The 229064-nt window shown below is 70.6% G+C and carries 195 protein-coding genes, 11 pseudogenes and 1 riboswitch (2 of these 207 only partly in view); of the genes and pseudogenes, 100 read left to right on the top strand and 106 right to left on the bottom strand.

All coding sequences use genetic code 11. The features are described 5' to 3' along the window. Nucleotides 1–818: the start of an FUSC family protein gene (locus OG199_RS01875; RefSeq protein ID WP_405827501.1), read on the bottom strand. Its footprint begins 1477 nt before the window's first position; the window shows 818 of its 2295 coding nt (coding positions 1–818); it begins with the start codon at nucleotides 816–818; the stop codon falls past the left edge of the window. A 211-nt stretch (nucleotides 819–1029) separates the two neighbouring features. Further along, nucleotides 1030–1962 (bottom strand): Ppx/GppA phosphatase family protein, encoded by a 933-nt coding sequence (locus tag OG199_RS01870; RefSeq protein ID WP_405827500.1) that lies wholly within the window; start codon nucleotides 1960–1962, stop codon nucleotides 1030–1032. A 587-nt stretch (nucleotides 1963–2549) separates the two neighbouring features. On the opposite strand from OG199_RS01870, the gene OG199_RS01865 reads away from it, so the two are divergent. After that, nucleotides 2550–3293, top strand: a complete 744-nt coding sequence (locus OG199_RS01865; protein ID WP_405827498.1) for an SDR family NAD(P)-dependent oxidoreductase — start codon at nucleotides 2550–2552, stop codon at nucleotides 3291–3293. A gap of 85 nt (nucleotides 3294–3378) precedes the next feature. Here OG199_RS01865 and OG199_RS01860 read toward each other — a convergent pair whose 3' ends face one another. The 12 genes from OG199_RS01860 to OG199_RS01805 form a co-directional block, all read right to left on the bottom strand. Beyond that, entirely contained in the window at nucleotides 3379–3894 is a 516-nt protein-coding gene (locus OG199_RS01860; protein WP_401804789.1) for a flavin reductase family protein, read from the bottom strand. Between the two features lie 124 nt (nucleotides 3895–4018). Then, nucleotides 4019–4831: an alpha/beta hydrolase gene (locus tag OG199_RS01855; RefSeq protein WP_405827496.1), complete on the bottom strand. Its 813-nt coding sequence runs from the start codon at nucleotides 4829–4831 to the stop codon at nucleotides 4019–4021. A 1-nt stretch (nucleotide 4832) separates the two neighbouring features. After that, nucleotides 4833–5861: an LLM class flavin-dependent oxidoreductase gene (locus OG199_RS01850; protein ID WP_405827494.1), complete on the bottom strand. Its 1029-nt coding sequence runs from the start codon at nucleotides 5859–5861 to the stop codon at nucleotides 4833–4835. Nucleotides 5862–5943: 82 nt separating this feature from the next. Continuing rightward, on the bottom strand, nucleotides 5944–7683 hold the full coding sequence (locus OG199_RS01845) for an FAD-dependent oxidoreductase (RefSeq protein ID WP_405827492.1): 1740 nt from the start codon (nucleotides 7681–7683) through the stop codon (nucleotides 5944–5946). Between the two features lie 10 nt (nucleotides 7684–7693). Continuing rightward, nucleotides 7694–9034: an LLM class flavin-dependent oxidoreductase gene (locus OG199_RS01840; RefSeq protein ID WP_405827490.1), complete on the bottom strand. Its 1341-nt coding sequence runs from the start codon at nucleotides 9032–9034 to the stop codon at nucleotides 7694–7696. Nucleotides 9035–9154: 120 nt separating this feature from the next. Beyond that, nucleotides 9155–10018 carry an ABC transporter ATP-binding protein gene (locus tag OG199_RS01835; RefSeq protein WP_405827488.1) on the bottom strand — a complete coding sequence of 288 codons (864 nt, stop codon included), beginning with the start codon at nucleotides 10016–10018 and terminating at the stop codon, nucleotides 9155–9157. Next, the gene (locus tag OG199_RS01830) at nucleotides 10015–10995 is read right to left on the bottom strand and encodes an ABC transporter ATP-binding protein (protein WP_405827486.1); all 981 of its coding nucleotides are present in this window, start codon (nucleotides 10993–10995) and stop codon (nucleotides 10015–10017) included. The genes OG199_RS01835 and OG199_RS01830 overlap by 4 nt, the downstream gene beginning before the upstream one ends. Further along, a complete protein-coding gene (locus OG199_RS01825) occupies nucleotides 10995–11882 on the bottom strand; it encodes an ABC transporter permease (RefSeq protein ID WP_405827484.1) in 888 nt (295 codons plus the stop codon). Before OG199_RS01825 ends, OG199_RS01830 begins: the two co-directional genes overlap by 1 nt. A gap of 2 nt (nucleotides 11883–11884) precedes the next feature. Then, nucleotides 11885–12913 (bottom strand): ABC transporter permease, encoded by a 1029-nt coding sequence (locus OG199_RS01820; protein WP_405827482.1) that lies wholly within the window; start codon nucleotides 12911–12913, stop codon nucleotides 11885–11887. A 31-nt stretch (nucleotides 12914–12944) separates the two neighbouring features. Next, a complete protein-coding gene (locus tag OG199_RS01815; protein WP_405827480.1) occupies nucleotides 12945–14519 on the bottom strand; it encodes an ABC transporter substrate-binding protein in 1575 nt (524 codons plus the stop codon). Nucleotides 14520–15133: 614 nt separating this feature from the next. Then, a complete protein-coding gene (locus OG199_RS01810) occupies nucleotides 15134–16033 on the bottom strand; it encodes a DsbA family protein (protein ID WP_405827478.1) in 900 nt (299 codons plus the stop codon). Beyond that, nucleotides 16030–16464, bottom strand: coding sequence for an Rrf2 family transcriptional regulator (locus OG199_RS01805; RefSeq protein WP_356801239.1), 435 nt, complete (start codon nucleotides 16462–16464; stop codon nucleotides 16030–16032). Before OG199_RS01805 ends, OG199_RS01810 begins: the two co-directional genes overlap by 4 nt. 138 nt (nucleotides 16465–16602) lie before the next feature. On the opposite strand from OG199_RS01805, the gene OG199_RS01800 reads away from it, so the two are divergent. Beyond that, the gene (locus OG199_RS01800) at nucleotides 16603–17109 is read left to right on the top strand and encodes a cupin domain-containing protein (protein ID WP_356801238.1); all 507 of its coding nucleotides are present in this window, start codon (nucleotides 16603–16605) and stop codon (nucleotides 17107–17109) included. Nucleotides 17110–17145: 36 nt separating this feature from the next. On the opposite strand, the gene OG199_RS01795 is transcribed toward OG199_RS01800, so the two are convergent. Next, nucleotides 17146–17868 carry an FAD binding domain-containing protein gene (locus tag OG199_RS01795; RefSeq protein WP_401804817.1) on the bottom strand — a complete coding sequence of 241 codons (723 nt, stop codon included), beginning with the start codon at nucleotides 17866–17868 and terminating at the stop codon, nucleotides 17146–17148. A gap of 291 nt (nucleotides 17869–18159) precedes the next feature. Next, complete coding sequence (locus tag OG199_RS01790) at nucleotides 18160–19293, bottom strand: glutathione-independent formaldehyde dehydrogenase (RefSeq protein WP_356801236.1); 1134 nt, start codon at nucleotides 19291–19293, stop codon at nucleotides 18160–18162. A gap of 174 nt (nucleotides 19294–19467) precedes the next feature. Between OG199_RS01790 and OG199_RS01785 the strand changes: the two genes are divergently transcribed. Continuing rightward, nucleotides 19468–19659 carry a hypothetical protein gene (locus tag OG199_RS01785; protein ID WP_030190387.1) on the top strand — a complete coding sequence of 64 codons (192 nt, stop codon included), beginning with the start codon at nucleotides 19468–19470 and terminating at the stop codon, nucleotides 19657–19659. A gap of 610 nt (nucleotides 19660–20269) precedes the next feature. Here the strand turns inward: OG199_RS01785 and OG199_RS01780 are convergent. The 3 genes from OG199_RS01780 to OG199_RS01770 form a co-directional block, all read right to left on the bottom strand. Beyond that, nucleotides 20270–22819, bottom strand: coding sequence for a discoidin domain-containing protein (locus tag OG199_RS01780; protein WP_401804820.1), 2550 nt, complete (start codon nucleotides 22817–22819; stop codon nucleotides 20270–20272). Nucleotides 22820–23288: 469 nt separating this feature from the next. After that, nucleotides 23289–26039: a molybdopterin-dependent oxidoreductase gene (locus OG199_RS01775; protein WP_405827473.1), complete on the bottom strand. Its 2751-nt coding sequence runs from the start codon at nucleotides 26037–26039 to the stop codon at nucleotides 23289–23291. Continuing rightward, nucleotides 26036–26857, bottom strand: coding sequence for an FAD binding domain-containing protein (locus OG199_RS01770; protein WP_405827471.1), 822 nt, complete (start codon nucleotides 26855–26857; stop codon nucleotides 26036–26038). Before OG199_RS01770 ends, OG199_RS01775 begins: the two co-directional genes overlap by 4 nt. Nucleotides 26858–27071: 214 nt before the next feature. Between OG199_RS01770 and OG199_RS01765 the strand changes: the two genes are divergently transcribed. Next, nucleotides 27072–28640, top strand: a complete 1569-nt coding sequence (locus OG199_RS01765) for a helix-turn-helix domain-containing protein (RefSeq protein WP_405827469.1) — start codon at nucleotides 27072–27074, stop codon at nucleotides 28638–28640. Here OG199_RS01765 and OG199_RS01760 read toward each other — a convergent pair. The 3 genes from OG199_RS01760 to mdlC all read right to left on the bottom strand — a co-directional run bounded on the left by OG199_RS01760 (nucleotide 28594) and on the right by mdlC (nucleotide 32032). After that, nucleotides 28594–28992, bottom strand: a complete 399-nt coding sequence (locus OG199_RS01760) for a molybdopterin-binding protein (protein WP_168532912.1) — start codon at nucleotides 28990–28992, stop codon at nucleotides 28594–28596. The two genes, OG199_RS01765 and OG199_RS01760, sit on opposite strands and share 47 nt — an antisense overlap. A 110-nt stretch (nucleotides 28993–29102) precedes the next feature. After that, a complete protein-coding gene (locus OG199_RS01755) occupies nucleotides 29103–30227 on the bottom strand; it encodes a hypothetical protein (RefSeq protein WP_405827466.1) in 1125 nt (374 codons plus the stop codon). 233 nt (nucleotides 30228–30460) lie between these two features. Then, nucleotides 30461–32032: a benzoylformate decarboxylase gene (mdlC, locus tag OG199_RS01750; RefSeq protein WP_405827464.1), complete on the bottom strand. Its 1572-nt coding sequence runs from the start codon at nucleotides 32030–32032 to the stop codon at nucleotides 30461–30463. Nucleotides 32033–32253: 221 nt separating this feature from the next. Between mdlC and OG199_RS01745 the strand changes: the two genes are divergently transcribed. Next, complete coding sequence (locus OG199_RS01745; RefSeq protein WP_356802743.1) at nucleotides 32254–32745, top strand: hypothetical protein; 492 nt, start codon at nucleotides 32254–32256, stop codon at nucleotides 32743–32745. Between the two features lie 161 nt (nucleotides 32746–32906). Here OG199_RS01745 and OG199_RS01740 read toward each other — a convergent pair whose 3' ends face one another. Together OG199_RS01740 and OG199_RS01735 are read right to left on the bottom strand one after the other, a co-directional pair. After that, nucleotides 32907–35255, bottom strand: coding sequence for an FdhF/YdeP family oxidoreductase (locus OG199_RS01740; protein WP_405827462.1), 2349 nt, complete (start codon nucleotides 35253–35255; stop codon nucleotides 32907–32909). A gap of 138 nt (nucleotides 35256–35393) precedes the next feature. After that, a complete protein-coding gene (locus OG199_RS01735; RefSeq protein ID WP_401804838.1) occupies nucleotides 35394–36125 on the bottom strand; it encodes a DUF1275 family protein in 732 nt (243 codons plus the stop codon). 392 nt (nucleotides 36126–36517) lie between these two features. Here OG199_RS01735 and OG199_RS01730 point away from each other — a divergent pair, with 392 nt between their 5' ends. The 3 genes from OG199_RS01730 to OG199_RS01720 all read left to right on the top strand — a co-directional run bounded on the left by OG199_RS01730 (nucleotide 36518) and on the right by OG199_RS01720 (nucleotide 41290). Then, on the top strand, nucleotides 36518–38752 hold the full coding sequence (locus tag OG199_RS01730; RefSeq protein WP_356802749.1) for a SpoIIE family protein phosphatase: 2235 nt from the start codon (nucleotides 36518–36520) through the stop codon (nucleotides 38750–38752). A gap of 190 nt (nucleotides 38753–38942) precedes the next feature. Then, entirely contained in the window at nucleotides 38943–40289 is a 1347-nt protein-coding gene (locus OG199_RS01725) for a cytochrome ubiquinol oxidase subunit I (protein ID WP_405834393.1), read from the top strand. Next, a complete protein-coding gene (locus OG199_RS01720) occupies nucleotides 40286–41290 on the top strand; it encodes a cytochrome d ubiquinol oxidase subunit II (RefSeq protein ID WP_405827459.1) in 1005 nt (334 codons plus the stop codon). Before OG199_RS01725 ends, OG199_RS01720 begins: the two co-directional genes overlap by 4 nt. Before the next feature lie 83 nt (nucleotides 41291–41373). On the opposite strand, the gene OG199_RS01715 is transcribed toward OG199_RS01720, so the two are convergent. After that, on the bottom strand, nucleotides 41374–41844 hold the full coding sequence (locus OG199_RS01715) for a nuclear transport factor 2 family protein (protein WP_356802755.1): 471 nt from the start codon (nucleotides 41842–41844) through the stop codon (nucleotides 41374–41376). 202 nt (nucleotides 41845–42046) lie between these two features. Here OG199_RS01715 and OG199_RS01710 point away from each other — a divergent pair, with 202 nt between their 5' ends. Both OG199_RS01710 and OG199_RS01705 read left to right on the top strand, forming a co-directional pair. After that, a complete protein-coding gene (locus OG199_RS01710) occupies nucleotides 42047–42487 on the top strand; it encodes a MerR family transcriptional regulator (RefSeq protein ID WP_356802757.1) in 441 nt (146 codons plus the stop codon). Between the two features lie 2 nt (nucleotides 42488–42489). After that, a complete protein-coding gene (locus OG199_RS01705) occupies nucleotides 42490–43560 on the top strand; it encodes an NAD-dependent epimerase/dehydratase family protein (RefSeq protein ID WP_356802759.1) in 1071 nt (356 codons plus the stop codon). A gap of 23 nt (nucleotides 43561–43583) precedes the next feature. Here OG199_RS01705 and OG199_RS01700 read toward each other — a convergent pair whose 3' ends face one another. The 6 genes from OG199_RS01700 to OG199_RS01675 form a co-directional block, all read right to left on the bottom strand. Then, the gene (locus OG199_RS01700; protein WP_405827456.1) at nucleotides 43584–44504 is read right to left on the bottom strand and encodes an AraC family transcriptional regulator; all 921 of its coding nucleotides are present in this window, start codon (nucleotides 44502–44504) and stop codon (nucleotides 43584–43586) included. A 102-nt stretch (nucleotides 44505–44606) separates the two neighbouring features. Continuing rightward, complete coding sequence (locus tag OG199_RS01695; RefSeq protein WP_405827454.1) at nucleotides 44607–45518, bottom strand: STM4011 family radical SAM protein; 912 nt, start codon at nucleotides 45516–45518, stop codon at nucleotides 44607–44609. A gap of 8 nt (nucleotides 45519–45526) precedes the next feature. Next, nucleotides 45527–46882, bottom strand: coding sequence for an STM4012 family radical SAM protein (locus OG199_RS01690; protein ID WP_405827452.1), 1356 nt, complete (start codon nucleotides 46880–46882; stop codon nucleotides 45527–45529). Continuing rightward, a complete protein-coding gene (locus tag OG199_RS01685; protein WP_401805055.1) occupies nucleotides 46879–47685 on the bottom strand; it encodes an STM4013/SEN3800 family hydrolase in 807 nt (268 codons plus the stop codon). The genes OG199_RS01690 and OG199_RS01685 overlap by 4 nt, the downstream gene beginning before the upstream one ends. 55 nt (nucleotides 47686–47740) lie before the next feature. Further along, the gene (locus OG199_RS01680) at nucleotides 47741–48910 is read right to left on the bottom strand and encodes an STM4014 family protein (protein ID WP_405827450.1); all 1170 of its coding nucleotides are present in this window, start codon (nucleotides 48908–48910) and stop codon (nucleotides 47741–47743) included. Between the two features lie 33 nt (nucleotides 48911–48943). After that, a complete protein-coding gene (locus OG199_RS01675; protein WP_401804861.1) occupies nucleotides 48944–49912 on the bottom strand; it encodes an STM4015 family protein in 969 nt (322 codons plus the stop codon). Nucleotides 49913–50102: 190 nt separating this feature from the next. On the opposite strand from OG199_RS01675, the gene OG199_RS01670 reads away from it, so the two are divergent. Next, nucleotides 50103–50429 carry a hypothetical protein gene (locus OG199_RS01670; protein WP_405827448.1) on the top strand — a complete coding sequence of 109 codons (327 nt, stop codon included), beginning with the start codon at nucleotides 50103–50105 and terminating at the stop codon, nucleotides 50427–50429. Between the two features lie 173 nt (nucleotides 50430–50602). Then, on the top strand, nucleotides 50603–51637 hold the full coding sequence (locus tag OG199_RS01665; RefSeq protein ID WP_405827446.1) for a DUF6745 domain-containing protein: 1035 nt from the start codon (nucleotides 50603–50605) through the stop codon (nucleotides 51635–51637). Between the two features lie 66 nt (nucleotides 51638–51703). On the opposite strand, the gene OG199_RS01660 is transcribed toward OG199_RS01665, so the two are convergent. The 4 genes from OG199_RS01660 to OG199_RS01645 all read right to left on the bottom strand — a co-directional run bounded on the left by OG199_RS01660 (nucleotide 51704) and on the right by OG199_RS01645 (nucleotide 54238). Further along, nucleotides 51704–52663, bottom strand: a complete 960-nt coding sequence (locus OG199_RS01660) for a GlxA family transcriptional regulator (protein WP_405827444.1) — start codon at nucleotides 52661–52663, stop codon at nucleotides 51704–51706. Beyond that, nucleotides 52660–53211 carry a cysteine hydrolase family protein gene (locus OG199_RS01655; RefSeq protein WP_405827442.1) on the bottom strand — a complete coding sequence of 184 codons (552 nt, stop codon included), beginning with the start codon at nucleotides 53209–53211 and terminating at the stop codon, nucleotides 52660–52662. Before OG199_RS01655 ends, OG199_RS01660 begins: the two co-directional genes overlap by 4 nt. Before the next feature lie 170 nt (nucleotides 53212–53381). Continuing rightward, nucleotides 53382–53606 (bottom strand): hypothetical protein, encoded by a 225-nt coding sequence (locus tag OG199_RS01650; protein ID WP_356802781.1) that lies wholly within the window; start codon nucleotides 53604–53606, stop codon nucleotides 53382–53384. Then, nucleotides 53603–54238: a ParA family protein gene (locus OG199_RS01645; RefSeq protein ID WP_356802783.1), complete on the bottom strand. Its 636-nt coding sequence runs from the start codon at nucleotides 54236–54238 to the stop codon at nucleotides 53603–53605. Before OG199_RS01645 ends, OG199_RS01650 begins: the two co-directional genes overlap by 4 nt. Nucleotides 54239–54511: 273 nt before the next feature. Between OG199_RS01645 and OG199_RS01640 the strand changes: the two genes are divergently transcribed. After that, on the top strand, nucleotides 54512–55693 hold the full coding sequence (locus tag OG199_RS01640) for an amidase domain-containing protein (RefSeq protein WP_401804873.1): 1182 nt from the start codon (nucleotides 54512–54514) through the stop codon (nucleotides 55691–55693). Nucleotides 55694–55798: 105 nt separating this feature from the next. Next, nucleotides 55799–56319, top strand: a pseudogene (locus OG199_RS01635) (transposase); the annotation flags it as partial. Between the two features lie 85 nt (nucleotides 56320–56404). Here OG199_RS01635 and OG199_RS01630 read toward each other — a convergent pair. The 7 genes and pseudogenes from OG199_RS01630 to OG199_RS01600 all read right to left on the bottom strand — a co-directional run bounded on the left by OG199_RS01630 (nucleotide 56405) and on the right by OG199_RS01600 (nucleotide 65422). Then, nucleotides 56405–56752, bottom strand: coding sequence for a VOC family protein (locus OG199_RS01630; protein WP_266708641.1), 348 nt, complete (start codon nucleotides 56750–56752; stop codon nucleotides 56405–56407). A gap of 350 nt (nucleotides 56753–57102) precedes the next feature. After that, complete coding sequence (locus tag OG199_RS01625; RefSeq protein ID WP_405827439.1) at nucleotides 57103–57864, bottom strand: pirin family protein; 762 nt, start codon at nucleotides 57862–57864, stop codon at nucleotides 57103–57105. Nucleotides 57865–58593: 729 nt separating this feature from the next. Further along, nucleotides 58594–59564, bottom strand: a pseudogene (locus OG199_RS01620) (TDT family transporter). 475 nt (nucleotides 59565–60039) lie between these two features. After that, nucleotides 60040–61480 (bottom strand): annotated as a pseudogene (locus tag OG199_RS01615) (aldehyde dehydrogenase family protein). A 473-nt stretch (nucleotides 61481–61953) separates the two neighbouring features. Beyond that, a complete protein-coding gene (locus OG199_RS01610; protein WP_405827437.1) occupies nucleotides 61954–63444 on the bottom strand; it encodes an FAD-dependent monooxygenase in 1491 nt (496 codons plus the stop codon). 130 nt (nucleotides 63445–63574) lie between these two features. Next, nucleotides 63575–63856, bottom strand: a complete 282-nt coding sequence (locus OG199_RS01605; protein WP_405827435.1) for an isochorismatase family protein — start codon at nucleotides 63854–63856, stop codon at nucleotides 63575–63577. A 969-nt stretch (nucleotides 63857–64825) separates the two neighbouring features. Beyond that, complete coding sequence (locus OG199_RS01600; RefSeq protein ID WP_405827433.1) at nucleotides 64826–65422, bottom strand: TetR/AcrR family transcriptional regulator; 597 nt, start codon at nucleotides 65420–65422, stop codon at nucleotides 64826–64828. A gap of 89 nt (nucleotides 65423–65511) precedes the next feature. On the opposite strand from OG199_RS01600, the gene OG199_RS01595 reads away from it, so the two are divergent. Next, nucleotides 65512–66264 (top strand): SDR family oxidoreductase, encoded by a 753-nt coding sequence (locus tag OG199_RS01595; protein ID WP_356017448.1) that lies wholly within the window; start codon nucleotides 65512–65514, stop codon nucleotides 66262–66264. A 126-nt stretch (nucleotides 66265–66390) separates the two neighbouring features. Here the strand turns inward: OG199_RS01595 and OG199_RS01590 are convergent, their stop codons facing one another. Then, nucleotides 66391–66834: a hypothetical protein gene (locus tag OG199_RS01590; RefSeq protein ID WP_405827430.1), complete on the bottom strand. Its 444-nt coding sequence runs from the start codon at nucleotides 66832–66834 to the stop codon at nucleotides 66391–66393. Nucleotides 66835–67629: 795 nt separating this feature from the next. Here OG199_RS01590 and OG199_RS01585 point away from each other — a divergent pair. After that, nucleotides 67630–68294, top strand: a pseudogene (locus OG199_RS01585) (IS5 family transposase); the annotation flags it as partial. A gap of 201 nt (nucleotides 68295–68495) precedes the next feature. On the opposite strand, the gene OG199_RS01580 reads toward OG199_RS01585, so the two are convergent. Then, nucleotides 68496–69356: an SMP-30/gluconolactonase/LRE family protein gene (locus OG199_RS01580; RefSeq protein WP_405827429.1), complete on the bottom strand. Its 861-nt coding sequence runs from the start codon at nucleotides 69354–69356 to the stop codon at nucleotides 68496–68498. Nucleotides 69357–69782: 426 nt separating this feature from the next. Between OG199_RS01580 and OG199_RS01575 the strand changes: the two genes are divergently transcribed. Continuing rightward, nucleotides 69783–70241, top strand: a complete 459-nt coding sequence (locus OG199_RS01575) for a MarR family winged helix-turn-helix transcriptional regulator (protein ID WP_266706981.1) — start codon at nucleotides 69783–69785, stop codon at nucleotides 70239–70241. A gap of 69 nt (nucleotides 70242–70310) precedes the next feature. Here the strand turns inward: OG199_RS01575 and OG199_RS01570 are convergent, their stop codons facing one another. The 4 genes from OG199_RS01570 to OG199_RS01555 form a co-directional block, all read right to left on the bottom strand. Then, the gene (locus OG199_RS01570; RefSeq protein WP_356801810.1) at nucleotides 70311–70928 is read right to left on the bottom strand and encodes an FMN reductase; all 618 of its coding nucleotides are present in this window, start codon (nucleotides 70926–70928) and stop codon (nucleotides 70311–70313) included. Beyond that, a complete protein-coding gene (locus OG199_RS01565) occupies nucleotides 70925–72007 on the bottom strand; it encodes a CE1758 family FMN-dependent luciferase-like monooxygenase (protein WP_356801808.1) in 1083 nt (360 codons plus the stop codon). The genes OG199_RS01570 and OG199_RS01565 overlap by 4 nt, the downstream gene beginning before the upstream one ends. 205 nt (nucleotides 72008–72212) lie before the next feature. Beyond that, entirely contained in the window at nucleotides 72213–72767 is a 555-nt protein-coding gene (locus OG199_RS01560; protein WP_356801806.1) for an NAD(P)H-dependent oxidoreductase, read from the bottom strand. A 183-nt stretch (nucleotides 72768–72950) separates the two neighbouring features. Further along, entirely contained in the window at nucleotides 72951–74747 is a 1797-nt protein-coding gene (locus OG199_RS01555) for an FUSC family protein (RefSeq protein ID WP_405827426.1), read from the bottom strand. A 170-nt stretch (nucleotides 74748–74917) separates the two neighbouring features. On the opposite strand from OG199_RS01555, the gene OG199_RS01550 reads away from it, so the two are divergent. Together OG199_RS01550 and OG199_RS01545 are read left to right on the top strand one after the other, a co-directional pair. After that, nucleotides 74918–75907: a Dyp-type peroxidase gene (locus OG199_RS01550; protein WP_356801803.1), complete on the top strand. Its 990-nt coding sequence runs from the start codon at nucleotides 74918–74920 to the stop codon at nucleotides 75905–75907. Further along, nucleotides 75904–76746, top strand: a complete 843-nt coding sequence (locus OG199_RS01545; RefSeq protein ID WP_356801801.1) for a family 1 encapsulin nanocompartment shell protein — start codon at nucleotides 75904–75906, stop codon at nucleotides 76744–76746. The genes OG199_RS01550 and OG199_RS01545 overlap by 4 nt, the downstream gene beginning before the upstream one ends. A gap of 159 nt (nucleotides 76747–76905) precedes the next feature. Here OG199_RS01545 and OG199_RS01540 read toward each other — a convergent pair whose 3' ends face one another. Then, on the bottom strand, nucleotides 76906–77367 hold the full coding sequence (locus tag OG199_RS01540) for an Hsp20/alpha crystallin family protein (protein WP_405827424.1): 462 nt from the start codon (nucleotides 77365–77367) through the stop codon (nucleotides 76906–76908). A gap of 531 nt (nucleotides 77368–77898) precedes the next feature. Here OG199_RS01540 and OG199_RS01535 point away from each other — a divergent pair. Beyond that, nucleotides 77899–78180 (top strand): hypothetical protein, encoded by a 282-nt coding sequence (locus OG199_RS01535; protein ID WP_356801798.1) that lies wholly within the window; start codon nucleotides 77899–77901, stop codon nucleotides 78178–78180. 23 nt (nucleotides 78181–78203) lie between these two features. On the opposite strand, the gene OG199_RS01530 is transcribed toward OG199_RS01535, so the two are convergent. Next, nucleotides 78204–78683, bottom strand: coding sequence for a GreA/GreB family elongation factor (locus OG199_RS01530; protein WP_405827422.1), 480 nt, complete (start codon nucleotides 78681–78683; stop codon nucleotides 78204–78206). A 176-nt stretch (nucleotides 78684–78859) separates the two neighbouring features. Next, nucleotides 78860–79525, bottom strand: a complete 666-nt coding sequence (locus OG199_RS01525) for a hypothetical protein (protein ID WP_405827420.1) — start codon at nucleotides 79523–79525, stop codon at nucleotides 78860–78862. 231 nt (nucleotides 79526–79756) lie between these two features. On the opposite strand from OG199_RS01525, the gene OG199_RS01520 reads away from it, so the two are divergent. Continuing rightward, the gene (locus OG199_RS01520; RefSeq protein ID WP_405827418.1) at nucleotides 79757–80383 is read left to right on the top strand and encodes a DUF1345 domain-containing protein; all 627 of its coding nucleotides are present in this window, start codon (nucleotides 79757–79759) and stop codon (nucleotides 80381–80383) included. A gap of 252 nt (nucleotides 80384–80635) precedes the next feature. Here the strand turns inward: OG199_RS01520 and OG199_RS01515 are convergent, their stop codons facing one another. Then, a complete protein-coding gene (locus OG199_RS01515; RefSeq protein ID WP_356801791.1) occupies nucleotides 80636–81871 on the bottom strand; it encodes a SpoIIE family protein phosphatase in 1236 nt (411 codons plus the stop codon). 258 nt (nucleotides 81872–82129) lie between these two features. Between OG199_RS01515 and OG199_RS01510 the strand changes: the two genes are divergently transcribed. Next, on the top strand, nucleotides 82130–84490 hold the full coding sequence (locus OG199_RS01510) for a discoidin domain-containing protein (protein WP_405827416.1): 2361 nt from the start codon (nucleotides 82130–82132) through the stop codon (nucleotides 84488–84490). 116 nt (nucleotides 84491–84606) lie between these two features. Here the strand turns inward: OG199_RS01510 and OG199_RS01505 are convergent, their stop codons facing one another. Continuing rightward, complete coding sequence (locus OG199_RS01505) at nucleotides 84607–85404, bottom strand: spermidine synthase (protein ID WP_401804894.1); 798 nt, start codon at nucleotides 85402–85404, stop codon at nucleotides 84607–84609. A 325-nt stretch (nucleotides 85405–85729) separates the two neighbouring features. Between OG199_RS01505 and OG199_RS01500 the strand changes: the two genes are divergently transcribed. The 8 genes and pseudogenes from OG199_RS01500 to OG199_RS01465 all read left to right on the top strand — a co-directional run. Then, entirely contained in the window at nucleotides 85730–86197 is a 468-nt protein-coding gene (locus tag OG199_RS01500) for a MarR family transcriptional regulator (protein WP_356801787.1), read from the top strand. Continuing rightward, nucleotides 86146–86733, top strand: a complete 588-nt coding sequence (locus OG199_RS01495; RefSeq protein ID WP_405827414.1) for an acyl-CoA dehydrogenase family protein — start codon at nucleotides 86146–86148, stop codon at nucleotides 86731–86733. Before OG199_RS01500 ends, OG199_RS01495 begins: the two co-directional genes overlap by 52 nt. Beyond that, a complete protein-coding gene (locus tag OG199_RS01490) occupies nucleotides 86730–87833 on the top strand; it encodes an enoyl-CoA hydratase/isomerase family protein (protein WP_405827413.1) in 1104 nt (367 codons plus the stop codon). The genes OG199_RS01495 and OG199_RS01490 overlap by 4 nt, the downstream gene beginning before the upstream one ends. A 149-nt stretch (nucleotides 87834–87982) precedes the next feature. Continuing rightward, nucleotides 87983–88192: pseudogene (locus OG199_RS01485) on the top strand (enoyl-CoA hydratase); the annotation flags it as partial. A gap of 73 nt (nucleotides 88193–88265) precedes the next feature. Beyond that, a riboswitch (cobalamin riboswitch) is annotated at nucleotides 88266–88406 on the top strand. 37 nt (nucleotides 88407–88443) lie between these two features. After that, on the top strand, nucleotides 88444–88659 hold the full coding sequence (locus OG199_RS01480) for a CbtB-domain containing protein (RefSeq protein WP_266706947.1): 216 nt from the start codon (nucleotides 88444–88446) through the stop codon (nucleotides 88657–88659). Nucleotides 88660–88678: 19 nt separating this feature from the next. Beyond that, nucleotides 88679–89437 carry a CbtA family protein gene (locus OG199_RS01475; protein WP_356801781.1) on the top strand — a complete coding sequence of 253 codons (759 nt, stop codon included), beginning with the start codon at nucleotides 88679–88681 and terminating at the stop codon, nucleotides 89435–89437. Nucleotides 89438–89908: 471 nt separating this feature from the next. Next, entirely contained in the window at nucleotides 89909–90370 is a 462-nt protein-coding gene (locus OG199_RS01470; RefSeq protein WP_405834391.1) for a MarR family winged helix-turn-helix transcriptional regulator, read from the top strand. Between the two features lie 211 nt (nucleotides 90371–90581). Next, a pseudogene (locus OG199_RS01465) lies at nucleotides 90582–90734 on the top strand (transposase); the annotation flags it as partial. A gap of 806 nt (nucleotides 90735–91540) precedes the next feature. On the opposite strand, the gene OG199_RS01460 reads toward OG199_RS01465, so the two are convergent. Both OG199_RS01460 and OG199_RS01455 read right to left on the bottom strand, forming a co-directional pair. Then, nucleotides 91541–94834, bottom strand: coding sequence for a caspase domain-containing protein (locus OG199_RS01460; RefSeq protein ID WP_405827410.1), 3294 nt, complete (start codon nucleotides 94832–94834; stop codon nucleotides 91541–91543). Then, nucleotides 94821–95267 carry a hypothetical protein gene (locus tag OG199_RS01455; RefSeq protein WP_405827409.1) on the bottom strand — a complete coding sequence of 149 codons (447 nt, stop codon included), beginning with the start codon at nucleotides 95265–95267 and terminating at the stop codon, nucleotides 94821–94823. Before OG199_RS01455 ends, OG199_RS01460 begins: the two co-directional genes overlap by 14 nt. 196 nt (nucleotides 95268–95463) lie before the next feature. Here OG199_RS01455 and OG199_RS01450 point away from each other — a divergent pair, with 196 nt between their 5' ends. Together OG199_RS01450 and OG199_RS01445 are read left to right on the top strand one after the other, a co-directional pair. Then, on the top strand, nucleotides 95464–95787 hold the full coding sequence (locus OG199_RS01450) for a hypothetical protein (protein ID WP_405827407.1): 324 nt from the start codon (nucleotides 95464–95466) through the stop codon (nucleotides 95785–95787). A 155-nt stretch (nucleotides 95788–95942) separates the two neighbouring features. Then, nucleotides 95943–96759, top strand: a pseudogene (locus tag OG199_RS01445) (IS5 family transposase). A 109-nt stretch (nucleotides 96760–96868) separates the two neighbouring features. Here OG199_RS01445 and OG199_RS01440 read toward each other — a convergent pair. Beyond that, nucleotides 96869–98452, bottom strand: coding sequence for a hypothetical protein (locus OG199_RS01440; protein WP_405827405.1), 1584 nt, complete (start codon nucleotides 98450–98452; stop codon nucleotides 96869–96871). Nucleotides 98453–98657: 205 nt separating this feature from the next. Here OG199_RS01440 and OG199_RS01435 point away from each other — a divergent pair, with 205 nt between their 5' ends. The 4 genes from OG199_RS01435 (at nucleotide 98658) to chvE (ending at nucleotide 102398) form a co-directional block, all read left to right on the top strand. Next, complete coding sequence (locus OG199_RS01435) at nucleotides 98658–99023, top strand: DUF1330 domain-containing protein (protein WP_356801816.1); 366 nt, start codon at nucleotides 98658–98660, stop codon at nucleotides 99021–99023. Nucleotides 99024–99485: 462 nt separating this feature from the next. Further along, nucleotides 99486–100616 (top strand): hypothetical protein, encoded by a 1131-nt coding sequence (locus tag OG199_RS01430; RefSeq protein WP_405827403.1) that lies wholly within the window; start codon nucleotides 99486–99488, stop codon nucleotides 100614–100616. A 392-nt stretch (nucleotides 100617–101008) separates the two neighbouring features. Next, nucleotides 101009–101200 carry a hypothetical protein gene (locus tag OG199_RS01425; RefSeq protein ID WP_356801776.1) on the top strand — a complete coding sequence of 64 codons (192 nt, stop codon included), beginning with the start codon at nucleotides 101009–101011 and terminating at the stop codon, nucleotides 101198–101200. A gap of 112 nt (nucleotides 101201–101312) precedes the next feature. Next, entirely contained in the window at nucleotides 101313–102398 is a 1086-nt protein-coding gene (chvE, locus tag OG199_RS01420; protein WP_356801774.1) for a multiple monosaccharide ABC transporter substrate-binding protein, read from the top strand. Nucleotides 102399–102631: 233 nt separating this feature from the next. Here chvE and OG199_RS01415 read toward each other — a convergent pair whose 3' ends face one another. The 7 genes from OG199_RS01415 to OG199_RS01385 form a co-directional block, all read right to left on the bottom strand. Beyond that, nucleotides 102632–103063, bottom strand: coding sequence for a calmodulin-binding protein (locus tag OG199_RS01415; protein WP_356801772.1), 432 nt, complete (start codon nucleotides 103061–103063; stop codon nucleotides 102632–102634). 234 nt (nucleotides 103064–103297) lie between these two features. Further along, nucleotides 103298–104362: an LLM class flavin-dependent oxidoreductase gene (locus OG199_RS01410; RefSeq protein WP_356801814.1), complete on the bottom strand. Its 1065-nt coding sequence runs from the start codon at nucleotides 104360–104362 to the stop codon at nucleotides 103298–103300. Further along, complete coding sequence (locus tag OG199_RS01405) at nucleotides 104362–104886, bottom strand: SRPBCC family protein (RefSeq protein WP_405827400.1); 525 nt, start codon at nucleotides 104884–104886, stop codon at nucleotides 104362–104364. The genes OG199_RS01410 and OG199_RS01405 overlap by 1 nt, the downstream gene beginning before the upstream one ends. A 166-nt stretch (nucleotides 104887–105052) precedes the next feature. Continuing rightward, on the bottom strand, nucleotides 105053–105550 hold the full coding sequence (locus OG199_RS01400) for a winged helix-turn-helix transcriptional regulator (RefSeq protein ID WP_405827398.1): 498 nt from the start codon (nucleotides 105548–105550) through the stop codon (nucleotides 105053–105055). 221 nt (nucleotides 105551–105771) lie between these two features. Continuing rightward, nucleotides 105772–106113: a zf-HC2 domain-containing protein gene (locus OG199_RS01395; RefSeq protein ID WP_401804920.1), complete on the bottom strand. Its 342-nt coding sequence runs from the start codon at nucleotides 106111–106113 to the stop codon at nucleotides 105772–105774. 426 nt (nucleotides 106114–106539) lie between these two features. Continuing rightward, on the bottom strand, nucleotides 106540–107220 hold the full coding sequence (locus OG199_RS01390) for a response regulator transcription factor (protein WP_356801765.1): 681 nt from the start codon (nucleotides 107218–107220) through the stop codon (nucleotides 106540–106542). Further along, complete coding sequence (locus tag OG199_RS01385) at nucleotides 107217–108368, bottom strand: sensor histidine kinase (RefSeq protein WP_401804923.1); 1152 nt, start codon at nucleotides 108366–108368, stop codon at nucleotides 107217–107219. Before OG199_RS01385 ends, OG199_RS01390 begins: the two co-directional genes overlap by 4 nt. Before the next feature lie 329 nt (nucleotides 108369–108697). Here OG199_RS01385 and OG199_RS01380 point away from each other — a divergent pair, with 329 nt between their 5' ends. Continuing rightward, on the top strand, nucleotides 108698–109069 hold the full coding sequence (locus OG199_RS01380; protein ID WP_405827395.1) for a BlaI/MecI/CopY family transcriptional regulator: 372 nt from the start codon (nucleotides 108698–108700) through the stop codon (nucleotides 109067–109069). Between the two features lie 75 nt (nucleotides 109070–109144). On the opposite strand, the gene OG199_RS01375 is transcribed toward OG199_RS01380, so the two are convergent. The 5 genes from OG199_RS01375 to OG199_RS01355 all read right to left on the bottom strand — a co-directional run bounded on the left by OG199_RS01375 (nucleotide 109145) and on the right by OG199_RS01355 (nucleotide 112762). Further along, the gene (locus OG199_RS01375) at nucleotides 109145–109654 is read right to left on the bottom strand and encodes a DUF302 domain-containing protein (RefSeq protein ID WP_405827393.1); all 510 of its coding nucleotides are present in this window, start codon (nucleotides 109652–109654) and stop codon (nucleotides 109145–109147) included. A 260-nt stretch (nucleotides 109655–109914) separates the two neighbouring features. Further along, entirely contained in the window at nucleotides 109915–111006 is a 1092-nt protein-coding gene (locus OG199_RS01370) for an ABC transporter permease (RefSeq protein WP_405827391.1), read from the bottom strand. A 74-nt stretch (nucleotides 111007–111080) separates the two neighbouring features. Further along, nucleotides 111081–111224 (bottom strand): alpha/beta fold hydrolase, encoded by a 144-nt coding sequence (locus tag OG199_RS01365; RefSeq protein WP_405827389.1) that lies wholly within the window; start codon nucleotides 111222–111224, stop codon nucleotides 111081–111083. Next, entirely contained in the window at nucleotides 111221–111844 is a 624-nt protein-coding gene (locus OG199_RS01360) for an alpha/beta fold hydrolase (protein ID WP_405827387.1), read from the bottom strand. The genes OG199_RS01365 and OG199_RS01360 overlap by 4 nt, the downstream gene beginning before the upstream one ends. Before the next feature lie 393 nt (nucleotides 111845–112237). Beyond that, nucleotides 112238–112762, bottom strand: coding sequence for a helix-turn-helix domain-containing protein (locus OG199_RS01355; RefSeq protein ID WP_356804573.1), 525 nt, complete (start codon nucleotides 112760–112762; stop codon nucleotides 112238–112240). 56 nt (nucleotides 112763–112818) lie between these two features. Here OG199_RS01355 and OG199_RS01350 point away from each other — a divergent pair, with 56 nt between their 5' ends. Then, nucleotides 112819–114369: an MFS transporter gene (locus OG199_RS01350; RefSeq protein ID WP_405827385.1), complete on the top strand. Its 1551-nt coding sequence runs from the start codon at nucleotides 112819–112821 to the stop codon at nucleotides 114367–114369. Nucleotides 114370–114444: 75 nt separating this feature from the next. Here OG199_RS01350 and OG199_RS01345 read toward each other — a convergent pair whose 3' ends face one another. Further along, nucleotides 114445–115281 (bottom strand): S1 family peptidase, encoded by an 837-nt coding sequence (locus tag OG199_RS01345; RefSeq protein WP_405827384.1) that lies wholly within the window; start codon nucleotides 115279–115281, stop codon nucleotides 114445–114447. A 182-nt stretch (nucleotides 115282–115463) separates the two neighbouring features. Continuing rightward, the gene (locus OG199_RS01340) at nucleotides 115464–116270 is read right to left on the bottom strand and encodes an IclR family transcriptional regulator C-terminal domain-containing protein (protein WP_405827383.1); all 807 of its coding nucleotides are present in this window, start codon (nucleotides 116268–116270) and stop codon (nucleotides 115464–115466) included. A gap of 165 nt (nucleotides 116271–116435) precedes the next feature. Here OG199_RS01340 and OG199_RS01335 point away from each other — a divergent pair, with 165 nt between their 5' ends. From OG199_RS01335 to OG199_RS01300, 8 genes are all read left to right on the top strand, one after another. Continuing rightward, the gene (locus tag OG199_RS01335) at nucleotides 116436–117317 is read left to right on the top strand and encodes a dioxygenase (RefSeq protein ID WP_356804578.1); all 882 of its coding nucleotides are present in this window, start codon (nucleotides 116436–116438) and stop codon (nucleotides 117315–117317) included. Next, complete coding sequence (locus OG199_RS01330; protein WP_401804945.1) at nucleotides 117314–117838, top strand: DoxX family protein; 525 nt, start codon at nucleotides 117314–117316, stop codon at nucleotides 117836–117838. Before OG199_RS01335 ends, OG199_RS01330 begins: the two co-directional genes overlap by 4 nt. Continuing rightward, nucleotides 117835–119310: an amidohydrolase family protein gene (locus OG199_RS01325; protein WP_405827380.1), complete on the top strand. Its 1476-nt coding sequence runs from the start codon at nucleotides 117835–117837 to the stop codon at nucleotides 119308–119310. The genes OG199_RS01330 and OG199_RS01325 overlap by 4 nt, the downstream gene beginning before the upstream one ends. A 3-nt stretch (nucleotides 119311–119313) precedes the next feature. Beyond that, the gene (locus OG199_RS01320; protein WP_405827378.1) at nucleotides 119314–120471 is read left to right on the top strand and encodes a CaiB/BaiF CoA transferase family protein; all 1158 of its coding nucleotides are present in this window, start codon (nucleotides 119314–119316) and stop codon (nucleotides 120469–120471) included. Continuing rightward, nucleotides 120464–121258 (top strand): citryl-CoA lyase, encoded by a 795-nt coding sequence (locus tag OG199_RS01315; RefSeq protein ID WP_405827376.1) that lies wholly within the window; start codon nucleotides 120464–120466, stop codon nucleotides 121256–121258. Before OG199_RS01320 ends, OG199_RS01315 begins: the two co-directional genes overlap by 8 nt. A 252-nt stretch (nucleotides 121259–121510) precedes the next feature. After that, a complete protein-coding gene (locus OG199_RS01310) occupies nucleotides 121511–124057 on the top strand; it encodes a SpoIIE family protein phosphatase (protein WP_401804953.1) in 2547 nt (848 codons plus the stop codon). 166 nt (nucleotides 124058–124223) lie between these two features. Next, on the top strand, nucleotides 124224–125423 hold the full coding sequence (locus OG199_RS01305; RefSeq protein WP_401804955.1) for a PP2C family protein-serine/threonine phosphatase: 1200 nt from the start codon (nucleotides 124224–124226) through the stop codon (nucleotides 125421–125423). A 150-nt stretch (nucleotides 125424–125573) separates the two neighbouring features. Further along, nucleotides 125574–126290: a tetratricopeptide repeat protein gene (locus tag OG199_RS01300; RefSeq protein WP_401804958.1), complete on the top strand. Its 717-nt coding sequence runs from the start codon at nucleotides 125574–125576 to the stop codon at nucleotides 126288–126290. Between the two features lie 21 nt (nucleotides 126291–126311). Here OG199_RS01300 and OG199_RS01295 read toward each other — a convergent pair whose 3' ends face one another. Together OG199_RS01295 and OG199_RS01290 are read right to left on the bottom strand one after the other, a co-directional pair. Then, nucleotides 126312–126695, bottom strand: a complete 384-nt coding sequence (locus OG199_RS01295) for a toxin Doc (protein WP_153286752.1) — start codon at nucleotides 126693–126695, stop codon at nucleotides 126312–126314. Then, entirely contained in the window at nucleotides 126695–126934 is a 240-nt protein-coding gene (locus tag OG199_RS01290; RefSeq protein WP_168533035.1) for a hypothetical protein, read from the bottom strand. The genes OG199_RS01295 and OG199_RS01290 overlap by 1 nt, the downstream gene beginning before the upstream one ends. A gap of 184 nt (nucleotides 126935–127118) precedes the next feature. Between OG199_RS01290 and OG199_RS01285 the strand changes: the two genes are divergently transcribed. The 4 genes from OG199_RS01285 to OG199_RS01270 all read left to right on the top strand — a co-directional run bounded on the left by OG199_RS01285 (nucleotide 127119) and on the right by OG199_RS01270 (nucleotide 129448). Next, the gene (locus OG199_RS01285; RefSeq protein ID WP_356804593.1) at nucleotides 127119–127568 is read left to right on the top strand and encodes an SRPBCC domain-containing protein; all 450 of its coding nucleotides are present in this window, start codon (nucleotides 127119–127121) and stop codon (nucleotides 127566–127568) included. Beyond that, nucleotides 127565–127960, top strand: coding sequence for an ArsR/SmtB family transcription factor (locus OG199_RS01280; protein WP_401804962.1), 396 nt, complete (start codon nucleotides 127565–127567; stop codon nucleotides 127958–127960). The genes OG199_RS01285 and OG199_RS01280 overlap by 4 nt, the downstream gene beginning before the upstream one ends. A gap of 182 nt (nucleotides 127961–128142) precedes the next feature. Next, on the top strand, nucleotides 128143–128682 hold the full coding sequence (locus OG199_RS01275; protein ID WP_401804965.1) for an EF-hand domain-containing protein: 540 nt from the start codon (nucleotides 128143–128145) through the stop codon (nucleotides 128680–128682). A gap of 112 nt (nucleotides 128683–128794) precedes the next feature. After that, a complete protein-coding gene (locus tag OG199_RS01270; RefSeq protein WP_405827371.1) occupies nucleotides 128795–129448 on the top strand; it encodes a class I SAM-dependent methyltransferase in 654 nt (217 codons plus the stop codon). 82 nt (nucleotides 129449–129530) lie between these two features. Here OG199_RS01270 and OG199_RS01265 read toward each other — a convergent pair. Next, nucleotides 129531–129611, bottom strand: a pseudogene (locus OG199_RS01265) (IS630 family transposase); the annotation flags it as partial. Between the two features lie 393 nt (nucleotides 129612–130004). On the opposite strand from OG199_RS01265, the gene OG199_RS01260 reads away from it, so the two are divergent. Next, nucleotides 130005–131432, top strand: a complete 1428-nt coding sequence (locus tag OG199_RS01260) for an RICIN domain-containing protein (protein WP_401804971.1) — start codon at nucleotides 130005–130007, stop codon at nucleotides 131430–131432. Nucleotides 131433–131570: 138 nt separating this feature from the next. On the opposite strand, the gene OG199_RS01255 is transcribed toward OG199_RS01260, so the two are convergent. Beyond that, on the bottom strand, nucleotides 131571–132404 hold the full coding sequence (locus OG199_RS01255; RefSeq protein ID WP_401804974.1) for an enoyl-CoA hydratase/isomerase family protein: 834 nt from the start codon (nucleotides 132402–132404) through the stop codon (nucleotides 131571–131573). Between the two features lie 268 nt (nucleotides 132405–132672). Between OG199_RS01255 and OG199_RS01250 the strand changes: the two genes are divergently transcribed. Together OG199_RS01250 and OG199_RS01245 are read left to right on the top strand one after the other, a co-directional pair. Beyond that, nucleotides 132673–133578: an alpha/beta hydrolase gene (locus tag OG199_RS01250; protein WP_401804977.1), complete on the top strand. Its 906-nt coding sequence runs from the start codon at nucleotides 132673–132675 to the stop codon at nucleotides 133576–133578. 133 nt (nucleotides 133579–133711) lie between these two features. Continuing rightward, on the top strand, nucleotides 133712–134215 hold the full coding sequence (locus tag OG199_RS01245; protein WP_405827368.1) for a winged helix-turn-helix transcriptional regulator: 504 nt from the start codon (nucleotides 133712–133714) through the stop codon (nucleotides 134213–134215). 327 nt (nucleotides 134216–134542) lie between these two features. Here OG199_RS01245 and OG199_RS01240 read toward each other — a convergent pair whose 3' ends face one another. Beyond that, entirely contained in the window at nucleotides 134543–135202 is a 660-nt protein-coding gene (locus OG199_RS01240) for a TetR family transcriptional regulator (RefSeq protein WP_356801001.1), read from the bottom strand. 128 nt (nucleotides 135203–135330) lie between these two features. Here OG199_RS01240 and OG199_RS01235 point away from each other — a divergent pair, with 128 nt between their 5' ends. From OG199_RS01235 to OG199_RS01205, 7 genes are all read left to right on the top strand, one after another. Further along, a complete protein-coding gene (locus OG199_RS01235; protein WP_405827366.1) occupies nucleotides 135331–136845 on the top strand; it encodes an FAD-dependent monooxygenase in 1515 nt (504 codons plus the stop codon). Nucleotides 136846–137347: 502 nt separating this feature from the next. Beyond that, nucleotides 137348–138577 carry an MFS transporter gene (locus OG199_RS01230; protein ID WP_405834389.1) on the top strand — a complete coding sequence of 410 codons (1230 nt, stop codon included), beginning with the start codon at nucleotides 137348–137350 and terminating at the stop codon, nucleotides 138575–138577. A 416-nt stretch (nucleotides 138578–138993) separates the two neighbouring features. Next, complete coding sequence (locus OG199_RS01225; protein ID WP_356801004.1) at nucleotides 138994–141012, top strand: NB-ARC domain-containing protein; 2019 nt, start codon at nucleotides 138994–138996, stop codon at nucleotides 141010–141012. 264 nt (nucleotides 141013–141276) lie between these two features. After that, nucleotides 141277–144411, top strand: a complete 3135-nt coding sequence (locus OG199_RS01220; RefSeq protein WP_405827364.1) for a GH92 family glycosyl hydrolase — start codon at nucleotides 141277–141279, stop codon at nucleotides 144409–144411. Nucleotides 144412–145063: 652 nt separating this feature from the next. Continuing rightward, on the top strand, nucleotides 145064–145261 hold the full coding sequence (locus tag OG199_RS01215) for a hypothetical protein (protein ID WP_356801006.1): 198 nt from the start codon (nucleotides 145064–145066) through the stop codon (nucleotides 145259–145261). A 152-nt stretch (nucleotides 145262–145413) separates the two neighbouring features. Then, a complete protein-coding gene (locus tag OG199_RS01210) occupies nucleotides 145414–146685 on the top strand; it encodes an FAD-dependent monooxygenase (protein WP_405834387.1) in 1272 nt (423 codons plus the stop codon). Between the two features lie 211 nt (nucleotides 146686–146896). Continuing rightward, nucleotides 146897–147109, top strand: a complete 213-nt coding sequence (locus OG199_RS01205; protein ID WP_356801007.1) for a hypothetical protein — start codon at nucleotides 146897–146899, stop codon at nucleotides 147107–147109. A gap of 192 nt (nucleotides 147110–147301) precedes the next feature. On the opposite strand, the gene OG199_RS01200 is transcribed toward OG199_RS01205, so the two are convergent. The 4 genes from OG199_RS01200 to OG199_RS01185 form a co-directional block, all read right to left on the bottom strand. Then, on the bottom strand, nucleotides 147302–148894 hold the full coding sequence (locus tag OG199_RS01200) for a phytoene desaturase family protein (protein WP_405827361.1): 1593 nt from the start codon (nucleotides 148892–148894) through the stop codon (nucleotides 147302–147304). Further along, on the bottom strand, nucleotides 148887–149339 hold the full coding sequence (locus OG199_RS01195; RefSeq protein ID WP_356801008.1) for an SRPBCC family protein: 453 nt from the start codon (nucleotides 149337–149339) through the stop codon (nucleotides 148887–148889). Before OG199_RS01195 ends, OG199_RS01200 begins: the two co-directional genes overlap by 8 nt. Before the next feature lie 257 nt (nucleotides 149340–149596). Next, nucleotides 149597–149989 carry a hypothetical protein gene (locus OG199_RS01190; RefSeq protein WP_405827359.1) on the bottom strand — a complete coding sequence of 131 codons (393 nt, stop codon included), beginning with the start codon at nucleotides 149987–149989 and terminating at the stop codon, nucleotides 149597–149599. A 98-nt stretch (nucleotides 149990–150087) separates the two neighbouring features. Then, a complete protein-coding gene (locus tag OG199_RS01185; RefSeq protein WP_266708321.1) occupies nucleotides 150088–150243 on the bottom strand; it encodes a DUF6131 family protein in 156 nt (51 codons plus the stop codon). A gap of 1029 nt (nucleotides 150244–151272) precedes the next feature. Between OG199_RS01185 and OG199_RS01180 the strand changes: the two genes are divergently transcribed. Genes OG199_RS01180 through OG199_RS01160 form a run of 5 tightly spaced genes read left to right on the top strand, consistent with a single transcriptional unit; the run spans nucleotide 151273 to nucleotide 155546 of the window. Next, a complete protein-coding gene (locus OG199_RS01180) occupies nucleotides 151273–152127 on the top strand; it encodes an STAS domain-containing protein (RefSeq protein ID WP_405827356.1) in 855 nt (284 codons plus the stop codon). After that, nucleotides 152124–152564 carry an STAS domain-containing protein gene (locus tag OG199_RS01175; protein WP_405827354.1) on the top strand — a complete coding sequence of 147 codons (441 nt, stop codon included), beginning with the start codon at nucleotides 152124–152126 and terminating at the stop codon, nucleotides 152562–152564. The genes OG199_RS01180 and OG199_RS01175 overlap by 4 nt, the downstream gene beginning before the upstream one ends. Next, nucleotides 152561–152974 (top strand): anti-sigma regulatory factor, encoded by a 414-nt coding sequence (locus OG199_RS01170; RefSeq protein WP_356801011.1) that lies wholly within the window; start codon nucleotides 152561–152563, stop codon nucleotides 152972–152974. The genes OG199_RS01175 and OG199_RS01170 overlap by 4 nt, the downstream gene beginning before the upstream one ends. Continuing rightward, nucleotides 152971–154194 carry an ATP-binding SpoIIE family protein phosphatase gene (locus tag OG199_RS01165; protein WP_405834386.1) on the top strand — a complete coding sequence of 408 codons (1224 nt, stop codon included), beginning with the start codon at nucleotides 152971–152973 and terminating at the stop codon, nucleotides 154192–154194. Before OG199_RS01170 ends, OG199_RS01165 begins: the two co-directional genes overlap by 4 nt. Further along, nucleotides 154191–155546 carry a PP2C family protein-serine/threonine phosphatase gene (locus OG199_RS01160; protein ID WP_405827352.1) on the top strand — a complete coding sequence of 452 codons (1356 nt, stop codon included), beginning with the start codon at nucleotides 154191–154193 and terminating at the stop codon, nucleotides 155544–155546. Before OG199_RS01165 ends, OG199_RS01160 begins: the two co-directional genes overlap by 4 nt. Nucleotides 155547–155580: 34 nt before the next feature. Here OG199_RS01160 and OG199_RS01155 read toward each other — a convergent pair whose 3' ends face one another. The 6 genes from OG199_RS01155 to OG199_RS01130 all read right to left on the bottom strand — a co-directional run bounded on the left by OG199_RS01155 (nucleotide 155581) and on the right by OG199_RS01130 (nucleotide 162688). Next, on the bottom strand, nucleotides 155581–156882 hold the full coding sequence (locus tag OG199_RS01155) for an AI-2E family transporter (RefSeq protein WP_405827350.1): 1302 nt from the start codon (nucleotides 156880–156882) through the stop codon (nucleotides 155581–155583). A gap of 402 nt (nucleotides 156883–157284) precedes the next feature. After that, on the bottom strand, nucleotides 157285–158313 hold the full coding sequence (locus OG199_RS01150) for an iron-containing redox enzyme family protein (protein WP_405827348.1): 1029 nt from the start codon (nucleotides 158311–158313) through the stop codon (nucleotides 157285–157287). Continuing rightward, complete coding sequence (locus OG199_RS01145; RefSeq protein ID WP_356801015.1) at nucleotides 158310–158633, bottom strand: CDGSH iron-sulfur domain-containing protein; 324 nt, start codon at nucleotides 158631–158633, stop codon at nucleotides 158310–158312. The genes OG199_RS01150 and OG199_RS01145 overlap by 4 nt, the downstream gene beginning before the upstream one ends. Then, nucleotides 158617–159306 (bottom strand): HemK2/MTQ2 family protein methyltransferase, encoded by a 690-nt coding sequence (locus OG199_RS01140; RefSeq protein ID WP_401805013.1) that lies wholly within the window; start codon nucleotides 159304–159306, stop codon nucleotides 158617–158619. Before OG199_RS01140 ends, OG199_RS01145 begins: the two co-directional genes overlap by 17 nt. Before the next feature lie 140 nt (nucleotides 159307–159446). Further along, nucleotides 159447–159677, bottom strand: coding sequence for a DUF6479 family protein (locus tag OG199_RS01135; protein WP_405827345.1), 231 nt, complete (start codon nucleotides 159675–159677; stop codon nucleotides 159447–159449). A gap of 407 nt (nucleotides 159678–160084) precedes the next feature. Then, nucleotides 160085–162688 (bottom strand): PA14 domain-containing protein, encoded by a 2604-nt coding sequence (locus OG199_RS01130; RefSeq protein ID WP_405827343.1) that lies wholly within the window; start codon nucleotides 162686–162688, stop codon nucleotides 160085–160087. Between the two features lie 159 nt (nucleotides 162689–162847). Between OG199_RS01130 and OG199_RS01125 the strand changes: the two genes are divergently transcribed. From OG199_RS01125 to OG199_RS01105, 5 genes are all read left to right on the top strand, one after another. Next, the gene (locus tag OG199_RS01125; RefSeq protein WP_356801019.1) at nucleotides 162848–163861 is read left to right on the top strand and encodes a LacI family DNA-binding transcriptional regulator; all 1014 of its coding nucleotides are present in this window, start codon (nucleotides 162848–162850) and stop codon (nucleotides 163859–163861) included. 143 nt (nucleotides 163862–164004) lie between these two features. After that, nucleotides 164005–165105 (top strand): ABC transporter substrate-binding protein, encoded by a 1101-nt coding sequence (locus tag OG199_RS01120; RefSeq protein WP_356801020.1) that lies wholly within the window; start codon nucleotides 164005–164007, stop codon nucleotides 165103–165105. Between the two features lies 1 nt (nucleotide 165106). Next, nucleotides 165107–166648 (top strand): sugar ABC transporter ATP-binding protein, encoded by a 1542-nt coding sequence (locus OG199_RS01115; RefSeq protein ID WP_405827340.1) that lies wholly within the window; start codon nucleotides 165107–165109, stop codon nucleotides 166646–166648. Then, entirely contained in the window at nucleotides 166641–167603 is a 963-nt protein-coding gene (locus OG199_RS01110) for an ABC transporter permease (protein WP_356801022.1), read from the top strand. Before OG199_RS01115 ends, OG199_RS01110 begins: the two co-directional genes overlap by 8 nt. Next, a complete protein-coding gene (locus OG199_RS01105; RefSeq protein WP_405827338.1) occupies nucleotides 167600–168622 on the top strand; it encodes an ABC transporter permease in 1023 nt (340 codons plus the stop codon). The genes OG199_RS01110 and OG199_RS01105 overlap by 4 nt, the downstream gene beginning before the upstream one ends. Here the strand turns inward: OG199_RS01105 and OG199_RS01100 are convergent. Both OG199_RS01100 and OG199_RS01095 read right to left on the bottom strand, forming a co-directional pair. Further along, nucleotides 168538–169353 carry an MFS transporter gene (locus OG199_RS01100; protein ID WP_405827335.1) on the bottom strand — a complete coding sequence of 272 codons (816 nt, stop codon included), beginning with the start codon at nucleotides 169351–169353 and terminating at the stop codon, nucleotides 168538–168540. The two genes, OG199_RS01105 and OG199_RS01100, sit on opposite strands and share 85 nt — an antisense overlap. 153 nt (nucleotides 169354–169506) lie before the next feature. Then, nucleotides 169507–170265, bottom strand: coding sequence for a DeoR/GlpR family DNA-binding transcription regulator (locus OG199_RS01095; protein ID WP_356801025.1), 759 nt, complete (start codon nucleotides 170263–170265; stop codon nucleotides 169507–169509). Between the two features lie 74 nt (nucleotides 170266–170339). On the opposite strand from OG199_RS01095, the gene OG199_RS01090 reads away from it, so the two are divergent. From OG199_RS01090 to OG199_RS01080, 3 genes are all read left to right on the top strand, one after another. Then, entirely contained in the window at nucleotides 170340–171554 is a 1215-nt protein-coding gene (locus tag OG199_RS01090) for an MFS transporter (RefSeq protein WP_356801026.1), read from the top strand. A 214-nt stretch (nucleotides 171555–171768) separates the two neighbouring features. After that, nucleotides 171769–173001: an IS701 family transposase gene (locus OG199_RS01085; RefSeq protein WP_405827332.1), complete on the top strand. Its 1233-nt coding sequence runs from the start codon at nucleotides 171769–171771 to the stop codon at nucleotides 172999–173001. Between the two features lie 95 nt (nucleotides 173002–173096). After that, a protein-coding gene (locus OG199_RS01080; protein ID WP_405827330.1) for an IS5 family transposase occupies nucleotides 173097–173970 on the top strand; the annotation gives its coding sequence in 2 pieces (ribosomal slippage) (nucleotides 173097–173201 and nucleotides 173203–173970; 873 coding nt in all). Nucleotides 173971–174000: 30 nt separating this feature from the next. On the opposite strand, the gene OG199_RS01075 is transcribed toward OG199_RS01080, so the two are convergent. After that, nucleotides 174001–174873 carry an aldo/keto reductase family oxidoreductase gene (locus OG199_RS01075; RefSeq protein WP_356806256.1) on the bottom strand — a complete coding sequence of 291 codons (873 nt, stop codon included), beginning with the start codon at nucleotides 174871–174873 and terminating at the stop codon, nucleotides 174001–174003. A 130-nt stretch (nucleotides 174874–175003) separates the two neighbouring features. Here OG199_RS01075 and OG199_RS01070 point away from each other — a divergent pair, with 130 nt between their 5' ends. Further along, nucleotides 175004–175435, top strand: a complete 432-nt coding sequence (locus OG199_RS01070) for a helix-turn-helix domain-containing protein (RefSeq protein ID WP_356806254.1) — start codon at nucleotides 175004–175006, stop codon at nucleotides 175433–175435. Between the two features lie 154 nt (nucleotides 175436–175589). Here OG199_RS01070 and OG199_RS01065 read toward each other — a convergent pair whose 3' ends face one another. Continuing rightward, the gene (locus OG199_RS01065; RefSeq protein ID WP_405834384.1) at nucleotides 175590–176741 is read right to left on the bottom strand and encodes a homoserine O-acetyltransferase; all 1152 of its coding nucleotides are present in this window, start codon (nucleotides 176739–176741) and stop codon (nucleotides 175590–175592) included. After that, nucleotides 176738–178099, bottom strand: coding sequence for a bifunctional o-acetylhomoserine/o-acetylserine sulfhydrylase (locus tag OG199_RS01060; protein ID WP_405827327.1), 1362 nt, complete (start codon nucleotides 178097–178099; stop codon nucleotides 176738–176740). The genes OG199_RS01065 and OG199_RS01060 overlap by 4 nt, the downstream gene beginning before the upstream one ends. Before the next feature lie 535 nt (nucleotides 178100–178634). Here OG199_RS01060 and OG199_RS01055 point away from each other — a divergent pair. Beyond that, nucleotides 178635–179408, top strand: coding sequence for a DUF3626 domain-containing protein (locus OG199_RS01055; RefSeq protein ID WP_405834382.1), 774 nt, complete (start codon nucleotides 178635–178637; stop codon nucleotides 179406–179408). Nucleotides 179409–179557: 149 nt separating this feature from the next. On the opposite strand, the gene OG199_RS01050 is transcribed toward OG199_RS01055, so the two are convergent. From OG199_RS01050 to OG199_RS01040, 3 genes and pseudogenes are all read right to left on the bottom strand, one after another. Then, nucleotides 179558–180382: a DUF1684 domain-containing protein gene (locus OG199_RS01050; RefSeq protein ID WP_405827325.1), complete on the bottom strand. Its 825-nt coding sequence runs from the start codon at nucleotides 180380–180382 to the stop codon at nucleotides 179558–179560. A 26-nt stretch (nucleotides 180383–180408) separates the two neighbouring features. Next, a pseudogene (locus OG199_RS01045) lies at nucleotides 180409–180555 on the bottom strand (LLM class F420-dependent oxidoreductase); the annotation flags it as partial. A gap of 169 nt (nucleotides 180556–180724) precedes the next feature. Further along, a complete protein-coding gene (locus OG199_RS01040) occupies nucleotides 180725–181213 on the bottom strand; it encodes a carbonic anhydrase (RefSeq protein WP_356806247.1) in 489 nt (162 codons plus the stop codon). A 592-nt stretch (nucleotides 181214–181805) separates the two neighbouring features. On the opposite strand from OG199_RS01040, the gene OG199_RS01035 reads away from it, so the two are divergent. Next, nucleotides 181806–182522 carry a hypothetical protein gene (locus tag OG199_RS01035; RefSeq protein ID WP_401810641.1) on the top strand — a complete coding sequence of 239 codons (717 nt, stop codon included), beginning with the start codon at nucleotides 181806–181808 and terminating at the stop codon, nucleotides 182520–182522. Between the two features lie 74 nt (nucleotides 182523–182596). On the opposite strand, the pseudogene OG199_RS01030 reads toward OG199_RS01035, so the two are convergent. The 6 genes and pseudogenes from OG199_RS01030 to OG199_RS01005 form a co-directional block, all read right to left on the bottom strand. Then, nucleotides 182597–182755, bottom strand: a pseudogene (locus OG199_RS01030) (CocE/NonD family hydrolase); the annotation flags it as partial. A gap of 27 nt (nucleotides 182756–182782) precedes the next feature. Then, nucleotides 182783–183133: pseudogene (locus tag OG199_RS01025) on the bottom strand (biotin carboxylase); the annotation flags it as partial. Nucleotides 183134–183403: 270 nt separating this feature from the next. Continuing rightward, nucleotides 183404–183670 carry a DUF4235 domain-containing protein gene (locus tag OG199_RS01020; protein WP_266706814.1) on the bottom strand — a complete coding sequence of 89 codons (267 nt, stop codon included), beginning with the start codon at nucleotides 183668–183670 and terminating at the stop codon, nucleotides 183404–183406. 5 nt (nucleotides 183671–183675) lie between these two features. Continuing rightward, on the bottom strand, nucleotides 183676–184125 hold the full coding sequence (locus tag OG199_RS01015) for a DUF3618 domain-containing protein (protein ID WP_356806244.1): 450 nt from the start codon (nucleotides 184123–184125) through the stop codon (nucleotides 183676–183678). Continuing rightward, nucleotides 184122–184550, bottom strand: coding sequence for a phage holin family protein (locus OG199_RS01010; protein WP_401810648.1), 429 nt, complete (start codon nucleotides 184548–184550; stop codon nucleotides 184122–184124). The genes OG199_RS01015 and OG199_RS01010 overlap by 4 nt, the downstream gene beginning before the upstream one ends. 264 nt (nucleotides 184551–184814) lie before the next feature. Continuing rightward, the gene (locus OG199_RS01005) at nucleotides 184815–185864 is read right to left on the bottom strand and encodes a YihY/virulence factor BrkB family protein (protein WP_401810638.1); all 1050 of its coding nucleotides are present in this window, start codon (nucleotides 185862–185864) and stop codon (nucleotides 184815–184817) included. A 160-nt stretch (nucleotides 185865–186024) separates the two neighbouring features. Between OG199_RS01005 and OG199_RS01000 the strand changes: the two genes are divergently transcribed. Next, complete coding sequence (locus tag OG199_RS01000; protein ID WP_405827321.1) at nucleotides 186025–186849, top strand: DUF427 domain-containing protein; 825 nt, start codon at nucleotides 186025–186027, stop codon at nucleotides 186847–186849. A 48-nt stretch (nucleotides 186850–186897) separates the two neighbouring features. Here the strand turns inward: OG199_RS01000 and OG199_RS00995 are convergent, their stop codons facing one another. Further along, entirely contained in the window at nucleotides 186898–188505 is a 1608-nt protein-coding gene (locus OG199_RS00995; RefSeq protein WP_405827319.1) for an ATP-binding protein, read from the bottom strand. A gap of 115 nt (nucleotides 188506–188620) precedes the next feature. On the opposite strand from OG199_RS00995, the gene OG199_RS00990 reads away from it, so the two are divergent. Further along, nucleotides 188621–189397, top strand: a complete 777-nt coding sequence (locus tag OG199_RS00990) for a response regulator (protein WP_405827317.1) — start codon at nucleotides 188621–188623, stop codon at nucleotides 189395–189397. 86 nt (nucleotides 189398–189483) lie between these two features. On the opposite strand, the gene OG199_RS00985 is transcribed toward OG199_RS00990, so the two are convergent. Then, nucleotides 189484–190707 carry a phospholipase D-like domain-containing protein gene (locus OG199_RS00985; protein WP_405827315.1) on the bottom strand — a complete coding sequence of 408 codons (1224 nt, stop codon included), beginning with the start codon at nucleotides 190705–190707 and terminating at the stop codon, nucleotides 189484–189486. 652 nt (nucleotides 190708–191359) lie between these two features. Between OG199_RS00985 and OG199_RS00980 the strand changes: the two genes are divergently transcribed. The 3 genes from OG199_RS00980 (at nucleotide 191360) to OG199_RS00970 (ending at nucleotide 194761) form a co-directional block, all read left to right on the top strand. Beyond that, entirely contained in the window at nucleotides 191360–192652 is a 1293-nt protein-coding gene (locus OG199_RS00980; RefSeq protein ID WP_405827313.1) for an epoxide hydrolase family protein, read from the top strand. Between the two features lie 253 nt (nucleotides 192653–192905). After that, complete coding sequence (locus OG199_RS00975) at nucleotides 192906–193652, top strand: class I SAM-dependent methyltransferase (RefSeq protein ID WP_405827311.1); 747 nt, start codon at nucleotides 192906–192908, stop codon at nucleotides 193650–193652. A gap of 470 nt (nucleotides 193653–194122) precedes the next feature. Then, the gene (locus tag OG199_RS00970) at nucleotides 194123–194761 is read left to right on the top strand and encodes a hypothetical protein (protein WP_405834379.1); all 639 of its coding nucleotides are present in this window, start codon (nucleotides 194123–194125) and stop codon (nucleotides 194759–194761) included. Between the two features lie 108 nt (nucleotides 194762–194869). Here OG199_RS00970 and OG199_RS00965 read toward each other — a convergent pair whose 3' ends face one another. Both OG199_RS00965 and OG199_RS00960 read right to left on the bottom strand, forming a co-directional pair. Continuing rightward, nucleotides 194870–195352: a hypothetical protein gene (locus OG199_RS00965; RefSeq protein ID WP_405827309.1), complete on the bottom strand. Its 483-nt coding sequence runs from the start codon at nucleotides 195350–195352 to the stop codon at nucleotides 194870–194872. A 251-nt stretch (nucleotides 195353–195603) separates the two neighbouring features. Then, the gene (locus OG199_RS00960; protein WP_405827307.1) at nucleotides 195604–196695 is read right to left on the bottom strand and encodes a ScbA/BarX family gamma-butyrolactone biosynthesis protein; all 1092 of its coding nucleotides are present in this window, start codon (nucleotides 196693–196695) and stop codon (nucleotides 195604–195606) included. Nucleotides 196696–198163: 1468 nt separating this feature from the next. Between OG199_RS00960 and OG199_RS00955 the strand changes: the two genes are divergently transcribed. The 8 genes from OG199_RS00955 (at nucleotide 198164) to OG199_RS00920 (ending at nucleotide 211674) form a co-directional block, all read left to right on the top strand. Continuing rightward, nucleotides 198164–199405, top strand: a complete 1242-nt coding sequence (locus OG199_RS00955; protein WP_405827303.1) for a cytochrome P450 — start codon at nucleotides 198164–198166, stop codon at nucleotides 199403–199405. 1729 nt (nucleotides 199406–201134) lie between these two features. Continuing rightward, the gene (locus OG199_RS00950; RefSeq protein ID WP_381240001.1) at nucleotides 201135–201821 is read left to right on the top strand and encodes a ScbR family autoregulator-binding transcription factor; all 687 of its coding nucleotides are present in this window, start codon (nucleotides 201135–201137) and stop codon (nucleotides 201819–201821) included. A gap of 609 nt (nucleotides 201822–202430) precedes the next feature. After that, the gene (locus OG199_RS00945; RefSeq protein WP_405827300.1) at nucleotides 202431–203108 is read left to right on the top strand and encodes a ScbR family autoregulator-binding transcription factor; all 678 of its coding nucleotides are present in this window, start codon (nucleotides 202431–202433) and stop codon (nucleotides 203106–203108) included. A 731-nt stretch (nucleotides 203109–203839) separates the two neighbouring features. After that, nucleotides 203840–204718: a BTAD domain-containing putative transcriptional regulator gene (locus tag OG199_RS00940; RefSeq protein WP_405827298.1), complete on the top strand. Its 879-nt coding sequence runs from the start codon at nucleotides 203840–203842 to the stop codon at nucleotides 204716–204718. A 674-nt stretch (nucleotides 204719–205392) separates the two neighbouring features. After that, entirely contained in the window at nucleotides 205393–206370 is a 978-nt protein-coding gene (locus OG199_RS00935; RefSeq protein ID WP_405827296.1) for an SRPBCC family protein, read from the top strand. A 22-nt stretch (nucleotides 206371–206392) separates the two neighbouring features. Next, nucleotides 206393–207955, top strand: a complete 1563-nt coding sequence (locus OG199_RS00930) for a hypothetical protein (protein ID WP_405827294.1) — start codon at nucleotides 206393–206395, stop codon at nucleotides 207953–207955. Then, a complete protein-coding gene (locus OG199_RS00925; protein WP_405827292.1) occupies nucleotides 207949–209106 on the top strand; it encodes a 4'-phosphopantetheinyl transferase superfamily protein in 1158 nt (385 codons plus the stop codon). The genes OG199_RS00930 and OG199_RS00925 overlap by 7 nt, the downstream gene beginning before the upstream one ends. Before the next feature lie 357 nt (nucleotides 209107–209463). Continuing rightward, nucleotides 209464–211674 carry a condensation domain-containing protein gene (locus OG199_RS00920; protein ID WP_405827290.1) on the top strand — a complete coding sequence of 737 codons (2211 nt, stop codon included), beginning with the start codon at nucleotides 209464–209466 and terminating at the stop codon, nucleotides 211672–211674. Between the two features lie 805 nt (nucleotides 211675–212479). Here OG199_RS00920 and OG199_RS00915 read toward each other — a convergent pair. Beyond that, a complete protein-coding gene (locus tag OG199_RS00915) occupies nucleotides 212480–213301 on the bottom strand; it encodes an AfsR/SARP family transcriptional regulator (RefSeq protein ID WP_168525349.1) in 822 nt (273 codons plus the stop codon). Between the two features lie 689 nt (nucleotides 213302–213990). Here OG199_RS00915 and OG199_RS00910 point away from each other — a divergent pair. The 8 genes from OG199_RS00910 to OG199_RS00875 all read left to right on the top strand — a co-directional run bounded on the left by OG199_RS00910 (nucleotide 213991) and on the right by OG199_RS00875 (nucleotide 224975). Continuing rightward, nucleotides 213991–214188 carry an acyl-CoA carboxylase subunit epsilon gene (locus tag OG199_RS00910; RefSeq protein WP_356365402.1) on the top strand — a complete coding sequence of 66 codons (198 nt, stop codon included), beginning with the start codon at nucleotides 213991–213993 and terminating at the stop codon, nucleotides 214186–214188. Between the two features lie 35 nt (nucleotides 214189–214223). Next, the gene (locus OG199_RS00905) at nucleotides 214224–215810 is read left to right on the top strand and encodes an acyl-CoA carboxylase subunit beta (protein WP_405834378.1); all 1587 of its coding nucleotides are present in this window, start codon (nucleotides 214224–214226) and stop codon (nucleotides 215808–215810) included. A 396-nt stretch (nucleotides 215811–216206) separates the two neighbouring features. Further along, the gene (locus OG199_RS00900; RefSeq protein WP_356807323.1) at nucleotides 216207–217031 is read left to right on the top strand and encodes an AfsR/SARP family transcriptional regulator; all 825 of its coding nucleotides are present in this window, start codon (nucleotides 216207–216209) and stop codon (nucleotides 217029–217031) included. Between the two features lie 706 nt (nucleotides 217032–217737). Continuing rightward, entirely contained in the window at nucleotides 217738–218592 is an 855-nt protein-coding gene (locus tag OG199_RS00895; RefSeq protein ID WP_405827287.1) for a phosphopantetheine-binding protein, read from the top strand. An 18-nt stretch (nucleotides 218593–218610) separates the two neighbouring features. Beyond that, entirely contained in the window at nucleotides 218611–220839 is a 2229-nt protein-coding gene (locus OG199_RS00890; protein ID WP_405827285.1) for a beta-ketoacyl synthase N-terminal-like domain-containing protein, read from the top strand. Next, a complete protein-coding gene (locus tag OG199_RS00885; RefSeq protein WP_405827283.1) occupies nucleotides 220836–221780 on the top strand; it encodes a 4'-phosphopantetheinyl transferase family protein in 945 nt (314 codons plus the stop codon). The genes OG199_RS00890 and OG199_RS00885 overlap by 4 nt, the downstream gene beginning before the upstream one ends. Before the next feature lie 120 nt (nucleotides 221781–221900). Continuing rightward, the gene (locus tag OG199_RS00880) at nucleotides 221901–223685 is read left to right on the top strand and encodes a class I adenylate-forming enzyme family protein (RefSeq protein ID WP_405827281.1); all 1785 of its coding nucleotides are present in this window, start codon (nucleotides 221901–221903) and stop codon (nucleotides 223683–223685) included. Between the two features lie 546 nt (nucleotides 223686–224231). Then, on the top strand, nucleotides 224232–224975 hold the full coding sequence (locus tag OG199_RS00875) for a response regulator transcription factor (RefSeq protein ID WP_356807332.1): 744 nt from the start codon (nucleotides 224232–224234) through the stop codon (nucleotides 224973–224975). Nucleotides 224976–225320: 345 nt separating this feature from the next. Here the strand turns inward: OG199_RS00875 and OG199_RS00870 are convergent, their stop codons facing one another. Continuing rightward, the gene (locus OG199_RS00870; protein ID WP_405827279.1) at nucleotides 225321–225524 is read right to left on the bottom strand and encodes a DUF817 family protein; all 204 of its coding nucleotides are present in this window, start codon (nucleotides 225522–225524) and stop codon (nucleotides 225321–225323) included. A gap of 626 nt (nucleotides 225525–226150) precedes the next feature. On the opposite strand from OG199_RS00870, the gene OG199_RS00865 reads away from it, so the two are divergent. Both OG199_RS00865 and OG199_RS00860 read left to right on the top strand, forming a co-directional pair. After that, nucleotides 226151–227362 (top strand): helix-turn-helix domain-containing protein, encoded by a 1212-nt coding sequence (locus OG199_RS00865; protein WP_401808781.1) that lies wholly within the window; start codon nucleotides 226151–226153, stop codon nucleotides 227360–227362. Between the two features lie 347 nt (nucleotides 227363–227709). Continuing rightward, entirely contained in the window at nucleotides 227710–227886 is a 177-nt protein-coding gene (locus OG199_RS00860; RefSeq protein WP_356807828.1) for a hypothetical protein, read from the top strand. Nucleotides 227887–228009: 123 nt separating this feature from the next. Here OG199_RS00860 and OG199_RS00855 read toward each other — a convergent pair whose 3' ends face one another. Next, the gene (locus OG199_RS00855) at nucleotides 228010–228483 is read right to left on the bottom strand and encodes a DUF1772 domain-containing protein (RefSeq protein WP_356807827.1); all 474 of its coding nucleotides are present in this window, start codon (nucleotides 228481–228483) and stop codon (nucleotides 228010–228012) included. A gap of 233 nt (nucleotides 228484–228716) precedes the next feature. Between OG199_RS00855 and OG199_RS00850 the strand changes: the two genes are divergently transcribed. Next, nucleotides 228717–229064, top strand: the beginning of a protein-coding gene (locus OG199_RS00850) for an FAD-dependent monooxygenase (RefSeq protein WP_405827276.1). 876 nt of this gene lie beyond the right edge of the window; the window shows 348 of its 1224 coding nt (coding positions 1–348); the start codon lies at nucleotides 228717–228719; its stop codon lies off the right edge, out of view.

The raw sequence follows: 229064 nt of genomic DNA, 5'->3' as shown, positions 1-229064 counted from the left end.
GGGCGGCCGTCGAGAGGGGGCGCGCTGTCGGCGAGGACGTCGCTGAGCCAGGTCAGTTCGTCGACCAGACGGACGATGGCGCGCGAGCTGGTCGACAGACCGGTGGGCCGATAGGGCGTGGTGTCGAAGACGCCGCGCAGGTCGGCGGCGGCGTCGGCGGCCCGGTGGGCGGTGATGCGGCACTGGCCGACGCTCGCCGTACCGGGGCCGCCGGCCAGCCAGGACGCGTCGGCTCGCAACTGCTCCGCGGCGGCGCGGCACACCCGTGCCGCGGGTGCGCTGAGCGGGTCCGCGGCAGGCCGGGGCCACAGCAGGGAGACGGCGAGCATGGCCGCGGCCGCCGCCAGTCCCGCACCGGCGAGCCGGTCGGGGAGCTGGGACAGCGGAGCGGGTGAGGTCACCGGGAGGATGAAGGCCAGCAGCAGCGCGGTGGACGCACCCGCGAGGACGGAACTGATGGCGCCCGCGAAGAGCACCAGGAAGCCGACGACGACCATGACGGCGACCGCGAGCCAGATCCGGTGGGCGACGAGCGTGCCCAGACTGATGAGGACCGCCCACGCCACCGCGAGCCCCGCGTGCGCCTGAAGCCGCTGCACCATGGGCCCGGTGAAGTCCACGAGCAGGAGCATCGAGAACGAACCGAACGCCGCGAAGGTCGCCATCGCGGGCGAGCCGATCACCTGACCGCACAGGGCGAAGAGGGCGGGCATCACGAGCGCGGTCCGTACGGCGCGGCGGGTCGCCGCCAGCTCGGGATCGTGGGCCCGCAGCCAGGACATGGCGCGCCCGAGAGTGACACGGCCCGGTCTTCGCACGCGCCGCACCTCCCGTCGCCGAGCAGTTCGCCTCAGCAAGTCTGACGGCTGCCCCGGGCAGAACGCCATGCGAACGCGAAGGCGAACGCGCCCCTGGGCGTGGGCGCGAACTCGGCCCGGTCCGAGCGGCACGTGCGTGAGCACCACCGGCCGCGGGCGGGTGCCCCGTGCCGCTCGGCTCCTCGCCGACCGGCGTACCCGAGGAGCCGCGTCAGTCGGTGCGGGCGCCGCCGAGGCGTTCCAGGAGCAGCCCTTCGCGGGTGGACCAGGGGCAGATGGTGACGCTGTCGACCCCACAGGTTTCCATGAGGGCCTCGGCTATCAGGGCTCCGGCCAGCGACTGCTCGGCCCGGTGCGGGGAGATGCCGGGCAGTCTGCCGCGCCGCTTCGGCGACGAGGCGGCCAGGAGCGGAACCGTCGTCCGCAGCGCGGGCAGCGTCAGGCGCTGCGGCGTGCGGGGCGGCCGGTTCTTCCCCGCGGCGGCGAGCCGGGACAGCTGGGTGAAGGTCTTGGAACACGCCAGGACCTGCCCGCCCGGCTCCGCCTGGGGCAGATCGGGGAGCGAGCTCAGGGAACGCCGCAGATGCCGTCGCAGCTCGGCCAGCCGGCGCTTGGAAGGGGCGGTGCCGCCCGGAAGCCACTCGCGGGTGACCGTACGGGCTCCCAACGGCAGCGACAGCACGGTGCGGGGCTGGTCCGCGGTACCGGAGGCGATCTCCAGGGTGCCGCCACCGATGTCCAGGACGAGCAGGGGGCCGCCGGTGGGCGCCGCCCATCTTCGGGCGGCCGCGTACGCCAGCCGCGCTTCCTCCTCACCGGGCAGCACTCGCAGACGGATGCCGGTGGCGTGTGCCACCCGGTCGATGACCTCGTCGCGGTTGGGCGCGTCCCGGATGACGGACGTGGCGAACGCGAACACCTCGGGCAGTCGCAGCTGTGGGTCCGCCGAGGCGGCCTCCGTCACCGCCCGCTGCACGCTCCTGACCCCCGACTCGCGCAGCCGCCCGTCCGGTCCCAGGCTCTGGTGCAGTCGCAGCCGGACCTTCCGGGAGAGGACGGGTTCCAGCGTCCCGCCCTTCGGCCGCCGCGCCACCGTCAGCAGCGCGCTGTGGCACCCCACGTCGAGTACCCCTGCCTGCCGCATACGCTTGCCTTCCCGCATCATGAGCTCCCCCCCCCAGCGCCGGACCGCTTCCCGGCGGCCGTGACCGGCCGGAACAGCGGTGGGCGGCACCACGCGGATGCGGGTGCCACCAGGCCATCTTGTCACTGCCGGTGTTCTCCATGATCCGGCAGACCCCTTCAGGCCCTCGTTCGTAGCCCGCCGACCCGGCGCGGGCGGAGGGGGCGTGCGGCCCGGTGAGGACCTTGTGCCGTGCCGACCGTGGACCGCGGAGGGCCTTTGGGTGTGCGTCCTCGGACATGGATCCGGTGCCGGACGCACACGCGACGGCCCCCGGTTCACCGACATGACGACCATCGCCGGGACGACCGCCGACATGACGACCATCGCCGAGACGACCGCCGCCGTGATGACCATCGCCGTGACGACCGCCGACGAGGAGCCCATTCGCGCAGGCGCGTCACCCCGGCGGGGACCTGAACCCCACCTGGCCGTGCCGTACCCCTTCGTGATGCCCCCAGCACGACGTCGGAATGCCGCCGGACACCTCGTGGTCCGCCGGAGAGCATCGACAAGTCGGCCAAAGAGAAAGAGAGTTGAGCGAAGACATGACTGCGATGCTTGACGGCAAGGTGGCCATCGTGACGGGCGGAAGCCGGGGGATCGGTGAGGCTGTGGCGCTCCGGCTGGCCGAGGACGGGGCCGACGTCGCACTGACCTACCGGGACAGCGGCGACCGCGCGGCGGAGGTGGCCGGCCGGATCAGGGCCATGGGCCGCAGGGCCGAGGCCGTACGGGCCGACGGCGCGGACCCGACGGCGGTGCGCGAGGCGGTGGACCGGGTCGCCGCCGAGTTCGGACGGCTCGACATCGTCATCAACAACGCGGGGATCGGAGTGCTGGGACCGGTCGAGGACCTGTCGCTGGACGACATCGACCGGGTCCTGCACATCAACGTACGGGCGCCGATCGTCGCGTGCCAGGCGGCGGTCCGGCACATGGCCGGAGGCGGCCGGATCATCAACATCGGCAGTTGCATGGCCGAGCGGGTCGCCTTCCCCGGCGGATCCCTGTACGCGACCAGCAAGACCGCGTTGATCGGTCTCACCAGATCACTGGCGCGCGAGCTGGGTCCACGGGGTATCACCGCCAACCTGGTCCACCCCGGCCCGACGGAGACGGACATGAACCCCTCCGACGGTCCGGGCGCCGACATCCAGCGGGGTCTCACCGCGCTCGGCCGCTACGGGCAGCCGTCGGACGTCGCCGCGACGGTGGCCCACCTCGCGGGCGACGCGGGCCGGTACGTCACCGGGGCCACGATCGCCGTGGACGGTGGATTCGCGGCCTGAGTCCCTCCGGGCGGCCCTAGTCCCTCCGGGTGGCCGGCGGCACGGGTGCCGCCGGCCACCAGCGGGGAAGCCGCCGGGGCCAAGGTCACGCCAGGGGGTGCGCCGAGGCGAACGATCCATTGTGGTGCACGAGTGCCGTGGCCTCCGCGGCGGTCGCGCCCGAGTCGACCTCGCCGACCACCAGCAGGTGGTCGCCGACGGTCTGACGGAGTGTGATCCGCGCGGAGAGCCAGGCGGTGACCCCGTCGAGCACGGGCAGACCGTCCGCCTGGGCCCACCAGGGGACGCCGGCGAAACGGTCCACGCCACTGCGGGCGAACCGGCTCGCCAGACCGGCGTTGGCCGTGCCGAGCACATGGACGGCGAACCGGTCCGCGCGGCGGGCGGCGGGGGCGCTGGAGGCTTCGACGCCGACGCAGAACGACACCAGGGCCGGGCGCAGCGAGACTGAGGTGAACGATGTGGCGGTGAAGCCGACGGGGCCGGGGAAGGTGATCACCGTGACCCCGGCCGCGTGCCGGCGCAGGGTGTCGCGGAGAAGGTCCGCGCCGTCGGGAGCCACCGGCGGCGGTGGCGCGTCGCGGTGCAGAGGGGCGGTCATACCGTTTCCTTTCGGCGGGTCGGGGTGACGGATCCGCTCCGCCCGGCGGACCGGCCGACCCGCGCCGCACGGCGCGGGGTCGCGGTACCGGGCCGCCGGGGGCGGTCACTGAAGGAGCCGGCCGTCACCACGCGCTCGACTCCACCGCGACGACGGGCACCAGCGTGTTGCGGACCGTTTCCAGGAACGTGACGACCTCGGCGGCCACCGAGCGATGCTGAAGGTCGTTGAGGACGTCGTGGTGGGCGTCCCGGACCACCGCCAGGCGGCCGCGAGACAGGGACTTCGCGGTGCGGGTGAGAGCGTCGCGGTCCGCGAGCGGATCGGCGTCGCCGACGAGGATCAGGATGGGGACGGCCGTGTCGACCTGGTGGGCCGCGTCGAGCAGCTCACCCGGCACCGCGGTGCCGAGCGAGCCCCGCTGTGTCCCGGAGTCGTCGGTGAGGACTGCTCGGTGGGCCGGGCAGAAGGTACGGACATCGAGTTCGTCTTCCCACGATCCCCCTGCTCCCACCGCACCCCCTGCAGCGCCGGTGTCCCCGGAGCCGTCGGTGTCGGCGCCGCGTCCCGGCAGTCCCGCGAGAACGACGGCCTCCGGCAGCCGGGCGACAGGTGACTCCTCCTGGCCGAGGAGCGCGGCGACGGCGGCGGCGCCGGTGTCGGCCCCGACGAGGACGACGGGACGCACCACCCCGTCCTCGGCCGCGGCACCCTCGACGGCCGCGGCGAGCCCGGCGCCGAACCGCGCCAGCGAGCCGGTCGGATCGTCGGCGTCGATGCGCGGGGCGTCGACGACGCGGACGCGGTAGGCGTCGGCCGCGAGCCGCCTGCCGAACCGGGCGTAGGCGGCCCGGCCCTCGCCCCGGCCGGGCACCACGATGATCGTGCCGCGGGTCCGGAGGCCTTCGGGGCCGTGGTAGTCGGTGTACTGGGTCATCTCACGCTCCTGCGAGGTCGGGCACGGTCGCGGGCTTCCAGCCCAGGGCGGGCGCCACTTCGGTCGCGATGAGCTCAAGGGCACGGATCGCGGCGTCGTGGTCGGGGACGGCGGGGTTGAACTGGGTGATCAGGTCGGTCGCGACCGGCAGCACCCTCTCCTCGCGGAGCGCGGCGGTGATCTCGTCGGGATGGCCGTAGAAGGAATGGAAGCGACGCAGCGCCTCGTCCACGCTGAGGTCCTTCGGGAAGGCACCGCTCTCCCCGTGGCGAAGAGCCGCCCGGTGGACGTCGTCGCCGATCTGCTGAAGGGCCGTGCGTCTGTCCTTCGCCGGGAACACGAACCGGGACAGCCCGATCCGTGGACGGCGCGGCCTCTCCCAGGCGTCGAGGAACGCGTCCGCCCAGGGGCGCTGCACCTCGTCGGTGGGGGCGTCGAAGCCGTACGCCGCGCGATTGAGCAGGAGGTTCGAGCCGCCGCCGGCGGCGTGCCGTGCGCCGGGGTCGCTGAAGACCCCCTGCCAGATCCGGTCCGTGAAGTCGCCGGGCGTCGGCTGGATGCGGAAACCGGGTGTACGCACCTCCTCGTCGGCCAGCGCCCGACGCAGCGCGCTCAGCTTCTCGCTGGTCAACTCGCGCTTGCGGGCGACGTCCTGGCCGAACGCGGCGTACTCCGTGTCGCTGTATCCACTGCCCACACCGATCTCGACGCGCCCGCCGCTGAGCGTGTCGACGACGGCGATGTCCTCGGCGAGCCGGACCGGGTCCTCCAGCGGGAGGACGGTGATGGCGGTGCCGAGCCGGATCCGCTTGGTCCGCGCGGCGGCGTGCGCGAGGAACGTCCACGGCGAGGAGAGGCCGCCACCACCGGCCGGCACATGGTGCTGGGCCACCCAGCCGGTGTCGAAGCCGAGTTCGTCGGCGACGACGAAGAGCTCCTGCGCGTTCCGGTACGTCCGGGCCTGGTCGTCGCCGCGGCCCTGGACGTGGGTGAGGAAGCCGAGTCTGAACCGCGGTGTCAGGGGGGTCATGAGTGCTCGCCTTTCAGGGATCGGACCGTGTCGTTCCCCGGTCGCGGGGGGAGGGGGGTCGATGCCGAGGTGACCGGGCCGCTCATCGGCCGGCCGCGCCCGCCGCGACGAGACCGGGCGTCGCGGACCCGTCGCGGGCGCCGCCCAGTACCCGGTCGAGGACCGCGGCCGCACCCGCGTCGGGAAGCTCCGTGCCGCGCCAGGCGACGTGCTGGTCGGGGCGTACGAGCACATGGCCGGCGCCGTAGACCGCACGGGCCTCCGGATCGGTCAGGTGGATCACCGTGAACGGCAACGAGCGCGCCGTGGCCTCCGAGACGAAGGCCCGCTCGACACGGCGGTCCTCGGTCAGGACGAGCAGGGCGAACGAGTTGCCGATGCGATCGTGGAGCGTGCCACCGTACGGATCGATGAGTCCGTCGGGTGCCCGGTGCCCCGGCCGCGGGTCGTCCTCGTAGACGTCCGCGCGCCAGCGGGGCTCGGAGTCGACCTGGCCGGGTTCGTACCAGATGGCGGTCGACGCGTCGTAGCGCTCGTCATAGGCGACGCCCGCCGCGTCGGAGCGGTCCCGGCCCAGTCGCTCCCCGATCTCGCGCCGGCGCCGGAAGGCCTCGGGGCTCAGATCCGCGTCGTCGGGAATGCCTCCCTCACGGAGTTCCGCGAGGGTCCGCTGCGCGCGCCGCGAGCGTTCGAGGGCGTGGTCGGCGACCCTCCAGTTGTGCCTGCGGCGCTCCTGGTCATAGGAGTCGAGCAGTGTCGTGGGCGCGTGGCCCTTGAGCACCGCGGCCAGTTTCCAGCCGAGGTTGACCACATCGCCGAAGCCCTCACCGAGGTTGCCGCCGGGCGTCCGCACATGGGCGGCGTCGCCCGCCAGCAGCACGCGGCCGAGGCGGAACGTCTCGGCGATCCGGGTCGCGTGGTAGAAGGTCGTCGCGGAGACCAGCTCGAGGTCCAGGTCGAACCCGAACGCGGCACGGCCGATCTCCAGCAGTTCGTTCTCGGTGGGCTCGTGGTCGACCGGGTACGGGCCCGCGTACACCCGCCACTCGCGGGTGCTCACGGCGGCGAGGAATCCGGCCGCCTTGTGATTGAGGACGATGTTGCTTCCGCTCGGGGCCGCTCCGACCCGGCCGGAGATGTCACCGGTGCGGACGATGAGACGCAGCCGCTTCTCGGTCGCGTGCTCACCCTCGCGCTCGATGCCGGCCAGACGGCGGGTGGTGCTGCTGCCCCCGTCGGTGCCGAGGACGTACGCGGCGCGCACGGTGCGCCGCTCGCCGGAGCCGACACCGACCACCTCGGCGTCGACGCCGTCGGCGTGGTCGCCGAGCGCCGTCAGCTCCCAGCCGCCGGTGACGCTCACGCCCCGCTCCCGGAGGTGGTCGAGGAAGACCTGCTGGAGCACGGTCTGCGGCCGGCGCAGGGCCTCTTGCGAGGTGGACCCGCGGCCGCCCCGGCCGCCGAACGACGGGCGCGGTACGGGTACCAGTTCGTGCCCGGCGAGAGAGGTGACCAGCCGGGTGCCCTGGTTCCACTCCGGTGGATAGGTCCACGCGTCACGGATCCGCTGGAGCAGTCCCCAGCGGCGGAAGTGCTCCACCACCCGGGGGGTGTGACCCATCGCGCCGGCCCGCACCAGTGTCGCGGTGCGGGCGCGGTCGACGACGGCGACCCGGACGCCCCGGGCGGTCAACTCGACCGCCGCGGACAGGCCGACGGGGCCCGCGCCGACGATCAGCACGTCCACCGTCGCCGGTGGCGTTTCGAGCGGGAACCGGACGGTGTGCACGTCGCGCCCACCGGTCACCGACAGTTCGGTCATGATCCTGCCCTCAGCCGTTCACGAGCTGGGGCTCACGGGTGTGACGGTTGGCCGGGACCGGCAGGCCGAGGTTGCCGCGCAGGGTGTCGGCCTCGTACGCGGTGCGGAACAGGCCCCGCTTCTGCAGGATCGGCACGACACCGTCGACGAAGAGTTCCAGGTCGTCGTTGTTGCGGAAGGCGAGGTTGATGCCGTCGAAGGTACCCGCGGCGAACCACTGCTCGATGGTGTCGGCCACCGTCGTCGGCGCCCCGACGAACGGCGAGCGGCGGAACTCGCTGACCGACTCCGCCACCTGACGTAGCGTCAGGTTCTCTGCCCTGGCGCGCTCGATGAGCTTGGCGGCGCCGGTACGGCCGCCCTTCTCGGCGAGGTGCGCGACGTCCGGGAACGGCGCGTCCAGGTCGTGCCCGCTGAAGTCGTAGGCGCCGAAGGAACGGCCGAGGAGCGCGAGGTTGCGGTCGAAGTCGTTGTCCTCCTCGAAGATCTCCTGCTCGCGCCGCCTGGCCGCCTCGTCGGTGGAGGCGACGACCGGGCCGCCGTGGATGAATATCTTGATGTGCTCGGGGTCGCGGCCGTACGACGCGGTGCGGGACTTGATGTCCGCGTAGTACTCCTGCGCCTGCCGCAGACTGCCGCCCGGCGCGTAGATGCCCTCGGCGACCCGCGCCGCGAGGTCGCGCCCCTCCTCGGAGACACCCGCCTGGAAGATCACCGGCTGGCCCTGCGGAGAGCGGGAGAGGTTGAGCGGCCCGGCGATCTTGAAGTGCTCGCCCTCGTGGTCGAGCGCGTGCAGCTTGGCCGGGTCGAGGAAGACGTTGCGCTCCACGTCGGCCGGGAACGCGTCGTCCTCGTAGGAGTCCCACAGACCCCTGGCGACCTGGACGAACTCCAGCGCGCGGCCGTAGCGCGTGGTGTAGTCGAGGTGCTCGTCGAGCCCGAAGTTCCTGGACGTTCCGGTGTCGAAACTGGTGACGACGTTCCAGCCCGCGCGGCCGCCGCTGATGTGGTCGAGGGAGGCGAACCGACGGGCGAGATTGAAGGGCGAGTTGTACGTCGAGCTGGCCGTGCCCACCAGGCCGATGTGCCGGGTGTGGGTGGCGACCGCCGACAGCAGTGTGAGCGGCTCCAGCCGGTTCAGGTAGTGCGCCGGGTAGGTGGAGTTGATGAACTGGCTGTCGACGATGAACAGGGCGTCGAAGAGCGCGTGTTCGGCCGCCTTGGCCTGCGCGATGTAGTAGTTGATGTCGATGCTCGCGTTCTTCGCGACGCGCGGGTCCTTCCACAGACCGTGCTGGCCGGGGCCGCCGACACCGTAGGGGTGCAGCGCGAGGTGAAGGGTGCGGGACATGGGTGTTCCTCTCCATGCTTCTGAGGTTCTGAGGTTCTGAGTTCTGTGGATCGCTGGTTCCGGAATCCGGTGGGTTGGGGGAGATCCGCAGTGGTGTGGTTCCCGGGGTCCGTGCCGTGCTCAGGCGTACAGCAGGGCGCGCAGCGCGTCGCGCTCCGCCCGGTCGGCCGAGGCCGTCCGCAGGGTGGGCGCGGAGCTGACGAGCAGACGGGTGTAGTCGTGCCGCGGGTGGGTGATGACGTCCCGGGCGGCACCGACCTCGACGAGTTCGCCCTGGTAGAGCACCGCGATGCGGTCGGCGATCCCGGCGACGGACCCGAGATCGTGGGAGATGAAGACGAGAGCCACGCCGGCGGCGCGGAGTTCCTTGAGGATCTGCAGGACCTGGACGCGGTTCGCGGAGTCCAGAGCGCTGACAGGCTCGTCGAGAATGACCAGCCGCGGCTCGGTGACGAGCGCCCGGGCCACCGCGACCCGCTGCCGCTGGCCCCCGGAGAGCTCCCCGGGCAGCCGGTCGAGCAGCTCCTCCGAGAGGCGCACGCGGGCGAGGAAGGTACGGGCCCTGTCGCCCGCCTCCGTCCGCGCGACGCCCTGCACGAGCAGCGGCTCGACCAGGGACTCCTCGACGGTGAGGTCGGGGTCGAGGCTGCGCAGCGGGTCCTGGAAGACGTACTGGACCACACCGCGCCGGCGCAGACCGCGCCACTGGCGTGGGCCGTACGCGCTGACGTCCTCGCCGCCGATGACGATCCGGCCCGCCGAAGCGCGGACCAGGCCGAGCACGGTACGGGCGAAGGTGGACTTGCCCGAGCCCGTCTCGCCGATGATCCCGACGGTCTCGCCCGGCGCGACGCTCAGCGAGAGTCCGTGCAGGGCGCGACGGCGCCGGCGGCGCAGGCCGTAGTGCACGTCCAGGCCGGTGACCTCGAGGACGGCGTCCTGGCGTGTACCGGCGGACCCGTCCGGAGTGAGTGCGGCGGTCATGAGTCCTCCGTCGGCGTGAGGAACTTCTCCAGGCCGTACTGCTCGTGTTCGGCGATGAGCAACTGGGTGTATTCGTGCCGTGGACGGTGAAGCACCGCCTCGGTGGGACCGTGCTCCACCACCTCGCCCCGACGCATCACGAGGACCTCGTCGCAGAGTTGGGCGACGACGGCCAGGTCGTGGGAGACGACCACCAGGGCGAGGCCGGCGCGCTGACGCAACTCGGCCAGCAGATCGAGGATTTCGGCCTGGACCGTGACGTCGAGTGCCGTCGTGGCCTCGTCGGCGATGAGGATCCGTGGATCGGCGGCGATCGCCGCCGCGATCAGGACACGCTGGAGCATGCCTCCCGAGAGCTCGTGGGTGTACTGGCCGTAGACCAGTTCCGGGTCGCGCAACTGCACCGCCCGCAGCAGCTCGACGGCGCGATGGCGCGCTTCCCGCCGCTTCAGCCTCTTCTTGACCCGGACCACCTCGGCGATCTGCGGGCCCACCCGGATCGAGGGGTTGAGGTAGGACGCGGGGTCCTGGAAGACCGCGCTGATCGTGGCACCACGCAGGGCCGTCCACTGCTGCGGCGTCAGGGTCGCGATGTCGGTGCCGGTGATCTCGATCGAGCCGCTGGTGACCTCGAAGTGCGGGGGCAGGATGCCGAGCGCGGCACGGCAGGTCAGGGTCTTTCCGCTGCCGGACTCACCGACGATGCCGACGGCCTTGCCGGGGGTGAGCTCGAAACTCACCCCGTGGACGATCTCGCGGTCACCGGCCAGGTCACTGATGTGTATCCCGCGGACGGCGAGCACGGGCGCGGCTGTGGCACCGGTCGCGCCGGTCGTACCCGGTATCGCGATCGCACCCGTCGCACCCGTCGCACCCGTCGCACCCGTCGCACCCGTCGCACCAGGCGCACCGGTAGCGTCGGCGGCCGTGGCACCGTGGGTCCTTTCGCGGGCGGCGTTCTGGGACAGCGTCGTCATCACGCACCTCCGGTGGGAACGGGCTCAGACTTGTCGAGGCGGTTGGCGCGAGCCCTGCGGTTGTTGACGAAGGCCCGGCCCGCCTCGCCGGAGACGTCGCGGATCGCGTCGGCGAGCAGGTTGCTGGCCCAGACCGTCACCATGATGAGCACCGCGGGAGCGAGGGGCGCCCACGGCTGGTAGCTGAGGTAGCCGAGGTCCGAGGCGAGCAGGCCGCCCCAGGTGGGCGCGGGGGGCTGGACCCCGATGCCGAGGAACGTCAGGCTCGACACGATGATGAAGCCGACGCCGATGGTCTGGGCGAGTGCGACGGCGATCGGCGGGAGCACCTTGACCCAGACATGGCGCCGTACGATCCAGCCGATCGAGGCACCGGAGATCAGCGCGGCCTCCACGTACTGCGAGCGGGCGACGGCCAGTGTGGCGGCGCGGGCCACCCGGTAGAAGAGCGGGGAGACCAACGCGCCCGTGACGAACATGGCTTGGGTGATGCCGTTGCCGAGCAGCGCGATCACCGCGACCGCGAACAGCAGGAACGGCAGTGCGACCAGGGTGTCGGCCAGCCGGAGGGTGACCCACTCGAAGACCCGGCCGAGGTAGACCGACAGCATGCCGGGGATCGCGCCGACCACCAGTGCCATCAGGGCGACTTCGAGCGAGCCGAACACACTGACACGGGAGCCGTCGAGCAGCCGGCTCAGTACGTCACGGCCGAGGTAGTCCGTCCCGAGCCAGTGGGAGCCCGACGCGGCCGCGAGTGTGTGGTCGCTGGTGGCGAGGGGGTTCTGCGGGGCGAGCAACGGTCCGAGGACCGCGAGCAGGGCGATCACGGTCAGGATGGCGACGGCGATCCGGCCGGACGCGAGTGAGAGGACGTGGCGCACCATGGTCATACCCCTCGCTGGGAGGCCGGCGTCACGCGCGCCAGCACCAGGTTGACGATCAGGTTGAACAGGACGACGAGGACGATCGACACCACGAGGACGCCCTGCACGGCCGGTACGTCGCCGGCCTGGGCCGAGTCGTTGGCGAACCTGCCGAAGCCCTGCAGGCCGAAGATCCACTCGGTGACGACCGAGGCACCGACGAGCGCGGGGAACTTCAGGCCGAGGGTGGCGAGCGCCGGCCCGATGCCGTTGCGCAGCACATGCACGAGGAAGATCCGGCGTGCGCCCAGTCCGCGTACCAGCGCGCCCGTCACGTAGTTCTCCCGGTAGGCCGCGACGAGACTGCCGCGGAGCTGGCGGGCGACGTCCGCGACGACGTCGAAGCTCAGCGCGATCGCCGGGAGGGTGATGTGCGCGAGCCACGGGCCGATTCCCTGTCGTGCCGGGATGTAGCCGGCGGAGGGGAACACATGGAGCCCGACCGCGAAGACCGCGACCAGCACGATGCCGACGACGAAGGCCGGCATCACCGAGATGAGGGTGACGAAGCCCGTGATCGCGCGGTCGACCCAGGTGGTCCGCCGCAGCGCCGCCACGGTACCCAGGACGAAACCGACGAGTACGCCGATGACGAGCGCGAACGTCGCGACGGAGAGGCTCACTTCCAGGCCCAGGCCGATGAGCGTGGAGATGTCGGCGCCGTTGGTCCAGCTGGCGCCGAGCTGTCCGTGCAGGACACCGCTGAACCAGTCCCAGTACTGGACCAGGAAGGGCCGGTCGAGTCCCCACTGGGACTCGACCCGGTGGATCGCCTCGGGAGTCGCCTCTTCGCCCAGCTGGATCCGCGCCGGGCTGAGTCCGCTCAGCGACCGTAGCGCGAACGTCACGAACGTCGCGACCAGGAAGACGGGCACGAAGATCGCGATCGACCGGGCGAGGGCGATCAGGACACGGCCCAGCGTGTGCCGCACCCTGGTCACGGCGACCCCGCGACGCCGGGCAGGCGCGGCCTGTACCGCTGTCGTCGTCATGGAGTTGCCCCCTCTCTGTAGTGGACGGATGTCAGTTACCGCTGGAGATGGTCACGCCGGTCCAGTCGATGTGAGCCGGGTTCTTCGGCAGGTCCGAGATCGACTTGCTCTTGGCGATGAGATTCGGCTGCGAGTACGTGAAGACGAGGGCCTTGCTCTTCAAGCCCGCCCGGGTCGCCGCCTGCAGCACCTTGGCGTAGTCCGGCGAGTCCAGCGGGGTCTGGCGGACCTTGGCGATGGCGGCCTCGAAACCGGCGGGCTCGTAGGGCGAACTGAGGTTCAGCGGGCCGTTGGGACCGAAGTGGGCGGTCAGGGTCTGCGCCGCGGAGTCACGGCCGGTGGTCCCGTACAGCGAGAACTTCAGGTTCTTCGCGAAGAACGGGGTGGCCCAGTTCTTGTCGACCTTGATGGTGACGGTGATGCCGACCTTGGCCAACTGCGACTGGACGATCTCGGCCTGCGGGTCGTCCGCGGGGATCACCAGGTCGAGCTTGATGTCACCCGCCTTGTAGCCCGCCTCGGAGAGCAGCTTCTTCGACTTCGCCGGATCGTAGGGGTAGTCGGCCTCGGACTTCGGGTCGTAGGCCACGTACCCCTTGGGGAACGGCTGGTCCGTGACCTCGCCGTAGCCGAACGTCAGCTTGTCCACGAACTCCTGACGGTTGATCGCGTGACGGACGGCGTCGACGACCTTGTCGTTGTCGAACGGCGCCTTGTTGATGTTCAGGCTGAGGTTCGAGGCGTTGAAGCCCGGCTGTACGAAGACGTCCAGGCCGGCCTTCTTGGCGGCAGACGCCTGACTCGGGTCCAGGTCCGCGAAGTTGTAGACGCCGGTCTGCAGACCGGAGACGACGGTGGAGGCGTCCGGAGCGGAGGTCAGCTCGACGTTGTCGATGTGGATGTTCTTCGCGTCCCAGTAGTCCGGGTTCTTCTTGAGGACCGCCTTGGTCCCCGGGATCAGCTGCGTGACGGTGAACGGACCGGCGCCGACCGGGTTCTGGTCCAGCTTCGCGGGGTTCTTCGCCGCCTGTGGACTGGCGATCTGCAGCACGCGCTCACCGAGCAACTGAGGGATCTGGTAGTCGACCTGGGTCAGGTGAAGGACGGCGTCCAGTCCTTCGGCGTCCACCGACCTGATGGAGGTCAGGTCGCCGAAGAGCGCCGAGTTCTTCTGCTTCTGGGCCCGTTCGATGGCCGCCTTGACGGCGGCGGCGTCGACCGGCTGACCGTCACTGAACTTCAGGCCGGGGCGCAGATGGAAGGTGATCTCGTCACCCTTCGCGTTGTACTCCCAGCTCCTGGCGAGGTCGGGAACGGCCTTGCCCGTCTCGTCCGTTCGCGTCAACGAGGCGTAGGTCAGGGCGAGTTCACGGAACTGAGCGCCGCTGCCCCCGACCACCGGGTCCCAGTGGGTCGGGAAGTAGGAGGACGTCCATTTCAAGGTGGCACCGCCACCCGCGGCCGCGGTGTCACCACCGCACGCGCTGAGGGCGGGTGCGAGCAGTGCGACGAAGGCGGTGGCGAGGGCGGCGGCCCGCGGGCCTCGGGTCCGTGGGGACGAAGGGGGGGCCAGTCTGCGGCGCTGGGTGGTGAGTTGAGCGGGCATCGTTTTCTTCCTGTGGTGGGCCCCGGCCTGGGTCGCGGCGGAAGAAGCGGCGCGCGACGGGCGGAGCGGAGGCAGCGAGAGGGAGAAGGAGAGCGAGAGCGAGAGGGCGCGGGCGCGGGGAGCAGGAGTGCGGGCGAAGGAGCAGGGCGCGGGGCCCGGCTCGACGCCCGTACGCACCGTCGACCGAGACCCGGACGGGCATACCGGGAGAGGCGACCGCGCGCAGTCGGGGTGCGTGGCGCCCAGGGCAGGGAAGGTCGGGGGCCCATGGAGGCGGGCCCGGAGAGGGAGAAGGCGTGCGACGGTGCACGGAGGCGCTGAGGCAAAGGCGCGGACGCAGGGGGACGGGCGCGGCTCGGGCGAGTGGCGGGCGGCCGGTGCCGAGAGCGGCGGTCAGGCGCCTGCGGGCCGGGGACGGCGGAAGGTCAGCGACAGAGTGCGCTGCTGGTGCGCCGCAGGTCCACGTAGCGGCACACCACACCGGGGTGCGTCGTGAGCATGCTGCACATCCTGGGGGCAGCCTCGACCGGCTGTCAATGGACACCAATTGGTGTCTCATTCGGCGGGACGGTCACTGATCGCAGATCAGAGACCCGCGGGCCAGGGGGGAGTACTCAGTGGTCGGCGGCGGGATGCGCCGCGGCCTCATCGGGGTGCAGCCACAAGGGACCGTTGCCGGTGTCCACCCGCACGGCGTGCGCCGGCGGCCACGCACCGTCCGTGAGCAGCCGCCGCTCGGGATCCGTCAGGCTCCGGTAGCGCTCCAGCGCGTCCACCGGGGAGAGCCGTGCGGGGACCCTCAGCAGCCCGGGACGGAGCGCGTCCACGGCGGCGGCGTACTCCTCGAAGGACCGCCAGCCGGGCACCGCGCGACACCCGGCGGGGGACCGGACCAGCAGGGTCGGCAGCGCGTACCGGCGCCCACCGTCGCCGGTCTCCTTGGCCGCGCCGGGATGCGGTGACCCGCCCCCCGGCGCCAGCACCTCGGCGACGGGCCGACGGGCCTCGGCCCGGTCGGCGCGCACCTGCTCGAGCACCGTCCCGGACGCGGCCTCGGCGGTCAGCCGCCGCAGGTCGAGCCCCGGCGTGCCGCGTACCGCGGACAGCGCCAGCGCGGCGGTGTCCGCCGGTTCCCCGAGGACGAAGACGGTCTCCCGCAGCCGTCGCAGCACCCGCTCGGCCACGTCACCGCCCTGGAGTTCGGCGGCCTTGGCGACCAGGGAGGAGGGCCAGGAGCTGGCCGCCACACGGCTGAGCCGCAGGGCGCGCGGGGCGTGGCTGTGCGCGCTGATCTCCTCGACGTAGCGCGCGTACCAGGCGGTCTCCGCCACCGGGTCGGGCGGCGGGTCGTCGTCGTGGTCGAAGAGGATCGCGTACGCCCGCCGCCAGCGCACCCGGCCGCCCAGCGCCGCCCGCAACTTGCGGAAGACGGGCTCCGATCCCCAGGCCCAGGGGCACAACGGGTCGGTGTACTCCACCACTTCGACCGACGGCGGCAGCGGCGAGCCGGTCACGCGGCGCCCGTCCGGGCCAGCCCGCCGGCCGCTGCCCCGGGCAGCAACGACCTCAGGGTCACCCCGCCCAGGACCGCGGCCGCGCCCGCTTCGACCTCGCGCCACACACCCGGCAGCCCCGCCGCCGGACCGGGATAGTCGAGGCCCTCCAGTGGCGCGCCGCGCAGGGTGATCAACTCGCCGTCGACGGCGCGCGCGACGTCCAGCAGGGTGATCTCCTCCGCGGGCCTGCCAAGCCAGTAGCCGCCTTCGCAGCCCCGCTGACTGCGCACCAGGCCCGCTCTGCGCAGCTCGCCCACCACGGACTTCAGGAACCGGAACGGGATCTCCTGCGAAGAGGCGATGGCCTCGCAGGTGAGCGGACGGGCGGGTTCACGGGCGAGCTCCAGGAGCGCCCGCATGGCGTAGTCCGCCTTCGCGGAAATATGCATGCGCACATCATGCCCGAGGAGCCTGCGGCGCGAAGGGCGTCGAACGGCTCGGGCCTCACATTGCGGGAACATTGCCGCAGGTGAACGGCAATGGACACCACTTGACATCCTTTTCCGGCCCGCTCTAGCGTCCCCGCCATGAGCGAGCCGTCGACGACCCCTGGTGAAGGCTTTCACCCTCATCTCCACGACACCGCGGGCCGCCCGGCGGCACCGCTGCGCACCCGCCTGCACCACATCCGGTCCGACTCCCTGGACGGCGACACCGCCCAGAGCGGCGGCATGCGCAGGTTCGCGGCCGTCAGCGGGAAGAACGTGGGTTCCGAGAAGCTGTGGATGGGCCAGACGCACGTGGCGCCCGCCACGTCCTCCTCCGACCACCATCACGGAGAGTCCGAGACCGCCATCTACGTGGTGAGCGGACATCCCGAGTTCGTCTTCCTCGACGACTCGGGCAGCGAGCCGGAGGAGGTACGGCTGCGCACCTCCCCGGGCGACTACATCTTCGTCCCGCCGTTCGTACCGCACCGGGAGGAGAACCCGGACCCCGACGACGAAGCGGTGGTCGTCATCGCCCGCAGTACTCAGGAGGCGATCGTGGTCAACCTTCCGCACCTGTACGCGCTTCCGGCCGACGAGACGTGAACTGCGGCCGGTCCGTGGACAGTCGGGAGCTCCGGATCACCGGTCGGAGGCGCGGGCCAGGACGGCCGTGACCTGTTCGCGGACCGACTCCGAAGCGGTGGAGTGGAGTGCGCCGATGTCCGTACGGTCCAGGGTGTGGAGCACCTGAGCGGAGTCCGTGTCGCACTCGACGCTCTCGCAGAGGACGTCGTAGCCGTCCCGGACCGCTACCCGCAGGCGGTGGCGTCCGTCGGCCTCGGCGTGCACGGCGGTGGCGACGACGAGGGGCGGCGGACCGCCCGCATCGCCGGACGCCTTGTGGTAGCCGCTGACCACGGGTTCACGCCAGTGGAGGCTGAGCAGGAGATGGTGCTTGGCGATCACCTCGGCCAGGTCGGTCTCGTAGACCCTGTCCGGTTCCAGCACCGTGGCACCGGCGTCCAGGACGAGTGCCGCGGGCAGCAGACAGCGCAGCGTGCTGCCGACGAGGTTGCCCCCCACGGTGGCCGTCCGGCGGACGGCTCCGGTCCCCACCGAGCCCGCCGCCCGCCGCAACACCTCCGGCACACGGTCGTCGATCCGGTTCAGCACCACGGCGGAGCCGAGCGACCGGGGCCCGATCGCGTTGGCCTCCGGCAGGTTGCGCAGCGACATGGCCCGCTCCGGGAAACCGTCCCGCTGCCAGGTGGCCCAGACCAGTGTCGCGCCGCCTATCGGCTCCGCCCCCTCGGCCATGCACTCCTGTGCTTCGGACACGGACGTGGGCAGACGCAGCAGCATGGCAGCCGACCCTGCTTTCCTGGGGAGTTGGCGATGGTGGAACGCGGCAGCTCAACCGTACGAGCGCTGGTATTCGCGCATTCTCCCCAGGGACACGGGGGCGCATGCAGGGCTCATCGTTTCATCTGCCGCGCTCCTCGCATGCGGGCACACGACGGATCCGGCCACCGCGGTCGGGCGGCCGGTGCGGCACGTGCGCGGGCAGCACGCCGAGAGGCTGGAGCCGCATGACCCACTGCGACTCCAGCCTCTCGTCCATCCTTGCGGACGGGTCCTGTCGGTTTGCCGGGACTACGGGTGCAGCACGACCTTCGTGTAGCCCTCGATCCGCTTGTCGAACTTGTCGTACGCCGACGGCGCCTGGTCCAGGGGCAATTCATGCGAGACGACGAAGCTGGGCTTCGCCCGGCCCTCGATGATCATGTCGCGCAGGAAGCGGTTGTAGCGCTTCACGTTGCACTGGCCCGTCCCGATCCTCAGGCCCTTCTCGAAGAGCTTGCCGATCGCCACGAGGAGCATGCCGTGTTTGGCCTGCTCGTCCGGGCCGCCGGGGTCGGACGGGACATAGAGCCCGGGTACGCCGACCGCTCCGGTCGCCCGGACCGTCCCCACGAGCGAGTTGAGGACGGTCGCCGGCTCCTCGTGATCCGTGCCGTGCGCCGTGGCCTGGTAGCCGACGGCGTCCACGCCCTTGTCGGTTCCGACGCCCTCGGTCAGGTCCTTGATCTGCTCGACCGGGTCGCCCTCGGCGAAGTTGATCGGAACCGCGCCGATCTCCTCGGCCTTCTGCAGCCGTTCGGGGATGCGGTCCACGACGAACACCTTCTTCGCACCGCGTATCAGTGCCGAGTACGCGGCCATGAGCCCAACCGGTCCTCCGCCGTAGACCGCGACGCTCTCGCCAGGTCGGACCTGCGCGAGTTCACAGCCGTGGTAGCCGGTGGGGAAGATGTCGGCGAGCAGGATGAAGTCGCTCTCGTGTTCCTCTCCCGGCGGGAGCTTCAGGCAGTTGAAGTCGGCGTAGGGGACGCGGAGATAATCGGCCTGACCGCCCTTGTACGGTCCCATGGCGACATAGCCGTAAGCGCCGCCCGCGAAACCGGGATTGACGGTGAGACAGTAACCCGTGAATCCCTCCACGCAGTTGGTGCAGAAACCACAGGCGACGTTGAAGGGCATGACCACCCGGTCGCCCTTCTTGAGCGCGGTGACGCCCTGGCCGATCTCCTCGATGATTCCCATGTTCTCGTGGCCGAAGACGATGCCGGGCTCGGCAGCGGTGCGACCCTCGTACATGTGCAGGTCCGACCCGCATATCGCGGTGGAGGTGATGCGCACGATCGCATCGTTCGGGTGCTGGATGCCGGGCTTTTCGACCTCTTCGACCGCCACGGTGAACGGCTCCTTGTACACAACGGCCTTCACTGCTGTCACCTCCGTCGGGAAATGCGCGTCCGGTTGTCACCCCCGCCGCCCCGCCGCTCTGTCGCGTGACCCATCTCTCATGATTGTCCGGTCTGCCCGATCGGACAAGCCGGTAATGTCGCGATGAATGGCATTCCCCTGCCGTAGCGAGAGAATGGAAAGGGAGAGCGAAAGGTGTCAGCACAGAGACTCGGAACCCTGCTTGTCCCCGTACCCGGCCTGTCCGGCACCACGTACCCTCCCGGGACGACCGTGACTGTCCGCGGTCGGGGCGCCACGGTGGACGCCTTCGTCAACGGCGACTGGCTTCCCCTGTCGTGGTGGGAGTTCTCCGACGGCCTGCGCGAGGACATCGCCGACCGCTGATCCCCGCTCGTCTCACCGCACCGGCGTGGTCCCGTGGTGGATGCCGCCCCGCTTGTCGCCGCCCGGACCGTGCGGTCCACAGCCCCCGAGAGTGGGTCACCGAAGCCGCTGACTGCGGTCCGTAGTGGAGCGGGGACGTACGGTGCGCGCCCTCGGCCAGGAAGCCCGGATGGCTGGTGCTGCCGCGGTCGAGCACCTGGACGCCACCCCTCGCACGGATCCGCTCCGGACGGCGGTGACGTCCGCGCGAGCGATCGTGCGGCGGCCGGTGCGGTGAGCACCGGCAGGTACCCCAGGCCGGCCGGGACGCCGTAGGCGCGGGCCGGCGCGGCCCGGGGCCTGGAACCCTCCTGGCCGGGCAGCGGGAGGTCCGACGACAGGAGGTGGCCGTCGTCGCCATGTCCTCGTGTGCGAGGCGGTGGCAGTGCGGGCCGACCCCCGCACCACTGCCCAGTCCGGTGTGACTCGACGGCGTCACCGCGCGTGAGCGCCAGACCATGGCCCTGGCCGGTGCCGGCGGTCCGGCCCCCGTGAACACCACGAGCCCGTGGCCCGCCACCAGGGCGGACCACGGGCCTGCGGTCAGGTGTTCAGCGGCCCCGACGGTTCGTCAGGGGAACAGAGTGATCTTGGACGGGACGGTGTCCGTCCCCGAGGTGGGTGCGCCCGTGTTGTTGATGACGTGGGCGTACTGACCCTTGCCGCCGAGCGAGATCACCAGGATGTCGTGCATCTTGATGCCTGTCTTGACGGGGACCTGGAAGCCGTGTTGCTGGACGATCGTCGGATCGGAGGTGAAGTTGCAGTAGCTGCCCAGACCCCAGGCCTCGTGGACGTTGACCGTGTCCGCGACCTTGTAGGCGGCGTAGCCGACGATGCCGTCATGGGTGACGGCCGCGGCGTTCGGCACGTCGTAGGCCTTCTCGTTCTGGAAGAAGATCGTCCGGCCGCGTTCGCCGTTCCAGAGCACGTCGTACTTGTTGAAGTGCTCGACGAACAGACCGGTGGTGAGGACGTCGTCGCCGTTCACCACCAGACCGTAGTCGGCCCGGTTCGTCTCCCAGCCGACCCCGGTGCCGTGGTCGGCACGCCAGAGCCAGGTGTGGTCGATGATGGCGTCGTCACTGTTGACCACCACGGAGTTGGTGGCCAGACCGGGTCCGGCGCCGCCGATGCGGACGAACACGTCCTGCATGGTGGTCGGGTTGGCGGCGTGGTCGGCCGAGCTGCCCGCCGGACCGATCTGCAGCAGCGTGTCGGACCTGGTGGAGCCCGCGTCGATGAGGAACCCGGCCAGCCGGACGCCGTCGACGTCGGCGACGTGCATGGCGTCGACCCCGTTGTCGGGAACGATGGTGGCAAGTCCCAGCCCGAGCACGACGGTGTTGGCGCGGGTCACGTTGATGGTCTGGTCGAGGTGGTACACGCCGGGCGTGAAGAGGAGGTTGAGGCCCTGGGCGAGCGCCGTGTTGATGGTCGCGGCGGTCGCGCCGGGCTTGACGACGTAGAACTGGTCCAGGGGCAGCGAGGTGCCGCCGGCGTTGGCGGGCCAGGACACACCGCGGGCGTTGGTCCGCTTGCCGGGCACGAACACCTTGTAGGTGCTGCCGTCCAGGTAGAGGAACGGCTTCTCGCGGGAGACCGGCGTGTTGTCCAGAGTGGTGTACGGGCCACTGTCGAAGTTGGTCGCCGGCGCGCCCTGGACACCGGAGAAGGTCATGTTCCAGACGCCGTTCGTCCAGCCGCCGACCGAGCTGTCACGGGTGTACCACTGCTGCTGCGAGTAGGGGCCGACCGTGCCGTCGATCTTCGAGTCCGCGATGTAGCCGCCGGACGCCCAGCCGTAGCCGTTCGGGGCGAGGTTGAGCCCGCCCTGGACGTGGATCCGGCGGAACGGCGCCGCCTGTGCGACGGCCCAGCGGTCGGTGCCGTTGACCGGCTTGATCGCCAGGTTCTCCGCGGAGCGCCAGAAATTCTGCGTGGCGTTTCCGTTGAACCAGCCGGCGTCCACGGTGATGTCACCGTTGATCTGCGTGTCGTCGGGGTTGAGCCCGAGCCCGGAGATCGAGGTGTAGAAGCCGAGTTGCGCGTTGATGCCGTTGTACGTGCCCGGCTTCAGCAGGAACTGGTAGCGGCCGGAGCCGAACTGGCTGGACTCCTGCTGGGCGAAGACCTGGTCGAACTTGGCCTGCAGATTGGGGGTGCTGGGATCCACGACGATGACGTTGGGACCGAGGTCCCCGCCGCCCTCGACCGGCGGAGTGCCGGTGGAGCCCGTGTGGACGGCGACCTCCCAGAGCGAGTAGCCGTAGGCGGTGCCGCGGACCGTTCCGTTGATGCGGACGTAGCGGCCCGAGCCGGTGACGTCGTAGGAGGCCGTGCCGCCGGTCCCGTTGGTGACGGACTTCAGAGTCGTCCAGTCCTGGCCGTTGACCGAGGACTGGATAGTGAACTCCTTGCCGTAGGCGGCCTCCCAGTTGAGGTCGACCTTGCAGATGTCCTGGACCGAGCCCAGGTCCACCTGGACCCACTGCGGGTCGGACGCCTGGCTCGACCACCGGGTTCCGGTGTTGTCGTCGAAGGCGCTCGAGGCCGGGGTGCCCGCGTTCTCGGTGGACGACGCGGTGGCGGGCTTGCCCTTGGCGGCGTTGGCGGTGCTGCAGTTCCCCGACGGGGGAGTGCCGGTGTCGCTGGTGCCGAAGACCTGGAACTCCCAGAGCGAGTAGCCGTACTGAGTGGCCCGGGTGACGCCGCTCATCCGGACGTAGCGGCCGTGGCCGGCCACGTCGAGGGTGTCGGTGCCGCCGTCGCCGCCGGTGACGGACTTGATGTCGGTCCAGGAACTCCCGTTGTCGGAGACCTGGATCTTGTAGTCCTTGCCGTAGGCCGTCTCCCAGTTGAGGACGACCTTGCTGAGGTTGGCGGCTGTTCCGAGGTCGACCTGCAGCCACTGCGTGTCGGAGGCGGCCGAGGACCAGCGGGTCCCGGTGTTGCCGTCGACGGCGTTCGCGGCGGGCGTCCCGGCGTTCTCGTCGGACGAGGAGGTGGCGGTCCTGCCTTGGGAGAGGGGCGTCTCTGCCGCGGCAGCGGGCGAATGGGCGGGGAGGGTGATGAGCGCCGCCGCTGCGGCGAGCGCGATCCCCAAGGATCTGAGTCTCATGCGTTCACTCCGTTCGAAGGAGGGGACGGGTCGTGCGGTCCTCCCGAGGCCGTGCACGACCAGTGACGGGGCACGCCAGGGTGACCTCCGTGCCGAGATCCGTGCTGCGGCCGAGGGGACCCGGAGGAGACGAAATGGCTTACTGGGCTGCTTAGTTCAGGCTTTGATTTAAGTCATGAGGCAATGCGCGGGCAACCCCTTGGACGCGTCTTCTTCACAGACTCCGACGACGCGCGGGACGCCGGCGGCCCGGCCCGTACGGGATGAGCTGCCCGGACGTGCCCGGCGCGGCCGGGCGACCGGGAGGGCCGCGATCAGAGGTTGAAGGCGATGACGACGCCCCCGAAGCCGCCCGCTCGGCCGCTCGCGGGTCCTGTCGTGACAGAGAGTGCGAGAAGGCGTCCTTCGGCACCCTCCCCTGGGTGCAGAAGATGAACACAAGCGGGAGAGGTGGCAACCCCCCGTTCCTTTAGGCGTCTTGACGATCCGTCAATCCCGCGTCACGGAGGGCCAGCCAGACCCGGTCGCGGGTGAGCGGAAGGTCCGTGAAACGGAGGCCGGTCGCGTCCCGCAGGGCGTTGGCGAAGGCCGGGGCGACCGGGTTGAAGGGGCTCTCGCTCATCGACTTGGCGCCCAGCGGGCCGATGGCGTCCGAGGTCTCCATGAAGTGCACCTCGGTGCGCGGGATGTCGGCGTACTGGGGGAGGCGGTAGCGGCGGAACGCGGCCGTCTCGACCTCTCCGCGCGCGTCGACACGCACGTTCTCGAAGAGTGTCGCACCCAGTGCCTGCGCCACCCCGCCCTCCACCTGACCGCGGCACTGCATCGGGTTCATGACCTTGCCCGCGTCGGCCGCGTGCACACTGCGCAGGATGCGGATCTCACCGGTGCCCGGGTCGACGGCGAGCCGGAACCACTGCGCGTTGAAGGCGACCGAGCGCGGGGTGCCGCCGAAATGGCCGTCCGCGGTGAGAGCGACACCGACCGCCCGGGCGGCCGCGTACAGCTCCTTGAGCGACAGCAGCCCGCCGGGGTGCGCGACCGCCTCCTCCGCGAGCGCGCACTCGGCGCGCGGTACGCGCAGGTGCGCGGCGGTGAAGTCCAGCAGCTGGTCGGCGAGGGCGCGGGAGGCGCGCAGGGTGGCCTTGCCCGCGACCACGGTGCCGGTGGAGGCGAAGGCGCCCGTGTCATGACGCACGACGTCCGTGTCGGACTGGCGGACGGTGATCCGGTCGACGGTGGTGACGAGTTCGCCCGCCGCGATCTGCCGGTGCACGGTCGTCGTCCCGTTGCCGAACTCCGCGGTACCCACCGCCAGATCGAAGGTCCCGTCGGGCAGCAGCGAGGCCCGCGCGTCGGCGAGGTGTCCGCCGGGCGGCCCCGTGGCGATCATCGCGAGCGCCGCGCCCTCACCGACCAGCCAGCCGTCCGGAACAGCCTGCGTGACGGGTTCGGCCTGGGCCCGACGGACGATGTCGACGCAACGGTCGAGGCCGTAGCTGGCGATGTGCAGGTCCTCCTCCTCGCCGCCGGGGGAGAGCATCGACTCCCCGGGGCCGATGACGTTCTGTGCCCTGAACTCCAGTGGATCCAGGCCGAGTCGGCGTGCCAGCTCGTCGAGTGCGGATTCCATCGCGAACATCACCTGTCCGAGCCCGTAGCCACGGAAGGCGCCCGCCGGGACGGTGTGCGTGTAGACGGAGAAGGCGTCCACCTTCTTGTGCGGGGCGCGGTAGACGGCCAGCGACTCGCCGACGCTGTGGAACATCACCGCCGGCCCGTGGTTTCCGTACGCACCCGTGTTGGAGACCACGCGCAACTGGAGTGCGGTCAGCGTCCCGTCGCGGCGGGCGCCCGCCTTGACGTGGATCGTGAAGGGGTGCCGGGTGGTGGCGCCGTAGAACTGCTCGGCACGCGTGTACTCCAGCTTCACCGGGCGCCGCAGCCGCAGTACGGCCAGCGCCACGATGTCCTCGACCAGCATCTCCTGCTTGCCGCCGAAGCCGCCGCCGACCCGGCCCGCGACGACCCGCACCCGCTCCGGGGGAAGGTCGTAGAGGGCGCACAGCGCCCGCCGGGTCAGGAACGGGGTCTGTGAACTGGTGCGTACGGTCAGCCGGTCGTCCTCGTCGAACCAGGCGACCGCACCGTGCGTCTCCAGGCTGGCGTGCTGCACGCGCTGGGTGCGGTAGGTGTCCTCGTACACGGCGTCGGCCGCCGCGAACCCCGCCTCGACGTCGCCGATCTCACCGTGCGCCTCGCCGACGACGTTGTCGCGCGGGCGGGAGATGCGGGCCGTGACCGCGTCCTTGTCGTGCACGACCGGAGCTCCCGGCCGCATCGCCTCCTCCGGGTCGAGAACGGCGGGCAGCACCTCGTACGTCACCTCGATCCGGCGGCAGCCCTCTTCCGCGGCGGCCTCGCTGTCCGCGACCACGGCCGCGACGCGCTGGCCGACGTACCGGACGGTGTCGTCCAGGACGCGGGTGTCGTCCGGGTCCTCCTCGGGATGTTCGTGACGCGCGGTGGAGAAGTGCCGTTCCGGCGCGTCGTGATGGGTGAGGACGACGTGCACGCCCGGCACCCGCAGGGCGGCGGCCGTGTCGACGGCGACGATGCGGGCGTGGGCGTGCGGAGAGCGCAGCAGCTTCATGTGGAGCAGACCGGGCACGTCGATGTCGAAGGTGTAGCGGGCGGTGCCCGTGACGACCTGGGGACCGGCCGGCGCGGGCAGGTTGCGGCCCACCGACTCACCGGCGGACGGCGCTTCGGTGTGACACACGCCCCGCACCGCGTCCTCAATGGCCCGGTAGCCGGTACAGCGGCACAGGTTTCCCTTGAACGCCCTTGGCAGGTCGCCGAGTTGCTCGTCGTCGAGGGCCGCCGTCGTCATCAGGAAACCGGCCGTGCAGAAACCGCACTGGAAGCCCTGCGCGTCCAGGAACCTTTGCTGCACGGGATGGAGTTCGCCGTCCTCCGAGGCCAGGCCCTCCACGGTGGTGACCGCACGGCCCTCGGCCCGGAAGGCGGGGTAGAGGCAACTGTGCACCGGCTCGCCGTCCACGTGCACCGTGCACGCTCCGCAGTCGCCCGCGTCGCAGCCCTTCTTCACGCCGAACCAGCCGCGTTCACGCAGATACGTGCGCAGACACTGCCCCGGGCGGGGGCGGTCCGAGAACGACCGGCCGTTCACCTCGACCCCGAAGGTTCCCTCACTCATCGTGCCTCCAGCCCCAGCTCGCGGCGGATCTCCTCGGCAAGCCGGAACGTCATGTGCCGCCGCCACGCGGGCAGTCCGTGGATGTCGTCGAACCACTCGCCGTCGGCGACGGCGGAGCCGATGGCCGCCCGCAGGTCCGCCGCGCCCGGTGGCAGCGGGAACCACAGGCGGACCGGTCGTACGGTCGACGCGGTGACGGTCAGCGTCATCGAGTGGTCGACGGGATCGAGGGTGCCGATGACGAGCACACCCGAGCGGCCGAGCCCGTACAGCGACGCCTGACGGAACGCCGTACGACAGCCCAGCGCTCTGGCGGGCAGGGTGACGGAGCGCAACAGCTCGCCCTCGCCGAGGTCCTTGCGCCCGGCGCCCGTCACGAAGTCGGCGACGCGCACCCGGCGGCGTACGCCGTCCTGGGCGAGCAGCAGACACTCCCCGTCGAGCGCCGCCGTGAGCGAGATCATCGGGCCCGCGGGGAGGGCGTTGCAGAGATTGCCGCCGACAGTGGCCATGTTCCAGACCTTGAACGAGGCGAGGAACGCCCGGCAGCACTGCTCGAACAGCGGCGCCGCCCCCGCCGTCAGGCCCTTCCCGAACCGGGAGAGCCGGGCGATGGTGCAGGTGGCGGCGATCTCCAGCGAGCCGTCCGGGTGCGCTCGCACCGGCGTCCAACCGGTCCGGCTCAGGTCCACCAGCCGCCGCAGGTGCGGCTGCGGCTCGGAGAACAGGTACGTCCCACCGCCGAGCCAGGCGTCACCCGGCCGCCAGGGCGCGGGAAGCCGTGCGTCCCTGATCTCCACCACCGTGTTCAGGTCCATACCCGCAGTGAAGCAACGCGCGGGTGTCCTGGACGACTGGTTCACCACACGGAAACACCGACTTTTCCGGCGCGTTCCATGGAGGATCAACCAAGAGGCGTATCCCTCGTATCATCTGGCATTTACGATGCGATCACTCACAACCACCTGGTGAATGTGAGATGCCAGACGGCAGTCCCGTGTCGCCCGGTGGCCGTACGAGGAGCCAGAGCGCATGCACGTCGAACACCTCCTGCAGGACGAGTCCCTCGGCCTGCGCCTGTTGTGGGCCGATGACCCGCTGCTGAGGCAGGAGATCAGCGGAGTGACCGCGACCGACCTCGAGGATCCCGCCCGTTTCGTGCGGCGGGGCGAGGCCGTGCTCAGCGGGCTGGTCTGGTGGTCACCGGAAGACGGACAGGGCCGGGCCGAGCGTTTCGTCGCCGCGCTGAAGACCGCGGGCGCCGCCGTGCTCCTGGCCGGCGAGGAGACACACGGCTCCGTCCCCGACGACCTCGTGGAGGCCTGCGCCCGACACGGGGTGCCGGTGGCCGCGGTCCCGGTCCACATCATGTTCCGTGCCATCACCGACACGGTGTACCTGCGGCAGTGGGGCGAGCTGAGCCGCCACCACGCGCTGCCCGAGACCGTACGGGTCCGGCTGAGCCGCCTGGTCGCCCAGGACGCCGGTCCGGACCTGATCCTCGCGACCGCCCTGGCGCATCTCGGCCGGAGCACCGCGTACGTCTTCACCCCCGCCGGACGCACCGTCGCGGCGACCGAGGGAGCCGTGCCGGTCCCGGCGCACGAAGCCGTCGCGCTGATGTCGGAGGGGCCCGGCGTCACGGTGCCGGTCGAGGCCGACGCCGTCTCCCCGTACGGGCGTTGGCACCTCCACCTGCCCGGCCCCGACGACGCGCCGCCCCGGATGCTGCACGAGATCGCCGCGATCCTGGGCCGCTGTCAGGAGTCGCGGGCGCGGCGCCGGGCCGCCGAGCACCAGGTCGCGGACGAACTCGGCGCGCTGCTCGCTGGGGCCGATGCCGGAGCCGGGACTGCGGCGGTGGAAGGCGCGCTGCGCACGTGCGGCCTGTCGGCCGAGGGCCCGTACGGCGTCGTCGTCGCGGGCACGGGTGCGGGGCGGGAAGGACTCGCGGAGGGGGCGTTGGCGGAGGCAGTCGCCCACGCGACGACGGGCCCCGTCGCCGTCGGGCGGCTGCCCGACGGCACGGCCTTCGCGGTCGTCCCCGCGGCCGCGACCGCCCCCCTCAAGGAGAGCTGGCCGCTCGTCGCAGCCTGCGAACCGTCCACGCCGGTGCATGGCGGGATCGGATCACCCGCCGTCGGGCCGCGGGACCTGACCGGGGCTCTGGCCGAGGCGCGCTACGCGCTGGGCTCCGCCCGCACCACGAAGCCGGACACCTCGGCCCTGACCGACATCGCGAGCCTCACCGGGCTCGACACGCTGCTGACCGGCATACCCGCGGATGTCCGCACCGCCTACAGCCGCACCGTCCTGGGGCCACTCCTCGACACCCGGAACGCCTCCTTCGCCGCCCTCCTGCAGACCCTGGAGACCTTCCTCGCCTGCGACGGCTCCTGGGCGCGTACGGCCGAGGCCATGCACCTGCACGTCAACAGCGTCCACTACCGCATCGGGCGCATCGAGCACTTCACCGGCCGAGACCTGTCCCGCCTCTACGACCGGCTCGACCTGCGGGCCGCCCTGCTCTGCCGTACGGATCTCCCGGATCCCGCTACGCGCGATCGACCTGCACGCTCGTCGAAGGCACGCGCGCGGTGACCGTCACGCCGACCGCGAGATCGAGTTCCTCGACCGCCTCCCGGGTCACGAGCGACACCACGCGGTGCGGGCCTGCCTGGATCTCGACCTGTGCCACGACGTCGTCGACCGTGAGTCCGGTGACGATGCCCGTCAAGGCGTTGCGCACGGATGTGGGCGGCCCGACGACCTCCGCGCGTTCGTCCTCCGCAGCACGCCGCTGGGCGAACCGCGCGAGCCCCACACCGTCGATCACCCGGTTCCCCGACCCGTCCCTGCCCATGGGCAGCCGGCCCCCGTCCGCCCAGCGGCGCACGGTCTCCGGACTCACCCTCAGCAGGCGCGCGGCCTGGCCAATGCTGTACGTCGGCACACAGGAACCCTAACGGGCGCCCGCGGGATGGTGGCGCGTCCCCCGGTCGGTCGCGGGCGGGGCGGATCGCGGGGCGGACGGCGCGGTGGGTGCGCGCCGGGCAGGCTGCGTCAGGCCGGTTCCGCGTAGCGCGAGCCCGCGAAACAGCGTGCCGTCCGCTCCACCTCGTCGCTGTCGCGCAGCCGGCGCAACTCGACCAGGGGGTAGGTCCGGTGGCCGTCGGCGATGTCGTGGGGCAGGTCGATGCTGTGGCCGGGGACCGGCCACAGCAACAGCCACAGATGTTTCTCGGTCACGCCCGGTCTGCGGGCCACGGTGACAGCCACCACCTGGTCCCAGCCGATCGCCACCTCGAGGGCGGCGAAGTTCTGTACGGCCAGGCCGTCCGGTCCGATCCGCAGCCGCAGGGGCCGCGCCCACCTGCGGAAGGACAGCACGCTCAGACACCATCCCAGCGTCGCTCCCAACGGCGCGAGCGCGGCGGCCGGTTCGGGTCCCCAGGGGAGATGGCCGGTGAACAGCGGGATCGTCGCGGCCGTCCCGGCGACCGCGAGGGCGAGCGCCAGCAGCAGCCGCGCGCCGGAGTTGTGACGTGCGGTGAACGTACGAGCCGCCACGGCGGGGACCTCCGCGGCCCGCGGGAACCCGGCCGCGTCGGTCAGCGGCCCGAAGCCGGCGGTCTGCAACGTCACGGGCCCGGGTGCCACCGCCCGGCGCAGCCCGTGCGGGGCTCCTTCGAAGCGCGGGCCCGCGTACCGGGTCAAGGCCTCGATCAACTCGCCCAGGTCCTGGTCGAGTTCGGCGGCGTCGGCCACGTCGTAGACGCGCCGGCCGCCGGTGAAGGATGCCCGCAGGCCCGGCAGTTCCGCGCCGTCAGTGGGAAAGACGTGGAGGTGCGGCGGCGGCGGAGCGGTGGTGCCATCGTCACCGTCCACGTGGTCAGCCGCCCTGTAGTGCAGGGCCACGCCCTCGATCTGTCCCCAGCCGAGGCCTCCGTCGACCAGCGTGATGCCCCGTTCGTCGACGCGCAGGCTGAACGGGTGTGCCGCGCGGCGCAGTTCCCGGATCCCGGTGAGGACGCCCAGGGCGGCCAAGGCCATGAGGAGGTAGGCCGAGTCACGGCCCTGGCCGTTCGCCAGGACCGCCCACACGATCGCCCCGGCCCCGACGGCGAGCCCCCATCCGGTCCGGCGTCTTCCGTTCGCGCGCAGCCGTCCGCTTCTCGTGAACTCCATCTGTCCGCCCCCCTGCCGCTGTCACGGCTCCTCGGTGTGCCCCGGCGCGCGGAGTCACGGAACGCCGTCCGGCTTCGCGCGGTTGCGCCTGCTCTGCCCTTCAGGACGCCGCCGCACGCCCCGCAGGGGGGAACGCGGGATGAACAGACGGCAACCGTCCACCAGTGAGGTCTGCCGCCGCACCGGCGTGCCGCGCACGGGTGCCGTCCGGTCGGGAACCTGCGGCCGCCGGGCTATTTCTGCGGAACCTCGATCAGCCGGGGCATCTGCTCGTGCCGGCCCGTCTCCACGAACTCCGTCACGTCGTCGAGGCTTTCGGCACGGTGGGCCGCGACGCCGTAGCCCTGCGCGATCCGGACCACGTCGATGCCGTCGATGTCCAGATAGGGGCCCTCGGGCACATGCAGCAGATGCGAGAACTCCTGCAGAGCGCGGTACTTGGTGTTGTTGCAGACGACGAAGGTCACCGGCACGCGGTAGCGCACCGCGCTCCACAGCGCGGACGTCGTGTACTCCATCGCGCCGTCTCCGATGAGCGCGAGGACCGGACGGTCGGGGCAGCCGAGCCCCAGTCCCACCGCCGCCGGAAGCCCCCAGCCGAGACCTCCGGAAGCGGGGTAGAAGACCGAACGGGAGCGGGCGATGGTCAGCCGGTCGCGGATCATGTCGGCGGAGGTCCACTCCAGCGCGATCATGGTGTCGTCGCTCTTGCCGCGGTCCACCGCGTCGAGGATCGCCCCGGCCTCGAACCTCGGTCCCGACGTGCTCACTTCGGCCGGCCGGCGGGCGGCGGGCCGAGGCCGGTCCGTCTCACCGACGGCGGCGGCCAGCCGTGCGAGCGCCTCCGCCGGGTCACCCACGACGAGATCTCCGAAGGGGGCCCGCGCGGCTTCGTCCGGATCGTCCGTGACGCCGTACAGACGACCTCCGGGTTTCAGGAAGTCGGCACTGCTCGGGGCGTGGTAGCGGAAGATCGGCGCTCCGAACGAGACGATCACGTCGTGCCCTGCCAGCACCTCGGCGAGATCTCCGACCGCCGAAGGGAGCTGTCCCTGGTAGCACGGGTGCCGTGTCGGGAAGGGCGACCTGGGCGGGCTCGGAGCGATGTACACCGGGAGACGGGCCCGTTCGGCGAGGGTCACCGCGGCGGCGAAACCCTCCTCGGTGTCGGCGCCGGGGCCGAGCACCATGGCCGGATTCCCGGCCCCACGCAGCGCGTCGACCCACTCGTCGAGGGCGGCCTGCCGCACCACCGGGGGCAAGGAGACCTTCCGCCGCAGAAGGTGCCGGACGGCGGCCTCGTCGGCATCCTTGTCCCAGTCGTCCAGCGGCACCGAGAGATAGACGGGGCCGCGCGGGGCGCTGTTCGCGATCATCAGGGCGCGCGACAACAGGACCGGCCCGTCCTCCGGCCGCAGAGGCTCTCCCGACCACTTCACCAGCGGGTCGCACAGCTTGGTCGCGTCCGTGTTGGTCAGCATGGCGTCCAACGGCACGTATCTGCGCGCCTGCTGACCCGCCATCACGACGACAGGCGTGTGACAGGCGGCGGTGTTCGTCAGTCCGCCCATGGCGTTGCCCGTACCCGACGCCGCGTGCAGATTCACGAAGCCCGTCGTGCCCGAGGCCTGGGCATAGGCGTCGGCCATGCCGATGGCGGCGCCCTCCTGCAGAGCGAGGTAATAGGGAATGTCGTCCGGCAGGCCCGTCAGGAAGGACAGTTCGTTGGAGCCGGGGTTGCCGAAGACCGCGCTCACCCCGTGCTGCCGGAGAATGCCGTAGAAGGCATCACTTACGGTCACCATCGAAGGACGCCCCTCTCGCCCGATTTCACGGGTAAACGTTAGTCCGGCGACCGGCGGTGGGCGACTCGGGCCACCTGTCCCGCGTCGACGGCCGAGCCCCTGTCGCCCGTGAGCGACGCTCTTCGTCGCCACGGGTGGTGAACGGGGTATGGGTGTTGAATGGGATACCGGGGGGTCGGAAGAGTGTCCTCTCCCTCATCGGGCCCGGCGAAAGGTCCACCATGACGAGCCTGACACGCGGACTGATGTACGGCGCCGCGGCCGGCGCCGCGGGCACCACGGTGCTCGACACCGTGAGTTACTGCGACATGGCGCTGCGCGGGCGACCCGCCAGTTCCACGCCGGAGGTGACCGTGCGCAGGCTCTCGCAGAGGCTGCACGTCCCGATCCCGGGTGAGGGCGAGAAGCAGGACAACCGGGTGGCCGGTCTCGGCCCGCTGACCGGCTACGCCGCGGGACTCGGCATGGGGGCGCTCCTCGGCGTCGCCCGTGCCGCCGGATGGCGCCCGGCCCTTGCGACCCACTATGCGGTGGCCGCCGCCGGAGCCCTCGTCGGTACCAACGGCCCCATGACGGTTCTGCGGGTCACCGACCCCCGTACCTGGTCACTCGTCGACTGGGTCTCCGACATCGTCCCGCACCTCGCCTACGCCGTGGTGACGGTGGCGGTCGTCGAGCGGATGATGCCCACCACCGGCCGCAAGGGCGGATGACGGGCGACGGCGCCGCACCAGGGTCACCACCTCCCTGGGGCGGCGCCACCGCCCAAGCCACCGCACAGGCCGCCGTGCGAACCATCGCTAGGTGGCCTTCACGTCACCGGGGTGTGCCGGCGTGCCGACTCATGGTCGGCACGGCGGGCCTCAGGTCGGCCTCAGGTCGTCCGGCTCGGCGAGATCGTCACCTTGAGGCTCTTCATCAACGGCTGGTCGCTCTGGATGCTGTAGTCGCTCGCCCCGATGAGCGCGTTCATCTCCGGCATGTACCCGGCCGCGCAACTCCGGGGCACGTCGTAGGGAAGGGCGTGGTACTGGCGGAGCGTGCGACGGGATCCGTCCTTGGCCGTCGCGGTGATGTCGACGAGGCTTCCGTCCTTGATGTGCCGGGCGCGCATGTCGGCCCGGTTCATGAAGACCAGCGTGCGCAGGTTCTTGATGCCCCGGTAGCGGTCGTCGTCGGAGTAGATCGTGGTGTTCCACTGGTCGTGGGAGCGCATGGTCTGCAGGATCAGGGTGCCGTCCTGGGGGACGACGTCGGTCAGCGGGGCCGCCGAGAACTCGGCGCGTCCGGTGGGGGTCAGGAAGACGAGTTCGCGGGCGGGCTGGCGGATGCGGAAGCCCAGGGGAAGCCGCACTCGGCGGTTGAAGTCCTCGAAGCCGTCCAGCACCTTGGCCATGGTGTCGCGGATGCGGTCGTAGTCCTCGATGTAGTGCTCCCACGGTGTGCTGCTGTCCGGGAGGGTGGCGCGGGCCATGCCGGCGATGATCGCCGGTTCGGACAACAGGTCGGGTGAGGCGGGCCGCTTCATGCCCAGCGAAAGGTGCACCATGCTCATCGAGTCCTCGACCGAGGTGGCCTGCACGCCGTGGCGCTGGTGGTCCTTCTCGGTGCGGCCCAGGCACGGCAGGATGAGGGCCTTCTTGCCGTGGACGAGGTGGCTGCGGTTGAGTTTGGTGCTGACGTGCACGGTGAGGGCGCAGCGAGCGAGGCCTTCGGCGGTGTAGGCGGTGTCCGGGGCGGCCAGGGCGAAGTTGCCTCCCATGCCGACGAGCACCTTCACCTTCCCCGCGTGCATGCCCGCCACCGTGGCGACCGTGTCCATGCCGTGCGGACGCGGCGCGTCGATCCCGCAGACGTCGTCGAGGCGCCGGAGGAACGCCTCGGTGGGCCGGTGGTCGATCCCGCATGTCCGGTTGCCCTGGACGTTGCTGTGGCCGCGCACGGGGGAGGGGCCGGCACCTTCACGACCCAGATTGCCCCTCAACAGCAGCACGTTGACGATCTCGCGGATGGTGTCGACGCCGTGTTCGTGCTGGGAGACGCCCAGGCACCAGCTGATCAGGGTGCGGTCGGCGCGGGAGTAGACGTCCGCCGCCTTGAGGATCTCGGCGCGGGTCAGCCCGGACTGGAGCTCCAGTTCCTCCCACGGCGTGGCCTCGCACACGGCCCGGTACGCGTCGAAGCCATGGGTGTGACGGTCGATGAACTCGCGGTCCAGGGCCTTGGGATCGTGCTCGGACTCCTCCAGCACGGCCTTGGCGATGCCTCGCATCAGAGCCATGTCGCCGCCCGCGCGGACCTGAAGGTTGAGCGTGCTCGTCCGCGTCGACTTGAACAGGGCCATGTCCGTGATGTCGTGCGGCACGATGGTGCGCGTGGCGGCCGCTTCCACCAGCGGATTGATGTGAACGATCTGCGCACCGCGGCGGTAGGCCTCGGCCAGCGCGGTCAGCATGCGAGGGGCGTTGGAGGCGGCGTTGACGCCCATGATGAACAAGGCGTCCGCGGCCTCCCAGTCCTTGAGGTCGGCGGTTCCCTTGCCGGTGCCGAGGGCGGCCTGCAGAGCGCGGCCGGAGGCTTCGTGGCACATGTTCGAGCAGTCGGGCAGGTTGTTGGTGCCGAATTCGCGGGCCATGAGCTGGTACAGGAAGGTGGCCTCGTTGCCCAGCCGGCCGGAGGTGTAGAAGGCTGCCTGGTTCGGACTGTCCAGGGCGCGCAGTTCGCCGCCGACCAGGTCGAAGGCCTCCTGCCAGTCGATGGGGACGTAGCGGTCGACGGCGGCGTCGTAGACGAGGGGCTCGGTGAGGCGCCCCTGGTCCTCCAGCGCGAAGTCCGTCCAGGTGGAAAGCTCCGAGACCGTGTGGGCCGCGAAGAAGTCCGCGCCGACCCGCTTCGGGGTCATCTCCCAGGTGACGTGCTTGATGCCGTTCTCGCAGATGTCGAGCCTGAGCCCCTTGGTGTCGTCGGGCCAGGCACACCCCGGACAATCGAAACCGGTGTTCTCGTGGTTCATCCTGAAGATCGCGCGTGGCCCGTCGACCAGGGCTCTTTCCTTCACGAGGACGTGGGTGACGCTCTTGGCGGCGCCCCATCCGGCCGCGGGGTGGTGGTAGTGCACCTGCGACGGCTTCTTGTCCGTGCTCGGGCCCATGCCGCCGTCGGGCGTCCGGGGTGGTTCCTCGTGTTCGGCAGGCGCCGACTCGTTCACATCCGAGGCAGTCATATCCATCACCCTGCAATAGGTGGAAAGGGCGGACTCCGCAGGCTCCGATATTTCATGCTATGGGTGCGTGTCCTGATTGTCCTTGCGTGACCGGACGGGCCGGTCCTCCGTGACCGTCGCGCGTCGGAAGCCACGGAATCACGCGTCGGGGAGCGGTCCGTCGTCGGGCGCCGACCGCCGCCGCACCACGGTCGCCAACAGGGCGGCCGTCACCAGAACGGCAGGAACCGCCGGCGCGAGGAGAGGGGCCCAGCGCACCGCCGCACCACCCACCGCGGCACCGACCGGCAGCAGCAGGATGACCAGCGCGTTGTGCCGCTGCAGCTTCCTTTCGACCGTTGCCTGAGCCACGAGCCCCGTCAGGGCGCCGGTGATGTAGGCCGTCGTCACACTGCTGCCGGCCACCACTCGGACGCTGCCGCTCTGGCAGCCCATCGACACGGCGCCCACGGCGAGCAGCACCCCACGGGCCGTCGTCCCCGGCGCACCGTCCAGGAACAGCCAGGAGGCGAAAACCGCCCACAGCAGCAGACTCTCCGCCAGCAGGGCGCCGGTCACCCCGGCGAGCGGTACGCGGCCCGTCGCGGCCGTGATCCAGCTCCCCGCGGCAGCACCCACCAGATACGCCGCGATGGCGAGAGCCGCGAGGTTGGCCAGCGAGAGGTGCCCATTGCCGAGGGCCAGCCCCAGCAGCGCGGAATTGGCCGTCATGACGCTCGTGAACACCCCGCCCAGCGCGAGGAAACTGACGGCGTTGACGGCGCCGCTCGCCAGCGTCAGCAGAAACTGAGCCGCCCGCGCGTGTCCCGGCCACCCCTGCTCGCCGGGCGCGCTCGGTCTCAACGCCATGACGGCGAGGGGTGCAGCCATGACAGAGGCGCACGGAGCCAGGACAGTGACGGAGGGAGCCATGGCGGAGACAGGCGCAGCCCTGCACAGTCCACGTCCACGCTCCTCACACGGCCTCGTCGGAATTTGCTCCGCCACAGCCTCGATGCGCTCAATCTAAGGGCAGTCCCGTGATCCCCGGTGCATCAGCGCGCGGCGTCGGAAGCGGTGCGTCGCGGGGCGGAGGCCTGTCGCCGGGGCGGACGGCGGGTGACTGAGTTGCCGGTGTCGTCCCCCGGCGGCATTCTGGAAGGTAATCGTCCTGCGGCCCTCAAGGAGTCGTGTCGCCAGGGGAAGAGGGCCGGCCCTCTTCCCGGCCACGCGGAAGCCGTTCACAACGGACTGTCTGCCCTGGGGAGCTGGAGGAGGCGGGCATGCAGGCGCACGAGACGTGGTTCACGCTCACCGAGGAAGGCGGCGTCACCGACTGGACGCGGGCGGCCGCCGAGGCGACGGGAATCGCGGCCTCCGACGCCGAAGGCAGCTCCGCGGGACAACTCCTCGGCCGGCTGCTCGGACCCGACTCGGACTTGCCCTTCAACCTCGAGGTGGGACGCGACACGGACGACGGCGACATCCACGTGTGGCTCGTCCGGCACAGGCCCGAGGACACGATCGGTTCCGTCTTCGACGAGTCCGTCGCGGGTCTCGAGATATACGACCTGGGCCTCACCGTGCTGAGATCCAACCCCGCCGCCCTGGCGCTGCGTGGTCTGCCCGCCGATCAGGTCGTCGACCGACCGGTGGCGGACCTCGGCCCCGGTCTTCCCCTCACCCCGCTCCTCGACCAGGTCCTCACCGGCTGTCTGCCGGCGCTCAGTCGAGAGATCCGGGGACACGACCGCAAGGGCGGCGCGCACACGTACCACGTGACCGCGTACCTTCTCCACGGGGTCTGCCACGACCCCGTCGGCATCGCCACCGTCATCCACGACGTCACCGAGCGGGCCCGGACGCAGGCGGCAGCGGACCTTCTCGCCCTGGCTCGCGGGAGGATCGGGACCACTCTCGACGCCACCCGCACCGCCCAGGAACTCGCCGAGGTCGCCGTCAGGGACTTCGCGGACGTCGCCTCCGTCGACCTGCTCGACTCCGTGTTGCGGGGGGACGAACCTCCCGAGCCACCCGTCGACGCCGATGTACCCCTGCGCCGGGCGGCGTTCGAGGGAGTCGCCCAGATGAGGGGCGTGTACGCGGTCGGCGAACCCAGCCGATTCGTGTACCCCACCCCCTACACGCAGGTGCTCGCCGACCTCGCGCCGCGCCTGGTCGACCCGCACTCCACACCGTCCGACTGGCTGATGCACGACGGCGCGCGAGCCGGCGCGCTGCTACGCGCCGGCATCCACTCGATGATCATCGCGCCGCTGGCCGTCCATGGCCGGGTCCTGGGACTCGCCTGTTTCTACCGCGGCCCCCGGCACCCGGAACCCTTCACGACCGACGATGTCCCGCTGGCAGCCGAGTTGGCCAACAACGCGGCCATCCACATCGAGAACGCCCGCCGCTACGTCCGTGAGCACACCCTCGCCATCACGCTTCAGCGCAGCCTGCTGCCCAGGGTGCTGCCGACGGTCTCCGCGGTCAGCACGTGCCACTTCCACCTCCCGGGAACCGGTCAGGCCCTCTGGTTCGACGTCATCGAACTGTCCAGTGCCCGTATCGGTCTCGCCATCGGCCAGATCCCCGATCAGGGGCTGGCCGCGGCGGCCACCGTGGGGAGACTGCGTACGGCCGTGTCGACGCTCGCCGTGCTGGACCTGCCTCCCGACGAGCTGCTGGCCCACCTGGACGACGCCGCCCAGCGCATCGCCCGCGAGGGGTCCTCACCCCAGTCCTGCGGGGCGGCTCACGCGAGCTGCCAGTACGCCGTCTACGACCCCGTGGACGGACACCTCACCATGGCCAGCGCCGGCTGGCCCCCGCCGCTGATCACCCCGACGGCGGGCGCGACCCCGGAGACCCTCGAGCAGATCGTCGGACCGCCCCTGGGAAACCACGCCAGCTACGAAAGCGTCGACATCCCTCTCGCGCCGGAGAGCCTGCTCACGCTCTATTCCCCCTCGCTGCTGGGCACCGGCCCGCAGGCCGACGAACGGCTCTCCCGGCTGCGGGAGATCAGTGCCCGTCCGACCGCCGACCCCAAGGCCACCTGCGACGCCATCGTGTACAGCCTGCTGCGCGAACCGCCGCCGGACGGAGTCGCCCTGCTCGCGATTCGCACCCACCGCCTCGCCCGCGACCAGGTCGCCTCGTGGCGGTTTCCCCCGGAGGCCTCGTCCGTCGCCGACTGCCGGCACCGGGTCCGCGGACAACTGGAGCGCTGGGGACTGGACTCGCACGCGTTCACGGCGGAGATGGTCGTCAGCGAACTCGTCACCAATGTCATCCGCCACGCCACCGGCACGGCCACGGTGCGGCTGATCCGGGACCAGTCGCTGACGCTCGAAGTCTCCGACGGGGCCACGACCGCCCCCCATCTCCGACACGCCCGCATCCAGGACGAGGACGGCCGAGGTCTGCTCATCGTCGCCGCCCTCACCGACCGCTGGGGCACCCGCTACACAGAGGACGGCAAGACGGTGTGGACCGAAGAGCCACTGCCCTGACGGCCGCACCCGGTGCGGCCACGCGGCGGGCCACCCCCTAGCCCGTCCGGGTGGCGCGCCGCGCCGCGCCGCACTCCGGGCATCCCGGATGTGCCGTCACGGCACAAGGATGGACCGGGTGTTGCATCCAGTGAGCAAGGCCCTGGCGGCCGTCGGAGACCCCTCGCAGCTGCTCCCCGCCCGGGAGCAGATGGCGTTCACTCTGGGCTTCCACATCATCCTGGTCCCTTTCGGCGTCGCCCTGACCGCGCTCATGCTCATCGCCCACTACCGGGGCCTGCGCCACGGCGACAGCGACGCCCTGCGGCTGGCCAGACGATGGTCGAAGGTGGCCGCCGTGCTCTTCGCGGTGGGGGCGATCACCGGCACGGTCCTGTCGTTCGAACTCGGCATCCTGTGGCCCGGTCTGATGGGTGACTACGGAGCCGCCTTCGGGATGCCGTTCGCGGTGGAGGGACTCTTCTTCTTCCTCGAAGCGATCTTCGTCTCGATCTATCTCTACGGCTGGAACCGGCTTCCGCCCTGGGCCCACTTCTGGACGGGAGTTCCGGTCGTGCTGGCCAGCCTCGGGGGTGCGGCGGCCGTCATCGCGGCCAACAGCTGGATGAACCAACCCGGCGGGATCACCCTGCGCGACGGACATGTCGTCGCCGTACGGCCGTTGCGGGTCTTCTTCAACGGAGCGTTCTGGTACGAGACCGTGCACATGCTCCTCGCCGCCTATATCGTCGCCGGCTTCACGGTCGCCGGCGTGTACGCCGCCGGCATGCTCAAAGGACGCCGGGACCGCCACCACCGGCTGGGATTCCTCATCGGTTTCCTCGTCGCGGCGGCGGCCATCCCGGTGCAGATCGTCGTCGGTGACACGGTGGCACGCGAGGTGTTCAAGGAGGAGCCCGCCAAATTCGCCGCGATCGAACTCCTGCCCGCGACCGATGACCATGTGGCGGAGAACCTCGGCGGGTTCCTGGTCGACGGCAAGGTCAGGTACGGCCTTCCCATCCCGGACATGGCGTCGATCCTCGCCGGCTTCACCCCCTCGACCGAGATCAAGGGCCTGGAGGCCATCCCGGCCGGGGTGCGGCCCACCGACCGCACCGTCACCATCGTGCATCTGGCCTTCGACGTGATGGTCGGCACCACCTTCCTCATGCTCGGCCTGGTCCTGTGGTTCGCCTGGCTGTGGTGGCGAGGACGGACGATGCCCACCAACCGCTGGTTCCTGCGGGGCGCCGCTGTCAGCGGCCTCGTCGCTGTCGTCTGCCTGGAGAGCGGCTGGGTCGTCACCGAGGTCGGTCGTCAGCCCTGGACCGTGGTCGGACTGTTGCTGACGAGGCAGGCCGTGACGACGCAGGGCAACCTGTGGCCGCTGTTCGGGGCGACCGTCGTCCTGTACGCGGCGGTCGGCGTCGGTGCCGTCCTGGTCCTGCGCGCCATGGCCCGCCGCTGGCGGACCGAGGGCGACGAGACCGTCTACGTTCCCTACGGACCCGAGCAGCCCTACGTCACGTCCGGCGCGGCAGGAGAAGACCGATGAACCTCAGTGACGTGGTCGCCCTGGTCATGTTCGTAGGTGTCGTCGCCTACGCGCTGTTCGGCGGGGCGGACTTCGGCGCCGGCTTCTGGGACCTGACGGCCGGGGGAGCCGAACGCGGCAGGAACCCCCGCCATCTGGTCGACCTCTCGATCGGCCCGGTCTGGGAGGCCAACCACACCTGGCTCATCTACTGCCTGGTCATGCTCTGGAGCGGCTTCCCCGCCGCCTTCGCCGCGATCACCACGACCCTCTATCTGCCACTCATCTTCGCCGCCCTCGGAATCGTCCTGCGCGGCGCGGGCTTCGCCTTCCGCAAGGTCTCCGTGCGGACGCCCCAACAGCGCCTCAACGGAACCCTGTTCGCGGCCTCCTCCGTACTGACCCCATACTGCTTCGGCAGCATCGCCGGCGGCATCGCCTCGGGCCGAGTGCCCTCCGGCGGCAACGGTGACGCCGTCACCAGCTGGCTCAACCCCACCTCCGTCCTCGGCGGCATCCTGGCCGTCGTCAGCTGTGCCTACCTCGCTGCCTTCTACCTGGCCACGGCGGCCCACCAGCTCCAGGACGACGACCTCGAGCGGTACTTCCGCGGCCGCGCACTGCTGGCCGGAGCCGTGGCAGGGGTGGTCAGCATCGCCGGGATCTTCGTGCTCAGAACCGACGCGCCCCGGCTGTTCCATCAGCTCAGTCACCGAGGACTGCCGCTCATGGTGCTCGCGGCGCTCTGCGGCATCGTGGGCATGGCGGAGGCGCGCCTGGGCCGACGTACCGGCCGGCGGGAGATCGCGGCACTGGCCATCGCCGCCGTGGTCGTCGGCTGGGGAGTGGCGCAGTACCCCTTCCTGCTCGGCACGCATCTGCGCATCCACCAGGCCGCGGCTCCGGACACCACACTGGCCGTTCTGCTCGGCGTCGCCTGCGTCGCCGCACTGATCATCCTGCCGTCCCTGATCCTGCTCTTCCGCCTCTCCGGCCAAGGCAGACTCCGCGCCCACACCTGACCGTTCCCGCGGCGCCACGGAACCCGATCCCGGGAGGTTGGCCCACCCAGGCCGCGGTCCGCCCGGGGCGCGTCGTCCCAGGATCAGAAGCCGAAGTCGCTGAGGCTCGGGTAGTCGGGCGGGCGCGGCCCCGAACGGTCCCAGTCGAAGGCGCGTTCCGAGGCCGTGATCGGCACGTCGTTGATGCTCGCGTGGCGCACGCTCATGAGTCCGTCGTCGCTGAACTCCCAGTTCTCGTTGCCGTAGGCGCGGAACCAGTCCCCGGTGACCGTGTGGTACTCGTAGGCGAAACGGACGGCGATCCGGTTCCCGCCGAACGCCCACAGCTCCTTGATCAGCCGGTATTCGAGTTCGTTCTCCCACTTCCGCGTGAGGAAGTCGACGATCTCCTTGCGGCCGTTGATGAAGAGCGAACGATTACGCCAACGGCTGTCCTCGGTGTAGGCGAGCGACACCTTCTCGGGATCGCGGGTGTTCCAGCCGTCCTCGCCGGCCCTGACCTTCTGCACGGCACTCTCGGCATCGAACGGCGGATAGGGCGGCTTCCCGGCCATCGTCAGCTCCTCCGACTCGCACTCGGCTCGGTATGGGTTGGGGGTGGGGATGCGGTAGGCCCAGTGTCTCCACGCGCGACGTCCCGCGCATCCGCGCATCCGCGCGTCCTGTGGTTGCCGGAAGTCGAGGTCCAGGACATTTGACTTGAAGCGCTTGAAGTGTCGGAGGCTTCTTCATGACGGACGCGACGGAGGACGAACGGTGAGTCTGACCATTCAGGAGATGGCGCGGCGCTCGGGCTTCAGCGAGCCCACGCTCCGCTACTACGAGAAGGTCGGCCTGCTGGGAGTGGTGGGCCGCGACGAGTCCAGTGGGCATCGCCGTTACGAAGCGGCGACAGCCGACCGGGTCGTGGCCCTGGCCTGTCTGCGCTCGGCGGGCATGACGGTCGCCGGTATGCGTCGCTACGTGGACCTGCTGCCCCTGGGCAACGCCGCGGCGGCGGAGCAGCGAGACCTGTTCGCCGACCAGGCGGAGAGGCTGGCCGACGACATCGAACGGCTGAAGGCACGCCTGGACTACCTCCGGGGGAAGACCCGGATGTGGGATGCCCGCGTGCGCGGCGACGCCGTCGCCGAACGTCGGGCGATCGAGGCGGTCACCCTGATCCTCGAACAATTCGAACAGCAAAGGACTGAGTGAAAATGACCGCGGAAATCCTTGCTTCCGGCGCTTCCGAGGCGGGAACGGTGCTGGTGACCGGCGCGACCGGATACGTCGGCGGGCACATGGTCGCCCGCCTGCTGAGGGAGGGGTACCGGACCCGGGTGACCGTCCGCGAGCCCGGCCGTGAGGCCGAGGTCCTGGCCCTCGTGCGGCAGGCCGGGGTGGATCGGGAGGACCTTCTGGAATGCGCCGTGGCGGACCTGTCCGCCGACGCGGGCTGGGCGGCCGCGGCCGACGGCGTGAGCCATGTGCTGCACGTGGCGTCCCCCTTTCCCGTCACGCCGCCGGAGAACGAGGACGAACTCATCCTCCCGGCACGTGACGGCGCGCTGCGGGTCATCGCCGCGGCCCGGACCGCCGGCGTACGACGTGTGGTGATGACGTCGTCCTTCGCGGCGGTCGGCTACACCGTCAAGCCCGACGCCCGGTACTCGGAGGAGGACTGGACCGACCCTGACACCGAAGGCCTCCCCGCCTACCCCCGGTCCAAGGTCCTCGCGGAGCGCGCGGCGTGGGACTTCGTGGCGACCAACGGCGGGATCGAGCTGGCGGTCGTCAACCCCGTGGGCATCTTCGGCCCCGTGCTGGGACCACGCCTGGCCGCGTCGGCCAACATCGTCAGGGCCATGCTGACCGGCCGGATGCCGGTGGTACCGCTCATGTACTTCGGCGTCGTCGACGTCCGCGACGTCGTGGACCTGCACCTGCGCGCCATGCTCCATCCCAAGGCTGCGGGAGAACGCTTCCTCGCGGTGGGCGGACCGTCGATCAGCTTCCTCGGCATGGCCCGGGCCCTGCGAGCGCACCTGCCCGCAGCGGCCGACGCGCTGCCGTCCTCGGAGCTCACCCTCGAACAGATGCGTGAAGCGGCGAAGACGAATCCGGCGCTCCGGGACGCGGTGGGACTCGGCGGCCGCATTCCCGTCATCAGCGATGCCAAGGCGCGCTCGGTGCTCGACTGGGAACCCCGCGACGTCACCCGGACGATCCGTGACACCGCCGACAGCCTCCTCGCACTGGGACTGGTGCCCCCGATCGGCAGGTCCTAGGTCCGAGCGCGTGTTTCCGCGCTTCAAGATGCCTGCGTCGTCCTGCGGTAGTCCCGGGGCGAGATGCCGTTGACCCGCTTGAAGGCTGTGCTCAGCGCGCTCTCCGAGCCGTAGCCGACCGTACGGGCGATGGCGGACACGGTGTCGGTTCCCCGCCGCAGGTGGCGGGAGGCGAGTTCCACCCGCCACCGGGTGAGGTATTCGAGCGGCCCACGGCCGACGGTGCTCTTGAAGCGTGCGGCGAGCGTCGACCGCGACACGGCACAGGCCCGCGCGAGCTCGGCGACCGTCCACGGGTGCTCCGGCCGGCTGTGCAAGGAGGTCAGCGCCGCTGCCACCACCGGATCTCCGAGGCCCGCGAGCCAGCCCGAAGCGGCCCCGGGCTCACGCGTGAGGTGCAGACGCAGGACGTGGACGAGCATGACGACCGCCAGGTGCTCGGCAACCAGTGTCGAGGCCATGGGACCGTCCCGCAGTTCACGGTCGATCTCGGCGAGCGCCCATTGCAGGGTCTCGGCCTGAGGTGTGCGCGCGGGTACGTGGATCACGGGAGGCAGGTCTTCGAGCAGCAGCGTGCGCGCCCGGTCGCCGAACGAGAATCGGCCGCCGATGAGGAGAACCTCCTCGTCCGTCCCGTCGCCCGCTCGCGCGACCCCGCCCTCGGACGACGCGAAGACGCGGCCGGCGTCGACGGCCACCGCTTCCGGGTCACTGCGGAGGGTGAAGCGCCGCGGCTGGGTCAGCAGGTAGCAGTCCCCCTCCTCCAAAGCGAGCGGGTCGGCCGTGCCCTCCAGTTCGAGGAGACAGCGACCGCGCCGGACGGCGTTGAACTTCACGCCGGACGGCGCGTCGAACCGGACGGCCCACCGGCCTCCCGCGACCAGGCTCGAGGAGAGGTGACCTCGTGTGTCGAGCAGGGTCAGCACATCCTCCAGGGGATCCATCACGGACTCCTTCTGGACGGTCGAGCAAGTTTATCGGACCACCTAGTATAGATCGTCCATATCTACGCGTTCGCCTTCAGGGCCGCGACCCGGCGGGCGGACTCACCCCGTGGCCAGCGGGAGGAGCGGGCGGGGTGGGAGCGACTCCGGGTGCGGGACGCGTTCGAGGACTCCGCCCGCGAACACGTCGTACAACGGCAGGGTCTCCAGATGTACGTACCCGATGTGGCAGTCGCACACGGTGAGTGGGCACGGCCGCGGAGCGAGCGCGGAGCGGTAGGAACCGTCGTAGAGGTTGCCGAGTTCCGTCCGCACGAAGTGGCAGCGCCGGACGGTGCCCTCTCCGTCGACCGAGACGACGCTCCGGCCGGTCCGGCAGGGCAACCCCGCCGAGCGGTGGGGACGGCGGCTGTAGGGGAAGAGCGGGTCCAGCGTGGTCCACTCGTCGGCCTGCTCGTCGGTGTACGTGTGCCCTTCGGCGGCGTTGATCCACAGGTAGACGTGCGACGGCAGGTCCGCGCGGAGTCGTCGTGCGTGGTCCAGGTGCTCGGGCAGGCCGACCGCGCCGACGCTGAACCGGATCCCCAGGTCGGAAAGGCGGTGCGTCCTGTCGAGGAACCGCTCGTAGGGCGTCTGCCCCGGATGGTAGGTGCACCAGAGGGCGACCGTGTCCGCAGCCGCGTCCGCGAGCCAGTCGGTCCGGCAGCTGAGGTTGGTCTGGATGGCGACGCGCTCGATGCGCGGCTCATGGGACAGATCCACCATGGCCCGGCGGTACCACGAGCGGGTCAGTCCCTCGCCCCACGGCGTGAACAGCACGGACAGGCGGTGATCGTGCGGGCCGCGCGCCCAGGCCACGAACCGTTCGAGCGCGGCCCGGTCGGCGCGCAGTTGCGCGCTGCTGTCGCGGCGCTTGGCGAACGGGCAGTACGGGCAGTCGTAGTCGCAGGAGGCGAGCGGCCCTCGGTACAGGATCGTGAGGTCCGTCGGGTCGGTCGGGTTGGTGGGGTCCACTCGGCCCGTCACCTCAACTCGTAGGCGGTCATGGCGTCCTTGACGGCGGGGGAGAAGAACTCGGGCCCGATGGCGTCCGAGTGGGCGAGTCCCTCGGGAGAGAGCCTGAGCCGTTCCGTCCCCGCGTCCTGGAGCCAGCCGCGCCGGGCGAGGACGTCCAGCTCGTCGGCGAAGTCGTCGGCGGGCGCGCAGCCGAAGCGCTGCCGGTAGTCAGCTGCGGCGAGGCCCTCGGCCTGCAACAGCGACTGCAACAGGTGCCGGCGTCGCGCTTCGTCCTCGTCCACCCAACGGCCGTGCAGGGCCCGCGAGAAGTCCTCGGTGGCGCTGTAGTCGTCGATGATGGCACGCACCTCGCGCATCGACACGGCGTAGTCGAAGGAGTAGTGCAGAGCGGAGGTGTACGACCGTGCCCCGCAGCCCAGTCCGATCATGCCGTCGGTCTGGCACGCGTAGTCGTCCGGTCCCTGCGCGGGGGCGTCGGCGCGGCGGAACATGCGCATCGACACCTGCTCGTACCCCTCGGACAGCAGATGGTCGCGGCCCTCGCGGTAGAGGCGCAGCCGCTGCTCGTCCCAGCCACGGTCGGCGGTCCGCGCGTCCGCGTGGCGGCCCAGGCCGGTGAGCGGACGGATGTAGAGCGGGTAGAGGTAGATCTCCTCGGGCCGCCAGGCGAGGGCCGCGTCGAGTGAGTAACGCCAACTGGGCGTCGTCTGACCGTCGATGCCGTAGATCAGGTCGATGTTGAGGACCGGGACGGCCGACTCCCGTATCCGGGTGAGGGCGGCCTCGACGTCGGCACGCCGCTGCGGGCGTACGGCGGCACGGGCCTCCTCCTCGACGAAGCTCTGCACCCCGAGACTGAGGCGCGTGGCGCCGCGCCGGACCAGGACGGCGAGCCGGTCGGCGCTCGCCGTCGCGGGCGACGCCTCCACGGACAGAGGGATGGACCGCAGGTCCGCGCCCATGTCCCGCTCCGCGATGTCGCAGAGCCGCTCCAGCTCCGCGGCCTCCAGGAAGGTGGGCGTGCCGCCGCCGAAGGCCGCGTTGGCGAACCGCGGTGACGGCTCGTCACCGAGCGCCTCGCGTACGGCGACGGCCTGCCGGCTCAGGGCGTCGAGGTAGCGGCCGGTCAGCCCGTCCGGGGCACCGACGCGCGTGAACAGGTTGCAGAAGCCGCAGCGCACCTCGCAGAACGGTATGTGCAGGTACAACGAGAGCGCCTGTCGTGACTCGCCCGCCCACAACTGCTCGAGCGCGGGCCGCGGGTGGAGCGGCCGGTAGGCGGTCTTGTGCGGATAGGCGTACAGATAGCTCTGGTACGGGCGGGGCACGGTGTGCGCCGCGGCCACGGGGGCGACGGTCATGCGGAGGGCTCCAGGAAGAAGTGACTGTAGGGGACGGTCCACACGGACTCGTGGCCCAGCCGGTGGCCGGTGTAGCCGTCGTCCCCGTACGCCGTGCCGTGGTCGGAGCAGACGATGGCGAAGCAGCGACGACGAGCGGACATCGCGGCGAACAGCCGCCCGACATGGCGGTCGATGTACTCCAGCGCCGCGGCGTGGGTGAGGCGGCTGTCACCGGCCTCCCGGGTGGCACCCTCCAGGTGGAACCAGTTCGGCTGGTGCAGCGCGGAGGCGTTCAGGAAGAGGAACAGTCGCTGTCGCGCTGGCAGTTCGGCCACGACCTTCTCGGCCCGGGCGACCTGCGCCTCGAAGGACGTCGGCGAGGCCACCGAGAACTCCGGTTCCCAGTGGCTCTCCTGGAACAGACCGGGCAGGACGTCACCCAGGGCGCCCTGCTTGTTGAAGAAGCCGACACCACCGATGCACACGGTGCGGTAATCACGGGCGGCCAACGCCGACACGATGTCCGGGGTGTCGAAGACGAACGTACGGTCCTCGGTCGTCTCGCTGCCCGCGAACCGGGCCGCGAACAGCCGCGGATGAGGCCCCTGGGAGGCCGGGGTCGGCAGGAACCCCGCGAACATGGCCTGATGGGAGGCGTAGGTGAAGCTGCCCGGAGCATGCCGTTTCTCCCAGACGCCGCCCGGCAGACGCGCCGCCAGGTTCGGCAGGCGGCCCGCCGCCGCGAGTTCGACGGCGACGTCGTGGCGCAGGGTGTCGAGGGTGAGCAGCAACAGGTCGTCCCGGCCCACCACCTCGTTCATGTCGGGCGTCGGGAACGTGTCGGCCGGCGCTGCCGGGCGCGTACCGGTGGGCGTGTCAGAGTGAGGCATGGAGTGTCCTTGAACGGTGGTGCGGTGAGGACGCGGGATGCGGGACGAACGGCGCGGGCCACCGCGGACCGAGGGCCGCGATCTGGGCGGCGTAGGTGTCCAGCCCCTCCGCGGGGCCGCCCGGCAGACCGGTGAGCCGGGGCAGCAGGTCACCGAACGCGTTGACCTCCCCGACGGCGAACCGGCGCCAGCCGACGGCGGGCAGGAGGTCGACGCCCACGCACAGGGTCGCCGGGAAACAGGCCGCGGCCTGTTCGCAGATGGCGAGTGCCTGGCCCCACCGGTCGCCGGCCAGGGCCCGGACGGCGGTCAGATCGCCGCGGGTGCCGCCGAGATGGAGATTGGTGAGGGGGAAGCGGCTGGTACGGACGACGGCGTGGGTGGCCCGGCCCGCCACGACGAGGACGCGCAGATCCGCCGACCGGTTGCCCAGCGACGCCTTCGGCAGCCAGCGTTCGATGTGCAGTCCGTCCGGCGCGAGCCTGTCCACGATCGCGGCGATCTCGGACTCGTCGGTGTAGTGGCGCACGCGGAGCGAGTTGTGCAGCCGGCCGTCCGCGACCTCCACGGAGGTCGTCGCCCGGACGCGTCCCGCCGTCGTCGTCTCGACCGCCAGCACACCGGACGCGGACGAGCCGTGAGCGAGCTTCACGAACGCCCGCCGCAGGCCCGCCTCCGCCATCCGGGCCCGTACCGCCGACCAGTCCCCGGCCGCGGCGGTGTCGCCCGAGGTCGGGGAGACCGGCACCGGTACGTCGGCACGCCGCAGGTGGGCGTGGCAGAGCCGCTTGTCGAACAGGACGGCCAGGTCCTCCGGGGCGTCGAGCCGGCGTCCGCCGCGCAGGGAGGCCACGCCCTCGAGGAAGCGTGCGTACCAGCGCGCGGAACCCTCCACCCGGGTCGGGTCGTCGACGCCGCGCAACAGCCGGTCCACCTCCGCGTTCTCCCCCGGGGAGTCCAAGCGGACGATCTCGTCATCGGCGAACGCGTGCCCGCCCTCGCGCAGCACGTCACGCCACTCGACCACACGGGGCGTGGCGTGGCCGGCGCCCTCGGCCGCCGCGGTGAACAGGGCGACCCTCCGGTTCTCCCCGTTGGCGACGACCGCCCACCGAGGCGGGTCGCTGCGCGCGCCTTCGCCGTCCACTCGTGACACCCTTCCGTCCGCCGTCCGTCCGTTACCGCCGCGCTACTCGCCCACCGCCACGAAGCGCCATACGGTTCCGTCCTCCTCCTCGTCGGAATCCGCGTCGTCCTGATCGGCGCGGACCTCCACGCCGTGCGGCTCCAGCGTCTCCAGCAGTCGCGAACGGACCGCCGCGCTCAGGTAGTTGTGGTGGAGGTCGAGTGACTTCAGATGGGTCAGCGGCTGGCCCGAGAGCAGCGCCGTCGCGCCATCGTCCGTGAGGACCCCCATGGAGACGTCGAGGGCCTCGAGACGCGCCACCACGGGCGCCGAGGCCAGCGAGGAACAGATGACGTCCTGGATCTCGCTGTTGCGCAGGGCCAGGTGCTTGAGGGCGGGCAGGCGGCTCCCGGCGAAGAACGGCTCCAAGTCGCCCACCTCGCTGTCGCCGCCGTACTCGGATGTGCCCAGCCACAGGTCGAGATGGACCAACGCCGGCAGATCGCTGCCGGCGACTCCCCTTACGACCTCGGCGGGCATACCGCCGGTCTCCACCGTCAGCCTGCGCAGCCGCTCGTGGCGGACGGCGGGGAAGACCAGTTGGTTGCCGCCGCGGACGCCGAACTCCTCCAGCCGGGGAAAGGCCTCCAGCACGGGAGAGACGTCGCCCTGCACGATCCAGGAGATCTCGCACTCCTCCATCACGATGTCCGCGAGGAATATCGCGCGCAGCTCGGGCAGCCGGTCGCGGGCCGCCACGAGAGCCTCGATCACCTCCGTCGGAGCGCTGTCGTAGACGTCGCTCCAGGCGCCCACGACCAGGGCCCGCACACGCGTGGTGTCCACGGCTTCGAGGAACCGGGCGAAGGCCTCCGGCCACGACTCCTGGCTGTCGTAGGAGTCCACGGCCACCCGCCAGGCGACGGTTTCCGGGGACGGGAGGGCGGAGGCCCGAAGGGGTTGGTCCGCCGCGTCCGGGAAAGTGAACGCGAGCAGTCCGTGAAACTCCTGCAGGTGGCTTCCGATGGTCATGCGCGCCCGCTCCTTCGTGCATCTGGTCGGTGGTACGACGGTCGTGATGGTGCCTGGTGCGCGCAGACCGCATTCCCAGGTACCGGAGTTCTACCAAGCCCCACCGACAACCCCGCGCGGCGGGGGAGTGTCAGTGCCCGCCTCTACGGTTCTCGCATGGCACAGGTGGTGCCTCGACGGACGGAGACGCATGTACCGCCAAGGAGATGTCCTCATGGTGTCGTTGGCACCGGACGCGGTGCCCGCCGGAGTGGTCGACGCGCCGTCCGAGCCGCGTGACGGCCGGGGCCGGCTCGTCCTCGCGCTGGGTGAGGTCACCGGCCACGCACATGCGGTGGTGGGCCCCGGGCGGCTGATCAGGGAGGCCGGTGTGTTCGGGCCCATGCTGCTGCACGTCCCGGACGGAGCGCGTGTCGTCCACGAGGAACATGCGGCGATATCCCTCCCGAAGGGTTGGTACCGGGTCGTTCGCCAGCGGGAGTACGTGCCGGGTTCGGTGCGGGTCGTCGCCGACTGAATTCAAGGGGGCGCGCGAGCACCCTCGCAGGGCAGTGACGTACATCCGCGGGTGCCCTTCGCGGTGCCACCTCTCGGTGGTGCGACGCGACGAGCGCGGAGACAAGGACGGGCCGGGCGGGCGGAGCGTGATGCTTCCAGACCGGTACCGACGCACGTGGGGAGAGAACGAACATGACGGACATGGGTAGTTGGCGTGCGGTGGCGGCGGCCACGGGGGCCGCGGATCGAGCCGCGGCCGAGGAGGGGGTCCGGCTCGCCTACCGGAGCGCGGGTCTGACGGAACCCGGACGCGTGGTGTGGGTGAGCTCTCCCCGCGAGGCGGTTCGGGTGCTCATGGGGGCGCCGGGTCCGGCCGGGGTGACGCTGACGAGGGACGAGACCGGCGCGAGCGTGCGCCACGCCGTACTGAGCGGGCCGTGGGCAGCCGAACGGGAGCGACTCCACCGGCGGTTGGGGCCGCAGGGATGGAGTGGCCACTGGCATGCGACGGGGGCCGGTCTGTGGGAGTCGACCCGCATCCTGGTCGACCGGATCCGTGCGGGAGTCGTCGAGCAGTCGGCCACCGGCCGGGAGGAGGAGACCCGGGTCCGGCTGCTGCTGCTCGACGCCGCTCTCGGGCAGCACGACGCGGCCTGGCTGTCCGCGTTCGACACGGATCGATCGGGCCCGCTGGGCGGCCCGGCGACGGTGGCCCGCGCGGCCGGCTGGTGGTGGCCCTACGAGCGGGTGGCGGTCATCTGCGAGCGGCCCACGGAGCTCCACCGCGACGAGGCGGGCCGTCTGGACCGGGGTGACGGACCAGCGCTCGGATACGAGGACGGCTTCGAGCTGTACGCCTGGCGTGGCATGCCTGTTCCGGGGGACTTCCTCGACGAGCTGGCTTCGCTCGACCCGAAGCGCATCCGTGACGAGGAGAACGCCGAACTCCGCCGTGTGATGCTGGAGTTCTACGGCTACGACCGGTATCTCGCCGAGTCGGGCGCGGTTCCCGTGCACCGGGACGAGACCGGGATCCTGTGGCGGCTCGAACTTCTCGGGGACGAGGACGTGGTGATGGTGGAGGTCGTCAACTCCACTCCCGAGCCGGACGGCACGAGCCGCACGTACTGGCTGCGCGTCCCACCGGCGACGCGCACGGCCCGTGAGGGAGTGGCCTGGACGTTCGGCATCGCGGCCGAGGCCTACCAGCCGCTCCGGCAGACGTGAGCGAACTCGCCGGTCTTCTGAAGCATGTCGCCGGTCGCCCGAGACCGGTGGGCCGGCCCTCGCTCGTCAGTCTTCGGGGCGCACGCGACGCCGGGACGGCTCACCGACGGTCGCTTGCGGTGTCCGGGTGCGGAGGCGGCGCAGCATCCGGGCGTCCTCGAAGCCCACCTGCCGGGCCGCCGACTCCACCGTGGCGCCATGGTCGATCAGGTGCTCGGCGCGTTCGACCCGCAGTGTCTGCTGGTAGCGCAGTGGAGTCAGACCGCCGGTGGCACGGTGGAAGAGCCGGGTCAGGGTGCGCTCGCTGACACCCGCGCCCGCTGCCAGGTGCGCGAGCGGGAGCGGTTCCCTGAATCGCGCGTCGATGAGGTCCTGGACGCGGTGGACGGCGTCGTCCAGGTGGGAGCGGTGCCGCAGCATGGCACTGGCCTGGGGCTCGTGGCCGTTGCGGCGGGCGTACACGACCATGTCCCTGGCCACCTGGGCGGCGAGTGCCGGGCCGTGGCGGACGGCCAGCAGGTGCAGCGCGAGGTCGATGCCGCTGGCGATGCCCGCCGAGGTCACCACCCGGTCGTCGGTCGTGAACAGCACGTCCCGTACCACGAGGGCGCGGGGATGACGGGCGGCAAGTTCGTCCTGGTGGTCGTGGTGCGTGGTGCACCTGCGCCCGTCCAGCAGTCCGGCCCTGCCCAGCGCCTCCGCCCCGGCGCACACGCTGGCGACGGTGCCCCCGGCGGCATGATGGCCGCGCAGCCGTTCCGATCCCGCGTGGCTCAGAGTCGGCCCGCCGCTCAAGGTCCGCGTCCGCCAGCCCGGCACCACGATCAGGTCGTCGTCGCTCAGCTCCGGCCACCGGGTCCGCGCGATCAGGGGCAGACCCTGGGCGCTGAGCACCTGCTCACGCTCGGCGACGTACTCGATGCGGTAGGGCTGCCCGAAGTCCGCCGCGGTGCTGAAGGCCTGCGCCGGTCCGGCCAGGTCGAGGAGGTGGACTCCGGGCAGCAGGACGAAGACGACGAGGCTCACGTCTTCGAGGGTGCCAGCTCCGACTCCAGTTCGGCCACCGTCGCGATCCGGGCGAACCGGTCGCGCAGGACCGCCTCGGTGCGTTCGATGATCGCTTCGGCGCTGAGATCGCCGATGGGGTTGGTGGTGGTGGCGTCGGTGACGAAGACCATGCGGTAGCCGAGGTCGCTGCCGACCCGGGTCGTGGTCTCCACGCACTGCTCGGTGCGGATTCCGCAGACCACCAGTTCGCGCACCCCCGCCTCGGTGAGCAGTTGCTGCAGGTTGGTGGTGGTGAAGGCGTTGTGGGAGGTCTTGTACAGGACCGGCTCGCCCGGCTTCGGACGGTCCAGTTCCTCCAACAGACGGACATGTCCCCGGGCGGGGTCGAACACGTCGCCGCTGCCCGGCTCGGAGTGCAGGACCCAGACGACGAGGTCTCCGCTGGCGCGGGCGAGGGTGACCAGCCGGTTGACCGGTTCGGCGATCCCCGGATGGGCGATCTGCTTCCACAGCGGGCGAGCCCGGAAGGACTCCTGGACATCGACGACGATCAGCGCTCTGTTCATGCCACTGATAGTGACCTGGAACGACGCGCGAACCGTAGACCCGATCCGGGCCGGTACCGGAACGATCCGGTCAGCCATGCCGGACCGCACGCCGCGTGCTCCGACTGCTTCGACAGGCGACAGGCGACAGGCGACAGGCGGCGGGCGGTACTCGGCAGGCAGTACGCGCCTTACGGGTTGTTTCTCAGGGGGCGCAGCACGGCGGCGCCGACGCGCATCAGCGCGGACACGGGCGGGCCCACCCACCGGTTCAGCTCGCGCGGCACGGCGGGGTCGACCTCGATCGTCAACCGGATGTAACGGGCGTCCAGTTGAGTGACCTTGAGTGGACGGGGGGAGGAAGCGCCGGGTTCGCGCTGAAGCGCCGCCCGGTAGGTGTCTTTGCGCTGGTTCACGCCTTGTCCTGACGTTTGATGAGTTCGTCTGCGAGGTCCATGTAGGCCGAGCCCTTGACGTCGACCGCGCTGCCGAAGGACTGGGAGTACAGGTCGAGCCGTGGAATATGAGTGGCCAGTACGTCGAAGCCGCGCTCGGTGAGAGCTTCGCGGGCGTCGGCGTCCGGACCGGTGCGCGTGGCGTCGGGGCGGTTGGTGCGGTTCAGCAGGACGGCGGCGCGAGCCGGCTCGGCGCGCAGGGACTGCACGTCCCGCATCTCGCCGCCGATGGGCGCCATACGGTCCAGTTCGATGGGCGCCGGGGTCAGCGGCACGATCCAGTCGCTCGCGTACTTCATGATGCTGCGGGCGATGTGGGCGTGGTCCTCGAGTTGGGGGGCGTCGAACACCACGGCCTGCCGGTTGCCGAGGAAGTCGTTCACGCGCCGGTGGACGTCACCGACCGGAAAGGCGATCACGGGGAACGGGAAGCCTCCCGCCAGTTCGCTCCAGCGCAGCGCGGAGGAGGCGGGGTCACTGTCCACCAGCAGCGGGGAGACGCCCAGCTCGTGCAGTGCGTGGGCCAACCAGACCGCGCTGGTCGTCTTTCCCACTCCGGGCTTGAGATTCACGAAGGCATAGCTCAGCGTCACAGAACGCAACGCTAGTGGTCGCGAACGGCAGGCTGCCGTCGGCGCGGCAGATATCGGCTTCTTTCACCCTGTGGTGGCACGAATCATTCGTAGGGCCTAACGCGGACCGGGGTCGGCGAAGGACCCTTTGCCCGGTCTCCGTGGGGGCGCCGGGTTCGCCGTGGGTGACCGTCACGGCCCGGTGTCCCTTCGGTAACCCCCCTCACAGGAGGCACATATGGCGTGCGAGGATGCGGATCCCGGTAGAGAGTACCGGCGTAGAGGGGAACATCATTGAAAACAAGGAAACTGAGCCGTAAGCGCAGACGGGCGACCATAGTCACGGCGGCGGCCGCCTCGGTCGTCGCCGGCGCGGCTCTGCTGCCCAACTGGAGTGCGGGCGCGGCGAGTGTCGCCGACGACCCCACGGTCGACGCGTCGACCAAGGCGACCTTCCAGCGGCTGGCGGACGCGGTCTTCACCGACCGTACGGACGCCCTGGTCGACAACGGGAAGAGCAAGCAGGGCAAGTCGAAGGCGTCCCGGTTCTCCGGCGACGTGCGGCTGTCCTCCACGCAGTCGCGTGACGAGAACGCCGCGCTGTCGCAGCTGCGGGGCCGCAAGTCCCGTCTGGCGTCGCTCGGCGAGAAGTACAGCTCGGCCGACACGACCGTCTCGCTGGACCGTACGCGGGTGAAGGGCCGCCACGCCACGGTCGCCGTCACCGAGACCACGACCCTGACGTACAAGAAGGTCAAGGGCGGCGAGCCGAAGACCACCGGCTTCCAGGCCCACCACGAGCTGACGTTCAAGGCGGACCACAAGGGCGACTGGCAGCTGACCAAGGTCCGTGACACCGATGACGGTGTCGCGGTCAACCAGGTCGCCAGCCCGCAGGTCGCCAAGCCGGCCACCGCCGCCGACGACTCTCCGCCGGAGGCGACCCGCTCGGCCATCACGTTGCCGGCACCGGCCAAGGCGAAGAACTTCTCCGCCACCGGTTACGACTACAAGGCCATGGCGGCGTACGCGGCGAAGTACTGGAACAAGTACAACCCGGACTACCCGGACTTCAACGGTCAGGGTGCCGGTGGCGACTGCACCAACTTCGTCAGCCAGTCCCTGAAGGCCGGCGGCTGGAAGCACGTTCCCGGCTACACGAACGACTTCCACAAGTGGTTCGGGAACGCCGACATCCAGTCGGACTCGTTCGTCGGGGTCAACGAGTTCTCGTGGTTCGCCCTGTCGTCCAAGCGGGTCACCAGCCTTGCCAACGTCTATCAGTTGGACGTGGGTGACGTGCTGCAGATGGACTTCAACAAGGATGGCGAGAAGGACCACAGCATGATCGTCACCTCGCGCAGCGCGCAGGGTGTGCCGTACGTGTCGTACCACTCCACCAACACCTACAACAGGTCGGTGGCGAGCATCATCGCGTCGTACCCGAACGCGGCGTACTACGCGTACCGCACCTGAGCGGTGTGATTTCGGAGCGGGAGCCGGCCCTCAGGGTCCGGCTCCTTGCTCTTTCGCAACACGCTTTGGACACCGTTTCTTTTGGCCTGGGGCGGTCGTCGGTCAGTGCATGGCAGACCTGTCCAGCGGCTGGTGCCGGACGAGTTGGGGGAGCTGTTTCGCCGGGTTGTACCCCCTACGGAGGTCACACGTCCCCAGGGTGGGGGCCGACGACGGGCGGGCGATCGCGAGACGTTGGCGGCGATCATCTTCGTGGCCACATCAGGCTGTACCTGGAGACAACTCCCGCCGGTCTTCGGCCCGGCGTGGCCCACGGTCTACCGGCGCTTCGCACAGTGGAGCCGTGCCCGCCTCTGGGCCAGGCTGCACCGCGTATTCCTCGACGAACTCGGCGCGCTCGGTGAGCTGGACTGGTCCAGATGCGCAATCGACTCAGTAAGCGTCAGGGCCGCAAAGGGGGCTACTGACGGGACCGAATCCGACCGATCGCGGCAAGCCGGGGTCGAAAATCCACCTGAGGCATACCGCCGATCCAGTCCCGCCGGGGGCCGCGTCGCAGGCGACCTGGGAAACTCCATGGCGACACGGGCTACGACTACGACCATCTGCGCCGATGGCTTCGCAGCCTCTCAGAACGCGGGTGGTGGCAGTGTTCTGAGGCTGGCCCGATGCCAGCCCCAGAGCACCGCCGTGGTGCTGGGCGCGAAGGGCTCAGGCGCGAAGCTGCATGTACTCGAAGACGGAGCCGTCCGGGTGGCGGGCGACGATCCTGGTGCCGTTGGGAACCTCGTTGGGCGCTTCGAGGATCTCAGCGCCCGCCTTGCCGAGGGCTTCGAGAACGGGGGCCAGGGATCCGACGATGACGGTCCCGTTCTGCGAGACGTAGTTCTCGAGCGGCCCGGAGTAGAGCAGGAAAGGCCCTACGAGCGCCAACTCAAGTTCACGGTACGGGAAACGGCGGACTTCCGTTTCTCCGGTCAGTTCCTGGTAGAGGGGGATCGCGTCCTCAAGGTTTTCTACCTCAACGTTCGCGACCATTGCGTGGATGTTGCTGCTCATGGTGGTACTCCCTTTTCTGGTTACGGTTCTGGCTGGCGGTACCGCCGGTGCGCTTCTGGCGTGCAGCGGCATATCTGATCACCTGGCGGTGAAACCTTGGTTCCCTGAACGACGCTCACGTGGTCGTTGCCGGGGTCTGGGCGACGCCCGCCTCGCGGGCGTCGTGGGCGCGGCAGGGGAGCTAGGCGGGGATGTCCGACACCCCGTTCGGCAGCGTGGCGCGCGCAGTCCGGACGAGGTCCAACGACTCGCGAAGGAGCTTGATCTTCGCGTTCTCGGCCTCGGGCGCCGGGAAAGCGGGTCTTTCGTCTCCGGGCCGGCTACGCGTAACCGGCGTCATGGAGCTGAGGTCACCGGAAACTGAGGGTGGTGTCCATTTCCCACATCAGTACCTCCGCGCCGTCAGGGCCTGCACAGATCCGCTGGCCTTCGGAGCCTGTGATGCGTGCCGCGTCCCCTTGGGTGAGGGCGCCGGAGCCCTCCAGCGAGACGCTGCCGTGAGCCACGAAGAGGTGTACGAACGGTGCTGTTGCTGCCTGCACCGTCTCGGCCGGTCGGAGCCGGGCGACATGCAGAGCCGCGTGCTTCTGCCGGATGGAGATGGCGCGGGCGCTGGAGTGCTTGGGCATCCCCGAGGCCACGGTCACCCATCCGCCCTGATCGAGCGGCGCGTTGATGTCCAGTTGCTCGTACCCCGGAGTCACATTGGCCGTGTCGGGAAGTACCCACATCTGGATGAAGTGCACTGGATTCGCATGCTCCTGGTCACCAGTCAGTGTCCACGAGTCATTCTTCTCGCTGTGCAGAATGCCGGAGCCGGCCGTCATGCGCTGGGCCAGCCCGGGATAGATGATCCCGTTGTGGCCGGTCGAGTCCTTGTGGACGAGGGCTCCCTCCAGGACCCAGGTCACGATCTCCATGTCCCGGTGGGGATGGGTGTCGAAACCGGTGCCCGGTTTGACGGTGTCCTCGTTGGACACCAGCAGCAGCCCGAAGTGGGTGTTGTCGCTGTCGGAGTGAGCGCCGAAGGAGAAGGAGTTGTGCGACCGCAGCCACTTGGTGCGCGCGAGATGGCGGGAGCGGGAGCGGCGTATGTCGATGGAGGCGCGCAAGGTGGCTTCCTTGGAGAGTGAAAACAGGGACTGCTCGTGGGTGTAAGGCCGAGCGGAGGCGCCAGGCGGCCACTGCTCGACATCTGTGGGGCTCTGAATCGGTCCTGGCAGGGGCTCTGCGTCCGCGACGACCGTAGGTGTGTCGTGAACATGAGGCCATTCGGGTGGGGCTACCTACAGCCCAGCCGGCGCTTGCCGGATCCAGGGGTACAGGGACCGCATACCGGGGCATAAGCGCCTCGGTCTCACGATCAGCAAAACACATATGGACGATCGGGTCAAGAATGGGGTGGCGCTGTCGCACAGGTCACCTTCAGGGCCATCCTTGGCATCGCCCGCGCGATGGTGCCCGGTGCAGAGCGAGCGAGAGCTCGCCTGACTCGGCTCCTTTATGAGCCGCGCACTGGGACGGCCTCGGCTCACGCTCCTGGACGACCGCGGATGCTCCGACCGGGAGCGACCAGGCCACCTGGATCACTCACGGGGGGCGCGGAGTGGCAGGGCGCTGTCCGACCGCTCCCGCCACTGCCATGGACTGTGCGCCGCGGGAAAAGCCGCGCTCACGGCGGCGGGCCACGATGGCAGAGGGGCGTTGCGCAGCCGTCTCGGAGCCAGGAGGACTGGACAGCTACAAGGAGCGCCGTCGACCTGCGAGGCGCGGGCCTGTCTTCTATCGGTCAGCAAGAATCGGCGGCCCCGGGCCCTCCCTGCTGATCCGGCACGGCGCAGCTACGGAGAGTGAGGCGGTGGCGCCGCCGGGGGAAGGAATTGATGTCGCGCTATGGCCACCAGCGTTCGTACCGCGATAGCCCCCACGAGTGCGGTCGCGGCGGCCAGGAGGAGGTAAGAGAGAACAAGTTCACCGGGAGGGCGGCCGGTGCTGGTCCAGTGCAGTCCGGTGGTTGCCACCGTCGTCCAGGAGAAGGTGAAAGCCCAGAAGCCAGGTGTGAACTTCAGGCGGAGGAACAAGGGGAGTAGACGTGCCTGGGTGAGGATCATCAACAGGCAGTAGCCGGCGAGCACAGCCGAGAGCCGGTCGATACGGTCGTGGTTGAGAGCGAAGCAGGCGACGCTTGCCATGGAGGCGGGTACAACCTCGATGGCGAGCGTCGGCGTGAGGCCCAGCGGCATCGGAGGCCGGAAGAAGAGCCGGGCCAAGATCATGGAGCCTAGGACGACCCACGAGATGATGCCCAGACCGAACGTGACCTCAGCCACGCGCTCTTGCCCGACCTGCACGGCACTGAAAGCGGCAACGAGACCACCGCCAGTAGCGGGCAGAAAGTAGCCCGGGTGAAGTGGTCCAGCTCGAGCGGCCCGTAAATCCACTGCCCGGTATACCACCCGCCCACGAGCAGCGTCAGGACGATGAAGACGTCCACCACTATGCGGCCGGCGCCAGGAGCGTAGGGGGCTATGCCCTGCGCCGCGAGGAGCATCGGCGTGATTACCGTCAGTGAGCCGAACGGGCTCCCGGCGCTGTCCAGCATGTCGGCCGCGAAGGCTCCTCGGACGGACGCTGCGTATCGCAGATACAGCACAAGCGTCACGCACCAGACGGCCGCAGCGAGCGCGACCAGGGCACGGCCCGCGTCAATGGGCACGTGGCCTTCATGGGCTGCCGTGAGCCAGGTGCCGGCCAGGCCCGCGAGGCCCAGAGATATTCCGAAGAAGGCGAGAGGTATGCGCGGCACGGCCATATCCAAAACCCCTGGTTCCAAGGATCATGACGGACTTCGCTGGCGTCCCGTCGTGCGGGATCCAGCCAAGCGAGGACGCCCCCCGACGCGTTCGCCGCCGCAGAATCTCGTCCCCGAATCCGTTGGTTCTATCGAGTCTGCATCGATACGAGCTGCACCGCCCGCGCAGTGCGGTGCAGCTCGCGTCATTCGCCAAAGGCAGAGACCAACGCTCTGCGGGATGCCGGTTTGAGGCTGGTCCTACACAATTGGTTCTGGTAGGCGTTCAGCCCAGGTCGTGAGGCCCTCCGACTTCTGGGACGGCGCTGGTTGATGGTGGAGCGGGCGGCGACGAACGGCGCAGCGAGGACCCGCTGCGGCGTGCGGGAGGCCGTGCCACCGGTGAACGAGCGTGGCCGCAAAGGCAGCCGACGAAGACGAGTCGGTGGCCTTTCGGCCTCCGCGGCCCGCTTCCCTGCTGTCACGCACCAACTCGTCAGAGTTCGAGGTCGGTGAGAACCAGGACGGGCTCGTAGGTGTAGTCCTCCATCGCGAACTTCACGCCTTCGCGGCCTACGCCTGACTGCTTGGCGCCGCCGTACGGCATCTGGTCGGCGCGGTAGGACGGAACGTCACCGATGATCACGCCGCCGACCTCGAGCGCGCGGTGCGCACGGAAAGCGGCCTGCACGCTGCGGGTGAACACGCCCGCGTGGAGGCCGTATTTGGAATCGTTGACAGCGGCGAACGCTTCGGCCTCGCCGTCCACCTTTGTCACGGTCAGGACCGGGCCGAACACTTCCTCGCAGGCGATGGTGGTGCCCATCGGGACGCTGGTCAGCACGGTGGGCGCGTACGATGCGCCGTCGCGTGTGCCGCCGGTGAGCAGCGAGGCGCCGGCCCCGACCGCCTCGTCGACCCACGACTCGACACGCTTGGCCGCGTCCTCACTGACCAGCGGGCCGACGTCGGACTTGTCGTCCGACGGGTCACCGGTCACCTAGGCCTCGACGGCGGCGACGATGCGCGGCAGCAGCCGGTCGTACACGGACGCGTCCGCGATCACCCGCTGCACGGAGATGCAGGACTGGCCGCCCTGGTAGTTCGAGAAGGTGGCGATCCGCGTCGCGGTCCAGTCGAGGTCCGCGTCGCTCGCCCAGTCGGCGAGCACGACCGCGGCGCCGTTGCCGCCCAGTTCCAGGGTGCAGTGCTTGCGGGGCACCGAGTCCATGATGGCGTAACCGACCTTCTCCGAGCCGGTGAAGGAGATCACGGGCAGGTGCTCGTCCTGGACCAGTGCGGGCATACGGTCGTTGTCGACCGGCAGGATCGACCATGAGCCGGCCGGCAGGTCGCTCTCGGCCAGGACTTCGCCGAGGAGCAGCCCGGAAAGAGGAGTGTTCGGAGCGGGCTTGAGGATGATCGGCACACCTGCGGCGATGGCAGGCGCTATCTTGTGCGCGCCCTGGTTCAGCGGGAAGTTGAACGGGGTGATGCCGAGGACCACGCCCTTGGGAAAGCGGCGGGTCAGGGCGAGACGCCCCCGGCCGCCTGCGTCAGTGTCCAGGCGCTGGGCATCGCCGCTGTTGAAGCGGCGGGCCTCCTCCGCGGCGAAGCGGAAGACGGAGACGGCCCGGCCGACCTCGCCGCGGGCCCACTTGATCGGCTTGCCGTTCTCGGCAGAGATCAGCTGCGCTATGTCCTCGGTCCGCTCGGCCAGGCGCTTGGCTGCATGGTCCAGGGCGGCGGCCCGCAGGTGCGCCGGCGTGGCGGCAAACTCCTCCCGCACCGCACAGGCGGCGACGGCCTCTTCAACCTGTGCGTCGGTCGGCACAGAAACCGTTCCGATAGCGGCTGTCCCACGGCGAAGTCACTTCGAGGGTGCTGTCGCCTTCGGCCGGGCGTCCTGCGAGCCAGAAGGAATGGACAGAAGTCATAAGTGGGCTCCGGCTCTATCGCGATACGGGATTTCGAACAGCGTGTCATTCACCGTAGAGGCCTGCCCAGCGGCAATGGCTTGTTCGACTTGTCAGAGCGGGCGGATGACACACCCCTGATTGGCATGAAGAGGTTTCAGGTTGCGTCTGCTTGCCGACCTGTTGACCGGCCACTCAGGACGTGACATCTATAACTGCCGCCGTTGGACACTGGTGCTGCCGTCGTCGGAGCGCGCGAGTACATCTTCAGAGACGGCCCCTCCGGGGGCTCGCACCAGATGCCTCAGCCTGAGCCGGGCACGAGCGATCGTCCAGGCGGTGGCGTGGTGTCCAGACCAGCGCACATCTGTGACCACGACCGGGCCGGGTGGGGCGTGGCGTGGTCTGGCGGCGAGAGAGTGTTCCGTCGCAGCCGTGAGCACGGGACTGTTGGTCCGGGGGCTGGCGGCCGCGTCGCGCCGTGTCAGGGGCGCCTATCTGAAGGTAGGGGTGCCCTCATGAACCGGAGAGCCTGCACCACACCAGTCCGTCAGGGCCCGTCGGACGTCCTCGGCCCGGCGTTCCGGGTGCTCCTCGGAGGTGGTCCATGCGATGTACGCGTCCGGCCTGACCAGTACGGCCTTTCTTGTCAGGCCTGGTGCGGACACGAACTCGACCTCGTCGGCCCAGCTTTCAGCCACCGCGACGGGGAGCGGCGCATCCGCGGCGGTGACGAGGACGAAGCGCCGGGTGCGCAGAGCCTCATACAGCCGCTTTCCGTCGGTCAGCGGCAGGTCGGGAACGCGCTTGCCGACAAGCCGGGGCGCGCCATTGGGAGCGGCGTAGGCGATGTCGAGTCCGGAAATCGCCCGGGCGGCCCGCTGAGCCATGGGCGGGATGCGCAGCACCGTGCGGGCGAAGAGGTCGCGGAATCCGCACATCGCCTTTGGCGTCGTCAGTACCCCACGCAGAAGTGCGCCGCTCATCCGAAGTACCCGACGGCCCACCGGATGCCGCTCGGCCTCGTACGTGTCGAGCAGAGCGTCCGGAGCCCGGCCGCTCAGGACAGCCGCCAGTTTCCAGCCGAGGTTGACCGAATCCTGGATGCTGGTGTTGAGGCCCATCCCACCGGCAGGGGAGTGCACGTGCGCGGCGTCACCGACGAGAAGCACCCGGCCGATGCGGTAACGGGGACACTGGCGTTCATCGCTGTGGAACCGGGAGAGCCAGCGTGCGTCCCGCATGCCGAAGTCGTTCCCGAGTGCCCGCTGGGCGACTGCGCGGATCTCGTCGAGATCGACGGCCGTGGTGTCAGGCATGTCGTGGCGACGGTTCCAGGCCATGACACGGAACCAGCCGTCGCCGAAGGGCACCACGATGGCGAAGGCGTCCCCCACCGCCCCGACGGTGGGAGGTTTGCTCGGCGGCTCGGCCAGGCGTACGTCGGCAAGCATCATCGAACGAACCGCGGACCGGCCGGGAAAGGGCAGCCCGAGGGACTCACGCACCTTGCTGTTGCGGCCGTCAGCGCCCACCACGTAAGCGGCGCGCAGGGTTTCCACCGTGCCGTCCGCGGCGCGTACCTCGACGTCGACGCCTGTGGAGTCCTGCCGGACGCCGGTCGCCTCGCAGCCGCTCTTGATGTCCACTCCGTGGGTGAGGGCGCGGGAGCGGAGCAGCCTCTCGGTGTTGTACTGCGGTGTCACCAGGACGTGCGGGTAGCGGGTCGGCAGATGCGACAGGTCGATCTGCAGAAACTGCAAAACCGGATTGCGCAGCCCGGTCTTGAGCAGGTCGTCGGCGAGCCCGCGGGCGTCAAGTTGCTCCAACGTCCGGGCGTGCACGGCGAAGGCCCGCGTGAGCTTCGACTCCCCTTCGCGTCGCTCCACCACGGTGCAGGCGATCCCTGCCTCGGCCAGATCGCCCGCGAGCATCAGTCCCGCGGGGCCTGCCCCCACGATCAGCACGCCTTTGTCGGAGCCCATGTGCGTCCTCCGCATCGATCGACAGGAAATTCAGGTGCAGGGCCGCCTCTGCGGTCTTGGCGGACGAGCGAGGTCCGCCGGTCAAGCGCGCGATTCGATCGTCCTCATTTCGTGCTCCAGGTATGGAACCTCAGGGCGCCGGTGCGCGCGTGGCGGTGAGGAACTCGTCGACCTCGAGCGTCGCATGTGAGATGAACGGATACCGCAAAATCATCGCGTCGTAGGCGTCCCGGCCGCCGACGGCCGCGGTCTCATCGGTGAACGTGGTCACGTGGAAGCCGTGTTCCATGCAGCTGAGAGCGGTCGACCCCACATACATCGTCCCCATCATGCCGGCGATGGCGATGTACTCCGTGTTGTGTTGGCGGAGCTGGACCTCTAGGTCAGTGTTGGCCAGGACGTCAATGTTCATTGTGCGGGGTGATCACAATTTCGCCGTCTTGGGGCGACAGTCCGGGGTGGAATTCGGCGCCTCAACTCCCCTCTGCAAAGAGGCGGTTGTCAAACATCTCGTGGTGGACACCGGAGATGTGCTTCCACGAGGTGTAGTCCGCTTCGGTGTAAGACATGGGTGCGAAGACGACGGGAAAGCCTTGAAGTTCTCGCACGTTCCGATCCGCTCGAACTCGTCGTTGAGGTGGGGCAGCCTTTCCCGCCCTCAGAGAAGACATCGTTCACGGTGTCGATGAGGAGCAGGCCGACCCGCCCCGGCTCGTAGCCATGAGCAGACATTCACCCTCCTCGGGATCTTCGAGTCCTACTCTCGTCCGCCGGCTGATGAGAACCTCAGCGATATGGAGGGGCGCAGAATCCCGCTGGGGTCTTCGCGCGTGTCTTCACCCGGGCCGGACGACACGGCTGAACGGCACACCGTCGCGCCGTTCAGCCGCGGGCGAACTCCAACAGGTCGGCGTTGAAACGGTCGGCGGTTCGTCTGCGGTCGTGATGAAAGGCACGGCGGTTACCTCCCTCGGTCACCGGGACATCCGCTCGAACTCGCGCAACGTGGTCTCACTTCGTACGGCCGAGTCTCTTGGCAACTACGACCGGACGACGCGCGTCGACCCACTCAATTTACCTGAGAAACACTGCGTCGGCGCGACGCTCAATTGCCGCCGTCGATCCCTGTTGTCACGGCATCCGGGCTGCTTCGCCGTGCCTGGGCCCCGTTGGCCGTGGCGACCACGTGGAGGCCGCCGCACCACCTGCTTGGCGGAAGAGGTCCGCAGGTCGCTTCCCGACACGACACGCCGCGATGCTGCGGTGCAGGCGAGACGCCGACGCCATAGGCCCGATCGGCATCGGCCACGCCAGCCTGTACCGCCGGTGAACTGTCGCGACCGCTTCCTACGGCCATGGACGCAGTGGTCCGGCGGGGCCGTCAGTTCGCGGCGCGGGGCAGTACGGCGATGGCGGTGTGGGCGATGTCCGTCAGCGTCTCCTCGTTGGCTCCGGCCTTGCCCAGTGCTTCGATGCCGCGCAGTACGGCGAGTACCAGTGCGGCCAGCTTTCCGGGGTCCGCGTTCGCGTCGAGGTCGCCGTTGCGCTGGCAGGCGGCGATGTCGTCCTCCAACAGCGTGCTCAGTGCCTCGATAGCCGTGTGTGCGCGCTGGGCCACGGTCTTGTCGTGTTCGGCCAGTTCGGCGGTGCCCTTGGCCAACAGGCATCCGCGCTGGGCGGTATCTGCGGCCGTGGCCGCGGCCACGGCGTGGATGTGGGCGGACAGTCGCGTGTACGCGTTCTGGTCGTCGCCGCGCAGCTGCTGGGCTGTGGCGTCGACGACTGAGCTGCAGTAGTCGTCGAATACGCGGTGGAAGAGGTCCTGCTTGCCGCCGAACGCGCCGTACAGGCTGCCTTTGCCGAGGCCCGTCGCCGCGGCGATGTCGTCCATGCGCGTGGCCGCGTATCCACCCGCCCAGAACTGCTCCCGGGCGGTGTCCAGTACCTGCTGCTCGTCGAACTTCCGAGGTCGTGCCATGGGGGTGAGCCTACGCTTATTTGACTCGTTCGTCCACAACGTTTAACTTTATGGACGAACGAGTCAAAAACATCGAGGAGTGGCACGCCATGACAGAGGTACTCGCAGGCAAAGTGGCCGTGGTCACCGGGGCGAACAGCGGCATCGGACTGGCCACCGCGCAGCGGTTCGCTGCTGAGGGCGCCCACGTGATCATCACCGGGCGGCGTCAGGATGCGCTGGACGCGGCCGCGGCCGAGATCGGCCACAACGTCACTGCCGTCCGCGGAGACATAGCGAATCCGGCCGACCTCGACCGGCTCTTCGCGATCGTCGCCGAGCAGGGCCGCCGCATCGATGTGCTTTTCGCGAACGCGGGGGGCGGGGAGTTCGCAACCCTGGAGGACGTGACCGAGCAGCACTTCGACGACACGTTCAACACCAACGTCCGGGGGACGCTCTTCACCGTGCAGAAGGCACTACCGCTCCTCAACGACGGCGCGTCGGTAATCCTGACCGGTTCCACCGCCGCCACCACCGGTGGAGAGGCGTTCGGCGTCTACGCCGCCTCGAAGGCCGCCGTCCGCTCCTTCTCCCGCACCTGGGCCAACGAGCTGCGCGGCCGTGGCATCCGCGTCAACACTCTCGTGCCCGGACCGATCAAGACCCCGGGAATCACCGGCCTGGCGCCCAGCGAGGAAGAGGCCAAGTCGCTGCGTGCCCACTTCGCACGGCAGGTGCCCCTCGGCCGGATGGGCGAGCCCGCCGAGGCGGCTGCGGCAGCCCTCTTCCTCGCGTCCGACCAGAGCAGCTTCGTCACCGGGACCGAGCTCTACGCCGACGGTGGCCTGAACCAAATCTGAGTGGTCCTCCGTCACGCATGAGGTGGCGCGGTGAACTGCTTCGGCGGGCACCAGCCGGGCGGCGACGCCGGAACCCAGCCCAGAATCTGCCGACGCCGATGCCGAGCAAGGTTCTGGCCGCTGCCATCACCGGCATGCTGGGGCCAGTGCTGCCAGGTTGTTCAAGACGGTGATGGACGCCGCGAGCGCGATCAGAACCTTGCGCCGGTCGAGCTTTCCTGAGGCGATGGTGAGCACAGGCGCGGTGACGGCCGCCGTCAGGCCGGGTACTACCACGACCAGGCCCACGGAGCCGACGGAGATGTGGAGGCTGGATCCGATGACCGGCAGGAACCCGATCGGCAGGGACTCCGAGAGCACCAGGACGAAGGACCTCAAGGCGACCGAGGCGACGGCTGGCCAGTTGCTCTGCGGAGAGGGTGTGGCGTGAGCTGCTGCTCGTAGCGGTTCCGGCCGACCGACGACCGTTGCCGTGCTGGAGTAGTCGCTCATGCTTTTGCTCTCCTGGAAGGATCGGGGGCCGTAGGTGGCCCGTACCGCGTTGCTGCGCTGCGGCTGTGCCGCAGCCATGGATGGGAACGGCAGGGGTTACCGCGGCGTGACCTGAGAACGGGGCGAGAGCTGGGGCCGGGGGATCCCGGGTCGGCGCCACTGTTCGATGCGACATTTTTGGGTACATTGAGAATTCGAGTGGACACCTGGGTAGGAGTCGGGATGCGCGTGGCCGGTGGGCCGCTCCCAGCCCTGTAGGAGCAAGGGCCACGGTTTCGGGCGGCTCTCCTGTTAGGCCAGGAGGTTGGGTCGAGCTGCTTCCCTAGATGGCGGTGAGGCACGGCGCTTGCGCCTCCCGCCAGGGGCACCATCCACCCGGCGTCCGCCCGAGCGGCGAACCAGAGCGAACGTGACCGACATCGCCGACCGAGTGACGCGTATCGCGACCGCGATGGTGACTTTCTGCGCCGTTCGGGCAGCATCTGCCCAGGCCGACGAGGTCACGCGGCAGGCGAGTCCTGGGACCTGCAGGCGGGTACCCTTTCTGGCCACCGCTCATTACTGCCGGCATCTCCGCCGGCACCGTGGTCAGCCTGCCGCTCGACGCACTGGTCGGACACCTCGCCGGATAGCGAACCGCGTTCATTGTTGGCGCAGGCGCTGCCTTGCTCGCGCTAGCGGATCTGGCACCGCGGCTCCCCTCGCTGCCGCACACCGGAGCCATACGCATTTGTGGGTATCCCTGACCAGCTACATCGATTTCGACCGTGACCTGTCGCTGAAGATCGTCCCGGACGCCCTGAAGTGCCTCAGCGTCGACGAACAGGGCGGATAAGACAATGTCTTGATTGGCTGTCGCTCGTTGCTTTGGGCATGGACATGGTTGAGCGGCTGGTGCCGGACGGGCTGTGGGAGATCTTCCAGGACGGGGCACCGGAGCCGCCGATCCGTGCCCAGGGCGGAGGCCGGCGGCGGTGCGATGACCGCGCGGTACTTGCCGCGATCATCTTCGTCGCCACCTCGGGCTGCACCTGGCGGCAGCTACCGCCGGCCCTTCGACGCGTCCTGGCCACGGATCATCGACGTTTCACCGACTGGTCCACGGCTCGGGTGTGGGCCAAGCTGCATCGAGTGGTCCTCGACCGGCTCGGCGCGAACGGCGAACTGGACTGGTCGCGTTGCGCGATCGATTCGGTCAGCGTCCGCGCGGTCAAAGGGGGTCCCTGACCGGACCGAATCCGACTGATCGCGGCAAGCTCGGGTCGAAGATCCACGTTATCTGTGACCGCAACGGGCTGCCGATCTCGGTGGGCATTTCCGGCGCCAACCTTCACGACAGCCAGGCGCTGATCCCGCTGATGCGCGGTATCCGGCCGATCTGCTCCCGCTATGGACCCCGGCGCCATCGCCCGGCCAAGCTGCACGCGGACAAGGGCTACGACTTCGACCACCGGCTCAGATGGCTGCGCCGCCGGCAGATCGTGCCGCGCATCGCCCGCCGCGGCATCGAGTCTTCCGGCGGCCCAGGCCCCCACCGATGAGTTCGTGGCGGCCGTGGGCCTGGAGTACCACCCCGACTTCATGTCCCCCGAAGAGGTTCGGGCCTGGGAGGTCGCGGTACGCCTCTCCGCAAAGACTCTGGCTGGAACAGCCTTCTCATACCCCCAGTGACCCCAGCCAAGGCCACGCCCACCCCTCATCGACAGTCAGCCCTCACTCGCACCAAAAGAAACGACGTCTCAGTACCGGCCGGGCCGCTGGTTCGGCGGGAACGCGAGGCCGGTCGGTGTGTTGAGGCCCGTGGACGGCAGTGTGACCTGTCCGCCGCCCGTCTCCCGGACCCGGACCACCCGGTTGTTGAAACCGTCCGCCACATAGAGACCACCGTGGCAGTCGAGCGCGAGCCCCAGCGGATCGCTCAGACCGGTGACGGGAACCGTGCTCTGCCTGCCACTGGCCGCGGACACCCTCACCACGCGGTTGTTGCCGCTGTCGGAGATGTAGAGGTCCCCCGCGGCGTTCAGCGCCAGCCCGGTCGGTTGGGACAGGCCGACGGTGGGGACGGTCGACTGACCGCTGCCGTCAGCGGGTACCTTCACCACCCGGTCGTTGACGAAGTCGGAGATGTACAGGTCTCCGCCGGGGGCCAGCGCCAGTCCCCAGGGGTGCAGCAGTCCCGTGGTGGGGACGGTCGTCTGGCCGCTGCCGTCAGCGGGTACCTTCACCACCCGGTCGTTGAAGCTGTCCGCGATGTAGAGGTCGCCGACCGCGTCGGCGGCGAGTCCCAGCGGGCGCGACAGGCCGGTGGTGGGCACGGTGGACTGTTCACCGCCCTTCGCAGGCAGCTTCACCACTCGGTTGTTTCCCGTGTCGGAGACATAGAGGTTGCCGGTGCCGTCCCAGGTCAGCCCGGTCGGACGCACCAGGCCGTCGAGCGGGACGGTCGTCTGGCCGCTCCCGCCCGAGGGCAGTCTCACCACCCGGTTGTTGCCGTAGTCGGACACGTACAGCGGCGGACGGGCCTGCGAGCGCACGTCACCGGCCGACGCGGCGTCCGCCGGTCCGGTCGGCAGCGTACAGAGCATCAGAAGGCCCGTCACGGCGACCAGTTGCCGCGTCCACCTCCGTTTCGCGCGGTCGGTGGAGGCCGAGGGCTCGCGCGTTCGTGATCCTGCCGTGGTGCGTTCCACGACTCACCCACCTGTTCTGGACGGTCGGCCCGTTGCCGTACCGGCCTGCGGAGACGGTCGGTGCCGAGCCAGGTCGTGGACCGGCGCCGCTGGTACGACGGCCGGACCCGCACGGGGGTACAGCCGTCCGCCGCCGCTCCGTCCGTCAACCGCCGAGCCTAGGAAGAGCGGTGCCGGGGCAGCCGGAAGCCACGCCACCGGCTCGCGCGGCGGCCACTCCAATGCCCGTGAACCCGGACGCCGCAATGCCCCGGCGCGTGACTGCCGCGGGCCGGTGGCCGGGGCTTCATGATGCGCTCCTGCGTACGTCCGATTCAGGGCAATTACACTGTGTCCATGACTGACGCGACGACGCCCGAGCCCCTCAACCCCGATGAAGAGGCCTTCATCCGGGCGCTGGGGCGGGTGATGGCCTTCCTGCCGCGAGTCGTCGACGCGGACATGCTCTCGGAACAGCAGATCACCACGTCCGAGTACATGGTGATGGTGCACCTCTCCGAAGCACCGAACAGTCAGTTGCGGATGAGTGAGCTGGCCAACGAGTGCGGACTCTCCCTGAGCGGCATGACCAGAATCGTGAACCGCCTGGAAGCCCAGTCGCTCGTCCTTCGGGTGAAGTCCCCCGAGGACGGCCGGGCATGGCTCGCCGTCCTCACCAGTTCCGGATGGACGCGGTTGAAGCAGACGTGGCCCACGAACCTCGCCAGTGTGCGGCGGCACGTCTTCTCCCGGCTGGAGGGGTGCGACGTGGTCGCGGCCACTCGGGTGCTCGACCGCATCACGTCGGATCTCTGAGGATCCGCCGCCCGACCCGGTGTGCCGCGCGCGGGCCCGTATCCGTCGGGGCCGCCCGTCCGCGCGCGGTCAGCCGTCGGCCAGCAGGTCCTCGAACGGGGTCGGCGACAGGTAGGGATCCTCGATGACGGGGGTGTCCCGGCGGTTCACCTCACGGGCCAGCTCACCGGCGGCCCGTTCCGTCCGGTCCGCGAGCGACACCGCCGATGCGTGGCCGCTGCTCCAGTCCTCCGGCGCGGCGAAGACTCCGGTGGTCACCACCGCCGCGCGCAGATAGGAGAAGAGCGGCCTCATCTCGTGGTCGAGCACCAGCGAATGCCGTGCCGTGCCGCCGGTGGCCGCCATCAGGACGGGCTTGTCCTCCAGCACACCCTCGTCCAGGACATCGACGAACATCTTGAACAGGCCGCTGTACGAGGCGCTGAAGGTCGGGGTCACGGCGATCAGCCCGTCCGCCCGTGCCACGGTGTCCAGCACCGGACGCAGTTCCTCGGAGGGGTATCCGGTGATCATGTTGTTCAGCAGGTGGTGCCCGTAGCCGCGTAGTTCGATGCTCTCCACATCCACCTCGGCACCGAGGTCCTCGAGCGCACGACGGGTCGCGGCGGCCAGGCGTTCGGCCAGCAGGAGGGTGGAGGACGGCTGTCTCATTCCCGCCGAGACGACGGCGATGAGACGCCGCTTCACGGCCGGGCCTCGCGGGCCGCCTTCAGCGAGGCGTGAGTCGGGGCCTTCGGTACCCGCGCGGGACGCCCCACCTCGAACTCCTTCCGCAGGACCTGTACGACCTCGCCCAGCATCTCGATCTGCTGGAGCACGGTTTCGCGGGGGAGCCCCAGGGCGTCGACGGCGAACAACTGACGTTGGTAGTCGCCGTCGGCGTGCTCACGGAACTCCAGGGTGCGCTCGATGATCTGCTGCGGACTGCCCACCAACAGGGCGGTCCTGGCCGCGGTCTCCTCCAGCGAGGGTCCGTTTCCCCATGCGGGCGAGTTGTCGAAGTACGGCCGGAACTCGCGGATCGCGTCCTGTGAGTTCGTCCGCATGAACAGTTGCGCGCCCAGCCCGACGATCGCCTGGTCCGCCGGCCCGTGTCCGTGGTGCTCGTACCGTCTGCGGTAGAGCCCGACCATCCGCTGTACGTGCTCCTTCGGCCACAGCACGTTGTTCTGGAAGAAGCCGTCACCGTAGTACGCGGCCTGCTCGGCGATCTCCGGGCTGCGGATGGAGCCGTGCCACACGAAGGGCGGTATGCCGTCCAGCGGCCGCGGAGTGGAGGTGAAGGACTGCAGCGGCGTACGGAACCGGCCCTCCCAGTCGACGGTGTCCTCGCGCCACAACCTGCGCAGCAGCGCGTAGTTCTCGACGGCCAGGGCGATTCCGTCGCGGATGTCCTTGCCGAACCAGGGGTAGACCGGTCCGGTGTTCCCGCGGCCCATCATCAGGTCGACCCGGCCGTCCGCGACGTGCTGGAGCATCGCGTAGTCCTCGGCGATCTTCACCGGGTCGTTGGTGGTGATGAGGGTCGTCGAGGTGGACAGCACGATTCTGTTCGTCCGGGCGGCGACGTGTCCGAGCAGAGTCGTCGGAGACGACGGCATGAAGGGCGGGTTGTGGTGCTCGCCTATCGCGAAGACGTCCAGTCCCACCTGCTCGGCCAATTCGGCGTACTCAAGGACCGCCTTGATCCGCTCGTACTCGGTGTCCTGTCTGCCGGTCGTGGGGTCGACGGTGACGTCCCCCACTCCGAAGATCCCGAACTGCATTTCGGTCCCGCTTCCGCCTTGAAAATACTTACGTGCATCACGAAATTGGTCAGAGGCAATGGTTGGCGCCGAGCACGGACCTGCCTGTTGATGCCGCACCGCTCGCCGCACCGCTGTGCCGTCGCTGCCTCTGATGTCTCTGTCGAAACGGTGGACGGCCACCGTCGCGGCCGTCCACCGTGCGTATCCGCCGCTCGCCGAGTGGTTAGCGCAGGGACGCGAGAGCGTTCGACCAGCTCACGACCTGGTCCAGCATCGTGTTGAGCCCGTCGAGGTGAATGTCGCTGGGCCGGAAGACGCTGAAGTTCTCGAAGTCCGTGAACAGGGACAGCGCCACCTGCGAGCGGACGTCGGCCATCTGCAGTTCACCGGCCACGAGGCGCAGGTGCTCGACCGCGCGGGTGCCGCCCACGGAGCCGTAGCTGACGAAGCCGATCGCCTTGTTGTTCCACTCGGCGTACAGGTAGTCGATGGCGTTCTTGAGCACACCGGACGTGGAGTGGTTGTACTCCGGCGTCACCATGACGAATCCGTCGAACGAGGCGATCTTGGCGGCCCACTCACGGGTGTGCGGCTGGCTGTACTGGCCGAGCGACGGCGGCATCGCCTCGTCCAGGTGCGGCAGCTTGTAGTCGAGCAGATCGACCAGTTCGAATTCGACGTCGGTGCGCTGCGACGCGATCTCGTGAACCCACTTCGCCACGGCCTCACCGTTGCGGCCGGGGCGGGTACTGCCGATGATGATCCCGATTTTCGTCATGACGTCGATTCCTCATCGTGAACGCGCGATTGCGCCGGATTTGTTTGACGAGTCAAGCATAAGATGATTGACGCAACAAGTAAATTCCGGCCCGTCCATACGTGGGGCGGTGTGAGCCGCGGCACCCTCCGGTCCAGAAGGCGACGGGCGGCAAGTCCCTCGGCGTGACCGCTCCGGCGCCCTTCAGGAGTGGAGGCCGTGCAGCCGGTGGAGCAGGAGATAGGCCCGCTGTTCGGCGGCGGCGAGTTCGGTGGGGTCGACCTCGGCGGGCCACAGTTCGCCGGCCGCGGTGTTGTCGGCTTCGTGAAGTTCCACGACGGACAGGGCCAGACTCACCTGGACGACGGAGAGCGCCGGCCCGGAGGGGTTGCTCAGCGCCCGCTCGGCCTGCTCGGCGGCCTTCCTGCACGCGGCCAGCGCGCGTTCCACGCGTACCGCGGCCCGGTCGTGGACGATCAGCAGCGCGCAGCCCAGCCCCACGGCGATGCCCACGGCGCTGCCCAGTACCCGGTCGAGGACCAGCTCGCCGGACGGGGAGGGGGCGGCCAGATCGCTCAGCAGCAGCGCGATCGGGGTGAGGAAGACGACGGCCAGGCCGTAGTTGCGTGCCGCGACGTACTCCAGCAGGAACTCCAGGAGCACGATCACCATCGCGAGCTCCACCGGCGCCGGGTGGGCGGCCAGCACTCCCAGGGCGAGGAGCAGTCCCAAGGCCGTGCCCACGGTCCGCTGGACGGCGCGCTGGGCCGTGGTGCGCAGGTTGACCGAGTGCAGGACGGCGGCCGCGGAGATCGCCGCCCAGTAGCCGTGCTCCAGGTTCAGGACGGCGGCGACCCCGCCCGCCACACCGGTTCCCAGCGCCATGCGCAGGGCGGGCACGGCCAGTGCGGTCAGGCGGTCGGGGCCGCCGGGGCGCCCGATCAGCAGTTCCGTCGCGCGCAGGACGGCGGGATCGCCCGGCGACGCGGACGTTCCCTTCGAACAGGGAGCGACGTCGTTCCGCACATCCGCGGACCGGGTCGGTGACTCGTCCTCGTGGAGCAGTTCACGAAGCGCCGGGGGGACGCGGCGGCGCCGGTCGGTGAGCAGGCGAGCCTGCAGGCGCAGATACCGAGCCGTGGCGGCCGGGTCCGCGGGTGGACGTGGCGCCGAGCCGATCAGCAGGGTCCAGGAGAGGTCGGCGAGCCGTACGAAGACCGCGTCCCGGCCGGCCGGAATTCGTCGCGCGGGCGTCGGGGGCGGCAGCCCGAGGCAGTGGTACGCGTGGAGGACGGCCACCGTCGCCGCGTGCCGGGTCTGACCCGGCACGTCTCCGGCAGCGGAGGCCTCCATGAGTTCGGCGAGTTTGCGCAGGGCCGTGGCCACCGCCAGGCGCTGCGGCCGGTCCGGATGCACGAGTCGGCCGGATACGGCCAGCAGCCAGGCGAACGCCGCCCCCGCCGCCGCGAGAGCGGTGCGCGGGAGTACCTCGGCGCCCGTGGGGGCGCCGTTGGCCGCCACCGCGAACGCGAACAGCAACAGCACCGCACCCAGACCACCCAGCCGCGTGGCGTCGCAGCCGAACTTCGCCAGTCCCGCGACGACCGCCGTCGCCGCGACGACCACCGCGGCGCCGGCTCCTCCCGTCCCGCCCGGACCCGCCCACGCCGCGAGGGCCGAACCGCAGCCCACGCAGGCCGTCATGGCCACGGCGACCAGGGCGAGTACGGGGGCACGGCGGTCGTAGGGCAGATTGCGGCCGAACGTGGTGGTGAAGGAGCCCAGCATGGCGTAGACCGCGAGGTCGGGCCGCCCCGCCCGCACGATCGGCACGCCGACCAGGCCCATGGCCAAGGCGGCCCGCACGGCGAAGAGGAGTGCCCCGTCCACGTCGTGCAGGGTCAGCGCACCGCGCGGGGAGAGCGCGCGCCGGGCGCCCACGGCCGCATGCCGCCAGCCGCGCCAGGGTACGCGAGGGGCGAATCGGCGCGAAAGCGGCATGTGGCGTGTATACCCGCTCGGGCATCCTGGCGCCGGCATCCCCGGGCGAACGGGGATGCCGGCACGGAGACGGTCCTCGCGCTCTTTCGACCCGGACGCAGCAGGATGGGAAGAGGGGTCGATCGTTCCGCACGTGACAGACCTTTCCGCATCGCTCGAGGAGGCCGCTCGTGGTCGAGTCCCAAGCCGTGATCGTCCCGCCGGCCAGATCCGCGGTGTTCCTTGTGGTCATGATCGCGCCGGGTCACGAGGACACCGTCCGGGACCTGCTGGAGGACATCTCGGGGCTGCGCCGCTCGGTCGCCTTCCGCGCACCCCACGACGAGCTCAGCTGCGTCGTCGGTATCGGATCGGCGGCCTGGGACCGGCTCTTCAGCGGCCCGCGTCCGCAGGGACTCCACCCGTTCGTGGAGCTGGTGGGTAAGCGCCATCGAGCCCCGTCCACCGCGGGAGACCTGCTCTTCCATCTGCGAGCCCGACGTATGGACCTGTGCTTCGAACTGGCCCGCCTGATCACCGAACGACTGCGCGGAGCGGTCATGGTGGTCGACGAGGTCCACGCCTTCAAGTACTTCGACGAGCGGGACCTGCTCGGTTTCGTCGACGGCAGTGAGAACCCCGAAGGGCAGCTCGCGGTCGACGCGGTGTTCGTCGGCGACGAGGACCCCGACTTCACAGGGGGCAGCTACGTGATCGTGCAGAAGTACCTGCACGACCTCACGGCGTGGAACGCCCTGCCGTCGCAGGAACAGGAGCTGGTCATCGGGCGGACGAAGCTGGCCAACGTGGAACTCTCCGACGACGCCAAGCCCGCCGACTCCCACGTGGCACTCAACACCATCACCGACGAGGACGGCAACGAGCTCAAGATCGTGCGGGAGAACATGCCGTTCGGCACCTTCGGAGAGGCCGAGTTCGGCACGTACTTCATCGGCTACGCACGTACACCTGACGTGACCGAACAGATGCTGAGGAACATGTTCCTCGGAGACGGCCCGGACATTCACGACCGCATCCTCGACTTCTCGACCGCGATCACCGGGTGCCTGTTCCACGTGCCGACCGCCACGTTTCTCGACGACCTTCCCGACGCTCCCGGCGGCACGGCGCCGTCGGACGGGTCGCTGGGGATCGGCAGCCTCAAAGGAGTCCGAACATGACCACGCCCGACAACGTCACCAATCTGCACCGCGAGCTCGCCCCCATCACCCCCGGCGCATGGGCCGAGATCGAGGACGAGGCACGCCGTACGTTCCGCCGCAACCTCGCCGGCCGGCGGGTCGTGGACGTCTCCGGCCCCGAAGGCGCCGAGCTCGCGGCGGTGGGCACGGGTCATCTGTCCGGCATCGAGGCACCGGCGGCTGGTGTCAACGCACGGTTGCGTGAGGCGCAGCCCCTGGTCGAACTGCGTGTGCCGTTCACGGTGAGCCGCGCGGCCGTCGACGACATCGACCGCGGGTCCAAGGACTCCGACTGGCAGCCGGTCAAGGACGGCGCGCGCACCATGGCGTTCGCCGAGGACGCGGCCGTCTTCAACGGTTACGGGGCCGCTCGCATCGACGGGCTGCGCGGGCGCACCTCCAACCCCGTACTGCGGCTCCCCGCGGAGCCACGCGACTTCCCGGACGCGGTCAGCAGCGCCCTCACGGCACTGCGCCTGGCCGGTGTACAGGGCCCGTACTCCCTGCTCCTGGGCGCCGAGGCGTACACGGCGGTCAGCGAGACCTCCGACCACGGCTATCCCGTCGCCAGCCATCTCGGGCGCATGCTCGACGGTGAGCTGATCTGGGCGCCCGCCATCGAAGGGGGCTTCCTGCTGACCACCCGCGGCGGGGACTACGAACTGCGGCTCGGTGAGGATCTCGCCGTCGGTTACACGACGCACGACGCCACCGACATCGAGCTGTACTTCCGTCAGACCCTGACCTTCCTGGTCTACACGGACGAAGCCGTGGTCGTGCTCGACCCGGCCTCGGTCGCGGGCAGCGCCGCCGCCTGACCCACGGCCGGGACGGGCATCACCGGGGCCCGGCTTTCATCAGGTCCCGTCGGGGGCCGGGGGCCCGGCCCCGTCGGTGCGATCCGGGTTCGCGGGGGTCGAGGCCCGTTCGGTCGCCCGAGTGCCGGAGCCGCAGGGGCCGTGACCCGTCCGTCGGACTCAGTCCGAGCCGAGGGCGATCGTCCGCCGCGTGGACACCCCCGTCTTCGGCAGCCGTACGGTCAGGACTCCGTCACACAGGTCGGCCCGGACCCCTTCGACGTCGACGTCACCCGGAATCCGGATCCCGTACGAAAACGAACCCGACCGGCGACGCAGCGCGTGGCCGCGCGTCGTGTCGTCGAGCGTTCCCTGAATGTGCAGTTCCCGCCCGTCGATCTCCACGCTCACGCACGCTCGGGGGACGCCGGGAAGTTCCGCGCGGACCTGGTAGGCGTCGCCCGAGTCCTCTTCCTCGGTCAGTGGCATCCAGTGCCGCGAGGATCCGGTCGAGGGCGACGAACGTTCGAGGAGCCGGCTGACCTCGCCCCACAGCTGCTCCAGTTCGGCCACCGGGTCGTGGCCGGCCGCCCAGGCCGCCCGTGCCGGACTCGATCGGGTGGTGTCCGTTCGTTCACTCATCGCCATGTCTCCGGTCTTCGAGGGGCCCGGACCCCGGATTCGCCGCTGGCCTCGAGCGCGCACGGCTTCCGGTCCGCGGATCGATCCTCTCCGGGGTGCCGGTAGCGGGCAACTCGTCGCAGTCACCCGTATCGCCGCCCCCTGCCCGCCCCGTCCCCGCTCTCCGCGCTCCCGCCCTCGGAGTTTCGCGCCCGCTCTCCGGTTGCGGTGCGGTGGGCATCGCGCTTGGGTGAGAAGGACCTGTCGCAGCACCAGGACCTGCCATGCCGATGTCGTCGACCGCTCCCGACTCGTCCGATCCATTCAGCGGATCCCTGGACCGGCCCCTCGGCATGCCGTCCGCGTCATCGTCACCGGCGGTACGGAGAGTCCTGATCGCACGTGCACCGAGGGCCCCGCACCGGCACTCCTGGACCTCGGACAGTCGGGCGGGCGCCCGGAGGACAGCGGCGACGCCGAATCCCGGCACCCTGACACACACGGCGCATACGGGCGCACGGACTCGGGTGCGCACTGGAGGAGGACCGACGCATGGCACACCACCACAAGTCCAACCGAGCGGTCGAGGGCAACCCGGAGGACGGCCACAGCAGGGGGCTGCCCCGGCGCCCCGATCAGGAAGACCTCGCCCAGCGGACGCAACGCGACCGCAGGGACGTGGATCTGCGTACCGGTAAGTCACCGAGTCCGGAGGCCGACTACCAGGCCGAGCGGGACGAGATCGACCGTGAGGTGGACGCGGGTGAGATCCCGACGGGCACGGGCACCCGGAAGACACGTGCCCCCTTCCCGCCGACCCGCTACCGGGGCTGAACCCGAGCCCGGCCACGGATCACTCACCCCTGTCCCTCGGGAGCCTTCCCGAGGGACACCACCACCGCCGTGACCTTCCTCTCGGGCGTGTTGTAGTGCACCGGGTCTCCCGCACGGCGGCCGAGGAGCGCGCGCCCGAGCGGACTGTCGGCCGTGACCAGCGTCTGGTCCAACTCCTCGGCCACATCGCCGATCTGGAACGTCTCCACCGTGCCGTCCGCGAACCGCACCGTGACCGTACTGCCCACACCGACCACATCGGTGGAGGGGCTGCCCGCGTCTGCCGCCTGACCGAGTCGTGTGGTGATCTCCGAGATGCGGGCGTCGAGGTGTTCGAGGTCATTGGCGCGCTGCAACTCGTCCGCCTGGTCGGCGTGGTCACCGACCGTGTCGGTGTTCCGCAGGGTCGCCGCGACCGTCCGGCGTTCCGCGCGGATGTCGGCAAGCTCTTGTTCGAGGGCGTGACGGGCGGCTTCGCTGATCGGCGCGGGTTCGCTGGTCATTCCTGCTCCTGAGGGGTGGGGCACACGGTGGAAAAGGGAACTGTCCGAATGTCAAAGTCGCCATGGCGCACGCCACTTGGCCCGCGACGACCAGGGCCGGGACCACCGCTCCGGTCGCCGGCCGGGCGGGCGACGAGCTCGGCTCGGCAGGGGTGAGCACGGAATGACGCGGTGTCTCAGGCCCGGACCTCGGCGACCGCGTCCTGGATGTCCTGCCGACTGTGGGCCATCACCTCGCCCAGGTCACCGACTTCGGGGTCCATCTCTTCGGCGCGCGGCGCGATCTGCCGTAGGCAGGCCGTCGTGGCCAGCGCGAGGTCGACGGCCCTGTCCTTTTCCCCGTCACCGAGAAGTTCCTCGATCCTGAAGGCGATGCCGGCGAGTGTCTCGTCATCGGTTTCCGGTACGAGGTAGCCCTCGAGTCCCGCCGGATAGGGCGTCCGCTCGCGGAGTTCGCGCAATGCGGTGACCACGGCGGCGTTCTCGCTGTACTGGTCGAGGATCCCCATGAGGACGTAGAGACGAGCGACCAGCCGCGGCAGACCGGGAAAGCGGTCCAGCCAGTTCACCAGCCCCCGCTGACCACCTAGGTGATCCGTGATCTGGGACATGATCGAGGCGTAGCTGTTGGGCTGCGACCAGTGGAAGGGCAGCAGCATCGCCGTCTGCCGAGCGAGTTCCGCCTCGTCCTGCTGGGAGAGCTCACCGGCCACGAAGCCGCTGACGAGCGATCGGTCGACGCCGAAGCCGGCGGGTGGCGACCGGTGCTCCGAGGTGTGTGACAAGCCGTGGCGCAGACGCAACAGTTCGTCGCCGAGCTTGCTCAGCGGCTTCTCCCGCATGGAACCTCCCGCCGTTGGCGCTCGTCATCCCGCGTAGGCACTCCGGACCCCGCACAAACACCCTGCCGCCCGGGGCGGTGACACGCGCGTCCGTTGGCCCATGCGGGTGAGGACCTGTCGTTCGGACCGTGCGGCGGGACGCGGTGCGGGGCACCGGGCCCCGGCGCAACCTGATCCAAACGCAGGCCGCCGGGGCGCTGACCAGGTACGAAGCCGTTAGGGTGCTGACGTATGAGCAGCTGGTTGCCGATCTCCGCCATTCCAAGGCTCGCTTGCGCGGTGGTCGTCGGGGTGGTGACGGGCGTCGCCGTCGGCGTCACCGTCGACACGACACTGGGCATTCTGGCCGGCATCGCGGCCACCGAAGCCTTCTTCGTCGTGGCGGGCTGGATCGTTCTGTGGCCGATGAACGCGACGGCGACTCGGCGCCATGCGCGACGGGAGGACCTGCGGCCCCTCGCCGAGGAACTGGTGGTGATCGCGGCCGCCGTGTGCGGCCTGGTCGGCATTGTCGTGCTTCTGGTCGGCAACTCCGACCCCACGCATGCCGCGACGGCCCTTGCCGGTGTGTTCACGGCCTGGGCGGCACTCCACCTGATGTACGCCACCCGCTACGCCTACCTCTACTACCCGGAGTCCGCGGGCGGGATCGACTTCAACTCCGAGCAGCCACCGGCGTACAGGGACTTCCTCTACTTCAGTTACAACCTGGGAATGACCTACCAGGTCTCCGACACCAGCGTCTCGAGTCCGACGATCCGCGCCCTGGTGCTGCGGCACTGTCTCCTGTCGTACGTCTTCGGCACCAGCATTCTCGCCACCGCCATCAACCTCGTCGTGGGAATCGTCAGCCACTGATCCGGAGGGGCGCCAAGACGGGTGACGGCGGCGCGAATCGCCCGGTCGGGCCCCCTGTGAAATGATGGTTGGCCGAAATGCCCCGAGTGTCATCAGGAGGCTTTCCATGTCCTCGAAGCGACGCCGGAAGAAGAAGGCCCGCCGTAAGCACGCCGCCAACCACAGGCGACGGCCTCAGTCCTGAATCCCGAGGAGCCTGGACCGACGCGTGCCGGTTCGATTCCCGGGTCTGTCGTCGACAGACCCGGGGCCTCACAGCCGGACGACGACAAGAGCGATGTCGTCATGGGCGCCGCGGACCATACCGAGGTCGGCCAACAGGGCGTCCGCCAGACGCTCCGGGCTCAGGAACCTGTGGCGCCCGAGGGCCTCGGTCAGCCTGGCCAGCCCCGCGTCGATGTCCTCGTCGCGGCGCTCGATGAGTCCGTCGGTGTACAGAACGAGGGTGTCCCCGGGATGGTAGGGCTGACCCGCCTGAGGGCGAGGAACGTGCTGGGGCCGGGCTCCCAGCGGCGGGTCGACCGCGTCGTCCAGCAGCATGAACGTTCCGTCCGGATGCACCAGGACAGGGGGTGGGTGCCCCGCGTTGCTGTAGATGATCAAGTGGCTGCGAGGGTCCACCATCGCCTTGACGACGGTGGTGTTCAGAGCGCCCTCCAGCGAACGCGCGTACAGGCCCAGCACCTCGAGCGCCTGGGCGGGCCGCTCCAGCGCCCGGATCGCGGCGCTCAGGGCACTTCGCAGCATCCCCATGACGGCGGCCGCCTCCAGCCCGTGGCCGACGACATCTCCGACGGCCACCGCGAAACGGCCGTCCGCCAGGTCGACCACGTCGTACCAGTCACCGCACACGTTGAGCGAGCCGGCGGCAGGCAGATAGCGCACCGCGACGTCCTGATGCCGGGCGAGGTCCGGTGACTGGAGCATGGCCTCCTGAAGCGTGACAGCGACCTGACGCTCGCGGGTGTGGGCGTTGCGCAGTTCCTCGTTCAGCCGTTGGAGTTCCCGCGCCCGGCCGTACAGTTCGGCCTCCAGGGCGTCACGCTCCGTCAAGTGCTTCCCAGGCGCATTCCATGTCGCGTGCGCCTGGACGAACGCCGTCACGTCCTCCACCCGGTGGATGATCCAGATCACCCGGCCGTCCTGCCCGATGATCGGTGTGTTGATCGGGGACCACCACCGCTCCTCGAAGCGTCCGGGGTGACCCGTGACCGGGATGTCGTACCGCTGGAGCGCCATCGTGTCCGGCTCGTGCGAGGCCAGCACCCGGCCCAGCGAGGCGCTCAGGTTCTCCACGCCGTCGGCCTCGGAGTTGTCCGGGTTGTTCGGGAAGGCGTCGAAGATGTGCTGCCCGAGCAGGTCCTGTCTGCTTCGGCCCGTCGCTTCCAGATAGGCCTGGTTGACCTCCACGATCACCAGGTCCCGGCCCAGCACCAGATACGGGCTCGGTGTGGCGGCGAACAGGGCCTCGTAATCCATCCCCTGCATGTTCACCGTCTCCCTGTCCGTGGCCCCTGCCGTTCGACCTGCTTTATCACGCTACGGTCCGCTCGGCCGGGGCGCCCCTCAGCTCCGGACGAGTCGTGGCCCCGTGCCCGTACGGGCGGTGCTCCGGGCGCGATCGGCCCTCAGATACGTCCATTATTTGCGACGATCCATTCGAATTTTGCGCATACTCATGGACTTCCTGCACCCGCGCTTCTAGCCTTCTCGCGTCCGCGCACCCCCACGAAGCCCGAAGGACGCATGACTGTGACTCCTTCCTCCAGACGCAGAACGCTGCAACGCGGCATATCCGCCTCGGTGTCGCTCGCCCTGGCCGCGGCCGGCGCGATCGCCGCCGTGGCACTCTCCGCTCCCACCGCCTCCGCGGCCGGGGTCCCCGCCCCCTCACCCGTCGGCATCTCCGGCCGCGGTGCCACCGTGCCGTTCAAGGAACAGGAGGCCGAGTACGCGGCGACGAACGGCACACTGATCGGCCCGGACCGTCTGTACGGCCGACTGCCCTCCGAAGCGTCCGGCCGCCAGGCGGTGACACTCGACGCGACCGGCGAGTACGTCGAGTTCACGCTGACGTCTCCGGCGAACGCCATGTCCTTCCGCTACTCGCTGCCGGACAACGCCGCCGGCACCGGCCGCAGCGCCACGATGGACCTCAAGGTCAACGGCACTCAGCTCAAGACCGTCCCGGTGACGTCCAAGTACGGTTGGTACTACGGCGGTTACCCCTTCAACAACAATCCCGGCGACACCAACCCGCACCACTTCTACGACGAGACCAGGACCATGTTCGGCTCCACGCTGCCGGCGGGCAGCAGGGTGCGTCTGCAGGTGTCGTCCACGAGCGACTCACCGACGTTCACCATCGACCTCGCCGACTTCGAGCAGGTGGGTGCGCCGATCGGCAAGCCGACCGGGGCTCTGGACGTCGTCGGTGACTTCGGCGCCGACCCCACCGGCGCGTCTGATTCGACCGCCAAGATCCAGGCCGCGGTCGACGCGGGCAAGGCACAGGGCAGGACGGTCTACATCCCGCAGGGCACGTACGACGTGCGCGACCACATCGTCGTGGACCAGGTGACCCTGGCGGGCGCGGGCCCCTGGTACAGCGTTCTGACCGGTCGCGACCCGTCGAACCGGGCGAAGGCTGTCGGCGTCTACGGCAAGTACGCCAACCAGGGCGGCAGCAAGAACGTCACCCTCAAGGACTTCGCCATCATCGGCGACATCCGTGAGCGGGTGGACGAGGACCAGGTCAACGCCATCGGCGGCGCGTTGTCGAACTCGACGGTCGACAACGTGTGGATGCAGCACACGAAATGCGGGGCCTGGATGGACGGGCCGATGGACAACCTCACCATCAAGAACAGCCGCATCCTCGATCAGACCGCCGACGGCGTCAATTTCCACATGGGTGTCACCAACTCCACGGTCACCAACACCTTTGTGCGCAACTCGGGTGACGACGGACTGGCGATGTGGGCGGAGAGCGTGCCCAACGTCAAGAACAAGTTCACCTACAACACGGTGGTCCTGCCGATCCTCGCCAACAACGTCGTGACGTACGGCGGCAAGGACATCACGATCTCCGACAACGTCATGGCGGACACCCTCACCAACGGTGGCGGCCTGCACATCGCCAACCGCTATCCCGGCGTCAACTCCGGCCAGGGCACCGCGGTGTCCGGAACCATCACGGCGGCCCGCAACACCCTGATCCGGACCGGGAACAACGACTACAACTGGCAGTTCGGCGTCGGTGCGGTCTGGTTCAGCGGGCTCAACGAACCGGTCGACGCGACCATCAACATCACCGACAGCGAGATCCTGGACAGTTCGTACGCCGCGATCATGCTGATCGAGGGGGCGACACGTGGCCTCCACTTCGACCACGTACGCATCGACGGTGCCGGTACCTACGCCCTCCAGATCCAGGCTCCCGGCACGGCGTCCTTCAGCAACGTCACGGCCACCAACATCGGCCAGTCCAACCCGATTCACAACTGCATCGGATCCGGGTTCGAGATCACCCGCGGGGCCGGCAACAGCGGCTGGTACGCGGACCCTCCCGTCTGCACCGGCACCTGGCCCGATCCGAAGTGGACCAACGGGGGAGTACCGGGCGGAGGTACACCGCCGCCGACGGACCCGCCCACCGACCCACCGACCGAGCCCCCGACGGACCCCACCGTCAACCTCGCCAAGAACCGGCCTGTCACCGAGACCAGCCACACCGACGTCTACCGTGCCGCCAACGCCGTGGACGGCAACGCCGACACCTACTGGGAGAGCGCGAACAACTCCTTCCCGCAGTCGGTCACGGTCGACCTCGGTGCCTCGAAGGCGGTGAAGCGCGTCGTCCTCAAACTGCCCCCGGCGTCCGCCTGGGGCACCCGCACCCAGACCCTGAGCATCCTGGGCAGCACCGACAACAACACCTACACCACGCTCAAGTCCTCGGCGGGCTACGCCTTCGATCCGGCGAGCGGGAACACCGCGACCGTCACCCTGCCCGGCTCCTCCACCCGCTATCTGAGGGTCACCATCACGGGTAACACCGGATGGCCCGCCGCGCAGTTGTCGGAACTGGAGGCCTACACCGGCTAGGAACCGTCCCCGGACCCCAGGTCCGCCGGAGCGACCCGATGGCCTCCCAGCGGAGACCGCCGCTTCTCGACCGGAAGCGGCGGTCTCGTCCCCGGGGCGGGCTGGAACGGGTCACCTCACCCGGCACGCCTGCGGGCCACGTAGACGGTGTTGGCGGCGGTCCCGCCTTGCAGCGGATTGTCGAAATCAACCACGTGTGCGGCGGTCTCCACAAAAACCTCCGCGAGCACCGAGCCGAACTCGCTGTCCGGCGGGTCGTTCGACCACAGCGCGAACACGCCTCCGGGGTACAGGAGTTCCGCGAGGGCGGTCAGCCCCTCCCGGCGGTAGAGCGCGGCGTGGCCGGGGTGCAGCACATGACGCGGTGAGTGGTCGACGTCCAGCAGGATCGCGTGGAATCGGCGCCCGGGAGTCTCCGGGTCCAGCCCGCGCGCGGCCTCGACGGCCGCGGCCTGCGCACCCTCGACCGGCGGACCGTCCGCGGGTACCGGGCCACCCGCCGCCGCGCTCCCGGCGGCCATCGCGAAGAAGTCGCCGCGCACCAGCCTGCACCGGGGGTCCGACACCAGGCCGGTGCCGAGCGGTACGAGGCCGCGCCGGTGCCAGTCGATGACCTCGGCCAGAGCGTCGACCACGATCAGCGAAGCCACCCGCGGATCGTCCAGCGCCGCCCTGGCCGTGTACCCGAGACCGAGCCCTCCCACGGCGACGTCGAGCGGGCCCTCGGGCAGCGCCGCCAGCCCGAGCCGGGCCAGCTCGACCTCCCCCTCGGTGAAGAGGCTGGACATCAGGTACTCGTCGCCGAGCTTGACCTCGTACACGTCCTCTCCCGACACCGGGTGCCGGCGACGACGCAGACTGATCTCGCCCATGGGCGTCGACCGCCAGTCGATCTCCTCGAAACGTACGCTCATCCGGTGTTCTTCTCCGCTTCCTGGTCCGCTGGCCGCGGGCGGTCCGGCCGCGCCGCAGGTAGGTACCGTACTGGCCGGAACCGGATGATCGCGTACGGCGAGCACCGGCCCGGAGCAGAGCCCCGGAGCGTTCGGCTCACGTCGTCGGCGGGACGCCGGCGTGAGCGGCGACGGCGAATCCCGACGAGGCGTCGGGTCGTCGAAGCCGTCGAGTCGCCGCCCGTCCGACAGGCTGGTTCCGTGCCGTGCTTCCGCATCCGCACGGCTCGTCGGGGCTCGGGACGCACACCGGATGGGGCCGATACCAGGCACCTACACTGTGTTCATGGCGGACGCGATCAAGCCTGAGCAGACGGTCAAGCCCCTCACCGTTGACGAGGAGGCGTTTCTGCGGGCCCTCGGCAGAGTGACGGCGACCCTGTCCCGCGCCGTCGACGCCGACATGCTCATGGAGCAACCGATCAGCGGCACGGAGTACACGGTACTGGTGCACCTCTCCGAGGCCCCCGACCACCAACTGCGCATGAGTGACCTGGCGAACACGTGCGGAATGTCGGTGAGCGGCATGACCAGAGTGGTGAACCGCCTGGAGTCGCAGTCGCTCGTGCTGCGCAAGAGGTGCCCGGACGACGGACGAGGGTGGCTCGCTTCCCTGACGGCTTCAGGACGGACCCACCTTGAGCAGGCCTGGCCCACGAATCTCGCGAGTGTGCGGCGGCACATCTTCTCCCGCTTGGAGGGATGCGACATCGCCGCGGCCGCCCGGGTGCTGGAGCGCATAGCTCCCCGATGACGACGCGCTCCGCCCGGGCCGGCCGGGAGTCTCCGCTCCGTCCGAGGAGTGAGTACGGCGACGCCCCACCTCGTTCCGGACCGCGGACACGGGTGTCGGTGTCGAAACGGTGTCGGTGTCGGTGTCGAGATGCTGTGCGCGGCGGGACCGAGGCGTCGCATGTGCGGTGTCAGGTTGCCCGCGACCGACTGCTCGGCCGCGAGGACGAGGGTGTCCGCAACGGCTGCGGCCGCCCAGGCCGACGGGCAGGGCCGCCGAACCGCCCGTCACCCGCGCGCTGGTCCGCCGGCGGCCGGGGCTCCGGACCGCGGCGATGTGCGAGCACCCCGCCTTCGCGTCAGGGCCAAGCGATTGCCATCGACGCCGGGTACTCCGCGGTCGACCGCGCACGGCAACCGCACGGCGGGTACGGCCGCCTGAGCGACCATGGCACCGAGAAGATCGTCCGAGACCCCCGTGTCCACCAAAGTCCGGAAGGAACCAACGAGATCATGCGCGTTATCGTGACCCGCGGCCTGACGGAGGCGTTCGGATGACCGGCGCCCACGACTCCCGGGCGGTCACCGGCGCCGACGACCCCGTGCTCCTGCGCACCGAGGGGCACGCCGCGTACCTCACCCTCAACCGGCCCCGGGCGCTCAACGCCCTCACCCACACCATGGTCCGCCGCATCGACTCCGCGCTCACGGACTGGGAACACGACCCGGCCGTGAAGACCGTCGTCGTGACCGGCGCGGGGGAGCGGGGCCTGTGCGCGGGCGGCGACATCCGCGCCATCCACGACGACGCCCGGAACGGGGACGGCACGGCGTCGAAGGCCTTCTGGCGCGACGAGTACCGGCTCAACGCCCGTATCGCGCGCTACCCGAAACCGTATGTCGCCGTGATGGACGGCATCGTGATGGGCGGCGGCGTCGGTGTCTCCGCACACGGCAGCGTACGGATCGCCACCGAGCGCTCCCGGATCGCGATGCCCGAGACCGGTATCGGCTTCGTCCCGGATGTGGGCGGCACCTATCTCCTCGCCCTCGCGCCCGGCGAACTCGGCACACACCTGGCGCTGACCGGAGTGCCGGTCGGCGCGGGCGACGCCCTGCTGTGCGGGCTGTCCGACCATTACGTGCCGTCCGAGTCCCTGCCACGACTCGTCCAGGACCTCGCCCACGCGCCGGTAGGGGAGGTCCTGGGCCGCCACGTCATGCCCGCGCCGCCCGGGAGCCTCGCGGAAGCACGGCGCTGGATCGACGCCTGCTACTCCGCCGACACCGTCGAGGAGATCGTCGGCCGCCTGCTGGATCACGGTGACAGCGCGGCCAAGGAGGCCGCCGAGGCGCTGCTCAGCAAGTCACCCACCGCCCTCAAGGTCACCCTCGCCGCCATGCGCGGAGCCCGCCGGCCCGGCTCACTGGAGAAGGTGCTCGACGAGGAGTACCGCGTCTCCTGCGCGGCGCTCACCCAACCCGACCTGGTGGAGGGCATCCGGGCCCAGGTCATCGACAAGGACCGCGACCCGCGTTGGTCGCCGTCGACGCTCGCCGAGGTCACCGACGCGGACGTCGCACGCTTCTTCGCCCCGCTCGGCGAGCGTGAACTCGGCCTCGCCGCACCCGACACCACGCAGGAGGCGCCCTGGTGAGCAGGGCCGTCGCGTTCACCGGGCTGGGGCAGACGGGCGGCTCCACGGCCGCCGACGTGGCCAAGGCGGGCCACCGTGAACGCGGCCAGGGCCTGGTCGGCGGCTCCCTCAGGACGGCGGCCGGCTCGGGTGTCGGACGCGCCGCGTCGGCGGACGCCGTCACCGGGACCGTGGCGGGCATGTCGCCGCCGGTCGCCGAGAGGGCGAAGGAAGCGGTCGCCCGCGCTTTCGAGACGACGCTCACCGAGGGCGTCCGCTCCGAACGGCCCCCGGTCCACGCGGTGTTCGCGACCACCGACCGGAAGGAGGGCAGGAGCGCCTTCGCCGAGGAGCGACCGGCACCCCGCACCCACCACTGACCCACAGGTCACACCGGCCGTGTGACCCGGCGAGACGAAGATCACGGCAGCCGGGACGGTCTTGGCCATGAACCCGACACGCGGTACGGTCAGTGCGATATCGACGACGGCATGGCGGAAGCCGGTGGAAATCCGGCACGGTCGCGCCACTGTGAACGAGGCCTCTCCTCAGGGGGTTTCGCAAGTCAGACCCGCAGCCGTCGTCCTGTGCACCACCGAGATGGGACGCGAACTCCCGAGGAGGTCCTGCCATGGCGCAGACCGTCGCTCCGCCGACAGCCACCCCGATCCCCGCCAAGCTGCCGATCGGCACGATCGTCCCCTGGGCGGTCTTCTTCGGCATCCTGATGCTGGTCCTGCTCTATTTCGTCGGCGCCGAGCAGGGCGCCACCTCCGTCGTCTCCGGCGAGGACGTCCACGAGTGGGTGCACGACGCCCGCCACCTCCTCGGCTTCCCCTGCCACTGACGAGGGACACCGCGCACCCATGAACTCCGCAACCGTCAGAAACCTTCTCGTGCGGGGCATGCTCGCCGGCCTCGCCGCCGGTGTGCTGGCCCTCGTCGTCGCCTACTTCCTGGGCGAGCCCAGCGTCGACGACGCCATCGGATTCGAAGAGGCCCACGCCCCGGCACACGGGCACGAGGTGGAGATCGTCAGCCGTAGCCTTCAGTCCACCGGCGGCCTCGCCACCGGCGTACTGATCTACGGCGTCGCCTTCGGCGGCATCGCCGCCCTCGCGTACTGCTTCGCACTCGGCCGCGTCGGCCGCTTCAGCCCGCGCGCGACCGCGCTGCTGCTGTCCGGCTGCGCGCTGCTCGCGGTGTACGTCGTGCCGTTCCTGAAGTACCCGGCCAACCCGCCGTCCGTCGGCGACCCCGACACCATCGGCAAGCGCACGACGCTGTACTTCCTGATGATGGTGCTCAGTGTGCTGCTCGCGATCGCCGCCGTGATCCTGGGCAAGTGGCTCGCACCCCGTTGGGGCACCTGGTACGCGACCGTCGCCGCGATCGTCTTCTTCGCTCTCGTGATCGGCATCGCGTACGAGTTCCTTCCGGTCATCAACGAGGTCCCGAAGGACTTCCCGGCCACCTTGCTGTGGCGGTTCCGTACCTCGGCCCTCGCCATCCAGCTCACCCTGTGGACCGGGTTCGGTCTGGTCTTCGGGGAGTTGGCACAGCGTCTGCTGGCCCCGCGGCCGGCGGCGGCCGTGTCCGCGGGAGCAACTCCCGTACCGAACTGACGCATTCACGCAGTGCTGACGTACCGAGAAGCCCGCTGAGACATCAGCGGGCTGTCACGTGCAGAGGGCCCACCGGAACCGTCCGGGGGCCCTCTGCGCGTTCTCCCGAAATCCACGACCTGCCAACAGGTGAACGACTCCTATGACTCCCCGATTACACAGGAGCGACGAGGGCGACAGCGAGGGACAGGGGGCGGAGGGCCCGGGCGAACGCAACCGCGGCACGTCAGACTCGGTGGCCGCGAGGCGGTGGCGCTGACTCCCGAGGAGTAGGAGCGGCTGATCGGACTCGGCGTGCCTGCACGGCGCACTCGCGCTCCTGGTCCAAAGCCACCGGGGCCAGTCGGCCGCGGCGCGGACCCGGCCGATCCGCGCGCGACCGTTCCACCGAAGACTGCCGGGGAAACTGGTGCCTGGACACTCTTTGAGCTTGCTTGCGGAAGCACGTAAAGTCTACGCGCGTTGAGAGACGTGATCCCGCTGACCGCCGACGAAGAACGCTTCTGGCGCGCCCTGACGTGTCTCGTCGTCGCTCTGCCGCGCTCCATGGATAACGACCTGCTGCGGTCCACGGGGCTGACACTCACCGAGTACGTCGTCCTGATGAACCTCTCCGAAGCCGACAACCAGAAACTACGGATGGCCGACCTCGCCGCGGCCAGCGCGCTGTCGCCCAGCCGTATCACCCGCATCGTGGAGATGCTCCAGGCGCGGGGACAGGTGGTCAAGCGACGCTGCCAGGGCGACGGCCGCGGCAATGTGGCCTCCCTGACCCCGGAAGGACAAGAGCGCCTCCAGGCCGCCTATCCCGGCCAGGGGCACCTGGCGAGTGCCCCTGACCGCGTCATCGACCAACTCGACTACCAGTCCCTGCCCGCGTTGGTGCGGCAGAACGAAGCCATGGTGAAAAGACTCGACCAGCGTGAGTTCTGATCTCCTTCACGGCGTTGCCTGCCACGAAACGATCGGCGCTCCCACGTGGGCAGCGCCTGCGATTTCCCCGCTCCGTTACTGGCTCTAACAAAAGCTGCTGATCGCGTGACTGTGGGCTTGTCTGCTCGTCGGTCTGGTCGTGGGGAAACGTCAGTCGCGGCCGTGGATCGTGTCGGATGAACTGTGGTCGCTCATCGAACCGTTGGTGCCCATGCCGGCACCGAAGCTGGTCGAGGGCAGACCTCGAGTGCCGAACGGGCAAGCACTGTGCGGGATTCTCTTCGTCCTGCACACCGGCATCCAGTGGGAGTACTTGCCTCAGGAGCTGGGCTTCGGGTCGGGGCTGACGTGCTGGCGGCGCCTGGCTTCACGGCTTTCGCCGCTTGCGCATCCGCTGGGAACGCCGCGACGACATCCACGAAGCGTTCCTCGGACTCGCCGTCTGCCTGATCACCCATCGCCACGTCCAACGGCTTTGTGAGGAACAGTAAGGCTCCTACGTCGGGCGGTACGGATGCGCGCGGGGTGATTCGAGCCGATCCGTAGGGCGACGGCTGTGGGGTGTGGTCCCCGCGCCGGAGGCAATCGATGCTGTTTCCCGTTTCCTTCTCCCACCGCGAACCCCCGCACCATCCGTACTGAAATTCGCGTCGAAACAGATGAGCGTCAGCAAAGGTTGGCGCGATCACCCAACACACCCAAAAGCCGCAGCGACTTGCTCCAGGCACCGGGCCGGTACTGACCTTGGCAGCCGATTTGGCTGCGGATGGCTCCGTCTGCCGGCGCCAACCTGCGATGAGACCGCCGCTTGGCTCCAGTCCGCAGGATTCCAGACAACGACATCTCCCTGATCGACGAGGCAGCCAGCCACTGTTGCCAGATCGCTGCCACTATGGATCGCGTGCCAGCCCCGGTCAGCCAAAATCTGAACGGCCAGACGGCGACCGTGCGTCTGCCCGCAGCGGTGAATCCGTCCTGATCCGACTCCGAGTAGGTGGAGATCGGCAAACCACGGCAAGCCCGAACAGTGGATTCCGCACCGCGGGCTAGCCCGGATGCTGACTATGTGCCGTGCCGTCGTCCACCGGCAACCGCGTCCTGCAGGGCCTGCACACGTCAACCCAGCACGGGCTCGAGGTCTCACTGCCTACCGTGCGCGCACTCGTTGGTTCAGCGGTTGAGCCAACGGGTCAGCCTGCCGGAGCGATTGGCCTTCTCCAACATGAGTGCGTGCTCATCCATGCCGTCCTCGCGCAGGATCTCCGCCGTGGCTGCTACCTCCCAGGCTCGGGAGCGACGGACTGCCGCGCGCACCAGTTGAAGGGCGAGATCATCGAGCTGGTATCCGCCCAGCACTGCCAGCGCGGCGGGCAGCCAGTCCTCCAAGGGCTCGCGTTCGACCGCAGCCGTGATGACCCAGGTCAGGGCCGCTTCATTGCCCTTGTCCGACAACTCAGCCAGTAGATCGGCCAGTTCCCGGGGCGTCAGCGTTTTGGCTGCATGGTGCAACGCAGCCCTGCCTTTATTGACCGTGCCGGTGTAGGTGTACTCGAACTCACTGGCAAGGCCGTCCGCCAGGGCTCCTTGGACCGCCTGGCTCAGCGAACGTCTTCGGGGGTTCCTGGCCGCCCTCTGCATCCGCATCGCGTCCCCCGCCCGGAGACCCGCGCTACGGAGCGACGGGAGCATGGAGGACAGGTCCTTGCGTTCGCTAAGGCCGGCCAGGACGAGCGACTGGGAGTGATGACCTTCTTCTGACAGAAGTCGGTAGACAGCCAACGCCTGCTCATGCGGGGCCGATTCCATAAGGGTTCGCAGTTCCGCCCAGAGGGGTTTGCCGCTCATTCCAGATTCCAGCAGAGCCGCAAGCAGCGACGATGCGTCTTCGCGTCTGCTCAGCGTTACCCCCAGCATCCAGACCACTTGGCGATGTGACGACGGCCGATCCCATGGAGCGAGCCCTGGCCTAGCAGTTGAGCAGTCGCGCTCGTCCGGCTGTCGCAGGCTTTCTCTAGGTGTCCAGGCGGGATGCCTCACTACTTCCAGCCATGTGAGCAGCTCAGGCAGGGAAATACTCATCAGGCTCTCGGAGACGACGGTGCCTAGATTCGTCGGCGCCGGCTCGGAGGCGGCATGGGCGACCGCCCTTCTCCGGACCAAGTCGCTCGTATACGGGAGCGCCTTGGCGAGGGGGTCGGGGAACTCCAAGTTGTGAAAGCTGAGCGCCCAGCTTCGGGAGAAGCCATCTGTATACGGAGGTGCTTTGGCGGGGGAATCGCTCCACTCCACCGTGTCAGGGTTGAGGGCTGTCAGGGTCTCTTCCAGAAGAGGGGACTCGCGTTCCGCGATCAGATCCAGCAGTCGGATCACATCAACCTCACGTCCGTGGGACCAGTAGGCGCGAACTACTGCTGCCGTATGGTCACCTCGGGCTTCTGGTGCGAGGTGGGCGTGCAGCGTTTCGACGTCGACTTCGCCGGCCAACACGGCCAGCCCGGGGAGTAGTTCTCCCAGGGGGCTTTCCAGGACCCTGGCGAGCACTTGAGCAGCATCTTGCTCGGCGCCGTGTGCGCGCAGAGCGGCGGCCAGCATCGTCCGGTCCGGCACCGTACTGGCGTCGGCTCGAGCCAGAAGCTTGGTGGCTTCTTCCCGTCCTTCTGCGCGCAACGAAGCGACAAGGGCGGCCGCACGTTCGGGTCCTGTGTCTACGTTTTCGGTGAGGAGCCGTATGGCGTCCAACGGAAGGCCGAATTGACGCAGCGCGGCTGCGAAGCGCACCACTTCATTCGCGTCCCGGTGCGTGGTAGTCGCCCAGCGTGCAACCGAGAGCAGATCGGCGGGGCGACCGCGGCGGATCGCCGACATGACCCGCAGGACGTCACTGGCGCTCGCGGAACCGAGGAGCTTTCCGGTGCTCTCGTCGGCCCAGTCGAGCCCCGCGGTCCGCAGCGCGAGGGCCCAGCGGACCCGTTCGCCGGCTCGGGTTGCATGGAGCAGCGACTCCAGTAGCCGTTTCGCCTGGCCGTCTGCTCCCGAATCAGCCATCGTGCGCAGCAGCGCTGCTGCAGCTTCCGGCGAGCGGGACGCGGCAAACTCTTTTGGGAGAGTGAGATACAGGGCGTACGCCGTCGGTGCGAAGCCGCTCTCCAGCAGTGCGTCCGCTACGGGTACGTATGCGGGATCGGGGTTTTCTGTAACCAGGGTGCGCAGCACGGGGAGGGCTTCGTCGCCCAGTCCGCGTTCGTGCAGTGCACGCATCAGAGGCAAAGTGCCTTCCGTCCCTGAGACGGCGAGGCAAGTTTGCATCAGTCGGTGCGCGATTGCTGCGTAGCCTTGATCGCACAGGTGTTTGGCGGCGCCTGCCGCCGTGGTGGGAGGCGCCCCTGAGAGTGCTGTGAGAAGGAGGTCCGCGACCGGGCGGATGTCCAGCTCTTCCAGGATGTGCAGGCACGCCGCCACGTCTCCGGCGGATCTTTTAGCGACGGCCTCACAGCTGAGGGCTGCCTCCCGGACCAGGCCTGTTTTGTGGAGTTCACTGAGTAGTGCGGCTGTCTGCTGGTCGGGCCATCGCGCAGCGGCGGCTGCAAGCACGGAATCCGCTTCTGCGCTGCCCCCCGTCTCAACCATTTCGGCCAGTTCCTGCAACAGGTCTGGCACGGTTTTGTGCAGCAGGCGCTCGTAACCCTTTGGTAGGGCTGCTGGCATTGCCGTCGCGGCGGACGCGGTGGCCTGGAGACGGGCGCGGTTGCGGATGAAGGCAATTTTCGAGCCACTGTTCCGGGCGCGCTGCTGGGGCAGAGGGCCGCCACCGGCCAGCAACGCCCGGTACACGGACCTGTAGATGGTCTCCATGTCCAGCAGAGCCTTCGCGCTGGAGTCTCCCTGGTCCAAAACCTTCAGCAGTTCACCGGTGAAGAGGGTGTATTCCTTGTCATCGGGGGCCAGCGATCGCTTGTTCTCCGCCGAGGACGTCATCAGGAACGTGCCGTCGATCTCAGCGAAGTCCGCGACGCTCGCGTCCCCGCTCATGGTTCCTTTCAGTGCGCGTCCACTGAAACAGGTATCTAGGATGATCACTTTGTGCTGTGCGTCGCAGTAGTCGAGGATCACGTTGCGCACGCGGTCGAATGACGCCGCCCGGAAGAACTCACCGTTCCCGGTTCGGGGCAGCGCCAGGTGTAGTCCTTCGCGGTGCTCGGCAAGTCCGTGCCCGGCAAAGTACAGCAGGAAGGTCCCGGTCGCCTGTGACGCGGCCTCGTACACGGCATCCAGGATCTCTACTTCCTCCGCTGGATCGAGTAGGACCCGGCAGTGTTCCTCGGGCAGCCCCCACAGATCGGGATCGCGCAGCAATTCTGAAATACGCCGTACGTTGTTGGCGACCGTCGGCAAGGCGGGCAAGATCGTGTAGGCACCCACGCCGATGATGACGGCCCGTGCGGTGGCGGGATCAGCCTGTGCCATTACCGTCCCCGTCGTCGGATCGGGCTGCGGCTCCGACGGCATCGGTCTGGCCTGACACGTGGGGGTGGCCGGTGGGGGCAGGCTGAGTACCAGACTCGTCGCGCAACACCGCCAGAATCCGCGCCAGCGCTTCTGGACTGTCGTCCGTCACGGTGAGCGTGCCTCCCGGCAGTGTGACGACGATGCCCGGCGGATGGGGGCGCGTGGACCTCCATGTCGCGTACGCGAGTGCCAGGTTGAGCGCCGCGATGCCTTGGCCGACCACGACCTCAACGATGTCGGTGACCCCCATCGTTCCGGTTGCGCCACTGCTGATCCGCGAGATTCGTGCCGCACGGCGCAGATCGGCGTCTCCCATGAGCCACTCATGCAACTCGTCCACGATGAACTGTGCATCATCCATCTGCTCCGGCGCAGCGAAAACAGCCCGCATATGGCCCCCCTTTTTTTTGCTCCCCCTAGTATGGTTTGCGTGGAGTGTAGGGTGGCCAGAGCATCGGAAAGCGCCGTTTGACCACATTCCAGGCAGCTGGTATACGCACGAAGAGGTGGCGGTAGTGACGTGCCACCCCGGGGCGCACCGGCTGAACCCGCAGTGCGGCTGCCGACCCTGGAGGCTTCTCCTCCGCATGGTCGTTGAGATCTCAGTGATGTCGGCGGAATCGTCGAGGGCGAGGCGCGGGGTTGGTGAGCGTCCTGGAGAGTTCGAGGTCTCCACGACTGGGGAAGGGAATGCCGGCGGCCTGGTGTTGGACCCGGGACTCCTGGAGCGCGTGAAGAACGTCCTGATGTCGGCCGACGACACCATAAAGGCGGGCAAGGCGGAAGTTGGCCTGCGCAGCGCCGACGTGGTCGCGGAGGTCTGCGCAGGCTTGTTCTGCCAGCATGATGGCGTCGCTGAGACGGTTTGCCTCGGCGTGCAGCAGTGCGTGCGTGGTCGTGTCCTGTTGTAGCCGCGGAAGTCCCCGCAGGCTTCCGCCTCTCGGAGCGCGCGGCTGATCAGTTCGTAGGCGGTGGGGTTACCGTCGTAGAAGGCCATCTCTGTAACTGGCTCTAACAAAAGCTGCTGATCGTGTGGCTGTGGGCTTGTCTGCTCGTTGGTCTGGTCGTGGGGAAACGGCAGTCGCGGCCGTGGATCGTGTCGGATGACTGTGGTCGCTCAGCGAACCGTTGTTGCCCGTGCCTGCGCCGAAGCTGGTCGAGGGCAGACCTCGAGTGGCGGACCGACAGGCACTGTGCGGGATCCTCTTCGTCCTGCACACCGGCATCCAATGGGAGTACTTGCCTCAGGAGCTGGGCTTCGGGTCGGGCATGACGTGCCGGCGGCGCCTGGCCGCCTGGAACGAGGCCGGCGTCTGGGACCAACTACACGTGCTGCTGCTGGAGAAGCTACGGTCGAAGGACCAGCTGGACTGGTCCCGGGTGGTGATCGACTCCTCCCACGTCAGGACCGCTCGCCGGGGCCCAAAAGCGGGCCCAGCCCGGTCGACCGAGCGTGGCCGGGCAGCAAGCACCACCTCATCGTCGACGGGCAGGGCATCCCCCTCGCACTGTCACTGACCGGCGGGAACCGCAACGACGTCACCCAGCTCCTGCCACTGCTCGACAAGATCCCGCCCGTCGCGGGCCGCGTCGGCAGGCCGCGCAGGCGACCCGACGCGTTGCCGGCCGACCGCGGCTACGACCACGACAAGTACCGGCGCCTGCTCTGGGCCCGCGGGATCCGACCGGTGATCGCGAAGCGCGGCGAGCCCCACGGCACCGGCCTGGGCATCTTCCGCTACGTCGTCGAGCGCACGATCGCCTGGCTTCACGGGTTTCGCCGCTTGCGCATCCGCTGGGAACGACGCGACGACATCCAGGATGCGTTCCTCGGACTCGCCGTCTGCCTGATCACCCGTCGCCACGTCCAACGGCTTTGTTAGGAACAGTTAGCGGCACGCGGTGTGGGAACACCGGCGGAGTGAAGTCTTGTTGCGTCGGTGTTCCAGCACTCGTTCTTCGTAGAGGGCAGGGGTGGATCGTGAGCTTCCTCTACGCCGGTGGCGCTACCTGTCGTCCGTCCGTCTTCAACAGTCGGCGGATCGTGTCCAAGTCCAGCGACGCGTTCGCAGCCGCAGCGTGGGCCAACTCCTCCTCGTCGAGGAGTAATGCCAGCCGGGGCTGCGGAAGATTCGGGTGGCGCGTCGCCGCAGCCCGCACGGCATATTCCGGGTCATGGGTGAGCCGTTCCACGGCTGTCGGCCCTGTTTCGGGGTCGCGTGCGGCCAGGGCTCGGACCTCAGGGTCCTCGTGGTCGGCGAAAGGGGCCAGTCCGCTGGTCGGGAAGTTCGGCCGGGTGGTGAGGCTGCCGCGCTCTGGTCCGGTGTACTCGAGGAAGCTGCGCAGCAGTAGTGGCGCGGGAGCGTCTGGATGGTTTTGGGCGAGCAGGACGCGTACGCCGAGGTCGTCATCGGCGGCCAGTCGGGCGACGAGGTCCGGCGGCAGCAGGTGGTCCCTGGCTGCCTGCCGGCGAAGCAGGGGGTGGTTGGAGAGTGCGTCTCGGCGGACGGTCTCGGGATCCCGGGGCACCCCGGGCGCGGGGTGGAAGACGAAGGAATGGTTCATGGGGGCCTGGTAGTCGACCTGGGCCCGTTCCTCCTCGCTCAGTGCGGGGTGGAGGGACACGGCCAGCCGGACGTCGGGGTGGGGGTCTGTCATGAGCACGCGGCGCTCCGCCGGTCCCAGGTCCGCGCGGTACGCAACCTTTGTGCGCACGTCCGGGTCCGGATCGGCGACGAGTGCGTGGCGCTCGGCGGGTCCCAGGTCTGCGCGGTGCGCGATCAGGCCCCGTATCTGTGGAACGGGGTCGGCGGCCAGGAGGACCACCATGTCGGGTGGGAGGGAGGGGTTGACGGCGATCATCGCCTTGTCCTCCTCGTCGACGGGCTTGGCGAGCACGCCGTCCACCACAGCTCTGCTGAGGGCGTGGTGGAGCAGCATGTCGGTACGGGCGTGGCACGGTCGGTCAGGAAGTGCGCTCTCCACCCACGCCGGATCCTGAGAGCGCGCATGCCGCTGCGCCGTCTCCCGTACCCCGGCGTCGGGGTCTGTGAGCAGTGCGGCCCGCATCTCTGCCGACAATGATGCCCACCCGCCGACCCCCCAACGGCGCACCTTCGCGACCGGATGTGTAGGCATGGATTGGCGCAGCCTGGCGGAGATCTGCTGGTAAAGGGGACCGCCCAGGAGTTCGTCGTCATACGTGCTGATCATGTGGACGATGGCCTCGTCAGGCAGGGGCCTGGGCTGGGCGGGAGCCGCCACCCGAGGTCCGTGGGCGAGGTGGGCGCGGACGAACCACTCGGGGTCGTCCAGCAGTCGAACTCGCTGGGCCGGATCGACATGGGGGTTACGGGCGAAGAAGCTGCGGGTGTAGGCGTCGGGGTGCTCGATCACCGCGTCGACGACAGCGTCGGGCAGGATCCGGTCCCGGCACAGCACCATCCGTACGGCAAGCGGAGCGTCGGAGAGCAGGCGCAGGAGGATGCTCTCCGGCACGGACGGGTTGAGAGCCAGCCCGGCGAGCCGACGCGTGGGGAGATCGGCGTCCGCCCAGATCTGTTCAGGCGTAGGCATGCCCTGTACCCCCATGATGTCGATCGGCCTGGTGAAGACTTGGTCCACGACCCTATCCGCGTTGCACAGTGGCGGGCCGAGCGTGGGGCAGCGACGGTGTCCTCGTTGTGGCGCCCGGCCATTACGCCCGAGGTAATCGCACTGCCCAAGCACTCTCAGCTACGTTCTGGTCCTCGCTCGCATCCGGAACGAAAGGGAGCCCGTGGTGCCCGCTTACGGCTTCGCTCATCTCCGCAGCCGCCGGAATCACTCCGACATCATCGAGTACCTGGAGCGCATCCAGGCAACCCTCGATCCTTTCGCCGGCCGCTTCGTCATCCACGGCCCGCCGGTCGAGGTCGTAGAGGGTACGTGGCCCGGCAGCATGGTGCTGATCGAGTTCCCCAGTCTGGCCGAAGCCCGTGCCTGGTACGACTCTCCCGCTTACCGGGCCATCCTGAACCTGCGTACCGACCACGTGGAGGGCGACTTGGTGCTGATCGAGGGTGTCGGTCCGAACTACGACCCGGCCGAGCGAGCTCGTAAGCTGCGAGCAGAAGCAGGCCGAGCGGGCGGCCGGTCGACCACGTAGCGCGCTCGCTGTCCTTTCCCGCTCCGTCACGGTCCGAGCGGCACCGTCGTCGGGCAGCCGTGAGAAGTACCCGTTTGCGGAGAAGCGGGAGTTCGGCTGGCGCGGACGCCGTGTTTCGTGCGGAATGTGTGCCGCGCCACCAGCAGTACCTCGATCGGGGGCCCAGGGCCTTCCACGTCGTTGTGTGCCTTGACCGCCCCGGTCCGCCACACGTCCAGGACGCGGTGGTCGAGACCCCACGCCGTACCGACGTGTGCCGCGGATCGTGGTCGAGTGATCACGGATCATAGCGTCCGCCTCGTGTCCGCCGGGCACCGAAGGGGGAATCGCTCCGCACGGAACGGGCCTTCGAAGGTGAGGTTGACCCTCGTCGGCCGGGGAGTGACGGAAGGCTGTGGGAGACGTCACGGGGGCGGTGGGGGAGTAAAGTGCGATATTGATGATGTGCAACCTTCAACCATTTTGCCCGAGCGTGTCATGGTGGCGGCGGTCGGGGCGGTGCGTCACCTGGTCCAACGGATCCGTGGCGAGCGGCCCGGCCATGCGGTGCATGGTGCGAAGGCCCTGATCGCGGCGCTGTTCGCCTGGGCTGTCGCGGCTCCGTGGTCTCCCGGGCACGGCCCGTACCTGGCGGTCGCCATGGCACTGCTCATGGTCAACGCGTCGACGGTGTACCAGTCCGTGACCAAGGCGGCGCAGAGTGTGGTGGCGAAGCTGGCCGGTCTCCTCGCTCTCGCGACCGCCTGGCTCTTCGGGGCGACCGCCGGCAGCGTCGCGGTCATCGCGATCATCGCGGTGCTCGGAGGGCCCCGCCGCACCACCGACGACCGGCTCCAGATCGCCTCGACCGCGGTCATAGCCCTGGCTGCCACGGCGACGGCTCCGATGGGCAGCCTCGTGGCCCCCGTCCTCCAGACGCTGACCGGCGCGGTGGCGGGCATCGCCGTGAACGCGCTCGTCCTGCCTCCGCTGTACGTGGACGAGTCCGAGGCGGCCGTGCGCGCGGTTGCCCACGACATCGGCACGCTGCTGCACGACATGGGTGACGGTCTGGCCGAGCGGAACCTCACCGCGAAGGCGCACACCTGGCTGCACCGGGCGCGCACCCTGGAGAAGCGCCTGACACACGCCGAGGAACGGCTGCGTCAGGCCGACGAGAGTCTGCGGTGGAACGCGCGGTGTGTCGCGCACGCGAGGCGCAAGGACGTGACCTACGGCGAGGCGTTCAGAATACTGCGCGGGGCGACTCTCCAAGTGCGCGGAATCGCCCGGACGTTGGCCGACAACGCCCATGACCACCACGCGGACCACCACCTGGGCCAGCAGTTCCTCGACCGGTACGCCGAGACCCTGGGGCTGGCAGGGGCGGCCGTCAAGGAGTTCGTCGAGCCCGGCGCGATGGCCGGCTCGTCGAGCGCGGCCCGGGACCGGCTGCGCGGAGCCATCGACAGCGTCCTGGACTGGCACGACACCATGACCGACCTGATCGGTCGGGGCACCCTCACCAAGCCGGGCGCCTGGTACGTCTACGGCTCACTCATGACGGACGTGGAGAGGCTGCTGGCCGATCTGGACTACGCGGACGCGCGCTGAATTCCGCTACGCCTGTCGGGAGGGAGCCTTCCGCGTGCTGCCGTAACGGTTCCGCAGGAGGTCAAAGGCGACCTCCAAGGCCTTTCCGGGCCCGTTACCTGTTTGCCCCGTTGACACTCCGCATCCCCGCTACCTAGGGTCACGCCAACGTTCCGAATGCGTGGCGAAATTTCGAACAGTGGAAGGCAACTGCCCTGTGCAGCAACGGAGTTGGCGCACGTCTGACTGGTCCGCCGTGGCGGGGTCCGACATGCGTCGTGGTGTGCACCGGCACAGGGTTCGCCGCGGTCGGCAGGCCCCCGGCGCTGCCGGGCCAGGCCGACGCACCGAGCGGCGATCCGCGACACACGGAGGCTCCTGAGTACCCATCCCGGTAACGTGCCGGCGACCTGGTGATCGGTCATCTCACCGAGGAACGTCGGCAGTTCACTCCCGTGGTGGTGTGCGCCAGGGCCTCCGGCGACCTCGGCGGCCACGGGCCGATGCGCGAGGTCGCCGAGCTGATCCGCCGCGGCGATCCGTTCCACCTGGAGATCGGGTCGTCCACGCAGTCACGGATCTTCCCGCATGGCACCCATGTGTGAGGCCTGGACCGGGGCACGGCGCGTCAGCCGGCCCCGACCGCCCTCAGCTTTCCCGCAGTCATCCGATACGCCGTCATCTCCTCAACGACGAGAAGAACAAGGATCGATCATCATGCGCAACCGAAGAGCCGCCCTCGCTGCCCTCGCCGGAGCTGTTTCCGTCGCTCTCACCCTGTCCGCCTGCGGCAAGGACGGCAAGGCCAGTCCGGAGGGCGGCACCATCGGCATCGCGATGCCCACGCAGGCCTCCGAGCGCTGGATCGCCGACGGCAAGAACGTCGTCAAGGACCTGCAGGCCAAGGGCTACAAGACGAAGCTGGTCTACGGCGAGGACGACCCGAAGACCCAGGTCTCGCAGATCCAGGACCTGATCACGCAGGGCGTCAGCGCACTGATCGTCGCGGCCATCGACAACAGGTCGCTGAACAACGTGCTCCAGCAGGCGGCCGCCGCCAAGATCCCGGTGATCTCCTACGACCGGCTCATCCTCGGTACCAAGAACGTCGACTACTACGCCTCCTTCGACAACGAGCAGGTCGGCCGGCTCCAGGCCCGCTACATCGTCGACAAGCTCGGCCTGGAGGACGGCAAGGGACCGTTCAACATCGAGCTCTTCGCCGGCTCCGCGGACGACAACAACACCAAGTACTTCTTCAACGGCGCGATGCACCTCCTGAAGCCCTATCTCGACACCAAGCAGCTGGTCGTCCAGTCCGGTCAGACCGCGCTCGGCGAGGTGACCACCCTGCGCTGGGACGGTCCCACCGCGAAGAAGCGCATGGACGACGTCCTCGCCAAGTCGTACGGGACCAAGACGGTCGACGCGGTCCTGTCGCCGTACGACGGCATCTCGATGGGCGTCCTGACCGCGCTGAAGGCGGACGGCTACGGTTCCACCGCCAAGCCGCTGCCGGTCATCACCGGTCAGGACGCCGAACTCGCGTCGGTGAAATCGATCATCTCGGGCGGGCAGTCGCAGACCGTCTACAAGGACACCCGCGAGCTGGCGGACGTCACGGCGACCATGGTCGACGCCGTGCTCACCGACCAGCAGGTGAGGGTCAACGACACCAGGACGTACGACAACGGCGCCAAGGCCGTGCCGGCCTATCTGCTGCAACCGAAGAGCGTCGACAAGTCCAACTACGAGGTCGCCCTGGTCGCGACCGGCTACTACACCGACGCCGAGCTCAAGTAGTCGCACGGCCGTGGGCTCACCCGTCTAGGGCTGATGAACCGAACCGGCAGTGCGCCCTCCGGTGTTGACCACCACGGTCGCCGGGATCCCGCCCCGCTGCGATCGCCCGCCGGCGTTTTGCCGCCCGCGCCGAGGCACCCGTGCCCGCGGGTGCCTCGGCGCCGCCCTCGAGCGCGACGGGGCCGGCCGCCCCGCAGTGGGACGGCCGGCCCCGTCGCGCGGGGTGGGGCGCGCTACGACGGCGAGACCTCGGCGGTGAGGCGTCCGGTCCAGGGGCACCAGTAGAGGCCGGGCAGGAAGGCGCCGCCGGCCTCGTCCAAGTGGTCCTCGACATAGGGGATCGTGGCGTCGCAGACTTCGATGGCCGCGTCCCCGAAGGTGACGGTGTCGGGGTTGAAGTGGAAGTCCCACTGGGGGTTGTAGCGGGCCTGAGTCTTGATGATCCTGCCGATGACGATCTTGCGGTCCCCGTGCTTGAGGATGTCGCGGGCTTCCTGGATCAGGGCCGGCCTGGTGATCTCGATGACGAAGTTGTGGCCGGTGACGTCCCGCAGGTTGAAATACGCGGCGTCGGTGGCGGCACCGGCAGGTCCGGCCTGGCCGACGGTCAGGGCGAGCAGCGTGGTGGCCGCGAGCGTGCAGATCCTGGAAGTGATGCGTCGCATGAAGGCAGCTCCGTGCCTAGGGCCGTGATCATCACGGCCGATCGTGACTGAATGTAGCGACCTTGTAACGCAAAGTGAACTATCCGGAGGGTCGGGTTTCCGAGTCCGCTCGCCCCCGGCTCATTGCTCCATGCGACGCGCTCTGGTCTGGGGGCGGTTCACGGGACGGGCGGTGCGCGGGCGCTGTCGGGATCCGGTCGACCGCGCGGACCGCGGGGACGCCACGGCCGTCCGTCACCCGTCCACGCGGCCGGCCTCCACCTGGCGTACGAGGTCGAGCGCCCTTCCCAGCGTGGTGAGCCGGGCGTCGAGCGTCTCCCCCGCGGGGTAGAAACGGACGGTGTCGACACCGGCGGCGCGCCAGACGCGGAGCCGCTCACGCACCATGTCCTCCGTGCCGATCAGGGTCGTACCGAGCACCATCTCGTCCGTGACGAGAGCCGCCGCCCCGTCCCGGTCCCCGGCCTGCCAGCGCTCGTGGACCTCGGCGGCGACCTCCGCCCAACCCTGCCTGCTGTAGGCGTCGTTGTAGAAGTTCGTGGTCGCGGAGCCCATCCCGCCCAGACTGAAGGCGAGTTCCTTCTTCCGGCCGGCCACCATCGCGCGCAGCGCGTCCTCGTCCTCGGCGAAGGCCACTTCGGCGCCCTGGCAGACGTCGAGGCTCGAGCGCGTACGACCGCCGACGGCGAGCCCCGCGTCCAGGTGGTCGAAGTACGCCTCCTTGGCGCCCTCCGGCACGAAGCTCGTGCCCAGCCAGCCGTCCGCCACCTCCCCGGTGAGTCTCAGCATCTTCGGCGACAGGGTGGCGAGGTAGACGGGCAGGTCGTACTCGGCGCGCATCGACATCCGCATGGGCCGCGCCTGGCCGCCCGGCAGCGGGATGGTGAACTCCCTTCCCTCGTAAGCGATCTTCTCGCCCGCGACGGCCTGCCGGACGATGTCCACGGTCTCCCGCATCCGCGACAGGGGGCGCGCGAAGGGTACGCCGTGCAAGCCCTCGATCACCTGGGGGCCGGAGGAGCCGAGGCCGAGGAGGAAGCGTCCTTCGGAGATGTCGGAGAGCGTGATGGCGGCGCGGGCGATGGCGGTCGGGGTGCGGGTCGCGAGCTGGATGATCCCGGACCCGAGCAGCATCCGTTCGGTCCGTGCGGCCAAGTAGCCGAGAGGGGAGGGAGCTTCGGAACCCCAGGCCTCCGCCACCCAGCAGATGTCCATCCCGAGCTTCTCGGCCTCCACCACGAAGTCGACGGTCTCGCGCCAGCGGCCGGTCGATGCCTCGATCGTCGTAGCTGTACGCATCACGCGCCGGCCCCTTCCTCGTCCTCGGCCAACTTCCTGATGGCATCGACCGTGCCGACCATGCTCCGCTCGAATTCCCGGAGCCGTACGAACACGATCTTCTGCTCCTTCTCCGGCATCCGGTCGATCGCGAAGGAAAGGCCCGAACGTCCGGGGCCCATCTGCATCCACTGGGTCAGTTCGGTACCGTCGTCCGCGGCCTCAAGGGTGAACCGCCAGACAGCGCTGGGGAGTTGTGGATCCGCGACCGCCCAGGCGAACACGTGGTCCTCCTCGTACTCCACGACGTACGAGGTGGTTTCCCACTCGCCGAGCGACTCGTGCGTGCTCCGGCCGACGAACCGGGCGCCGACCGCGGGAGCCGTGACCTCGTCGAGCCAGTGGACCGACTGCAGTTCGGCACTGAAGGTCGGCATGAGGTGGATGTCGGAGACCAACTTCCACACCCGCCGGGGCGGAGCCTCGATCCGCGTCCGTGCCTCGACCGTCGGTTTGTCCGCGTAGCGCGCGCCCGTCCACTCCATGGCTCGCTCGGCCTTCCTCTCGGTTTCCGCCGAAAATCGCCCCTGGAGGGGCTCTGAGCTCGAGAGTTGCGTAGATAGACTCACCTGTCAAGGAAGAGCGACCCCGGCTTGCGGGGTGGGAGGCGGAGGATTGCCGGTGGTCGCGCGCGGGTGACCGGGGCGACGGTCAGGCCGTGAAACGCTGCCGGATGGCGGGGCGTTCGGCGAGATGGCGGGGGTAGCCGGGGCCGAGGCGGGGATGGGTGTCCTCCGCCGTCAGGGGTTCCCGGCATTCGGCGCAGACCACCTCGGCCGCGCTCTCGTGCCCGCAGGAGTCGTGGTGGAAGACGACGGGGGGTCCCTGCTCACCGCTGAGCCAGCGATTGCCCCAGCTGTTCATGGCCGCCAGTACACCGAAGAAGTCGCGACCCATGTCGGTGAGGACGTAGTCGTAGCGCACCGGCTCCTGCTGGTAGGCCTTCTTCTCCATGAGGCCCTCGTCCACCAGCCGCCGGAGCCGGGCGGTCAGGGTGTTGCGGGCGATACCCAGCTCCTGCTGGAAATCGTCGAACCGCTTGATTCCGTAGAACGCCTCCCGCAGGACCAGGGGCGTCCACCAGTCGCCGAGCAGATCCATCGTGCGCGCGATGGAGCACGGCCAGTTCGCAAAGGAAGTCCGCCTCATGCGCCCAGCATACGAGGGTCTCACCATAGGACCCAGCAGTTCGAGCAGGGACGGCCGGCCTGAGAGAACGTCCGCGGTCACCGCGCCGGGTCGAGCGTGCCCGCGGTCACCGCGCCCGGCCGTTCGCCCCGCGCGGCAGACGGTGACTCCGCCGCGCGCGGGGGCGCGTGCGGCTGCCGACCAGTCGTGGGTGGTGAGGTCACCGGCGTGTCCGGCCATGGTCACCGGACACAAGCGGTGCGGCTGACCCACTGGGCCAGCGTGAGCCGCCTGGCCACGGCCGCTCGGGCCGGGTTGCGCCGACGGATCGGCACGTGCCCGCACTCGCGACGGTCGGCGACACGCGTCCGCTTGTTCGCGTCTCGTTCGCAGACCAGGGCCTCGCGCAGAAGGGACAGGTGGGCCGGTACGGCGGCGAGGCGGTCGTACTCGTCCCGGCAGGGGCCGCCGCAGGTCGTCACGTGGGCGGCGACGGCGCTCGCGTCGTCCGGGCGGAGGGCCTGGAGCGCGTGGCCGGCGAGGAGGTCACGGATCGTGCCGCATTCCTTGATAGAGGTGAGCATGATCGGGTGTCCTTTCTGTGCTGGGTGGTGTGCCGCTCTGTGCGAGAGGCTCGCCACCTGGGGTTCACGGTTTCACTCTCGCCTACGACGGGGTCCCGGCACATCGTCCCCACGCAGCGAATCCCGGCTACCACGGGCGTGGTACCCGGGATGCCGGGCTACGGCTGGTGCAGAACGCGTCGTAGCAGGTCGTAGTAGGCCGTCCATCGGGTGTGCCCCCGCCGAGGCGCTGGTTCCGGCGCCGGAGCGGCGAGCGGACGGGCCTGCGTCACGAGGCCGGGTGCAGCGCCGCAGCGGCCGTCACGCGGACATGCGTCCGGAGGGCGGCGGAGTGGCTGAACCGGCCGTCACGCGGGCCGTGCGCCTGGAGACCGTGCGCCAGGAGACCGGGTGTCCTGCCGGACCGGCGCCGTCACGCGACGTCCGTCAGGAGGCCGGTTGCGTCGCCGGACCGACGAGACCGCACTGATAGGCGATGACCACGAGCTGCGCCCGGTCACGAGCGGCCAGCTTGGTCATGGCGCGGTTGACGTGGGTCTTGGCCGTCAGTGGGCTGACGAACAGGCGACCCGCGATCTCGTCGTTGGACAGGCCGAGCGCGACCAGCCCGACGACATCGCGTTCCCGCGGAGTCAGGTCCTCAAGCCGTTCGTGGACGGCCGTCGGGCACGGGTCCGGCTGCGCCAGGAACCGTCCGATCAACGCCCGGGTCGCGGACGGGGAGAGCAGCGCCTCGCCGTCCGCGACCGTGCGGACGGCTTCGATGAGCTCCTCCGGACTGGCACCCTTGCCCAGGAAGCCGCTCGCACCCGCACGCAGTGCGTCGGTCACGTGCTCGTCGTCCTCGAAGGTGGTCAGGATGAGCACCTTGACGCCTGCCAGGTCCTCCGACTCGCAGATGATCCGTGTCGCGTCGATGCCGTCCATGACCGGCATGCGGATGTCCATCAGAACGACGTCGGGGTGGTGCGCACGCGCAAGTTCCACGGCCTCGCGGCCGTTGGCCGCCTCACCCACCGTCTCCATGTCGTCGGTGGAGTCGAACAGCATCCGGAAGGTGCCGCGGAGCAGCGCCTGGTCGTCGGCGAGCAGTACGCGGATCGTCATCGCCATTCCTCCGACGGGTTGTCCACGGCCGGGCTGGACCGCAGCGGCAGTTCGGCGGTCACGCTGAAACCGCCTTCGGGGCGCGCGCCCGCGTGCAGTCTGCCGCCGACGGTGGCGGCACGCTCGCGCATACCGATCAGCCCGTGACCGGCTCCCGGCTGGGGATCGTGAGGTCCGGCGCTGCCGTCGTCCTCGACCGTGATCGTCAGGCAGACGGGGTCGTAGTGCAGGAACACCCGGGCGTGATCCGCCCCGGAGTGCTTGTGCACATTGGTCAGTGACTCCTGCACGATGCGATACGCGGCCAGGTCGACCGATGGTTCCAGCGGTTCGGCGTCGCCCTGCCGGATGTGCTTCACCGCCAGTCCGGCCCGTTCGAACGACGACAGGAGGGCCGGTACCTGTGCCAGGCCCGGCAGCGGGTCGCGTGGCGCCACCGGATCGTCGGACTGCCGTAGCAGGCCCACGGTGACACGTAGTTCGTCCAGCGCCGAACGGCTGGCGTCCCGGATCTCCTCCAGAGCCGTGAGAATCCGCTCCGGCCGTCGCTCCACCAGATGGGCGGCGACGCCCGCCTGAGCATTGATCAGGGCGATGTGGTGCGCGACGATGTCGTGCAGCTCACGGGCGATCCTGACGCGCTCGGCCGCCACCCGGTGCTGTGCCTCCTGCTCACGGGTGCGCTCGGCGTGTTCCGCCCGTTCCTCCACCGCCGCCACATAGGCGCGGCGTGAGCGGACCCCGTCTCCGACCGCGGCCGGCAGAGCCATCCACGCCAGCGTCGCCGCCTTGTCCGGGTCCAGCCACGACCTGGACCCCCAGACCACGGCCGCCCCCACCAGGACGGCGGCAGAGGTGGAGGCCGCGATGCAGGCGGTCCGCCGGTCGGTCGCCAGGGCCACGGTGTAGACGGACACCAGTACCGGACTCGTCACCACGGGACTTTCCCGGAATCCGAGCATCTGGAAGACGACTCCGCAGCAAACCGTGAGGGCGAGTACGCCGAAGGGGTGGCGACGCCGGCACACCAGAGCGGAACAACCGACCGCCGCGACCACCACGGCAGGCCAACGCACCAGAAACGCGTGCTTGTGCGGTTCGATCGAACTGGCGACGACCGACAGCACGAACAGGACCGCCGCACCCACTGTGTCGCCCCTGGTTACCAGGGAGCCCCCTGGCCGTCTCCGTCCGATGATCGCCGCCATTCCACCACCGTAGGGTTCGCGGCCGGATCGGGCATTGTCTCGCTGGGCCAAGTGCACCTGGGGCGAGGCCCGGCGGCGGTGCGTCGGGTGGTTCGGCGGGCGGTTGTCTCCTCCTGGTGGCTGGTGGCTGGTGGCTGGTGGCTGGTGGCTGGTGCGGCGGGCGGCCGGCCGCCCGCCCGCCCGGCCGGTTGCCGTGGTCGCCTTGTTTGTGCGGTGGGGGTGGAATCTGATCTGCTGCGCTCTGGAGTGCGTGGGGAGAGGGAGGGGCTATGACGGCCACCGATGGTGAGCGCCGACCCGCCGGCGAGCTGGAGGCAAGCGTGCTCGCGGCGTTGTGGGCGGCGGGCAAGCCGCAGTCGGCGGCTCAGGTGCGGTCGGCGATGCCGCAGCCGCTGGCCCGTACGACGGTCGCGACCCTGCTGGCCCGGCTCCATGAGAAGGGGGCTGTCGGCCGCAGTCCCGGCACGCGGGGCTTCGTCTACTTCCCCGTGGAGGACTCGCACGGGCTCACCGCCCGCCGTATGCACCGCGAACTCGACCAGGACGGTGACCGAAGCACGGTGCTGGCCCGGTTCGTCGAGCACCTCAGCCCCGAGGACGAGACGGAGCTGAGGCGCCTCCTGGGGGAGAGCGGGCCGTGATCGTCCTGTTCCTGCCGGCCGCCGGGGCTTCGCCCTGAGCGGGCCTCGGGCAGGGCCGGTTCGGGAGCGCGCGGATCAGGCGAAGTCCTTCGAGGCGTCGACTCCGCAGACCCGCAACAGTTCGACCACATGGCGGTCCAGGTCCTCGCCGACTTTTGTGACCTCCGGAATCCCGAGACTGCCGAACTCGTCGCTCGGCCGGTGCATCATGAACACCGCGTTGCCGTCGTCGTCGCTGTGGACCAGCATCCGCAGGGGTGCGTACAGCATCGCCCTCGGATCATGACGGAACATGCTCTCCGCGAGGACGTGGTTGCCGATCAGGTATTCCACCGACCTGACGCTGTGCCCCGCCGTCCTGAACAACTGGGTGGTGTTGAGCCGGAAGTAGCGGACCAGGTGGTGGGGTGCGTTCTCGGCCATCGCGGCACGGACGTCGTCCCACGTGCCCCCGTTCTCCTCGATGAGCTCGTACGCCCAGCTGTCGACCGCCGGCGCGGCCTTCTCCAGCGCGGTGACGAACTCGTCGTACGGGATTCCGGTCCGGATCTCCACGCGCAGTACGGTATGGCTCTGGCTGGGCATGCGGAGACTCCCTGTTTCCGTTGTCGACGCGCGGACGACCGCGATCTCGAAGAGAGGCGCTCTTGTCGGCAGCCCCTCAAGACCGGTCGGCGGATGCTACGGAGAGCGACGAACTGCCTGTCCGTCGCGGTCCGCCCCTTACTCAAAGCGACCATATGGTGGGCCGATCACCGGGGCAAACCGAGCGAAGGATGATGATTTCCCGTCGCCGGCCCTCATTTCCCGCTCCTGTCGGTTGGCGCTCCGTGGTGGTCGGTACGTCATTCCGGGTGCGCGGCGACGGTCGGCTCCGCTCCGGGTCGGCGGTGCCTCAGCAGGCAGAAGACCATCGTCGAGACGAAGGCCCAGCCGGTGAGGACCAGGAACGGGAAGGCATGCAGATACCCGGGGAAGTAGACCTCGGTGTGGATCGCGCCGATCGCCGCGCCCGTCGGCAGCCAACGGCCGACAAGGCCCAGGAAGGTGGGGAGCAGGGGCCAGGAGACCGCGCCGCCGGAGGAGGGGTTCCCGATCAGCACCGTCAGACACCAGGTGGGGATGAGGGCCCACCGTCCGATCAGGACCATGAACATCAGGAACAGCGTGCTGGCGGCGTACATCGTGAGGGCCAGCGTCAGCCAGACCGCCACGAAAGGCAGTTGGAGCGCTCCGAGAACCCAGTCCACGACCGCTGTGATGGTGAACGCCCCCAGCAGGGAGTAGGCGACGGTGAAGGCGAGGCGCGCACCGGCGCCGAGTTCCTTCGCGTGCACACTGAGTTGGATCGCGCCCACGAAACTCACCACCACGGCCGCCAGCGAGATGTAGAAGATCGCCAGACCGCGAGGATCGCCCCTCTGGTTCGGCTTGATGTCCCGTACCACGACGTCCGTTCCCGCGGTCTTTCCCGCCGCCCGCGCCGCCTGTTCGAGCACCGCTGCCACCGATGCGCCCGACGCGGACGAGACGTCCACCGTCACCGTGCGCCGCTGTCGCACGTCGAAGATCGCGAAGACCGTCTGTCTCTCGGCGGCTTGCCTGGCCTGTGCGTAGCAGGGGTACCTGTGAACCACCAACGAGGTGCCCAGCGCGGTCTCCATGCCGGTCAGAAAGGCGCCGTGGGCCGCGTCCGGCGGCCCGATCACCGCGATCGGCACCCGGTGCGGGGTCGGATTGGCGAAGGCGTAGGTGTACGACCACGCGAAGACGCCCGCCACCGCCGAGACGAGGAACACGAGCACCGTCGCCGGCAGGAAAGGGGAACGCGCGAAGGCCTCCCACCGCCGGTTCACCCTGCCAGGAGGCCGCAGGTGGGCCGCGCGGGCGCGGTTGCCCTCATGGGCGTGGTCGCCCCGCGGATCCGGCTCTGCCATGGCGTTGACGCTAGGTCGGCCGACCCGGCCGCGCATCTGGAGGACAGCCTTGTCGAAGGACCGCGGACGACGCTCTACAGGGAGTCGGCGAGCCATTCGGTGAGAAGAGGGCCGACGACTTCGGGCGCTTCGACCTGAGGGAAGTGGCCGACTGCGGGAGGCCCGCTCAGAACGGTCAGTTCGGCGTGCGGGACCGCCTCGCGGATGCGCGGGATCACGTGAGCGCCGCTGACGGGTCCGCGGGGCCCCAGACGAACTGCTGTCCGCCGTCGTAGGTGCGCAGTGCCCCGGTCCATCGGGCGGTGTGCTCCCGCCGCTCGTCCATGTAACGCAGGAGCGCCGGGAGGACCCTGAGGCCGTCGCGTGAGAGGACGCCCAGCCACATGTCGTGCAGCAGTTCGCCGGACAGGGGCCTGCCGGTGAGACGCGACACAGACGCCGTGAACGCCTCTTCCTTCATCTGCCGCGCCACCTCGGGCCCCGAAGGACCGTGGAGGAGCGTCTGCTCGGGGGTGGGGTGGTGGAGGTCGGGGAAGATGCCTCCGTTGAGCCAGGTCATCGACGTGACCCTGAGCGGATTGCGGGCCAGGATTTCCTGGGCGACGGACACCCCGTAGTCGTGGGCGACCAGGGCCGTCGTCTCGCGGCCGTCCAGGGCCCAGACCGCCTCGATGAGGTCGGCCTGCTCGAGTACGGAGTAGGGGTGCGGGTAGGGCTTGTCGCTCTCGCCGAAACCGAGGAAGTCGGCCGTGGTCACGCGGTGGCCCGCGGCCACGAGCTGCGGCACGACCGCCGCCCAGTCGTACGAGGAGGTCGGGAACCCGTGCAACAGAGTCACGGGTGCAGCGTCCGGTGCTCCGTCGTGGCGCACGAATACGGTGCGACCGAATCCCGGGAGAGCCTGGCGGGCGCCGCCGGCGATCCATTCCTCACGGGAAGTCAGGAGGTCGGCCACATCGCTCCGATCGCGGGCACGGCAGGCACAACGGCTGGGCGCGCGCAACGCCTCCGCGGGCGCCGACCCCTCGCGCGGCGGGGCCGGTCCCGGGCAGAGGGCTCCGTCTGGGGAGACGGACCCGATCACGCACTGCCCACCCTGACCTCGGCAGGGCGGACGCGCATCTTGTACCGGGCCACCGGGTGACCGCGGGTGACCGCGGGCGGAGTCTGCCACGGCCGATACGGGCCTGCGGGCGACGGTGATCCTTCGCTGACCGTGCGGCACGCGGAGTCAGAGATCCTCGCGTCCCGCGTCCGACGCGAACCGCGCGGCGGTGTCGGGCAGGCCGACGTCGTGGCCCTGCGCGCACTGCACCACGGCGCCGACCGGGCTTCCGCAGCCGACGTGGACGAGTTCGACGCCGCCTTCGTTGCCGAGGCGCGCTCCCCACTCCATCAGGGCGACGAACACGGGGAACAGCGACCTGCCCAGATCGGTGAGGACGTATTCGTACCTGGTCCGCTGGCCGGCCTCCCGGTACGGATGCCGTTGGAGCAGGCCCGCCTCGACGAGGCGTTTGAGTCGCTGGGCGGTGACGGCTTCGGTCAGACCGGTGTGCCGTGCGAGCGCGTCGAAGCGCCGGGCTCCGTAGTAGATCTCGCGCAGGAGGATCATCGCGGACCGCGTGCCGACCAGTTCCAGGGCGTGCTCCATGTGGCACCAGCCCGCCACGCTCTCGTCGTGATCGGAGAACCGGCCGGTCCTGGTGATCACCGGCTCGACACCGGCTTCCGGCGCCCCGCTGGACTCCGTCATGACCTCACACCCTCCCTGGCTACGAATGTGCATAGCCAGCCTGCTATCTTCTGACTATGGTCTCCACTAGTCAGCCTAGCACCCGTGCGGTTCCGACCTCCGCGCCCCACGCGACCCCGAACGGGCGGAGGTGGTGGGCTCTGCTGGTCCTCTGCCTGGGCGTGATGATGGTCTTCGTCAACGTCTCCTCGACGATCTCGGCGCTCTCGCCGCTCCAGGACGCCCTGCACCTGTCCGCGAGCACCACGGTCTGGGTGAGCAGTGCCTTCAGCCTCGCCCTGGTGAGTCTGGTGCTGTCGGCCGGCACGCTGAGCGACATCGTCGGGCGGCGGCGGACCCTTCTGACGGGCGTCACGCTCTTCACCGTCGGCAGCGTCATCGCCTACCTGGCGGGCGACGCGGGCCTGCTCATCGCCGCCCAGGCGCTGATGGGCGTCGGCGCGGCGGCCGTCCTGCCGGCCAGTCTGGCGATCGTGAGCCACACCTTCACCGACCCGCACGAGCGCACCGGCGCCATCAGCGCCTGGGCGAGCTGCGCGGGCCTCGGGCTGGCGGTCGGACCCCTGGTGGCCGGCGTACTGCTCGACCGGGTGTCGTGGCACGCCGTCTTCCTCACCAACGTGGTCATCGGCGTGCTCGCCCTGATCCTCACCCCGCTGCTGGTGACGGAGAGCAAGCACCCCACACGCCGGTTCGACTCGGCGGGCGTCGTCCTCGGCACCCTCGCCGTCGCGTCGGCCACGTACGCGATCATCGAGGGTGGCTCCACCGGCTACGGCAGGCCCGTCATCATCGCCGCGTACGCGGTCTTCGTCCTCTCGTTGGCGGCCTTCGTGCGGGTCGAACTCCGCCACGACGACCCCATGTTGCAGCTGCGGCTGTTCAAGAACGCCTCGTTCACGATGGTGATGAGCATCAGCGCCGTCACCATGTTCGGCTTCGTCGGCATCTCACTGCTCACCGTTCTCCATCTGGAGCGGGTCGCCCACGACAGCGCTCTGATGACGGGCGTGAAGCTTCTTCCGATGTTCGCCACCTACATCGTCGTCAGCGCGTTCGCCGGCCGTCTGGTGCGCAGGATGGGCGTCGCCGCGACGCTCACCACCGGCCTCGTCCTCATGGGGGCGGGAGCCTTCGCACTCCTGGCGGCCGGACCGTTCAGCGGGTACGGGGCCATGTGGCCGGGCCTGTTCGTCGCCGGCGCGGGTTCGGCCGTCCTGGTGGCGCCGTCGACCGCCGCGGCCGTCAACAGCGTGCCACCGCTCCAGGCCGGCATGGCGGCCGCGTCGGTCAACATGTTCCGCCAGCTCGGCAGCGTGCTCGGCCCCAGTGTTCTGGGCACCCTGGTCACCACCCGGTTCCCGGACTACCTGCACGACCGACTGGCCGCGTCGGGCATCCCGGCCGACCGTGTCGACGGCGTGGTCGCCGGAATCGCCCACGGCGGCACGAGCGGCCCCCCGGCCGCGCAGGCGCACGCGATCTCCGTCGCCGTCCCCCAGGCCTTCAGCGAAGCCCTTCATCTGGGCTGGTTCGTCGCCGGAGTCGTGCTCCTCGTGATGACCGTCCCGACGGTGTGGTTCCTCCGCCGCCCCTCGGCGGCCTGACCCGACGCAACCTTCCAGGGAGGCCGGACCACCGCTGACCGGGCCGCCGCGCGCCGGCGGTGCCGGCCGTGCTTGTCAGTGCTGTCCGCTCTGTCGTTGCTGTAGGCCCTGTCGTTCAAGCGGCTCGGTGCGGTGACGGATCCAGTGACGGATCCAGTCGACGAGCGCCGTGACCCGGGCGAAGTAGTTCTCCTGGCCCTCCGCTCCGCACGGATGATCGCCGACGATGCCGCTGCTGATACCGACGAGAGTGAACCCGCCCCGGTCGTTCCGGTGCATCAGGGGTGCTCCGCTGTCTCCGTAGCAGGTCGCCCGGTGGTTCCGGATGAGCGTGCACACGTGGAGCTTCCTTCGGAGCCCCTGGCGGAAGCATCGGCCGCTCTCGGCCTGGTATGTCTCCAGCAGCGTGTCCGGGGCGGGACCGTCCTCTCGGGTGTGGCCCCAGCCGGCGACCACGAGCGGTCCCGGATACGACGTGAGGCGGGAGGAGGGCGGCAGCGTCAGGGGCGCGACGGTGCGACCGAAGCTCACGGGCGTGTCCAGTCGCAGGAGCGCCGCGTCGTAGCGGAGATGGCGGCCGGACGCGTACCGCGGGTGTCTGACGACGCGGAGCACGCGGAGCGAGGCGTCGGTCTGTGTCCGGAGCGCGGTGGTGCCCAGGACCACCCTGATCTCCTGGCTGCCCACGCAGTGGCCGGCGGTGAGGACCCAGCTTTCGCTCACCAGGGTGCCCGTGCAGGAGCCCTGGTGTCGCCCGTCCCTCAGGATCTGGATCTGCGCCATCCAGGGGTACTTGGCCGCTGATGTCACCCGACTGCCGTTGACGATGCCCTGGGCCGCCGCCGACATGCCGATCAGGAGGGCGAAGGCCGCCAGTACGGCCGTCACCGCCCGGCGGGAAATCCCTGTCATCCACCACTCCCGCACCGAGTCGTCCACCACTCCCGCACCGAGTCGTCCACCCCTCCCCGAACCGTTCGGGCAACGGTCGGTGATCGTAAGGGGCGGTGCCTCGGTCGGTGGACAGGCGCGACGGGGTCTGTTTCGTCCGCTTCCGGACAGGGCGGGCGAACGCCTGAGCACGGCGTCGGGGCTCAGGGCGCGGTGTCGAGGATCTCCAGGGAGCGTGCCTGCCACGTCGCCCAGTCGCCGCTGATGGCGCTCGCCGCGCGCAGCAGCAGGGGCAGGTGATGGTCGACCAGGGTCTCCACCGAGGTCTCGGCGGCGTGGGCGTTGACGTTCACGGCCGCGACGGTCGTGCCGTTCCCGTCGCGTACGGGCGCGGCGACCGAGCGGATGCCCGGTGCGAGGTCCTGGTCGGTGACCGCCCACCCCTTGGCCCGCACATCACGCAGGACGGCGTGGATCTCGTCCCGGTCCGGGGTCCAGCGCGGGGTGACGCCGGAACGGCTCGGTTCGGCCAGCGACTTGTCGAGTTCGTCGTGGCTCAGCGTGGCCAGCAGGACCTTGCCGAGCGAGGTCTGCAGAGCGGGGAACCGCGTCCCGATGGTGACGCCCAGGGTGACCAGTTTCGGTACGGCGACCCTGGCCACGTAGACGATGTCGGACCCGTCCAGCTGGGCGATCGAGCAGGACTCACGGGTCTGTTCGACCAGGTCGCGGAGATGGGGCCGGGCGAGTTCCCAGAGGTTCATCGAACCGACGTACGCGGTGCCGAGGTCGAGTACCCGGGGAGTGAGGGAGAAGCCGCGCTCCTGCGAGCGGACATAGCCGAGCTGTTCCAGCGTGATGAGGATGCGCCGGGCCGTGGGGCGGGCGAGGCCCGTGGCGCCGGCGATCTCGCTGAGGGTCATCGAGCCGCTGCCCGGCCGGAAGCAGCGCAACACGTCCAGCCCGCGGGCGAGGGCCTCGATGAACTCGGGATTTCCGTCTCGGCGCATGGCACCAGGCTAGCCGAGCGGACAGTGGTCCGATACGTCCGCTGCCTTCTGGTCGGTGCAGAGGTCTTGTTTCGCTCTCAACCATGCGGCACATTGACCGCTGTGCGGACAGTCGTCCGCAAGACGTCGGCATGACGCCGGGCAGGCCGGACCGAGGAGGATTCCATGGCCTTCGTGACGGAGGAGAATCTCACCGACCTCGCGGAGAAACGCTGGGCCACCGCTGACTCGCCCCGGCTCGCCGAGCTGACGACGGCGTTGGTGCGGCACCTGCACGCGTTCGCACGCGAGGTCCGGCTCACCGAGGACGAGTGGATGGCGGCCGTGGAGTGGCTCACGGCGACCGGGCGGATCAGCGACGACAAACGTCAGGAGTTCATCCTCGCCTCCGACGTGCTCGGCCTGAGCACCCTCGTCGTGCAGCTCAACCACCGGTTCGCGCCGGCCGCGACACCCGCCACGGTCCTCGGCCCGTTCCACATCGACGGCTCGCCACCGGCCCCGTACGGCTTCGACATGTCCGACGGTGTCGAGGGCACCCCCTTGTTCGTCACCGGCAGGGTGCTCGGACTCGACGGCACACCGCTGCCGGACGTCGTCCTCGACGTGTGGCAGGCCGACGCGGACGGCACCTACGAGGCACAGCTCGCGGACGTCGACGAGGCACGGCTGCGCGCGAAGTACCGGACGCGCTCCGACGGGACGTACTGCGTGCGCACCATCGCTCCGCTCGGCTACGCCATCCCGATGGACGGACCGGTCGGCGCGCTCATCGGCCGGACCGCCATCAGCCACTTCCGACCCGCGCACGTCCACTTCCTCATCGACCATCCCGGCCACGACCGGCTGATCACCCACCTGTTCCGGAGCGGCTCCCCCTACCTGGACAGCGACGTCGTCTTCGGGACCAAGGACGAACTGGTCGTGGACTTCAGCGAGCATCCGGCCGGCCCCGCCCCGGACGGGAGCACCGTCGACGCGCCTTATCTGCGGGCCGAGTTCGACTTCGTGCTGCAGCCCTCGGCCTCGGACGGAACACAGCCGTGAACCTCGGCCTTCTCCTGCTGCGGCTGCTTCTCGCCGCACTCCTGTGCGGCCATGGCGCCCAGAAACTCTTCGGCCGGTTCGGCGGGGCGGGGCCCGACGGAACGGCCGCCGTCTTCGAACGATGGGGCTTCGTACCCGGCCGGCCCATGGTCCTGCTCGCGGGGCTGGCCGAGCTGACCGGAGCGGCGTCGCTCGCGACCGGCCTGCTCACCCCCGGCGGCTGCGCCGTCGTCGTCGGCACGATGACCGTGGCGGCCGCGGCGACCGCTCCGAACGGGTTCTGGGCCCAACAGGGCGGCTGCGAGGTCCCGTTCTGGTACGGAGCGGCGGCCGCCGTCCTCGGCTTCACCGGCCCGGGCGCATGGTCTCTCGACCATGCCCTCGGCCTCGACCCCCTCCACGGCTACGGGTGGGGAGCCGCCGCGCTCCTGGTCGGCACGGCCACCGCGGCCGTACCTCTCGTCCTCCGGTCGCGGGTGCTGCGCACCCGGGCACAGCAGCACAACGAGGTGACTTCATGACGATCGACATCCCGCACCCCGACGACCTCAACGCCGGACGCCCCCTTCTTTTTCGTAACGCCACCGTGCTGTCCATGGATGCCGCGATCGGTCTGTTGGAGGGCGGGGACGTCCTGGTGCGCGCGGGACTCATCGAGCGGGTCGGGCACGCGCTGACGGCGCCCGAGGACGCGGTCGTGGTGGACGCCACCGGCGGCATCCTGATGCCGGGCATGGTCGACACGCACCGGCACATGTGGCAGACGGCCCTGCGCGGGTTCGGCGCGGACTGGACGCTGTCGCAGTACTTCGTCTTCTACTACCTCAACTGGGGCAAGATCTTCCGCCCCGAGGACATCCACGCGGGCAACCTGCTGTCGGCCGTGGAAGCGCTCGACGGGGGAGTGACCACCACGGTGGACTGGTCGCACGGCCTGCGGACTCCCGAGCACGGGGACGCGGCCGTCGAGGCGCTGCGGGCCGTACCGGGCCGCTTCGTCCTGGCCTACGGCAACCTCCTGGGCGCGCCGTGGGAGTGGGCGACGGCCCCGGAGATGCGGAGGTTCGTGGACCGTCACTTCGCCGCGCCGGACGACATGCTGGGGCTCCAGCTGGCGTTCGACGTCACGGGCGACGCGGCGTTCCCGGAGAAGGCCGCGTTCGAGGCGGCGCGTGAACTCGGCGTGCCGGTCACCACGCACGCCGGGGTCTGGGGCGCGACGGGCGACGACGGCATCCGGCTGATGTGGGACCACGGGTTCATGACCCCCGACGTCACCTATGTGCACTCCGCCACGCTCAGTGAGGACTCCTACCAGCGGATGGCCGCTTCCGGCGGAAGGGTGTCGGTGTCGGCGGAGAGCGAGCAGAACGCGGGACAGGGCTACCCGCCCACCTGGAGCCTGCGGCGGCACGGCATCCCGGTGTCGCTGTCGATGGACACCAGCGTGTGGTTCAGCGCCGACCTCTTCTCGGCGATGCGCGCCACGCTCTCGGCCGATCGGGCTCGTGAGCACCTGGAGGCCCACGCGGCCGGCGAGACGGTGGTCCACCACACGCTGCGGGCACAGGACGTCGTCGAGTGGGCCACCCTCGGCGGCGCGCGGGTCCTCGGCCTCGACGACCGGATCGGCTCGCTGACACCGGGCAAGAAGGCGGACCTCGTACTGATCAGGAACGACCGCGACCCGGCCATGTTCCCTCTCCTGCACCCCTACGGGCACGTGGTGTACCAGGCCCAGCGGGCCGACGTGGACACGGTCGTCGTCGACGGCAGGGTCGTGAAGTACCGGCACGAACTGGTCGGTGTCGACCTGCCCAAGGCGCGCGAGGCCGTGGGCGCCACGGTCGAGTACGCCCGCAGGACGCTCGGCGAGGAGGCCTGGCGGGAGGCGTTGGAGCCGGAGATCCCGCGTACCGAGCCGGTCTCGAACCCCTACACGTACAGCACGTATCGCGGCGAGGGTGTCGCGGTGCGGCAGGAGGAGTCGTAAGTCATGGCCGACGGTGTGCGCGGGCCGCTCGACGGGCTGCTGGTGGCGGATTTCTCGCGGATCCTGGCGGGTCCGTACGCGACGATGCTGCTGGCGGACCTCGGGGCCGACGTGGTCAAGGTCGAGGGCCCGGCGGGGGACGACACCCGCTCCTGGACGCCACCCGTGAGGGACGGGGTGTCGACGTACTACCTGGGCGTCAACCGGGGGAAGCGGTCGGTCGTCCTGGACTTCCGTGACCCGGGGGACGCCCGGCTGGCCAGGGAACTGGCCCGGCGGGCGGACGTGGTGATCGAGAACTTCAGGCCGGGCGGCCTGGCCCGCTACGGTCTGGACCACGCCTCGGTCAGCACCGTGAACCCGGGCGTGGTGTACGCCTCGATCAGCGGCTTCGGTACGGGCCCGGGGCGGGACGTTCCCGGGTACGACCTGATGGTGCAGGCGATCTCCGGACTGATGAGCCTCACCGGCGACCCCGAGGGGCCCGCGTACCGGGCCGGCATCTCGGTGTTCGACGTGATGGCCGGAAATCACGCGGCCATCGGGATCCTCGCCGCACTGCGTCACCGCGACAGCACCGGACGCGGCCAGCTGGTCGAGGTGAACCTGTTGTCCTCGGCGCTGACCGGGCTGGTCAACCACAGCTCCGCGTACGTCGCCGGCGGGACCGTGCCGTACCGGATGGGCAACGCCCACCCCAGCGTGTTCCCCTACGAACCGTTGCCGACCGCCGACCGCGACCTGATCGTCACCGCCGCCAACGACGGACAGTTCCGCAGGCTGTGCGAGGTGCTCGGCATCCCCGGGACCGCCGACGACCCCCGCTTCCGCCACAACGCGGACCGCACCGAGCGGCGTGAGGAGCTGCGGCCGATCCTGGTGGAGCGGCTGAGGACGCGCGGCGCCCTGGAGTGGTTCGAGCTGCTGGTGGCCGCGGGAGTGCCGTGCGGGCCGATCAACACGATCGACGGCGGGTTCGCCATGGCCGAGCGTTTCGGGCTCGACCCGGTGGTCGAGGTCGGTGAGGGCGAGCGGGCCGTGCCCACGACCCGGCACCCGATCCGCTTCTCCGAGACACCGGCCGCCTACCGGCTGCCGCCGCCCGCCCTCGACGAACACGGCGACGACGTGCGCAAGTGGCTGGAGAGTGGCGATGCCTGAGTATCCGACAGCGCTCGGCGCCTCGTCCCTGGACCGGATCACCCTCCTCGGCCGGGACCTCGCCGAGGAGGTCATGGGTGAGGTCGGTTTCGGCGAGCTGGCGTTCTGGCTCGCGACGCAGCGCCGGCCGGCCAAGGGAGAGATCCGCGTCTTCGAGGCGGTGCTGGCCGCACTCGCCGATCACGGGTTCACGCCGACCGCCATCACGGCGCGGCTGACCTTCCTCTCCGCTCCGGACTCCGTCCAGGGAGCGCTCGCGGCCGGCCTGCTGGGGGGCGGTTCGCGCTTCCTGGGCGTCACCGAGGACTGCGGCAGGTTCCTGCATGACGTCCTGGCCGGTGTGGAGGGCGCTCATCCGGCCGACGAGGGGGAGTGGGACGCGCTCGCGCTGACAGCGGTGCGCTCGGCACGGGAGGCGGGCCGGCTGGTACCGGGGCTGGGCCATCACGTGCACAAGCAGGGCGACCCCCGCACGGCGCGGCTGTTCCGGATCGCCCACGAGGAAGGGGTGTCCGGCCCGCATCTCGCCCTGTTCGCCGCCATCGGCCGTGTGCACCTCCAGGTGCTGGGCAGGACGTTGCCGCTCAACGGCGCCGGGGTGTGCGGGGCCGCGCTCGCGGATCTCGGCCTGCCCCTGGAGCTCCTGCGTGCCTTCGCCCTGCTCGCCCGCACCGCCGGACTCATCGGCCAGCTCGCCGAGGAACTGCGCGATCCGGTCGCCAAGGACATCTTCCTCTCCGTGGACCTGAACAACCGATCGGTTCCACCGCGTCCCCATGACGGGTAGACGGTCACCGCGGAAGGACGGGTAGAAGGTCACTGCGCACCACTTGTCACAGCTGAAAGCGTCTTCTGGTCAATTGCCTGAAAGGTGTGGATCGAGTCGTTTCGATGGCTCCGTCCGTATCTGAATCCGAGCGTGGAGATGGAGCGCGGGTCGTTCCGCCCGGCCACTTCCCGTGGCCACCGCCGCTGCGGCGGCGGCGCGGCGGCCTCCCGCATCCGTACCGCCCTCTCCGGCTACCTGAGGACTACGGCGATGACCAGCACAGACATGGTGACGCAAGGTGAACGAGCAAGCGCGATCGAGAGGTCGGACTCGGCGATCGCGATGCTTGACGACCAGGGGACGGTGGTGGGCTGGACGCGGGCCGCCGAGCGGCTTGTCGGATACTCCGCCGGTGACGTGGTGGGCCGGTCCGCGGCGCTCGTCCTGCCGTCCGCCGGGAAGGCGCCGACGATATCGGCGTTCGTCGAGCGGTGCCGTGCCCAGAACGGCTGGTCCGGCACCACGGCGGTGTGCCACCAGGACGGCCGTGTGCTCAACGTCAGCCTGCGGATCTCGATGTTGCGGGGGCGGCACGGCGCGGTCCGATGGCTCGTGTCCCTGACCGACATCGGCAAGCTGTCCTGGGGCGCGATGAGCGAGTCCGTGCGGGAGTCGCTGCTCGCCCGCACCCCGATCGGTGTCGTCGTGCGCGACACGCAACTGCGGTGCACCTGGGTGGACGACACGATGGAGCGCCACGACGGCGTGCCCCGCGACCGACGGCTCGGCCGCCGATTCACCGAGGTGCTGCCCGGGGCCAAGTCCGAAGAACTCGAGACGATGATGCGGCAGGTACTGAAGACCGGCACCACCAGGGTCCAGGAGTACCGACTGGGCCTGCCGACGGCCCCGCACAGGGAGCACTCGTTCGCCGTTTCGGTCTTCTGTCTCCAGGACGCCGACGGCCGAGTGCTGGGAGTGTGCGTCATCAGCATCGACGTCACCGAGAGCCGCCGGGCGCGCGAGCGCCTCACCATTCTCAGCGAGGCCAGTACGCGCCTCGGCCGCAGCCTGGACGTGATGCGGACCAGCCAGGAACTGGCCGAACTCGCCGTGCCCCTGCTCGCCGACTACGTCGCCGTCGACCTGGAGCAGTCGGTCCCCTTCGGCGAAGGGCCACCGGTCCACGTCGGTTCGACGGGCGAGCGCCTCGTCTTCCGACGTGCCGGACTGGCCTCGATCCACCAAGGCGTCCCGGAATCCCCCTGGGTGCGCGGCGAACCGGTCCTCGTGCGGCCCGCCTCACCCTTCATGGACGTCCTGCGCACCGGGAGGTCCCACCTGGAACCGTTCCTGGGCGGCACTCCGGGCACCTGGATCGACGAGGACCCGGCACGGGCGCGGAAGATCCACGAGAACGGTATGCACTCCCTGATGGTGGTGCCCATCCGCGCACGACGCGCCCTGCTGGGCGTGGTGGTGTTCATCCGCACCGAGGACCCCGGGCCGTTCCAGGAGGTCGATCTGCTCCTCGCCGAGGAACTCGTCAGCCGCGCCGCGCTGTCCCTCGACAACGCGCGCCAGTACGCCCGCGAGCACACCGCTGCCCTCGCGCTCCAACGCACCCTGCTTCCCCACCGGTTGAGGGGCGGCACGGCGGTCGAGACGGCCTCGCGCTACCTGCCCGCCGACATGGAGAACGGCGTCGGGGGCGACTGGTTCGATGTGATCCCCCTGTCCGGCGCCCGGGTTGCCCTCGTCGTCGGCGACGTCGTCGGACACGGCATCAACGCCGCCGCGAACATGGGCCGCCTGCGCACCGCCGTACACACTCTCGCCGACATGGAGTTGCCGCCCGGCGAACTGCTGGCCCACCTCGACGACACGGTCCAGCGACTGGCCGAGGAGGACGCCGACGCCTCGGACCAGCCTCCCGCGGTGGTCGGCGCCACCTGCCTGTACGCCGTCTACGACCCGGTGACTCGCCGGTGCACCATGGCCCGGGCCGGACACCCCCCGCCGGTGATCATCGACCCGCAGGGCACGGTCACCTTCCCCGACCTTCCCACCGGGACCCCTCTCGGCATGGGGCTGGGCGTCCCCTTCGAGTCCGTGGAGCTGGAACTGCCCGAGGGGAGCCTCCTCGCGCTGTACACGGACGGCCTGGTCGAGACCCGCGACCAGGACATCGACGTGGGGATGCGGCGCCTGGGCACCGCCCTTTCGCAGCCGGGTCGCTCCCTCGACGACCTCTGCGCCGACGCGACGGAGACCCTGCCGGGGGAGGCGCCGTCGGACGACGTCACCCTGCTCCTCGTCAGGACCCGCTTGCTCAGCCCGACCCGGGTCGCCTCCTGGACGCTGCCGAGCGACCAGGGTTCCGTCCGCCGTGCCCGGCACCTGGCAGCCCGTCAGCTGACCGCATGGGGCCTGGAACGTCTCGAGGACGCCACGAAGCTGATCGTCAGTGAACTGGTCACCAACGCCGTTCGCCATGCCGCCGGCCCGGTCGGTCTGCGTCTGATCCAGCATCAGGTCCTGACCTGCGAAGTGACCGATGGGAGTGTCTGCTCCCCGCGTCCGCTCCGCGCGGGCTCCGCCGACGAGAACGGCCGCGGCCTCCTCCTGGTCGCCCAGCTGTCCCGCAGATGGGGCTCCCGCTCGGTGTCGGGCGGCAAGGTCGTCTGGGCCGAGGAAGACCTGGCCTCCGTGGCGTCACGGACACCGGCACCTGGCGCGCCGCCCGAAACGGAGGATCATCCGGTTCCGGTCCCGCCGGCACTGGCTTCCGGTGTACGCGTCGACCAACAGGAATGACCGGGGGTGCGTCCCGTGACCGGGCACACGTGGGTGATCGCCGCGAAAGCCCTGCGCGAGGGGTCGTGTGGTCGTTCATGGTCGTTCGTGGTTCCGAGAGCCGAACGCCTAGCATGAGACAGAGGCACCGAAAACCGAGCCCTTGCCCCTGTGTGCGGGATGCGCCGTGAAGGATCCGGAGATCGACTACCAGGGCATTTTCGACGCGTCACCCAGCGCGATGCTGGTGCTCACGCCCGATCTTGTCATCGTGGATGCGAACGCGTCCTACCAGCACCTGCTCGGCCGCGCGCGACACCAACTCGTCGGCCGGTACGTGTACGACGCCTTCCCGAGGGACCCGGAGGGCCCGGACGATCTCAAGGCGTCGTTGCGACGGGTGCTGGAGACCCGCGCCCAGGACGTCGCGGGGCCGATGCGCCACGACGTGGAGGAGCCGCATCGACCCGGCGTGTTCGAAGAGCGCTACTGGAGCCCGATCAACGCCCCCGTCCTGGACTCCGAGGGAAACATCGTGCTGGTCGTGCACCGTCTGGAAGAGATCACCGATGTCGTGCGCGCATGCGGTCCGGAATCCGACAAGCGGCGCCTGCAGACGCAGTTCGAGCTCTACGCGCGATCCCGCGAGTTGCAGCAGGTCAACGATCGGCTACGGCAGGCCAACGCTCGCGAGCGGCAGGTCGCCCTCGCTCTTCAGGACGCGATGCTGCCCGCACCGGAGCGGCTCGAGCGTCACGAGGCGGCGGTGCGCTATCGACCCGCGGAGGACAACCTCAATGTGTGCGGCGACTGGTACGAGGTGACCCAGCTCGCCTACGGGGCCGCTGCCGTCGCGGTGGGTGACGTCGTGGGGCACGGCCTGGCGGCGGCAGGGATCATGGGCCAGCTACGGAGTGCCCTGAGCGCGGCCATACGCGTCGTCGACGGGCCCGCGTCCGCACTCGACGGGCTCGACATGTACGCGCGTTCCGTCCACGGCGCGCTGGCCAGCACCGCCGTGCAGACCGTCATCGACGAGGGCGACCACCGCATCACCTACAGCAGCGCCGGTCACCCCCCTCCGGCCCTGGTCCACCCGGACGGCACGGTGCAGTTCCTCGACCGGGCGACGGATCCGCCCCTGGGGGCCAGCCCCGTGCACACCCCCCGCCCGCAGGCCACGACCACCTACGCCGACGGTGCCGCGCTCGTCCTCTACAGCGACGGGCTGATCGAGCGCCGGCAAGAGGACATCGACCGGGGCCTCCAACGCCTCGCCGACCACCTCACCCGGCACCACAAGGACGATGCCGAGGACCTGGCGGAGGAACTGACCACGCTGAGCGCCGCCACCGATGACACCGTCGTGGTCGTCGTCCGCCTCTGACGCGGACGATCGACACCTGATCCGTGTGCGTGGCCGGAATCGTCCGTCCGGGACCGATTGCCGCCGTCATCGACCTGGCGACCCCGCGTGACTGCGGGACAATGAGGGGAGCCGCCCGCCGAGGCAGGTCAGGACGAGAGAGGCAGCGACGTGGTGCAGTGGCAGGGGACCAACTTCACCGTGGACGGACACGAGCCGACCAGCGCCGAGGAGTACTACCGGATCGGTCTGCACTGCTGGGACAGCGCTGAACACCGGGGCGCGGCCACCGCCTTCCTGGAAACCGCGGCGGCGAACGGTCACGGCGCCGCCGTCGAACTCCTGGGACACATCGACTACGTGCGGGGGCAGTACGCGAGCGCCGTGCCACGGCTGCGGCAGAGCACCGGGTCACCGCGAGCGGCCTACTACCTCGCTTCGCTCTACCACCAGGGCTGCCCCCAGGCGGGTATCCCCCAGTCGCTCGACGAGGCGGCCCGCTGGTACCGCTCCTCGGCCGAACTGGGCGAGCCCGAGGCGATGCTGGCCCTGGGCGACCTGTACCTGGAGCGACTGCTGCCCGTGACCCGCACCCCCGCGGAGCACGCCCTCGAGTACTTCCTGGCGGCCGCCGCACGCAACCACCCCTACGGCCAGTACCGCGCCGCCGAGGTGTACCGCACGCTCTACCAGGACGCCCAGCGCGCCGCCGTGCTGTACCAGGCCTGCGTGGACAACCCGATGACGGTGCGTCACGCACTCGGCTCGATGATGACCCTGCAGAGTCAGGCACACCTGCGGGAGACAGCGGCGAACAGGACGGCCGGGCTGCTCCAGCAGCGTCGCGACGCCGTCAACCCCCCGCACCACCGGGGCGACTTCTACTGAGCCCACGGGTCCGGGAGAGTCTCAGATCCTCCAGGAACGCAGGACGTCCGCGACGGCGTAGATCGGCAGGCGGGTCTCCCGGACCTTTCTGATCAGGTCGGACAGGCTGCCATAGGGAGGATCGATCCCTTCGCCGGACTGGTCCATGTACTGGGCCGCGACGAACGCGGCGAAGAGGCTGTTGCGATGCGGCAGCGGCTCGAGCCGCACGACCGTGTGCAGAAGCGCCGCCGCGCGCCACGCCGTGTCGGGATTGGACGTCTGAAGGGTCGGCATGCGCGTCTTGTGCCGCGCGACGGCCGCGACCAGGGCCGAGTAGTCGGTGACCGACACGTCGTCAGTTCCCAGGGCGGCTTCCTGGACGTCCAGGAGCCAGGAGACATCGATGTACAGGATTTCGCTCATCAGGCGGCGGCGACCCCATCGCCACGCTGCGAGGGTGGGACCTCGTCGGGGAACGCCTCGTCGAACTCGGCGTGCAGCTTGTCCGCCCACGAGGTGGCGCCGGCGACGAACCGCTTGCGGTGCATCTCACGGACACCGAGATCGTGCATGTACTGCTTCAGGCTCTTGCCTTCCGCCGAGGCGGCCGCGCGCACACCTTCCATTTCCTCGTCCGTGAACGTCACATTCAGTGATGGCATGCCAGCATGGTACCTACCAGGTACCTGTGAAGCCAGGCGGGGGACGAAAGTCCCGCGTCCTGGGCATCCGGGGCGCCGGCACTCCTTCCGGGCACATTGTTCTGGTGCAACCTTCGGGTTGCTCCTCGGGGCTCGATGTGCAACCCTTGAGTTGCACCCAAATCGACATGGACGGAGAATCCTCATGAGCAGCGAGGACCGCATCGAGCGCGAAACCCTGATCGCCGCATCCCTGGAGCGGGTCTGGGAGCTGGTGGCCCAACCCGGGTTCTGGGTGGCCGACAAGGCGAGCCTTCCCGGCACTGTGGCCAGGGAAGGAGAGTCGTTGATCGCGAAGAACGCCGAACACGGCGACTTCCCGGTGCGGGTGGAGAAGGTCGAGCCGCCGACGTATCTGGCGTACCGCTGGACCAGCGCGTTCCCGGGAGAAGAACTGCGCGAGGACAACAGCACCCTCGTGGAGTTCACGCTGACCCAGGAGGGCGACCGGACACGGCTGCGCGTCGTGGAGAGCGGGTTCGCGGCACTGGCGGGCTCGGAGGAGCTGCGCAGTCAGAACGTGAAGGACCACAGCGAAGGCTGGCCCCTGGAGCTCGGCGCGCTCAAGACGCGTGCCGAACAGCCGTCCACGTGACGGAAGAACGTCCTGGCGCCGCCGGGGTCGTCGACAGTGTCCTGGTCGCGCTCGCCGACCCGACGCGACGCCAACTGCTCGAACTGCTCGCCGCACAGGGCGAGGCCACCGCGACGACGCTCGCCGAAGGACTGCCCGTCTCACGGCAGGCGGTGGTCAAGCATCTGTCCGTCCTGGACGCCGCCGGACTGGTCACCGGCGGCCGGGTCGGACGCGAGGTGCGCTACGCGGTGCGGCCCGCGGCCTTGAGCGCCACGGCCCAGTGGATGGCCACGCTCGCGGACGACTGGGACCGACGACTGGCCGACATCAAGCACATCGCCGAGGCGGCGGAGCGGGAGGCGAGAAACGAGGAGGGGAACCATCACGCCTCACAGGACCGGAACACCTGAGGAACGGCTCGCGGGCCGGCCGGTCACCCCGTCACGTGGGTGACCGTTCGGCCACATGTGCCCGTGGGGCCGGAGGCGCGCCTCGACCTACGCTGTCCGTGGCGACTGCAAACGGGAACGGCACGCGTCCGGCAGTCGCGGTCCGCGGTTCGTGGTTCGGTTCGGCGTCGAGGAGGCCGCTCATGGCCAGCGCGTTTCAGGAGCGCAAGCTCAAGGGGATGTTCGCCGCGTTCGACGCGGACGGTGACGGCTACCTGCGCGAGGACGACTTCGCCGCGCTCGTCGCCCGCTGGAGCCTGCTCCCGGGCGTGGAGTCAGGGACCCCACTGCGCGCTCGGGTCGAGATGTTGCTGATGGGCTGGTGGGACGCGCTTCTGGAGGCCGGGGACGCCAACGGTGACGGCACGGTCGACATGGGCGAACTGCTCACCCTGGTCGACCGGTTGCCCACCATGGCCGAGGCCGTCACGGCGACCGCCGACACTGTCTTCGACGCGGTGGACGCCAACGGTGACGGCCGTATCTCCCCGGAGGAACACCGCAGGCTCGTGGAGACCTGGAACGGGCAGCCCGTGGACATGACCGGTGTCTTCGAACTGCTCGACCTGAACGGCGACGGCCACCTGGGCCGCGAGGAGTTCGCGTCTCTCTGGCGCCAGTTCTGGACCAGCGACGACCCGGCGGAACCGGGCAACTGGCTCTGCGGACGCTTCCCCGGCTAGTGGCGTGACCGTAAGCGACGGGGACGGCCGGAAGGCGGCGGCGGTCGATGTCGCGCGGGTCGGCTGAACGTCGCGCCATGGTCTGTCGGTCGCCTGGTCTAGGGTCGCCCGCATGGCTGAGCCCTCCTTTCTGACCGCCGTCCGCGAGTCGTACGACACGGTCGCCGCCGCCTACCTCGAACGCGTCCCGTCCCCAGCCGAGATGGACCCGCTGTCACGCGCGATGCTGGCGGGATTTGCCGAACTGGTGCGGACGGCCGGTCTGGGGCCGGCCGCGGACCTGGGGTGCGGCCCGGGACGAGTGACGGCGCACCTGGCCGGGCTGGGAGTGTCCGTCTTCGGCGTCGATCTGTCGCCGAAGATGGTCGGGCTGGCCCGGCACGCCTATCCGAACCTGCGGTTCGACGAGGGCTCGATGACCGCGCTGGAGACGAGGGACGACGAGCTCGGTGGCATCCTGGCCTGGTACTCCACCCATCACACGCCCCCGCAATGGTTGCCGGATGTGTTCGCCGAGTTCCACCGCACACTCGCGCCCGGCGGCTATCTGCTCTGGGGGGACTATGTCGGCGACGAGCGGCTGCAGCCGACCCACGGCTATGGCCATCCGGTGTCCTACGAGTCGTACCTCCTGCCGCTGGACCGCATGGTCGGCCTGCTGGGCCGGGCCGGACTCGTCGTCACCGCGAGACTGGAACAGGAGCCCGGCGGACGCGTGAACAGACCGCACGCCTGCCTCCTGGCCCGCAAGCCCGAAGCAGCCTGACGGGGCGCGTTCCCGGGTGAGGCCGCCCGGCTGGACCGCCGACGACCACGGGGCGGGTGATCAGACCGCCGGGTTGAGGGGGGCGGCCGCCCCAGCGGACGCCTTTCTCGCCGCGCATGCCGGCGCGTTCCCTGCGCTGGGTGGTGAGCACGTCGGGGTGGCGGCGTGGGGCTCGGCCCGCGGCCACGGGACGTGCACATCCAGCGCGTCGGTCACCCGCCGGTACCTCCGGGGCTTGTGCCGCGTCGTCAACTCCGAGCCCACGGTGGTCGCCGGCCGGGCTTTCGGCGCTCCGGCCGCTCCAGGGTCCGGGCGCGCCCCTGCCGCCGCCCTGCGTCGCGTACCACCGCGCGGGGGTGGCCTCGCCCGTCCGAACTCTTCCCGGATTCAAGGGTATTGACGCGAAGCTGGTCTAGTCCATACCGTCATCGGTCATCGGATGTTCATGTGGCGGAATCGCTGTCAGTCACATGAACCGCCGCTACGCCCCCTTGCTCCACTCACGGCACCCCCCCGCATCATCGCGCCCCCTCGCGCTCATGACAGGAGCCGTCTTGTGATCAGATCCGCCGTCAGAGCCCTCGCCACCGCTCCCGCCGTCCTGGCGATGGCCGCCACCGCCGTCGTCGCCGCCGGCGGCTCCGCGAGCGCCGCGGCCAACCCCGGCCCCGGCTTCCCCGCCCACTACGCCGCGCCGTACGTCGAGACCTGGAACTCGCCCTCGGCGATGACCAACGCGCGCAATGCGACAGGCCTGAAGTACTTCACGCTCGCCTTCGTCATCGACGGCGGCGGCTGCAACGCCATGTTCAACGGAGACACGCCCGTCACCGACGCCGGCTGGACCTCCGCGATCAACTCCCTGCGGGGCGCGGGCGGCGACGTCATCGCCTCGTTCGGGGGTGCCTCCGGCACCGAGGAGGCGCAGGCCTGTACCAGCGTGACCTCGCTGAAGGCCCAGTACAAGAAGGTCATCGACACCCTCAACCTCACCCGCGTCGACTTCGACATCGAGGGTGGCGCGATCGCCGACACCGCCGCCAACGACCGTCGCAACAAGGCGCTCGCCCAGCTCCAGCAGGAGTACGCCGCCGCTGGGCGCAAACTGGACGTCCAGTACACCCTGCCGGCCATGCCGAACGGCCTGGACGGCAACGGGACGAAGCTGCTGTCCAACGCCAAGAGCAACGGCCTCAACGTCAACCTCGTCAACATCATGACGATGGACTACTACGACGGAACCCGGGACATGGGCAAGGCGGCCACCGACGCCGCCGGCGCGCTGCGCACCCAACTCGGCGCCATCTGGCCGGAGAAGTCCGACGCGCAGCTGTGGGCGATGGAGGGCAACACCCCGATGATCGGGGTCAACGACGACGTCAGCGAGATCTTCACCACCGGAAACGCCACCACGCTCGCCAACTTCGCCAAGTCCAAGGGCATTCAGGAACTCGCCTTCTGGGCGCTCGGCCGGGACAAGGCCTGCGCCACCAACGGCCAGCTCTCGGACACCTGCAGCGGCACCCCGCAGAGCGCCTGGCAGTTCTCCAGCACCTTCAACACCGTGACCGGCGGCACCACCCCGCCGCCGCCCACCGGCTCGACCGGCCAGATCACGGGCCTCGGCGGCAAGTGCGTGGACGTCGCCTCGGCGAGCAGCGCCAACGGCACCGCCGTCCAGATGTACGACTGCAACGGCACCACCGCCCAGCAGTGGACCGTGGGTTCCGACAACACCGTCCGCAGCCTCGGCAAGTGCATGGACCTCACCGCGGCAGGCACCGCCAACGGCACCAAGGTCCAGCTCTACGACTGCAACGGCACCGGCGCCCAGGTCTGGCAGCGCGGCAGCGGCGACACCCTGGTGAACCCCGTCTCCGGCAAGTGCCTCGACGTCACGGACAAGTCGACGGCCAACGGAGCCCGGCTGCAGATCTGGACCTGCGCGGGCGGCACCAACCAGCAGTTCCACCTCCCGGCCTGACAGGGGGACAGGCCCGCTACCGCCCGGTGCACCTCGTGTGTGCCGGGCGGCAGCGTGTGCGAACCGGGACGGGGACGGCGGTCCCCACCATGCACGGCGATGGGCGAGGGCCTTCGGCCGGCCCGGTGCTCAGTGCCCTCAGAGCTCACCGATGACCGTGCCGAGTTCGAGCTCGGTGCGGGAGCGCTCCTGGAGTCCGCGCTGCATCAGGGCTCCCACCCGGGCGGCGACGGCGCCGTCGCCCGCCAGGACCTGGAACATGCTGCCGTCGACGTGGACGTCCTCCTTGGGCGGGAGAGCGGCCGCGTTGATGCGGCGCTTGGCGAGTCGCACCGCCGCTTCCGGGAATCTGGCGACGCGCTCGGCGAGCCGCTCGACGTATGAGGACAACTCCTCGTCCGGCAGGGCCTTGTTGACCACGCCGATCCGTTCGGCCTCGTGCGCGTCGACGTCCTCCGAGCCCAGGATCATCTGCATGGCCTGGCCGCGGCCGGCGAGCCGTACGAGGTGCTGGACGGCGCCCGCACCGGTGAAGACCCCGGTGCCCACCTCGATCTGCCCGATGACGCCGCGTTCGAGGGACGCGAACCGCATGTCGCACGCGTAGAGGAACTCGGCGCCGGCACCGCGAGCCCGGCCTTCGAGAAGCGCGATCGTGACGGGACGCGCCTCGCTGAGCCGCCGGAACAGGGCGCCGAGACTCACGTCGTCCGGTCCGCCGGACGTGGCGGCGGCCGCCGTGTACTGGGGGATCCGCTTGAGGTCGACGTGGGGGATGAAGAAGTCCGGGTCCGCACTGCGGAACACCACGACGCGCACGTCACCGTCCGTATCGGTGTGGTCGAGCAGGGCCACGAGATCGGTGACCAGCCGCTCGTCGATGAGGTTGACGGGAGGGTTGTCGATCGTGGCCCACAGGACCCCGTTGCGCAGTTCCGTTCGAATTGTCTCGTACGAGTACGTTGCGGGCACTTGATGCGCCCCCTTCCTGAATCTCACTTGCTTTCTGCAAGCTATATGCGTCATCCTGGCATCGCGACTTGCGTTTTGCAAGCAACCGGGCGGGGGAGGTGCCGCGCCTCGCCTGCCCCGCCGGAGCGGCGCCTTCGCCCCGACGCGCGTGCCGACGTGATCGGTCATGCCGTCGCCGTCGAAGGGCCGTCGCGTCCGCGGTGCCGTGCCGGAAGAGGCGAGTGCGCCGCGAGGCCGCACCACACCGATCACCCCAGGAGAGAAATTCATGGTCCAGCGCACAGATGAGCTGATTCACCTGCCCGACGGGACGGTGCTCAGCGCATGGCTGTTCCTGCCGGAGGGAGCCGGGCCCCACCCGGCCGTGACGATGAGCCACGGCTTCGGCGGCACCAAGTACCACCAGGGCATCGAAGCGATCGCGCGCCGTATCGCGGAGGCAGGGTTCGCGGTGTCGCTGCATGATCACCGGGGCTTCGGCGACAGCACCGGGGAGCCTCGCCAAGACATCGACCCCTACCGGCAGATCGAGGACTGGCGGCGGGTGATCTCACACCTGCAGACCCTCGACCCGATCGACGCGGACCGCATCGGCATCTGGGGCTCCAGCTACTCGGGCGGCCACGCCCTCGTTCTCGGGGCGACGGACCGCCGGATCACGGCTGTGTACGCCCAGGTGCCGACCGTCAGCGGCTCCCAGAGCAGCCGACGCCGTGTTCCGCCGCACCTGACCCGTCAGCTCGAGCAGGCCATCGCCGCCGACGAATTGGGCCAGGCCCGGGGCGAGGAACCGGCGAGCCAGGCGTTCGTCAGCGACGACCCGACCGTGCAGGCCTCCTACCGCTCCGCCGACGCCATCGACTTCTACCTGCGGCACAACGCGCCGGAGGGTGTGTGGGAGAACCGCGTCACGGTCCAGTCCAACCGGCGCGCCCGTTCCTACGACCCGGGCCACTGGATCGACCAGATCTCGCCGACACCCCTGATGATGCTGGTCGGCACCCACGACACCGTCGCCCCCACCGACCTGGCCCTGAGCGCGTACGAGAGGGCCCTGGAACCAAAGGAACTGGTTCTCGTGCCCGGCGGCCACTTCGACCCCTACCTCACCGGCTTCGAGGTGAGCACCGGTGCCGCCGTGCGGTTCTTCCGCACCCACCTCCAGGCCGGGTGAACAACCGGGTGTGTCCCGCCGGGGGAGGAGCGGCGGGACACCCCGGCGACGCCGCCGGACACCGGAACAGCTTCGATCGGACAGGACACCCACCTGCTCTACAATTGCAAGCAACACGGAGAGGGGAGTCGCGGTGAAGCGTCAGGAACTGGGCCGGTCCGCCTGCCCCATCGACCGGTCCCTGTACGAAGTCGGCGACACCTGGACTCTGCAGATCCTGCGCGACGCGATGCACGGCGTCACGCGCTTCACGGACTTCAGCAACCACATCGGCCTCGCCACCAACGTCCTGAGCGCGCGCCTGCAGAAGCTCGTGACCGTCGGGATCTTCGAGATCCACGAGTCGGCACTGGGCAACTCGCACGAGTACGTCCTGACCGAGAAGGGCCGGGACTTCCACACCGTCCTGGCCGCACTGCGCCAGTGGGGCCAAAAGCACCTCTTCGACGACGACGAGCTCGTCAACCGTGTGGTCGACGCCCGCACCGGCCGGCAACCCCTGCCGGTCGCCCTCACCGCGGACGACGGCCGGGAACTGTCCGCCGACGACATCCTCATAGTCCAGTCACGGGCGGCGGATCCCATCGAGTCCGGCACGCCGGTCGACACACCACGCCGTCGCCGTTCCCGGGCGTAGGAGACGCCCGGTTCCGTACCGACAGGTGATCCCGGCCCGCACCGAACGAACCGTTGTCTTGCCGGGCGCAGGACCGTGCACGTCACCCGGCCCAGGAGGACGGAGACCTGGACGCTTTCGGCATACGGGCCCGGCGGGAGCGACTGGTGTATCCGATCCGCTCGGCGAACGCCGGCCGGACGTCCGGTCCGGGAAGTCCGTCTGGTAGCGATCAGCGCGCTGGGGAGCTGTCCTGATCGGCCCGCTCCTGTCGGGGTGAAGCGTCATGGCTGCTTGGCTGCGCCGGAAGAAGACAAGCCCGGACCCGTGGCCGTCGGCTTCTGAACGTCAGCCGGCGGTACGGCCGTCGCCGGTCTCTCGCCGGTGGTCGCCGAGGGGTGTGGAGCGTCCGGTCCGCGGCCTCTCGTGCAGCAGTGCGTCGAGGGAGGCGGTCAGGTCCTCGGTGAAGCGCTCCGTGCTCATCTCCGCCAGTGCGCCGGCCCGGATGACGTACCGGCTGAAGGTGACACCGACGAGCAGTGCGGCCAGGAACGGCACCCGGTGCTCCAGCGCGTGCTCGCCGAGCAGCCGGCGATAGGTCTCGTCGGTGCGCTGCTGCATGGCGACGTACAGCTTGGCGGCGGCGTGTTCGTCGTCCGTCGCGCTCCGCATCAGGGCGACGAAGGTGTCGGTGCCTTCGGGGTTCTCCAGACGACGGACGAACTCCTGGGCGATGCGGGCGGCCAGGGGTTCACCGGAGTCCTCGGCCAGGTCCTCGATGGAGCGGGTGCCGGGAACCGCGGCGAGGAACAGGTCCTCCTTGCTGCCGAAGTGACGCAGCACGAGTCCGTGCGTGACCCCGGCCCGCTGGGCGATGTCCCTCAGCGTGGCCCGGTTGTAGCCGCGCTCGGCGAAGGCCCGGGCCGCGGCCTCGAGGATGGCGCGGCGGTGCAGCTCCGGATCGCGGACGCGGCGGGGGCGGGCGGGCGGAGTCTGTGCGGTGGACATGGAGTGAAATCTACCGGCGCCCACGAGACTCCTAGTGACCGCTTGGTCATTTGTGCGGGGAGGACTAGGATCTTTAATGACCACATGGTCAATAGCCGCCCACGCCGCTCCCAAGGAGACGAACCGACATGTCCGCCACGCCTCAGGCCCCCTCACAGGGGCCCTCCGACCAGCAGGTCGTGATCGTGGGAGCCGGCCCGGTCGGTCTCTGGCTCGCCCACGAACTCGCCGTGGCCGGCGTGACCCCCCTCGTCCTCGAACGCGCCCGTCAGCGCAGCCCTCACTCCAAGGCCCTGGGCATCCAGCCGCGCACCATCGAGGTGCTGGCCCTGCGCGACCGGCACAAGGACGTGATCGCCGGCGGTCGCCCCCTGCCGAACTGGCACTTCGGCATGCTCGAGTCGCGCGTCGACTTCCGTGACCTGCCGACCCCCTTCCCGTATCTGCTGGCCCAGCCGCAGTCGGACACCGAGCGGCTTCTGGAGGGCTACGTCACCGAATCGGGTGTCGAGGTCCGTCGCGGCCACGAAGTCACCGCGCTGACCCAGGACGGCTCGTCGGTGACCGTACGGGTGCACGGCCCGGACGGCGAGTACACGGTCGACGCCGACTACGTCGTCGGCGCGGACGGCGCCCGCAGCGTGGTGCGCCAGGAGGCCGGCATCGACTTCCCGGGTTCCGAGACGTCCGCGTACGGCTTCCTCGGCGAGGTGGTCCTCGACCGACCGCCCCTGACCCCCGGATTCACCGCACTCAACGAAGCCGGACGCCTCCTCGTCGTGCCCCTGCCCGGCGGAAGGTTCCGCGTCACCGGGTACGACCCACGGAACCAGACGCGCGAACCGATGACACTGGACGAGCTGCGAGACGCCTCGGTCCGCATCGCGGGCACCGACTTCGGTATGCGTGACCCGTCCTGGCTGTCCCGCTTCGGCAACGCGACCCGGTTGGCGGCCACCTACCGCGCGGGTCGGGTGCTCCTCGCCGGTGACGCCGCGCACATCCACTGGCCGGCCGGCGGCGTCGGTCTGAACGTCGGCCTCCAGGACGCCATGAACCTCGGCTGGAAGCTGGCCGCGGTGGTTCAGGGCCGCGCCGATGAGAAGCTCCTGGACACCTATCACGCCGAACGCCATCCGGTCGGCCGGGAACTCGCCGAGCACACCCTCGCGCAGACGGCGCTCATCGTCGGCCTGACCCCCGAGACCACGGCACTGCGCGCCCTGCTGAGCGAGGCGGTCGTCGGCACACGTGCCTTCTCCGACTTTCTGGCCGGCAAGCTCTCCGGGCTCGACATCGCCTACCCGCCCACCGACCCCGGAGCGCACCCGCTGACCGGCGTCCGCGCCTACGACCCCGAGGGCGAGGGAGTCCTCCCGCTCCTGCACGACGGTCGCGCCGTGCTGCTGACGATGGGGGAGGAACCGGTGGACGCGGGCGTGGCCGAACGGGCGACGAAGGCCGGCATCGCCGTCCACGCCAGCCGACTCGCCGAGACCGGCGGCCCCGCCTGGTCCCACGTCACGGCGGCCCTCGTCCGGCCCGACGGCCATGTGTGGTGGGCAACCGAAGAGGACAGCTCGCGTGCGGAATTCGCGGCCGAGGTCAGCAGGACACTGGAGGAGCTGGCGGTGGTGTTCTAGGCGGGACGAGCGACGGGTCGTGACCCGGACCGATACGGACGGCCAAGGCGGGGCGGCGCCCAGGCAGTTCCCGATTCGCCCGACCGCCGCGCGGGAGACTGTCGGGCCGGCGACCGTTGCACCTGGCGGGTCGGCCGGTTGCTCGCTTCTCCGCGGCGGTCTTCTCACCGCCCGCCGTCACGGATACTGTCGTTTCCCGATCGGGTCAATCTTCGATCCCGATTCCTCGATCTCAGTACTCAACGTTTCTGCCGGCGCTGGAGCCGACGCCGACGCGGACTTCGAGTCCGCCCCGTCCGCGTCACCTTGGACGACTCCTGGCGGCGGGGGACGGTGCCCGTGGCGGGCGCCGTTCCCGCGGACCGCCCCACCGCGCAGCGGAAGGTTCACCGTGACACCGCGGCGTCGGCTTCGTCGTACCGCACCGGATCCCACCCGTTCCGCACGGGGATCGCGCACCACCGTCCCGGCTCGGAAAGGAACCGCCTCCTACCGTTCCGCCCTGCGGACCCCCGGCGCGGCGGCCTTCTTCCTGGCCGCGGCTCCCGCTCGGGTCGGGGTGGCCATGGCCGGTCTCGGCATCGTCCGGCTGGTCCATGCCGAGACCGGGTCCTTCGGGGTGGCCGGCCTGGTCACCGGCTCGTTCGCCGTCGCGGAGACCCTGGTGGGCCCGCAGACGGCCCGTCTCATGGACCGCTTCGGGCAGCCCCGGGTCCTCGTCCCCCTCCTGTGCGCCCACGCCGGAGCGATCGCCGCCCTGATCGCGCTGGCCCTGTCAGGGGCGCCCGCGGTACCGCTGATGGCGGCCGGTCTCGGCGCCGGGGCGACCGTCCCGCAGATCGGCGCGCTCTCCGCGGCGCGCTGGTCGGCCCTGCTGCACGGCCGGGCCGAACTCACCCCGGCCTTCGCACTCGAAACGATCAGCAACGATGTGGCCTTCCTGCTCGGTCCCGGCCTCGCGGTGCTGACGGCGACACGGTTGCACCCGGCCGCGGGTACGGTGCTGGCGGGGGTGCTGGTAGTAGGCGCCGGACTGGTCTTCGCGGCGTTGCGTCGCACGGCCCCGGCGCCCGCCGCGACGGCCGCCCCGGATCGTACGGCCGCCCGGGGGCCGGGAACGCTGCTGACCCGGAACTTCGCCACCCTGCTGACGGTCAATCTGGCCCTGGGCGTCTTCTTCGGCTCGATGCAGGTCTCGGTGAGCGCCTTCGCCGGCGTCCACCACGCCCCCGCGGCGGCCGGGTTCCTGTACGGACTGATGAGCGCGGCGAGCCTGCTGGCCGGTCCGGCATACGGACGGCACCGCCCGCACACCCCGCCCGCGGCCCAACTGCCCCTGATCCTGGCCTTTCTGGCCTGCGCGTCGTTGCTGCCGCTCCTGGCCGACGCCCCCTGGCAGCTCGGCCTCGCCCTGCTGCTCCCCGGCGCCGGCGTCGCTCCGTGCGTCATCGTCTCCTCGACGCTTGTCGAGTCGGTCATGGACCGGTCCGTCCTGACCCAGGCCCTCACCTGGACGAACTCCGCGAGTGCGGCGGGTATCGCCGTTTCCGCCGCCGCGGTCGGCGGACTCGTCGACGGTCCGGGCGGCACACGAGCCGGCTTCGCCGTCCCCCTCCTCGCCCTGACCGCGACGGCGGCCCTGACCTGGTCCCGCCGGGACGCCCTCACGACGGGTACCACGGCGTCGAGGCGGCCTCCGGCGGAGGCCGATTCCTCGGGCGCCGCCCCCTGACGGGCCGACACGGGGGATCCGCCAGTGCGCGGGTCAGAGGGGTACCGGCTATGGCTGACGTGACGTCAGTAGCTGCTCCTGTGCGCCGAGATGGCGCGGTTGAGGGGTGACAGGTGAGGGGCATCCGAGGCTGCCATGCCGAGCTGGCCGGACGGGCGCCGCCCGAGGCCGGCAGGGGGTGCGCGGGGTGGCCGTGGCGCGGGAGAGCGCCAGAGGGGGAGGGGTGTGCGGCGAGGGTGTCGGCAGTGGCCCGATCGGGTCCATGAGGTGGGGGAAGGTGCCACACCCCGTCGGCTACAGGAACCGTCCGATCGGATAGTTGTCAATCTCGATCGTTTATGACCGCTTCTTGTAAGAGGGTTTAGGTCCGTGCCCGGGCCATGCAGGATGGAGCCGTGGTAGGCAACCTCCCGGTCATGACGACCAGCTTCGTCGGCCGCGACAGCGAACTCGACGCAGTCAGCACGGCGTTGGCCCAGCACCGGGCGGTCACCCTCACCGGTGGCGGCGGTGTCGGCAAGAGCCGACTGGCGCTGCGCGTCGCGGAGCAGGCACGGAGCCGGTACGCCGACGGGGTCTGGTGGATCGACCTGTCCAACCTCTACGACGACCGGTTGTTCACCGCCACGGTCTGCGACGCGGTCGATCTCCTGGACCACAACCCGCGCTCCCCGGTCGAGGCGCTGCGCGAATGGCTGACCGACCGGCAGGTCCTGCTCGTCTTCGACTGCTGTGAACGGGTGTTGGCTTCCTGCCTGTCCCTGGTGAGCGAACTTCTGGCCACCGCGCCCCGGTTGACCGTCATGGCCACCAGCAGGCAACCTCTCGGCGTCCCGGGTGAGCACCGCATCGAGGTCGCTCCGCTCTCCATGGACGACGCCGGCAGCGGAGACGCGGTACGCCTGTTCCGTGAGCGCTGTGCCACGGCCGCACCCGCGGTGTCCCTCGATTCCCCCGACTCCGCCGAAGCCGTCTCCGCCATCTGCCGCCGCCTGGAGGGAATTCCGCTCGCCGTCGAACTCGCCTGCGCGCGCCTGCGGGAAAGCAGCCTCACGGAGATCGCCGAGCGCCTCGGCTCACGGCTCGACACTCTCGTGGACGAGACGGCATGGCCCAAGCGCCACCGAGCCCTTCGCACGGCGATCGGCTGGAGCCACGAACTGTGTTCCCCACTCGAACGCCTGCTGTGGGCCAGGCTCTCCGTCTTCCGCGGCCCCGTCGAAGCGGCGGACGCCCAGGCCGTCTGCGCGGGCGGCCCTCTCGGGGCCCACGACATCCCCCGGCTTCTCGAGCGGCTGGTCGATCAGTCCGTCCTCCAACAGGTGGGCACCCGCTACCGCATGCTCGACACACTGTGCGAGTACGGAGCGATGTGGCTCGCCGAGCTCGGTGAGGAGCACGCCCTCGTCCATCTCCATGCCGCGCACTTCGCGAACATGCTGGCCGAGGCCGAAGCCGGCTGGCTCAGCGGCCAGCAGGTCGCCTGGTACGCGCGGATCTCCGCAAGCCACACCGACATCCGCGCCGCACTCGACCACCTCATCGTGGCGGACCCCGACGCCGCCCTCGAAATGGCCGGCCGGACGGGCCTGTTCTGGCCCTGCTGCGGCCACCTGCACGAGTCCCGCGACTATCTCGAACGCGCCCTGGCTCTCGACACGCCCCCGGGGCCGTCCCGCACCCGCGCACTCTGGGCCCTGGGGATCACGCTCACCCTCCAGGGCGACCACCGGACCGCCCTGCGCATCGGCGAGGAATGCGCCGACGCGGCGCGGCAGGACGGCACCCCGCAGTCCGCGCTCTTCGCCGCCCACACCCTCGGCCTCACCCATCTCATGGCCGGCCGCCCCCAGGCCGCGTACGACGTGAGCGACCACGCGTTGATCACCCGCGGCACGTCGCCCCCGTCGGGGGCACCGCAGCTGTGCTGCATGGTGATCCGGACGTTCGCCCACTCCGCGCTGGGCCGACTTGCCGAGGCGTACGAAGCGGCCATCGGCCTGCGTCGTCTCAGCCTCCGGTACGGCGAGCACTGGGCGCGGTCCTACGCGTTCCACCAACTCGCCTTCATAGACCTCCTCCAGGGGCGCGCGCACGACGCCGAACGCCACGCCCGAGCCATGCTGGCCAGCAAGCACAACCTCAACGACAACCTGGGGATCGCCCTGGCTCTCGACCTCCTGACCGGAGCGAACGCGGCTCAGGGCAACGGCATCGGGGCCGCTCGTACATCCGGCACCGGGAACTCCTTCTGGCGCATGCTCGGCCATCCGAACCACGGCACACCCGAGCTCTCCGAGGTTCGGGACCAATGGGAGCTGCAAGCCCGTGAGGCGGCGGGGGACGACGCCTATGACAGAGCCTTCCACGACGCGCTGAACAGCGACGCCGAACTGGGCCTCGCCCTCGTGCTGCAAGGCTCTCCGCCCTCCTGACCGTGGCGTTCGTGGCCGGGGGAAGCCTGCGGCGCGAGGGCGAATCCGGCCGACCGGCCCGTGGGGTCGTTCGCGGCGTCCTCCGCGGTGGTGCCGCGGGCCTCTTGACCTTGGCGTGACCATGACCGACTGTGTGGTGGCCGGGACGCCACCGCACAGGAGTCGCACGTGAGACGCATGAGAAGGCAAGTCGCAGTCGTAGCAGCTGTCATGGCAGCACTGGTCGGGGGCTCGGGAGGAGTGGCATCCGCTGGTCAGACAACGTTGTCCAAGCCGCGGGTCGACGACCTCGTCGAAGATCCCACCGAGTTCGTCGACCCGCTCATCGGGACCGGGAACGGCGGTGCCTCCGTCGGAGAGATCAACAACTTCCCCGGCCCGTCGACCCCGTTCGGCATGATGCAGTTCTCGCCCGACACCGAGGGCTCGTACGCCGGGTACCAGTACCACAGCAGCCGGATCAAGGGCTTCAGCCTCAACCACGCGTCGGTCGGCTGCACCGCTTTCGGCGACGTGCCGCTGCTTCCGGTCGCGGGCGACATAGGCAGCGCACCGTGGGACCGCACCGAGTCGTTCACGCACACGGACGAAAAGGCCGAGGCCGGCTACTACGCCGTGACCACCGGCGACGACGCGAAGGTACGCACCGAACTCACCGCCACCACCCGCACCGGGCTGGCCTCGTTCACGTTTCCCGCCGACACCGGGAAGAAGGCGCAGGTCCTGGTCAAGGGCGGTGGCAGCCTCGCCGGCGACAAGAAGGCCGACCTGACGGTCTCCGGCGACCGCCAGATCACCGGATCCGCGACCACGGGCAACTTCTGCGGCAAGGGCAACGAGTACACCGTGCACTACGCGATCACCTTCGATCGCCCCTTCGTCGCGCACGGCACCTGGGACGGCAGGACGGTGACCGACGGCGGCGACTCCGTGGACGCCCCCAGGGCGGGCGCCTATCTGACCTTCGACACGGCCGAGGAACGTACGGTGCGCGCGAAGGTCTCCATGTCGTACGTCTCGGTCGACGGCGCTAGGGCCAACATGGCCGCGGAGATGCCCGGTTGGAACCCGGACGACGTACGTGAGCAGACCCGGGACCAGTGGAAGCAGGCACTGCGCAAGATCCGCGTCGGGGGCGGCGAGACCGGCGAGAGGAAGATGTTCTACACCTTCCTCTACCACTCGCTGATGCACCCGAACACCTTCGACGACGCGGACGGCCGCTACATCGGCTTCGACGACAAGGTTCGCACGCTGCCCGAGGGCCGCACGCAGTACGCCAACTTCTCCGACTGGGACACCTACCGCTCGCTGGCCCCGCTGCAGGCGATGCTGTTCCCGAAGCAGGCGAGCGACATGGCGCAGTCGCTCGTCCACGACGCGGAGCAGGGCGGCTGGTGGCCGCGCTGGCCGCTCGCGAACGACTACACGGGCCAGATGACCGGTGACAACTCCGTCCCGTTGATCGCGAACCTGTACGCGTACGGCGCACGCGACTTCGACCTCAAGGCCGCTCTGAAGTACCTGGTCAAGGGGGCGACCTCGGTGGACAGCAGGCCGGGCGCGTACCAGGAGCGGCCGGGCGTCGAGGACTACATGGAGCGCGGTTACGCGAACAACAGCGTCGTCCGCGGGGACCACGCCCGCGTCGGCGCCTCCGTCACCCTCGAGTGGGCGATCGACGACTTCGCCATCGCGCAACTGGCGCGGGCCGCCGGTGACCGGGACACGGCCCGCACCTTCACCCGCCGCGGCCAGAACTGGCAGAACATCCTCAACCCGGCGACCGGCTACCTCTCCCCGCGGGGCGAGGACGGTCTTTTCCCGGACGGCCCCGGCTACCAGCCGCCGCCGGCGGGCAAGTTCGGCCAGGACGGCTTCGACGAGGGCAACGCTGCGCAGTACAACTGGCTCGTACCGCAGGACACCGGCGGCCTGATCCAGGCGATGGGCGGCCGCGAGGCCACGGCGAAGCGGCTCGACACCTTCTTCGGCAAGCTCAACGCCGGGCCCAACGAGCCCTACATGTGGGCCGGGAACGAGGTCGACTTCGGAGTGCCGTGGGTCTACAACCACCTCGGCCGGCCGTGGAAGACGCAGGAGGAGGTCCGGTCGATCGCGACCGGCCTCTTCAGCCCGACCCCCGACGGCGAGCCGGGCAACGACGACCTCGGCGCCCAGTCCTCCTGGTACGTCTGGGCCGCCGTCGGGCTCTACCCCGCCACACCGGGTACCGCCGACCTGTCGGTGCACAGCCCGCTCTTCCCGCGCGTGGTCGTGGATCTGCCGGGCCACGGCCGGGACTTGGACATCCGAGCCCCGCGGGCCGCGGCGGGCACACCCTATGTCCACGGGCTGCGACTGGACGGCCGCGACCATGAGCGCACGTACCTGCCCGAGTCGGCCGTGACCAAGGGCGGCCGACTGGACTTCGACCTGTCCGGCACGCCGGACAAGTCCTGGGCCACCTCGGCGAAGGCGGCGCCGCCTTCGTACCGCGACGGCGAGCAGGACTTCCTGGCGTACGCGGCACAGAACCAGGTGATCGCGAACCCGGGCGGTCCCGGCACGACGCTCACGGTGCACGGGCAGCGGCTGGCCGGACACGACCGCAGCCTGATCCTCGCCGCGGACGCGCCGCCCGGCCTGTCCGTGTCGGGCGGCAGGATGAACCTCGCCCCCGACACCGGTTCCGGCACCGCCGAGTTGACGGTGAAGGCGGCGGCCGGGACGGAACCGGGCTACTACGAAGTGCCGTTCACCGTCCGCGGCCGGGAGGGCGGCGACGCCGTGCGCCGCACCGTGATCGTCCTGGTGGCCGAGGAAGGCGGTGTCACCGCGGCTCTCGGTGGCGCGTACGCGACCGTGGGCGTGTCGAGCGACGGCACACCGGCCTTGGCGGACTTCGACGGCGCGGGCAACAGCTACTCGCGGCAGGCGCTGGCCGCGGCCGGGCTCAAGGGCGGTGCGACAACGGAGGTTTCCGGTACGAGGTTCGTCTGGCCCGGCACGCCCGCGGGGCGCCCGGACAGCGTCACGGCGGACGGCCGGCGGCTCGACCTCGCCGCCGACACCAAGGACGCCACACGGCTGCTCTTCGTCGGCTCCGCCACGAACGGCGACCGCAGGGGGAGCGCCACGGTCACCTTCACCGACGGCACCACCGCGCAGACGGATCTGTCCTTCGGTGACTGGACCCGACCGGGCGGCGGCACCGATCCGGTCTACGGCAACTCCGTGGTGGCGAAGACGGAGTACCGCAACACCCCGAACGGAAAGGGTGACGCGGCGTTCGTCTTCGCCACCGAGCCCTATCAAGTGCCGGAAGGCAAGCAGATCAAGTCCGTCACCCTGCCCAAGGACGCGGACCTGCACATCTTCGCGCTGGGTCTCGGCTGAGGTCCGCCGCGGGCTGGAGCGCGACCATCGGTCTCCGGCCCGCGGACCCTCCCGGCGCCGCACTCGGACGATGTCGGCCCGGTGCCGTGCCTCCTCGTGCTCGTGCGGGGCCACCGTACGCAGGGTGAGATGCGGGAAGTACGCGGGGTGAGATGCGGGATTCCGGCCGCGATCGCGTCGGGCCGCCGTCCCGGCCGGGACGGCGCCGGAGACCCGTGTCCGTCACCGCCGACCGGGTCGGTGGCGACGGGTCGGCACGCGCCTTGACGATCAGATGGCGGTTGCTGTCACTTTTTACCGTCATTTCTTTGACTTCGTCGAGCTGTACTCCTAGGTTGGTACATACAGGTTTTTGTCCCTTTTGTGGGCAAAAGATATAGCTTGGCAATCCGCGGCCCGGAAGGCAAGGCCTCCGGCGACGGACCCCGCACACGGGCTGTGTGTCGGCCCCGATGTGCATGGGCGCTCGCTCTCCTGCGCCCGGCAGCGACATCAACCCTCTGGAGAGGGGATCATCATGCGAGCGAACACTTCACGCATCAGGCGAGTGGCCATTGCCGTCTGCACGGCGCCCATCATCGCCATCGCAGCCGGAGTCGGGGCGGCCAGCGCGGCAAGCGCTCCTGCGTCTGCTCCTGCGGCAACCTCGTCCGTGCACGAAGACGGCTGGGGTTGGGGCGGCGGCCACGGCGGCTGGGGCTGGGGCAACGACAGCGGCTGGGGTTGGGGCGGTCACGGCGGCGGCTGGGGCGGCGGCTGGGGCGGCGGCTGGGGTGGCGGCGGCTGGGGCGGGGGCGGCTGGGGCGGCGGCGGCTGGGGTGGCGGCGGTTGGGGCGGAGGTGGCTGGTGACCAGTCATTCGCCACGGCCATCCGTATGACCGTCATGAACTGATTGGCATGAACTGATGGATCCGGGCGTCCGAGCCCGTGGGACGCCCGGATTCTTGCCGTCATCCGGGCGGCATCCGCTGACACGAGTGGCGTCGAGGCTGTGAGGCGTGATGAAGATCGTCTGCGTGGGTGGCGGTCCGGCCGGACTGTACTTCGCGATCTCGGCGAAGCTCCGCGACGCCGGACACGAAATCACCGTTCTCGAACGCGATCCGCCCGCGGCCACGTACGGCTGGGGCGTCGTCTACTGGAACGACCTGCTGGACATCCTGCACCACAACGACCCCGAGAGCGCCCGGCAGATCGGCGCCAGATCCGTGCTCTGGCAGGGCCAGGAGGTGTGCCTGCACGGTGCCCGTCACGACGGGTCGGCGTACTTCGGAGGCTACGGGTACAGCATGGGCCGCGCGGCCCTGTTGGAGGTACTGACCCGGCGCGCGTCGAGTCTCGGTGTGGACGTCCAGTACGGGCGGCAGGCCACGGACCCCACACACCTGCCGGAAGCCGACCTGGTCGTCGCGGCCGACGGTGCCAACAGCCGGATCCGGCAGTCCCGCTCCGCGCACTTCGCCCCCCGTGTGGAGGTCGGCCGCAATCCTTACATCTGGCTCGGCACGGACAAGGAGTTCGACACCTTCGTCTTCTGTTTCGAGCAGACCTCCGCGGGCTGGATATGGTTCCACGCCTACCCGTCGGTCAAGGGGATCAGCACCTGCATCGTGGAGTGCTCCCCGCAGACGTGGCAGGGCCTGGGACTCGACTCCCTCGGCGCCGAGGAGAGCATGCCACTGCTGGAAGGGATCTTCCGGCGAGCACTCGACGGTCACTCACTGATCAGCAAGTCACGTGGCGAGCCGGCGAGTTGGCAGCGCTTCGCGCACGTCAGCAACCGGACGTGGGTCCAGGACGACACGGTCCTGATGGGCGACGCCGCGCACACCACCCATTTCACGCTGGGGTCGGGGACCCGGCTGGCGATGATCGACGCGATCGTCCTCGCCCACAGCCTCGCGCAGTACCCGGACAAGGCGGTCGCGCTGCGGGAGTACGACCAGCACCGTCGCACCGAACTGCACTCCGTACAGGCGGGCGCCCGCTCGAGCATGGCCTGGTTCGAACAGCTCGACGACTACCTCGACCGTGACCCGGTGTCCTTCGCATACGCCATGGCGGTGCGTCAGGGCAACCAGACACCCTGGCGCTACCAGGTGCACCTCGCCACGCAGATGGCCGCGATCCGCCGTGCTCGACGGGCCTACGACACCGGCAGACGCTGGTATCTCACCCGCCGGCGAGGTGAGGCCCCGCTGCCCGCGCTGGGAAGAGGCCGGCCCGCCGGGCGGGAGTCGTCCGATGCGAAGACGCCGCTGCGCACCACCTGACCGTGGACGAGCCGGTGAACCCGCGCCGAGCCCAGCCGTCCGCCCGCCGGAGGTGAGGGCGAGTCCGTCGGTGAACTCGATGACCTCTCCGCGCCTTGGGGAGACCAGGCCGCTGAGGCCCGCGCAGGAGTCCGCCGGTCGACACGTCCAGCACCACGCCACGGGCTACGTCCGGATGCGCGGGGTGTGGCCGCGCGCGATGCTTGCCAGCATGACCGAGCGTTCCGTAATCGTCAGCCCACTCGTCAAGGGGGAGGGGCGCCAAGTGTGCGTCGACGGGGAGAGCATGGGGGCGGCCTTCAGCCTGCGCGGCCTGGCCGAGATCATGCGGCGGGCCGGGTGGACAGACGTGGATGAGATCGATGTGGCGGACTCGCCGGTCATCGAGTGGCACGGCGGAGGGCCCGAGGTGTGGTCTCGCTAAGGGCTGTCCCGTAATCCCCGGTGGATCAGCGCGCGGCGTCAGGTGCACAGCGCGCGGCGTCAGATGCGGTGCGCCGCAAGGCGGAGGGTCGACCTCGTACCGGGTGCATTCGGGCGATCCGACAATGCGGCGAGGTGCGTAACTGTCGTCGCGCCCGCCGGGGATTACGGGACAGCCCTTGGTCGTGCGTGGTCAGACGCGTTGGGCACGGTGGAGGAGGGTGCGCAGGGCCGGGGGGCGCAGCAGCGCGGCCCGGGCGGCGTTCGCTCCGGGCGCCCCGTGGACGCCGCCTCCGGGGTGGGTCGCCGCCGAGGCGAGGTAGAGGCGCTCGACGGGGGTCTCCGGTCGGCCGGTGCCGGGTACGGGGCGGAAGACCGCCTGTTGGTGCAGGGCGGTGGTGCCGTTGTTGATGGCACCGTTGTGCAGGTTCTCGTCCATGGCCTGGAGTGTGGTGGGGGCGAGGATCCGGCGAGCGCCGATCAGTGCGCGGAATCCGGGCGCGAGACGTTCCACCTGCTCCTCGACGCGGTCGGCCATGGCCTCCTGCTCGCGGACGTCCCATCGGCCGGTGATGCGGTCGCCGCCCGCGTCGGAGGTGATGTGCTGCGGGAGGTGGGTGTACGCCCAGGCCGATTCGGTGCCGGCGGGGGAGCGGCAGGGGTCGGCCGTGGTCATCTGGCCGACGAGGGCGAACGGCTCGTCGGGGACCTGCCCCATGGCGATCTGGGAGGCGAACCGGGTCAGGCCGTCGACACCGTCGGCCACGTGGACCGTCCCCGCCCCGGAGGCCTGCGGCGCGTCCCACGGCACCCGGCCCGTCAGCGCCCAGTCGACCTTGAACGTCGCGAAGTCCCACTGGAAGCGTTCCAGGTCCCGCAGGAGACGGCCGGGCAGGTGTTCCTCGCCGACAAGGCCGCCGTAGAGGACGGACGCCGACACGTCGGCCAGGACGGCCCGCCGCGCCACGACGGCTTCCCCGGCGGTCGTCTCGACACCGACGGCCACTCCGCGCCGTACGACGACGGCCGCGACGCGCTCCCCGCACCGCAGTGTGCCCCCGCGGCGCCGGAAGCGGGTCACCAGCGCCGCCGTCAGGGCACCGGCCCCGCCCACGGGGACCGGGAAGCCGTGGCTCTGTCCGAGCATCGACATCAGCCATCCGAAGCCGCCGCTGCCGGCGGCCTCGGGGGCCAGGTCGGCGTGGAGGGCGTTGCCGGCGAGCAGGAGGCGTCCCCCTTCCCCCGCGAACTCCTCCTCGCCCAGGCGGCGCACCGGCAGGGACAGCTTGCGGGCGAGCCGCAGCCCCCCGGCGGCACGGAGCTTCGCGGCCAGGCGGAGTCCGGCGCGGACCGGGGGAAAGGGCGTGAACATGGCCTGCACCAGGTCCGGCCCGACACGGCTCCACACGTCGTACATGTCCTGCCAGGCGCCCGCGTCGGCCGCCGCGAACTCCGCCAGCCCGTCCGCGGTGTCCCGCACACGGCGCTCCAGCACGGCGCACCGCCCGTCCCTCAGTGGGTGGGCCAGCACGCGCGGCGCCCGGCTCCACCGCAATCCTTCCGCGGCGAGGTCGAGCCGGGCGAGGACCGGTGAGGCGGCGGCCAGCGGATAGAAGGCGCTGAAGAGATCCGACACGTAGTCGGGATGGACGCCGCGGTCGCTGCGGACCGCGCCTCCCGGCTCCTGCTGGGCTTCCAGGACTTCCACGCTCCAGCCCGCGTCCACCAGCAGGTTCGCGGCCACCAGCCCGTTGGGGCCGGCGCCGATCACGACCGCGTCAGGCATGCTGGGTCCGCTCGTGCCGCTGTTCCACGACTCTCGCCAGGCGGGCGAGCATGCCCCGGTGGCGGAGCTGCAGCAGCGCTTCGGTGGCGGGGTTGTGGAGGGTGCCGCCCAGGCCTCTCAGCGGGTGTTCGTCACAGATGACGAGGGTTTCCTCACCCCATGGCCGGAGTTCGAGGAAGATCCTGGCGCTGCCCAGCGACTTGAACGAAGCCTCCAGTTCCAGCTCCCTGCCCGCTTCGCTGTGGCGGACGGTCGTGATCCCGTCCGTCGACCAGGGCCCCAGCCGCAGGGTGTACCGGATCCGGGAACCGACTTCGGGCCAGGTCTCGTCCAGGGGCGTGGAGCGGGAGGGGCCGACCACCCAATCCCCGTACCGGGTCGGGTCGACGAGTACCTCCCACACCGCCCGCGGCGGAGTGTGAACCAGCTGATGACGGACAGCCATGCGACAAGACCTCCTGCCATGACGGACCACGCGCTGTGGCTCGGCCTGGCCGCGCAGCCCACGATCGCCCTCTTCTTCGGCTTCTTCGGCTGTCCCCGGGCATGCCCCCGCGCGTCGCCAGGCTGCCGTGCACGCCGGTCAGCCTCGACGGGTGACGGGTGACGGGTGACGGGTGACGGGTGACGGGTGACGGGTGACAGGTGACAGGTGACAGGGGACAAGGGACCGGGTGACGGGTGACCGGGTGGGGCGGAGTGTCAGCGGGTCCCGCGTCCGCGGGGCGGATCCTGGGGGTCGATGCCGGTCGTGGCGGACGCGTCCTTGGATCCGCTGGGGCGCCGCGAGCGACCCTTGGGCCCGGTGTCGTGCATACCCGTCTCGTCACCGCCGGTCCTGCTCTGCCGTTCTCCGCGGTCGCTCGTGCTCTTCACGGACTTGCCGTGCGGATTTCCGGCCTCTTCCTTGGAGACCCTGCGGCCCGGACCCTTTGGCGGAGCGTACTGGTCGGGGTGGAACGAGCGGTGGGCGCTCGGGTTGTCCTGTTGACGGGTCTCGTCGACGTCCGGGGACCAGCCGTGCTGGTGTGTGCCCTTGTGCGGGCCGGGACCCTCGCCGTGCGGGGGCTGGGACGACTTCGGCTGCTTCGCCATGGCTGGCCTGCCTGCCTCTTCTGCACCGAGGACGGACCGTGTCCGCTCCGGGATCGCGGAACTCCCGGCGCCGATGTGTGGGGCACCAGTAGCGCTCGCTACCAGTAGTGCTTGCGTCCGCCGACGCCGTGGCCCAGGGAGCCCACGATCCACAGGACGGCTCCGATGACGACCAGGATGACGCCGATGGTCCACAGGATGCTGATTCCGGTGACGAAGCCGATGACGAGCAGAATAACGCCGAGGACGATCATGGAGTCCTCCGATTTCGCTGATGGCTCTTCCTGACCAGAGTAGGCACGTTCGCGCCCTTCCGCGCAGCGGTGCACAGGCGACCGGATCTCTTCGGAGGGGCTGTTTCCGAGTCAGGGGCATGTGAATTCCGGAGAATGCGACCGTGCGAATCCGTACGCCGTTTCCCGATGAAGGATCCCCGCACCTCGGTGCCTCGCGCGGAAGCCCTCGCCGGATCGGCCTCCGCACCGCCGAGACCGTGAACGCCCCGCGTGCCACCGCCCCGACGGACCGTAGCCGCCCCGCACCGAAGCACGCCGGCCCCGTGGGAACACGAAGTGCATGTCGGGCCGTCCTGGCGGATGATGATCCCATTGCCGGTTCCCTCCTCGGATTCCGAGAGCTGCGCCGCATCCGCGTTTCTCCCTGTCGAGGACGGGCACTCGGTCCGGGTATCCGAGAGATGTCGGGTATCCAGAAGGCGACGGATGAGCCGGGCTTCGAACGGGCTCGGCGCAGGAAGAAGATGAAGTGTTGTGAGCACTGAGGTCAGCAGGAAGATCGCCACGCGTCGGCCGGAGACAGGCTGGGCGGAAGCGCGTCGTCGGCACGGGAGCGGAGTGCGTACCTGCATTCCCGCGACAGCCGCCCTCGCCGCACGGCGGGACCAGGCGGACAGTCCCGAGGGGAACATCGTCAGAGGTGAGGACTGAACCCTCGTTCCGGGAATTGGTGCGAAGGGCCGATGAGGAAGGCGACTTCCTCGCCGGCCCTTTCTCTGTTTTTCCGCGGCCGGGGCGGGTGCGACACGGCCCTCGTATGCGGTGGGGGCACCGACGTCCGTCTCCGTCACTTCCCCGGCCGCGGTGGTGCCCGGGGACGCGATGAATATCTCGGTTTCAGGGGAGGGTTTCCGGGCAGCATCGCCCTTCTCCCCGGCTGCCCGAAACGGAGATCGTCATCGCCGCGAATCGGTGACCTCTGACCCCACCCCAATGGCCTAAGGTTCCGAGGGGACCGCTCGGTCTCCTCTAAGAGGGATGTGCTCTGTGGCTGGTGAGGTCGTTTCGGACCGTTTGATCGGTCTGCTGTCCGTCCGGGGCGAGGACCTGGGCGCCGACTGGGCGGACAGGGTCACCGGTTCGCTGGGCGGCCGGGTGAGCCGCGCGGAGGTCCATCGCGAACTCCAGGAGATCTACGCCGCGTTGGTGGCCGCGCTGGGCAGCGGCAGCATGGACGGGCGGGGGGAGGCGTTCGGCGAGGTCCGCGCCCTGCTCACCGAGCTGTCGCGCAACCGGGCCCTCCAGGGTTTCACGCCCACCGAGACCGCCGTGAGCGTGTTCGCTCTCAAAGAGGTCCTGGAGCCGTCACTGGACGGTGCGGAAGGCGACCTGCAGGCCTATCTGAAGTTCGCCGCGCTGCTGGACACCCTGGGCCTGTTCACCATCGAGGTCTACACCCGTACCCGCGAGGAGCTGATCTCGGCGCAGGCCGAGCAGCTGCTGGAGCTGTCCACGCCGGTCGTGAAGCTGTGGGACGGGGTGATCGGCGTACCGCTGGTCGGCACTCTGGACTCCGCGCGCACCATGGTGGTGATGGAGAAGATGCTGCAGGCGCTGATCGACACCGGCTCCGAGCAGGCCATCATCGACATCACCGGTGTTCCCGCGGTGGACACCGAAGTCGCCCAGCACCTGTTGAAGACGGTGGTGGCGGCCCGGCTGATGGGCGCCGAGTGCACCATATCCGGCATCCGTCCGCAGATCGCCCAGACCATCGTGGCCCTGGGCATCGACTTCGGTGACATCGTCACCAAGGCCACCCTCGCCGACGCGCTGCGGCACGCGCTGCGCCGCTCCGGTGTCGCGTTCTCGCGCACGGGACCGCTGGCCGGTACCCGGTGAGCGAGCGAGTCCCGGTACTCCAGATCGGGCAAGTGCTGCTCGTGTCCATCCAGACCGACCTGGACGACCAGGCGGTGATGCTGCTGCAGGACGACCTGGCCGCCATGGTGGTGGAGTCCGGCGCGCACGGCGTGGTCATCGACATCACCGCGGTGGAGATCGTCGACTCCTTCGTCGGCCGGATGCTGGCCACCATCGCCTCCATCTCCCGTCTGCTGGACGCGCAGACCGTCGTGGTGGGCATGCGCCCGGCCGTCGCCATCACCCTGGTCGAGCTAGGCCTGTCACTGGGCGGCGTGAGGACCGCGCTGACCTTGGACAAGGGCCTGCGGGTACTGGAGCAGGCCCATGCCGGAGCGAAGGGCGAAACCGACTCCAGTGCCCCGGCCGGCACCGGTTTCGAGGGCATCGCGCCGGATGCCGCGGCCGGCCAGTGAGCGGCGCCCCCCGGGGTCCGGAGCTACTGGAGATCACCGCGAACGCCGGAGTGGTGCAGGCCCGCCAACTGGTGCGCGCGCTGGCCCAGGAGTGCCGGTTCTCCCTCGTGGAGCAGACCAAACTGATCACCGCCGCCAGCGAGCTGGCCCGTAACACCCTCGTCCACGGTGGCGGCGGCACCATGTCCGCCCTGCTGGTGGAGGAACGCGGACGACGCGGGGTACGCCTGGTCTTCACCGACCGGGGACCTGGCATCGCCGACGTGGACCTGGCCCTGACAGACGGCTGGACCTCGGGCAGCGGCATGGGCCTGGGCCTGTCCGGCTCCAAACGGCTGGTCGACGACTTCGTCCTGGACACCGCGCCGGGACAGGGCACCACCGTCACCATCACCAAGTGGGTCCGATGATGACGGTCCCGCCGCGACTGGTGGACTGCGAGGACGTGGCCTGGTTCCGCGACCAGCCCGAAGCCGCCCGCGGTGCCGCGGCCGCCCTCGGCCGGCGCATCGGTCTGGGCGATCAGCGCACCGCCGAGCTGGTGCTGGCGGTGGCCGAACTGACGACCAACATCACCAAGCACGCCGTCGACGGCTCCCTGCTGCTGCGCGTCCTGCGCAACCAGGACGTGGCCGGGGTGGAGGTGGTGGCCGTGGACGGCGGTCCCGGGATGGCGGACGTTCCGGCGGCGCTGCGGGACGGGATGTCGACCGTCGGCACCTTGGGTATCGGCCTGGGCGCGGTCCAGCGTCTGGCGGACTCCTTCGACATCCATTCCCAGCCGGGCAGCGGCACCGTCCAACTGGCCCGCTTCTGGCCACGCCCCCCGCACCCCTCGGTGGCCGGTGAGCCCCCCGTGGGAGGCATCACCCGGCCGATCGGAGGCGAACAGGTCTGCGGTGACGCCTGGGCCGCGCGCACGGACACCGGCGAGCAGACCACGCGGCCGGAGGACGACGGGACCACCCGCCCGGCCGAATCCCGCACCGCGCCCCACAACTGGTCGGCCCTGACCGACACCCGACCGCCGTCCGAGCGCACACACCGGGACACGAAACGCACGGACGCCTTCCTGCGACCAGGGGCAAGGGGCCGTTCCGTGCCCGTGCACGCCGCTGTCGCCGGACCTGGCCACGGCGTTCTCGTCATGTCCTGCGACGGACTGGGCCACGGTCCGATGGCCGCCCTGGCCGCGCAGGCGGCCGTCCAGGCCTTCCGCACCGGGGCCGCGCGCACCCCCGAGCAGGCGATGGAACAGGTACACCGGGCCCTGCGCGGCACCCGGGGCGCCGCGGTGGCCGTCGCCCGCCTGGAGCCCGACGGCCGACTGCTGTTCTGCGGCGTCGGGAACATCACCGCCGCCCTGGTCACCGCCACGACCCGCACCAGCCTCCTCTCCCATCCCGGTATCGCGGGCCACCAGCTGCACCAGCTGCGCACCTACGAACACCGCCTGCCCGCCCACGGAATCCTGGTGATGCACTCCGACGGGCTCAGCGAGCGCTGGACCGCCGCCGACCTGGCCGGCCTGCTGCACCACCCGCCCGCCGTGATCGCCACCGGTCTGCTGCGCCAGGCCGGGACCCGCCGGGACGACGCCAGCGCGGTGATAGCCAAGGCGGCCCGGTGAACGCGTCCCCTGCCCGTCACCGCGACCACACTCCTCTGCTGGTCACGCCGGTCAGCACCGAGCGCGATGTCTTCGCGCTGCGCCGCCACGCCAAGACCATCGCCCAGGCCGTCGGTCTGGACAGCCGGGACCAGGTACGCCTGGCCACCGCGCTGAGCGAACTGGGACGCGATCTGCTCCGCCCCACCGTCATGACCGCCGCGTTCACCATGCAACGGCAACCGGCCGCGCTCCAGGCCCTCCTGCAGTGGCGCGACGACCGCGCACCCAGCGCGGAGTCGCTGACCGCCGTCACCCGGCTGCTGCCGCAGACCCGCTACGAACCGGCCCCCGGCGCCCCGGGCCACCCGGTCCGCGCCGGCGGCGGCCGGATCGAGATCACCTGCCCCGTTCCCGAACTCGCCGCCAGGGACCTGAAGGTGGAGCAGGTCCTGGCCCTGTTGCAGTCCGACAGCCCCGCGAGCGCGATCGACGACCTGCAGGCACAGACCAGGGACCTGATCGCCGCACTGCAGGAGGCCCACGCCCAACGCGACGAGCTGGAACGGCTCAACGAGGAGCTGACCGAGACCAACGCCGGGGTGATGGCCCTGTACGCGGAACTGACGGTCGAGCACAAGGACGTCGTCGAACGATTCGGACAGGAACACGAACTCGCCCTGGCCCTGCAACGCACCTTCCTGCCCGCCACTTTGCCCCGGATCCCCGGGACGGAGATCGCCGTCCGCTACCTGCCCGCCGCGTCCATGACCGAGATCGGCGGCGACTTCTACGAAGCCATCGACACCGAACGGGGACTCCTCCTCGCGGTCGGCGACGTGGTCGGCCACTCCCTGCAGGCCGCCATGGTCATGGGCGAACTCCGCCACGCCCTGCGCGCCTACGCCGCCCAGGACCACCCCCCGCACATCCTGCTGCAGCACCTGGACCACCTCCTGGGACTGCACCAGCCCGGATGGACCGCCACCGTGTGCATCGTGCTGATCGAACCGGGCAACGCACGTGTGCACGTGGCGAACGCCGGGCACCTGCCGCCCCTGTTGCTCGCTCCCGGCGCCGCGCCCCGGTACCTGAGAGAACACGGCCCCCTGCTGGGCCTGAGACTGCCGCAGCCCGCCGCCGTCAGCCACTCCGTCGAGCCGGGCAGCCGGCTCCTCATGATCACCGACGGGCTCGTCGAGACCCGTGACAGCAACCTGTACGAACGCCTGGAGCTCCTGAGCGGTGCCGCCGCGGTCGGCCCCGAGGAACCCGACGCGTTGTGCACCAAGCTGCTGGAGAACTTCGGCGAGGACTCCGAGGACGACATCATCGTCTTCGCGGCCCGCCTGCGCCCACCCGAACTGCCTTGATCGCCGGTCGAGTTCCCTCCTAGGACCTGGGCGGTCAGGACTCGTCGGGCGTCCGGTCCACGGGCTGCCCCGGCCCCTCACCCTCGAGGGCCGGTACGGCCTTCGCCCCCTGCTCCTCCTCACCGGCGTGGGCACGAAGGTGACCGACCACCGTGTTCACGACGGCGACCAGCGGTACGGCGACCACGGCACCGCCGATCCCCGCGACCAGGCCACCGGTGGCAACGGCCAGGACCACGGCCAGGGGATGGACCCGGACGGCCTGTCCCAGGATGAAGGGCTGGAGTACGTGCCCCTCCAGCTGCTGCACCAGGAGCACCACCAACAGGACCATGAGCGCGGTGAACACCCCCTGCGTGACCAGGGCGACCACGACCGCGATCGCGCCGGAGGCAACGGCACCGACGAGCGGCACGAACGAGCTCAGGAAGATCACCACGCCGATGGGGACGGCGAGCGGCACACCGAGGAAGTAGATGCCCACTCCGATGAAGAGGGCGTCGATGAACGCGACGATCATCGTCCCGCGCGCGTACGCGGTGAGAGTCCGCCAGGCCCGCGGACCGGCCGAGGCCACCCCGGGCCGGGCCTCGGCCGGGACCAGCTTGAGCGTCCATTGCCAGATGCGCCTGCCGTCGTACAGCAGGAAGAGCGTGGAGAACATCGTCAGCAGCATGCCGGTGAGGACCTCCGCCAGCACGGTGACCCCTTGAAGGCCTGTCGAGGTGATCTGACTCGTGCTGGTGCCGATCGCGTCGCTCAGGTTCTTCGCCACGTCGTTGATCTGCTGCTCGGTCACGTGGAACGGGCTGTCGAGCAGCCACTGTTTCAGCTGCTCGACTCCGTCCTGGAGGCGGCCGGACAGACTGTCGAGGTTGTCGAGCACCTGCCATACGACGAACCAGGCGACCAGCCCCAGCACGAGGAACCCGCAGATCGCGGTGACCGCGGTGGCCAGTCCCCGGGACAGCCCGCTGCGATGCAGCCGCGAGACCGTCGGCTCGAGCAGTGCGGTGATCAGCAACGCGACGACGAAGGCGAGGACGACCAGCCGTACGGAGCCGATCACCCGCATCAGCACCCACACCGCGGCGGCCAGGACCAGGAACCGCCAGCCGGCCTCGGCCGCCACCCGCACGCTCCAGGGCACCGCGGCTGCCGGGTCCGGGTCCGGGTCCGGTTTGCGGGGGCGCGCCGGTTGGATCTCCGCGGGCCGTTCCCCGCCGGTCATCGCCTCGTGGTCCGCGACATGGCCCGCCCGGGCCTGCGCACGGCGTTCACCGAGCGTGGCCGCGCCGTTCTTCACGCGATCGAGCCATCCGTGGATCCGGGGCATCCGGCACCTCCCTTTGCATCGGTGGCCTTGTGCCCCCGTTCCGATCGATCAGCCACCTGCGGGACTCCGGGCCCGATTCGTAATCCGCCCACGCCACCACCTCGCCGCCGGTGGCCTCTGACGTCCCCGGCGGATGCGTCGACCCGTCCGGTCCGTGCACGCCCGTGACCCGGGCACGACGCGTTCCGGCCGGCCGCCAGCGCAGCCGCGCGGCCCCGGGAGCGAGGGTCGGACAGGAGCGCCCCGGCAGGGGCGTACGCGGCGCGGACAGGGGCGGCCGCCGCTCTCTCCGGCTTGAGGCGTACGCGGGGGCGGGTCGGCTTCCCGGCAGGGCCGTACCCGGTGCGGGTAGGGGCGGGTCGGCTTCCCGGCAGGGCCGTACCCGGTGCGGGCAGGGGCGGGTCAGCTTCCCGGCAGGGCCGTACGCAGGGCGGACAGCCCCTGGTCCCACGCGGCCTCGATGTGGGCGGCGAGCCGGTCATCCAGCAGGAGGGTCGCCGCACAGCCGAAGGCGATGTCGGCCTCCAGCTCCGGTTCGTCTGCGAGGAGGCCGCCGATGACGTCGTGGCGCACGACCTGTTCGTGGACGGCGTCGGCCTCGACATGCTCGGCGTAGAAGTGCTCGGCCGCGGGGCCCGCCCCGCACCTGCGCATCGCTTTGGCGAGACGGCGGGAGCCGGGGGAGGAGGTGACCTCGACGCAGGCGAAGTGGCCGACGAGCGCACCGCGCAGCGCCCGGTGCAGGCCGAAGAGGGACATCAGGTTGACGGTGGCGAGGAGCGGCGCGGGTGCCTGGTCGAGGTAGCGGCCGTACGCGGGGTCCAGGCCGAGGTCGCCCATGAGGTCGGCGTAGAGACGGGCGTGGATGCGGTCGGCGCGGCCGGCGCCGAACTCGTCGTACTCGATGGCGACCATCGCTGCCTTGGCCCGGCCGGTCAGGCGAGGGATGACCCAGGCGTGCGGATCGGCTTCCTTGAGGTGGTAGAGCGAACGCAGCGCGGCGTACTCGCGCAGTTGCCAGAGCTCACCGGTCGTTTCGAGCCGGTGACTGAGGCTGCCGGTGAGGTCCACGGGTTCGACGAGCAGCGGCGCGAAGGCCTCCTCGACGGTCCGGGGCGCGTGGGCCAGGGCGGATCGCAGGGAGCTCAGGAAGCGCGTCTCCAGGCTCTGGCGCAGACGCAGCAGTTCCGGATCCCATTCCCGGTCGTCGGCGACGCCTTCGAAGCCCCGGTAGTGCAGCTCGTACAGGAGGTGCAGGGCGAGCTGAAGGTCCTCACCCCAGGGATCGGCCTCCCGTACCGCGTCCGGTTCGTGGGCGGGGGGCAGACCCGTGCGCAAGGACGCCACGACCGCTCCTGACAGCTCGCCCCGGCCCTCGACCAGGCGGCCGCCGACGGCAGGCGAGGAGGCGGTGACGCCGGGCGCGGTCATGGTGCGTTCCTGTCATCCGGAGCGGGCCTGGTCGCGCGACCGTCGTGGCCTTCACGGGCCTGCCGCGCGCGTTCGTCGGAGGTGGGGGTGCCGGCGGTCTTCTCGCGCGGCCGGTGGCTGGTGTCGCACCATGGGTAGGTCCGGCTGCGGCGGCATGTGCAGATCGCGACCATGAAACGTTCCGAGCGGGCGACCGTGCCGTCATCCAGGACGATCTCCACCGGCCCCTCGACCAGGACGGGCCCTTGTGGGTCGACGCTCACCCGGCGGGCCCGGCAGACCGGTACGGCGCCGGTGGCGGGGTCAGAGGGCCTGGGCACGGATGATCACCAGCTCTTCACGCTCTTGGCCGACGTCGGCGAGCCCCTGCCTCTCGAGCCAGGGCCGGCGTGAGCGCAGGACCGGCCCCCAGGGCACGAACGCCCTCGCGGTGGTCCGTCCGGCCAGCCCCGCCTGTCGCAGCCGCTTGAGCGTGCTGTCGGCTCCGCACATCGCGGAGTGCACCATGAGCAGGACGCCGCCGTGGCGCAGCAGGGCCGGGGCGCTCGCGCAGATGCGGTCGATGACGAGCCGGCCGTCGGGGCCGGCGTCCCAGGCGCGCGCCGGACCGCCGGTGGGTGGCCGGATCTCCGGGGACGGGACGTAGGGGGGATTGGCGAGGACGATGTCATAGCGCCGGCCGCTCGTGCGGGCCGTGAAATCGCCGTGCAGGACCCGCAGGGGCAGGCCGTGGGCCAGGGCGTTGATCCGGGCGGTGGCCACCGCCCGCCAGGACACGTCCACAGCGGTGACCCGTGCCCCTCTGCCTGCCGCGCTCAGCGCCAGGACGCCTGTGCCGGTGCCGATCTCCAGGACCTCGGTCGCCGGGCGCACGTCTTCCATCGCCAGGGCGCCGGCGAGGAGCCGGGTGTCGGCCTGGGGCCGGTACACACCGGGCAGGGTCAGCAGTCCGGTGGGGAGTGTCGCTTCTCGTGCGGCGGTCGTGGCGGGCACCGCGTACCTCCCTGTTCTGTGCGTCCGCAGTGCGGAGCTCGGTGGGTGAGGTGTCGGTCCGAGCGGGGCCGCGCGAGGATTCCACGTGCCCTGCGGCACTCGTGACGGTCCTCGGAGAATGACGAGCGGGCGCGGTGCGGTCAGTGCCGGGGCTGTCGGTCGGTGTCGTCGTCGGGGGTCTGCCAGGAGTCCTGTCGGGCCGCCGCCTGTGGGTTCTGTTCCGCTGGGCCGGCGCCGGGATCCTGGCGGCGTGCGGTGCGCCGGCTGCCGTACCAGAACGCGCCGATCAGGAGGGCCGCCAGCACCAGGCCGGCGACGATCAGGGGGAGCGACGACGAGCCGTCGGCGGCGAGAACATACGAAGAGATCATGACGGCCGTCTACCCGTTCTCCGGCGTCCATCACGGAGGGCGAACGCGTATTCCGCTGAGCACGATCGTCCGCCACGCACAGTGAGGGGGCCGGGGGAGGCAACCCCGGGCGGTCCCTTCAGAGCCGGCGCGCGCGTGTCGCCGCGCAGGGACCGAACCTCCGTGGCGTCCGCCCGGCTCTTCCTGCCCACGGACGACGATCCACTCGTCCTGTCGACGGTCGCCGGTCCCTTGTCCCGTCCACGGGTCGACGGTCCGAGGTGCACGGGGCCGGGACCCCGGTACGACGGACGAGGCACGGCCCGCCCCTATCCCGCGGGGAGCGGACCGTGCCGACGACCCGTCAGCGGGTCAGGACGGGGCGCACACGGAGAACCGGTCAGGTGCTCGCCGGGCGCGCCCGTCCATCAGGAGCAACCCGCCGGCGTCGGTTGCGACGCGTCGTGGATCAGCGCGTCGTGGGCCGCCTTCAGCCGCTTCACATCGGGCTTGACCACCTTGCGGTCGTACGTCATCAGCCCGTTCAGCTCGCCCTCCACGTCCGAGATCTGGGTGTAGACGGCGCCGTTGCCGCCCTTGCAGGCGAGCTTGTGCACCTCGTCCAGACGGGCCAGATAGTCGTCGGTGTACGTCGCCGGGTCCACGTCCACGTAGGACTGCTGCACCGACCAGGCATGACCGGGCACCGCGAGCCCGAGACCGCCGTACTCACCGCTGACCAGAGCTCGCTTCCCGTCGGGATTCGGTGGCAGCGCGGGGCTCGGATAGCCGTGCTCGTCGATGATGTCGCCGGTGCCGCCGTCCACCCCGAGATTGATGCCCGACATGGAGTTGACGAGGCGTGTCGGGTCCCAGGACTTGGCCTGGTCGGCGATGCGGGCCTCGTCGTACTGGCCCCAGCCCTCGTTGAAGGTCACCCACATGACGACCGACGGGCTGCTGATGTGCTCGTCGATCATCTGCTTCATCTCGCGCTCGTACTCGGCGCGGGACGCGGCGTTCGGGTCGACCCCGGCGGTCATGGCGGGCATGTCCTGCCAGACCATCAGGCCGAGCCGGTCCGCCCAGTAGAACCAGCGGTCGGGTTCCACCTTGATGTGTTTGCGGACCGCGTTGAAGCCCATCTGCTTGTGCATCTTCAGGTCGTACGCCAGGGCCTCGTCGGTCGGCGCGGTGTGCAGACCGTCGGGCCAGAAGCCCTGGTCGAGGGTGGCCATCATGAAGACGGGCTTGCCGTTGAGGACGGTGCGCGGGGTTCCGTTCACCTGTTCCACGGCGATGGAGCGCATCCCGAAGTAGCTGCCGACACGGTCGGCACCGACGGTCACCTTCAGGTCGTAGAGGAAGGGATCGTCGGGGGACCAGAGGTGCGGATCGCTGATCTTCAGCGTGAGCGGCTGCCCGGTGCGGCCGGACACGGTGGCGACCCTGCGGTGTCCGGCATACGCGGTGGCGGTGACCGGCACCCCGTTCCGAACGCCCTGCGGCTCGACGGTGAGCCGGCTGCTCTTGACGTCGGGCGTCAGCTTGAGCGAGTCGACGTGGTCCGTGGCGACCGGCTCCATCCACACCGTCTGCCAGATCCCGGAGGACGGCGTGTACCAGATGCCGCTGGGGTCGAGACGCTGCTTGCCCACGGGCGGGTTCTCGCCGCCCTGCGCGTCGGTCGGGTCGTAGACGCCGACGATCAGTTCCTGGGTACGGCCGGGCTTCAGCGCGGCGGTGACGTCGGCGCTGAACTTGTCGTAGCCGCCTTGGTGTTCGGTGACCCTGGTGCCGTTGACGTAGACCTCGGCCTTCCAGTCGACGGCACCGAAGTTGAGCTGCAGGCGCTTGCCGGAGCCGATCCGCCAGTCCTTCGGGACCGTGAAGGTGCGGCGGTACCACATACGGTCCTCGTGCCGTTCGATGCCGGAGAGCTGGGACTCCACGGGGTAGGGCACGAGGATCTTCTCGGCGAGGTTCCTGCCGACCGGCGGCCGGTCACCGGCCTTGGCGGTGGCGAACTGCCACGAGCCGTTCAGGTTGCGCCAGTTGTCCCGCGTGAGCTGGGGCCGGGGGTACTCGGGGTGGGCGTTGCGCGGGCCGACGTCGTCCGCCCACTTCGTGCGCAGCTGGTAGGTGGAGTGGTTGGAGCCGCTGCTCCAGAAGGCGTTGACAACGTTGCCGTTCGTGCCGGAGAGGCCGCCCTTGCCGTCGTAGCGCAGGTCGGCGGTGCCTCGGGCGGTGCCGGTCTTGTTGCCGACGACGGGTTCCTTCAGACGGACGAGCAGTGACTTCGGGTCGGTGGGATCCAGTTTCGCCGTGGACAGGGGCCACTTGGCGCCCCCGATCACCGCTTCCACGTGGTCGGTGAGACCGGCCGGGGGTGCGGACAGCGCCTGGGCGAAGTCGAGGCGCAGGGTACGGCCGTCCCCCTGGACCGTGGTCGCGATGGCGCCGTCGTAGGCGTATCCGTCGGGCAGCCGGAGTGCCGACTGCGGGACGGCCGTCTTGGTGCCGCCCGGCGGGGTCCAGCGCAGATGGAGGTTGGAGCCGCCGAAGTGCTCGAAGTACTCGACCTTGATGTCGTAGGCCCGTCCGGCGGTCAGGTCGAGGGGCTGGGAGGTCTGTTCCCGGTCCCAGTCGTCGACCCAGTGGTCGATGGCGAGCTGCCCGTCGACCCACAGCCGGAAGCCGTTGTCACCGATGATCGAGAAGGTGTGGGCGCCGGTCTTCTCCGGGACGATCCGGCCGGTCCAGCGGACGTTGACGTCGTCCGACTGTCCGGTGGCGAAGGAGAGTCGCGGCTCCAGGTTGTCGAAGTCGAGGTTGGTGTCGAATCCGGTGGCCTTCAGCTCGTGGAAGTCGAAGGCGCCGGGGGCGGACTGGGTGTAGTACTCGCCTTTCAGGCCGTGGACCTCCACGGGGTCGGCGGCGGCTGTGGCGGCGGGGGCGGCGGTGAGTCCCGCCAGGCCCAGCACCGCGACGAGCAGGAGTGCCATTCGGGTGCGGAGTCTTCTGATGCGCACGGATCCTCCTTGGCTGAGGAAGGGTGGCGGCTCGTTGCTTCAGTCTGTACAACGTTGGAAGGAACGGGAGTTGGCATCACAGCACGGGTCCCGGCCTCTGTCCAGGGTCATGACAAACGTCCTGGTGGCAGGGGCGCACATCGATGGAGAGGAGATCCCTTGCGGGTCAGCCTGAAGGACGTCGCGGAGCGCGCCGGCGTCTCGATCAAGACGGTTTCGAACGTCGTGAACAACTATCCGCACGTCACCCCGGCCATGCGCGCCCGGGTCCAGGAGGCCATCGACGAGCTGGGATACCGGCCGAACCTCACGGCTCGCCACCTGCGCAAGGGCCGCACGGGCATCATCGCCCTCGCCATCCCCGAGCTGGGCAACCCGTACTTCGCCGAGCTGGCCGGAGCGGTCGTCGACGCCGCCGCCGAACACGAGTTCACCGTGCTCCTCGACCACACGCGGGGCGACCGGGAGCAGGAGGTGCTGGTCAGCCAGGGGTTCCGGGCCAATGTGATCGACGGCCTGATCCTCAGCCCGCTGGAGCTCGAGGCCGAGGACCTGCGCTCCCGTACCGACGACGTGCCGCTCGTGCTGCTCGGCGAGCGGGAGTACGAGCTGCCCTACGACCACATCGCGATCGACAACGTGGCGGCCGCGCGCAGTGCGGTACGCCATCTGCTGGGCCGCGGACGCTCACGGATCGCCTATCTGGGGGCCCGTACGGATTCGGCCAACCGGCCCGCCCATCTGCGACTGGCGGGCTGGCGCGAGGAACTGACGGCGGCCGGGGTGCCGGCGCCCGACGACCTGGTGGTGCCGGTCGGCGGCTGGGACCGCGACGAGGGCGCGCGGGGGATGGCCCGGCTGCTGGATTCCGGAGTGCGTCCGGACGCCGTTTTCGCGTACAACGACCTGGTCGCGATCGGTGCGATGCGCGTCCTGCACGAGCGCGGTCTGCGGGTGCCGTGGGACGTGGCGGTGGTCGGCTTCGACGACATCGAGGAGGGGCGGTTCGGCGCCGTCACGCTGACGACGATCTCGCCGGACAAGCAGGCCATCGCGCGGATGGCGGTGGCCTCCCTGCTGCGCAGTCTGTCCGGCCGCACCGAGCCCGGGGGGCGTGAACTGACCGCGGATTTCCGGCTGGTGGAGCGCGAGAGCACGCTGGGGCGACGCTGACGAGATTTCGGACCGAAGGCTTTACAGCGTCCTTCCAACGATGTAAAAACCTCCCCGGAACGACGTGTACACCGAGTTGACCGCAAGAGCCGATCATCCCCGGGAGCGCTCTCAGCGCCGGGGCCGCGCCGTTTGGGGACTCCATGAAGCCGATCGCACCTCGTCACCGCACCTCCGCCAGGACCCTCCTCGCCACCGGCCTCATCACGAGCCTCGCGCTCGTCTCCGGATGCGCGAAGTCGGAGGACGACTCCGCCGACAAGGACAAGAGCTCCACCAGCCAGGGCGACTCCGGACAGGTCGTCGCCTCGCCGTCCACGGGCTCCGGTCCGACCTGTGCCATAGACGCCTACGGCGCCCAGAAGACCGACCTGAAGACGGCCACCGTCGGCTTCTCCCAGTCCGAGAAGGAGGCCAACCCCTTCCGGATCGCCGAGACCGCGTCGATCAAGGCCGAGGCGAAGCAGCGAGGCGTGAAACTGCTGACGGCCAACGCCCAGTCGCAGTTCTCCAAGCAGATCAGCGACGTCCAGGACCTCATCGCCAAGGGCGCCGATCTCCTGGTGATCGCACCGCTCAACTCGGACGGCTGGGAGCCGGTCCTGCGCTCGGCCTCCGCCAAGCACATCCCGATCATCACCATCGACCGCAAGATCAACGCCGCCGCCTGCAAGGACTACGTCAGCTTCATCGGCTCCGACTTCGTGGAGCAGGGCAAGCGGGCCGCGGACCGGATGATCGAGGCGACCGGCGGCAAGGGCGAGATCGCCATCCTGCTGGGCGCCGCGGGCAACAACGTGACGACCGAGCGCACCAAGGGGTTCGAGGAGCGCGTCAAGGAGAAGGCGCCCGGCCTCAAGATCGTCTTCAAGCAGACCGGCGAATTCGCCCGGGAGAAGGGCCAGTCGGTCACCGAGAACCTCATCCAGTCCAAGCCCGGCATCACCGGGATCTACGCCGAGAACGACGAGATGGGACTCGGGGCGGTCAATGCCCTCAAGGGGGCCGGCAAGCAGCCGGGCGCGGTGAAGATCGTCACGATCGACGGCACCCGCAACGCCGTCCAGGGCATCGTCGACGGCTGGATCGACGGTGTCGTGGAGTCCAACCCCCGCTTCGGACCGCTCGCCTTCCAGACCCTGGACGCCTTCACCAAGGGTGAGAAGGTCGCCCAGGACATCGTCATCCAGGACAGCGAGTACACCACCGCCAACGCCAAGTCGGATCTGGGCAAGGCCTTCTGAGATGTTGTCAGTCACCGGTCTGTCGAAGACCTTCCCCGGCGTGAAGGCCCTGTCCCAGGTGGACTTCACGGCCCGCGCCGGGGAGGTGCACGCACTCATCGGCGAGAACGGCGCGGGCAAATCGACCCTCATCAAGGTCCTCACCGGGGTCTACCGGCCCGACGAGGGCGAGGTGACGTACAACGGTGCCCCGGTCCGCTTCGCCACACCGCTGCACGCGCAGCACGCGGGAATCTCCACCATCTACCAGGAGGTCAACCTCGTCCCGCTGATGACCGTGGCCCGCAACCTCTTCCTCGGCCGGGAGCCCCGCAACCGGCTGGGCCTGATCGACTTCCGGCGCATGCACCGGGACGCGGACGAGGCACTGCGCGAGCTCGGACTGCGTGTCGACGTATGTCGCCCCCTGCGTGAACTGGGCGTCGGCGCCCAGCAGATGGTGGCCCTCGCCCGCGCCGTCTCCGTCGACGCCCGCGTGGTCGTCATGGACGAACCGACCTCCTCGCTCGAACCGCGCGAGGTCCGGACCCTGTTCGGGGTGATCCGGATGCTGCGCGAGCGGGGCATCGCGGTGATCTACGTCAGCCACCGGCTCGACGAGCTGTACGAGATCTGCGACGCGGTCACCGTGCTGCGCGACGGCAAGGTCGTGCACACCGGCCGCATCGCCGAACTCGACCGGCTGAGGCTCGTGGCACTCATGCTGGGACGCGAGATCACGGACGTACGCGAGGACGGCCTCACCAAGTTCGCGGGCAGCCACGAGACCGAGACCGAACCCGTCCTCGAGGCAACGGAACTGACCGTACGTCACCAACTGGACGGAGTGTCGGTCTCCGTACGTCCCGGCGAGGTGGTGGGGCTCGGCGGCCTGCTCGGGTCGGGCCGTACCGAGACCGCCAAGGCCATCGCGGGCGCACTGCCCACCGACTCCGGGCGGGTCGTGGTGGCGGGCGTGCGCGTACGCACCGGATCGACACCCGCCGCGATCCGTGCGGGCATCAGCCTGCTCCCCGAGGACCGCAAGACCGAAGGCATCGTGCCGGGTCTCTCGGTCCGCGAGAACATCGCACTCGCCGCGCTGCCGGGCCTCTCACGCTTCGGCCTGGTCGACGAGGCGCGCATCGACCGGATCGTCGAGACCTTCATGAAGCGGCTGCGCATCAAGGCGGCGGGACCCCACCAGAAGGTGGGCGAACTGTCCGGCGGCAACCAGCAGAAGGTCCTGCTGGCCCGCTGGCTGGCCATGCAGCCCAAGGTCCTGCTCCTCGACGAGCCGACCCGGGGCATCGACGTCGGAGCCAAGGCGGAGGTGCAGAAACTGATCGACGAACTGGCCGACGACGGACTCGGCGTCCTTCTCATCTCCTCGGACCCGGAGGAACTGATCGAGGGCAGCGACCGGGTGATCGTCCTCAAGGACGGCGCGGTCGTCGAGGAACTGACCGGCGACGCCGTCACCGAGGACCGGCTGATGCGCGCCATAGCCGCCGGGCCCGCGGACACGGGTACCGGCTCCGGCCCGGGAGGCCACGATGACTGACCTGACCCTGGGCCGGGTGACCGCGGACCGCGACCGACTGCTGCGGCTGCTCCAGGAGTACGGCGTCTACCTGGGCGTCGTGGTCCTCTTCCTGGTCAACACCGTCTTCACCCCGCACTTCCTGTCCACCGAGAACTTCCGTACCCAGGCCGTCCAGGTCGCCCCGGTCCTGATCGTGGCACTCGGCATGGCACTGGCCATCGGCAGCGAGGGCGTCGACCTGGCGGTCGGCTCGGTTATGGCCCTGTCCACCTCCCTCCTGTCCCTCTACCTCGGCTACGGGCCCTGGATCGCCATCCTGATCGCCCTCGTGGGCGGTGCCGTGATCGGTGTCGCGAACGGATCGCTCATCGCCTTCGTCGGCGTCCAGCCGATCGTCGCGACACTGGCCCTGATGGTCGCGGGGCGCGGGCTGGCCCTGGTGCTCCTTCCTCAGCTCAAGGACGTCCACGACCCGGCCATGGCGTCACTGGGCTCGGGCGATGTCCTGGGCGTCCCCTATCTCGTGCTGATCGCCGCCGCCCTCGCGCTGCTCGTCGCCTTCATCGTGCGTCGCACCACCTTCGGCCGGCAGCTCCTGGCCATCGGGGACAGCCGTCCGGCGGCCCGGCTCGCCGGACTGCCGGTGCGCCGCGTGCTGATCCTGGTGTACGTCTGCTCCGGCGTCCTCGCCGCGATCGCGGGCGTGCTGGCCACCGCCCGTCTGACCGCGAGCGATCCGACCTCGCTCGGCAACCTGATGGAACTCTCCGCGATCACCGCGGTCGTGGTCGGCGGCACTCCGCTGAGCGGAGGCCGCGTCCGCATCGGCGGCACGGTCGCCGGCGCCGTCCTGATCCAGTTGCTCACCACCACGCTCATCAAGCACGATCTGCCGCCGTCGTGGACCCAGATCGCCCAGGCCGTGGTGATCGTCCTCGCCGTCTACGCGGCACGGGAACGAGGAAAGCGATGACGACCGACGTGGACACTCCGGTGAGCGGCAGGACCACGGCCGAGGAAGATCCGCCCGGCACCTCCCGCTCGGAACGGCTCAGCGCGCTCGCCCAGCAGCACGGCGCCCTGGTCACCCTCGTCGTCGCGATGATCGCGGCGTCGCTGAGCTTCGACACCTTCCTGACCGGCGACAACCTGGAGAACATGGCGCTCTCCTCGGCGTTCCTCGCCGTGGTCGCGCTCGGTATGACCTTCGTCATCGTCACCGGCGGCATCGACCTGTCGGTGGGCTCGCTCTTCGCCCTCGGCGGGGTGCTCGCGGCGTGGGGATCACAGTACGGAACGGCGGTGGCACTGCTGCTGCCGCTGGCCGTGTGCGGGCTGATCGGGCTGGTCAACGGCCTGCTGATAGCCCGCTCGCGACTGGCTCCGTTCATCGTCACGCTGGCGGCGATGCTGGGTGCCCGGGGCATCCTGCTCTCCGTCACCGACGAGGGCTCGACGACGTATCTCGTGGACAAGGACTCGTTCTTCGCGAAACTCGGCCAGAACACCCTGCTCGGTGTCGGCGTGCCCGTGTGGATCACCCTCGCGCTGTTCGTGCTCGGCGCGGTCGTGCTCCGGCGCACCCGCTTCGGCCAGTACGTCTACGCGGTCGGGGGGAACGAGGACGCGGCGGCACTGATGGGCGCCCCCGTGGCCCGTACGAAGATCTCCGTCTACACGCTCTCCGGGCTCTGCGCCGGACTCGCCGGGGCACTCAACGCGGCCTGGCTGGTGTCGGGCGTGACGATCCTCGGCTCCGGCATGGAACTGGAGGCGATCTCCGCGGTGGTGATCGGCGGCACGCTGCTCACCGGAGGGTTCGGCTTCATCAGCGGTTCGCTGGTGGGAGTACTGCTGCTGAAGGTCATCCAGAACGTCATCAATCAGATCGGTTCACTGGACTCGGCCTACCAACAGGTTGTCAGCGGAGCCTTCTTGGCCCTGGTGGTCATCGCGCAGACGTGGCTGGGTCGTATACGCCGAGTGCTGTGAGGGCTTCGGCCCGGGTGCCGGCCTGCCGTGCCGTCCGTACGGGTCCGGCCGCCGGCGAGTGCGGCCGCCGCGACGCAGACGACTCCGAGGACGGTGAACACCGCGTGGTAACCGGTGAGCGTGGGCTGCCCGGTGCGGCGGTCGAGGTGGGTGGAGAGGATCAGCGACGTGAGCGGCATCAACGGGCTGATGCGCACCGTGGGCGGCAGTCTCTCGGGGGCCTCGGCGGCCTCGGGGATGTCCTGGATGGCCATGGTGCCCAGCGCCGAGTAGCCGATACCGAGGCCGAGACCGGAAACCACCGAGCCGACCCAGAGGGTGGGGGCGTCGCCGGGCCGGAGCAGCAGCCAGGCGAACGCGCCGGTGATGATCAGTGACCCGAGGGCCACGGTGGCGGCCGCTCCAATCCTGAGGGTGAGACGTCCGGCCAGGGGAGTGAGGACGATCATGGCCAGGCCGCACGGGAGCGGGAAGAGCCCGACCTGCAGTGTGGAGGCGCCGACCCCGTAGCCGGCGCTCGAAGGTACCTGGGCGTAGCCGGCGACGACGGTGAAGAAGGCCAACAGCCGAAGCCCAGCAGGACGGCGATCAGGTTGGCGGCGAGCGCGCTGCCCCGTCCGATCAGGGCGAGGTCGACCAGGGGAGCGGCGGCGCGCCTCTCCCACCGGAACCAGGCGGCCGCGGCGAGGGCGGCGAGGGTGAACAGGCCGAGGACCGCCCCAGACCCCCATCCCCAGCGCGGCGCCTGGCTCATGGCGCTGAGCAGCCCGATGCCGGTGGGGATCCTTCGTGCGGGGAGGTGCCGGCGCACCATGCCGACACCTAGCGGAAAGACGGCGACGCCGAGTCACGAGGTCCACGGCTCGCCCGCCGCGATCGACGGATCACACCCTTCGTACGGCGACGCCCGCCGCGGCCAGTGCCCCGGTCTCGTCGTCGGCGGCGGATCGGTCCGTCACGACGGCGTGCAGGGCGGAGGCCGGGATGACGAAGGCGAGGGCGGTGCGCGAGAGTTTGGCGGCCTCGGTGACGGCGATGACACGACGCGCCGAGGCGATCGCGGCGCGCTTGACCGCGGCGTCGGCAAGGTCGTAGGCGGTGAGGCCGTCCGCGGCGGTCAGGCCGCAGCACCCGATGACCGCGGTGTCGAAACGCAGGGCGGCCAGCGACGCCTCGGTCAGCGGGCCGGTCAGGGCCAGTTCGCCGGTACGTGGTTCCCCGCCGGGCAGCAGGAGTTTCAACTGGGGGGCGCCGGTCAGCGCGTTGGCCGCGTGCAGGGACAGCGGCATGACGGTCAGCCTGCGGTGATGGAGAGCGCGGGCCACTTCCAGACAGGTGGTGCCGCTGTCGACGACGACCGACTCGCCGTCCGCGATCAGTGCGGCGACCTCGGCGGCGAGGCGTCGCTTGACCTCCAGTCCGCCCTGGGCCCGGAGGGCGAACGGTGGCTCCTCGCCGCGCAGGAGCAGGCTTCGGGCCCCTCCGCGGTACCGCTCCAGGACACCCTGGTCGGCCAGGACCTCCAGGTCGCGGCGGATGGTCATCTCCGAGGCGCCCGTGAGCTCGGCCAGTTCCGCGACACTCAGGCGACCGGTCTCACTCACGGCATCGGTGATCTTCTTCAGCCGCTCCGCGCTCATCATGGCTCCATAGAACCATCTGCGGCGATTACAGAGCAACCTTTCGAACATTGATGTTGTTCGTTATGTTCGTTCCCATGAACAAAACCCTGCGGGCCGGCCGACTGGCCACGTTCGCCTTCTTCGCCGTCGTCGGCTTCGACATGGGAATGTGGATCGTCCACATCCCCGCCATCGAGCAGCGCGTCGGCATCGGCCACGCGGTGCTCGGCTGGCTTCTGCTGCTGCTCGGCGCGGGCGCCTTCACGGGCATGCAGCTCATCGGCCCGCTCACCGACCGCTTCGGTGCCCGCACGGTGGTCCCCGTGAGCGCGGTGCTGTGCAGCGCGGCCCTGGTCCTGCCGGGCCTGGCCACCGACGTCTGGACACTGGGCGCCGCACTGGTGGTGTTCGGCTTCTCCACCGGCTGCCTGGACGTGAGTATCAACACCCACGCCGTGCAGGTCGAGCGGGGCTACCAGCGACCCGTCATGTCCGCCTTCCACGCGCTCTTCTCCATCGGCGGTGTGGCTGCCTCACTGGTCGGTGCCTTCACCCTGACCCGAGGCTGGAGCCCGGCCACCACCCTCGGCGCCATGGCACTGCTCAGCCTCGGCGTCACCGCCCTCGCCGCGCCCGCCCTGCTTCGCCAAGACCCTGCGCGTGACCTCGCCGTCGCCGCGCCCCAGGCCGTCAAAGCCCGCCGCAGAACACCTTCACGCATCTGGATACTCGCCGCGCTCGCCTTCACCCTCATGCTCTGTGAGGGCGTCGCCAACGACTGGAGCGCGCTGCACCTCAAGGATGTGCTCGACGCGCCCGCCTCCACCGCCGCCCTCGCCTACGGCGCCTACGCCACCGCCATGACCACCGGCCGCCTCCTCGCCGACCGGGTGGCCGCACGCCTGGGCACGGTCGCCGTGCTGCGTTACGGCTCGGCCCTCGCCGCACTCGGCATGACCCTGGCCGCACTCGCGCCCAACGTCCCCGTGGCACTGGCTGGTTGGACCGTCTTCGGCGCCGGTCTGTCCGGCTGCATCCCTCAGCTCTTCAGCGCTGCCGGCCACACCGATCCTGCCGCCGCCGGAGCCAACGTCTCCCGGGTGTCCGGCCTCGGATACCTCGGCATGCTCGCCGGACCCGCCGTGATCGGACCGCTGACCGAGGTCGTCCCGCTCAATCTCACCTTCTTCCTGCCGGTGACCTTCTGTGTCCTGGCCAGTGTCACCGCCCGCATCCTCAAGCCCGCGCCGTTGTCAGCGGCCGAGGGCGGGACCAAGGAGCCCGACCGCCAGGAGGCCGCACGCCGGTGAGTCCGGAGTCGATCCGCCTTGCCTCTCGGGGCAGTTGTACGTGCCCCGGAGAGTAGGTCGGCAGGTCGGTAGGCCGGTAGGTCGGTAGGCCGGTAGGTCGGCAGGTCGGTGAGCTCTAGTAGTGCTTCGTTAGGTCTTTCCGTTTGTGCTGATCAAGAGCATGTTGGGGTGTGTGGATGCGTATGAACTGAACTGATTACGGGCGGCGTTGGCGATGTTTGTGGCGGATGTCTTCGCCTCGGTGCCGCGTAGGGATCAGCGGGCCAGGGGTGAGTGCTATCTGCGGGGGCTGATGTTGGATGGACGGCGGAAGTCCATCCAGCCGATGGCCGAACGGCTGCCGGACGGGAACATGCAGGCCCTGCAGCAGTTCGTGAATCAGTCGCCGTGGGATCCGCTGCCGGTCAGGCAGCGGATCGCCGAGCGCCTGACCACAGTTGTCAGTCCCGAGGTGTGGGTGATCGACGACGTGTCGTTCCCCAAGTGCGGCAAGGCGTCGGTCGGTGTGGCCCGCCAGTACTGCGGAGCACTCGGGAAACGGGCGAACTGCCAGCTAGCGGTCAGTGTCCATGCCGCCGGCGACACCGCCTCATGCCCGCTTGAGTGGCAGTTGTATCTGCCGCGGGAATGGACGGACGAGCCGGACCGCTGCCGCCGGGCAGGAGTCCCCGACAACGTGGTGCACCAGGAGAAATGGCGTCTCGCACTCGATCTCCTGGACACACTCGCAACGTGGCAGCTGACAGCGCCGGTCGTGGTCGCCGACGCCGGCTACGGCGTCAGCACCCCCTTCCGGCTCGGTCTCGAAGAACGGGGCCTGTCCTACGTGCTGGCACTGAACGGGAAGGAAGTCGCCCACTCCGCGGATGCCGAGCCGCACCGGCCCGCTTATGGCGGGCTCGGACCGCCCACCCTTCCCCGCTACCGCACCCCGCCGCGAGCGATCTCCACCCTCGTGGCGCAGGCGGGTGCGCAGCGGTTCACCGAGGTGACCTGGCGGCAGGGCAGTAAAGGCGCGATGACCTCACGGTTCATGGTGCTGAGCGTGCGGCCCGCGGGCACGCAGTCCCTGGCCGCCGCCCAGGAAGCCGGCGGCGGCCGCAACCGGTGGGACGGCGTTCTGCCCGCCCACACCCTCCTGGTCGAATGGCCGGACGGCCAGGACGCCCCGACGAACTACTGGATATCGAACCTGGCCGCCACCACACCAACCGCCGACCTGGTGCGGTGGGCAAAGATGCGCTGGCGGATCGAACACGACTACCGCGAACTCAAACACGGCCTGGGCCTGGACCACTTCGAGGGCCGCACCTGGCGCGGCTGGCACCACCACGTCACCCTCGTCACCGCCGCGCAAGCCTTCCTCACCCTGCGCAGGCTCGACCCAAAAGTCCCGGCACCAGCCCGAGTCTCTACCAGACGCTCGACGCACTCCAGGACCTGCTGAGGTGCTGGACCGGCACCTGCACCACCTGCGGCCACCCCCTCAAAACCAGCAGAACCAGACCAAGAACCTAACGAAGCACTACTAGGCGGTTTCGTTTGGATCAGGCGGTCGTTGGTCTGGGTGTGCCGTTGACTGACGCGCAGTGGGCGCGGATCGAGCCGCTGCTTCCGGACCGGATGCCGAAGCGGGGTGGCCGCTGGGCGCGATCACCGTGAGGTGAGCGACGCGACTGCCCACAAGTTCCAAACCGGTACCCAGTGGGTGCATCTGCCGGAGAGATACGGCAACTGGCGAGGCGTCTACAACCGGCTGCGGATGTGGGCCGTCGACGGCACCTGGGAGCGCGTGTTCACCGCCCTGGTAACCCAGGCCGACGCGGACGACAGTCTGGCCTGGGCCGTGTCGGTGGACTCCACTATTGTGCGGGCCCACCAATACGCGGCCGGGGCCCGTAAAAATGGGGCCCCGGCCGCCGAACCCGGCGACCACGCCATCGGCAGGTCCCGCGGCGGACTGACCACGAAGATCCACCTCGCCGCCGATGCTCGCTGCCGACCTCTGGCGTTCGTCCTCACCGCGGGCCAGGCCGGTGACGCATCCGCTTTCACCGATGTCATGGCCCGCCTGCGTGTCCCGCGCCCGCGAGGACGGCCCCGCACCAGGCCGGACCTGAACCTGGCCGACAAGGCGTACTCCTCGCGCGCGATCCGCGACCACCTGCGCAAGCGCGGCATCCGAGCAGTGATCCCCGTCCCCGCTGACCAGCGCACACACCGGCTACGCCGGGGCAGCCGGGGCGGCAGACCACCGGCCTTCGACCGGGAGGCGTACAAGCTACGCAACACCGTCGAGCGGTGCATCAACCGCTTGAAGCAGTGGCGCGGCATCGCCACCCGCTACGAGAAGACCGCCACCATCCACCTGGCCGGCCTCCACATCGCGGGCATCTTCCTCGGGTCCGCCCGATAGCGCGGTCTCACTTGGTGACCTGTGTGTTGTTCAGTGGCCGATGCTGTCCAGTTCGGCCACATCCTCGTCCGAGAGGGAGAGATCGGCGCCTGCGATGTTCTCGCGCAGGTGGGCGGTGGACGAAGTACCGGGGATGAGCAGGATGTTCGGCGAGCGCTGAATCAGCCAGGCCAACGCGACCGACATGGGCGTCGCCCCCAGCCGGTTCGCGACCTGTGAGAGGGCCTCGGACTGTAGCGGCGTGAAGCCTCCCAGAGGGAAGAACGGCACGTAGGCGATGCCATCGGCGGCGAGATGATCTACGAGGTCGTCGTCGTGGCGGTGGGCGAGGTTGTACATGTTCTGCACGCACACGATCGGGGCGATGCTGCGCGCCTCAGCGACCTGCTCTCCGGTGACATTGCTGACGCCGAGGTGGCGGATCAGTCCCTCTTGCTGGAGGTCGACGAGCGTCTCGAACGCTTCGGCGATCGAGCCGGCCTGCGGGCCCTGAGCGTCGCCCATGCGCATGTTGACCAGGTCGAGGGTATCGACGCCGAGGGATTCGAGGTTTTCATGGACCTGCTTGCGCAGGTCTTCGGGGCGCCGGGCCGTGGGCCAGCCCCCCTGTGCGTCGCGGGTCGCACCCACCTTGGTGGCGATGAACAGCGGCTCCGGGTAGGGGTGCAGCGCTTCACGGATCAGCTCATTCGTGAAGCGCGGTCCGTAGGCGTCGCTGGTGTCGATGTGGGTGATCCCGAGGCTGACTGCCTCGCGCAGCACGGCCAGAGCGCCGTCGTGATCGGTGGGCGGCCCCATGACCCACGGGCCGGCGAGCTGCATCGCGCCGTAGCCGAACCGGGTGACGGACGAGTCACCCAGCGTCCAGGTTCCGCCGGGAAGAGGTGCGGAGGGCGTGTTCATGGTGGTGCCTTTCACTTCATGCAAGGGGTGGTGTCTCCAGCCCCCTTGCATCAGTGTTGGAGAGGAACTTCCTGCCGGGAAGTAGGCACTCTGAAGTGCGTAACACCCCAAAAGGTGAGAGGCGAGACCAGTGACGACGAAGGCCGACAAGAAAGCGCAGGCCAAGGCGGAGTACAACGCGTTCCTGGCGGTGTGCCCCAGCCGTCAGCTCCTCGACCGGATCTCAGACAAGTGGGTCGTCCTGATCCTGTGTGCACTGGGCGGTGACACACCCGAACAGTCCGGCGCATCGCACGCCCCGAAGGCGATGCGCTACTCCGAGCTGGCCCGGCTACTGGCTGGCGTCAGCCAGAAGATGTTGACCCAGACCCTACGGGCTCTCGAACGCGACGGCTTGCTCATCCGCACCGTGACACCTACGGTCCCTGTCACCGTCACCTACGAGCTGACCGACCTCGGCCTCTCACTCCACCACCTGACACGCGGGCTCAGGCAGTGGGCCCAGACCCACATGGAACAAGTCCTCGCCAATCGCGAGAGCCACGACGCACGAGCTTCCTAGCGTGGCAGCGTTCTCCGTCTCCGCTACCGGCCGGGATCGGTCTGACCATGAGGGTGGTGCGGCGGACGCGGGTCAAGTCAAACCCGCATTCGCGGATCGCGCCACCACCGGACCCATGACCGGGAGAACGAGCGGATGATCCAAACGAAACGGCCTAGCCGACGAGTTCACGGACGAGCGCGGCGACTTGTTCCACCTCGAGCAGGAAACCGTCGTGGCCGTACGGGGATTCGATCAGCCGGAGGCGGTCCGCGGTGGGGATCGAGGCAGCCAACTCCGCCTGCTGGGTCGGCGGGTAGAGGCGGTCGGAGTCGACCCCGGCGACGAGCGTACGGGCGGTCACGCGGCGCAGGGCGGCGCGCGTGCCACCGCGGTCGCGGCCGACGTCATGGCTGTTCATGGCGTGCGTCAGCGTGACATAGCTGCCCGCGTCGAATCGCCGCACCAGCTTGTCGGCGTGGTGGTCGAGGTAGGACTCGACCTGGTAGCGGCCGCCGGTCCACGGGTCCTCCGTGTCCTGTGGACTCCGGCCGAAGCGGGCCGCCAGTTCCGCCTCGCTGCGGTAGGTGACGTGGGCGAGCCGACGAGCCAGGCCGAGCCCCGCGTGCGGTCCGCGGCCGGGGCCGGCGTCGTGATAGTCACCGGCACGCCAGTGCGGGTCGGCGCGGATGGCGTGGAGCTGGATGTTCGCCCAGGCGATCTGCTCGGCGCTCGCCGCCGCGGCGGTGGCGAGCAGCAGGAGCGCGCCCGTCCGTTCCGGATCCGTCACGGCCCACTCCACCGCGCGCATTCCGCCCATGGAACCGCCGATCACCAACGCCCAGCGGGCGATGCCCAGTTCATCCGCCAGGCCGGCTTCCACGGCGACCTGGTCGCGCTGGGTCAGGAACGGGAAGTCTCCGGCCCAGCGGCGCCCGTCGGGGCGGGGTGACGACGGCCCCGTACTGCCCTGGCAGCCACCCAGCACGTTCGGGACGACGATGAACCAGCGGTCCGTGTCCAGGGCCCGCCCGGCTCCGATGAGTGCGTCCCACCAGCCGGGTGTCGGGTGTCCGGGTCCGGCTGGTCCGGCGGCATGGCTGTCGCCGGTGAGCGCGTGCAGGACCAGCACGGCGTTGGACCGGTCCGGTGCGAGCCGTCCCCAGGTCTCGAACGCCAGCCGCACGCCCGGCAGTTCACCGCCCGCCTCCAGCGCGAGCGGCTTCTCCCGGACGTGCCACTGGCGGCGCCCGGGCGGGTCCCCCTCCCGCCAGGCCCCGGAGGCCGGCGGGAGGGGGACCGCGGACGGCGTCCGTACGGTGCTCAGGACGCGCCCTTGGCCGCGCGGAAGCCGGCCTCCAGGTCGGCCTTGAGGTCGACGAGGTTCTCGATTCCGACCGACAGGCGCACCAGACCCGGCGACGTGCCGGTCGCGGTCAACTGCTCCTCGTCCAGCTGACTGTGGGTGGTCGAGGCCGGGTGGATGATGAGGCTGCGTACGTCCCCGATGTTGGCGAGGTGACTGAACAGCTCGACCGCGTCCACGAACCGCTTCCCCGCCTCGACCCCGTCCCGGAGTTCGAAGGCCAGCACCGCCCCGGCGCCACGCGGAAGATAGCGCTGACCCGCCGCGTACCACCGGTTGGATTCCAGCCCCGGGTAGTGGACGGCGGCGACCTCGTCGCGCTGCTCCAGCCATTCGGCCAGGGCCTGCGCGTTGGACGAGTGCCGTTCGATGCGCAGACTGAGCGTCTCCACGCCCTGCAGGAGCAGGAACGCGGAGTGGGGTGAGAGAGCGGGCCCGAGGTCGCGCAGCAACTGCACCCGCAGCTTGATCGCGAAGGCACCCGGACCGAGAGCGGGCCAGTACCGAAGTCCGTGGTAGCTGGGGTCCGGTTCGCTGAAGTCGGGGAAGCGCTCCGAGTGTGCGCCGAAGTCGAACGTGCCGCCGTCCACGACGACACCGGCGATCGTGGTGCCATGGCCGCCGAGGAACTTGGTCGCGGAGTGGACGACGATGTCGGCACCGTGCTCGAGGGGCCGCAACAGGTAGGGAGTCGGCACGGTGTTGTCCACGATCAGCGGGATACCGGCCTCGTGCGCGACGTCCGCCACCGCTCGTACGTCGAGGACGTTGCCGCGCGGATTGCCGAGTGTCTCGGCGAACAGCGCCTTCGTGTTCGGCCGGATCGCGGCCCGCCAGGCCTCGAAGTCGTCGGGATCGTCGACGAAGGACACCTCGATGCCGAACTTGGGCAGGGTGTGGCGGAAGAGGTTGTAGGTGCCGCCGTAGAGGGACGTGCTGGAGACGAGATGGTCGCCGGCGGACGCCAGGGTCAGGACGGCAAGGGTCTCCGCAGCCTGTCCGGAGGCGAGTGCCACCGCGGCGACGCCTCCCTCGAGCGCGGCGACGCGCTGTTCGAAGACGTCCTGGGTCGGGTTGTGGATCCGGGTGTAGATGTTGCCGGGCTCGGCCAGTGAGAACAGGTCCGCGGCGTGCTGGGTGTCGCGGAAGACGAACGAGCTGGTCTGGTAGATCGGCACCGCTCGCGCCCCGGTCGTCGGGTCCGGCGCGGCGCCGGCGTGGATCTGCTTGGTCTCGAAGGACCAGGCCGAGGTGTCGGGGCCGACGGGCTCGTCCTCGGGGGTGTGACCCGCGGTGACGGAGTCGATGGGCTGGCTCATGGTTCTCCCTTGTGCGGCGTACGGGTGCGGAGGGTGCGCGGGGATGGGTGAAGCCACCGCAGGGCTGGGCGCCTCGCCCGGACGGGGGCGGCGGACAGCACGGGGCGGAGAGAGAAAGGAGGGGATCGGATACCGGAGCGGAGCGTCAGCTCACGGCGGAACAACTCGTGGTGGTGACACGCACGTAGTCAACGTGGCGGCGGGTCACGAGCACGGTCATGCAGCCAGCCAACCACAGATGGTCACGGAGCACCAGCATCACGTGCGGGTGACAGGGCGACAGCGCGGCCGTGCGTGGGGTCGACGCGGCCGTGCGAGGTGCCGGCCGTTCGCCGTCGTGCGAGGAGGTGCCGGCCGTTCGCCGTCGTGCGACGAGGTGCCGGCCGCCGTACAAATTGAAGTGCGGCGCCGGCCGCGGCGCGTGCAGACTCCACGCATGGGTGCTGACATCGCCGTGTCGCCTCAGGAGAGAGCTCTGCGGCATGTCGCGGCCTCGTCCAGGGGGGAGCCGCTTCCTCGTGACCTGCGGGTGACGATGCACTTCCATCCCGATCGAGCAGCGGGGAACCTCCCCATCCTGGTCCGGATGGCGGAGGACGGTGTCTATCGGTCGCAGTTCGTGACGGGGACGAGCAACGGGGGACTGACCGCTCATCCGGGCGGCGACAGGTGGCGCTGGGAGAGCCGTCTCTTCGCCGGCGCGTACGACGACGCCGCGGCCGACCAGCGGCCCGTGTACGGCGCGTTGAACTACCGCCGCGATCCGCTCGGTGGTGCACCGCGGTTCGGTTCCTCGTATTTCAGACTGAAGGCCGAGGCCCTTACGCGCTCCACGTTCTGCTACCCCGACAGTTCCGCCGAGCCTTCCGCTTTCGGTGTCGCCGACCGCTGCTCGCTCGTCGAGCTCGCCGACACGGCGGACGCGGATCCCCTGGACTGCCACATCGAGGCACATATTCACGGACCGGTCGGATTCGCCAGTGACGTAGAGGCACTGGTGCTGGATCCCAGCTATCGCGGAACGGAGGTCGAAGCCGCGTCGCACCGCCTGCCGTGCCCGGTCGAATGGCATTCGGGATACCGGATCGATGTGGCTGGACTGCGACGTCATCCGGGCTACCGCGGCCAGGCGTACGTGGATCTGGGGACCGAGATCGCCCGCGGTGGCCGACTCACTCCCAGGACCATCGGAGACGCCGCCCGCACGGGCCGGTACGCCCTCCAGGATCTCAAGAAGGTCTGGCACTGCCTCGCCCGCTTCGGCAGGATCGACGGACGTACTCGAAGCGCGCCAACCGCGGGACGCTGATCCGGCTGCGGCTGCGGCTGCGGCTGCCTGGTATGGCCTTCCCCGCCGACCTCGCGGAGATGCCGGTGGTCGGCGAGGCCCAGCCCATCCCCGCGCCTGCCGGCGGGCACTCCGCGAAGTGCCCTGCCCGCCGGCAGGGGGTGACGTGCTCAGGCTCCGCCCCGCTCGCGGGGGATCTTCAGGCCCGCCTCGATCGCCACCGGCAACCGGTTCTCCGCCGGTGGCAGCGGGCAGGTGGCGAGGTCCGTGTAGGCGCACGGCAGGTTCGCCGCACGGTTGAAGTCCAGGACGACCGTGCCGTCCGCGGCGGGCGCCTCCACGGTGAGGGCGCGGTTGGCGGCGTAGGTGGTGACCCCCGAGGTCGCGTCGGTGAACAACACCGTCAGCCGGCCCGCGCCATGTCCCGGGAACGCGGTCAAGGACAAGGGACGTCCGTCCAGTTCGAATTCGATCCGGCCCGGCGCGTCGTACACGTGCTCCAGGCCCTCGACCGCGGCACCCACCGTGGTCGGCCGTGGCTCGTCGAAGGCGACGTAGCGACCCGTCAGCGCCCAGCGCGGATGCGGTGCGTAGGCGGGTGTTCCGGCGAAGGCGGTGCGCAGCGGCGCGTCCGGGTGCCGGGGACGCACGATGTCGTTTCCGCCGCGCTTGGCCACCTCGATGACGGCGTTCCCCCACACCGCGTCGACGCCACCGCGTTCGGGGAGCACACCGAAATGGTGCTCCCCGCGCACAGGGGTTCCCTCCACGACCAGCTCCTCGCCGTCAGCGAGGGCCACCGAGACCCCGGCGCTGTCGGTCCACCACGCGCCCGGGGCGTCCGGGAAGCGCTGCGGCCGTTCGTCGAGCCAGTGCAGACCGGTGATCGCGAGGAAACCGTGCGGGTCGGCAAGGCGTTCCTCCTGCGCGCGGTACCAGTCCAGCCAGCTCTGGGTGAAGGCCTGCAGATCCGTCGTCGTGACCTGAGTGGTCATCAGCACTCCTTCGTCTTCGTCTTCGTCGCCGCGAGCCGGGGTGAGTCCGCGCCGAAGGTCTGTCCGAACCAGGCCGACCGCGGGTCCGTCGCCGCGGCCTCACGCGCCGGCCGCGCAGAGGCATCGACGTGGTTCTCCGCGTCGGATGCGTCGAGCGCTCGTCCCGCAGTCATGCCAGTGAGAACCGCCGACGTCCGATCCGGCATTCCGCTGCGTGTGTGACAGCTTCTTGTCAGTCGTGTGTACGGGGACGGCCTCACGCGGGGCTCCCGCCTCCCGGGCCTCTGGGTACCCCATGCGCTCGGGCCATCTGCGTGCCGGCGTGAGGCCGCCCCCGTGCCGTCAGTGGACTTCGTCGAGCTTGCCGGTGGCGACGTCGAAGACGAAGCCCCTGATCCGGTCCTTGTGGACGATGAAGGGGTCAGCCTTGATCCGCGCGATCGACTGCCGGATGTCCGTGTCGAGGTCTCCGAAGGCCTCCGCGGCCCATGGCGGGCGGATACCGGTGTCCGCCTGGACCGTGTCCTTGAAGCCGTCGTCGGTGAAGGTCAGCATGCCGCAGTCGGTGTGGTGGATGAGGATGATCTCCTCGGTCCCCAGGAGCCGTTGGCTGATGGCGAGCGAGCGGATCTCGTCCTGGGTGACCACGCCGCCCGCGTTGCGGATGACGTGTGCCTCCCCGTCGTCGAGGCCGAGGATCGCGTAGACGTTGAGCCGGGCGTCCATGCAGGCCACGACGGCGAGATGCCTGGACGGAGGGAGGGGGAGCGGGCCGGAGAAGGTCTCGGCGTAGCGGGCGTTGTTGACCAGGAGTTCATCGGTCACGGACATGGCGGGCCTCGGTTCTCGCGCGGTGCGGATCGTGCGGGGCGGGGGAGGGAGGGCCCGCGGCTCCGGGGCGCCCGGGCCGCGGGGGCGTGCTCACACGTCCCGGCGACAGAACCCGTCGAAGAGGTCCACACGACGCGAGGGCCAGAAGCCCGTCAGCGCGGTGACGAAGGTCGGCATCCCACCAGTGAACCCGTTGACACCCGAGTCGGCAATGCAAAGTGTGTTCGGCTGTGCTCCGCTCGCCTTCTTTTTCCGGGGCGCGGACCGAGGACCGCCGAACGCCTCGCGCGGTGTCCGCCGTGCTCCGGCGAGCAGCATGGTGGGCCGGACTCCGGCTGTCGCGACAGGTGCCGCTCCAGCTCCTTGGTGGGGAACAGGAAGCCGTCAGTGGTCACGAGTTCGACGTTCGGCGGACCGGAGCACCGACGCCCGTTCCTCGTGGATGTCCGGGCGGCCCGGTGCGGGTCGGGAGCCCGGGAACTGCCCGTCGGCGTGCATGATCGTGGGTCTCACGAGGGCCGTCGGCCTTCATTCTTCGTGAGAGGGCAGACGATCAGCGTCGTGTCGGACGCAGTGCGAAAGGACATCGCCCATGGTGAAGAGCCGCGTCGAGGCCCGGGTGAGGCACCCCAGACACGAGCGTCGTGGTGAGGCCCGGCTGCCGGGAGTGGTCGTCACGCTCATCGCGATCACCTTGTACGTGGCCCTGCCGCAGCAACTGCTGGTCGCTCCGCGGTATGTGCTGCCCGCTCTGGAACTGCTGCTTCTGGTGCCCCTCATCGCGGTCAATCCCAAGAGGCTCACCCGGCAGACCAAGGCGATCAGGTTCGTCTCGCTGACTCTCGTCCTCGTCATCGCGGCCAGCAACCTCACCGCACTGGGCATCCTCATTCACGAACTGATCCACGCCGACGTCAAGGACGGCCGTTCCCTGCTGGTCGCCGCACTACAGGTGTGGCTGACCAACATCATCGCGTTCGGGCTCACGTACTGGGAACTGGACCGTGGCGGCCCCGTGGCACGCACCCAGGCGCCCCGCGGCGATCTCCCCCTGGCGGACTTCCGCTTCTCGCAGGACGAGAACAGCGACGCGGTGGAGGAGGTCGCGGACGGCGCCAGCGTCACCTCGGACTGGGTTCCGACCCTGGTGGACTACCTGTACATCTCCGTGACCAACTCGACGGCCTTCAGTCCCACCGACACCATGCCCCTCTCCACCCGCGCCAAGCTGTTGATGAGCGTCGAGAGCGTCGCCGCCCTGCTGACCTCCCTGCTCGTCATCGCCCGCGCGGTCAGCGTCCTCCACTGACCGGTCGGCCGAGGAGGGCTGTCGGCGGGGACCCACCGACAGTCGCCCCCGGCCGACCGGTCAAGGGCCGTGGCCCCGTCGGCCCGGCCACTGGAGGCGAGGACCGGGCACCGGACCGCCCGGTAGTTCTCGCAGACCGACGCGTGCCGCCAGTAGTCGTCACGGCGTGGGTGCCGCAGCCATTCCAGCACCCGGGGGCGCGTGTGCTCGAGTCGTTCGTGCCACATCTCGCGCTCGATGCGGCGCAGGTCGTCTGACGTGGGTACGCCGTCGACGTATTCGAAGAGCTCCGCGTGCGACTGCGAGTGCCGTGGGTTGATCGGCGGCAGACTGATCCGCCCGGTCCGCGGGTCGTAGAAGTCCTCCACGCTGAAGGTCGCCGCATCGAAGCCGATCCGGCTCATCACCCGCCGCGGGACGTCGTGCAGCTGCCTGATCGCCGGCTCGGGCAGTGCCGAGGGGGCCTGATGGCGCAGGAAGCAGGGGGAGTCGGGGTCGTCGATCGAGTCCAGTGCACCGTGGGCGGTGACCTCGCCGAAGTGGACACGGCCTTCCACCGCGACCTGGATGCCCGACATCTCCTCCTCGGCCAGACACACCTCGCCGCCGACCACGTTCGGGCACGTGTCTCTCTTCCACAGGGGACGGGGAAGTTGTTGGGGTACCCGCGTGTGTCTGCCCCATGCGTCCGTACATCCACGTCCCTTGAGCCGTAGAAGGGACTCATGGCACGGCGTCTTCGGAGCGTCGCCGGGAACGCCGGAAGCCCCCGTGCCGCTGCGGCCGGGGACTTCCGTGCGCTGTTGCCGACGGTCGTCGGTCAGATGGTGCGGGCCCCCTGAGCCCCGACCGCCGTCAGCACGAGGTGTCGGCTCGGGACGTCAGCCCGGCCAGGTACCGGTCACGCGGCGAGTGGCGGTGGCACCGGCGCGGTCGACGGCCGCTTTGACTCCGGCGAAGATCGCACCCTGCAGTGTGGCGGCGAGCAGGACCTCGCGCCAACTGCGGTTCTCGTCGGTGGCGTTGGGGGTGTCCTCGGCGTGGGCGAGTATCTTCCAGGCCTGCTTGAAGGCCATGCCGGCGAGCAAGCCGCCGGCGGCGCCCAGAGCGAGACCGACCGGTTTGTAGGCGACCTTCGAGGCTTTCACCGGCTTCAGCCCTTCTTACGGCGGAACATCAGCCACGCGAGAGCGGTCGCGCCCCCGGCCGCCACCAGCAGCTTGCGGTTGTCCCGTACCGCCCGGGCACCCTGGGCGGCCTGCAACTGCACCGGCTCGGGAACCTTCTCCTCCCACACACTCCCGGCCTGGGCGGTCTTCTCCCGGACCTGGGCGGCTGTCTGGGCCGCCTTGTCCTTGACCTGGTCGGGCAGCTTGTCCTGGACCGAGTGCGCGGCCTGGGCGGCCTTCGCCTTCAGCTCTCCGGCCTTGGCCACGGTCTGCTCCTTGACCTCGGCGGTCTTCTCCTTGGCCCGGGCCTTGACGTCGGTCTTGTCGGCCAGGGCCTGGACCGTCTCCCCGAGCTCGGCACGGGTCTGCTCGACCTGCTCACGCAGCTCATCGGGGGTGGCGGCGGTCTGCTCGCGGTCGGACGGGTTGCTCATCGGTGGGCACTCCTCTTGATCTCGGCCACATCGGCCTTCACGTTGTCGATGGTCTGCTCGGGCACCGGCGGCGCCGCCTGACCGACCTGCTTCTTCCCGGTCAGAGCCAGGACCGCGGCGATCACGCCCAGCACCGCGGTGATGATCAGCGCCGCGGCCCACACCGGCAGCGGCACGGCCAGGGCGGCGATCGCGGCGACCACCAGGGCCTCCAGCATCAGGAAGCCCACGATCCCGGCGCCCCCGAACAGTCCGCCGCTCTTGCCGTAGTGCCTGCCCTTCTCCTTCATCTCCGCCTGCGCCAACCGGAGTTCGCCCCGGACCAGCTCGGTCAGCTGCTGCGAAGCCCGGTGCACCAGCTCACCCACCTGATCCGATCCGGACCCCTGCGCCTGCCTGTCGGGCCCGTCCACCTGCGACCGCACACTCGACACGGCACGTCACCTCCCACCAGATTCCTCGGTCACCGCCGGGCCCTGTGGCGAACCACGGCGGTCAGTGAGGAGGCGAGTACCCCCGACCGGGCAGTTCAGGGCAGCAACTGCGAATCAACCAGGCTTCTCTGCGCCGAGGTACCGGCGCGCACCGGATCCGAGGCGCCACCGCCCCGGTCCGTACTGCCGCCCAGGTGCCAGGCGGTGTTGCGTTCGACTCGCTGTGACCACTCCCGGATCGGCCGCGGGCCGCGGTCAGATGTCGCCGAGCCGACGGCGGTCCTCCTCGTCCCACGTGCGGGTGTCGCGCGGCTGGGTATAGGGCTCCGCCTCCGGCGGGTGACCGCCGGCGATGGCCCGCTGGCGGATCGTCTCGGCGTCGAACTCCAGACCCAGCAGGATCGCGAGGTTGGTCATCCACAGCCACACCAGGAAGACGATGACCCCCGCCATCGTGCCGTAGGTCCTGTTGTAGGACGCGAAATTGGCTACGTAGAACGCGAATCCGGCGGAGGCGAGCATCCAGACCACGAGGGCGAGGAAGCTGCCCGGTGTGATCCAGCGGAACCCCTTCACCTTGGCGTTCGGGCTCGCCCAGTACAGGATCGCGATCATGACGGTGACCAGAACGACCAGCACGGGCCATTTCGCGACCGACCACACCGCCAGTCCCGTGTCTCCCACGCCCAGCGCGCTCCCGGCCTGCCGGGCCACGCCGCCGGAGAAGACCACGATGACGGAGCCGGCGACCGCGAGGATCATCAGCACGACGGTCACACCGACGCGCACCGGCAGGATCTTCCACAGCGGACGGCCCTCCGGTATGTCGTAGACGGCGTTCGCGGCGCGGATGAACGCCGCCACGTACCCGGACGCCGACCACACCGCCAGGACGATGCCGGCGATCGCCACGACCGAGCCCGCGCCGGAGTTGTTCTGCAGTTGGTCCACGGCCCGGGTGATGATGTCGTGGGCCGAGCCGGGGGTGAGCTGCCTGAGGTTGGTCAGCACCCTGTCCGCGGCCGACCTGCCGACGATGCCCAGCAGGGACACGAGCACCAGCAGCGCCGGGAACAGCGACAGCACCCCGTAGTACGTCAGCGCCGCCGCCCGGTCGGCCAGCTCGTCGTCCTTGAACTCGCGCAGGGCGCCCTTCAACGCCGCGCCCCACGCACGCTTCGGCAGCTTCACCGGACTGTCCGGTGCCGCTCGCTCCACCTCCGGCTCCGGGCCGACCTCCTCCGGCGGCGGTACCTCGTCCCTGCCGTGGTGATCTTTTCTCCCTGGAAGATGCAGCTTCGCCATGGCGGCCGGGTACCCCCTGAGCTGCCCGGGATGTGTTTGGCTCGATCAGGGTCTCGAGAACACTCGCCACAGGGTGGAGAGGCGAGCCCCGACGGCTGGACGCCGACGGGCGAGGACCTGCCGAAGTCACCGCGGAGAGCAAGCCGAAGGAGAGCCGGTCATGATCACGTTCCCCACCGCCCCGGACGTCAGAACCACCCCCGAAGGCCTTCTGTGGGAGCCGAGCGAACGCTGGGTACGCGGCCGAAAGGGAGACGTCCGCGTCGTCGACAGCAGGCACCCCGTCCTCGTGTGGGAGCCAGGGGTGCCGGTTCCGCTGTACGCCTTCCCGCGCGAGGAGGTCCGCGAGGACCTGCTACGCCCCGCGAAGCACCCGCTGACGGGCACCCACACCGGCTCGCGGATCTTCTACGACCTGGAGGTCGACGGCGAACTGCTGGAGAACGCGGCCTGGACGTTTCCGGCCGACGACCTGGCCGGTCATATCGCCTTCGAGTGGTTCCGGCGCGTCGGACGGGGCCTGGACCACTGGTACGAGGAGGAGGAAGAGATCTTCATCCACCCCCGCGACCCGCACAAACGGGTGGACGCCATCACCAGCGGCCGCCACGTGCGGGTCGAGATCGACGGCACGGTCGTCGCCGACACCCACCACCCGGTCCTGCTCTTCGAGACCGGCCTGCCGACGCGGTACTACATCCCGCGCGAGGACGTCCGACTGGAACTCCTCGAACCGACCGACCACCGCACCGGCTGCCCCTACAAAGGGACCGCCGCGTACTGGTCGTGGCGAGGAGAAGCCGATGCACCCGGCACCCCGCCGAACATCGTCTGGAGCTACCCCGAGCCGCTGCCCGCGGTGGGCGCCGTCAAGGACCTCCTCGCCTTCTACAACGAGGCGGTGGACATCACCGTGGACGGCGCCCGCCTCGAGCGCCCTGTCACCCCGTTCACCAGGACGCTCTCGACGCGGGCGCCCGAGTGACGGCACCGGCGGTGATGATCACGGACGCCGCACCGGCCACGGTCCCGGTCAAGCCGTCGGCTGCGCGCCGGAACGGGTCTCTTCCGAAGCGGTGGAGGGCAGGCCCGCCTCCACGGGTTCACCGGCCAGGGTGAAGACGATGCGGGTGCCCCCTGTGTACTCCGGGTCGACGAAGATGGTCCCGCCGTGGAATTCGACGATCTTCCTGCACATCGCGAGTCCGATGCCACTGCCGTTGTAGGCGTCCTTGGTGTGGAGCCGCTGGAAGATCACGAACACCTTCTCGGCGTACTCGGGGGCGATGCCGATCCCGTTGTCGGTGACCGTGAACCGCCACAGTGCACCGTCCCGCACGGCGGACACGTGGATCCGCGGTGCCTCCTGCGGGCGGCGGAACTTGACGGCGTTGCCGATCAGGTTCTGCCACAGCATGCCCATCTGGGTGGGGTCGGCGACCAGAGTCGGCAGCTCGTCCTGGGTGATCACCGCGCCCGCCTCCTCGATGCTGACGCTGAGCGCGGAAAGGCTGCGCTTCATCACCGAGTCGAGGTCCACGCTCTGGTGGGCGTGGTGGACGCGGCCGACACGGGAGAAATCGAGCAGATCGTTGATGAGGGTCTGCATGCGATTCGCTCCGTCGACCGCGAAATCGATGTACTGGTCGGCCCGGTCGTCGAGCTGACCCCCGTAGCGCCGCTGCAGCAGCTGGGTGAAACTGGAGACCTTGCGCAGGGGTTCCTGGAGGTCGTGGGAGGCCACGTAGGCGAACTGCTCCAGCTCGGCGTTGGACCGCTGGAGCTCCGTGGACTGCTCGTCGAGGCGCAGCCGTGCCTCCTCACTGAAGTCCAGTTCCCGTACGAGCCGTTGGCGCATCGAGTCGATCTCGCCGCTCAGCTGACGCAGGTCCGCGGGGCCGGTCGGCGTGATGGGATGAGCGAAGTCGCCGTCGGCGACGGCGCGGGCGTCCGCCCCGAGCCGCTCCAACGGCGCGGTGATGCCACGGCGCAGCGCCTCGAAGACCACGCCCGCGAGGACGGCGATGAGGACGGCGATCGCGCTGAACACCCAGTTCCGCAGCCGCATCGTGGCCGCCAGGTCCGCGCGCGCCTGGACCCGGTCGGCACGCAGCCCGTCCTGCTGGGTGACCATGGCCGCGCGGAGTGTGTCGAAGACCGTTTTGCCTTCCGCGGCGCGTTCGGTGGCGAGCGGTGAGGGCGTCCCGGGCGGTGAGGCGGCGATCGGGCGGGCGATCCGCGACTGCCACTTCTCGACGGCGTCCTGTACGGCCTTCAGATGGCGAAGACCCGCCCTGTCGCCCCGCAGCAGCTCCGAGAGCGACGCGATGTCCGTCTTCTGCTCGGCCAGCCCCTCCCGGTAGGGCTTGAGGAAGTCCGTCGTTCCGGTGAGCCCATAGCCGCGGATGCCGGTCTCCTGGTTGAGCAGGGCCGATTCCAGGCGGATCGAGGTGGTCAGCGCGGGCGATTTCACGTCCACGAGGCTGTCGCTGATCGACGTCGTCCGCCCCAGGATCCACGCTCCGGTCACTCCGAGCACGGCCAGGACGGTCAAGGACACGGCCACCCCGACACGAAGCCAACGCCGGGTCGTCCACGTGGAGAGCTCCCGCGCACGCGGCGGTCTCTCGTCGCCGGTCATTCCCTGACACTCCTCACACTGTGACGGCCGCCCCCAAAGCGGCGCAGCGCACACTGTAGAGGGCAATCGACAACGGTTGTTGTCGCGGGGGCGGTCCGGGGCCTAATGTGCGGGTGTGCCTGGCAAGAACTTCGTCGTGCGGACCACTCCGCAGGAGACGGCCGCAGTCGCGGATGCGGCGGTCGATGATCTCGCGCGGCGCATCGCCCTTCAACTACCGGAAGACCCCCCACATCCCCCGTCAGCGGACGATCCGACGCGGGCCCTGACCCTGCTGCACGTACTGACCCACCTCCAGCGGGCCGCTGAGCGGCTCCAGCGGGACGCGGCCCTGGACGCCGCTCGGGCAGGGGCCGGATACCCGCAGATCGGCGAGGCATGCGACATGACTCGCCAAGGCGCCCGACGTCGCTGGCCGGGACTCTTCCACCACTCCAACGAAGCACCCACGGAGCATCCGATGATGACCACCCCCGCCCGCCCGTTCGACGTCCTGCTCGTCGAGGACGACGTCGCCGACGCCATGCTCATCGAGGAAGCCCTCTCCGAGCGCGGGGCCCGCAACCTGGTCCAGGTCACCGACGGAGTCGCCGCGCTGGAACACCTGCGCACCCCGGGCAGCGTGCGTCCCGACCTCATCGTGCTCGACCTCAACATGCCCCGGATGAACGGCCGTGATCTGCTCCGGGTCCTGAAGGCCGACGAGGAGCTGCAGACCATCCCGGTGGTCGTCCTCACCACGTCCTCCGCGCCGGACGACGTCGTCGGGGCCTACAACAGCCACGCCAACGCCTACGTGACCAAGCCCGTGAACCTGGCGGAATTCGAGCAGGCCGTCCAGAGCATCGACGCCTTCTACCTGGAGACCGCGACCCGACCGCCGCGCGCCTGAAGGCCGCGCCACGCGGTTCGCTGGCGGAGGTCGGCGGTCGGCGGTCGGCGGTTGATGGTTGATGGTCTGGTGACCGGAGGTCGGAACTACAGAAAGCGGCGGATGGGCACGACGGCGACCTCTCGTGCCCGCTGCGCCAGGGAGCGCCGCTTCCAGCGCCCCTCCTGAATCAACGTGGCGGCCTCGAGGTCCTCGTCGAAGTGATTGTCGAGGGCGGCGGTGAACTTCTGCTCCAGCACCGCGAGCATGATCTCCTCGTCGTGATCCAGTGATCGCCGGTTGAAGTTGGTGGAGCCGACCAGGGCGGCGACGCCGTCCACGGTGATGACCTTGGCGTGCATCATCGTCGGCTGGTACTGGTAGATCTTCACGCCGCAGGCGGTGAGCTCTTCGTAGTAGTGCTGGCCGGCCAACTGACAGACCCGCTTGTCCGTGTGCGGGCCGGGCAGCAGGATCTCCACCTCGACCCCCCGACGGGCGGTGGCACAGAGCAGCTCGACGAAGTACGCGTCCGGTGAGAAGTAGGCGGTGGTCAGCCGGAAGCGGTCCTCGGCCGACTCCAGCATCACCCGGATCAGGGTCTGCATGTCCTGCCAGCCGAAGCTGGCCGAGCCGCGCACGACCTGCACCACCGCGTCGCCCTGCGGTCGGTGCGGGACGAACCGGTCGCGATCGTCGAAGAGTTCGTCGTGGCACTCGGCCCAGTTCTGCGCGAACGCGGCGGCCACGCCGTCCACGGCCGGCCCGCGGACCTCGACATGGGTGTCGCGCCACTCGTGCTCGGTGCGCGCGTCGCCGCACCACTCCTCCGCGATGCCCACCCCGCCGGTGAAGGCCGTCTGCTCGTCCACGACGAGAACCTTGCGATGGCAACGGTGATTCTGCTTGAACGGCGAAAGGGCCAACGGTCTGCGGAACCAGGCCACTTGCACGCCGGCCCGCTCCATTTCCCGCAGTAGTTCCTTCTCGATCAGCCGGCTGCCGAACCCGTCCAGCAGCAGTCGCACCCGCACGCCCGCGCGCGCCCGTTCCGCCAGTGCCTGCGCGAACTCACGGGCTATGTCCCCCGTCCAGTACACGAACGTCATCATGTCCACGGTGTGTTCCGCAGACCGGATGCCGGCCAGCATCGCCGGAAAGATCTCATCTCCGTTGCGCAGGACCGTGAGCGCGTTGCCCTCGGTCGCCGCGATGCCGATCAGGCGCTCCAAACGGCGCCGTATCCGCGAGGCACGTTCCTCGACCGTCGCGGAGACCGACGGGTCGACGTCGGGGGAGGCCAACTCCGGCCGTTCCTGGGTACTGGTCATGTCGTCACCTGGCCGGCAACCACGGGAGGGCAGGAGAGCCGCGCTGCCCGGTCCGGCGCGGGACGCAGCGTGCAGACTGTACCTCGCCGCACCAGGGGCCCCGGGGCGTAGGCGGCGTCGGCCGGTCGCACCTCAGCGCTCACTGCGGATGGCTCCGCCGTCTCACGGAAGGGTGAGGCCTGCGAAGCCCGCATCCCGTACGCCGGCCCCTTCCGGAGCCGTCCGCGGACCGCTCCGGAGCGGGCCCGCTCCGTGGACCGGGAGTGGGCCCACTCCGAGGGCTTTGTGTGGCCGGACATCTGCATCGCCGAGTGCCTCTCCTGATCGCCCTCGACCGTCGAGGACCTCTCACGAAGACCGACTGCCCGGCGAACGTAGGTCGCACGCAACTTTTGGCCCCGAGTTGCGCGCTCACGGAGGGATAAATATCGTTACATACCGTGATGGAGCCGTCGCATGGGGACGTCGACAGCTTGTTGCCGCCCGCCTCAGGCTCCGCCGGGGTGGAGGCCGCCAGGGCCGCAGGAATTCCGTGCCGGATTTCCGTTACCGCCGAGGCGAAACAAGACTGTTGAGGGTGCCCTCTCGGAAGCGCTGGAACGACCCAAGGAGATCCGCCATGTCCCCAAATCTCCGGCTGCAGTCCCGGCGTATGTTTATCACCACCTCAGCCGCCGCGATGACCGCGGCGGCAACCGGCGTTTTCGGCCCGTACTCCGATGAGTACTCCGGAAAGCCCGTGGCGGTGAGCGAGAGGGAGAGCATCCGCCCCTTCCGCGTGAACATACCGGAGCAGGACCTTGTCGATCTGCGCCGACGCATCGCCGCGACACGGTGGCCCGACCGGGAGACGGTCCACGATCAGTCCCAAGGCGTCCAGCTGGCGACCATGAAAGAACTCTCCCGCTACTGGGGGACGAGCTACAACTGGCGGAATATCGAGGAGAAGCTGAACTCCTTGCCGCAGTTCAAAACCGAGATCGACGGACTCGATATTCATTTCATCCATGTCCGCTCCCGGCATGCGAACGCCCTGCCGATGATCCTGACCCACGGCTGGCCGGGCTCCATCCTGGAATTCCTCAAGGTGATCGATCCGCTCAGCAACCCCACGGCCCACGGGGGACGCGCAGAGGACGCCTTTCACCTCGTCATACCGTCCATGCCCGGGTACGGCTTCTCCGAGAGGCCGACGAGCAGCGGCTGGGGCCCCGACCGTATCGCCCGTGCCTGGGCGGTGCTGATGGAACGCCTCGGGTACGGGCACTACGTCTCCCAGGGGGGCGACTGGGGAGCCGTGATCTCGGACAAGATGGCGGTACAGAAACCCGCGGGACTCCTTGGAATCCACGTCAACTTCCCGGCCACCGTCCCTGTCGATATCGCGAAGAAGCTCGCCTGCGGTGACCCTGTCCCGGCGGGACTGAACACCGATGAGAAGGCCGCGTACGAAAAACTCGCCACCTTCTACAAGACGGGCTCGGGTTACTCCGCCATGATGGTCACCCGTCCCCAGACCGAAGGCTATGGACTGACGGACTCTCCCGTCGGACTGGCCGCGTGGATGTACGACAAGTTCGCCGCATGGACCTACAGCGACGGCGATCCCGAGCGGGTGCTCACCAAGGACGAGATGCTCGACGACATCACGCTCTACTGGGTCACGAACACCGCCGTGTCATCCTCGCGTCTCTACTGGGAGAACAACGCCAACAATTTCAATGCGGTGTCGGTCTCCATCCCGGCCGCTATCACGGTGTTCCCAGGTGAGATCTACCAGGCGCCGCGAAGTTGGGCCTCGAGCAGCTACCACAAGCTCTTCTACTTCAACAAAGCCCGCAGGGGCGGCCACTTCGCGGCCTGGGAAGTTCCCGACATCTTCACCAATGAACTCCGGGCCGCGTTCGGAGCTCTGCGCAACTCTCGGGAAACCGCGGGCAAGTAACGTCGCCGCAGAGGCGGACGGGGCTGATCAAAACGTGGTCGCGGCGCGAGCGTCCGGTGATCCACTGCCACCACTCCAGCCCGCCGGAGTACTTGGCGTGCCTGGGGTGAGGGGCGACGTTGATCGGTACGAAGCGAGCGAAGTGAGAGTGGCCGTCGGAAGCCGCGTGGTCATCGGGAGCCTCGCGATGCCGGTGCCGGGAAACGCCGTCAAACTGCTGTGCCGGGCACTTCGGACCGCCGAGGATGGTCGAATGACGATCACTTCGCAGGCCCGTTCATTCGACAAGGCCGCCGCCGGCTATGCCGCGAACCGCCCGTCGTATCCGCCCGCGCTGCTCGACGCGGTCGAGGAACTCGCCGACCGTCCGTTGATGGGCGCCCGCGTTGCGGACATCGGAGCCGGCACGGGACTGGCCACCGCCCTCCTGCACGCCCGCGGTGCGCGCGTCATCGCGGTCGAGCCGGGCCCCGGAATGGTCTCCCAATTCCGTCTCGGACTGCCGAACGTCCCCGTCGTGCTCGGTGACGGCAACAACCTGCCACTGGCCTCCGAGTCCATCGACATCCTGACCTGTGCCCAGGCCTGGCACTGGACCGACCCGCACAAGTCCGTCCCCGAAGCCCTCCGAGTACTGCACCCCCGCGGCGCCCTTGCCCTCTGGTGGAACGACTCGGACAGCACTGTCGGCTGGATAGCGGACCAGGACGCCCGCCTGCGCCGTCTCTTCGGCGCCGAGGACAGCGAACCCGACCCCACGGCCCGATTCCGCCACCTGCCGCCCGAACTCAGCTTCACCACACGGCAGTTGTCGTGGTCGAGGAGCGTCCCACTCGAAACACATCTCGCGAATCTCGCCAGCTACTCCGACTTCCTCGTCCTCGGCAGGAACGCGGCCGAGACGTTCCTGGCCGCTGAGCGCGACCTCGTCACGGAAACCTTCCCGAACGGGACGGTCGAGGAGCGCTACGTGGTCAGCCTGGCCGTTGCCACCCGTTGACATGACGAGTAGGTGGCGGACGGATCCGTCCATGTGAGAGGGCCCTGGCCCGTGTCGAAGCCCCGCGCCACTTGCCGTGCGGGGCTCAGGTGGGGCGGACCCGGTGTGGGTTCAGGTGCACCCATGACGTCGACCATGCCCGGAGGCTCGACCCACCAAGTCCGCGGAGCTGATCCTGGGTTCGATCGTCGTCAGAGGCGGACGACGTTGAAACCGTAGTTGGTCACGAGGCGGCGTGCACGGCCCACCATTCCCGGAGCCTTCCTGTTGGTTCCGCAGCCGTGCCCCACCAACACCAACGGCGCGTGAGCGGATCCGGAAGCCGTGCCAGTGACATCGGCTGGGGGTGTTGCCAGATCCACCCCCGGATACGGGTTCCAGGGCCAGGGACTCCGGGGGTGTGCGCGAGCGAGGATCTCGTCAACGTCAACGGCGCAGTGCCGGACATGTTGCTGAGGGAGAACCTGATGATGAGTGAGAGCATCGCCCGGCGATTTACGGGGGTCGCGGGGATCACGGCTGGGGCGGGTCTGGTTGCGGAAGTGCCGCTGTACTTCATCTACTCGGGGCCGCCCCCGGACTCCAACGTCCTCACCCGTCTCTTGATCGGCATCCTCGCGCTCGGGTGTGTACTGGTCTTCGCCACCGCCTTCCGTGAACTGGTCAGGACAGTCGCTCCGGAGGCGGAGTGGGTGGGTGCGCTCGCCTTCGCCTCCGGCCTCACGTACACCACGGTCACCCTCGTATCCAGCGGTCTGGAGGCCGGAGCCGTCATCGCTGCCGACCATCCCGTCGATCCCACGGTCACGGTCTCGGGTACCTACATCCTCTACGGGACGATCTCTCGCATGCTGCTGGGCATGTTCCTGGTCAGCTTCGGATACGCCGCGAGCAAGGCATGTCTGCTGCCGCGCTGGACCCACCGCACGGCCTATGTTCTGGCCGCTGTGAACTTGGCCTTTGTGCCGTCCTTGTTCTTCGGCAACACCCCGGCCGATTTCTATGCCGCCAACGGTTGGGGTACCACCGCACTCATGGGCGCCCTCCTCAGCTACTGGCTCCTTGCTGTCGGCATCGCGACCGTCCGCAGTGCCTGTCGGGCGCGTTGATGGCCGGCGCCGGGCACCCCGCACCCGGCATCTGTTGTCTGGCATCCGGCACGCGGTAGGTCCGTGGAGCCGGAGAAGGGGAGAAACAGTCAACACCTGTCGATCAAGTCAGGCGCGGTGGTGCCGCTGGCGTAGTCGGTGACTGGCGTTAGCGCGGACGCGCCGGGTTCTTCCTGACTCGGCGAGCAGGGTGAGGACGACGGGCGAGGACACGGTCTCGACGGCCATGCGCTGGAACCAGTCGGATCCGGTGGTGACTTGCTCCGAGCTCCACGGCTCGCCCACGGTGATTGATCGCAGCAGGGTCCATTCGCGCAGCCGGTAGGGGAGGAACTCCCGCTCCGCGCTCACCTCGGCCATCGCGTGGGCCCAAGAGGTGAACTCGTCATCGGTCAGCAACTGCGCCGCACGACGGTCGAGGTGGCGGACGATGGCCGACTGCGCCATTGTCCTGTCCGGGTCGCGCAAGATCCTGGTGACCAACTCGGCTTCGTCCTCTTCACGGACGACGGCCAACTCATGCAGGTAGCGGGCGAATCGCTGGTGCTCGTCCTCGGCGGAACGGTCATCGGCGCTGTTGGTGCCGTTCACGCGGAGGCCTCCTCGGAGCGTTCGACCAGGTGGCCGTGTTCGAAGCGGGCATCGGCCCGCACCCCCATGGGCACAAGCGGGCCGACACGCTCAGGTGTCACATAGTCCCATTGCGCTTGGTCGGATCCGACTCTCGCTGCCCATGAGTTCGTCCACACGTCCAGCTGCCTCTCGCGGTGATGACCCGTCAGGGGTACGGCGTTGGTGACTCTGCCTGTGTGGTGAGAGGCATGTGTCTGGACTGGTGGTGGCTAGGGCTGGTGGTGGTGGGTGGGGGTGGTGGTGAGGTGGGCGGTGAAGACGGTGTGGTTGTTTTGGTGGCCGGTGACGTGGGTGGTGCGGGTGCCGGTGGGGGTGTTGGTGGTGGGTTCGCTGGTGTGGGTGGTGTTGCTGGTGTGGGTGTCGGTGGTGTCGGTGTCGGTGGTGTCAATGTCGTTGGTGGTGTGGGTGGTGATGTAGGTGGGGGTGTGGTGTTCGGTGTAGCGGTGGAAGGTGGCGTGGAGGGTGGTGAGGTGGGTGGGGGTGGGGTGGGTGTGGGTGTGGGTGGCTTGGCGGGCGGCTTCGAGGAGGACCATGCCGGGGATGTGGTCGGTGGTGTGGTCGAAGAGGATGGGGTGGTGGGGGTTGGGGGTGAGTTGCCAGGTGTGGGGTTGGGGGGTGGGGGTGAGGACGAGGTCGAGGGGGAGGTGGCGTCCGTAGGGGGTGGGGTCGGTGGGGGGTGTGGGTGGGGGTGTGGGTTGGGGGGTGGGGTGGGTGGTGTGGGGTTGGCGGAGGCGTTGGTAGGTGGTGGGGGTGAGGCAGGTGAATTGGCCGCCGCCGGTGGCGGTGGTGTGGCCGTTGCGGGTGATGTTGATGTGCATGGTGAAGTCGGCGAGGCGTTTGCCTTTGTAGCGGAGGGTGGTGCAGGTGGCGGTGAGGGTGAGGTCGGTGGGGGTGGGGCCGATGTGGAGGTGTTGGGGGTGGGTGGTGAGGTGGATGTTCCACATGAGGAAGTGGTGGTCGAGGGGGACGCCGAGTTCGGCGTGGGCGAGGTAGAGGCCGGTTTGGCGGATGGTTTCTGCGGCTTGGAGGGGGTCGTGGTGGGTGCCGTCGGGGGTGGTGTAGAAGGTGTGGGCGCGGGGCCATTGGGCGGTGAGGGTGTAGTGGTTGTCGCCGGTTTTTTCGCTGCCGGTGAGGAAGACCTCGGCGAGGCTTGAGCGGTGGACGTATTCGCGGGGGACGGTGGTGGTGAGGCGGGGCATGGGGGTGGTGGGGGCGGGGTGTGGGGGTGGGGTGGTTGCGGGTGGGGTGGGGGTGGGGTGGGGGGTGGGGTGGTTGTCCTGGTGGACGGTGAGCAGGGTCATGGGTGTCTCCGTTGCGCCGTTGGGTGGGCTGGGATCGACCGTGCAGGGTCATAAGATACGAACCTACCGGTTTTCTTTTCAAGGGTGGGCGGGGAATTTCGCGGCCGGCGGTCGGGTGTGGGGCCGGGTGGTCGGGGTGCCGGGGGTTCGGGGTCCGGGGGTGGGCGGGGCGGGGTGGGGTGGGGATCTTTCCGGGTAAACGGGGGGTTGTATTCCGTTCTGGTGGTGTCTTCCGTGGGTGCGGGGTGCTGTGCGAGGCTCGGGGTCGGTGGCGGTGGTGGGGGTCGGGCTCTCGCGGGTGGCGGGTTCGGGGGCTATGGTGAAACCGGCTGAGCGGTTTGGTTTGGGTGCTGTTTTGGGTGGGTGCGGGCCTGTGCCGCGGGTGCGGGTGCGGGTGCGGGTGCGGGTTCGGGTTCGGGTGGTGTGAGGGTTCGGGCCGGTGCTGCGGGTGCGGGTGCCGGTGGCGGTGCTGGTGGCGGGGGCCGGGGTGGTCCGGTGCTGGTGGTGTGGGGGGTCGGGGGGTGCCGGCCGGGGGGTGGTCGTGCGGGGGTTGGGGGGTGCGGGTTGGGGGGTGGCCGTGCGGGGGTGTGGGGGTCTGGTTCCGGCGTGGGTGCCGTGTCTGTCTCGTTCCTGGTGGGGGTGCGGAGGTGGCGCGTTGCCGGGCTCTTCGCGGTGTGGTGCCGGGCTGTTCGCGGGTGGTGCCGGGTTGCTCGCGGGTGGTGCCGGGTTGCTCGTGGTGTGGTGCCGGGTGGTTCGTGCGGGGGTGGGGGGCGGCTGGTGCGGGTGTGCCGTGCTGGGGGTTGGCGTTTTGTGCCGGTTTTGTGTTGTTGGTGGTTGTTCGTATTGCTGTGTTGGTTCGTGTCGTTGTGGTTTTTCCGGTGTTTTCGCTGTCTGCGGGGAGGGTCTGATGGTGCGTCGGCTGGATGGGCGTGAGCAGGGTCGCAGTGGGCTGGACGGGGGCGGGGTGGCCGGGCCGGTCGGGAGCGAACCGGCGGTGGCAGGTCCGGCGGGCGGTGAGAGGGCCGGGGGCGAGGCGGCCGGGCGTGGGGTGGCCGGGCCGGTCGGGAGCGAACCGGCGGTGGCCGGGTCTGCGGCCGGTGGGGCGGCCGGGAGTGGGGCGGCGGTGGCCGGGTCGGCTGGGTCGGCTGGGTTGGCGGGGAGTGGGGCGGCGGTGGCCGGGTCGGCTGGGTCGGCTGGGTTGGCGGGGAGTGGGGCGGCGGTGGCCGGGTCGGCTGGGTCGGCTGGGTTGGCGGGGAGTGGGGCGGCGGTGGCCGGGTCGGCTGGGTTGGCGGGGAGTGAGGCGGCGGTGGTGGCTGGGCTGGCGGGGTTTGCGGGGAGTGGGGCGGGTGTGGGGGTGCTGGGTGGTGTGGCTGGGGTGGCCGGGGTGGCTGGTCCGGTTGGGGCGGCCGGGGTGGCTGAGGCCGGGGTGGCTGGTGTGGGTGGGGTGGGTGGTGGGGGGTGTCCGTTTGTGTTGGATGTGTTGGGGCGGGATGTGCAGGGGGAGGCGGCTGTGTTGCGGGGGCGGGGTGCGGTGTCGCGGGTGGTGTTGCCGGGTGGGGTGGGGGCGTGGGTGGTGACGGATGCGGGGGTGATGCGTGGGTTGTTGATGGATGGGCGGGTGTCGAAGGATGCGTATCGGCATTGGCCGGCGTGGCGGCGGGGGGAGGTGTCGGGGAGTTGGCCGTTGGCGGTGTGGGTGTCGGTGCAGAATCTGGTGACGTCGTACGGGGCGGAGCATCGGCGGTTGCGGGGGTTGATGGCGTCGGCGTTCACGGCGCGGCGGGTGGCGTTGCTGGGTCCGCGGGTGGAGGAGATCGCGGGGGGTCTGCTGGATGGGGTTGAGGAGGCGGCGGGGCGGGGCGGGGGTGGGGTGGTGGATGTGCGGGAGTTGTTCGCGTTGCCGTTGCCGGGGCGGGTGATGTTGGAGTTGTTCGGGATTCCGGAGGAGTTCCGGGGGCCGTTGCGGGAGATCATTGACGGGTTTTTCGATACGGCGGTGTCGTCGGTGGAGGCGCAGTCCAATTACCGGGCGTTGTATTCGACGATGGGGGAGTTGGTCGCGTTCAAGCGGCGGTGTCCGGGTGAGGATCTGACCAGTGCGCTGATCGCGGCGGGTGCGGGTGAGGGTGGGGGGTTGGGTGAGAAGGAGCTGGTCGACAACTTGATCATGTTGTTGTCTGCGGGGTGTGAGCCGACGGTGAATCTGCTGGGCAATGCGGTGGCGTTGTTGCTGGGGGATTTGGGTCAGCTGGAGTTGGTGCGGTCGGGGCGGGTGTCGTGGGGGGATGTGGTGGAGGAGGCGGTGCGGGTGGAGGCGCCGGGGGCGAATGCGATTTTGCGGTATGCGGTGGAGGATGTGCGGGTGGGGGAGACGGTGATCGAGCGGGGGGATGCGCTGGTGATGTCGTTCGCGGCGGCGGGGCGGGATCCGGGGGTGCACGGGGAGGATGCGGATGTGTTCGATGTGACGCGGGAGACGCGTCGGGAGCATCTGTCGTTCGGTCATGGGGTGCATTACTGCCTGGGGGCGCCGTTGGCGCGGCTGGAGGCGGAGATCGCGTTGCGGGCGTTGTTCGGGCGTTTCCCGCGGATGCGGGCGGCGTTCGTGCCGGGGGAGTTGCCGCGTACGGAGTCGTTCATTTCGAATGGGCCGCGGGTGCTGCCCGTGGTGCCGGGGCCGGCGGCTCACCAGGCCGCAGCGGGCGGGTGAGCCGCCGGGTCTGCCGGACTCCGCCTGGCCCGGCTGGTCCCCCAGGCCCGCCAAACCCACCTGGCCCACCTGGCCCATCAGGTTCACCAGGCCCGCCCGGCCCCGTTGACCCGGTGGGCCCGGTGGGTTTGGTGGGTTTGGTGGGTTGAGCGGGGTGCTGCCCGTGGTGCCGGTGCCGGCCGGCACCGGCCAGGAGTTGGTGCTGGGCGTTGTGTTGTCTGTTTTCGCGGGCCGGGTCGCTCTGCGGGTGCGGTGTGTGTCTTGTGGTGCCGGGTGTCCTGGGGCGGTGGACCGTGCTGGGTGCTGGGTGGTGCCGGGTATGGTCCCGGCCGGGGGCGTCGGCTGCGTCAAGTCCCTTCACCCGGCCTTGCCTTGCCTCGTCTCCCTTCGCCTCGCCTCGCCCTTGCCTCGTCTCGTCTTGCGGGGTCCGGTGTTGTCTTGTCTCGGGTTCGGCGGCTGTGGTGGGTGGTTGTCCGCTGCGGTCGCCGGCGCTTTCCTTCGGGCTGTCTCGCGCAGGGTTTTCGCCGGTGCTGCTCGGACGGAGCCGGCGCCGGTGCTGGTGGTGGGGTGCTGCCGGCCGTGACGGTGCGCGGGAGACCGGGGAGCGGGGGAGGTGGGGGGTGTCTGCGGTGGGTGGCCGGTCCGGGAGGCCGGTTGGGGGTTCGCAGACCCGGGGGAAGGGTTTTTAGGCCCTGATCGGGTGCGGCCGGTCCGGGTGTGCGGAGGTCTGGTGCCGGGTGGCCTTCGTGGCGTTGTCCGCGTGACGTTGTGGCCGTAGGGGATCTTTTCTGCGGTGTGAACCGGTCGGTGCCTGGGGTGTGTTGGGGTGCGGTCCCGGCAGGATGCGGGTGCCCGGGGTGCCCGGGGTGCCCGGGGTGCCCGGGGTGCCCGGGGTGCCTGGGGTGCCGGGGTGGTCTGGGTGGGGTGCGGGCCGGTGGGGCCGGGGTGGCAGGCAGCGTCGGCCGGGCCGTGTGCGGATCGGGTTTCGTGGGTGTGCGAGGCCGTGGCGGATGCGGTTTCGTCGGTGTGCGGGGCCGTGCGGGAAATGGGGCCCGGTGTTGTGCGGGTGTCCGGTGTCCGGCCTGCTGGTGGTCCGCGGTTGTCGGCTGTTGTGTGCTGTCCGGGCGGGCGGGTCAGGTGCCTTGTGCGGGGGTGTTCTGCCGGATGCCGGCCTGCCCGGGGAGTCTGCTGCCGGGCGGACGGGCCGCTGGGTGGCGGCCGCCGGGGTTTCCCGGCGTGGGTTCGGCGGTGCGGGTCGTGGGCCCGGTGGTGCGGGTGTGGCGGGGGGTGCGGGTGGGTGTGGGCGGTGTCTGTTTCTGGTGTGGTGGTGTGATCGTCTTGCTGTGTTCCCGGGGTCTGTCGTGCCGGGTGTTGGTTGTTGGGTTGTTGGGTTGTCGGGTGTGGGTGGGGGGTGGCGGCTGGGGTTGTGGTGGGGTCGGGGTGTGCGGGTGTGGTGGTTCGGGGGCGGGGTGGGGACCGGTTGAATCCGGACTTCCGGTTGGGTGGGTGCGGGGGGTGGCGGGTGGGGGGTGGAGGTGTTGTCCGGCCCGGTGAGGGGGCGGGCGGGCGGGGGTGGTGAGGGGGTGGGCGGGGGCGGGGTTTTGAGCCGGGGCGGGGTGGTGGCGGGGGCGCTGCCCTTGTGAAAATACGGACTACCTGGTTTGGTTTGGAGTGGTTGCAAGGAAAACATCTTGCGATGGAGTGAGGAACGACCACTGGAGGGTTCGTGGTGCGGCAGGAGCGTGCGATTCGCACCCGGCGGGCGATTTTGAATGCGGCGGCGTCGGTTTTCGACGAGCGCGGGTATGAGGCCGCCACGATCGGTGAGGTGCTGACCCGGGCGGGTGTGACCAAGGGGGCCCTGTACTTCCATTTCCCCTCGAAGCAGGCGCTGGCGGAGGGGGTGCTGGCGGAGCAGTTCTCGGGTTTCACGCTGGCGCCCCGGGCGAGCAAGCTGCAGGAGCTGGTGGACATGGGGCTGTCGCTGGCGTACCGGATGCGCCGCAACCCGGTGGTCAGTGCCTCGGCGAGACTTTCGCTGGGCCAGGAGATGGGGGCCATCTTCGGCACCTGGACGATCACGACCTGGCTGGATGCGACGGAGAAGGTGCTGCGCGAGGCGCGGGAGCAGGGTGAACTGCTGCCGCATGTGGACCCGGCGGAGAGTGCGTGGGTGTTCTCGGCCGCGTGGACGGGTGTGCAGGTCTACTCCCACACGCTGGCGGGCCGGGAGGATCTGGAGCGGCGGGTCTCCGCGCTGTTCGAGCATCTGCTGCCGAGCATCGCGGTGCCCGCGGTGCTCGGCAAGCTGGTCACCGACCCGGCCCGGGCCGCCGAGGTCGCCGCCGAGGGCGAGCGGCTGGCCGCCGAGGCGGGGGAGCTGGGGGACCTGGACGAGGTCGCCGCTCCCGCCTGACACCCGACCCACCCGCAGGCCTGCAGACCCGCAGGCCTGCAAACCCGCAGGCCTGCAAACCCGTTGGACCCGCAGGCGCGCCGGCCCGCAGACGCACAGGCCGGCCGGCGGGCGGACGCGCAGGCGGGGAGGCGGGCGGGCTGGCGGGTGGGGTTCGGCTCCGGGCGGGTGCGAGCGGGCGTCGAGTGCCGCCGCGGAGCGTGGCGGCAGGCCGGCGCCCGTCCCGCACGGCCCTCTCGCAACCGTCCCCCGGCCCGCGCACCGGTCCGCGCACCGGCCCGTGGCCGGCTGGTGGGCCGGCTGGTGTGTGCGGCTTGTGCGGCTGTCCGCACAGGGTGCGGGTGCGGGCGGGGGTGGGTTCGGCCGGTTTCTGTGTTGTGCGGGCTGGGTTCGTGGGCGGGTGGCCGTGGTGGGTGCCGGGGTCGGTGGCCTGGGGTGTTGTGGCTGGTGGCGGGCGGGGCCGGTGTCTGCGGGCCGGGGTGGGCGGGGTGTCGGTGGGTATCCCGTCCCGTGAAACATACCGCGCGTGCGGTTTGGTAAGGTGTGGCCTCGGAGTGCCCGGGGGTGTCCGCCGTGGCGGCGGCCGGTGCGGGCCCGGGAGGAGGCGGGATGGTCAAGCAGGTTCGGGCGGCACGTACGCGCCAGGCCCTGGTCCGGGCGGCGGCCGAGGTGTTTGCCGATGACGGGTACGCCCTCGCCTCGCTGCCGGCGATCAGCCGGCGGGCCGGGGTGAGTACCGGGGCGCTGCATTTCCATTTCCCGAGCAAGGATCTGCTGGCCCGTGAGGTGGAGGCGGCGGCGACCGCCTCCCTGCAGCGGCTGGCCGCGCGGCAGGACACCCCGCCGGGCGGGGTGTCGGGCGGCCCCGTCGGGGCGGGTGCGGGGGGTGCGGGGCTGCGGCTGCTGGTGGAGGTCAGCCGTGACCTGGTGCTGGGGCTGTCGGCCGACCCGGTGCTGCGGGCCGGGTTCGGGCTGGGCGGTGATCCCTCGCGCAAGGGCGGTGAGGGGCCGGGCCGGTGGTGGAGCGAGTGGGTGCACGCACTGCTGCGCGAGGCCCATGGCGCGGGTGAACTGGCGGAGGGGGTCTCCCCGGAGGCGGCCGCGGTGGCCGTGGTCGCCGCCACCCTCGGGCTGGCCGGTCTCGCCTCCCGCCACCGCTTCCACCTCTCCCCGCATCTGGTGGAACAGTTCTGGGCCCTGCTGCTGCCGGGCCTCGCCGCGCCCCCGCCCCGGCGGCCGGCCCGGCCGGGCATACCCGCCGCCGAGACCGGCCCCGCCCCCCGCTAACAGCCCCGCCCCCCGCCGCCGAGACTGGCCCCGCCCCCCCCGCCGCCGAGACCGGCCCCGCCGGGACCGGCGCCGGGACCGGCTCCGCCCCGGCGGCGGATCTCCGGTCCCCCTGGCGGCGGCCGGCGGCAAGGCCGGTTCCCGGCGGCGGATCTGCGGCCTTGCCCCCGGCTTCCGGCGGCGGGCCGGTTCCGTGTGCGGTGCGGCGGACCGGTTCTGTCCGGCGGGGCGGGATCCGGCCTGTTCCGTGCGGGGGCTGGACCCGCACCCGGGTAAACAGACCGCATGGTGCGGCAATGGAGAGGTCAAGTCGTGCGGGGAGCGGGCCCGGAGGGCCCGTGTTCCGCCTGGCCGGGGCGTTGTGCGGCAAAAGTCGGGTTCCCTGGAGGGGGTCTCGAGTGCCGGCGGAGAGAAAACACGACGACCGGTTTGAGATTGACATACCGTCCATGCTGTTTTTTACTCGGGTGTGCCGGGAGGCACGGAGACGGCAGTCGGTCCGCGACCCCGACAAGTCCCGTCGGGACAGGGCCTGCTGACGGGCCGGCAGATCGGTTGCCGGGCGCACCTGAAGACCGGCGGACCGGCGGGGCGGACGATCTGAGGATCTGACGCCGGTGGGCCGGTACCGGGGCCCGGGCCGGGGCCGGCCTGCTTTCGCGGCGGGGCGGCGGTGGCCGTGCGTGGTCGCGGGCTCTGGCAAATGGCAGCGAACGGACAGGGGAGACGGCGTGGACACCGACATACTCGGCACACTTGCTGTGCGGGAGAAGGGCATCTCGATCACCCCGACCGCTCCCAAGCCGCGGCAGGTGCTGGCGCTGCTGGTCCTGCACGCCGACCAGATGGTGCCGGTGGGCATGCTGAGCGAGGAACTGTGGGGCGCGCAGCCGCCGCGCAGTGCACGGCCCACCCTGCAGACGTACATCCTGCAGCTGCGTGAGCTGATCACCGCGGCGCTGGAGCGGGATCCGGGCGGGCGGCGTACGGCCAAGGACGTGCTGCTGACGGTGCCGGGCGGTTATCTCCTCAAGAGCGGTGAGGGCAGCAGTGACGTGCGGGAGTTCGAGCGGCTGGCCGGGCTGGGCTACCGGGCGATGGACGGGGCGGACTTCCCCGAGGCGGCCCGGCACCTGCGGGCCGCGCTCGCGCTGTGGAGCGGGCCGCCGCTGGCCGACGTGCAGGCCGGCCCGCACCTGGCCACCCAGGTCAAACGGCTGGAGGAGAGCCGGCTGTGCGCGCTGGACCAGCGCATCGAGGCCGATCTGCGCCTGGGCCGCCACCGTGAACTGCTCGCCGAGCTGACCGTGCTGGTCAGCCGGTATCCCACCCACGAGAGCCTGTGCGGGCAGTACATGCTGGCCCTGTACCGCTCCGGGCGCCGGGGCGAGGCCCTGGACGCCTACCAGCGGCTGCGGGCCACCCTGGTACGCGGCCTGGGCCTGGAGCCGTCGGCGGCACTGGGCAAGCTGCAGCGTTCCATCCTGATGGCCCGGCCGGACGGCTCACCCGCCGCAACGGCCATGCCCGGATCCGGATCCGGATCCGGGGCTGCCGGTCCCGGTACGGGCCCCGCCGGGAGCGGACGGCTCGCCGCCCCGGTCGGCTGACCCACCCCACCCCCCCAACCTCCTGGCCCCGCCCCCAACTTGGCCCCGCCCCAGCACCCTGGTCACCGGCCTCAATCTCCTGGTCACCGGCCTCAACCCGCTGGTCGCCGGCCTCACTTCCCTGGCTGCGGTCCCCAACTCCCCGGCCCGGGGCTCCTTGTTCCTCCCCGTGTGGGCCCGGCGCCGAAGGGTGCAGCCCGGTCCGCCCGGACCGACTGGATCGCCAAGCCGCGCCAAGCCACGCCGGGCGGTCCGGGACCTGGCGCAGGCCCCCGGGGTACGGGCATCCGGCCGGGCTTTGGCCGGGGGCCCGGCGGGGTCTGGTGTGCGGCGCGGGCCGCCCGCTCGGGGGCCTGGACACGCCGCGCCGCGCCGGGCGTGCGGTACGGCGGTGCCGGGCGTGAACCCGGGCCGGGCCGCGCGAAGCCACTCGCCAGCCTGTGCCAAGCCGGTACCTGTCGTGCCCCCTGTCGCGTCCCGTCGTGCCGGTGCATGCCGGTGCATGCCGTGCGGGTCGGCAGGGTCGGCGGGGTCGGCGGGGCTGTCCGGTCGGCGGGGTTGTTCGGGGGTTCGGGGTGGCGTGCCGGCCGGGAGTGGCGGGGGTCGGTGCGGGCGCGAGTCGGGCTCGAGTGGGGTGGGGCAGGGTGGGGGTATCCGCAGGAGGAGGGGCAGGCATGTCGTCGCGCGTGCACGCCGGCGAGGACGCCGTGGAGGTGGCCGCTCCGGCCGGTGTGGTCTACGGCCTGCTGGCCGATGCCGTGCGCTGGCCGGTGTTCCTGCCCTCTCATGTGCACGTCGAGCGGGTGGACTTCGACGGCGTGCGGGAACGGCTGCTGGTGTGGGAGGTGGCCGACGAGGCCGGTGCCCCGGGCGGCCACGTCCGCTCCTGGCACACCCGGCGCGTCCTGCGGCCGCAGGACCGTAGTGTCGTCTTCGAGGAGGAGGACCAGGCCCGCCCGGGCATGGTGACCTCGGGGGTGTGGACGGTGCGCCCGGCGGGTGAGACACGGTGCGTGCTGAGCCTGCGTCAGGAACGGTTGCTGCCCGTGCTGCTCGCCGCGGGCGACAGCCGCCTGCGCGGTGATGCGGCCGCCGACGTAGGGCGCCGGCTCGGCCAGGTCCGCGGGGCGGCCGAACAGTGGGAGGACCTCGACGAGCTGCTGCTGTCCTTCGAGGACCGGATCCGTGTGGAGGGCCCCGCCGAGCTGGTCTACGACTTCCTCTACCGGATCGGGGACTGGCAGGAGCGGCTGCCGCACGTCGAGGGGACCCGCGTGCGCGAGGACGCGCCGGGCATCCAGGTGGTGCGGGTGGACACCTGCGCCGCGGAGGGCGGAGGGACCGTCACCACCCGGGCGGTACGGCTGTGTTTCCCGCACGCCGGCCGGATCGTCTACAAGGAGACGCTCCCGCCCCGCCTGCTCGCCGCCCACAGCGGCGAGTGGTCCCTGCTGCCGGACGCCTCCGGGGTGACGGTCGTCGCCGCCCACCGGGTGATGCTCCGGCAGGACGCCGTCGCCCGGGAACTCGGCGAGGACACCAGCCTCCTGGAGGCCCGCCGGTATGTGCAGGGCTGGCTGTCCCGGGCCGACAGACAGGCACTGGGCCTGGCCAAGTGGCATGCGGAGAGCACCGTCCGCCGTCTGCGATGAACAGATGAACAGGAGGCCGCCCATGGCCGTCACCCGTCCCGCCCCCCGCACCGTCCCCGCCGCCCTCCCGCCCGACCGGCCCACCAGCCACGGCCACAGCCACAGCCACAGCCCCGGCAGCGGCAGCGGCAGTGGCAGCGGAAGTGGCAGTGGCCGTGGCAGTGGTGCGGTGGTACCCGGGCCCCGCCGGGGCGTCGCGCACCGCTATGCCGCACTGCCCCCGCCCTTGGAGGTGGCACTCGCCGCGCTGCGCCTGGACGCCCTGCTCGGCGACCCCCGGGACGCCGCCAACCCCTACGGCCTGCCCGCCCTCACCACCACCAGCACCACCGACCGCATCAACGGCAGCACCGCCCGCATCACCGCAGTCACCGCGGGCGGTGCGGGCGGTGCGGGGGAGGGCCGGGCCGGGCTCCTGGCGGCGGCAGGCCTTGGCCGGATACGGTCCGCCGACCAGCTGGTGCGTGCCCTGCGGCCGGTCCTGCGCCGGGACGTGGCCCTGGGACAGGCCTGCGCCGCGGCCGCGCGGGCGTGCCCGGTGCCCGCCGCCCTGCTGGGGCCGGCCGCGCTGCTGGCCGCCACCGGCACCGTGCTGCGCCAGGCCGCCCGGATCGTGGCCGGCCGCTGCCACAGCGAGCCGGCCCTGCGGCAGTGGCGGCCGGTGCTCGCCACCGTCTTCGCCGACCTGCTGGCCTGCGAGAGCCTGACCAGCGTGGCGCTGCGCCGCCCGATGCGTCCCGCGTCCGGTGCGCTGCTGCCCGCGGTGACCGGCTACGTGGTGCCGACGGTAGTGGCCGACGTACTGGCCCAGCTCGAACTGGTCCTGACCGAGTGCGGCCACGGGCCCGCCGGCCTCGAGGGCCGCATGCTGGCGAAACTGGCCGGCGACCTCCCGGCGGCCGGCGTGGACGCGGCAGCCGCCGGGTCCTGGCAGACCCACCTGGTACGGGCTCTGCCGGCGCTGGCCGAGAGCCCCCGCCCCCCGCACCCCGCCGCCCTCCCTGCCCTGTTCCGCCTCGCCGACCCCCACCCCGACCCCGACACCCACCCCGACCCTGACACCCACCCCGACCTTGCCTGCGACACCCACCTGGTCTCCGGTCCCGCCGCGAACCGGCAGGGCGGGGACGGGCAGGGCGGGGACGGGCGGGGCGGGGACGGTGTGGTGCTGTCGGGGCTGCTGCGTGCGGCCGGCCGTGCGGCCGGCGGTGATCCGGACCGTGCCGCGCTGGCCGGTGCGGCCCGGCGGCTGCTGAGCGAGCAGCGCGCGCTGCGCCGTCCGTGCCGCGCGGCGGGCCAGGACGGTCCTGACGGTCCGGCCGTACGGGCGCTGGCGGACCGTCAGGCGCTGCTGTGGCTGGCCGCCGCCGTGCTCGGGGTCCAGGAGGGGGCCGACGACGGGCGCGGTCTGTTCCTGGGCGGCCCGCACTGGGCGCTGCTGGCACTGTCGGGCATCACCGAACGGCTCGGGGTGCCGCTGCCCGGCCCGGCCGCCGACCCGCGCGAACAGGTGTGGGCGGAACTCGCCGACCGGGTCCGGCACGGCGTGGACTGCGACATCTACGCGACCCGGCTGCTGTGGTGACCGGACACGGCCCGGCCGCCCCGGGCGGCACCGGCCCCGCCCGCCCCCACCCGTCGTCCCGCCCGCACCCCTCCCACCCGGACCTCCCCGCCCCGGACATCCCCGCCCCGGACATCCCCGTCCCGGACGGGGCGGGCACGGGAGGCCCGGAACCGGTGCAACTGCCGGAACCGGCGCAACTGCCGAAACCGGTGCAACTGCCGGAACCGGCGCGACTGCCGGCATCGGCGGCACCGGCGGATCTGGGGGAACTGGGGGATCTGGTGGGCCGGGTGGGTCCGGGGAGCGGGCAGGGGCAGGGGCGGGGGAGCGGGGGGCTGCTCGGGCCGCCGCTGCACGTGGCGGGTCCCGAGGGTCCCTGGGAGGAGGTCCGCGACCAGCTCACCGGCCGCGGTCACGTCCTGGTGCACACCACCTGGGGGCAGTGGCTGGCGGCCGCGCTGCTGGATCCGGGACTGCGGGGCCTGCTCGGCCGTGACTGGCCGCGTTACCGGCAGACGGCCGCGCCGGCCGGCCGGCTGCGTTTCGCCGCCTCGCGGATGGTCCTCAAACACACCGCGGCCGCCGCGCTGCACCTGCCCGCGGACGCCCTCGACCTCGCCTACCGGCCCGGCGGCCGCCCCCATCTGCGCGGCCTGGCCGGCACCGAGGTGAGCCTGGCCCACACCGACGAGCTGATCGTGGTCGCCGTCAGCCGTACCGGGCCGATCGGGGTGGACGCCGAGCCCGTCACCCGCCGGCCGTCCTTCGAGCTGCTGCACCCCTACGTGTGCACCCCCGCCGAGGCCGCCGAACTCGCCGCGCTGCCCGAGGACGACCGCACGGCGCGGCTGCTGCACCTGTGGACGCTCAAGGAGGCCTACACCAAGGCACTCGGGCACGGCATGCGGCGCCGTTTCGCTGCGTTCGGCTTCAGCCGCGACGAGCAGGGCCGTACGGTCCTGGCCGACGAACCGGCCGGCGCGCCGCGGTGGATTCTCGCCACCCACCTCGTCCACGACCGCTATCTCGTCAGCGCCGCCCACCATCCGCTGCTCCCGGTCGAGACCCCTTCGCGGCCCGCTCCACACCCGCTCGAGGAAACAGGCCTCCCACCTGCGGCGACGCTAGGCTGGCCGCTGCCGGGCAGCTCCGGCGCACAGCCGACATGACGAGAGGCGGGCGTCGTGAACCACCGTGCAGCCACCCCACCGCACACCGCCCCGCCCGCCCCCGCGCGGCCCCGTGCCGCCGGCGGCAGGCCGGGCGGCAGCTTTCGCCGCCGCCCGGCCGGACACCGGCCGGGCACCACGATCCTGCGTGTCCCCACGCTCCCCTCAACCCGCACAGCCCGCACAGCCCGCACAGCCCGCCCGGTCCGCCCGGCCGGTCCTGCCGGTCCTGCCGGTGGTGCCGGGTCTGTTGACCGCGCGGGGCCGGCCCGGCCGATGCGGTAGGTGCGGTAGGGGGAGCGGGGGGCCGGTCCGCTGGTGTGCCGCGGGTGTGGTCCCTGGTTCCCGGGAGGGCGGATGAGCAGCCGGTACGCGCCGCGGGGCGCCGTTCTCGCCGTGGTCCACGAGCCGGGTACGCCCCCGGCGGGGGGCCCGCTCGTACTGGAACTGTGCGGCCCGCTGGGCCCGGCCGACGCGGAGGGCGTCGCCGCCCGCCTCGCGCAGCGCCACCGTGCCTTCGACGTCGCGCTGGACAGTCACCGGCCCGGCCGTCACACCCTGCGCCTGACCCCGCCCGCCGCGCCGGGCCCCGTCCCGCTGCCCGCGGAACTGCTGGCCGACGTGCTGGCCCCGCCTCCGCCGGGCGGTGAGGTCCTGCCGGTCACCGGACACCAGCAGACCCTGCTGCTCGCGGCCCTCGCCCCCGCCGGCACCACCGAACACACCAGCCACACCAGCCGCATCGACTGCGCCGACTGCACGGACAGCACCGGCGGTAGGGACGGCAGGGACAGCGCCGGTGGCGGGGGCGGTCAGCTGGAGCAGTTGTACTGGGACTGGTCCGGGCCGCTGGACGTGGCCCGGTTCGCCGCGGCCTGGCAGTCGGTCGTGGACCGGGAGTCGGTGCTGCGGGCCTGTTTCGACTGGGTCGCCTCACCGCGTCTGGTGCTGCACGCCCGCGCCGATGCCGACATCGCCGTCCACTCCCGTACCGCCGTCACCTGGGCGCAGCTTCTGCGGCGCGACCGGGCGCGGGGCTTCGCGCTGCACCGGCCCGGCCTGCTGCGCCTGACCCTGCTGCGGGGGGCGTCCGCGGCGGCGGCGCCGGCCCCGCCGCCGCGGGTCCTGCTGACCTACCACCCGGCGCTGCTGGACGAGCGGGGCGTGCACCTGCTGCTGCGGGAGTTCTACCGCGCCTACGCCGCGGGCGGTGTGCTGCCCGGCGGGGAACGCCGCCCCGATCTGCGGGATCACGCCCGCTGGCTGGCCGGCCAGAACACCGACGCCGCACGGCAGTTGTGGGCGCGGGCCGTGCCGCCGCGGCACACGGCGACCCGTCCGGGCCGGCCGGGCGGGCGAACCGGGCAGCACGGGCCCGGACTCCTGCACACCCGGCTGCGGGCGGCCCAGACCTTCCGGCTGCGTTCCTGGGCGGCCCTGCGCGGTGCGGCGGAGAGCAGTGCCCTGCACCTGGTGTGGGCGCTGCTGCTGTACCGGGCGGCGGATGTGCACGGTCCGCTGCCGGTGAGTTTCGGGGTGCAGCTGTCCGGCCGGGACATCGCCCTGCCGGGCGCCGCGGGCATCCCCGGCCCGCTGGACGGACCGCTGCCGATGACCGTGACCGTCGACCCCGACGAACCCCTCACCGGCCTGCTGCACCAGGTCCGCGACACGCTCCTGGACCTGGCCGCCTATCCGTGGGCCGGCGCCGAGTCGATCCGCGCGTGGAGCGGCAGACCACCCTTCCCGTCCGTGTCCCCGTCCGTGTCCGGGTCCGTGTCCGTGTCCGGGTCCGGTCTGTTCACCGACACGGACCCGGACACGTTCGCCGATCCCTGCGCCGACACCCTGGTGCGGTTCGAGGGCCCGCTCCTGCTGCCGCAGGCGCTGCGCGGTGAACTCGCCGCCCAGGGCATCGACGTGCAGAGCCCGCGCACCGCGGCCGGCGCCACCGGCCGGCCGCTGACCCTCACCGCGCGCCACGACACCGAGGGCGGTCTGGCCCTCAGTGCCGTCCACGACCGGGCCCGTCTGGCCGACGAGGACGCCGCCGCCCTGCACGCGCAGTGCGTGCGGCTGCTGGGCGCGCTGCCCGGATACCGGGATGCCGCGGCCACCGCCGGGCAGCTGCTGGACGTGCTGGCCCGGGCCGCGGTCCCGCGGATGGCCCGCCCCGCCCCGCCCCCGCCGCGTCCCGCGCTGAGCGTGCTGCGGCCCGGACACCCCCACGCGGACGTGATCTGCCTGGTCGTCGTCCCCGGTGTGCCCAGGGGCAGTTACGACCTGTTCGTCCGCGGCCACCGGGGCCCGGAGAAGATCGTGGCCGTACACGTCGACGGCGCCCCCGGCGCGCCGCAGGCCGTACTGCACCAGGCCCGGGGGCCGGGCCGGCGGCTGGTGCTGTGCGGGTGCGGGCCCGGCGGGCGGGCGGCCTACGAACTCGCCCAGCACATGCCGTATGCCACCGGCCCCGCCCCGGCCGTGGTCATGACCGGCATCGGTGACGCCGCCGCCAGCGCGGCCGCCCTCGCCCGCGGCGTCCGCTCCGTCCTCACCCCGCCCCCCTGAACCCCGCCCCCTTCGAACCCCGGCCCCGGGCCGGCGCCGCCCGCAAGTCCGGTGAGCGCAGAGCAGCGTCGGGGCGTCGGGGCGTCAGGGCGGGGACAGGGCGTTGCCCGGGCGGGCGCACCAGCGGCCCCGCCGCCCGAGGGAAGCAGAGGGCCCGCGAAGCAGGGGGTCGCGAAGGAGGGTGTTGCGGCGGCGTGTTCGCGCCCGGCCGCCACGCGCGGGGCCGGGCGGGACGCGGACGGCGGTGTCCCGGCGGCCACCGCTGCGCGGCGCTGCCGGGACACCGCCGGGGCGGACCATCCCCGCCGTCGTTGCCCGCCGCTGTTGCGGCAGGTTCGGGACCGTGGGCGGACCCGCACGCACGGATGCGCCCCTACCCCGTTCCCGTCGAGGAGTTGAAGGGCCGGGGAGAGCGCACCGGTTCCGCGGCGGCGTCCGCACGCGCACAAAACGGCCCGGCCCCGGCACCGCCCGGGACCGGGCCGAGCCGGGACCGGCGGGGAATTCACGCGGCCCCCGCGCCCCGCGCCCTGCGCGGCCCCCGGCCCGTGGCGGGCGGGAATGCAGGCGGCCCCCGCGCCCCGCCCAGGCCCGGTGCCGAACCGGGCCAGGGCCAGGGGCCGGGGTGGCGGGCCCGGGCCGGTTTCCTGTCGTGCTGTCACCGGCCGGGTCTTCGGGGGGCCGCAGGCTGCCCGGCGGCGGCCGTGCTGCCCGTCTCCCGCTCCCGTCCCCGCTCCCGCTCGCGTTCCCGTTTCCGCCCTCCTGCTCGCGGGCTCGGTGTTCGGGTTCGGGTGCGGGTTCGGGCTCAGGCCGTGAACAGGTCGTAGGTGGAGCTGTGGCGCGGTCCGGCCAGTACGTCCAGCTGGGGGTCGACGGTGAGGACGGCCTGGTGCAGCCGTTGCAGCTGGGGGGAGGGTTCCACGCCCAGGTCCTCGATCAGCCGGACCCGCAGTCTGCGGTAGACCTCCAGGGCGGAGGCCTGCCGGCCGGAGCGGTAGAGCGCCACCATGGCCTGCGAGTGCAGCCCCTCGTGCTGGGGGTGACGGGCGGTCAGTTCGATGAGCTCGGCGATGAGTTCGGCGTGCCGGCCCAGCCGCAGGTCGGCGTCGATGCGCCGCTCCACGGTGACCAGCCGGCTCTCCTCCAGCCGGACCACCTCGATCTCCAGGACCGGCCCCAGGCGTACGTCGACCAGGGCGGGGCCCTCCCACAGTCCCAGGGCCTCGCGGAAGCGGGCGGCGGAGACCTCGTCGTCGCCGCTCTCGAACGCGGTCTGTCCCTCCCGTGTCAGACGGTCGTACTGGTGCACGTCGACGCTGTCGGGCGGGATCTGCAGCAGGTAGCCGCCGTGCCGGGTGGCCAGTACCTCCTTGGCGCCGCCCGGCGCGCCGGGCCCCATCGCGGTGCCCAGCCGCCGGCGCAGCTGCAGGATGTAGGTCTGCAGGGTCGTCAGTGCGCTCTGCGGGGGCTGCGTCGCCCAGATCTCCTCCATGAGGGTCGGGACGGGCATCACCCGTCCGGGATACAACGCCAGCAGCGACAGGATCTGCCGCGGCTTGCCCGCGCTCGGAACGATGGATCCCCCGTTGACCTCGGCACTCAACGGACCCAGAACCTGAATCCTCACCGGTCTCCTCCGTATGTCGTCGAGCTCCTTGTCCCGTTCCTTTTTGTGGCCAGAAATCCGCGCCGCCGCTCACGCTAGCCGCGGCCGTCCCTCGCCAGCGATTTCCTGGAGCCGTTCTCGAGCGGACTTCCAAGTCCGGTCTCACGCACGCCGTCCGGGGCGCTGGAGGACGCGCGCAGCGCGGCTCGAATCGAACTCCTGATTCCGCCGTCGCCGCACTCCAGACGGTTACCGTCGGCCCTTTCCGTGCGCCCGCGCCGCTGCCGGCGGCATCCGTAATCACCGCCGCGGGCGCCGTCAAGACATCACGTCCGCGCCCCGCCCCGCACCCGCCGCGCACCGGGGGCGCACGACCCGCCCCCGCCGTCCCGGCCCGCCCCGCCGGGCACCTCCCGCCCGCCCCGCCCCCACCGCAACTGGCCGAAGCGTTTCCCCCCAGCCCCGCCCCGCCCAGCCCCCCGCCCCGCCCCGCCCCGCCTCGCCTTGCCCCGTCCCGCCCTGCCCTGCCGCGTCCTGTCCTTGTTCTGCCGCGTTTGGGCCGTGTCCGGCCGCGGCGGCCGCGGCGTGGTGTGCCCGGGCCGTCCTGTGGTCGCGGGCGGCGGCGTGGAGCGCTCTTCGAGCGCAGTGAGAGCGGTCCTTGAGCGCGGTGACCGATGGTGTCCCCAAGGCTGAAGGAGGAGGGAGGAGGTATGGGCACCCCGGACCAGTACGAGCCCGTCCTGCGCGTGGAACGCGGGCGGGCCAGCGAAGAGGAACTGGCCGCACTCACCGTGGTGCTGCTCGCGCTCAGCGCGGGCGGCGCACCCGCCCGCCGGGGCAGGCCGGTCAACGGCTCCCGCTGGTGGAGGAGGCCCCGGGCCTACCGCGGCCCGCGCGGCTGGCAGTGATACGGACCTCGTCCAGAAAGGGACCTGACATGGCAATGACCACTGCCCCCGCCCCCGTCGAGCCGGGGCCGACCGACATCCGCGGCCGCGTGGCGGAACTGCACGCGATCCGTGAGGCGGCCCGGCTGGGCCCCAGCGAGAAGGCGACCGCCGCCCAGCACGCCAAGGGCAAGCTGACCGCCCGCGAACGCATCGCCCTGCTGCTGGACGAGGACAGTTTCCAGGAGGTCGAGCAGCTGCGCCGGCACCGGGCGACCGGCTTCGGCCTGGAGGCCAAGAAGCCGTACACGGACGGTGTGATCACCGGCTGGGGCACGGTGGAGGGCCGTACGGTCTTCGTCTACGCGCACGACTTCCGTATCTTCGGCGGCGCGCTCGGCGAGGCGCACGCCACGAAGATCCACAAGATCATGGACATGGCCATCGCGGCGGGTGCGCCGCTGGTCTCCCTCAACGACGGCGCGGGCGCCCGGATCCAGGAGGGCGTCTCCGCGCTGGCCGGCTACGGCGGCATCTTCCAGCGCAACACCAAGGCCTCCGGTGTCATCCCGCAGATCTCGGTGATGCTCGGCCCGTGCGCGGGCGGCGCGGCCTATTCGCCGGCCCTGACCGACTTCGTGTTCATGGTCCGTGAGACCTCGCAGATGTTCATCACCGGCCCGGACGTGGTCAAGGCCGTCACCGGTGAGGAGATCAGCCAGAACGGGCTGGGCGGCGCCGACGTGCACGCCGAGACCAGCGGCGTGGCCCACTTCGCCTACGACGACGAGGAGACCTGCCTCGCCGAGGTCCGCTACCTCCTGTCGATGCTGCCGCAGAACAACCGCGAGAACCCCCCGCACACCACCGCCCACGACCCGGCCGGCCGGCGCGGCGAGATCCTCCTCGACCTGGTGCCCGCGGACGGCAACCGGCCCTACGACATGACGAAGGTCATCGAGGAACTCGTCGACGACGGCGACTACCTCGAGGTCCACGAGCGCTGGGCCCGCAACATCATCTGCGCGCTGGCCCGCCTGGACGGCCAGGTGGTGGGCATCGTCGCCAACCAGCCGCAGACCCTCGCCGGCGTCCTGGACATCGAGGCCTCCGAAAAAGCCGCCCGGTTCGTGCAGATGTGCGACGCCTTCAACATCCCCATCCTCACCCTGCTGGACGTGCCCGGCTTCCTGCCCGGTGTGGACCAGGAACACGGCGGGATCATCCGGCACGGCGCGAAGCTCCTGTACGCGTACTGCAACGCGACGGTGCCGAGGATCTCGCTGATCCTGCGCAAGGCGTACGGCGGTGCCTACATCGTCATGGACTCCCAGTCCATCGGCGCGGACCTCACCTACGCGTGGCCCACCAACGAGATCGCCGTGATGGGCGCCGAGGGCGCCGCCAACGTCATCTTCCGCCGCCAGATCGCCGACGCCGCCGACCCCGAGGCCATGCGCGCCCGCATGGTCAAGGAGTACAAGGCCGAACTCATGCACCCCTACTACGCGGCCGAACGCGGCCTGGTCGACGACGTCATCGACCCCGCCGAGACCCGCGAGGTCCTCATCCGCTCGCTGGCGATGCTGCACGCCAAACACGCCGACCTGCCCTCCCGCAAACACGGCAACCCCCCTCAGTAACCCCGCGGACCGCCCACGGCACCCGCACCGCCCCGCCCCACCACGCCCCGCCCCGGCACCCGCACCGCACCGCCCCGGCGCCCCCGCACTTCCCGCCGCTCCGCTTTCCGCCCGGTATTCCGCACCAGGAGCAGACCCTGCGGTCTGCTTTGCGGGACGCCGGCCGGTCCCGCCCCGCCGCTCCCCGCCGTACCGGAGGAGGCCGGAACAGGACGGAACCGGCCCGGAGTTGCGCAGGACGCCTGGCGGCCGCCCCTCCCCGGCGGCGTACGGGCCGCAGACGGACGGCCTCTCCCCACCCCCATTAAAACAGCATGACCGGTCGGGTATTGACAGACCGGATGCGCTGTTTTGTAATCGGGGGTGCGGCACGGGACACCGAGCAGGGGAGACGGCGTGGACATCGACGTACTGGGCGCACTGGCAGTGCGGGAGAACGGGGTGTCCATCACCCCCACGGCGCCGAAACCGCGGCAGGTCCTGGCGCTGCTCGCGCTCCGTGCCGACCAGGTGGTGCCCGTCGCGGCCCTCATCGAGGAACTGTGGGGCAACTCCCCGCCGCGCAGCGCCCGTACCACCCTGCAGACGTACGTGCTGCAGCTGCGCGAGCTCATCGCGCAGGCGCTCGAGCACGGCCGCAGCGGCGCCAAGGACGTCCTGATGACCCTGCCGGGCGGCTATCTGCTCGTCTCCGGCGGCGGCAGCAGCGACGTGCGCGAGTTCGAGCGGCTGGCGGGGGAGGGCTACCGGGCCATGGACCAGGGGGCCTTCGCCGAGGCGGCCCGCACCCTGGCCGGGGCGCTGCAGCTGTGGACGGGGGCCGCGTTCGCCGACGTGCAGGCCGGGGCGCAGCTGGCGATGGAGACCCGGCGGCTGGAGGAGAGCCGGCTGTGCGCGCTGGACCAGCGCATCGAGGCCGATCTGCGGCTGGGCCGCCACCGTGAACTGCTGCCCGAACTGACCGTGCTGACCAGCCGTTACCGCACCCACGAGAACCTGCACGCCCAGTTCATGCTGGCCCTGCACCGCTCCGGCCGGCGCAGCGAGTCGCTCAGCGTCTACCACCAGCTGCGCGCCACCCTCGTCAACGACCTGGGCCTGGAGCCCTCGCCGCGGCTGCGGCGGCTGCAGCACTCCATCCAGACGGCGGCGCCGGAGACGGCAGCGGTGCCCGCACCGTTCGACGGCGCGGGACCCCCCGCGCCCGCACGGGCCCGCTGACCCCGCACCGCCCACGCGGCAGCGGCGCGGGTCACTGCCGTGCGGGTCATTGCCGTGCGGGCCCCTGCCGTGCGGGCGGCGGACGTGCGGGCGGCGGCCGTGCGCGGCGGCCGGCAGCAACTGCGCGGGGCCGAAGGGCGGTTCGCCGGCTCCGGACGGACCGGGAGGTCCGGGTGGTCCGGACGGACCGGGCGGCTCGGGTGGTCCGGATGGTCCGCGCGGCTCGGGCGGTCCGGGCAGGCCGGGTGGTCGGCGCGGCCCCGCCGTCCGGGTGGTGCGGCGGGGCGGGTGGTGTGCCGCCCGGCGGCCGGCGCGCGGGCTGCGCGCGGTTGCGGGAGCCGGCCGAACGCGCCGCGTCCGCGGGCCGGAGGGACGGCACCCCTACCCGCGGGACCAGTGGCGCGACTCCCCTGCCCGGACCGCGGGTTGCCTGCCGGACGGGCCCGGCGGGCGCACCCCGCCCATGCCCGCCGGGAGACCGACGCGCGGGCCGGCAGCCGCCGTTGATTGCCGCCGCGGGTACGGGCAGGGATGAGGGGAACCGGGCCGGCGGCTCACTCTTTGGGCGGAGGCTCCGGGCGCCGGCTGGTTCCCGGGAGCCAGTCGCCTTCGGCGGGATCACCACGGCCGGGGATGTGGCGCGAGGGCGGCGGCGCCCACAATGCCAGGACGGCCACCCGGGATCGACCCCTTGGAGACGCCCCTCATGACCTCCGCCCCTCATCCGCACACGGCCTCGCCGACGCCGGCGGCCGACGTGCTCGCCGAGCTCACCGCGGTACTGGCGGGCATGATGCGGGTCGAGCCGCAGACCCTCGACACGCAGGAGTCCTTCCGGCTGCTGGGCCTGGACTCGATGCTGTCCCTCGAGTTCGTCGCGGCGCTCAACGCCCGTTACGGCACCCAGGTCGCGGCCACCGCCCTGTACGACCACCCCACCCCGGAGGCACTGGCCCGGCACGTCGCGGCCGAACTCGCCGCGCCCGGGCCCCTGCCGCACCCCGGCCCCGCCCCGCGGCACGGTGACGGGCGGCCCGACCCGGCCAGAGCCCCGTCCCCGTCCCCGTCCCCGGCTGCGGCTGCGGCTGCGGTGCGCGGTGCGGGCCCGTGGCCCCTCGCGGGACCGGACACCGTCACCGACACCCTGCGTACGCAGCTCGCCGGGATCCTGCACTGCGCCGCGCAGGACATCGACGTGAGCGCGCCGTTCGCCGCGCTGGGACTGGACTCCATCCTGGCCGCGGAGTTCCTGGCCGGCATCAACCGCACCTACGGCCTCAGCGAGCAGACCGACCTGCTCTACGACCACCCCGACCTCGCGGCGATGGCCGCACACGTCACCGCGCAGGTGACGGACACCCGCACCACCGGCCCCGCACCCGGCCCCGCGCCCGCACCCGGCCCCGCGCCCGCGTCCGCGTCCGGGTCTGCTCCCGCGTCCGGCCCCGCGCACCCGCCGCGGGCCGTGGAGATCGACCTGAACGCCCTGCTGGACGCGGTGCGCGACGAGGTGCTCAGCATCGACGAGGCGGCTGCCCTGCTGGCGGCCCGTTCCGCCTGACACGAAGGGCACACGGTGATGGACACCCGCGAGATCCTGACGCGGTTCAAAGGCGGCACCCTGCAGCGCGAGCACGCCGTGGCCCTGCTGGGCGGCGCCGCATCGCCGGCCGGAACGCCGGCGCGGCCTCGCCCCGCGGTGCGGCCCGCGGCGGACCGCGAGCCACCGCCCGGCCCCGGTGCCGGCGGCGCCGAGCCGTGCGCCGTCGTGGGAATGCAGGGCTGTTTCCCGTACGCCGACGACCTGGACGCCTTCTGGCACCACGCCCTGGAACAACACACCCCCACGGCATCACCCCCGCGGGGAGGGGACCGATTCACGGACGGCACACGGGAGTTCGACGCCGGCCTGCTCGCCCTGTTCGGCCCCGACACCGCCGGCGCGGCCGTCCTGGACTCCCGTGAACGCCTGCTGGCGCGCAGCGCGTGGCAGACCCTGGAGAGCGCCGGATACGCCGGAGCACGGACCGACCGGCTCACCGGCCCCGACCACGCGGGGCGCAGCGTCGGTGTCTACCTCGCCGCCGGCCCGGCAGACAACACGCCGACCGGGCACACGCCGACCGGGCACACGCCGACGGGGTACACGCCGGGCGGGCCCGGACCGGCCGGGCGGCTGTCGCGGCTGCTCGACCTGCGCGGGCCCAGCCTGAGCGTCGACACCGGCGCGTCCTCCTTCCTCACCGCGCTGCACCTCGCACTCGGCGCGCTGCGCGCGGGGGAGTGCGAGGCGGCGCTGGCCGGCGCGGTCGAGCTGCCGCCGCGTCCGGCACATCAGCCGCCCCACACCGACACCGGCACCGGCATCCACACCGACACCGGCACCGGCATCCACACCGGCACCGGCACCGGCATCCGCACCGGCACTGACGCCGGCGCGGATGCCGGCGTCGGTGCCGGTGGTGGGGGAGTGGTGGTCGTGCTGCTCAAGCCGCTGTCCGCGGCCCGTGCCGCCGGGGACCGTGTGTACGCGGTGATCCGTGCCGGCGCGGCCGGTCACCCGGGCCGTCTGGGAGCCGTGGCGCACCACGCGCGGCTGGTCGGCCGGGCCCTGGCCGCGGCGGGTCTGACCGCCCCGGCCGCCGATCCGCACGGGCCGGGCACCGGCCCGCGGCCGCATGAGACCGCTTCGCCGCCGTCGGTGCCGGCCGCCGATCCCGGTCCGGAGGGCCTTGGAGCGGGCCTGGTGGTGGCGGACGGACTGGAGGCGCTGGGCATCGCTGTGCGGGAGAGCGCCCGGACGGCGGGCCCGGCGGGTGACACGGGGGGTGACGCGGGGGTGGTCGCCGGTGCGGCCGCCCTGGCCCGTGCCGTGGGGCAGTTGCGCCACGCCACGCTGCTGCCCGGGCCCGGCCGGGCGGCGCCCGCCGTCTGGGAGCCGGCCCGCCGCGACGACGGCACACCGGTGCCCCGCAGGGCCCTGGTCGGCGTGTCCGGGCCGCGGGCCGCGGACGCCGTGCTGGTCGTGGAGGAGGCGCCCCCCGCCCACCGTCTCCCCGCACGGCCGGGCCCGCCGCGGCCCGCCCGCCACCCCGCACACGCGGAACTGGTGCTGCTGTCCGCCGCCACGCCCCGGCAGCTGGCCGCCACCGCGGCGCAGTTCGCCCGCTGGCTGACCGGCGCCGCCGCGCACGGCGGCCCGCCCGGAGCGGACCTCGCCGCGGTCGCGCACGAACTGCGCCTGGGACGCGCGGCCCTGCGCTGCCGTCTGGCGGTGGTCGCCCACACGGTCACCGGCCTGGCCGCACAGCTGGCCGCCTTCGCCGAGCCCGCCGGCCCCGGCCGGCACCCGGCGGGCGTACGCAGCGCCGACCTGCGCGACGCAGGCGACCCGCTGCTGCTCGACGGGCTCGCGGAGACCCGCGCCTACGTGGCCGCCCTGTGGCAGGGCGGCCGCCTCGAACAGCTGACGCGGCTGTGGCTGGCCGGCGCCGACATCTGCGCCGTACTGCCCGCGCACCCCGGCCCCGCGGGGATCGAACTGCCCCCCACCGTCCTGCAACCCCGACCCCGACCCCAACCCCAACCCCAGCCCGAGCTCCACACTCAGCCCCAGCCCGAGCCCGAGCCCGAGTCCGAGTCCGAGTCCGAGTCCGAGTCCGAGTCCGAGGTTCACGCCCGGTCTCAGGTGCGGTTGCGGTCTCAACGCGGGCCTCAGGCAAGGCCGGTGGAGTCCGGCCCGGGCGCGACGGCGTCCGGCGCGGGTGTGTCCGCACCCGATGGCGGCACGGACGGAGTACGGCGGTGACCGCATCCCTGACACCCCCGCCGCCGTCACCGCCGCCGTCGCTGTCCGCGCTCGCGCCCTCGTTCCCGGTCGCGCCCTCGTCCTCGTTCCCGGTGCCGGCGTTTGTTCCGGTGGGCGTCGCGGGTGCGGACGCGGGCACGGACGAGCCGGTCAAGCTGTGGCTGTGTCCCAATGACGGCCTGCCGCCCGCGGTCGCCGGTCTGCTCGCCGCGCACTGGCTGGACGCGCAGGAGCAGAAGACCGCGAGCCGTTTCCTGTTCGAACGCGACCGGCGCCAGTACCTGCTCGCGCACACCCTGGTGCGGCGCGCGCTGGCGCTGGAGGCGGGTCTGGCCGAGGCCGAGCTGGTCATCTGGCGTTCCGCGCGGGGCCGTCCCTTCCTGCGGCCCGCTCCGGGTGAACTGCCGCGCGGCGGGGCCCAGCTGGACTTCAACCTCTCCCACGCGGGCGGCTACAGCCTGCTGGGCATCGTGCGCCGCCATCGCATCGGTGTGGACGTGGAGCGGCTGGAGGACCGGGACGAGCGGGCCATCACCACCATCGTGCGCACCTTCGCCGCCCCGGAGCGGGAGTGGGTCGAGCAGGCGGCCGAGGGCCCGGACCGCGACCGGCGGGCACTGCGGGTGTGGACGCTCAAGGAGGCCTATTCCAAGGCCCGCGGGCTCGGCCTCGGACTGCCCTTCGACGCGTTCGTCTTCACCCTGGACGACGAACGCGGCGTACGCGCCTTCACGCCGCCCGCCGACGACACGGCCCGTCCGTGGCGGTTCGTCGAACTGGAGCCGGTGCCCGGCGTGCTGGTGGCCGTCGCCGTGCCCGCCGACGCGGCCCAGGACCCGGTGCTCCACCTCGGCTACGGCTTCCCCTGGAGCCGCTCGGAGCTTCGCAGTTTCCCGCTGCCCCGGCCGGTGGGGGGCCACCTGGCCGCGGTCCCCGCGTGACTCCCCGGGCCGGTGCGGCGGCCCGGGGGAGTATCTCCAGCGGGCTTCGAAGACCTCTTGAGCCGGGACACCTACCGTGAGGCGTCCGCTGTTCCCGCTGTCTGCAGCCAGGAGGCCACCGTGCCCATCCTCAGGTATCCGCGGAGCCCGCTGGACGACCTGCTGCGGCGGGCCGCGGACCGTGACGGCGACGCCCCGGCCGTGGTCACGGCCGGGGCCGCGGTGACGTACGCCGCCCTGGACCGGGAGGCGGACCGCATCGCCCACTACGTAGGGCGCACCGTCCGCCGGGCCGACGCCGTCGTCGCCGCGGCCACCACCCTCGACACCGCCTTCCCCGCCGTGTACTACGGCACCGTCCGCAGCGGCCGGCTGCTGGCCCTGCTCGACCCGCGGATGGGGCCGGCCGCGCTGCACGAGGTGTGCGCGGCGGCCGGGGCCGAGATCGCCTTCGTACCCGCAGCGCTGGCCGGGCCGCTCGCCGCACTCGCGGACCGGCTGCCCCGGCTGCACACCATCGTGGTGACCGACCCCACGGACCCCGCCGGCCGCCCCGCACCCGTGCGCCCCGCACCGGGCGGCAAGGGATCCGGCGGCAAGGTATCCGGCGGCCGGGTGCCGGACCGCCGGCCGTCCGGAGTCCAGCCGTCCGGTCTCCCGGTATCCGGTCTCCCGGTGCCGGGTGTTGCGGTGCCGGGTGTTGCGGTGCCGGGTGTTGCGGTGCCGGGTGTTGCGGTGTCCGGTGGTCGGGGGGCCTGTGCGGTGGTGGCGCTGTCCGCGGCTCTGGCGGCGGTGCCCGCCACCGGGTCCGTACGCAGGGCGCGGCCCGGTGTGGACGCGGTGGCGTGCCTGCAGTTCGCGCCGGACGGCGGCGGGCGGCTGAGAGGTGTGCGGCTGACGCACCGCAATCTCGTCGCGGGCGCCGCCCAGACCGCCCTGGCCCACCGGCTCGGTGCCGCCTCCGTCGTCCTCAACCATCTGCCGCAGTACCACGCCGTGCACCTCAACTCGGCCGTGCACGCCGGGGCCCGGCAGGTGCTGTGCACAAACCCGGACCCCTTCGGGGCGCTGGAGGAGGCCGAGCGGGCGGAAGCCACCCACTACTACGGGCTGCCCGCCCGGCTGGACCGGCTGGCGGGTGATTCCCGGCTGGCCGCCGGCCGGGCGCACCTGCCCGGCCGGCACCTGAGCGCCATCCATGTCAGCGGCGGCGTACTGGCGCCGGAACGGGCCCGTGCGCTGCGCGACGCGCTGCGTGTGTCCGTTCTGCAGGGCTACGGCCTGACCGAGGTCTGCACGCTCTCCCACCACCAGCCGCCCGGTTCACGCCCCGGTCTCGGCGCGGTCGGGGTGCCGCTGCCGGGCACCGAGTGCCGGGTCGTTGTGCCCGGCAGCACCCGGGCCGCCCCGGTGTGGTCGACCGGCGAGGTGCAGATCCGCGGACCGCAGCTGAGCCCCGGCCCGGCACCGCGGGACGCGGACGGCTGGCTGTCCACCGGTGACACGGGCTACCTCGACGCGGACGGCGGACTGCACCTCGTGGACGCGCACCGCTCCGTGTTCACCTGCGACGACGCGCTGGTCGCGCCCAGCGTGGTGGAGCGGGTCATCGGCCAGGACCCGCGGGTGGCCGACTGCATCGTCGCGGACTGGCCCGACCCGGCGCGCGGCGCCCTGGTCTGGGCCGGCGTGGTGCTGCGCGAGGCGCCCGGCGGTGATGCCCCCGATCTCCTCGACGTCCTCGACTCCGTCGCCGAACAGGCCAACGCCCGGCTCGGTCCCGGCGAGCAGATCCGCCGCCTGGAGGCCCTCGACGCCGTCCCCCGCCGGCCGGGCGGCCGGCCCGCCCGCCGTGAACTGCGCCTGCGGCTGCACGCCCTGGCCGCCGGGGAAGCCGCCGCCTGACCCCACCCCGGCCGGCACCCCGACACGGGCCGCGGCACAACCAGCCCGGGGACAAGAAGACAAAGAGACTTGCAGACAAGGGGACTTGAGGGCAACGGACCCCGGGACAGGAAACCCGGGGAACAGCACACCGGCGCCTCGGCCCGCTGCTTCCGGGCCGGGCAAGCGGCGGGCCGGGCAAGCAGCGGCCCCGACAAGCGGCGGGCCGGGGGACACGGGACCGGCAGGGGACAGCCCCGCGGGCGACGGCCCCGCGCCCGCCGCCCGGAGGAGACCGGGCCGGATCCGCGCATCCCGGCGCCCGCCCGGAGGTCAACGGGCCCGGGACACAGGGCCGGAGAGACCGGAGGCCCAGAGGCCAGGGGCCGGAGACGGAGGCTGGGGAGGCCGGAGGAGGGGGCCGGGCCGGCGGGGTGAGACGTGGTAGCGGACCGGTCGTGGCCCGCTGGAGCGCACCGGACACGGCGCCGCCCGCCGCCTACGGTGACCTGGCGGGACATCCCGGGATCCGGCGGGACGTCCCCGGACGACAGGGAGGAGACCGTCATGGACGAGCGGCACGCCGCACTCCGGGTGCTCCCCGCGCCGGCCCCCGCACACGACGAACACGCCGGCCGTGCCCCGGCCCCCCGGCCCGGCGCGCCGGCCGCCGTGCGGGTGCACGTGGTCGGCGAGGACCCGCTCGCCCGCCGCGGCATCACGGCCCTGCTCGAGGGCCACCCCGGTATCCGTGTCACCGGCGAGAGCGAACCGGGTCCGGAACTGCTGCGCGCGCTGGCCGCCCGGCCGCCGCATGTACTGGTCGCCCACGGCGCGTTCGCGGGTGACCCGCGCGAGGCCCCGGCCCTCGGCGGCGGGGACCTGCCGCTGCTGGTCCTGGGCGGCCCGGCCCGCACCGACCGGGCCGGCCGGCCGGCCGGCGGGCATCTGCCGGCCACCGCCACCGCGGGCCAGCTGGCCTCCGCCGTGGTGCTGGCCGCGGCCGGCTACACCCTCGCGCACGGCCCCGCCCCGGACCTGGCCGGACGCCGTTCCGCCGCCCCGCCCATCCCGCCGATCTCGCCGGTCGGCCCCGACCGGCTGACCGACCGCGAGTGCGAGGTCCTCGACCTGCTGGCCCGCGGCCTGTCCAACGGCGAGATAGCCCAGGCTCTGACCCTGTCCGAGCACACCGTCAAGACCCACGTGCAGAACCTGCTGCACAAGCTGCGCCTGCGCAACCGCGTCCACGCGGCCATCTACGCCTTCGAATCCGGCCTGCGCCCCCCGGCCGCCCGCCCCACCGCCTGACCCGGCCCCCGAACCCGGCCCGCAAGCTCGCCCCCCGAGCCCGGCCCTCAAGTCCGGTCCCGAGCCCGGCCCGCAAGTCCGGCCCTGGAGACCGGACTTCGGGGTCTCGGTCTTGGGCAGGCCGGGCGCGGGAGCGCCGGGCCGGGCGGGGTGACGGGCCCGGCAGATGACGAAGGTGACGCTGATCAGCGGTCGCGGCCAGCAGCAGACCGCCCAGCGGCCAGCGCAGGTCCGGCAGCCGTTCGCGGGTCAGGAAGTTGAGGTACAGGCCACCGGCCAGGACGGCGGTGACACGGGCCCGGTAGCCGGTAGCCGGTAGCCGGTCAGGGCCAGGTCCACCAGCCGTCAGGACCGGCAGACGCAACTGCCCGCCGCGGCGTACATGCCCCCGCCGTACAGCGGCACACCGGCGACCTCGGTCAGCCCCGGCTCCGGGTAACTCCGGGAACCGGCCCGCACCTTCACCAGCTCGAAGGCGAGCCCCAGGACAGGGCAGACGGCGACGACCGCCACCTCACGGGAGGTCTCCCACCCCGGCGCGAAACCCACGCCGGTGAGCACCACCCGTACGCCGGCAGCAGGTCGTAGCGCGCCACCGGCAGCGGCGGGAGCAGCCCCGAGACCGCCAGAGCGCCCAGCAGCGCGCAGGAGAACGCGCGGCAGCGCGCCCGCACCCACGTGCTGTGCGGGACCCGGTGCGGGCGCGGGGCGGCGGGGGACGTGCGGGGGTGTGGCGGGGGCCGCTGTCACCGGGCGGGCGGGGCGCACCGTCTGGGCCAGCCGATGTCCTCGTCGGAGGGGGCGGGCGCCTCTCCGGTGCCCGGTGCCCGGGCCCGGCCGCCGTGTCCCGCGGCGGCCGTCCACGCCGCCCGGTGCGCGCACACCGATGGCCTCATCGTCGACTCCCGGACGTTTGACATGCGCAAGGACTCCGCGCCGGCGGGGTGTGCCGGCCGGATGATGCCGAGCGTGCCCGGCCGCGCTGGAGGAACGCTGGAGAAGTGCACGAGGCGGACGTGAGGCGGACGTGAGAGGGGCGTGAGGCGGGCGTGAGGTCCGCACGAGATTTCCGCCCCCGGCCTGGCAAAGGTTTGCCCGCGTGTTGCCCGGCGCCCTACGCTCGGGGCGGCTCCCGGCGAAACTTTCTTGCCCGCTCACCCCAGGGGATTCGAATCATGCTGCGACAGCCCGCGTTCGGACACCGCCTGAAGAAGCTCCGGACGGCCCAGGGGCTGTCGCAGACGGCCCTGGCCGGTGAGGGCATGTCCACCGGCTACCTCTCCCGTCTGGAGTCCGGGGCGCGTCAGCCCACCGACCGGGCCGTGGGCTACCTCGCCGACCGGCTGGGCCTTGAGGTCGCCGATTTCGAGGAGCCGGTCACCGGCTCGCTGGCCCACGCGCTGACCCTGGCCTCCTCCACCGGTTCCGCGGACGCCATCGAGGCGCTGCGCGCGGCACTCGCCGCCGAGGGCCATGAAAGCGCGGTGCTGCGCTGGCAGGCGCTGTGGCTGCTGGCGAGGGCCGCACGCCTGCAGGGCGATCATGCCGCGGAGCGCGCCCACCTCGGCCAACTGGTCGCGCTCGGCGACGAGGTGGGCCTGGCCGAGCTGCGGGTGCGCGGCCTGACCCGGCTGGCGCGCTGTCTGCGGTCCCTCGGCGAGATCACCCCCGCCCTGGACGCGGCCGTCGCCGCCCACCGGCTCGCCCTGGGCGAGGACCTGGGCGTCGAGGACCGTGCCGCCGCGCTGCTGGCCCTGGTGTCGGTGCAGGCGGAGGCCGGGCAGGTGCCGGAGGCCCGGGTGCACGCCGACGAACTCACCGCCCTGGTCGAGGGCCGCAGCGACGCGCTGTGGGCCGAGGCGATGTGGACGGCCGCCGCCGTGCGGGTGCGCCAGGGCGACCACACCGGCGCGCAGCACTGCCTCGACCAGGCCCTGGAACGCTTCAGCAGCCAGGAGGACCTGGTGCTGTGGCTGAGACTGCGGCTCGCCGCGGGCCGGCTGCACCTGCAGAAACTGCCCGCCGACCCCGCACAGGCACAGCGCTGCGCCGAGCAGGCCGAGGCCGCTCTCACCTTCGTCGGCACCCCCGCCCTGCGCCAGGACCTGACCGCGCTGAAAGCCGATCTGGCCTTCGCCACCGGCCGCTACGACGATGCCCGCGCCCTGCTGGGCGGCCTGGCCGGGGACGAGCCGAGGATGACCTACCGCGACCGGGTCCGGCTGGAGATCCTGCGCCAGCAGCTGCTGATCCTGGGCGGCGACGTCTCCGGCGTGGACGGGCTGCGCACCCTGGCCCAGCAGGCCCAGGCCGACGCCAACATCGACCTCGCGGCGGAGATCTGGCGCACCCTCGCGGACGCCCTCACCCCCGCCCCGCCGGCCTGAGGGCCGTCCCCGCACACCCCCGCACACCCCCAACTTGCACGCCCCCCACCTCGCACACCCCACCTCGCACGCCCCGCCCTGCACGCCCCGCCCCGCACACTCTGCCCCGCACGCTCGCCCCCGCACGCTCATCCCCGCACATCCGCCCTCGTGCGGTGCGGTCCCGGGGTCGGCAGCCGGCGGGGCGGGGGCGCGGCGGGGAATTCGGGTGGCCGGCGCGGCGGATTTCCCGCCGCCCCGGGGGGATTTGCTTTCCCGCCTTTCCGGCTTTTCCGGGTTTTTCTCGATGGCGCCTCGAATTCCGGTGGACGGGGCGGAAGTTGCCTTGACGCGTGGAGTGCCGGTTCGTGAATCTCGTTACGGTACTGGCCGTTCACGCCCGAAGGGACACCATCGTGGTCAGCAAGAAGAGGAATCCCGCAGGACCCGAGCCGGAGCTCATCCCCGCCTTCGGCAGTGAGGTCACCGACGGTCTGGACGAGGACACGGAGGCGGACGTCCTGGGCAGCATCGCCCTGCAGTAGGGCGGCGTCGCCCGGCCGCAGGACGGCGGGCGGACGCGGGGGAGGGGACCCGCCCGGCGGGTCCCCTCCCCTCGTCTTCGCCCGTCCCGTCCGCTTCCCCCGTCCCGTCCGCCGCCGGTGCCGTCAGGACGTCACGAGCGCCACGCACATCGCGCCCAGCGCCACCGCCTGCAGCACGACCCGGGCGTTGATGACGCTGTCCCAGGTGCGCTGCAGGCCCCGCGCGTCGGGTGCGGTGCGGCAGTCCAGCGCCGCGCCGGTGAGCTCCTTGTTCACCGGCGCGCTGACCTTGTTGTAGACGGCCAGCCACACCACCAGGGCCAGTGCCGCCACCGCCGCGGCGACGGCCGGCGCCGTCTCGCCGCCGAAGCCGGCCGCGACGGCCGTGGCCACGGTGGCGACCAGGCCGAAGACGCCCGGGACGGGCATCCGCCGGTCCCCGAAGCGGTGGATCTGCCCCATGGTGCTGGTCAGCACCGCGTCGTCGACGTGCGCGAGGGCGGGCCGCTGGACGATCGCGGAGAAGACGTCGGTGCCGTAGACCACCGCGTTGGCCATCGTGGCCACCACGGCCAGGGTCTGTACGAGCGTTTCCATCACAACCACCCTTGTCCGTCTGCCGGTTGCCACAAGGACCGTGCCGCCCCGTGGATATATCAATGCTAGATGTCCTGCCGACACTATCAAGTTCAGTGCTTCGAATGCTAGCATTGATAACTGCATTGGTTCGCAAGGGATTTAGCGAGGACGTGGGACGGCCCGGCCGCGGCGGTCCGCCGTACCGCGCCCTGCGAGGACATCCGCCCGCACCGCCACGAGGAGACACCCAGATGGCCATTGGACGTGCCCGTCGCGTACTCATCGCCGGCGGAGGGATCGGCGGCCTGGCCGCGGCCCTCGCGCTGCAGCGCAGCGGTGTGGAGTGTGTGGTCTTCGAACGGGCCGAGGAACTGCGCGACGGCGGCGCGGGCCTGCACATCTGGACCAACGGAGTGCTGGCGCTGGACTTTTTGGGCGTGGCCGGCCAGGTCCTGGAGACGGCCCCCGCGCAGCAGGTCGCGCACTTCAGCACCCACCGCGGCGAGGTGCTGGGCGCCTGGCCGGTGGGCGACTTCGTCGAGCGCTACGGAGCGCCCACGATCGCCGTCGAGCGCTCCGTCCTGCACGGTGTGCTGCGC

The organism is Streptomyces sp. NBC_01176, from assembly GCF_045039825.1.
Classification (GTDB): domain Bacteria; phylum Actinomycetota; class Actinomycetes; order Streptomycetales; family Streptomycetaceae; genus Streptomyces.
The sequence above is the reverse complement of the archived record's forward strand: the minus strand, read 5'-3'. Positions and strand labels throughout refer to the sequence as shown.

Excerpts from the sequence above, each read along its gene's own strand:
- OG199_RS01870 (WP_405827500.1), bottom strand. The coding sequence starts at position 1,962 with ATGCGGCAGGCAGGGGTACTCGACGTGGGGTGCCACAGCGCGCTGCTG.
- OG199_RS01865 (WP_405827498.1), top strand. The coding sequence starts at position 2,550 with ATGACTGCGATGCTTGACGGCAAGGTGGCCATCGTGACGGGCGGAAGC.
- OG199_RS01860 (WP_401804789.1), bottom strand. The coding sequence starts at position 3,894 with ATGACCGCCCCTCTGCACCGCGACGCGCCACCGCCGCCGGTGGCTCCC.
- OG199_RS01855 (WP_405827496.1), bottom strand. The coding sequence starts at position 4,831 with ATGACCCAGTACACCGACTACCACGGCCCCGAAGGCCTCCGGACCCGC.
- OG199_RS01850 (WP_405827494.1), bottom strand. The coding sequence starts at position 5,861 with ATGACCCCCCTGACACCGCGGTTCAGACTCGGCTTCCTCACCCACGTC.
- OG199_RS01845 (WP_405827492.1), bottom strand. The coding sequence starts at position 7,683 with ATGACCGAACTGTCGGTGACCGGTGGGCGCGACGTGCACACCGTCCGG.
- OG199_RS01840 (WP_405827490.1), bottom strand. The coding sequence starts at position 9,034 with ATGTCCCGCACCCTTCACCTCGCGCTGCACCCCTACGGTGTCGGCGGC.
- OG199_RS01835 (WP_405827488.1), bottom strand. The coding sequence starts at position 10,018 with ATGACCGCCGCACTCACTCCGGACGGGTCCGCCGGTACACGCCAGGAC.
- OG199_RS01830 (WP_405827486.1), bottom strand. The coding sequence starts at position 10,995 with ATGACGACGCTGTCCCAGAACGCCGCCCGCGAAAGGACCCACGGTGCC.
- OG199_RS01825 (WP_405827484.1), bottom strand. The coding sequence starts at position 11,882 with ATGGTGCGCCACGTCCTCTCACTCGCGTCCGGCCGGATCGCCGTCGCC.
- OG199_RS01820 (WP_405827482.1), bottom strand. The coding sequence starts at position 12,913 with ATGACGACGACAGCGGTACAGGCCGCGCCTGCCCGGCGTCGCGGGGTC.
- OG199_RS01815 (WP_405827480.1), bottom strand. The coding sequence starts at position 14,519 with ATGCCCGCTCAACTCACCACCCAGCGCCGCAGACTGGCCCCCCCTTCG.
- OG199_RS01805 (WP_356801239.1), bottom strand. The coding sequence starts at position 16,464 with ATGCATATTTCCGCGAAGGCGGACTACGCCATGCGGGCGCTCCTGGAG.
- OG199_RS01800 (WP_356801238.1), top strand. The coding sequence starts at position 16,603 with ATGAGCGAGCCGTCGACGACCCCTGGTGAAGGCTTTCACCCTCATCTC.
- OG199_RS01795 (WP_401804817.1), bottom strand. The coding sequence starts at position 17,868 with ATGCTGCTGCGTCTGCCCACGTCCGTGTCCGAAGCACAGGAGTGCATG.
- OG199_RS01780 (WP_401804820.1), bottom strand. The coding sequence starts at position 22,819 with ATGAGACTCAGATCCTTGGGGATCGCGCTCGCCGCAGCGGCGGCGCTC.
- OG199_RS01775 (WP_405827473.1), bottom strand. The coding sequence starts at position 26,039 with ATGAGTGAGGGAACCTTCGGGGTCGAGGTGAACGGCCGGTCGTTCTCG.
- OG199_RS01770 (WP_405827471.1), bottom strand. The coding sequence starts at position 26,857 with ATGGACCTGAACACGGTGGTGGAGATCAGGGACGCACGGCTTCCCGCG.
- OG199_RS01765 (WP_405827469.1), top strand. The coding sequence starts at position 27,072 with ATGCACGTCGAACACCTCCTGCAGGACGAGTCCCTCGGCCTGCGCCTG.
- OG199_RS01755 (WP_405827466.1), bottom strand. The coding sequence starts at position 30,227 with ATGGAGTTCACGAGAAGCGGACGGCTGCGCGCGAACGGAAGACGCCGG.
- mdlC (WP_405827464.1), bottom strand. The coding sequence starts at position 32,032 with ATGGTGACCGTAAGTGATGCCTTCTACGGCATTCTCCGGCAGCACGGG.
- OG199_RS01745 (WP_356802743.1), top strand. The coding sequence starts at position 32,254 with ATGACGAGCCTGACACGCGGACTGATGTACGGCGCCGCGGCCGGCGCC.
- OG199_RS01740 (WP_405827462.1), bottom strand. The coding sequence starts at position 35,255 with ATGACTGCCTCGGATGTGAACGAGTCGGCGCCTGCCGAACACGAGGAA.
- OG199_RS01735 (WP_401804838.1), bottom strand. The coding sequence starts at position 36,125 with ATGGCTGCACCCCTCGCCGTCATGGCGTTGAGACCGAGCGCGCCCGGC.
- OG199_RS01730 (WP_356802749.1), top strand. The coding sequence starts at position 36,518 with ATGCAGGCGCACGAGACGTGGTTCACGCTCACCGAGGAAGGCGGCGTC.
- OG199_RS01725 (WP_405834393.1), top strand. The coding sequence starts at position 38,943 with ATGGCGTTCACTCTGGGCTTCCACATCATCCTGGTCCCTTTCGGCGTC.
- OG199_RS01720 (WP_405827459.1), top strand. The coding sequence starts at position 40,286 with ATGAACCTCAGTGACGTGGTCGCCCTGGTCATGTTCGTAGGTGTCGTC.
- OG199_RS01715 (WP_356802755.1), bottom strand. The coding sequence starts at position 41,844 with ATGGCCGGGAAGCCGCCCTATCCGCCGTTCGATGCCGAGAGTGCCGTG.
- OG199_RS01705 (WP_356802759.1), top strand. The coding sequence starts at position 42,490 with ATGACCGCGGAAATCCTTGCTTCCGGCGCTTCCGAGGCGGGAACGGTG.
- OG199_RS01700 (WP_405827456.1), bottom strand. The coding sequence starts at position 44,504 with ATGGATCCCCTGGAGGATGTGCTGACCCTGCTCGACACACGAGGTCAC.
- OG199_RS01690 (WP_405827452.1), bottom strand. The coding sequence starts at position 46,882 with ATGACCGTCGCCCCCGTGGCCGCGGCGCACACCGTGCCCCGCCCGTAC.
- OG199_RS01685 (WP_401805055.1), bottom strand. The coding sequence starts at position 47,685 with ATGAACGAGGTGGTGGGCCGGGACGACCTGTTGCTGCTCACCCTCGAC.
- OG199_RS01675 (WP_401804861.1), bottom strand. The coding sequence starts at position 49,912 with ATGACCATCGGAAGCCACCTGCAGGAGTTTCACGGACTGCTCGCGTTC.
- OG199_RS01670 (WP_405827448.1), top strand. The coding sequence starts at position 50,103 with ATGTACCGCCAAGGAGATGTCCTCATGGTGTCGTTGGCACCGGACGCG.
- OG199_RS01665 (WP_405827446.1), top strand. The coding sequence starts at position 50,603 with ATGACGGACATGGGTAGTTGGCGTGCGGTGGCGGCGGCCACGGGGGCC.
- OG199_RS01655 (WP_405827442.1), bottom strand. The coding sequence starts at position 53,211 with ATGAACAGAGCGCTGATCGTCGTCGATGTCCAGGAGTCCTTCCGGGCT.
- OG199_RS01630 (WP_266708641.1), bottom strand. The coding sequence starts at position 56,752 with ATGAGCAGCAACATCCACGCAATGGTCGCGAACGTTGAGGTAGAAAAC.
- OG199_RS01610 (WP_405827437.1), bottom strand. The coding sequence starts at position 63,444 with ATGGGCTCCGACAAAGGCGTGCTGATCGTGGGGGCAGGCCCCGCGGGA.
- OG199_RS01605 (WP_405827435.1), bottom strand. The coding sequence starts at position 63,856 with ATGAACATTGACGTCCTGGCCAACACTGACCTAGAGGTCCAGCTCCGC.
- OG199_RS01600 (WP_405827433.1), bottom strand. The coding sequence starts at position 65,422 with ATGGCACGACCTCGGAAGTTCGACGAGCAGCAGGTACTGGACACCGCC.
- OG199_RS01595 (WP_356017448.1), top strand. The coding sequence starts at position 65,512 with ATGACAGAGGTACTCGCAGGCAAAGTGGCCGTGGTCACCGGGGCGAAC.
- OG199_RS01590 (WP_405827430.1), bottom strand. The coding sequence starts at position 66,834 with ATGGCTGCGGCACAGCCGCAGCGCAGCAACGCGGTACGGGCCACCTAC.
- OG199_RS01575 (WP_266706981.1), top strand. The coding sequence starts at position 69,783 with ATGACTGACGCGACGACGCCCGAGCCCCTCAACCCCGATGAAGAGGCC.
- OG199_RS01565 (WP_356801808.1), bottom strand. The coding sequence starts at position 72,007 with ATGCAGTTCGGGATCTTCGGAGTGGGGGACGTCACCGTCGACCCCACG.
- OG199_RS01560 (WP_356801806.1), bottom strand. The coding sequence starts at position 72,767 with ATGACGAAAATCGGGATCATCATCGGCAGTACCCGCCCCGGCCGCAAC.
- OG199_RS01555 (WP_405827426.1), bottom strand. The coding sequence starts at position 74,747 with ATGCCGCTTTCGCGCCGATTCGCCCCTCGCGTACCCTGGCGCGGCTGG.
- OG199_RS01545 (WP_356801801.1), top strand. The coding sequence starts at position 75,904 with ATGACCACGCCCGACAACGTCACCAATCTGCACCGCGAGCTCGCCCCC.
- OG199_RS01540 (WP_405827424.1), bottom strand. The coding sequence starts at position 77,367 with ATGAGTGAACGAACGGACACCACCCGATCGAGTCCGGCACGGGCGGCC.
- OG199_RS01535 (WP_356801798.1), top strand. The coding sequence starts at position 77,899 with ATGGCACACCACCACAAGTCCAACCGAGCGGTCGAGGGCAACCCGGAG.
- OG199_RS01530 (WP_405827422.1), bottom strand. The coding sequence starts at position 78,683 with ATGACCAGCGAACCCGCGCCGATCAGCGAAGCCGCCCGTCACGCCCTC.
- OG199_RS01525 (WP_405827420.1), bottom strand. The coding sequence starts at position 79,525 with ATGCGGGAGAAGCCGCTGAGCAAGCTCGGCGACGAACTGTTGCGTCTG.
- OG199_RS01520 (WP_405827418.1), top strand. The coding sequence starts at position 79,757 with ATGAGCAGCTGGTTGCCGATCTCCGCCATTCCAAGGCTCGCTTGCGCG.
- OG199_RS01515 (WP_356801791.1), bottom strand. The coding sequence starts at position 81,871 with ATGCAGGGGATGGATTACGAGGCCCTGTTCGCCGCCACACCGAGCCCG.
- OG199_RS01510 (WP_405827416.1), top strand. The coding sequence starts at position 82,130 with ATGACTGTGACTCCTTCCTCCAGACGCAGAACGCTGCAACGCGGCATA.
- OG199_RS01505 (WP_401804894.1), bottom strand. The coding sequence starts at position 85,404 with ATGAGCGTACGTTTCGAGGAGATCGACTGGCGGTCGACGCCCATGGGC.
- OG199_RS01500 (WP_356801787.1), top strand. The coding sequence starts at position 85,730 with ATGGCGGACGCGATCAAGCCTGAGCAGACGGTCAAGCCCCTCACCGTT.
- OG199_RS01495 (WP_405827414.1), top strand. The coding sequence starts at position 86,146 with ATGCGACATCGCCGCGGCCGCCCGGGTGCTGGAGCGCATAGCTCCCCG.
- OG199_RS01490 (WP_405827413.1), top strand. The coding sequence starts at position 86,730 with ATGACCGGCGCCCACGACTCCCGGGCGGTCACCGGCGCCGACGACCCC.
- OG199_RS01480 (WP_266706947.1), top strand. The coding sequence starts at position 88,444 with ATGGCGCAGACCGTCGCTCCGCCGACAGCCACCCCGATCCCCGCCAAG.
- OG199_RS01475 (WP_356801781.1), top strand. The coding sequence starts at position 88,679 with ATGAACTCCGCAACCGTCAGAAACCTTCTCGTGCGGGGCATGCTCGCC.
- OG199_RS01460 (WP_405827410.1), bottom strand. The coding sequence starts at position 94,834 with ATGGCACAGGCTGATCCCGCCACCGCACGGGCCGTCATCATCGGCGTG.
- OG199_RS01455 (WP_405827409.1), bottom strand. The coding sequence starts at position 95,267 with ATGCGGGCTGTTTTCGCTGCGCCGGAGCAGATGGATGATGCACAGTTC.
- OG199_RS01450 (WP_405827407.1), top strand. The coding sequence starts at position 95,464 with ATGGTCGTTGAGATCTCAGTGATGTCGGCGGAATCGTCGAGGGCGAGG.
- OG199_RS01440 (WP_405827405.1), bottom strand. The coding sequence starts at position 98,452 with ATGCCTACGCCTGAACAGATCTGGGCGGACGCCGATCTCCCCACGCGT.
- chvE (WP_356801774.1), top strand. The coding sequence starts at position 101,313 with ATGCGCAACCGAAGAGCCGCCCTCGCTGCCCTCGCCGGAGCTGTTTCC.
- OG199_RS01415 (WP_356801772.1), bottom strand. The coding sequence starts at position 103,063 with ATGCGACGCATCACTTCCAGGATCTGCACGCTCGCGGCCACCACGCTG.
- OG199_RS01410 (WP_356801814.1), bottom strand. The coding sequence starts at position 104,362 with ATGCGTACAGCTACGACGATCGAGGCATCGACCGGCCGCTGGCGCGAG.
- OG199_RS01405 (WP_405827400.1), bottom strand. The coding sequence starts at position 104,886 with ATGGAGTGGACGGGCGCGCGCTACGCGGACAAACCGACGGTCGAGGCA.
- OG199_RS01400 (WP_405827398.1), bottom strand. The coding sequence starts at position 105,550 with ATGAGGCGGACTTCCTTTGCGAACTGGCCGTGCTCCATCGCGCGCACG.
- OG199_RS01395 (WP_401804920.1), bottom strand. The coding sequence starts at position 106,113 with ATGCTCACCTCTATCAAGGAATGCGGCACGATCCGTGACCTCCTCGCC.
- OG199_RS01390 (WP_356801765.1), bottom strand. The coding sequence starts at position 107,220 with ATGACGATCCGCGTACTGCTCGCCGACGACCAGGCGCTGCTCCGCGGC.
- OG199_RS01380 (WP_405827395.1), top strand. The coding sequence starts at position 108,698 with ATGACGGCCACCGATGGTGAGCGCCGACCCGCCGGCGAGCTGGAGGCA.
- OG199_RS01375 (WP_405827393.1), bottom strand. The coding sequence starts at position 109,654 with ATGCCCAGCCAGAGCCATACCGTACTGCGCGTGGAGATCCGGACCGGA.
- OG199_RS01370 (WP_405827391.1), bottom strand. The coding sequence starts at position 111,006 with ATGGCAGAGCCGGATCCGCGGGGCGACCACGCCCATGAGGGCAACCGC.
- OG199_RS01355 (WP_356804573.1), bottom strand. The coding sequence starts at position 112,762 with ATGACGGAGTCCAGCGGGGCGCCGGAAGCCGGTGTCGAGCCGGTGATC.
- OG199_RS01350 (WP_405827385.1), top strand. The coding sequence starts at position 112,819 with ATGGTCTCCACTAGTCAGCCTAGCACCCGTGCGGTTCCGACCTCCGCG.
- OG199_RS01345 (WP_405827384.1), bottom strand. The coding sequence starts at position 115,281 with ATGACAGGGATTTCCCGCCGGGCGGTGACGGCCGTACTGGCGGCCTTC.
- OG199_RS01340 (WP_405827383.1), bottom strand. The coding sequence starts at position 116,270 with ATGCGCCGAGACGGAAATCCCGAGTTCATCGAGGCCCTCGCCCGCGGG.
- OG199_RS01335 (WP_356804578.1), top strand. The coding sequence starts at position 116,436 with ATGGCCTTCGTGACGGAGGAGAATCTCACCGACCTCGCGGAGAAACGC.
- OG199_RS01325 (WP_405827380.1), top strand. The coding sequence starts at position 117,835 with ATGACGATCGACATCCCGCACCCCGACGACCTCAACGCCGGACGCCCC.
- OG199_RS01320 (WP_405827378.1), top strand. The coding sequence starts at position 119,314 with ATGGCCGACGGTGTGCGCGGGCCGCTCGACGGGCTGCTGGTGGCGGAT.
- OG199_RS01315 (WP_405827376.1), top strand. The coding sequence starts at position 120,464 with ATGCCTGAGTATCCGACAGCGCTCGGCGCCTCGTCCCTGGACCGGATC.
- OG199_RS01310 (WP_401804953.1), top strand. The coding sequence starts at position 121,511 with ATGACCAGCACAGACATGGTGACGCAAGGTGAACGAGCAAGCGCGATC.
- OG199_RS01295 (WP_153286752.1), bottom strand. The coding sequence starts at position 126,695 with ATGAGCGAAATCCTGTACATCGATGTCTCCTGGCTCCTGGACGTCCAG.
- OG199_RS01290 (WP_168533035.1), bottom strand. The coding sequence starts at position 126,934 with ATGCCATCACTGAATGTGACGTTCACGGACGAGGAAATGGAAGGTGTG.
- OG199_RS01285 (WP_356804593.1), top strand. The coding sequence starts at position 127,119 with ATGAGCAGCGAGGACCGCATCGAGCGCGAAACCCTGATCGCCGCATCC.
- OG199_RS01275 (WP_401804965.1), top strand. The coding sequence starts at position 128,143 with ATGGCCAGCGCGTTTCAGGAGCGCAAGCTCAAGGGGATGTTCGCCGCG.
- OG199_RS01270 (WP_405827371.1), top strand. The coding sequence starts at position 128,795 with ATGGCTGAGCCCTCCTTTCTGACCGCCGTCCGCGAGTCGTACGACACG.
- OG199_RS01250 (WP_401804977.1), top strand. The coding sequence starts at position 132,673 with ATGGTCCAGCGCACAGATGAGCTGATTCACCTGCCCGACGGGACGGTG.
- OG199_RS01240 (WP_356801001.1), bottom strand. The coding sequence starts at position 135,202 with ATGTCCACCGCACAGACTCCGCCCGCCCGCCCCCGCCGCGTCCGCGAT.
- OG199_RS01235 (WP_405827366.1), top strand. The coding sequence starts at position 135,331 with ATGTCCGCCACGCCTCAGGCCCCCTCACAGGGGCCCTCCGACCAGCAG.
- OG199_RS01225 (WP_356801004.1), top strand. The coding sequence starts at position 138,994 with ATGACGACCAGCTTCGTCGGCCGCGACAGCGAACTCGACGCAGTCAGC.
- OG199_RS01210 (WP_405834387.1), top strand. The coding sequence starts at position 145,414 with ATGAAGATCGTCTGCGTGGGTGGCGGTCCGGCCGGACTGTACTTCGCG.
- OG199_RS01205 (WP_356801007.1), top strand. The coding sequence starts at position 146,897 with ATGACCGAGCGTTCCGTAATCGTCAGCCCACTCGTCAAGGGGGAGGGG.
- OG199_RS01200 (WP_405827361.1), bottom strand. The coding sequence starts at position 148,894 with ATGCCTGACGCGGTCGTGATCGGCGCCGGCCCCAACGGGCTGGTGGCC.
- OG199_RS01195 (WP_356801008.1), bottom strand. The coding sequence starts at position 149,339 with ATGGCTGTCCGTCATCAGCTGGTTCACACTCCGCCGCGGGCGGTGTGG.
- OG199_RS01190 (WP_405827359.1), bottom strand. The coding sequence starts at position 149,989 with ATGGCGAAGCAGCCGAAGTCGTCCCAGCCCCCGCACGGCGAGGGTCCC.
- OG199_RS01185 (WP_266708321.1), bottom strand. The coding sequence starts at position 150,243 with ATGATCGTCCTCGGCGTTATTCTGCTCGTCATCGGCTTCGTCACCGGA.
- OG199_RS01165 (WP_405834386.1), top strand. The coding sequence starts at position 152,971 with ATGATGACGGTCCCGCCGCGACTGGTGGACTGCGAGGACGTGGCCTGG.
- OG199_RS01155 (WP_405827350.1), bottom strand. The coding sequence starts at position 156,882 with ATGCCCCGGATCCACGGATGGCTCGATCGCGTGAAGAACGGCGCGGCC.
- OG199_RS01150 (WP_405827348.1), bottom strand. The coding sequence starts at position 158,313 with ATGACCGCGCCCGGCGTCACCGCCTCCTCGCCTGCCGTCGGCGGCCGC.
- OG199_RS01135 (WP_405827345.1), bottom strand. The coding sequence starts at position 159,677 with ATGATCTCTTCGTATGTTCTCGCCGCCGACGGCTCGTCGTCGCTCCCC.
- OG199_RS01120 (WP_356801020.1), top strand. The coding sequence starts at position 164,005 with ATGAAGCCGATCGCACCTCGTCACCGCACCTCCGCCAGGACCCTCCTC.
- OG199_RS01115 (WP_405827340.1), top strand. The coding sequence starts at position 165,107 with ATGTTGTCAGTCACCGGTCTGTCGAAGACCTTCCCCGGCGTGAAGGCC.
- OG199_RS01110 (WP_356801022.1), top strand. The coding sequence starts at position 166,641 with ATGACTGACCTGACCCTGGGCCGGGTGACCGCGGACCGCGACCGACTG.
- OG199_RS01105 (WP_405827338.1), top strand. The coding sequence starts at position 167,600 with ATGACGACCGACGTGGACACTCCGGTGAGCGGCAGGACCACGGCCGAG.
- OG199_RS01100 (WP_405827335.1), bottom strand. The coding sequence starts at position 169,353 with ATGGGGGTCTGGGGCGGTCCTCGGCCTGTTCACCCTCGCCGCCCTCGC.
- OG199_RS01095 (WP_356801025.1), bottom strand. The coding sequence starts at position 170,265 with ATGATGAGCGCGGAGCGGCTGAAGAAGATCACCGATGCCGTGAGTGAG.
- OG199_RS01090 (WP_356801026.1), top strand. The coding sequence starts at position 170,340 with ATGAACAAAACCCTGCGGGCCGGCCGACTGGCCACGTTCGCCTTCTTC.
- OG199_RS01085 (WP_405827332.1), top strand. The coding sequence starts at position 171,769 with ATGTTTGTGGCGGATGTCTTCGCCTCGGTGCCGCGTAGGGATCAGCGG.
- OG199_RS01075 (WP_356806256.1), bottom strand. The coding sequence starts at position 174,873 with ATGAACACGCCCTCCGCACCTCTTCCCGGCGGAACCTGGACGCTGGGT.
- OG199_RS01060 (WP_405827327.1), bottom strand. The coding sequence starts at position 178,099 with ATGAGCCAGCCCATCGACTCCGTCACCGCGGGTCACACCCCCGAGGAC.
- OG199_RS01055 (WP_405834382.1), top strand. The coding sequence starts at position 178,635 with ATGCACTTCCATCCCGATCGAGCAGCGGGGAACCTCCCCATCCTGGTC.
- OG199_RS01050 (WP_405827325.1), bottom strand. The coding sequence starts at position 180,382 with ATGACCACTCAGGTCACGACGACGGATCTGCAGGCCTTCACCCAGAGC.
- OG199_RS01040 (WP_356806247.1), bottom strand. The coding sequence starts at position 181,213 with ATGTCCGTGACCGATGAACTCCTGGTCAACAACGCCCGCTACGCCGAG.
- OG199_RS01035 (WP_401810641.1), top strand. The coding sequence starts at position 181,806 with ATGGTGAAGAGCCGCGTCGAGGCCCGGGTGAGGCACCCCAGACACGAG.
- OG199_RS01015 (WP_356806244.1), bottom strand. The coding sequence starts at position 184,125 with ATGAGCAACCCGTCCGACCGCGAGCAGACCGCCGCCACCCCCGATGAG.
- OG199_RS01005 (WP_401810638.1), bottom strand. The coding sequence starts at position 185,864 with ATGGCGAAGCTGCATCTTCCAGGGAGAAAAGATCACCACGGCAGGGAC.
- OG199_RS01000 (WP_405827321.1), top strand. The coding sequence starts at position 186,025 with ATGATCACGTTCCCCACCGCCCCGGACGTCAGAACCACCCCCGAAGGC.
- OG199_RS00995 (WP_405827319.1), bottom strand. The coding sequence starts at position 188,505 with ATGACCGGCGACGAGAGACCGCCGCGTGCGCGGGAGCTCTCCACGTGG.
- OG199_RS00985 (WP_405827315.1), bottom strand. The coding sequence starts at position 190,707 with ATGACCAGTACCCAGGAACGGCCGGAGTTGGCCTCCCCCGACGTCGAC.
- OG199_RS00980 (WP_405827313.1), top strand. The coding sequence starts at position 191,360 with ATGTTTATCACCACCTCAGCCGCCGCGATGACCGCGGCGGCAACCGGC.
- OG199_RS00975 (WP_405827311.1), top strand. The coding sequence starts at position 192,906 with ATGACGATCACTTCGCAGGCCCGTTCATTCGACAAGGCCGCCGCCGGC.
- OG199_RS00970 (WP_405834379.1), top strand. The coding sequence starts at position 194,123 with ATGAGTGAGAGCATCGCCCGGCGATTTACGGGGGTCGCGGGGATCACG.
- OG199_RS00960 (WP_405827307.1), bottom strand. The coding sequence starts at position 196,695 with ATGACCCTGCTCACCGTCCACCAGGACAACCACCCCACCCCCCACCCC.
- OG199_RS00945 (WP_405827300.1), top strand. The coding sequence starts at position 202,431 with ATGGTCAAGCAGGTTCGGGCGGCACGTACGCGCCAGGCCCTGGTCCGG.
- OG199_RS00935 (WP_405827296.1), top strand. The coding sequence starts at position 205,393 with ATGTCGTCGCGCGTGCACGCCGGCGAGGACGCCGTGGAGGTGGCCGCT.
- OG199_RS00930 (WP_405827294.1), top strand. The coding sequence starts at position 206,393 with ATGGCCGTCACCCGTCCCGCCCCCCGCACCGTCCCCGCCGCCCTCCCG.
- OG199_RS00920 (WP_405827290.1), top strand. The coding sequence starts at position 209,464 with ATGAGCAGCCGGTACGCGCCGCGGGGCGCCGTTCTCGCCGTGGTCCAC.
- OG199_RS00910 (WP_356365402.1), top strand. The coding sequence starts at position 213,991 with ATGGGCACCCCGGACCAGTACGAGCCCGTCCTGCGCGTGGAACGCGGG.
- OG199_RS00905 (WP_405834378.1), top strand. The coding sequence starts at position 214,224 with ATGACCACTGCCCCCGCCCCCGTCGAGCCGGGGCCGACCGACATCCGC.
- OG199_RS00895 (WP_405827287.1), top strand. The coding sequence starts at position 217,738 with ATGACCTCCGCCCCTCATCCGCACACGGCCTCGCCGACGCCGGCGGCC.
- OG199_RS00890 (WP_405827285.1), top strand. The coding sequence starts at position 218,611 with ATGGACACCCGCGAGATCCTGACGCGGTTCAAAGGCGGCACCCTGCAG.
- OG199_RS00875 (WP_356807332.1), top strand. The coding sequence starts at position 224,232 with ATGGACGAGCGGCACGCCGCACTCCGGGTGCTCCCCGCGCCGGCCCCC.
- OG199_RS00865 (WP_401808781.1), top strand. The coding sequence starts at position 226,151 with ATGCTGCGACAGCCCGCGTTCGGACACCGCCTGAAGAAGCTCCGGACG.
- OG199_RS00855 (WP_356807827.1), bottom strand. The coding sequence starts at position 228,483 with ATGGAAACGCTCGTACAGACCCTGGCCGTGGTGGCCACGATGGCCAAC.